Origin of the sequence: Mesorhizobium sp. M0778, from assembly GCF_040320105.1 — a bacterium.
GTDB lineage: Bacteria > Pseudomonadota > Alphaproteobacteria > Rhizobiales > Rhizobiaceae > Mesorhizobium.
Genome location: NZ_JAMYPA010000012.1, coordinates 1 through 177911 on the forward strand (window position 1 = coordinate 1; position 177911 = coordinate 177911).

169 protein-coding genes and 4 pseudogenes are annotated in these 177911 nt (G+C 62.7%); 71 read left to right on the forward strand and 102 right to left on the reverse strand.

The genetic code is table 11. The features are described 5' to 3' along the window. Window positions 1-100 precede the first annotated feature (100 nt). From NKI22_RS17875 to NKI22_RS17900, 6 genes and pseudogenes are all read left to right on the forward strand, one after another. Window positions 101-232 (forward strand): annotated as a pseudogene (locus NKI22_RS17875) (zincin-like metallopeptidase domain-containing protein); the annotation flags it as partial. 237 nt (window positions 233-469) lie between these two features. Then, window positions 470-2590, forward strand: coding sequence for a ParB/RepB/Spo0J family partition protein (locus NKI22_RS17880; RefSeq protein WP_023717058.1), 2121 nt, complete (start codon window positions 470-472; stop codon window positions 2588-2590). A 362-nt stretch (window positions 2591-2952) separates the two neighbouring features. Continuing rightward, window positions 2953-7311, forward strand: coding sequence for a strawberry notch-like NTP hydrolase domain-containing protein (locus NKI22_RS17885; protein ID WP_352483864.1), 4359 nt, complete (start codon window positions 2953-2955; stop codon window positions 7309-7311). After that, window positions 7311-8357, forward strand: a complete 1047-nt coding sequence (locus NKI22_RS17890) for a DUF7146 domain-containing protein (RefSeq protein ID WP_023717056.1) — start codon at window positions 7311-7313, stop codon at window positions 8355-8357. The genes NKI22_RS17885 and NKI22_RS17890 overlap by 1 nt, the downstream gene beginning before the upstream one ends. Window positions 8358-8669: 312 nt before the next feature. Then, window positions 8670-9605, forward strand: coding sequence for a DUF2493 domain-containing protein (locus NKI22_RS17895; RefSeq protein ID WP_023717055.1), 936 nt, complete (start codon window positions 8670-8672; stop codon window positions 9603-9605). Between the two features lie 785 nt (window positions 9606-10390). After that, window positions 10391-10720 carry a DUF736 domain-containing protein gene (locus tag NKI22_RS17900; protein WP_023717052.1) on the forward strand — a complete coding sequence of 110 codons (330 nt, stop codon included), beginning with the start codon at window positions 10391-10393 and terminating at the stop codon, window positions 10718-10720. Window positions 10721-10914: 194 nt separating this feature from the next. Here the strand turns inward: NKI22_RS17900 and NKI22_RS17905 are convergent, their stop codons facing one another. Then, on the reverse strand, window positions 10915-11130 hold the full coding sequence (locus tag NKI22_RS17905; RefSeq protein ID WP_023717051.1) for a helix-turn-helix domain-containing protein: 216 nt from the start codon (window positions 11128-11130) through the stop codon (window positions 10915-10917). Window positions 11131-11256: 126 nt separating this feature from the next. On the opposite strand from NKI22_RS17905, the gene NKI22_RS17910 reads away from it, so the two are divergent. The 9 genes from NKI22_RS17910 to NKI22_RS17950 all read left to right on the forward strand — a co-directional run bounded on the left by NKI22_RS17910 (window position 11257) and on the right by NKI22_RS17950 (window position 17279). After that, on the forward strand, window positions 11257-11535 hold the full coding sequence (locus tag NKI22_RS17910; protein WP_023717050.1) for a DNA -binding domain-containing protein: 279 nt from the start codon (window positions 11257-11259) through the stop codon (window positions 11533-11535). 167 nt (window positions 11536-11702) lie between these two features. Continuing rightward, entirely contained in the window at window positions 11703-11888 is a 186-nt protein-coding gene (locus NKI22_RS17915) for a transcriptional regulator domain-containing protein (protein ID WP_352483886.1), read from the forward strand. A gap of 46 nt (window positions 11889-11934) precedes the next feature. After that, window positions 11935-12459, forward strand: coding sequence for a DUF2285 domain-containing protein (locus NKI22_RS17920; RefSeq protein ID WP_352483885.1), 525 nt, complete (start codon window positions 11935-11937; stop codon window positions 12457-12459). A 114-nt stretch (window positions 12460-12573) separates the two neighbouring features. After that, window positions 12574-12864 carry a helix-turn-helix transcriptional regulator gene (locus NKI22_RS17925; RefSeq protein ID WP_023717048.1) on the forward strand — a complete coding sequence of 97 codons (291 nt, stop codon included), beginning with the start codon at window positions 12574-12576 and terminating at the stop codon, window positions 12862-12864. 16 nt (window positions 12865-12880) lie between these two features. Beyond that, a complete protein-coding gene (locus NKI22_RS17930; RefSeq protein ID WP_023717047.1) occupies window positions 12881-13312 on the forward strand; it encodes a replication initiator protein A in 432 nt (143 codons plus the stop codon). Next, window positions 13309-13869: a S26 family signal peptidase gene (locus NKI22_RS17935; protein WP_023717046.1), complete on the forward strand. Its 561-nt coding sequence runs from the start codon at window positions 13309-13311 to the stop codon at window positions 13867-13869. The genes NKI22_RS17930 and NKI22_RS17935 overlap by 4 nt, the downstream gene beginning before the upstream one ends. Before the next feature lie 45 nt (window positions 13870-13914). Beyond that, on the forward strand, window positions 13915-14241 hold the full coding sequence (locus NKI22_RS17940) for a DUF736 domain-containing protein (protein WP_023717045.1): 327 nt from the start codon (window positions 13915-13917) through the stop codon (window positions 14239-14241). 286 nt (window positions 14242-14527) lie between these two features. Then, on the forward strand, window positions 14528-15292 hold the full coding sequence (locus NKI22_RS17945; RefSeq protein WP_352494350.1) for a lytic transglycosylase domain-containing protein: 765 nt from the start codon (window positions 14528-14530) through the stop codon (window positions 15290-15292). Between the two features lie 244 nt (window positions 15293-15536). Continuing rightward, a complete protein-coding gene (locus NKI22_RS17950; protein WP_352958638.1) occupies window positions 15537-17279 on the forward strand; it encodes a relaxase/mobilization nuclease domain-containing protein in 1743 nt (580 codons plus the stop codon). A gap of 128 nt (window positions 17280-17407) precedes the next feature. Here the strand turns inward: NKI22_RS17950 and NKI22_RS17955 are convergent, their stop codons facing one another. From NKI22_RS17955 to NKI22_RS18000, 10 genes are all read right to left on the reverse strand, one after another. Further along, the gene (locus NKI22_RS17955) at window positions 17408-18457 is read right to left on the reverse strand and encodes an L-idonate 5-dehydrogenase (protein WP_023717042.1); all 1050 of its coding nucleotides are present in this window, start codon (window positions 18455-18457) and stop codon (window positions 17408-17410) included. Further along, on the reverse strand, window positions 18454-19860 hold the full coding sequence (locus NKI22_RS17960) for a TRAP transporter large permease (RefSeq protein WP_352483860.1): 1407 nt from the start codon (window positions 19858-19860) through the stop codon (window positions 18454-18456). The genes NKI22_RS17955 and NKI22_RS17960 overlap by 4 nt, the downstream gene beginning before the upstream one ends. Before the next feature lie 3 nt (window positions 19861-19863). Further along, window positions 19864-20436, reverse strand: a complete 573-nt coding sequence (locus tag NKI22_RS17965; RefSeq protein WP_023717040.1) for a TRAP transporter small permease — start codon at window positions 20434-20436, stop codon at window positions 19864-19866. 143 nt (window positions 20437-20579) lie between these two features. Further along, on the reverse strand, window positions 20580-21554 hold the full coding sequence (locus NKI22_RS17970) for a sialic acid TRAP transporter substrate-binding protein SiaP (protein WP_023717039.1): 975 nt from the start codon (window positions 21552-21554) through the stop codon (window positions 20580-20582). A 51-nt stretch (window positions 21555-21605) separates the two neighbouring features. After that, window positions 21606-22325: a FadR/GntR family transcriptional regulator gene (locus NKI22_RS17975; RefSeq protein ID WP_031193403.1), complete on the reverse strand. Its 720-nt coding sequence runs from the start codon at window positions 22323-22325 to the stop codon at window positions 21606-21608. A gap of 148 nt (window positions 22326-22473) precedes the next feature. Next, window positions 22474-23436: a DMT family transporter gene (locus NKI22_RS17980; protein WP_023717038.1), complete on the reverse strand. Its 963-nt coding sequence runs from the start codon at window positions 23434-23436 to the stop codon at window positions 22474-22476. 31 nt (window positions 23437-23467) lie between these two features. Continuing rightward, window positions 23468-26068 (reverse strand): TRAP transporter permease, encoded by a 2601-nt coding sequence (locus NKI22_RS17985; RefSeq protein WP_023717037.1) that lies wholly within the window; start codon window positions 26066-26068, stop codon window positions 23468-23470. A gap of 56 nt (window positions 26069-26124) precedes the next feature. Then, on the reverse strand, window positions 26125-27078 hold the full coding sequence (locus NKI22_RS17990) for a TAXI family TRAP transporter solute-binding subunit (protein WP_051409598.1): 954 nt from the start codon (window positions 27076-27078) through the stop codon (window positions 26125-26127). Window positions 27079-27172: 94 nt separating this feature from the next. Continuing rightward, complete coding sequence (locus tag NKI22_RS17995) at window positions 27173-28504, reverse strand: aspartate aminotransferase family protein (RefSeq protein WP_023717035.1); 1332 nt, start codon at window positions 28502-28504, stop codon at window positions 27173-27175. Beyond that, complete coding sequence (locus NKI22_RS18000) at window positions 28501-29406, reverse strand: MurR/RpiR family transcriptional regulator (RefSeq protein WP_023717034.1); 906 nt, start codon at window positions 29404-29406, stop codon at window positions 28501-28503. Before NKI22_RS18000 ends, NKI22_RS17995 begins: the two co-directional genes overlap by 4 nt. 96 nt (window positions 29407-29502) lie before the next feature. Between NKI22_RS18000 and NKI22_RS18005 the strand changes: the two genes are divergently transcribed. Together NKI22_RS18005 and NKI22_RS18010 are read left to right on the forward strand one after the other, a co-directional pair. Further along, window positions 29503-30351: a beta-keto acid cleavage family enzyme gene (locus NKI22_RS18005; RefSeq protein WP_023717033.1), complete on the forward strand. Its 849-nt coding sequence runs from the start codon at window positions 29503-29505 to the stop codon at window positions 30349-30351. 167 nt (window positions 30352-30518) lie between these two features. After that, window positions 30519-30911: a GFA family protein gene (locus NKI22_RS18010; protein ID WP_023717032.1), complete on the forward strand. Its 393-nt coding sequence runs from the start codon at window positions 30519-30521 to the stop codon at window positions 30909-30911. Between the two features lie 31 nt (window positions 30912-30942). Here NKI22_RS18010 and NKI22_RS18015 read toward each other — a convergent pair. Next, a pseudogene (locus NKI22_RS18015) lies at window positions 30943-32450 on the reverse strand (winged helix-turn-helix domain-containing tetratricopeptide repeat protein). 148 nt (window positions 32451-32598) lie between these two features. Between NKI22_RS18015 and NKI22_RS18020 the strand changes: the two are divergent. After that, the gene (locus NKI22_RS18020; RefSeq protein ID WP_023717030.1) at window positions 32599-32841 is read left to right on the forward strand and encodes a DUF1127 domain-containing protein; all 243 of its coding nucleotides are present in this window, start codon (window positions 32599-32601) and stop codon (window positions 32839-32841) included. 81 nt (window positions 32842-32922) lie between these two features. Here NKI22_RS18020 and NKI22_RS18025 read toward each other — a convergent pair whose 3' ends face one another. Then, a complete protein-coding gene (locus tag NKI22_RS18025; RefSeq protein ID WP_245278508.1) occupies window positions 32923-33261 on the reverse strand; it encodes a DoxX family protein in 339 nt (112 codons plus the stop codon). Between the two features lie 23 nt (window positions 33262-33284). Next, complete coding sequence (locus tag NKI22_RS18030; protein WP_031193399.1) at window positions 33285-33647, reverse strand: VOC family protein; 363 nt, start codon at window positions 33645-33647, stop codon at window positions 33285-33287. Window positions 33648-33857: 210 nt separating this feature from the next. Here NKI22_RS18030 and NKI22_RS18035 point away from each other — a divergent pair, with 210 nt between their 5' ends. Continuing rightward, entirely contained in the window at window positions 33858-34709 is an 852-nt protein-coding gene (locus NKI22_RS18035; RefSeq protein ID WP_352958680.1) for an AraC family transcriptional regulator, read from the forward strand. A gap of 108 nt (window positions 34710-34817) precedes the next feature. Next, window positions 34818-35249 carry a VOC family protein gene (locus tag NKI22_RS18040; protein WP_023717026.1) on the forward strand — a complete coding sequence of 144 codons (432 nt, stop codon included), beginning with the start codon at window positions 34818-34820 and terminating at the stop codon, window positions 35247-35249. A 127-nt stretch (window positions 35250-35376) separates the two neighbouring features. On the opposite strand, the gene NKI22_RS18045 is transcribed toward NKI22_RS18040, so the two are convergent. From NKI22_RS18045 to ehuB, 5 genes are read right to left on the reverse strand one after another with little or no spacing between them, the layout of a single operon-like run. Next, window positions 35377-36120, reverse strand: coding sequence for a GntR family transcriptional regulator (locus tag NKI22_RS18045; protein ID WP_023717025.1), 744 nt, complete (start codon window positions 36118-36120; stop codon window positions 35377-35379). Beyond that, window positions 36117-36896 (reverse strand): ectoine/hydroxyectoine ABC transporter ATP-binding protein EhuA, encoded by a 780-nt coding sequence (gene ehuA, locus NKI22_RS18050; protein ID WP_352958642.1) that lies wholly within the window; start codon window positions 36894-36896, stop codon window positions 36117-36119. Before ehuA ends, NKI22_RS18045 begins: the two co-directional genes overlap by 4 nt. Then, window positions 36893-37552 (reverse strand): ectoine/hydroxyectoine ABC transporter permease subunit EhuD, encoded by a 660-nt coding sequence (ehuD, locus tag NKI22_RS18055; RefSeq protein WP_352547624.1) that lies wholly within the window; start codon window positions 37550-37552, stop codon window positions 36893-36895. Before ehuD ends, ehuA begins: the two co-directional genes overlap by 4 nt. After that, a complete protein-coding gene (gene ehuC, locus NKI22_RS18060; RefSeq protein ID WP_352483851.1) occupies window positions 37549-38277 on the reverse strand; it encodes an ectoine/hydroxyectoine ABC transporter permease subunit EhuC in 729 nt (242 codons plus the stop codon). The genes ehuD and ehuC overlap by 4 nt, the downstream gene beginning before the upstream one ends. 54 nt (window positions 38278-38331) lie before the next feature. Beyond that, window positions 38332-39201 (reverse strand): ectoine/hydroxyectoine ABC transporter substrate-binding protein EhuB, encoded by an 870-nt coding sequence (ehuB, locus tag NKI22_RS18065; RefSeq protein WP_352958645.1) that lies wholly within the window; start codon window positions 39199-39201, stop codon window positions 38332-38334. Between the two features lie 240 nt (window positions 39202-39441). Between ehuB and NKI22_RS18070 the strand changes: the two genes are divergently transcribed. The 6 genes from NKI22_RS18070 (at window position 39442) to NKI22_RS18095 (ending at window position 46861) form a co-directional block, all read left to right on the forward strand. Further along, window positions 39442-40632 carry a M24 family metallopeptidase gene (locus tag NKI22_RS18070; protein ID WP_352958647.1) on the forward strand — a complete coding sequence of 397 codons (1191 nt, stop codon included), beginning with the start codon at window positions 39442-39444 and terminating at the stop codon, window positions 40630-40632. 74 nt (window positions 40633-40706) lie between these two features. Next, window positions 40707-41855, forward strand: coding sequence for a M24 family metallopeptidase (locus NKI22_RS18075; protein ID WP_352937134.1), 1149 nt, complete (start codon window positions 40707-40709; stop codon window positions 41853-41855). Window positions 41856-41865: 10 nt separating this feature from the next. Next, the gene (locus tag NKI22_RS18080; protein ID WP_023717018.1) at window positions 41866-43122 is read left to right on the forward strand and encodes a sarcosine oxidase subunit beta family protein; all 1257 of its coding nucleotides are present in this window, start codon (window positions 41866-41868) and stop codon (window positions 43120-43122) included. A gap of 13 nt (window positions 43123-43135) precedes the next feature. Continuing rightward, window positions 43136-43417, forward strand: coding sequence for a sarcosine oxidase subunit delta (locus NKI22_RS18085; RefSeq protein WP_023717017.1), 282 nt, complete (start codon window positions 43136-43138; stop codon window positions 43415-43417). Beyond that, window positions 43414-46368, forward strand: coding sequence for a sarcosine oxidase subunit alpha family protein (locus NKI22_RS18090; protein WP_352958649.1), 2955 nt, complete (start codon window positions 43414-43416; stop codon window positions 46366-46368). The genes NKI22_RS18085 and NKI22_RS18090 overlap by 4 nt, the downstream gene beginning before the upstream one ends. After that, a complete protein-coding gene (locus tag NKI22_RS18095; protein WP_352937138.1) occupies window positions 46361-46861 on the forward strand; it encodes a sarcosine oxidase subunit gamma family protein in 501 nt (166 codons plus the stop codon). The genes NKI22_RS18090 and NKI22_RS18095 overlap by 8 nt, the downstream gene beginning before the upstream one ends. 66 nt (window positions 46862-46927) lie before the next feature. Here the strand turns inward: NKI22_RS18095 and NKI22_RS18100 are convergent, their stop codons facing one another. The 9 genes and pseudogenes from NKI22_RS18100 to bglB form a co-directional block, all read right to left on the reverse strand. Beyond that, complete coding sequence (locus NKI22_RS18100; protein WP_352937139.1) at window positions 46928-47392, reverse strand: cupin domain-containing protein; 465 nt, start codon at window positions 47390-47392, stop codon at window positions 46928-46930. A gap of 214 nt (window positions 47393-47606) precedes the next feature. Further along, window positions 47607-48482, reverse strand: a complete 876-nt coding sequence (locus NKI22_RS18105; RefSeq protein ID WP_023717013.1) for an aldose 1-epimerase — start codon at window positions 48480-48482, stop codon at window positions 47607-47609. Between the two features lie 5 nt (window positions 48483-48487). Beyond that, on the reverse strand, window positions 48488-49288 hold the full coding sequence (locus tag NKI22_RS18110) for a FadR/GntR family transcriptional regulator (protein ID WP_245278497.1): 801 nt from the start codon (window positions 49286-49288) through the stop codon (window positions 48488-48490). Window positions 49289-49290: 2 nt separating this feature from the next. Further along, window positions 49291-50229: an ABC transporter permease gene (locus tag NKI22_RS18115; RefSeq protein ID WP_245278496.1), complete on the reverse strand. Its 939-nt coding sequence runs from the start codon at window positions 50227-50229 to the stop codon at window positions 49291-49293. Between the two features lie 59 nt (window positions 50230-50288). Continuing rightward, window positions 50289-51809 carry a sugar ABC transporter ATP-binding protein gene (locus NKI22_RS18120; RefSeq protein ID WP_352958652.1) on the reverse strand — a complete coding sequence of 507 codons (1521 nt, stop codon included), beginning with the start codon at window positions 51807-51809 and terminating at the stop codon, window positions 50289-50291. A 94-nt stretch (window positions 51810-51903) separates the two neighbouring features. Then, window positions 51904-52191, reverse strand: a complete 288-nt coding sequence (locus NKI22_RS18125) for a type 1 periplasmic-binding domain-containing protein (RefSeq protein WP_352958654.1) — start codon at window positions 52189-52191, stop codon at window positions 51904-51906. 10 nt (window positions 52192-52201) lie between these two features. Further along, window positions 52202-54028 (reverse strand): annotated as a pseudogene (locus NKI22_RS18130) (hypothetical protein); the annotation flags it as partial. Further along, the gene (gene kduI / locus NKI22_RS18135) at window positions 54025-54858 is read right to left on the reverse strand and encodes a 5-dehydro-4-deoxy-D-glucuronate isomerase (protein WP_352958656.1); all 834 of its coding nucleotides are present in this window, start codon (window positions 54856-54858) and stop codon (window positions 54025-54027) included. The gene kduI and the pseudogene NKI22_RS18130, both read right to left, overlap by 4 nt. Next, a complete protein-coding gene (gene bglB / locus NKI22_RS18140) occupies window positions 54855-55955 on the reverse strand; it encodes a beta-galactosidase BglB (RefSeq protein ID WP_352494368.1) in 1101 nt (366 codons plus the stop codon). The genes kduI and bglB overlap by 4 nt, the downstream gene beginning before the upstream one ends. 110 nt (window positions 55956-56065) lie before the next feature. Here bglB and NKI22_RS18145 point away from each other — a divergent pair, with 110 nt between their 5' ends. Beyond that, window positions 56066-57133, forward strand: a complete 1068-nt coding sequence (locus NKI22_RS18145; protein ID WP_352494369.1) for a LacI family DNA-binding transcriptional regulator — start codon at window positions 56066-56068, stop codon at window positions 57131-57133. On the opposite strand, the gene NKI22_RS18150 is transcribed toward NKI22_RS18145, so the two are convergent. Further along, window positions 57118-57600 carry a flavin reductase family protein gene (locus NKI22_RS18150; RefSeq protein ID WP_352494370.1) on the reverse strand — a complete coding sequence of 161 codons (483 nt, stop codon included), beginning with the start codon at window positions 57598-57600 and terminating at the stop codon, window positions 57118-57120. The two genes, NKI22_RS18145 and NKI22_RS18150, sit on opposite strands and share 16 nt — an antisense overlap. Beyond that, on the reverse strand, window positions 57600-58757 hold the full coding sequence (locus tag NKI22_RS18155) for an LLM class flavin-dependent oxidoreductase (protein WP_352914241.1): 1158 nt from the start codon (window positions 58755-58757) through the stop codon (window positions 57600-57602). Before NKI22_RS18155 ends, NKI22_RS18150 begins: the two co-directional genes overlap by 1 nt. Before the next feature lie 224 nt (window positions 58758-58981). Here NKI22_RS18155 and NKI22_RS18160 point away from each other — a divergent pair, with 224 nt between their 5' ends. Together NKI22_RS18160 and NKI22_RS18165 are read left to right on the forward strand one after the other, a co-directional pair. Beyond that, entirely contained in the window at window positions 58982-59638 is a 657-nt protein-coding gene (locus NKI22_RS18160) for a GntR family transcriptional regulator (RefSeq protein ID WP_245278494.1), read from the forward strand. A 60-nt stretch (window positions 59639-59698) separates the two neighbouring features. After that, window positions 59699-60772, forward strand: a complete 1074-nt coding sequence (locus tag NKI22_RS18165; RefSeq protein ID WP_502895933.1) for a Gfo/Idh/MocA family protein — start codon at window positions 59699-59701, stop codon at window positions 60770-60772. A 30-nt stretch (window positions 60773-60802) separates the two neighbouring features. Here NKI22_RS18165 and NKI22_RS18170 read toward each other — a convergent pair whose 3' ends face one another. The 13 genes from NKI22_RS18170 to NKI22_RS18230 form a co-directional block, all read right to left on the reverse strand. Next, window positions 60803-61861 carry an ABC transporter ATP-binding protein gene (locus tag NKI22_RS18170; RefSeq protein ID WP_023716965.1) on the reverse strand — a complete coding sequence of 353 codons (1059 nt, stop codon included), beginning with the start codon at window positions 61859-61861 and terminating at the stop codon, window positions 60803-60805. A 39-nt stretch (window positions 61862-61900) separates the two neighbouring features. Further along, window positions 61901-62722, reverse strand: coding sequence for a carbohydrate ABC transporter permease (locus tag NKI22_RS18175; RefSeq protein WP_023674179.1), 822 nt, complete (start codon window positions 62720-62722; stop codon window positions 61901-61903). Then, the gene (locus NKI22_RS18180; RefSeq protein WP_245274609.1) at window positions 62723-63625 is read right to left on the reverse strand and encodes a carbohydrate ABC transporter permease; all 903 of its coding nucleotides are present in this window, start codon (window positions 63623-63625) and stop codon (window positions 62723-62725) included. Window positions 63626-63660: 35 nt separating this feature from the next. Then, window positions 63661-64998 carry an extracellular solute-binding protein gene (locus NKI22_RS18185; protein WP_023716964.1) on the reverse strand — a complete coding sequence of 446 codons (1338 nt, stop codon included), beginning with the start codon at window positions 64996-64998 and terminating at the stop codon, window positions 63661-63663. 61 nt (window positions 64999-65059) lie between these two features. Beyond that, on the reverse strand, window positions 65060-65719 hold the full coding sequence (locus tag NKI22_RS18190; protein WP_023716963.1) for a GntR family transcriptional regulator: 660 nt from the start codon (window positions 65717-65719) through the stop codon (window positions 65060-65062). A 39-nt stretch (window positions 65720-65758) separates the two neighbouring features. Then, complete coding sequence (locus tag NKI22_RS18195; RefSeq protein ID WP_023716962.1) at window positions 65759-66643, reverse strand: dihydrodipicolinate synthase family protein; 885 nt, start codon at window positions 66641-66643, stop codon at window positions 65759-65761. Window positions 66644-66845: 202 nt separating this feature from the next. After that, complete coding sequence (locus NKI22_RS18200) at window positions 66846-68642, reverse strand: ABC transporter ATP-binding protein (RefSeq protein ID WP_352958659.1); 1797 nt, start codon at window positions 68640-68642, stop codon at window positions 66846-66848. Continuing rightward, a complete protein-coding gene (locus tag NKI22_RS18205) occupies window positions 68639-69583 on the reverse strand; it encodes an acetamidase/formamidase family protein (RefSeq protein WP_352914245.1) in 945 nt (314 codons plus the stop codon). The genes NKI22_RS18200 and NKI22_RS18205 overlap by 4 nt, the downstream gene beginning before the upstream one ends. After that, entirely contained in the window at window positions 69573-71216 is a 1644-nt protein-coding gene (locus NKI22_RS18210) for an ABC transporter substrate-binding protein (RefSeq protein ID WP_352589034.1), read from the reverse strand. The genes NKI22_RS18205 and NKI22_RS18210 overlap by 11 nt, the downstream gene beginning before the upstream one ends. Window positions 71217-71248: 32 nt before the next feature. Then, entirely contained in the window at window positions 71249-72169 is a 921-nt protein-coding gene (locus tag NKI22_RS18215) for an ABC transporter permease (protein WP_352483693.1), read from the reverse strand. Next, a complete protein-coding gene (locus tag NKI22_RS18220) occupies window positions 72166-73032 on the reverse strand; it encodes an ABC transporter permease (protein WP_254818659.1) in 867 nt (288 codons plus the stop codon). Before NKI22_RS18220 ends, NKI22_RS18215 begins: the two co-directional genes overlap by 4 nt. Window positions 73033-73051: 19 nt before the next feature. Continuing rightward, the gene (locus NKI22_RS18225; RefSeq protein WP_023716955.1) at window positions 73052-73654 is read right to left on the reverse strand and encodes an ANTAR domain-containing response regulator; all 603 of its coding nucleotides are present in this window, start codon (window positions 73652-73654) and stop codon (window positions 73052-73054) included. Continuing rightward, the gene (locus tag NKI22_RS18230) at window positions 73651-74778 is read right to left on the reverse strand and encodes a transporter substrate-binding protein (protein WP_023716954.1); all 1128 of its coding nucleotides are present in this window, start codon (window positions 74776-74778) and stop codon (window positions 73651-73653) included. Before NKI22_RS18230 ends, NKI22_RS18225 begins: the two co-directional genes overlap by 4 nt. Before the next feature lie 517 nt (window positions 74779-75295). Between NKI22_RS18230 and NKI22_RS18235 the strand changes: the two genes are divergently transcribed. After that, entirely contained in the window at window positions 75296-76411 is a 1116-nt protein-coding gene (locus NKI22_RS18235; RefSeq protein ID WP_352483695.1) for a hypothetical protein, read from the forward strand. 54 nt (window positions 76412-76465) lie between these two features. Here NKI22_RS18235 and nadE read toward each other — a convergent pair whose 3' ends face one another. The 8 genes from nadE to NKI22_RS18275 all read right to left on the reverse strand — a co-directional run bounded on the left by nadE (window position 76466) and on the right by NKI22_RS18275 (window position 87566). After that, the gene (gene nadE, locus NKI22_RS18240) at window positions 76466-77473 is read right to left on the reverse strand and encodes an NAD(+) synthase (RefSeq protein ID WP_352483696.1); all 1008 of its coding nucleotides are present in this window, start codon (window positions 77471-77473) and stop codon (window positions 76466-76468) included. After that, window positions 77470-79017: a class I adenylate-forming enzyme family protein gene (locus NKI22_RS18245; RefSeq protein WP_352958662.1), complete on the reverse strand. Its 1548-nt coding sequence runs from the start codon at window positions 79015-79017 to the stop codon at window positions 77470-77472. The genes nadE and NKI22_RS18245 overlap by 4 nt, the downstream gene beginning before the upstream one ends. 22 nt (window positions 79018-79039) lie before the next feature. Continuing rightward, window positions 79040-79303, reverse strand: coding sequence for an acyl carrier protein (locus NKI22_RS18250; protein WP_156948004.1), 264 nt, complete (start codon window positions 79301-79303; stop codon window positions 79040-79042). A 19-nt stretch (window positions 79304-79322) separates the two neighbouring features. After that, window positions 79323-81260, reverse strand: coding sequence for an asparagine synthase (glutamine-hydrolyzing) (gene asnB / locus NKI22_RS18255; protein ID WP_352846088.1), 1938 nt, complete (start codon window positions 81258-81260; stop codon window positions 79323-79325). A gap of 293 nt (window positions 81261-81553) precedes the next feature. Further along, entirely contained in the window at window positions 81554-82522 is a 969-nt protein-coding gene (locus NKI22_RS18260; RefSeq protein WP_352639134.1) for an NAD-dependent epimerase/dehydratase family protein, read from the reverse strand. A gap of 109 nt (window positions 82523-82631) precedes the next feature. Continuing rightward, window positions 82632-86090, reverse strand: coding sequence for a chromosome segregation protein SMC (gene smc / locus NKI22_RS18265; RefSeq protein ID WP_352914246.1), 3459 nt, complete (start codon window positions 86088-86090; stop codon window positions 82632-82634). Window positions 86091-86207: 117 nt separating this feature from the next. Continuing rightward, window positions 86208-86936 (reverse strand): DsbA family protein, encoded by a 729-nt coding sequence (locus tag NKI22_RS18270; protein ID WP_352483701.1) that lies wholly within the window; start codon window positions 86934-86936, stop codon window positions 86208-86210. 129 nt (window positions 86937-87065) lie between these two features. Beyond that, window positions 87066-87566: a DUF721 domain-containing protein gene (locus tag NKI22_RS18275; RefSeq protein WP_352914250.1), complete on the reverse strand. Its 501-nt coding sequence runs from the start codon at window positions 87564-87566 to the stop codon at window positions 87066-87068. 56 nt (window positions 87567-87622) lie between these two features. Between NKI22_RS18275 and mutY the strand changes: the two genes are divergently transcribed. After that, the gene (gene mutY, locus NKI22_RS18280; protein WP_352914252.1) at window positions 87623-88735 is read left to right on the forward strand and encodes an A/G-specific adenine glycosylase; all 1113 of its coding nucleotides are present in this window, start codon (window positions 87623-87625) and stop codon (window positions 88733-88735) included. A 15-nt stretch (window positions 88736-88750) separates the two neighbouring features. Further along, window positions 88751-89362, forward strand: a complete 612-nt coding sequence (locus NKI22_RS18285; RefSeq protein ID WP_352914253.1) for an HAD family hydrolase — start codon at window positions 88751-88753, stop codon at window positions 89360-89362. A 65-nt stretch (window positions 89363-89427) separates the two neighbouring features. Here the strand turns inward: NKI22_RS18285 and NKI22_RS18290 are convergent, their stop codons facing one another. Then, window positions 89428-90561 carry a site-specific DNA-methyltransferase gene (locus NKI22_RS18290; RefSeq protein WP_023716941.1) on the reverse strand — a complete coding sequence of 378 codons (1134 nt, stop codon included), beginning with the start codon at window positions 90559-90561 and terminating at the stop codon, window positions 89428-89430. Between the two features lie 178 nt (window positions 90562-90739). Here NKI22_RS18290 and NKI22_RS18295 point away from each other — a divergent pair, with 178 nt between their 5' ends. Next, a complete protein-coding gene (locus tag NKI22_RS18295; protein WP_352914256.1) occupies window positions 90740-91429 on the forward strand; it encodes an HAD family hydrolase in 690 nt (229 codons plus the stop codon). 38 nt (window positions 91430-91467) lie between these two features. Here NKI22_RS18295 and NKI22_RS18300 read toward each other — a convergent pair whose 3' ends face one another. Continuing rightward, window positions 91468-92172, reverse strand: a complete 705-nt coding sequence (locus NKI22_RS18300) for a hypothetical protein (RefSeq protein ID WP_352639123.1) — start codon at window positions 92170-92172, stop codon at window positions 91468-91470. Between the two features lie 128 nt (window positions 92173-92300). On the opposite strand from NKI22_RS18300, the gene thrC reads away from it, so the two are divergent. From thrC to NKI22_RS18320, 4 genes are read left to right on the forward strand one after another with little or no spacing between them, the layout of a single operon-like run. After that, a complete protein-coding gene (thrC, locus tag NKI22_RS18305; protein WP_352914257.1) occupies window positions 92301-93698 on the forward strand; it encodes a threonine synthase in 1398 nt (465 codons plus the stop codon). A 14-nt stretch (window positions 93699-93712) separates the two neighbouring features. Further along, window positions 93713-95005, forward strand: a complete 1293-nt coding sequence (locus NKI22_RS18310) for a M16 family metallopeptidase (RefSeq protein ID WP_023716937.1) — start codon at window positions 93713-93715, stop codon at window positions 95003-95005. 15 nt (window positions 95006-95020) lie between these two features. Then, on the forward strand, window positions 95021-95617 hold the full coding sequence (locus NKI22_RS18315) for a GNAT family N-acetyltransferase (RefSeq protein WP_023716936.1): 597 nt from the start codon (window positions 95021-95023) through the stop codon (window positions 95615-95617). Between the two features lie 2 nt (window positions 95618-95619). After that, entirely contained in the window at window positions 95620-98508 is a 2889-nt protein-coding gene (locus NKI22_RS18320) for an EAL domain-containing protein (RefSeq protein ID WP_023716935.1), read from the forward strand. 23 nt (window positions 98509-98531) lie between these two features. Here NKI22_RS18320 and NKI22_RS18325 read toward each other — a convergent pair whose 3' ends face one another. Beyond that, a complete protein-coding gene (locus tag NKI22_RS18325) occupies window positions 98532-99140 on the reverse strand; it encodes a YqgE/AlgH family protein (RefSeq protein WP_023716934.1) in 609 nt (202 codons plus the stop codon). Between the two features lie 147 nt (window positions 99141-99287). Here NKI22_RS18325 and NKI22_RS18330 point away from each other — a divergent pair, with 147 nt between their 5' ends. From NKI22_RS18330 to NKI22_RS18340, 3 genes are all read left to right on the forward strand, one after another. Next, complete coding sequence (locus NKI22_RS18330; protein WP_023716933.1) at window positions 99288-100094, forward strand: protein-disulfide reductase DsbD domain-containing protein; 807 nt, start codon at window positions 99288-99290, stop codon at window positions 100092-100094. Between the two features lie 83 nt (window positions 100095-100177). Then, entirely contained in the window at window positions 100178-100678 is a 501-nt protein-coding gene (locus NKI22_RS18335) for a peroxiredoxin (RefSeq protein ID WP_352589027.1), read from the forward strand. A gap of 146 nt (window positions 100679-100824) precedes the next feature. After that, entirely contained in the window at window positions 100825-101304 is a 480-nt protein-coding gene (locus NKI22_RS18340; RefSeq protein WP_023716931.1) for a DUF2938 domain-containing protein, read from the forward strand. Window positions 101305-101309: 5 nt separating this feature from the next. On the opposite strand, the gene NKI22_RS18345 is transcribed toward NKI22_RS18340, so the two are convergent. The 12 genes from NKI22_RS18345 to coxB form a co-directional block, all read right to left on the reverse strand. After that, window positions 101310-101903 carry a histidine phosphatase family protein gene (locus NKI22_RS18345; RefSeq protein WP_352958664.1) on the reverse strand — a complete coding sequence of 198 codons (594 nt, stop codon included), beginning with the start codon at window positions 101901-101903 and terminating at the stop codon, window positions 101310-101312. Window positions 101904-101945: 42 nt separating this feature from the next. Then, window positions 101946-102473 carry a ribonuclease HI gene (gene rnhA / locus NKI22_RS18350; RefSeq protein WP_023716929.1) on the reverse strand — a complete coding sequence of 176 codons (528 nt, stop codon included), beginning with the start codon at window positions 102471-102473 and terminating at the stop codon, window positions 101946-101948. Beyond that, on the reverse strand, window positions 102470-103432 hold the full coding sequence (locus NKI22_RS18355; protein ID WP_023716928.1) for a homoserine kinase: 963 nt from the start codon (window positions 103430-103432) through the stop codon (window positions 102470-102472). Before NKI22_RS18355 ends, rnhA begins: the two co-directional genes overlap by 4 nt. A gap of 5 nt (window positions 103433-103437) precedes the next feature. Then, window positions 103438-104439 carry a 4-hydroxy-3-methylbut-2-enyl diphosphate reductase gene (gene ispH, locus NKI22_RS18360; protein WP_502897702.1) on the reverse strand — a complete coding sequence of 334 codons (1002 nt, stop codon included), beginning with the start codon at window positions 104437-104439 and terminating at the stop codon, window positions 103438-103440. Between the two features lie 107 nt (window positions 104440-104546). Next, entirely contained in the window at window positions 104547-105302 is a 756-nt protein-coding gene (locus NKI22_RS18365; RefSeq protein ID WP_352547565.1) for an SURF1 family protein, read from the reverse strand. Further along, the gene (locus NKI22_RS18370; RefSeq protein ID WP_023716925.1) at window positions 105299-105685 is read right to left on the reverse strand and encodes a DUF983 domain-containing protein; all 387 of its coding nucleotides are present in this window, start codon (window positions 105683-105685) and stop codon (window positions 105299-105301) included. Before NKI22_RS18370 ends, NKI22_RS18365 begins: the two co-directional genes overlap by 4 nt. Before the next feature lie 111 nt (window positions 105686-105796). Continuing rightward, window positions 105797-106678, reverse strand: coding sequence for a cytochrome c oxidase subunit 3 (locus tag NKI22_RS18375; RefSeq protein ID WP_023716924.1), 882 nt, complete (start codon window positions 106676-106678; stop codon window positions 105797-105799). Window position 106679: 1 nt separating this feature from the next. Next, window positions 106680-107312, reverse strand: a complete 633-nt coding sequence (locus NKI22_RS18380) for a cytochrome c oxidase assembly protein (protein ID WP_352547562.1) — start codon at window positions 107310-107312, stop codon at window positions 106680-106682. Between the two features lie 7 nt (window positions 107313-107319). Continuing rightward, window positions 107320-107487, reverse strand: a complete 168-nt coding sequence (locus NKI22_RS18385; protein ID WP_023716922.1) for a cytochrome c oxidase system small membrane protein — start codon at window positions 107485-107487, stop codon at window positions 107320-107322. Further along, a complete protein-coding gene (locus NKI22_RS18390) occupies window positions 107484-108428 on the reverse strand; it encodes a heme o synthase (protein ID WP_352483710.1) in 945 nt (314 codons plus the stop codon). The genes NKI22_RS18385 and NKI22_RS18390 overlap by 4 nt, the downstream gene beginning before the upstream one ends. A gap of 76 nt (window positions 108429-108504) precedes the next feature. After that, window positions 108505-110157, reverse strand: coding sequence for a cytochrome c oxidase subunit I (gene ctaD / locus NKI22_RS18395; RefSeq protein ID WP_023716920.1), 1653 nt, complete (start codon window positions 110155-110157; stop codon window positions 108505-108507). Window positions 110158-110195: 38 nt separating this feature from the next. Further along, window positions 110196-111074, reverse strand: coding sequence for a cytochrome c oxidase subunit II (gene coxB, locus NKI22_RS18400; protein ID WP_023716919.1), 879 nt, complete (start codon window positions 111072-111074; stop codon window positions 110196-110198). Window positions 111075-111445: 371 nt separating this feature from the next. Here coxB and NKI22_RS18405 point away from each other — a divergent pair, with 371 nt between their 5' ends. The 3 genes from NKI22_RS18405 (at window position 111446) to NKI22_RS18415 (ending at window position 114285) form a co-directional block, all read left to right on the forward strand. After that, window positions 111446-111970, forward strand: coding sequence for an invasion associated locus B family protein (locus tag NKI22_RS18405; protein ID WP_023716918.1), 525 nt, complete (start codon window positions 111446-111448; stop codon window positions 111968-111970). A gap of 128 nt (window positions 111971-112098) precedes the next feature. Further along, window positions 112099-113511, forward strand: coding sequence for a metalloprotease TldD (gene tldD, locus NKI22_RS18410; RefSeq protein WP_023716917.1), 1413 nt, complete (start codon window positions 112099-112101; stop codon window positions 113509-113511). A 66-nt stretch (window positions 113512-113577) separates the two neighbouring features. After that, window positions 113578-114285 (forward strand): NAD-dependent deacylase, encoded by a 708-nt coding sequence (locus NKI22_RS18415; protein ID WP_023716916.1) that lies wholly within the window; start codon window positions 113578-113580, stop codon window positions 114283-114285. 249 nt (window positions 114286-114534) lie between these two features. Here the strand turns inward: NKI22_RS18415 and NKI22_RS18420 are convergent, their stop codons facing one another. The 4 genes from NKI22_RS18420 to NKI22_RS18435 all read right to left on the reverse strand — a co-directional run bounded on the left by NKI22_RS18420 (window position 114535) and on the right by NKI22_RS18435 (window position 117528). Then, entirely contained in the window at window positions 114535-115068 is a 534-nt protein-coding gene (locus tag NKI22_RS18420) for an RES family NAD+ phosphorylase (RefSeq protein ID WP_502895932.1), read from the reverse strand. Further along, the gene (locus tag NKI22_RS18425) at window positions 115034-115405 is read right to left on the reverse strand and encodes an antitoxin Xre/MbcA/ParS toxin-binding domain-containing protein (protein ID WP_023716914.1); all 372 of its coding nucleotides are present in this window, start codon (window positions 115403-115405) and stop codon (window positions 115034-115036) included. Before NKI22_RS18425 ends, NKI22_RS18420 begins: the two co-directional genes overlap by 35 nt. A gap of 75 nt (window positions 115406-115480) precedes the next feature. After that, window positions 115481-116722 (reverse strand): class I SAM-dependent RNA methyltransferase, encoded by a 1242-nt coding sequence (locus NKI22_RS18430; RefSeq protein WP_352547561.1) that lies wholly within the window; start codon window positions 116720-116722, stop codon window positions 115481-115483. Next, entirely contained in the window at window positions 116719-117528 is an 810-nt protein-coding gene (locus tag NKI22_RS18435; RefSeq protein WP_352547559.1) for a TlyA family RNA methyltransferase, read from the reverse strand. Before NKI22_RS18435 ends, NKI22_RS18430 begins: the two co-directional genes overlap by 4 nt. Before the next feature lie 174 nt (window positions 117529-117702). On the opposite strand from NKI22_RS18435, the gene NKI22_RS18440 reads away from it, so the two are divergent. Continuing rightward, entirely contained in the window at window positions 117703-118104 is a 402-nt protein-coding gene (locus NKI22_RS18440) for a GFA family protein (protein WP_352846063.1), read from the forward strand. 3 nt (window positions 118105-118107) lie between these two features. Here the strand turns inward: NKI22_RS18440 and NKI22_RS18445 are convergent, their stop codons facing one another. The 7 genes from NKI22_RS18445 to NKI22_RS18475 form a co-directional block, all read right to left on the reverse strand. Beyond that, a complete protein-coding gene (locus NKI22_RS18445) occupies window positions 118108-118401 on the reverse strand; it encodes a hypothetical protein (RefSeq protein ID WP_352846060.1) in 294 nt (97 codons plus the stop codon). A 206-nt stretch (window positions 118402-118607) separates the two neighbouring features. Beyond that, entirely contained in the window at window positions 118608-120521 is a 1914-nt protein-coding gene (gene dxs, locus NKI22_RS18450; RefSeq protein WP_023716910.1) for a 1-deoxy-D-xylulose-5-phosphate synthase, read from the reverse strand. Window positions 120522-120602: 81 nt separating this feature from the next. Further along, window positions 120603-121523 carry a pirin family protein gene (locus NKI22_RS18455; protein WP_352483716.1) on the reverse strand — a complete coding sequence of 307 codons (921 nt, stop codon included), beginning with the start codon at window positions 121521-121523 and terminating at the stop codon, window positions 120603-120605. Window positions 121524-121532: 9 nt separating this feature from the next. Next, complete coding sequence (locus tag NKI22_RS18460; RefSeq protein WP_023716908.1) at window positions 121533-121799, reverse strand: DUF2277 domain-containing protein; 267 nt, start codon at window positions 121797-121799, stop codon at window positions 121533-121535. A 107-nt stretch (window positions 121800-121906) separates the two neighbouring features. Continuing rightward, window positions 121907-122158, reverse strand: a complete 252-nt coding sequence (locus NKI22_RS18465; protein WP_023716907.1) for an exodeoxyribonuclease VII small subunit — start codon at window positions 122156-122158, stop codon at window positions 121907-121909. A gap of 3 nt (window positions 122159-122161) precedes the next feature. Next, window positions 122162-123088 carry a histone deacetylase family protein gene (locus tag NKI22_RS18470; protein ID WP_352483717.1) on the reverse strand — a complete coding sequence of 309 codons (927 nt, stop codon included), beginning with the start codon at window positions 123086-123088 and terminating at the stop codon, window positions 122162-122164. Between the two features lie 131 nt (window positions 123089-123219). Beyond that, complete coding sequence (locus tag NKI22_RS18475) at window positions 123220-123873, reverse strand: TetR/AcrR family transcriptional regulator (protein WP_352483718.1); 654 nt, start codon at window positions 123871-123873, stop codon at window positions 123220-123222. Window positions 123874-123991: 118 nt separating this feature from the next. Between NKI22_RS18475 and NKI22_RS18480 the strand changes: the two genes are divergently transcribed. Beyond that, window positions 123992-125215, forward strand: coding sequence for an MFS transporter (locus NKI22_RS18480; protein WP_352483719.1), 1224 nt, complete (start codon window positions 123992-123994; stop codon window positions 125213-125215). A 59-nt stretch (window positions 125216-125274) separates the two neighbouring features. Here the strand turns inward: NKI22_RS18480 and ribB are convergent, their stop codons facing one another. Then, window positions 125275-126375 (reverse strand): 3,4-dihydroxy-2-butanone-4-phosphate synthase, encoded by a 1101-nt coding sequence (ribB, locus tag NKI22_RS18485; RefSeq protein WP_352483720.1) that lies wholly within the window; start codon window positions 126373-126375, stop codon window positions 125275-125277. Window positions 126376-126473: 98 nt separating this feature from the next. Further along, the gene (gene aroC, locus NKI22_RS18490) at window positions 126474-127583 is read right to left on the reverse strand and encodes a chorismate synthase (protein WP_352483721.1); all 1110 of its coding nucleotides are present in this window, start codon (window positions 127581-127583) and stop codon (window positions 126474-126476) included. Between the two features lie 276 nt (window positions 127584-127859). Here aroC and NKI22_RS18495 point away from each other — a divergent pair, with 276 nt between their 5' ends. Further along, complete coding sequence (locus NKI22_RS18495; RefSeq protein ID WP_023716902.1) at window positions 127860-128123, forward strand: DUF1344 domain-containing protein; 264 nt, start codon at window positions 127860-127862, stop codon at window positions 128121-128123. Between the two features lie 86 nt (window positions 128124-128209). On the opposite strand, the gene NKI22_RS18500 is transcribed toward NKI22_RS18495, so the two are convergent. Then, entirely contained in the window at window positions 128210-129877 is a 1668-nt protein-coding gene (locus tag NKI22_RS18500; RefSeq protein WP_352589003.1) for a hypothetical protein, read from the reverse strand. A gap of 214 nt (window positions 129878-130091) precedes the next feature. On the opposite strand from NKI22_RS18500, the gene NKI22_RS18505 reads away from it, so the two are divergent. Continuing rightward, entirely contained in the window at window positions 130092-130559 is a 468-nt protein-coding gene (locus NKI22_RS18505) for a hypothetical protein (RefSeq protein ID WP_031193363.1), read from the forward strand. 22 nt (window positions 130560-130581) lie between these two features. On the opposite strand, the gene NKI22_RS18510 is transcribed toward NKI22_RS18505, so the two are convergent. From NKI22_RS18510 to NKI22_RS18520, 3 genes are all read right to left on the reverse strand, one after another. Beyond that, the gene (locus NKI22_RS18510; RefSeq protein ID WP_352914265.1) at window positions 130582-132624 is read right to left on the reverse strand and encodes an AfsR/SARP family transcriptional regulator; all 2043 of its coding nucleotides are present in this window, start codon (window positions 132622-132624) and stop codon (window positions 130582-130584) included. Window positions 132625-132648: 24 nt separating this feature from the next. Beyond that, window positions 132649-133860: a YcaO-like family protein gene (locus tag NKI22_RS18515; RefSeq protein ID WP_198030448.1), complete on the reverse strand. Its 1212-nt coding sequence runs from the start codon at window positions 133858-133860 to the stop codon at window positions 132649-132651. Window positions 133861-134029: 169 nt separating this feature from the next. Next, complete coding sequence (locus NKI22_RS18520) at window positions 134030-134740, reverse strand: N-acetylmuramoyl-L-alanine amidase (RefSeq protein ID WP_023716896.1); 711 nt, start codon at window positions 134738-134740, stop codon at window positions 134030-134032. Window positions 134741-135111: 371 nt separating this feature from the next. Here NKI22_RS18520 and NKI22_RS18525 point away from each other — a divergent pair, with 371 nt between their 5' ends. Then, window positions 135112-136014, forward strand: a complete 903-nt coding sequence (locus tag NKI22_RS18525; protein WP_023716895.1) for an AfsR/SARP family transcriptional regulator — start codon at window positions 135112-135114, stop codon at window positions 136012-136014. A gap of 76 nt (window positions 136015-136090) precedes the next feature. On the opposite strand, the gene NKI22_RS18530 is transcribed toward NKI22_RS18525, so the two are convergent. Next, entirely contained in the window at window positions 136091-136678 is a 588-nt protein-coding gene (locus tag NKI22_RS18530) for a histidine phosphatase family protein (protein WP_023716894.1), read from the reverse strand. A gap of 31 nt (window positions 136679-136709) precedes the next feature. Then, a complete protein-coding gene (gene fabI / locus NKI22_RS18535) occupies window positions 136710-137528 on the reverse strand; it encodes an enoyl-ACP reductase FabI (RefSeq protein ID WP_023716893.1) in 819 nt (272 codons plus the stop codon). Between the two features lie 650 nt (window positions 137529-138178). Here fabI and NKI22_RS18540 point away from each other — a divergent pair. From NKI22_RS18540 to NKI22_RS18560, 5 genes are all read left to right on the forward strand, one after another. Continuing rightward, a complete protein-coding gene (locus NKI22_RS18540; RefSeq protein WP_352958667.1) occupies window positions 138179-141205 on the forward strand; it encodes an ATP-binding protein in 3027 nt (1008 codons plus the stop codon). Then, entirely contained in the window at window positions 141202-142434 is a 1233-nt protein-coding gene (locus tag NKI22_RS18545) for a YcaO-like family protein (protein WP_023716891.1), read from the forward strand. Before NKI22_RS18540 ends, NKI22_RS18545 begins: the two co-directional genes overlap by 4 nt. Window positions 142435-142436: 2 nt before the next feature. Beyond that, the gene (locus NKI22_RS18550; RefSeq protein WP_023716890.1) at window positions 142437-143225 is read left to right on the forward strand and encodes a TfuA-like protein; all 789 of its coding nucleotides are present in this window, start codon (window positions 142437-142439) and stop codon (window positions 143223-143225) included. A 53-nt stretch (window positions 143226-143278) separates the two neighbouring features. Next, window positions 143279-144475 carry a gluzincin family metallopeptidase gene (locus tag NKI22_RS18555; protein WP_023716889.1) on the forward strand — a complete coding sequence of 399 codons (1197 nt, stop codon included), beginning with the start codon at window positions 143279-143281 and terminating at the stop codon, window positions 144473-144475. Between the two features lie 110 nt (window positions 144476-144585). After that, window positions 144586-145101 (forward strand): hypothetical protein, encoded by a 516-nt coding sequence (locus tag NKI22_RS18560; RefSeq protein ID WP_051409559.1) that lies wholly within the window; start codon window positions 144586-144588, stop codon window positions 145099-145101. Here the strand turns inward: NKI22_RS18560 and NKI22_RS18565 are convergent. From NKI22_RS18565 to NKI22_RS18575, 3 genes are all read right to left on the reverse strand, one after another. Next, window positions 145098-145427, reverse strand: a complete 330-nt coding sequence (locus NKI22_RS18565) for a hypothetical protein (RefSeq protein ID WP_023716887.1) — start codon at window positions 145425-145427, stop codon at window positions 145098-145100. The genes NKI22_RS18560 and NKI22_RS18565 overlap by 4 nt on opposite strands. Before the next feature lie 602 nt (window positions 145428-146029). Beyond that, window positions 146030-146956, reverse strand: coding sequence for a DnaJ C-terminal domain-containing protein (locus NKI22_RS18570; RefSeq protein ID WP_352958669.1), 927 nt, complete (start codon window positions 146954-146956; stop codon window positions 146030-146032). Between the two features lie 100 nt (window positions 146957-147056). Further along, window positions 147057-147518: an RT0821/Lpp0805 family surface protein gene (locus NKI22_RS18575; RefSeq protein ID WP_023716885.1), complete on the reverse strand. Its 462-nt coding sequence runs from the start codon at window positions 147516-147518 to the stop codon at window positions 147057-147059. A gap of 39 nt (window positions 147519-147557) precedes the next feature. Here NKI22_RS18575 and pdxH point away from each other — a divergent pair, with 39 nt between their 5' ends. The 4 genes and pseudogenes from pdxH to NKI22_RS18595 all read left to right on the forward strand — a co-directional run bounded on the left by pdxH (window position 147558) and on the right by NKI22_RS18595 (window position 149141). After that, complete coding sequence (gene pdxH, locus NKI22_RS18580; protein ID WP_023716884.1) at window positions 147558-148175, forward strand: pyridoxamine 5'-phosphate oxidase; 618 nt, start codon at window positions 147558-147560, stop codon at window positions 148173-148175. A gap of 27 nt (window positions 148176-148202) precedes the next feature. Further along, window positions 148203-148376 (forward strand): annotated as a pseudogene (locus tag NKI22_RS18585) (CopG family ribbon-helix-helix protein); the annotation flags it as partial. 49 nt (window positions 148377-148425) lie between these two features. Next, entirely contained in the window at window positions 148426-148770 is a 345-nt protein-coding gene (locus tag NKI22_RS18590; protein WP_352958682.1) for a type II toxin-antitoxin system RelE/ParE family toxin, read from the forward strand. A gap of 71 nt (window positions 148771-148841) precedes the next feature. Further along, the gene (locus NKI22_RS18595; protein ID WP_023716881.1) at window positions 148842-149141 is read left to right on the forward strand and encodes a hypothetical protein; all 300 of its coding nucleotides are present in this window, start codon (window positions 148842-148844) and stop codon (window positions 149139-149141) included. Window positions 149142-149213: 72 nt separating this feature from the next. Here NKI22_RS18595 and NKI22_RS18600 read toward each other — a convergent pair whose 3' ends face one another. Together NKI22_RS18600 and NKI22_RS18605 are read right to left on the reverse strand one after the other, a co-directional pair. Next, on the reverse strand, window positions 149214-149966 hold the full coding sequence (locus NKI22_RS18600) for a crotonase/enoyl-CoA hydratase family protein (protein WP_352483724.1): 753 nt from the start codon (window positions 149964-149966) through the stop codon (window positions 149214-149216). Between the two features lie 36 nt (window positions 149967-150002). Then, window positions 150003-151766: an acyl-CoA dehydrogenase family protein gene (locus NKI22_RS18605; protein WP_352958671.1), complete on the reverse strand. Its 1764-nt coding sequence runs from the start codon at window positions 151764-151766 to the stop codon at window positions 150003-150005. A gap of 554 nt (window positions 151767-152320) precedes the next feature. On the opposite strand from NKI22_RS18605, the gene NKI22_RS18615 reads away from it, so the two are divergent. Further along, window positions 152321-153481 carry a glycoside hydrolase family 25 protein gene (locus NKI22_RS18615; RefSeq protein ID WP_502897703.1) on the forward strand — a complete coding sequence of 387 codons (1161 nt, stop codon included), beginning with the start codon at window positions 152321-152323 and terminating at the stop codon, window positions 153479-153481. A 21-nt stretch (window positions 153482-153502) separates the two neighbouring features. Here the strand turns inward: NKI22_RS18615 and purD are convergent, their stop codons facing one another. Next, window positions 153503-154780 (reverse strand): phosphoribosylamine--glycine ligase, encoded by a 1278-nt coding sequence (gene purD, locus NKI22_RS18620; RefSeq protein WP_352483726.1) that lies wholly within the window; start codon window positions 154778-154780, stop codon window positions 153503-153505. Window positions 154781-154936: 156 nt separating this feature from the next. Between purD and ubiA the strand changes: the two genes are divergently transcribed. Then, window positions 154937-155920: a 4-hydroxybenzoate octaprenyltransferase gene (gene ubiA, locus NKI22_RS18625; RefSeq protein ID WP_352814488.1), complete on the forward strand. Its 984-nt coding sequence runs from the start codon at window positions 154937-154939 to the stop codon at window positions 155918-155920. A 172-nt stretch (window positions 155921-156092) separates the two neighbouring features. Here the strand turns inward: ubiA and NKI22_RS18630 are convergent, their stop codons facing one another. The 3 genes from NKI22_RS18630 to NKI22_RS18640 form a co-directional block, all read right to left on the reverse strand. Next, the gene (locus tag NKI22_RS18630) at window positions 156093-156659 is read right to left on the reverse strand and encodes a DUF6101 family protein (protein WP_352483727.1); all 567 of its coding nucleotides are present in this window, start codon (window positions 156657-156659) and stop codon (window positions 156093-156095) included. Window positions 156660-156844: 185 nt separating this feature from the next. Next, window positions 156845-158275 carry an FAD-binding oxidoreductase gene (locus NKI22_RS18635; RefSeq protein ID WP_352483728.1) on the reverse strand — a complete coding sequence of 477 codons (1431 nt, stop codon included), beginning with the start codon at window positions 158273-158275 and terminating at the stop codon, window positions 156845-156847. Window positions 158276-158293: 18 nt separating this feature from the next. Beyond that, complete coding sequence (locus tag NKI22_RS18640) at window positions 158294-159274, reverse strand: L-threonylcarbamoyladenylate synthase (protein WP_352958674.1); 981 nt, start codon at window positions 159272-159274, stop codon at window positions 158294-158296. Between the two features lie 159 nt (window positions 159275-159433). On the opposite strand from NKI22_RS18640, the gene NKI22_RS18645 reads away from it, so the two are divergent. Next, entirely contained in the window at window positions 159434-159865 is a 432-nt protein-coding gene (locus NKI22_RS18645) for a hypothetical protein (RefSeq protein WP_023716873.1), read from the forward strand. An 83-nt stretch (window positions 159866-159948) separates the two neighbouring features. Here the strand turns inward: NKI22_RS18645 and NKI22_RS18650 are convergent, their stop codons facing one another. After that, window positions 159949-160275 (reverse strand): hypothetical protein, encoded by a 327-nt coding sequence (locus tag NKI22_RS18650; RefSeq protein ID WP_352914277.1) that lies wholly within the window; start codon window positions 160273-160275, stop codon window positions 159949-159951. A 108-nt stretch (window positions 160276-160383) separates the two neighbouring features. After that, complete coding sequence (gene glyS, locus NKI22_RS18655; protein WP_352914280.1) at window positions 160384-162972, reverse strand: glycine--tRNA ligase subunit beta; 2589 nt, start codon at window positions 162970-162972, stop codon at window positions 160384-160386. A 276-nt stretch (window positions 162973-163248) separates the two neighbouring features. Here glyS and NKI22_RS18660 point away from each other — a divergent pair, with 276 nt between their 5' ends. Next, the gene (locus NKI22_RS18660) at window positions 163249-163422 is read left to right on the forward strand and encodes a hypothetical protein (protein ID WP_023716871.1); all 174 of its coding nucleotides are present in this window, start codon (window positions 163249-163251) and stop codon (window positions 163420-163422) included. Here NKI22_RS18660 and NKI22_RS18665 read toward each other — a convergent pair. Together NKI22_RS18665 and NKI22_RS18670 are read right to left on the reverse strand one after the other, a co-directional pair. After that, entirely contained in the window at window positions 163419-164363 is a 945-nt protein-coding gene (locus tag NKI22_RS18665; protein WP_023716870.1) for a glycine--tRNA ligase subunit alpha, read from the reverse strand. The genes NKI22_RS18660 and NKI22_RS18665 overlap by 4 nt on opposite strands. 64 nt (window positions 164364-164427) lie before the next feature. Continuing rightward, entirely contained in the window at window positions 164428-166203 is a 1776-nt protein-coding gene (locus tag NKI22_RS18670) for a tetratricopeptide repeat protein (protein ID WP_352914290.1), read from the reverse strand. A 323-nt stretch (window positions 166204-166526) separates the two neighbouring features. On the opposite strand from NKI22_RS18670, the gene NKI22_RS18675 reads away from it, so the two are divergent. Next, window positions 166527-166649, forward strand: coding sequence for a hypothetical protein (locus tag NKI22_RS18675; RefSeq protein WP_352483732.1), 123 nt, complete (start codon window positions 166527-166529; stop codon window positions 166647-166649). 18 nt (window positions 166650-166667) lie between these two features. On the opposite strand, the gene NKI22_RS18680 is transcribed toward NKI22_RS18675, so the two are convergent. Continuing rightward, a complete protein-coding gene (locus tag NKI22_RS18680; protein ID WP_023716867.1) occupies window positions 166668-167273 on the reverse strand; it encodes a TetR/AcrR family transcriptional regulator in 606 nt (201 codons plus the stop codon). A gap of 104 nt (window positions 167274-167377) precedes the next feature. On the opposite strand from NKI22_RS18680, the gene NKI22_RS18685 reads away from it, so the two are divergent. Then, window positions 167378-168814 (forward strand): MFS transporter, encoded by a 1437-nt coding sequence (locus tag NKI22_RS18685; protein WP_198030447.1) that lies wholly within the window; start codon window positions 167378-167380, stop codon window positions 168812-168814. Window positions 168815-168839: 25 nt separating this feature from the next. Here the strand turns inward: NKI22_RS18685 and NKI22_RS18690 are convergent, their stop codons facing one another. After that, complete coding sequence (locus tag NKI22_RS18690; protein WP_023716865.1) at window positions 168840-169856, reverse strand: polyprenyl synthetase family protein; 1017 nt, start codon at window positions 169854-169856, stop codon at window positions 168840-168842. Between the two features lie 160 nt (window positions 169857-170016). Between NKI22_RS18690 and NKI22_RS18695 the strand changes: the two genes are divergently transcribed. The 6 genes from NKI22_RS18695 (at window position 170017) to moaB (ending at window position 173710) form a co-directional block, all read left to right on the forward strand. Beyond that, window positions 170017-170241: a putative signal transducing protein gene (locus NKI22_RS18695; protein WP_023716864.1), complete on the forward strand. Its 225-nt coding sequence runs from the start codon at window positions 170017-170019 to the stop codon at window positions 170239-170241. Continuing rightward, entirely contained in the window at window positions 170241-171041 is an 801-nt protein-coding gene (locus NKI22_RS18700; protein ID WP_352958677.1) for a tRNA1(Val) (adenine(37)-N6)-methyltransferase, read from the forward strand. Before NKI22_RS18695 ends, NKI22_RS18700 begins: the two co-directional genes overlap by 1 nt. 87 nt (window positions 171042-171128) lie before the next feature. Further along, a complete protein-coding gene (locus NKI22_RS18705) occupies window positions 171129-171986 on the forward strand; it encodes a S49 family peptidase (RefSeq protein ID WP_023716862.1) in 858 nt (285 codons plus the stop codon). Between the two features lie 80 nt (window positions 171987-172066). Continuing rightward, a complete protein-coding gene (locus NKI22_RS18710) occupies window positions 172067-172252 on the forward strand; it encodes a membrane protein (RefSeq protein ID WP_023674078.1) in 186 nt (61 codons plus the stop codon). Window positions 172253-172278: 26 nt separating this feature from the next. Then, window positions 172279-173181 (forward strand): 4-(cytidine 5'-diphospho)-2-C-methyl-D-erythritol kinase, encoded by a 903-nt coding sequence (locus NKI22_RS18715; protein WP_352814490.1) that lies wholly within the window; start codon window positions 172279-172281, stop codon window positions 173179-173181. Continuing rightward, window positions 173168-173710 carry a molybdenum cofactor biosynthesis protein B gene (gene moaB, locus NKI22_RS18720; protein ID WP_023716860.1) on the forward strand — a complete coding sequence of 181 codons (543 nt, stop codon included), beginning with the start codon at window positions 173168-173170 and terminating at the stop codon, window positions 173708-173710. Before NKI22_RS18715 ends, moaB begins: the two co-directional genes overlap by 14 nt. Before the next feature lie 33 nt (window positions 173711-173743). Here the strand turns inward: moaB and NKI22_RS18725 are convergent, their stop codons facing one another. Beyond that, window positions 173744-174718, reverse strand: coding sequence for a phytanoyl-CoA dioxygenase family protein (locus NKI22_RS18725; RefSeq protein ID WP_023716859.1), 975 nt, complete (start codon window positions 174716-174718; stop codon window positions 173744-173746). 189 nt (window positions 174719-174907) lie between these two features. Then, the gene (locus tag NKI22_RS18730) at window positions 174908-175411 is read right to left on the reverse strand and encodes a glycosyltransferase (RefSeq protein WP_023716858.1); all 504 of its coding nucleotides are present in this window, start codon (window positions 175409-175411) and stop codon (window positions 174908-174910) included. 151 nt (window positions 175412-175562) lie between these two features. Here NKI22_RS18730 and NKI22_RS18735 point away from each other — a divergent pair, with 151 nt between their 5' ends. Together NKI22_RS18735 and rnhB are read left to right on the forward strand one after the other, a co-directional pair. Beyond that, on the forward strand, window positions 175563-176717 hold the full coding sequence (locus NKI22_RS18735) for a PA0069 family radical SAM protein (protein WP_352483734.1): 1155 nt from the start codon (window positions 175563-175565) through the stop codon (window positions 176715-176717). A gap of 166 nt (window positions 176718-176883) precedes the next feature. Beyond that, window positions 176884-177579 (forward strand): ribonuclease HII, encoded by a 696-nt coding sequence (rnhB, locus tag NKI22_RS18740; RefSeq protein ID WP_352483735.1) that lies wholly within the window; start codon window positions 176884-176886, stop codon window positions 177577-177579. The last annotated feature ends 332 nt before the right edge of the window (window positions 177580-177911 follow it).

Sequence of the window (177911 nt, forward strand, 5' to 3'; positions counted from 1 at the left end):
GCTCGACACGCTCTGAAATAATGCGGAGGAATGTGGCCAGAAACCCCGGGCTTCAGCCAATCTGGTCACGTTCCTTCGCATTATGGGCTGCTGCGGATAACTGGAGGTGCTGCGCGAGGATAACCGTGCGATCGTTCGCGCCGCCTCTCTGGCAAGCAGGGCTGCGGATTATCTCTTGGGTTTTTTGCCGGACAAAGTGGCCGCTGACGACGATCGGCGGGAGGCAGCGTAATGGCCGCCCGCTTCCAGTTCGGCGTCTTCCTGCGGATGCGTTCATGACCGAAGTCTGCCTCGATGCCGGACCCCGCTGCGGCGAAGTCGTTGCAGAGCGCCAGGACCGACCTGCTGCTCCGCGACAAGTGTCGCGTGGCTGCCGAGCACATCAGAGGGCGAGGAGTGACGGAATTCTCATGACGGGTTTGGAGGTCGAGAGAGAGGCTCTCGGCCGCCCGTCGCGGAGTACATCCCGATGGCTACTGCCGTTCAGAAGATCACCCTGTCGTCCTCGCGCGACATTCCGTTCAACAAGCTGGTGCTCTCCCAGTCCAATGTCCGGCGCGTCAAGGTCGGCATCTCGATCGAGGATCTTGCGGCCTCGATCGCCCGCCGCGGCTTGATCCAGAGCCTCAGCGTCTTGCCCGTCGTCGACAGCGACGGTAACGAGACTGGCATGTTTGAGGTGCCTGCCGGAGGCCGGCGCTTCCGCGCGCTTGAGCTGCTGGTGAAGCAAAAGCGCCTCGCCAAGACCGCCCTCGTGCCCTGTGTCGTGCGCGCCCGTCACAGCGCGATCGTTGCCGAGGAGGTGTCGCTCGCCGAGAACATTGAGCGAGCGCCGCTGCACCCGCTCGATCAGTTTCGCGCCTTCCAGGACATGCGCCAAAAAGGCATGAGCGAGGAGGAGATTGCCGCAGCCTTCTTCGTGCCGGTCAACGTTGTTAAGCAACGGCTTAGGCTGGCTTCTGTCTCCCCAGTGCTGCTCGATGTGTATGCCGATGACGGGATGACGCTGGAGCAACTCATGGCTTTCACGGTCTCTGAAGACCGCGCTCGCCAGGAGCAGATCTGGGAGGCAATCAGGGATGCCTGGTCGAAAGAGCCCTATCAAATCCGGCGCATGCTGACCGAAACGACGGTGCGCGCCTCCGACAAGCGCGCCGTCTTCGTGGGGACCGACGCCTATGAGGCCGCGGGTGGTATCGTCATGCACGACCTGTTCCAGTCGGATGACGGCGGCTGGCTGCAGGATGCAGCGCTGCTGGACCGCCTGGTCACAGAGAAGCTCAAGGCGGTTGCCCAGGAAGTTGCAGCCGAGGGTTGGAAGTGGGTCGAGGTCGCCATCAGCTTCCCCTACGACGCAACGCGTGGGCTGTATCATCTGCAGAGTGATCCGCTCGATCTCTCTGCCGAGGAGCAGGCTACCATCGATGCCCTCAACGCCGAGCATGCCAAGCTTGAAACCGAATATGAGGGTGCTGACGAGCTGCCCGAAGACGTCGATCAGCGACTCGGTGAAATCGAGACCGCGCTCGCCAATTTCGACAAGCGCCCAAGGCAATTCGATCCGGCCGACATCGCCGTCGCCGGCGCGTTCGTCAGCATCGACACTGACGGCTCACTCTCGGTCGACCGCGGCTTTCTCCGGCCTGAGGACGTGCCGCTGATGTCATTTGACGGCGCGAATGAATCGAAAAGGGACGGCAGGTCCGGAGCTGCCGACAGCTCGTCGGTGCACCGTGCCGTTGTCACCATTGGCGGCCAGGCTGTCGAGTGCGAGGAAGACGAGGACGATGCGGTCAAGCCCCTGCCGGACCGACTGATGACAGAGTTGACCGCACACCGGACACTGGCGTTGCGCGATGCGGTTGCCGGCAACCCTCACGTCGCCATGACAGCGCTCTTGCACAAGCTGGTCACTGACACGTTCCAGCACCGCACCACGAACGGGTGCCTGGAGGCCTCGATCCGTCACGTCTTCTTCCCTCTGCAGGCAGGTGACCTGAAGGACAGCCCCTCGGCGAAATCGGTGGCCGAACGCCATGAGGGCTGGAAATCGGACCTGCCGACCGAGGACGATGCACTTTGGGACTGGATCGCCTCACTTGATGAGACCAGCCGCGCGGCGTTGCTCGCCCATTGCGTCAGCTACGGCGTGAACGCGCTCCACGAGAAAGGCGACCGCTATGGCGGCGCTGTCTCGGCACACGGCGTTCGGCAGCGGATCGCGCAAGCTGATCGACTGGCACGCGCGGTCGGTCTCGATATGGTTGACGCCGGCTGGACACCGACAGTCGAAAACTATCTCGGCCGCATCACCAAGTCCCGCATTCTCGAGGCGGTGCGAGAGGCGAAGGGCGAACAGGCCGCGCAGCTAATCGAGCATCTGAAAAAGGGAGATATGGCGAAGGAAGCCGAGCGCTTGCTGACCGATAGTGGCTGGCTGCCCGAGCCGCTGCGCCTGGTCGACCTCGACGGCAGCGCTGGCGCTGATAACGGCGCCGGCACCGACGGCTATGGGGAAGAGCTGCCCGAATTCCTCTCAGACGACGATGCGCAGATTGAAGACAGCGAACCGCACATGGCCGCTGAATAGATCGCCTCGCGCGGAGCGGGTTCGGCCCGCTCCGCGCCCTTTCCTACCGCTGCCGGACGCTCACTTTCTCAGACACGGGCAAAGCTAATTGGCCGCTTCAGCCGCGTCCTTCTCGCTCGGCGGCTGCTGCCCCGCCGTCCCCACTGCGTGCCAAGATATCGCCCCGGGCTGCCAACCGCGTTGCCGCTGTCGTCGTTGGGCTGACGGCGGGTAGCGGCGCAGCGCCTGGATCGAAGAAGGATCGTTATCGGCAGGACCGCAGTCCAGAGGGGAGAGGCCGGCCAGGGCGGATTTGAGCCGGATTGGTCGAGAGAGAGGGCCGCCCGGTTCATTCCCGTTCCGCTCTCCTCGAGGTTTTCTCCATGTTTGATGTTTCTTCGAAGACTGCCGCTCCGGCAGTGCCGCTTCCGCTTGTCTCATCCCCGGCTGTCGAACCAGCTGCCGCCATCCACAGCGCGGCGCAGTTTCTTCTGCCCCATCTCGAACGCGGTCAGCGCGTCGACGTCTCGAGCCTTCGCTCGGCCATGGAAGCTGCCTTCGGTGCCTCCGATGCGTCCGGCGCATGGGACTGGAAATCAGCCTATGACGCTTGCGAAGTCGCGACGGTGCTGTTCCTGCGCAAATACGGAAAGTCGCTTTTCCGCAAAGCCGGTTCTGCGGCCGCCGCACTTCCGATGCTGGGCAAGATCGCCGGCCTGTTCCCAACTCACACGCGCCGCTCCGAAGAGACCGAAGCGCTTCAGCAGTTCAGCACCCCCATTCCGCTCGGTCTGGCGGCCGTTACTGCCGCGGCAATCACCCCTGCCGACCGCGTGCTTGAGCCCTCCGCCGGCACCGGGTTACTTGCTATTCTGGCCGAGATCAGCGGCAGCACGTTGCTGCTCAACGAACTGGCCGAGGCCCGCGCCGGGCTTCTCTCATTGCTCTTTCCGGCCATCCCCGTCACTCGCTTCAACGCAGCGCAGATCGATGATTATCTCGATCCCGGCATTGCACCAAGCGTCGTGCTGATGAACCCGCCGTTCTCGGTGCTTGCTAACGTCAGCGGCCGCGTGTCCGACGCTGCCTATCGTCACGTCGCCTCTGCGCTGGCCCGGCTCGCCGAGGGCGGGCGGCTTGTCGCAATCACTGGCGCAAATTTTTCCCCAGAGCTGCCCATCTGGCGCGAGTCCTTCGTCAGGCTCCAGGAGCGCGGTCGCGTCGTGTTCACCGCCGCGATCGACGGCGCCGTCTACGCCAGGCATGGCACCACCGTCGAGACCCGGCTGACCGTCATCGACAAACTGCCGGCCGACAAACGAGGCACCCTTCCAGCATCGGCCGGCATGGCGCCCGATGTCGCCACACTGATCGCCTGGATTGACAAGCATGTTCCCGCGCGACTGCCGGTCAGCGCTTCGGCTTTCGTGCCCGCCGTCAAGGCGACGGGGCCCACCGCGCGCGGCGTGCGCGGCTATCTCGCCAGATCCGCCGGTCCCACTCCGGTGCGCAGCCTTGCCGAGCCGGAAGGCACCGCGCTTGCTTACGAGACATTGGACTGGACGCCTGCCGAAAGTAGGCGCATCACCGATGGCATCTATGAGGAGTACGGGTTGCAGGCGATCCGCATTCCGGGCGCCCATCCGCATCCGACCAAGCTGGTCCAATCGGCGGCAATGGCATCCGTTGCCCCGCCGAAGCCGAGCTACCGGCCGATTCTTCCTGCCAAGGTTGTCAGCGACGGCCTCTTGTCCGACGCGCAGCTAGAAACAGTCATCTATGCCGGCGAGGCCCATTCGGAGTTCCTCACCGGTTCCTGGACGGTGGACGACACCTTCGACCTTGTCTCTGCCGCGCGCGACGATGCCGCGCACGCCGTGCGATTCCGCCGGGGCTTCATGCTCGGCGACGGGACGGGCGCCGGCAAGGGCCGCCAGTCAGCAGGCATCATCCTGGACAGTTGGATGCAGGGCCGCCGCAAGGCGATGTGGATCTCCAAATCCGACAAGCTGATCGAAGACGCCCAGCGCGACTGGTCTGCTCTCGGCATGGAGCGCCTGCTGGTCACGCCGCTGTTGCGGTTCCCGCGGGGCAAGGCCATCCGCCTCGATCAAGGGGTCCTATTCACCACCTACGCCACGCTGCGCTCCGACGAACGCGGTGAGAAGATCTCGCGCGTGCGGCAGATCGTCGAATGGTTGGGCACCGACTTCGACGGAGTGATCATTTTCGACGAGAGCCACGCTATGCAGAACGCGGCAGGCGGGAAGGGAGAACGCGGCGACGTCGCCGCCTCACAGCAGGGACGCGCCGGGCTCCGCCTCCAAAACGCCCTGCCGAACGCCCGCGTCGTCTATGTCTCGGCGACGGGAGCAACCACCGTCCACAACCTCGCCTACGCGCAGCGTTTGGGCCTGTGGGGTGGCGACGATTTGCCCTTTGCGACCAGGGCCGAATTTGTCGAGACGATCGAGGCTGGCGGCGTTGCCGCCATGGAAGTGCTGGCCCGAGACCTCCGCGCAATCGGTCTCTATACGGCCCGATCGCTCTCGTACGATGGTGTCGAATACGAGCTGGTCGAGCACCAGCTTACCTCCGAGCAGACCCGCATCTACGACGCCTATGCCGGAGCGTTTAGCGTCATTCATAACAATCTCGACGCCGCGATGCGGGCCGCCAACGTCACAGGCGAGACCGGGACACTGAACCGTCAGGCAAAGTCGGCTGCACGTTCGGCTTTCGAGAGCACGAAACAGCGCTTTTTCGGCCATTTGCTCACCGGCATGAAGACGCCGACCCTGATACGCTCGATCGAGCGCGATCTCCATCAAGGCCATGCCGCCGTCATCCAGATCGTCTCGACCGGCGAGGCGCTGATGGAACGGCGCCTCGCGGAAATTCCAACCGAGGAATGGAACGACGTTCGCGTCGACATCACGCCGCGCGAATATGTCCTCTCGTATCTGCAGCATTCCTTCCCCGTGCAACTCTACGAGCCGTTCACCGACAGCGAAGGCAATTTGTCGTCACGTCCGGTCTATCGTGACGGCCAGCCCGTCGAGAGCCGCGAAGCGGTCGCCCGCCGCGATCACCTCATCGAGCAACTCGCTTCACTCGCCCCCGTCCCGGGGGCACTCGATCAGATCGTACAGCGCTTCGGCACCGACCTCGTAGCGGAAGTGACAGGCCGGTCGCGCCGCATCGTGCGCAAGACCAGCACTCGAGGCATCGATCGCCTTGTCGTCGAAAACCGCGCCGGATCGGCCAATCTCGCCGAGGCACAGGCATTCATGGATGACTGCAAGCGCATATTGGTGTTTTCCGACGCCGGTGGCACTGGCCGCAGCTATCACGCTGATCTCACTGCGAAGAACCGCCGCCTTCGAGTTCACTATCTGCTCGAGCCGGGCTGGAGGGCCGATGCCGCCATCCAGGGCTTGGGGCGCACCAACCGCACGAACCAGGCGCAGCCGCCGCTGTTCCGGCCGGTTGCGACCGATGTGAAGGCTGAGAAGCGCTTTCTCTCGACGATAGCCCGGCGCCTCGACACATTGGGCGCCATTACGCGCGGCCAGCGCCAGACCGGCGGCCAGGGCCTATTTCGCCCTGAGGACAATCTGGAGTCGCACTATGCCCGGGACGCGCTGCGGCAGCTTTACCTGCTGCTGGTTCGCGGCAAGGTGGACGGCTGCTCACTCCAGATGTTCGAGGAAGCGACCGGCCTAACACTGACGGATTCCACCGGCATCAAGGACGAGCTGCCGCCGATCACGACCTTCCTCAATCGGCTGCTGGCGCTTACCATCCCGCTTCAAACCGCCCTGTTTACGGCCTTCGAGCAATTGCTGAATGCGAAAATCGAGGGCGCCATCGCCTCCGGTGCCTACGACATCGGCTTGGAAACACTGCGTGCGGAGAGCTTCGTCGTCACCGAGCGACGCGTCATCCATGTCCATGCCGCCACCGGTGCGGAAACGCGACTGCTGACCATCGCCCAGCGCAAGCGCAACCGACCCGTTTCACTTGCCGATGCCCTTGCTCAGCTTCACGATCCCCGCGCGAAGCTCCTGGTCAACAACCGATCCGGCCGCGCCGCCGTACAGGTGCCAGCGCCAGCGCTGATGCTCGACAACGGCGAGATCGAATGGCGAGTCCGGCTGATCCGGCCGATGGAGCACCATCAGGCCTCATTGAAGATGATGGCGGAGAGCCACTGGGTTGAGGCTGAGCAGGCTGCATTCGCTGACGCCTGGAGTGCCGAGACGGCTGACGTGCCCGAATTCACGGACAGCACTATCCATGTCGTTGCCGGCATGCTGCTGCCGATCTGGAAGCGTCTGCCCAGGGAATTCTCACGTGTGTACCGGCTCCAGACTGACGATGGCGAGCGCATCATCGGTCGTCAGGTCCCGCCAGCATGGATCGCGGGCGCACTGGCAACAAGCTCGCCTTCGATCACAGCCAGTGATGCTTTCGTTGCGCTTCTGGGCGGTCGAACGATCCTCGACCTCGTCGATGGTCTGCAGCTTCGGCGCAGCCGCCTCATGGGCGTCAGCCGAATCGAGCTGACGGGCTTCAACGACACAATGCGTGACCGTCTTTCGGCTTACGGCCTCTTCCGAGAGATCATCTCCTGGAAGCTGCGCATGTTCGTGCCCGCCGACGCATCTGGACCCGCAATTCTGGGCAAGTTGCTGAAGGGTTATCCAGTCCAGCGCATCGACACGCGGGAGGATGCGTGATGGCCCGCCACGATGCGTCAGAACTGGCGCACCGCCTCGGCCGGCACGCTGAGGCGGTTTGTCGCTACTATCTTTCGAACGGGCATCGCGAGGGCCGCTACTGGCTTGTCGGCGATGTGCAAAACACGCCGGGCCGCTCAATGTTCGTGCGGCTCGTCGGGTCAGCGAACGGAAAAGGAGCCGCCGGCAAGTGGGCCGATGCGGCGACTGGCGAGCATGGCGACCTTCTAGACGTCATTCGCGAAAGCCGCGGCTTCAGCAACTTCAAGGACGTTGCGAATGAAGCAATGACGTTTCTCGGCTTGCCGCATCCCGAACCAGAGCAGATTTCTCCCCGGCCGAAATCGGTAGACACGCCATCCGGATCATCGGAAGCAGCGCGTCGGCTGTTTGCGATGTCGCAGCCGATTGCGGGTACGGTCGTAGAGGCGTATCTGCGCAACCGCAGCATTGCCGCTTTGCACGGGACCGAAAGCCTGCGTTTTCACCCGCGCTGCTACTACCGGCCCCACGAACATGCGCCGACTGAGACCTGGCCGGCGATGATCGCTTCCGTCACCGATCTCGACGGCCATTTGACTGGCGCACATCGCACCTGGCTTGATCCTTCCGGCAGGGGCAAGGCACCGGTCGGTACGCCGAAGCGCGCGATGGGCGATCTTCTCGGTCACGCGGTTCGCTTTGGCCTGCCGGGCGACGTCATGGCGGGCGGCGAAGGCATCGAGACCGTCTTGTCGCTTCGGTGCATCCTGCCCGATATGGCTATGGCAGCGGCACTCTCGGCAGCCCATCTCGCTGCCATGCTGTTCCCCCTCACGCTGAGACGGCTCTACATCGTGCGCGATGCCGATCCAGCCGGCGACAGCGCGCGTGACACCTTGATCAAAAGAGCGAATGCTGCCGGGATTGAGGCGATCGTGCTCTCGCCGGCACTTGGAGACTTCAACGAAGATCTCTGTACGCTTGGCGTGGATGATCTTCGAGCACGCGCGCGTGTCCAGCTCGCCCCGCAGGACATCGCCCGTTTCATGGCAGTGGCGGGATAATTCGAAACGAACAACCTGTCCGCTGTCGCTTGCATCGCTCGAATGCCCCCCGAAGTCGGAGAGAACCGCGCCTGCGGGCCTTCGAGAGGGCGATCGGCCAGCAAACGACCCGGACCCGCAATGTCTTCGGCCGACTATTTTCCGGCGCGCTCCCAAGGGAGCGCTTTCCATCGCGAAGCAAAATAGCCGGCCTTCCCCCTCCTCCGCTGACACTCCGGCCCTTCGCTTCGCTGCGGGTGCAGGTCCGTCCCGTCCGCCGGCTTCCGTCGCCATGAAGGCCGCGAGGTCGCGGTCCAACCGGCGGAGCATCTAATGAGCGAGCATGACGACTACGAACCACAGCACTCGTCTTCACCCATCGACCAAGTCCTCACCGAACTCCAGCTCTATGGCTACCGACCCTTCGCAGATGAGCCTGATCCTCGACCGCTTCCAGAGGGGCACTGCGTCGCCGGCGCGATCGCTGACATCTTCGACGCCCTCATCGTGGCACTGCAAGACAGTCGCCTCGAGCCCGATCTCGACGATCTTCTGTGGTCGACCGTCAACATCTTTCACCGCGCCGCAGATCGAATCGAGCGCGAACTCGACCACAACGAGCAGGCGCAACGCCGCAGCCAGCGTGAGCAAGACGGCAGCGAAGTGAAATCCGTCGAGCTGGAACACCTGACAGCCGAAGGGCAGACGCTGATCGAACGCCAATGCGCCTTCGAACTGATGCGTGATCAGGCCGCGGAGCACTACGAGCGCCACACCGGATCAAGTTGGCGACCGCGCAGCGGATCGATGGTCAACCACCGCAACCTGACCTCTGCGCTGATCGACAGCCGCGACTTTCTCAGCGCCAAGAAACGCGCCTCGCAGGAAGTCCTTCTGCCACCTGGCCCGAAAATCGCCTTCACCGCTGGGCTCGACTTCAATGACCACCAGCTGATCTGGGCCAAGCTCGACCAGGTCCACGCCCGGCATCCAGACATGGTCTTGATGCACGGGAAATCGCCGAAGGGTGGCGAAAAGATCGCCTCCTGTTGGGCAGACCATCGCAAGGTACCCCAAATCGGCTTTGCCCCTGATTGGACAAAGCATGCCAAAGCCGCCCCGTTCAAGCGCAATGACGCAATGCTGGAGTTGCTGCCGATAGGCGTCATCGTCTTTCCCGGGACCGGAATTCAGGACAATCTTGCTGACAAGGCAAAAAAGCTCGGCATCCCAGTCCTCGACTTCCGCCCCAAGGGAGGCGGCGCGTAAGCGCTGCCCGCCCCTACCCTTTTTTCGATTGTACGATACGGCCGCGATGGGGCAGCGCGGCGCCGCCCGTCTTATGCGATACTCAAGTCCGCGCCCTAGCAAAGGCGCGCGACGCCGTCACGCTTGCCGTCAACGTTTCAGCTGCGTCGCAGCTGGCATCACAGCTGCGAATAACGACGCCTGTTCAACCGAACAGGGGCTGGATCTGGGCGAACTCACCGAACAACCGGCGTGGGCAGGATGCTTGTTTCTGACCGGCCGTCGCATTGTTAGCGTTGTCGCTGACACGGCATGGCGCGACGCACAGCTCGAATCCACCACGGCGTGCCGTCTCGTTCCAAAGATGGCGGATATCCGGCGATGCACGTCAGCCGTGACTTGAACCGTGTCTTAAGCGCGGTGCTGACAACAGCTTGCGACTCGCGATGCCTGTACAGAGGAGCATCGACGCCGCTGATCGTCGTAGCCGGGATTTCGCCAGCGACGGTATCGCCAGGTTCTCCGTTGATGTCTCTATCTGGTGGGCCGCTCCAAACGGCCTCTTTAATGGGCTGATCTGGCCGAAGGTCGGCTGCGCCTCGATCGCCTAAGCCGCAATGGCGCCGATCGACTTTCTTCCCCTGCCGGCTACGCCGTCATTCCTCGCCAAACAACAAAGTCGCCTGGCTGCCATCCTCCGCTGGCGCTGCGGTCGCAAGCGATGCGGCGTCGATCGCCCCCGGCCCGCCGATCGCCATCGAGGCCGCAACGGTGCTGGCTCGAAACAGAGTTCAAGGAGAAAACTCATGGCGATAATCGGAACCTTCAAGAGGGCCGGCAACAACGAGTTCACCGGCGAAATCGTGACCCTCTCGCTCCAGACCAAGAACGTCCGGGTCGTGCCCGAGACCAACCGCTCTGGCGACAGCGCCCCCAGCCACCGTGTCTTCGTCGGGCAGGTCGAGATCGGCGCCGCATGGTCCAAGCGCTCCAATGACGGCCGCGACTATCTCGGCATGAAGCTGGACGATCCGAGCTTCACTGCTCCGATCTACGCCAACCTCTTCAACGATGAGGAAGGCGAAGGCTTCAGCCTCATCTGGTCCCGCCCCAACGGGCGCCGCAACGCCGAGTAAGGGCCCGACCAAGGCTCCGCCCGGACGAACAGGGCGGGGCCGATCTCCTTTCATCCGACAAGTTGAGCGCAGTCGCTGCGCAACGAGCTCCGTCGGACTGTGGGGCGACTACCGGTCGTGTTCGCGACTGGAGACTTCATTCTTGCATGTTGCCTCGCCGATCATCGAAAATTCGCGGTGCTTCCCGCGTCAACTCACGGTGCCGATTTTCTGATCAACTCGCAAGGCTCCACATTCAGCGCAGTGGCGATCCTCCCAAGAACACTGATGCTGGCCGAGACCCGAGCGCGCTCGATCGATCCCACGTAACGCATGCTCAGTCCAGAGCGGGCGGCCAGTTCCTCCTGCGTCACGTTCTGGTCATGGCGCAGACGACGCATGTTGGCCGCCATGATCTCCTTGAGATTCATGACGGATTAGGGACCAGAAAGGGAACTATCGTTCTAGGAATGATCGTTCCTATTCGCTATGATTGGTGCTCGATCTAAAGGACGGCTCCTTCGAGATCGCGATCGAAATATGAACGGTCAAATACCATGCTTAAACCGCTGCTCGATCCTGATGTCGCCGACATTGCGCCGGATGCCCCGGTCCTGACCGGCTATGACGAGGAGCGTCTGCTCACCTACATTCGCCTGCTTGATGCGGCAGCGGAAGATGCCGATTGGCAGGAGGTGGCCAGGATCGTCTTGCATATAGACCCGGAGCAGGAGCCGGAACGAGCGTTCCGGTCCTGGGAGACCCATCTTGCTCGCGCGCGATGGATGACGACCAGCGGCTACCGATATCTTCTCGCTGGCGGCGCTCCGCACTGACGCGACCGGCGCTCCACCTTGCTGAATCGGCATAATGGTTTGCCGATTCTCCAACTATCCAACTTCCTTATCCCCCTGAATGTTGACGCCGACGCCTCACATCCGGGTACGCGGAGAGGACAGGAGCAGTGCAAGGCGATTGGACCGATCCGGCGGCGTATGCACATATGTGCAGCTACCAGGCTACGGAGTTCGCTGCCGAGTATCTGATCCGGAATGACGAATTCGTGGCAGAGTGCAGCCAGCTTGCATCGCAATCCGCTGGTTCTGGAGAACCTGCCGGTCAGCCCGATCTCGCCGCCCGTTGGGGCGCGCGATTTCAAAACTGCCGCTGCCGGACTTCCGAAAGCTGACAATATCATCTGGACGGAACAGGCCTCGCCGCGCGTGCTCCGGGTCATGCGGGTACCTGCATCCCACCAGACAGTTCAACCTTCCAGCCTTGGCGGAGCCAGCGTTTGGCCGCAGGACGAAGGCCTTCACATTATTTGGTCTACCTTAATTGGGAAAAGTCATCTCGTCGCTGACGACCGCGCCGGTGAATTCAACGCTATCCTTCTGCCGCTCGACGCTGCATTCGAGACGCGGCTCGATGCAGCGCGCCGGTTCTGGCGCGCACTGAACGGCCGGGCAGCCAGTCCATCTTACGGCGCGCTGCCGCAACAGACCAAGACCAGGCATATCCTCAATTTACGCGCACATGATGGTCAACGCACGGGTGCAACCTATCGTCAGCTCGCGGAGGTGCTGTTTTCGCAAGAGCCGATTGTGCCGCGAGATTGGCGTGATCATCATCTCCGCCACAAGGTCCGAGCTATCTTACGCCGTGCAGCTTTTTTTGTCGCCGGCGGCTATCGCGATCTTCTCTTCTACCCCCACAACCGCAGCGAAAGGTCCGGCCGCCGAAGTCCTTCTTCGGGGTAGCAAAAACGCACCCCCCCATCTTTGCCCTCCCTCGCCTTTCCTCATTTCGATCATGGTCCACTTCGCGCGTCCCGGCAGGCCAGGACGACAGCAGAACCGAATGGAGATCGAGCGATGTCGAAGGGTCCCGCGGACGCGCCCCAAAAGTATTTGCGCACGAAGGAGGCAGCACCCATCGTCGGGCTCTGCGCCCGCACACTCGAAAAGCACCGGACCTACGGCACCGGCCCAAAATACCGAAAGGTCGGCGGGCGCGTTCTCTACGACATCAACGACCTGCACGCCTGGATAGACCTGGGCGCACGCACCTCCACCAGCGATGCCAACGCGACCTATGTTCCGCCGGCAAAACCCCATGCAGCCCGCGCGCCCGCCTATGTCGGCAGGCGCGACCGCAGCTCCTGATCTGTGGCGCACCGAAATGCCGTATCGCGAGACCGTTCAGCAGCAATTTGCGCTGCCTCATGTCCCCTCATCCGGCTTCCCTCCACCCGGCACGCGGGACGTTGTGGCCTGGCAGCTCGTCTTGATGGTGAAATCCGGCCGCCTGACACCGATCCACTCTCATGCGGGCGAAGAATCGACCTGCGTTGAGGCGGCAAGTGTGCACGGCATGGCAACGATTTGGAACGCTGCCATCCTGGTCTGGGCTGCGTCGCAAACCATCCACGCGCAAGCCAGGAGATTGCAACCGCGCCGCCTGGTAGCGGCGAAACAGCAGCAAACCCTGATCTTCATGTCGCTGCGTAAACGGCGGCATGTCCACAGCCGGATAGCCGCACGCGAGCAGCCGAGTCCATACACGGCCAAGCGTCGTAAAACTTGCCTGCTGCGCCCCGGGATCGAGTCATGAGCAAGCGCACAAAGATCATCGCCACGATGGTTGGCGGCGTAGTGCTCGCCGCGGCGCCGGCATGGATTAGCCATCCGCCGCTGTCCATCTGGAACGCATCGGCGAGCATCCCCGTCGGGCTCTACCGCGTCCAGCCGGCCGACAAAATCGGTATTGCCAATATCGCCGTCATCATGCCGCCCGAGCCATTGGCGGCCTTCATGGCAAGACGCGGGTATCTGCCGAAAAATGTGCCGCTCCTGAAGCGTATTTTGGCACTGGGGGGCGCAACCGTCTGTCGCCAAGGCACAACGATCATCGTCAACGGCAAGACGTATGGACATGCGCGCGAGCGTGACAGTCGCGGTCGACCCCTGCCCATCTGGCAGGGCTGCCGCGACATTGCCGAGGCGGACGTCTTCCTTATGAACCCGGGTGCAGCCGACAGTTTTGACAGCCGCTATTTCGGCCCGCTCCCGCTCTCATCAATCGTTGGCCGCGCGCTTCCCGTCTGGACCACGGAGCCCACCACTCCGGTGCTGGAATTCACCAACGATCCCCTTGCTAGCGAGCCGTGACGGCTCGGTTCGACGTGCACTAACACCCATGAAAGGAGCACTGCAATGACTCAGATCGGAACATTCACGCGCAACGATGACGGCTTCTTCGGCAATCTCTCCACGCTAACGATCGAGGCGAAGATTGCCATTCTGCCTGCCGAGAAATCCAAAACCGAAAACGCGCCCGACCATCTGATCTATTGCGAAGGGACGGCGGTCGGTGCGGCTTGGGACCGCGCCGGAGACAAGGCTGGGGATTACCTCTCCGTCTCAATTGACGACCCGTCCTTTACGCAGCCGATCCGCGCCAAGCTGTTCCGGTCCGATGCAGAGAACAGCGTCTGGAGCATGCACTGGAACCGATCATCGAAGCGCGACGGGCGAGGCTGAACAAATGCTTCTGGAGCCCTTCGACGAATCTTTCTCGCCAATCCTTTTGATCCATTGGGCGCCGGTTAAACCCTTCGACCCGACCGCCCGCGAGGCAGCCCACAGAGGGCCGGACACTTGCTTGTGGCTCCGGACGCAGATTTCATCACAGTTTTGGCAAAGCCGGTTCGATCGGCGAGCCCCTGCCCTTAACGGAAGCGAACACCGTCGCAGGCTGGCGGCGCATCGGTTCTGCGGTCTGCGGGATGCAGCCCACAGAGGCATGACGACGTTTGCCGCATGTGTCATGCTCGGCTTCGTGGCGCCCGAAACTGTTGCAGCGGCTTCCTCTGCTGGTGAACGGCCGGCGCACTCCGAGTCGACGATCTTGTCGGCAGGCCCGTGGTCGCGGCATATCCGGGAAGCGTCAAAACGCTTCGCCATTCCAGAGCGGTTGCTGCGCGGCGTCATGCATGTTGAGAGCGTCGGCGATGTTCGTGCGCTTTCAAGCAAGGGCGCAATGGGCTTGATGCAGATCATGCCGGCGACCTGGGAAGAACTGCGCATCAAATACCGTCTCGGTGACGATCCCTATCAACCGCGTGACAACATTCTTGCAGGTGCAGCATATCTTCGCGAAATGCTCGACAGCTTCGGGCGCAGCGGCTTTCTTGCCGCTTACAATGCCGGTCCTGGTCGGTACAGGGAACATCTCTCAACCGGCCGGCCGCTGCCACGCGAGACGGTCGACTACGTCAGGAAACTTGCGCCGCTGCTCGATGGTGCAGTTCTCAGTCCGCGGCGCGCGCGGCAAAGAAGGGGCAGAGCCAGCTCACTCCGTGCAACGATCTTTGCGCATCCCCATGACATTCGGAACGCCGCTGCATCGGATGGCAATGGTTATGCCGAGACGATCTTTGCGGCGATTCATTCGTCCGCGATGCGGTCGCCAATGGGCCATCCTGTTGCGGACCTGACTGCGATCGAGCCACGGCCGGGTGAAACCGATTTCCAATCGAACCACGCTGTTTCCGGCCTATTCGCTCAGCCCTCTTTAGTCATATCGCGATGATCGCCACGTTCCTCCTCAATTCCATTCCGGCCTGTTCCGTCGCGGAAATTGCGGCGGAAGGGTTGTCCGCAGATGAGGACAGAGAGAGTGGCAGGATAAAGGGCCGCGAGGTGCGGCTCGGATCGGCCGATTGTTTTCCTTACAATTTTCGACTCATTTCGCGATGTGCTGCCACAATCAGCGATGTGCGCTATTCCCATTTTTTCAGTCTTTCAATGGAAACCGCACCTCGTGGCCGCCTAGCATGACGCGTGACGATAGCTTTCGCGTCCGCCCGGGTCGTATCCGCTCCCGCGCCGGCCAGCGCGCACGACCCTTCATCTTCCAGGCTCTTGCGGCCACACAGCGCGCCGGCGGTCACCTTACACGCGAGGGTCGGATCACCTCCCCGCGAGCTTCAACGTTTGGCCGCGGCAGATCAGCGAGCATCCGCGCCAGTCGCCTCATCTCTGACCGCTCACGCGGCGCCGTCGTCAAGACCCGTGTGGTGCGGCAGTTCAGAGGGTCTGCGCCACTCGCCACCCATCTCAAATATCTTCGCCGCGAAGGTGTTACACGGGATGGTGAGAAGGCGAGGATGTTCGGCCCTGACACCAAAGAGGCAGATCATGACGCCTTCTGCGATCGCTGCAAGGACGATCGGCATCACTTCCGTTTCATCGTTTCACCGGACGACGCAATGGAGCTCGGCGAGCTCAAGAACTTCACTCGTGACCTGATGGTCGACATCGAGCGCGACCTCGGCACGAGGCTTGACTGGGTAGCCGTCGATCACTGGAACACCAAACATCCGCACGTTCACATCCTCGTTCGCGGCGTTGCCGACGATGGCGAGAGTCTTGTCATCTCGCGCGACTACATCCGCCAGGGCATGCGCGATCGGGCGAGCGACATTCTCACCCAGACGCTTGGGCTCCGCACCGACCTCGACATCCGCCAGGCCATCGAGCACCAAGTCGACACTGAGCGCTGGACGCAGCTCGATCGCCAGCTTGCTCGTGACGCCGACCGTCATGGTATCATTGATCTCGCGCCACACCCTGATCGCCATCCCGACCAGTTCCTGGGGCTCAAAGTCGGCCGGCTGCGGCAACTGGAACGCCTGGGTCTCGCGAACGAGATCCGTCCCGGCCAATGGATGGTGGTCGAAGAGGCCGAGGCCACTTTGCGCGCCCTCGGTGAACAAGGCGACATCATCAAGCGCATGCACCGCAGTCTCACCGTGCATGGGCTAGAAAAGGGGACAGCCGACTACGTGCTGGCCGCCGAAAAAATTGATGCGCCCGTGATCGGCCGACTGCTCGAACGCGGCCTTGATGACGAACGGCGCGGCGCGGCCTATGCCATCGTCGATGGCATCGATGGACGCACGCACCACATTCGCTTCCATGATCCTGATGCGGCGGGAGATTCCGACCCGGGCTCGGTCGTGGAGTTGTGTCGCGATGCGAGTGCAAATGGCGGTGGCCGGGTCACGCTCGCCGTCCGCTCCGACCTCTCAATCGAACAGCAGGTCCATGCTTCCGGCGCGACTTGGCTCGATCGCCAACTCGTTGCACGCGAGCCCGCCGAATTCGGTGACGGCGGCTTTGGCAAGGACGTAGGACAGGCACTGCAAGATCGGGTAGATCACCTTGTCAGCCGCGATCTGGCCAGGCGCGAGGGACAGCGCGTCATTCTTGCCCGCAATCTGATCGATACACTACACGATCATGAGGTGGAATCGCTTGGTGCCCGCATCGCCGCCGAGACGGGCCTGTCATTCACGAAGGCTCCCAACGGCAATCATGTGGCTGGGATTTACCGGCGGCGTTTTTTGCTGGCTTCAGGCCGGCTCGCGATGATCGATAATGGACTCGAATTCAAGCTGGTGCCCTGGTCGCCGTCGCTCGAAAAGCGATTGGGTAATCAAGTTACCGGGGTCGTGTGCTCAGATGCGGGGGGCGTGGATTGGAGCCTGGGAAAGAAGCGCGGCATCGGCTTATGATGGTTACACGCGTATGCTCTATCCTGATGCTGGGAAGCCGGCACGGTCCGTCGCACATCCTCTGTTTGTACCTGCACGGTGAAGCGCCAAATGGGCTCGTAAAAAACAGGGACGTTGCGAATCCTCAATCAGTCCGCGGTCAGCACGACCTTGACACTCTGAGTGCGGTCGGCGGCAAGTCGGAACGCATCGGGGGCGGAGGAAAGCGTGCGCTCCGCCGTCACCAGCTTCAGGACGTCCACCTCCCGCGACACAATGAGGTCGACTGCGCGACCGAACTCGCTGCCGAAGCGGAAGGTGCCTTTGAGGTCGATCTCCTTGGCCATCACCGCATTGGCGGGCAGCGGGATCTGGCCATTGGGAAGATTGCCGACCTGGACCACCGTGCCGCCGCGCCGGACGCTGGCGATTGCCGCGGCAAGGCCTGCGGCAGTGCCTGAAATCTCGAACGCCACGTCAAGCGAACCGCCGGCGGCGAGCGCCTGGAGCTCGCCGTCGCCGCTGGCAATGTCGATCGTCCTGTCGGCACCCAACCTGCCGGCGAAGGCGAGCGGCGCGGCGGCGATGTCGGCGACGGTCAGTTCAGCGCAGCCGGCAAGCCTGGCCGCGAGCATGGTCAAGAGACCGATGGGGCCGGCACCGAACAGGATGACGTTGCGGCCCCTGATGTCGCCCGCCCGCGCGACGGCGTGCAGGCTGACCGCCAACGGCTCGGCAAGCGCCGCCGCCTGGTAGGCCACATCAGATGGAACCTTGAAACATTGCGCGGGCTTGGCGTCGAACAGACTGGCGAAACCGCCCTGCATATGCGGCGTCTTCGATGCCGAGCCCATGAAATAGATGTTCTCGCAGAGATTGGCGCGGCCTTCCAGGCATCGCGCGCAATGCCCGCACCAGCGCGACGGATTGACCGCGACGTGGTCGCCGACGCCCAGGCCGGGTGCCGCGCCATTGATCTCGACGATTTCGCCTGAGATTTCGTGGCCGAGGACAAGCGGCGAGGTCACCACGAAATCGCCGGTACGGGCATGGCGGAAATAATGCAGGTCGGAGCCGCAGATGCCCCCGGCCTCGAAGCGCACCCGCACCATGCCTGGCGCCAGCGGTTCGAGCGGACGCTCCACGACGCGCAGGTCCTGCGGGCCGAACAGCGTCGCGGCAACCACCTGGCCGCTCACCGGATCAAGCCCATCTCGGTCGGCAGCCAGAGCGTGATGGCGGGTATGAAGGTGATCAGAAGCAGCGCCACGATAAGCGGCACCAGCCACGGCAGGATCGCCATGGTGGTGCGCTCGACAGAAAGCTTGGCGACACGTGACAGCACGAACAGCACCATGCCGAGCGGCGGGTGCAAAAGCCCGATCATCAGGTTGAGCGTCATGATCAGCCCGAAATGCACCGGGTTGATGCCGTAGACGGCGGCAACCGGCAGCAGGATCGGCACCAGAATCGTGATCGCGGCGATCGTATCGAGGAAGCAGCCGACCACCAGCATCAGGATGTTGACCAGGATCAGGAACACCCACTTGTTTTCAGTGAGCGCGAAAATGAAGTTCGAAAACAGCTGCGCTGCCTGGCTGACGGTGAGCAGCCAGGCGAAGATCGATGCGGCGGTGACGATGAAGAGCACCGAGGCGGTCGTTTCGATCGTGTCGAAGCTGGCCTTGGCAAGCAAACGCAGCGTCATCGTGCGGTAGCGCACCAGCCCGAGGAAAAGCGACCAGATGACAGCCGCCATCGCGGCTTCGGTTGGCGTGAACCAGCCCATCGTCATGCCGCCGATCAGGATGACCGGCGTCATCAGCGCCATGACCGCGGAGAAGTCGAAATACCAGTCCGCCGCGACCAGCACCAGCAGCGCGATGCCGACCGCGATATTGATCGACAGGCCAAGCTGCACAAGCACGTAACAGCCAATCGGAAAGGCAGCCACCACCAGCACCTCGCCTGCTGCTTCGGCGAGCCGCCGAAGCTCGAAAGGTGTGTCGGAACCCCAGCCGCGACTGTAGGCAAAGATGGCAACCGTAATCATCATCAGCACGGTCATGACCACGCCGGGCAGGATGCCGGCCATGAACAGCGCACCGATCGAGACATTGGCCATCATGCCGTAGATGACGAAGGGCAGCGAGGGCGGAAAGATCGGCCCGAGCGTGGCGGAAGCGGCGGTGACGCCGACCGCGGCGTCGATAGGATAGCCGTGGTCCTTCATCGCCTTGATCTCGATCGTGCCAATGCCGGCGGCGTCGGCGAGCGCGGTGCCCGACATGCCGGAAAAGATCACCGATCCGATGATGTTGACCTGCGCCAGGCCGCCCTTCATCCAGCCGACCAGGGCAAGGGCAAAGGAATAGATGCGCCCGGTGACGCCGGCGATGTTCATGAGGTTGCCGGCCAGGATGAAGAAGGGAACGGCGAGCAGTGGAAAGCTCTCGACCCCGGCGATCATGCGCTGGGCCGCAATGATATCGGGCGCCACGCCGTAGATGACGAGGTAAAGGATCGAGGCGGCCGCCATCGAAACGGCGACCGGCACGCCGATGAGCATCAGGACAAGAAAGCCCCCTACCAGAAGCAGCATCGCTCAGACCCCCGCCGTCTCGAACGCCCCGGGACGCTCGAGCACCGAATAGCCGCGCCTGTAATTGCCGATGAAGACCTGGATCGAGCGCAGAAGCATCAGCACGAAGCCAGCCAAGACGGCGTAGAAGAACCAGCGCCGCGGCAGGTTGACTGTGACCATGCGCTCATGCGCCACGATCGTGACGTAGCGCCACATCAGCCATGTTCCGTAGGCGAAGAATGCAATGCGGATAATATCGACGGCGAGCGCCAGCCAGCGGCCAACGCGCTCCGGCAGATAGTGGTAAAGCACATCGACATGGATATGGCGCGAAAGGCGCACGCACATGGCGGCGCCGAGAAAAACGACGACGACGAGCGCGTTGATGGCGATCTCCTCGGTCCAGGCAAGGCTGTTGTTCAGCGCATAGCGGGTGAAGAACTGCAGGAAGACACAGACGACCATGCCCCAGAACACGGCAAGCGTGATCCAGTCCTCGATACCGTGGTCCGACAGGTCGACGTGTACCGGCACCTCCTCGAAGGCGTGGGCGATCTCTTCGACGGTGATCTCGGTGTGGTGTTCCTCGGCCATTGGCGCGGGCTCCCGAAGCTGGTGGTCGTCAAGGATTGGAAAGGCCGTCCGGCACAATTTCAAGCCGGACGGATGGGCAGGTTAAAGCGGCGAATCCGATTGCCGCCCTATCCTCTTGATTGAGCATCCGATTTCCCGATGCCCTATTTGATGGCGCGGATCGCTTCCCAATCGGCCTTGTTGTAGCCGAATTCCTCGAAGGTGACCTTCTCCAGCACATTCTTCTCGAAGTCGGCACGGTCGACATCGGTTACGCTGATGCCGCGGTCCTTGAATACCTGCACCAGTTCCTTTTCGCGGGCGACGATCTTCGCCGTGGCGCGGGCGGCAGCCTCCTGCATCACCTCGGTGAAGATCTTCTTGTCCTCGTCGGAAAGCGAGGCCCAGCGCGACGCCGATATGATGGTGTTGAGATGATCGACGATATGGCCGGTGAGCACGATGTTCTTCTGCACCTCGTAAAATTTCTTCGCCTCGATGGTGGTCAGCGGGTTCTCCTGGGCCTCGACCGTGCCGTTCTGCAGGGCGAGATAGACCTCGGCGAAGGCAATCGGCGCGGTGTTGGCGCCGCAGGCACGCGGCATGGCTAGATAGGCGGGCACGTCGGGGACGCGCATCTTCAAGCCCTGCATGTCGGAGCACTTGGCGATCGGCCGGTTCGAGGTGGTCTGCCGCGTTCCATAATAGGTGGTGGCGGCGATGTGATTGCCGGTCTTGTCCTCGTAGCCCTTGGTCAGGGCCTTGTAGACGTCGCTCTTGGTGTATTTCAGCAGATGGTCGGCATCGCGGAAAGTGTATGGGAAATAGGTGACGCCGATCGGTGGATATTCGCGCGCTGCGAAGCTCGATCCGGAAATGATGATATCGACGGTGCCGAGCATCAGGCCCTGGTTGATGTCTGCTTCCTTGCCAAGCTGCGAGGCCGGATAGACGTCGATGGCGTAGCGGCCCTGGGTGCGCTTCTTGATCTCGTCGGCCGCCCACACGGATTCGGTGTGGAAGGGCTCCGTCGTCTCGTAGACATGTGCCCATTTCAGGACCGTTTCCGCCGAGGCCGACGCCATGGGTATGGCAATTGCGGCGATCGCACCGAGCAGAACTGCGTATTTTCTCAGCATCTAATTCCTCCCTGGTTGGATTTGACGGCCGGATCTCCCCCCGGCCAACTGCTATTCCGCAACCTCCTTGGCTGCGGCTCTCTCATCGAAATTGCGTGAGAATCTGATTTGCGACTGGCGCAGATGCTGCTGCATGGCGGCCTTGGCCCGCTCGGGGTCGCGCGCGGCAATCGCATCGCGCACGGCACGATGCTCCTTTGCCGCTATCTGCCAGGAATCGTTGGTCTCGAAATAGATCGACAGGCGTTCGAAGTACGGGTTCATGCGCTGGTCGAAGAGCTCGCCGATGAAGCGCACCAGCACCGCGTTCTCGAGAATGCCGGCGACTGCAGTATGGAATTCCCGGTCGAGCGTAATGGTCATCTTGTTGGGGTGACGCATGGCCTCCATCCGGCGCAGCACGTCGTCGAGCCGTTCGATATCTGCAGGCCGGACGTGGAGAGCAGCTTCGGCGGCGATCGCGCCTTCGACGAATTCGCGCGCGCGCAGCAGCTCGAACGGGCCTTCCTCGATTTCGGGTTCGGAGGCGGGGGCGCTCGGCGGATCGGTGACGTAGATGCCCGAGCCGACGCGGATGCGTATGCGGCCTTCGACCTCCAGCGCTATCAGCGCTTCACGGACCGTCGGGCGGGAAATTCCGAGCTGGTCGGCCAGATCCCGCTCGGTCGGCAGACGGTCGCCGACGGAAAACTCGCCGGCATCGATCAGTTGCCTGAGCTGATCGGCGACCTGTCGGTATAGCCGGCGTGGTTCAACGGCCTGGATCGGCATGCGTGTTTAGTTCCCTCCCCGGCTCGCCCCTGGTACATTGGTCTGACCCATTGACCGCAAGCTTAGACAGACCATGCAGAGAGTCAAGCTCGACAGAACCGCGGCCCGCGCACCGGAAGGCGGCGGCATTCGGCAGGCATTCCATGCGTCAGCGCCGTCCTCCGCGAATGACCAGGACGTTCCCGGCGGCGACGAGGACGAGCCCGATGATCGCGTAAGCGGTCCAGGCATAGCCTTCCAGCGCCGTGGAGATCAAAAGCGCAAAGACGGGAAATATGACGGTCGCATAGCCGGCGCGGGCGCCGCCAATGCGTCCGAGCAGCGTCAGGTAGGCGGCGAAAGCCATGACCGTCGATATGACGGCGAGGAAGACCAGCGAGCCGATATAAGAGGCGGTCGTCGCGAACACGAACGGCTCACCGAGCAGGAAGGCCAGGAACGCCGACCACAGAGTGCCGTAGAGCATGCCCCAGGCGCTGGTTGAAACGAGCGGCAGGCCGCGGCGCTGGTTTGCGACGGAGACGAGATTACCGGCGCAGAAGCTCAGCGTGCCACAGAGGCACAGCAGAAGGCCCACCAACGTCCTGCCTGAAAGCCCGTTCGCGGCAATTTCGGGAAAGAACATCAGCGCTATGCCGGCGAAGCCAATAACGCCGCCGGCGAGAATGCGCGGCGCCGGGCGCTCGCCGATGACCAAGGCACCGAGCAGCATGTTGATGACCGAGGCGAGCGAGAAGACGACCGAGAGCAATCCGCTGACGAGATAGCCGGCGCCGTAATAGAAAAACAGGAAGTTCGATGAGAAGATGAGGATGCCGAGCACAGCAAAGCGCAGATGATCGGTGATCGGAAAGCGGAGCCGCCCGCCGGAAAAACCGGCCCAGGCAAACATCAGCAGCGTGGCGATGGCGAAGCGCCAGACCAGATTGACCTCGTTCGATACGCCGCTGCCGACCTGAAGTTCGATCGCGAACCACGATGCGCTCCAGGCGATGACCGTCAGCGCGTAAAGCCCGTAGTCGACGGGTTCGAAGGGGCGGTCGCGCGTCGTCGTGCGCTTTTCCGCGGTAGCCGGCTCCGGGGCGCCGTTTGGTTCTCTTGTTACCGACATGCTGGCCAAGACTCTTCCGCTCATAAGGCGCTTATAGACCAACCGTCCGCCTTCGCCGCTTCTGACCCCAGACGACGAGACCGAGCAACAGCAGTGCCGGGATGGCGAACCAATAGCGCGACGGCCGTTCCGCAGGGACTAGCACCTGATTGATTTCGTCGCCCGGCTGCAGGCCGAATTTGGCCGCCTGGCTGCCCAGTCGCACCACGCCGACCGTCACGTTATCGCCAAGCGCACTGACGTCCAAGCCCGCGGCCTTCAGGCGTTCGGCCGATGAATTTCCAGGCCCGAGTTGTAGTCGCACCAGCTTCGATATCTCATCGCCGTTGAGGTTCAGTGTCGTCAGGCGCAAGCGAACTGCGCCCCCCTCGGCTGTCTCGTCGACGATACGGCCGAGTTCGGAGGCAGGCACTGCCCGATAGGGTTCGCTCACCTGATCGAGCAAGAGTCCCGGCCTGAACAAGATGAAACAGGCCAGCAGCAACGCAATCGTCTCGTACCAGCGGTTGCGCACGAGCATCCAATTCTGCGTCGCTGCTACAAACGAGACCATGGCCAGCGTCGACGTCACCACCATCGCGACGAAGTCGAACGGACCTTCGAGATCGATCATCAGCAGTCCGGTGTTGAAGATGAAGATGAACGGCAGCAGGCCGGTACGGATCTCGTATTTGAAACCCTGAATCCCGGTCTTCACCGGATCGGCGCCGGAAATTGCCGCAGCAGCATAAGCCGCCAGCCCCACTGGCGGCGTCACGTCTGCCATCAGCCCGAAATAGAAAACGAACATATGGACGGCGACCAGCGGCACGGCAAGATCGTTCTGCGCCGCCAAATCGACGATGACCGGCGCCATCAAGGTGGCGACGACGACATAGCTTGCAGTGGTCGGCATGCCCATGCCGAGAATGATGCAGATCACCGCGGTGAACAAGAGCATGACGATGAAGCTGCCGCCCGAGATGAATTCGACCAGCTCGGTCATCACCAGCCCGATGCCCGTGAGCAGAACCGTGCCGACGATGATGCCGGCCGTCGCAGTGGCAATGCCGACCGTCGTCATGTTCCGTGCAGCGGCGGACAGGCCACCGACCAGATCGTCGAAACCGCGAAGCCAATGCCGTGCCAGCGCACGGTCCTTGCGGAAAAAGGCGGTGAGCGGCCGTTGCGTCACGATCAGCGCCATCAGGGCGACAGCGCCCCAGAATGCCGACAGGCCGGGCGACAGCTCCTCCACCATCAGGCACCAGATCAGCAGGATCACCGGCAGCAGAAAATGCAGGCCGGTGCGCGCCGTCTCGCCGAAATGCGGAATCCTTACGATCTCGCCCTCCAGATCCTCCAGCGGCAGGTCGGGATAGCGCGCACGGTAGGCGACAAGGCCGATGTAGACGGCGATCAGCGCGGCAGTGATCATCCAGGTCGCGGCCGCGCCGAAAACGATCTTCGTCCAGCCAATGCCGTAATAGACAAGCCCTGCGAGGACGATGAAGCCGCATATGCCCATCAGCCCACGCAGCGCACCCTGAAATGCGGAGTGCGTGCTGCGTGACGGCAGGCCCTTCATCCCCGTCTTCATCGCCTCGATATCGACGATGTAGAACAACGAGCCGTAGGTCAGCAGCGCTGGATAGAAGGCATGCTTGACCACCTCGGCATAGGAGATGCCGACATATTCCGCGATCAGGAACGCGGCGGCGCCCATCACCGGAGGCATCAGCTGACCATTGACGCCGGCCGCGCATTCGATGGCGCCCGCCTTCACCGCAGAATATCCGACCCGGCGCATCAGCGGGATGGTGAAGGTTCCGGTGGTCACGACATTGGCGATCGACGACCCAGAAATCATGCCGGTCAGGCCGGAAGCCACGACACCGGCCTTGGCCGGACCGCCGCGGTATTTGCCGAGCAGCGAGAAGGCAAGCTGGATGAAAAAGCCGCCGGCGCCGGCGCGCTCCAGCAATGTTCCGAACAGAACGAACATGAAGACGACATTGGTGGACACACCGAGGGCAACACCGAAGACCCCCTCCGACGTCAGCCACATCTGCGAGGCTGCGCGCGATAACGTCGCGCCCTTGTGGCCGAGCAGGCCAGGTAGGTGAGGCCCGGCGAAGATATAGATCAGCATGATCGCCGCGATGACGGTGATAGCAGGCCCGACGGCGCGACGCGCGGCCTCGAGCAGGATGAGGACGCCGGCGATCGAGACGACCAGGTCAGCCGTAGTCGGAAGACCCGGCCGATGGGCGATATCGCTGTAAAAAACCAACAGATAGAGGGCGGACGCCGCCCCGGCGATGCCTAGCACCCAGTCGGGCGGCGGCACCCGGCTGCGCGACGAGGTCTTGAAGGCCGGAAACGTCAGCATCGCCAGAAACAGGGCGAAGGCCAGATGAATGGAGCGGGCGATGCCGTCGCTGACAACTCCAAAATTGAGCATGAACGGAAGGGGCGAGGCATACCAGAGCTGGAACAGCGACCATGCCAGCGATACGCCGAGGATCAGCTTCGCGGTGCGGCCGGTCGGCTTGCGCCCACCGGTGTCGGCCTCGGCGACGATCTCGCTGAGCTTGTCAATGTCGATAACGGGTTGGTCAGGCGCTGCCGCCCGCTGGCTTTGATCTGTCATCGTTCCCCACAATTATTTGCGATGCGAGGTGCCCGTTGCGCCTCGCATCGGAGGCCTCAGAGCCAGCCCTTTTCCTTGTAGTAGCGCTCCGCGCCCGGATGTACCGGCGCCGACAGACCGGTCTTGATCATCTCCTTGGGATCGAGATTGGCGAAGGCCGGATGCAGTTTCTTGAAGTCGTCGAAATTTTCGAAGACCGACTTCACCAGTTCGTAGACCACCTCATCGGGCGTGCTGGCGTTCGCCACGACAGTGGCGCGGACGCCGAATGTCTTCACGTCGTCCGGATTGTTGGCGTACATGCCGCCCTTGATGGTGGCGACTGAAAAGTAGGGATGGGCTGCTAACAGCGCGTCCACTGCCGGACCGGTCAGTGGGATGAGTTTGGCGCCACAGGCCGTGGTCGGATCCTGGATCGCGGCGGAAGGATGACCGACGCCATAGAAGAAACCATCGATCTTGTTGTCGCACAGCGCGCTGCCCTGCTCGTCCGCCTTCAGCTCAGCGGCAAGCGAGAAATCGCCGAGCGTCCAGCCAATCTGCTTGAGCAATTCCTCCATCGACGAGCGGGTGCCTGATCCGGGATTGCCGACGTTGAAGCGTTTGCCTTTGAAGTCCTCGAATTTGGTGACGCGGGCGTCCGGCCGCGCCAGCACGGTAAACGGCTCGGGATGGACGGAGAACACGGCCCGCAGATCCTTGAACGGCTTGCCGTCGAAATTTCCAGTCCCCTCATAGGCCTGGTACTGGACGTCCGATTGGGTCAAGCCGAAATCGAGGTCGCCGGTCTGGATGGAGTTGACGTTGAAGACGGAACCGCCGGTCGACTCGGTCGAGCATCGGATGCCGGTTTTCTGCCGGTCCTTGTTCATCAGTCGGCAAATGGCGCCGCCCACAGCGTAGTAGACGCCGGTGACCCCGCCGGTGCCGACCGTGACGAAGCGCTGCTCGGCTCCGACGGATGGCAGCGCCAGCAGCATGCAGGCCGCCGCGCCGATCAGGGTTTTCATCGAACTATACATGGTTGCTACCTCTCTGGTGGTTGTCCCGGCCCGTCGCCGATGACGCGTTGGAATTGGGTTGAGGCGATCCGCGTCGTGCGGGTCAGGCCGCTGAAGCGATCGCAGCGTCGATCGCCTCACCGAGCCGTTCGACGATCCGATCGATATCCTGTTTGGAGATGATGAAAGGCGGCGCCACAAGCACATGAACGCCGCGCACACCGTCAATCGTCCCGGCCATCGGGTAAATCATCAGGCCGCGGGCCATTGCTTCGCGCTTGATGCGGGCGTTGAGTTCAAGCCTCTGGTCGAACGGCTCCTTGGTGGCGCGATCAACCACCAGCTCGATTCCCCTAAACAGACCCCGCCCGCGAATGTTGCCGACGTGATGGTGGTTATCGAAGCGTTGGTGCAGGCGTTCGTCCAGCTGCGCGCCCATTGCGCTGACGTTGTCGAGCAGACGGTCACGTCGGATGACCTCCTGCACGGCAAGGCCGGCCGCGGCCGCCATTGGATGCCCCATATAGGTATGCCCATGCTGGAAGAAGCCCGAGCCTTGGGCAAAGGCGTCGAAGATATGCCTGCCAAGCAGCACCGCGCCAATCGGCTGGTAGCCGCCGCCGAGCCCCTTGGCGACGGTCAGCAGGTCGGGAGTGATGCCGTCCTGTTCGCATGCATGCAGCGTGCCGGTACGGCCCATGCCGCACATCACTTCGTCGAGGATGAGCAGCACGCCGTAGCGGTCGCAGATCGCGCGAATGTGCTTGAAATAAGCGGCAACCGGCGGCACGGCGCCGAGTGTGGCACCCACCACCGGCTCGGCGACAAAGGCGATGACCTCGTCCGGGCCGAGTTCGAGGATCTTGTCTTCGAGCTGCTGGGCGGCGCGCACCGCATAGGCTTCGTCGCTTTCGCCATGCTTTTGATAGCGATAGGCATAACAGGGGTCGATGTGATGGGTCTCGATCAGCAACGGCCTGAATTGGGCGCGCCGCCATTCATTGCCGCCGGTGGCGAGAGCACCGAGCGTATTGCCGTGATAACTCTGCCGGCGTGCGATGAGATGGCGCCGTTGCGGTTCGCCTTTCTCGACAAAATATTGCCTGGCCATCTTGAGCGCGGCCTCGACCGCCTCCGAGCCGCCGCTGACCAGATAGACATGGTCCAACCCTTCCGGCGCGTCCTCGACCAGCCGATCTGCCAAGCGCTCCGCCACCTCGGTGGTGAAGAAGCTGGTGTGGGCGTAGGCGATGCGGTCAAGCTGGGTGTGCAGTGCAGCGATCACGTCGGGATGACCGTGGCCGAGACAGGACACGGCGGCGCCGCCCGACGCGTCGATATAGGACTTGCCCTCGGCATCGAACAGTTCGATGCCTTGGCCGCGAATGGCGACCGGCAGCGTCGAGTGGATGGTTCGATGAAGAATGTGTGTCATCGACGGTCCCTCATGGGCATTTTCTTCGGCGGACGTTGGTTGAGATGGGTCTTGAGGGCGGCGCCCTGCTCATCGAAACGTCGCAGCGACTCAACGGCGCCCTCGCCTGCCTGCCCTGCGACAAGAGCGCCGAGGACCTCCGCAACGATGAAAGCTGGCGTCATGGTGTGGAAAAAGGACGGGCTGCCCGTCGGCACGATGACCAGGTGATCGGCAAGCAGCGCCAAGGGCGCTACCCCGCTGTCGGTGACCGCAACGATCGGTACGCCGCGGCCGGCAGCATACTCGACAAGCTCGATGGTGAAGCGCGTGTAGGGCAGGACGCTGGCGGCGATCAGCACGTCGTCCTTGGTCGCGTGGGCCAGAGCGTCGCCGTCGGTTCCGCCGATGCCGTGCAACAGCACCGACTTCTCGCCGATCAGCGACAGGATGTAATGCAGATGCCAGGCCACTGCGTGGCTCGAGCGCAGGCCGAGGCAATAGACACGCCTTGCCGCACTCAGCGCCCTGGCCGTGCCGACCAGACGGTCGATCGACCTGCTTTCGGCGAGATGGGCAAGCTGGCTGGAAATTGAATCCAGAATATCGGCCGCCAGCGCGTGGTCGCCCTTGAGCTTTTGGTTGGCCACCTGGAGGCCCGCCTTGCCGGCAAAACCGATTTCGCCGTCCCGGATCGCGGCGGCGTAGATATCGCGTACGGTCTCGTAGCCATCAAGGCCGAGATGCTGGGCCAGCCGCGTCATCGTGGCCGGCTGCACTCCCGCGTGCCGGGCCTGCTCGCGCATGGACAACAACGCGACATCATACGGCTTATCAAGGACATAGCGCGCGGCGGACCGAAGCTGCGCCGACATGCCGTCGAAGGCACTGACGATCTGTCCAGCAAGCTCTCCCTGGTCCATGGATATTGCTAGCTCGCCAGACCAGCGATTGCAACGTCTGTTTCAGTGTGGTCAAAGATTGATTCATATGAATCTTGTAACTCACAGAGCGTCTCCATGAAGCCGGCCCATGGTCTCGATCGCGTCGCCATAGCTGTCGCGCCGAACGGGGGACGTCGCAGCAAGGCCGACCATCCGGCGATTCCGCTGACACCAGCCGAACTTGCGCGGACGGCCGCGGAATGCGCCGATGCCGGTGCGGCTATGATCCACGTCCATGTCCGCGACAGAAGCGGCAATCATCTGCTCGACGCCGACGCCTACCGCCAGGCGATCGCCGCCATCCGCGGTGCCGCCGGCGACCGCTTGGTAGTTCAGATCACTTCCGAAGCACTCGGTATCTATTCGCCGGCCCAGCAGATGGCCGTCGTACAAGATGTGAAGCCGCAAGCTGTCTCCCTGGCGCTTCGCGAAATCGTTCCTGATGCCGGATCGGAGCTCGCATTCGCGCGCTTCATGGCCTGGCTGCGCACCGAGGGAGTAGCGCCGCAGATCATCCTCTATTCGCCCGAGGAGGCCGTCAGGCTTTCGGACATGCAGCAGCGCGGACTGATCCCCTGGGCAAGCATACCGGTTCTCTACGTGCTGGGCCGCTACACGCCGGGACAGACGTCCGTTCCTGCCGATCTCCTGCCATTCCTCGCGGCGAACACGCCGCGCTTCGACCATTGGAGCGTCTGCGCCTTCGGCCGCAACGAAGCGGCGTGCGTGATCGCCGCCGCGTTGCTTGGCGGCCATATCCGGGTCGGCTTCGAAAACAATCTCTTCCTTCCGGACGGCAGAATAGCTTCGTCCAACGCCGAACCGGTAGCGACGGTCGCACGCATACTCGCCGACTGCGGCGTCAAGATCGCCTCGGCCGCCGAGTTGGCGGCTCAATGGAACGCGCCGTTTCGTTCCATATGACAAACCAAAGCCTATTTTCGGCGGCAAGCTCGCGTAAGGCATAGAGAGGCGGCTGCAATGTCATCGCCACGGAAGAACGACGTGTCCCCGCCTACGGCGCGGCGATTGCAACAACAGTGCCGGTCGTTGTAACCATTCCGGCCGCTTGATTTTGGAGGAGACGCAGCATGGACCGATTCACCGGCGGGTGCCTGTGTGGCAACGTCCGAATTGTCGCGTCGGGGCGCCCATACCGGGTCGGCCTTTGCCACTGTCTCGACTGCCGCAAGCATCATGGCGCCCTTTTTCACGCTTCCGCGATATTTCCTGAGGATGCGGTGACGATCGACGGCGAAACACGCGACTATGCCGGGCGGTTTTTCTGTCCGCGCTGCGGCTCGACGATTTTCGGACGCACCGCCGACGAAATCGAAGTGAACCTGGGATCCCTGGATGCGCCTGACCAACTGATGCCGACCTACGAAAGCTGGATCATCCGTCGCGAGTCCTGGTTGCCGCCGTTTCCGCTCACCAGACGATACGAGCGCGATCGTGACGCCACGGGTCGCTTTGAGGAATAGGTCGCACGAACGGTGCGACGGCGCCGGCGCGTCACTCCGGAAGGCCGGCCTTGCGGAAGCCGTCAACGAAATGCTCAAGCGTCCCAGCGTCGCGGAATGGCTCCGTCGTCGCCCAGTGCCGGGTTGTGAAATGCGGGTTGCCGACGAGGAACAGTTCGACCTCTGCACGCGCCTCGTCGAGCCGGCCGAGTTGGGCAAGGCTTGCCGCCAGGAAACGGCGTGAGCTTGTACGATAAGTCTCGTCCCTGCGCAGTGTCTCGACAGCAGCCTCGTATTCGCGGGCCGCGTATTGCGCCTGCCCGAGCGTCAGATAATACCAACTTGCCGGAAACGGGTTCAGCCGGAAGGCCTTGCGGATGTGCTCAAGGCCCTCCTCGACCTGCCCCGCGAAGATCGCGATGTCGGACAGTGCCGCCCAGGCATCGGCCTCGTTCGGGTCGAGCTCGATGGCCTTGGCGAATTCCGCATCCGCCTCGGCGAAGCTGCGCTCGTAGGCAAGCAGGTAAGCCAAGACCCAGCGGCACCCGGCATCGTTGGGGTCGATCGCCACGGCTTTGCGCGCCAGCTCTAAAGCAACGCTACGGGATGTTTCGGTTGGTCCGCCGGAATGCACCAATCCCATCCAGTGGTTCATGGCAAGCCAGCGATAGGCCTCGGCATATTCCGGATCGAGCGAAACCGCGCGGGTGAGCATCAGATGCGCTTCCCGCGCCGTCTGCGGCGAATCATCCATCAGCTTGCGCGCGCGCACACACAGATCGTAGGCCTCGAGATTTTGGGCCGATTGCGCGGCGGTGGTGCGCGTAGCCGGCCGAGCAGCGCCTCGACGATCTTGCCGGTGACCTCGTCCTGAACGGCAAAAATATCTTCCAGGCTGCGATCGAAGCGTTCCGCCCATAGATGATCGCCGCTCGCCGCGTCGACCAGTTGTGCATTGATGCGCACCTGCCCGGCGGCGCGTCTTGCGCTTCCCTCCAGCAGGTAGCGCACGCCAAGCTCCTCAGCGATCCCGCGCACGTCCATCGCCTTTCCTTTGTAGGCAAAGGCCGAGTTGCGTGCGATGACGAACAGGCCGGAGATCCTCGACAGGTCCGTGATCAGGTCTTCGGTCAACCCATCGGCGAAGGATTCCTGCTCGGGATCGTTGCTGACATTAACGAAGGGCAGCACGGCTATCGATGGTTTGCCGGGCAGTGGCAAAGGTTTTCGCTTGGCGCCGCCGAGCTGTTCGACGGCGCCCGTGAAGCGGTAGCCGATGCGCGGAACCGTGACGATCCATTCACCGCCGTCGGCGGCCGGACCAAGCAGCTTCCGCAGCAGCGCTATCTGGACGGTAAGGTTGCCCTCCTCGACGGCGGTGCCCGGCCACGTCGCGTCCATCAACTCAGCCTTGCTCAGGATTTCGCCGGACCGTCCGACGAGCGCCGCAAGCAGCTTTAGCCCGCGGTAGCCAACGGCAACGGGGACACCGTTCCGGAGGAGCGTTCCCGCGCCCGGATCAAGCGCGAACGGTCCAAAGGCAAAGCGCGATCCCTGCATACGGCGCATCTATAGCCCGTTTGGAAGTTTTGAGAACTATTTGGGAGAGCTTAATTACGGCGCTGTTCGTATCCTGCAGAATTCCTCCTCTTTCAGGTCGAGGGTCCTCCCAAATCGTATTGGACCTCAAACCATATGGAGGTTTGCCATGAACGATATTCCTACCTTTGCCTCGGGCCAGCATAAGGCAGCTCGGCTGGCGGAAGTGTCGCGTCGGCACCACAGCCTGGCGACGCTGCGAAACATTATCGCGGCCTGGCGCGAGCCGACACGCTTTCGCTGGGACCTCAAGCGATTGGCGGAGACCAATCCCCATCTGATCGACGATATCGGTCTGACGAGACGACAGGCCGAGGAAGAGATCGCCAAGCTGCCCTTCTGGCAGCGATAGGCGAATGCTGCAAAGACACGGATCGCCAACGACCGGCGGCTGATGGCAGATGAAGACGAAGCCGCCGCCTCGAAACGATGATCACAGGCTAGTGGTCGCGGCGACAATCAACCCGCCCAAGACGGCAACATTGATGGTGAAGCCGGTACGAAGGGCTTCGCGTTCATAGCCGCTGTAGCGCCAGAAATTGAGCGCCATGAAAGACGCCGCGATGGTGAAGACGGCCAAAGCTGCGGCGGGAAAGGGTCCACCAAGGCCCGTTGCGAGGCAAAAGCCGCCGCCGATCTCAAGCACCGATCCGGCCGCGAGAAGAGGCTTGGGAGCAGGAAAGCCCCGTTCAGCCAGGGACGCTGCAATCGCCCGGAATCTGAGGAAATGCTCGGCGCCTGCCCAGATAAAGACGCCGCCGAGCAAAACCACTCCGAGGTGGTGGAGGACCGCGATCATTCCTTGGTGCCGTCTTCGGTGTAAACCGCTAGCTCGTAACCGTCCGGGTCCGCAAAATGAAAGCGCCGGCCGCCGGGGAACCCATAAATCGGCCTGACGATCTTGCCTCCCGCTTGCTCGACACGCTTGACCGTTGCCGGCAAATCATCGGCATAGAGAATGACGAGCGGGCCTCCTCCGGACCTCGCTGGGCCAGCCGCAAAGCCGCCTGACAAGCGCCCGTCGTTGAACTCGCAATATTGCGGGCCGTAGTCAGTGAAGGTCCAGCCGAAGGCCTTTCCGTAGAAGTCGCGTGACCGCTGAATGTCTTTCACGTTGAATTCGACGTAGTCGATCCGTTGGTCGTTGTTGTTGCTCATGACGCATACCTCTCGTGTGATGTACGACACCGAAAGATAAGCACGTATCTCGCTTGCCGGATTGAACAAAACGGCCATCGACGTATGAGCAGCAAACGGCGCTGCCGATGGCGATGCACGTGACATCACCCCTCATCTGCCCTCTTCGTTCCGGCCGGAAGAAAACAACCGATTCTTGCAACCGTTCTCGATTGGCAGACGTTGTCGGTCGTGCAGATTGTTGTCTCGAGCGACGGCCGGGCGCAGCCGCTGCGCCGTAGGTTCACCGCCGCTAATCCGAAGGGGAGCGAGATGAGCGATCCCGTCCCAGCGCAGGCAACGGGCACATTTCAGCAACGTCCAGTGTCGGCGCGGCTTCGCGGGACCTTCGCTTCGGTGTGGGTGCATCGAATGGACCCGGCGGGCTCACCGCCAATCGTCGTCATGCCCGACGCAACGATCGATCTGCAATGGATCGGAGGCAGCTTCCGAATTGCCGGACCTGACAAGGAGCCGCAGACCGAGGTTCTAGCGGCGGACGAGGTCGTGATCGGCTTGCGCTTCCATCCTGCCACGGCGGCGGCATGGCTCGGCGTGCCGCAAATCGAGCTGGTCGGTCAGCGGCTGTCGCTCGACGATTTGTGGGGAGCGCGAGCTCGGCGCCTCGCCAGCCGCGTGCGCGCCAGCGACAATCTCGAAGATCTGGCCTGCTCGCTCCAACAGGTCGTCGCCGAGGAGATGGCCTCCGACGCCCCAGACGTTCCCATGCAGGCGGCATATCGCTTGATCGAGCGCGCTCCGCCACCCGACGCGCCTCTCGTCCCTTGGTTGATGCGCGCCCTCGAGATGAGCGAAAGGACGTTGCGCCGGCGCTTCGACGAGAGCTTCGGCTATGGCCCCAAGACGCTTGAACGTATCCTCCGCTACCAGCGCTTTCTGCGGCTTTCGAACCAATCGAACAGCACTACGGCCATCCTGGCAGCCGAGGCGGGCTATTCCGACCAGGCGCATCTTGTTCGCGAGAGCCGACGCCTGACAGGAAGCACCCCGCGACAGATTCATCACCTGCTGCACGGCGAGTGAAACCTCGGCGCGTTCTTCGACTTGGCGGCACGCTTTTGGCCGTTTTGTTCAAGTCTTCACTGTCGCCCGACTTTATCCTGGTGTCTCCGACAACCAGAGGAGACTGCCATGAAACCGCGCATTTCGGTTTTGACGATCGCTGTCGCCAACCTCGAGAGTTGCCTCGTGTTCTACCGCGACGGCCTCGGCTTGCCGACGGAAGGGATCATCGGCCGCGAATTCGAGCATGGCGCCGTCGCGTTCTTCACGCTGTCCGGCGGGTTGAAGCTCGCGATCTGGGCTCAGGACGACCTCGCCTACGACACCGGCCTGCCCAAAGCGCCGATCAGTTCGACCTCGTTCACAATCGGCCACAACGTTGTGCGCCGCGAGGAAGTCGATCAAGTGATGGATGAGGCCGCCCGTGCCGGAGCCGAGATCATCAGGCCTGCCCGGGACACGTTCTTTGGCGGGTATGCCGGATACTTCCGCGACCCGAACGGACACCTGTGGGAGGTCGTCTGGAACCCCGCCAACATACCGAGTGAGGATCCTCTTTAGGGCGGCGCGGACCTGCAGTATCGAACGGCGTTAGTCATCCCCAGTGCTGGCAAATTCTGTCGGCATCGGGGCGGGCGGCCATGCTTTCCCTGGCAAACGAAGCCAGCTCGACGGCAGTCCACCAGTCTTAAGGGGCTGATTGTGTAGCTTTATCCAGATTCGCCTCGCCTGCATGGCGCATCATGCGGCGGAAGCTCATTGAGATATGCGCCCGCCTTATGTGCCCTATGGACTCCCAGTCGCCGATCTCGGCGGCGGCAAGGACCTCTTCCATTTCGCGGCGGAACGCGGTGAATTCCTCGACAAGGCCCAATTGCGGCATCAGCTTCAGGACGACGCGCGCAACCTGAAAATACAGGCGCTCGCTGATCTCGCGCAGTGGCTGGTTGCCGGTCATCGCCGTGAGCTCGTAAAAGAAGTCCATGTTGAGGCGCAGGAAAGCGCGCTGGTCGGGATTGAGTATATCGGCATCGCAGCGTGCGATGAGCGCCCGTATCCGGTCGAGGTCGTCCGCCGTGCGCGGGATCGGTGAAAGCTTGCCGACGAGGAGCGCCAGCTCCAGGCGCAAATGATAGACCTGCTGCAATTCCTCGATATCGACGTCGGTGACGATCGTGCCGACGCCGTGGACGGATTGAACCAGACCCTCGGATTCAAGGCGCGCCAGGACACGCCGGACCGGCGTGCGGCTGATCTCGAATTCCTGGGCAAGTTCTTCCTCGGACAGACGGCTTCCCGGCGCATAGACGAGCAGACAGATGCGGTCGCGCAATATCCGGTAGATGCGCTCGAACCGCTCTCGCGCGGAGAGCGGGCGCGGCGGCGCGGCGGTCACCGTCGTGGGCGGCTTGGCCTTTGTCTCGATCGTCACCCAGCCTCCAGGACAGCGTGCAGGAATTGCCGTGTCCGCTCGTTCTTGGGAGCACCAAACAGTTCGCTTGGCGGCCCCTGCTCGCAGATCTTGCCTTGATAGAAGAAGCAAACGCGGTCGGAAAACTCCTTGGCGAAGCCCATCTGGTGGGTGACCATCAGCATGGTTAGATCATGCTCGCGGCCGATCTGCCTTATCACCTGCAGCACTTCGCCGACAAGCTCCGGGTCGAGCGCAGACGTCACCTCGTCGAACAGCATGATCTTGGGCCGCATGGCAAGCGCCCTGGCGATGGCGACACGCTGCTGCTGGCCGCCGGAAAGCTGTGACGGATAGTGGTCCTTCTTCTGGGCCAGACCGACCAGCTCCAGCAGCTCCGCCGCTCTTGCCTCGGCGTCCGCCCGCTTCATGCCGAGCACCGTTATCGGCGCCTCGATGCAGTTCTGCATCGCCGTCATATGCGGAAACAGGTTGAACGACTGGAACACCATGCCGATCTTGGCGCGGATTTTACGGATATGGGCGAGATCGGCGGGAACAAGCTTGCCGTTCCTCTCCATATGGGTCAGCGGCTCGCCTTCGGCCCAGATGACACCGTCATTGATCGTTTCCAGCGTCATCAGCATGCGCAACACCGTCGTCTTGCCCGAACCCGACGGACCGATGACGGAGACTTTTTCGCCGCGCGCTATTTCGAGATTGAGCCCGTCGAGAACGGTTAACGTGCCGTAGCGTTTCGATACATTGTCGAAGCGGACCATCGGTTGTTCCGTCATCGCGTGGTCCTCCGGTTGAGCAGCCCTTCGAGGGAGCGGATGAGCGCCGCCGAAACCAGGCTCATGGCAAGGAAAAACAGGCCGACCAGCGTGATCGGCTCGGTGTAGCGGAACGTTTCGGAGCCGATGATCTTGGCAGTCTGCATCAGTTCCATCACGGCGATTGCGGAAAGCAACGGCGTCTCCTTGAACAAGGCCACCAGATAATTGCCGAGCGCCGGAACGATCGGCGGGATCGCCTGCGGGATGATGATGTCGCGAAACGTCGTCCAGGACGAGAGATTGAGCGCGATCGAGGCTTCCCACTGGCCGCGATGGATGTTGTCGAAACCGGCGCGATAAACCTCGGAGCAATAGGCGGCGTAGTGGATACCGATGGCCAGCACCCCGGCGGTGAAGGCGTCGAGCACGACACCGAATTTCGGAAAGACGAAATAGAGAAAGAATATCTGGATGAGCAGCGGGGTCGAGCGGATCAGCTCGACCAGCACCGAAATCGTCCAGCTGGTCCATGGCACGGCGATGCGGACGACCGCCAGCACCAGGCCGAGCGAGGCCGCAAGCGCAAAACCGATCAGCGTCGCCTCGATGGAAATGATGGCGGCGCGGGCGAGCACCGGCAGGATTTCCAGGGCAAATCCCCAATCCCAGATCATGCCGCCTTCCCCCGCGCCAGTCCGAGCGACGCCCGCCTTTCGAGAAGCCGCATGCCGATGGTCACAACCAGCGACATTGCCAGGTACATCAAAAGGACGAGGGTGAAGATCGGAATGGTCTTGAACGTGTTCTGGTTCATTTGCTGCGCCTTGAAGGCGAGGTCCGAAAGCGTGATCAGCGAAACCAGCGCTGTCGATTTCAGAAGCTCGATGAACAGATTGCCCCAGGGCGGGATCATCGCGACAAAGGCCTGCGGCAGGATGATCCGGCGCAACATCTGTGGGCGGCTCATGTTCAATGCCGTACACGCTTCCCACTGCCCGCGGGCGACGGACTGGATCGCGCCGCGCACGCACTCCGATCCGTAGGCGCCGACATTCAGGCCGAGTGCGAGCACTGCCACCACGAACGCGTTGATCGTGACGCCGAATTGCGGGAGGACGAAAAACAGCCAGAACAATTGCACCAGCGCCGACGTTCCGCGAAAGATCTCGACATAAACCGTGGCCAGCCATCTGAGCGGCGTTGGACCGTACATCCTTGCAAGTGCTGCAAGCACGCCCATGATAATTGCGAGCAGGCTGCCGAGGACGGCGATCTCGACCGTCAGGACCGCGCCTTGCAGCAGCCCCGGCATGAACACTCGGTAGCTTTCCTGTGTTGCCAAGGCGCCGATCACGACGAGCGCGATGACCAGCATGGCAACGAGCGTACGGATACCCATGCGATTCCCCCGGGGAAAAAGGGCGGCGCTTTCGCGCCGCCAGCAGTTGGGAACCTATTTGCCAGCACAGAGCTCTGCGGTCGTCTTGTTGGGGAGATAGTCCTTGCCGAAGCCGAGTGGCTCGACCAGCGCGATATGCTCCGGCGAACCGAGGAACTTCTTCAGCTCGGCGTTGAACGCCTCCTGCAGGTCGGTGTCTTCCTTGCGGAAGCCGAAGCCGCCATGACCTTTCACCGACTTGCCGGCGACCTCGCCGAAGGGCTTGGTCGAGTCGACGCCGTCGGCTTTCTTGGCCATGTCCGCGATCGAAAGAGCGGTCAGTGCGGCAGCGTCGGCGCGGCCCGACTGGACGGCGGCGACCAGGCTGGACTGGTCGGGCAAGGAGACGATCTGCCCACCGGCAACGCCCGCTTCCTTGGCGAAGCCGCCTTCGACGGCGCCGGCCATCACGGCAAGCTTGAGATCCGGATTGTCCTTGATGCTGGAAAAATCCTTGATGCCTTTCGGATTGCCTTTTGCCACCAGCATAGCCTCGCCGATGCCGTAGGACGGCTCGGAGTAGTTGATCTCAGCGCAGCGCTTCGGAGTGATGAACATGCCGGCGGCGATGATGTCGAAGCGGCCGGCCTTGAGACCCGGAATGAGCGAGCCGAATTCGGTCAAAACACCGTCGACCTGCGGTATGCCCATCTTGGCGAGCACCGCCTTGGCGACTTCCGGCGCTTCGCCGGTCAGCTTGCCGTCTGGCGTGGCGTAACCGAACGGCGCCTCGTTGGCGAAACCGACGCGGATGTAGCCGTCCTTCTTGGCCCGTTCGAGGGTGGTTTCCGCGTGAGCGGACAGCGACGTCAATGACGTCGCGGCGAGCGCGATGCAGGCAGCCGCTTTCACGACCATGCGGCGCGATATCGATGATTTGAGCATGCTTTTCTCCCATTGAACAACTGTGGATGGTTCCCAGGGCGCGGCCTTCTTCGAGGTCGACGCCTGCTTGATCAGACGTATACAACTGCCCTAGACATTTCGCAAGCAGAGATATAGAAACCATGTAAATTCGGCGCTAATTCGTAGTTATCCAACAAACTTGACGTCGAGTTGTGCACAATTTCGCCTGGTTTGCCCATTTACAAGAGGGCAACAGCGTACCCAGAAGGCAGGACTTCGGTGGCGACCGCGAACGAGTTCGGGACATTCACGCAAGCGGAGTATGGGCAGCGCCTGGCCGGCGTGAAGACACGCATGCAAAAAGCCGGCTTCGATCTCGTCGTCTGTCAGGATCCAGCCAACATGTGCTGGCTGACCGGCTATGACGGATGGTCGTTCTACGTTCCGCAGTGCGTGCTCGTCCATCTGGAGGAGGACCGGCCGATCTGGTTCGGCAGGGCGCAGGATGCCAAGAGCGCACGCCTAACCACCGGCCTGCCCGAGACAAACATCGTGCCGTTCTCGGAACGGCTGGTGCAGCAGCCGGTCGAACACCCTTATGACGAACTCGCGCAACTGATCCGGTCGCGCCGCTGGGGAAAGGCCCGCATCGGCGTCGAGATGGACGCGCATTATTACACTGCGCGCTGCCACGCCCACCTTGTCGAGGGGCTGCCCGACGCGCACTTCGCCAACAACCACGATCTCGTGAATTGGGCGCGGCTGGTGAAATCCGAAGCCGAGCTGGTGCTGATCCGCGAGGCGGGTGCGATCTGCACGCATGCAATGAACCGCGCCATCGAGAAAATGCGACCCGGTGTGCCTCAGAACCATGTCATTGCGGAAATCTATCACGCACAGATCATGGGCGTGCCCGGAGCTGGCGGCGACTATGCCGCGATCTGTCCGCTGATGCCCGTTGGCGAAGGCACCAGCACGCCGCATCTGACGTGGTCCGACGCGCCGCTGCCGGACAGCGGCCTCGCCATTCTGGAGATCGCCGGCGTGCGCCGCCGCTATCATGCAGCCCTGACCCGGACGGTACATTTCGGCAAGCCGCGGCAAGCCATCCTCGACATGGCCAAGGCGATCGTCGAGGGCGTCGACGCTGGCCTCGAGAAGGCGCGCCCCGGCAACACCGCCGAAGAGGTGGAAGCCGTCTGGCAGGCAGTCCTGCGGAGGAACGGACTGAAGAAGGAAAGCCGCGTCGGCTATCCGGTCGGGCTCGCATACCCGCCCGATTGGGGTGAACGCACCGCAAGCCTTCGTCCCGGCGACACCACCGAGATGCAGCCTGGGATGTGCTTCCATTTCATGGCCGGCGTTTGGCTCGACGATTTCGGCATCGCCATCTCGGAATCGTTCGTCGTCACGGAACGCGGCGGCGAACGCCTCTGCGATGTGGCGCGCGAACTCATCGTTATCGATTGACATGGCGGCCGGGAAGCCGGCTGCCGAAAAGACCATGCCTGCCACCAAGCCGGCAACAAGCACGAGGACGCCCGATGGACCGTAATCCCTTTTCCGAAGCCGAAATCGCCGGCCGCCTTGCCAAGGTCCGTACTACACTGGCCGAGCGTGAGCTCGACGCGGCGGTCTTCGCCTCGCCGGAGAACGTCTTCTATCTCACCGGGCTCGATCACTGGGGGTATTTTGCCCCTCACCTGCTGATCGTCCCGCTCCAGGGAAAACCTGTCCTGGTCACCCGCTCGATGGAAAAGGTGACCATCGAGAAGCGGGTGAAGGCAGCGGAATTCCGTGGCCACTCCGACAGCGAAACGGCGGCCGACCTTGCCGCGCGGGTGCTTGCGGAGCTCGGCCTGTCCAGCAAGCGGATCGGCCTCGAATACTGGACGGCCGGCCTTAGCCATGGACTTGCCGTAGCACTCCAGATGCAAGCGGATGCCAAGTGGAGCGACGTCTCCGGTCTGATCGACAAGATGCGGCGGGTGAAGAGCGCCGAGGAACAGGTGCTGATGCGGCGCGCCGCAAAGGTGACGGACGCCGCCGCCGGTGCCGCGATCGCCGCGATCTCGGATGGCGCTTCCGAACAGGAGGTCGCCGCCCAATGTGTTGCGGCAATGATCCGCGCCGGCGGTCATGCGCCGGGCTTCGGACCGTTCATCCGCCCGGCCGCGCGCCTGGGTGAAGAGCACACGACCTGGGGCGACGGGATCTACCGCAAGGGCGAGCCGGTCTTCGTCGAACTGTCCGGCTGCATCTCACGCTACCACGCGCCGCTCGGCCGGCTCGTTCGCATCGGCCACATAAGCGACGAAGACGCCACAATGGCGGCGGTGACCGCCAAGGCGTTCAACGCTGTCGTCGAGGCGCTGCGGCCGGGCGCCAAGGCGCGCGATGTCTACGCCGCCTGGCAGGCCGTCGCCGACGAGGCCGGTCTTTCCCACTATCGCCGCCATCACTGCGGTTACCTGGTTGGCGCTGGCCAGCCGCCATCATGGACCGGCGGCAATTCGGTGACCGGCTTGAGGCACGATTCCGACCTTGAGATCGAGACCGGGATGAGCTTCCACATCCTGTCGTGGCTGATGGGAACCGGTCGCGGCGATGACTTCGTCTCCAACACGGTGCTTTTGACCGACGCGGGTGCTGAAGTGCTCACCCGCACGCCGGCCGGCCCGATCGTTCGATAGGCCCGCACGTATGGCGCGCTACTCGGCACTCTCGATTTTCCGCAACGCGCTGTCTGGCCAGAAGAATTGGCAGCGCGCCTGGCGGGCGGCGGAGCCAAAACCGTCCTATGACGTGATCGTCATCGGCGGCGGTGGACACGGCCTCGCCACCGCCTTCTACCTTGCCGATAACCACGGTATCCGCAACGTCGCGGTGCTCGAAAAGGGCTATGTCGGCGGCGGCAATGTCGGCCGCAACACCACCGTCATCCGCTCCAACTACCTGCTCGACGGCAACACCCAGTTCTACGAATTCTCGATGAAGCTCTGGGAGACCATGTCGCGGGTGCTGAATTTCAACGTCATGTTCTCCCAGCGCGGCCAGCTCGTCACAGCGCATTCGGCCGATCAGCTCGACGGTTTCAGCCACCGCGCCAACGTCATGCGGCTGAACGGCATCGATGCCGATATCCTCGACCGCGAAGAGGTGCGCCGGCTGGTGCCCTATCTCGATTTTTCCGACACTGCCCGCTTCCCGATCCATGGCGCCATCTTCCAGGGCCGGGCGGGCACGGCACGCCACGACGCCGTCGCCTGGGGCTATGCGCGCGCCGCCGATAGCCATGGCGTCGACATCATCCAGAACTGCGAGGTGACAGGCTTCCTCCGCGACGGCGACAGTATCGTCGGCGTCGAAACGACGAAAGGCCGGATCGGCGCCGGCAAGGTCGGCCTCGCTGTTGCCGGGCATACATCCGTGCTCGGTGCCAAGGCCGGCCTTGAACTGCCGATCGAAAGCCACGTCCTGCAAGCCTTTGTCACCGAACCGCTGAAGCCGCTGGTAGATCACGTCGTCGCCTATGGCGCCGACCACTTCTATGTCAGCCAGTCCGACAAGGGCGGGTTGGTCTTCGGCGGCAATCTCGACGGCTACAATTCCTACGCCCAGCGCGGCAATCTCGGCGTCGTGCGCGAGGTGGCGGAGGCGGCGATTGCATTGATGCCGTGTATTTCGCGCGTCCGCCTGCTGCGCCACTGGGGCGGCGTCATGGACATGACCCCCGATGCCAGCCCGATCATCTGCCCGACGCCGATCGACGGCCTCTATCTCAACGGCGGCTGGTGCTATGGCGGCTTCAAGGCAACGCCAGCTTCCGGCTGGTGCTTCGCCCACACGATCGCCACCGGCAAGCCGCATCCCTTGATCGCGGCCTACGGGCTCGATCGTTTCCGCACCGGCCACACGCTCGATGAGGCCGGCGTCGGCCCTTCCGCTTGGCTGCAATAGGAGGCGGAACAAAATGCTGCGCATCGAATGCCCCTGCTGCGGCCCGCGCGACCATGACGAGTTCCGCTACGGCGGCGATGCCTCGGTCACGCGTCCGGCCCATGACGATCCCGATCCGGAGGCCTGGTACCGTTACGTCTATATCAGGACAAACCCGGCCGGCCCGCACCGTGAATACTGGCAGCACGTGACCGGTTGCCGGCAATGGCTGGTGGTCGAACGCGACACCCGCAACCATGCCGTCGCATCAGTCGACTTCGCCAGGAAATCAACTCTCAGGAAATCACCGGCATGAGTTCGAACCGCAAACGCCTGCCGGTGGGTGGCCGTATCAGTCGCGAGGTGCCGCTCGATTTCACCTTCGACGGCCGCAAGCTGATTGGATATCGCGGCGACACCCTTGCCTCCGCGCTGCTCGCCAACGGCGTCACTCTCGTCGGGCGCAGCTTCAAATATCATCGCCCGCGCGGCATCTTTTCCGCCGGGCCGGAGGAACCGAATGCGCTGGTTACGCTCGGGATCGCAGGCAGGCGCGAGCCGAACCTGCCGGCGACGACACTGGAACTCGCCAACAGCATGGACGTGGAAAGCCAGAATCGCTGGCCATCGCTGGCCTTCGACGTACAAAGCGTCAACGGGCTGTTGGCGCCGTTTCTGTCCGCCGGCTTCTACTACAAGACCTTCATGGGCCCGACGCGCCGCGCCTGGATGTTCTACGAGCACTTTATCCGCAAGGCGGCCGGTCTGGGCAGAGCCGGCACCGGCCCGGATCCCGACCGCTACGAGGTTCGTCATGCTTTCGCCGATGTCGCAATTGTCGGCGGCGGCCCGGCGGGATTGTCAGCAGCGCGGGCAGCCGCCGCGGCCGGGGCGCGGGTCGCGCTGATCGAGCAGGATTTCCTGCTTGGCGGCCAGCTTCTGGCGGAACCGTCCGACAGCGCAGCGGCCGCATGGTTGAGGCAGGCCGAGGCCGAGTTGAAGGGCTTCGAAACCGTCGTGCTGATGAAGCGGACAACCGCTTTCGGCAGCTATGACGGCAATGTCATCGGGCTGGTCGAACAGCGCGATCCAACCGGTCCGAAGCCGAACGGCGAGGCGCGGCAAACGGTCACCATGCTGCGCGCCCGCTCGATCGTTTTCGCCACTGGCGCCATCGAGCGACCGATGGTGTTCTCGAACAATGACCGGCCCGGCGTCCTGCTTGCCTCAGCCGCCCGGACCTATCTCAACCGTTTCGCTGTCCTGCCGGGCAAGAAAATCATTGTCGCCACCACCAATGACGGTGCCTGGCGCACCGCCTTCGACTATGCCGCAGCCGGCGCGGAGGTGACGGTTGCGGATCTGCGCGCAGTCCCGCCCGCAGCACTTGCCGCGGAAGCCGCACGGCTCGGCGTCGTGGTGCGGGCCGCAACGCGGATCGTCGACCTGCACGGCGGCCATGCCGTCAGGCACGTAACGCTCAACGGGCCGGAGGGCCAGTCCTCGGCCGCCTGCGACCTGGTCTGCGTGTCCGGCGGCTGGTCGCCAACCGTGCATCTCACCTCGCACCTCGGTGTCAAACCTGTCTATCGCGACGATATCGGCGGCTTCGTGCCGGGCGCGTTTCCGGCCGGCCGGCTAGGTGCCGGCGCGATGATTGGGGCCTATGCAACTGCCGATGCCATCGAGGACGGTCATCGCGCCGGCATCGACGCGGCAGCCTCCGGCGGCAAGTCGGCGCCGGTTCCCGCTCCGGCCAAACTCGATCTCGGCGACACCGCCACGACGCTACTTCGCGAAGCGCCTTCCGTCGGACATGGAAAAGCCTTCGTCGATTTTCAGATGGATGTGACGACGAGGGATATCGAACTCGCCCATCGCGAGGGCTATGAATCGGTCGAGCATCTGAAGCGCTACACCACGCTCGGCATGGGTACCGATCAAGGCAAGACCAGCAATTTTGCCGCACTTGCCGCGATGGCGGCGCTGCGCAACGCAACGATTCCCGAGACCGGCGTCACGACCTTCCGCCCGCCCTATACGCCGGTTGCCATCGGGGCGCTTGCCGGGCGCGCCATCGGCCATCATTTCAAGCCGATCCGCCGCACGCCAATGCACGACTGGCACATGGCCAACGGCGCCGAGATGCTCGAGGTGGGGCTCTGGATGCGGCCCTATTTCTACCGGCAGTCCGGACATGACGTGAATGAAGCCTATGTCGCCGAAATGCGGAATGTACGTCAGGCCGCGGGGCTGATGGACATCTCCACGCTCGGCAAGATCGATGTCCAGGGCCCGGATGCGGCAATCTTCCTCGACCGCGTCTACGCCAACGGCTTTGCCAAGCTGGCGGTCGGCCGCGCCCGCTACGGCGTCATGCTGCGCGACGACGGCATCGTCTTCGACGACGGCACCACGACGCGGCTGGCGGAAAACCGGTTCTTCATGACCACTTCGACCGCCAAGGCCGCCGATGTGCTGTCGCGTCTCGAATTCCTGCTCGACACGGCCTGGCCGGATTTGCGCGTGGCCGTCACTTCGGTCAGCGACGAATGGGCGGCGATGTCGGTTGCCGGGCCTGCCAGCCGCGCGATCCTGAATGCAGCGTTTCCCGCTCTCGACGTTTCCGACGCGGCGCTTTCGCATATGGGACTACTCGAAAGCGGATGGGGGGGCCGTGCGCTCCGCATCCTGCGTCTCAGTTATTCCGGCGAGCGCGCTTACGAAGTCTATACCGGCGCCACTGCCGGTGAACAGCTCTGGAGCCGTCTGCTCGAAGCCGGCAGACCATTCGACCTGAAGCCTTACGGCGTCGAGGCGCTAGGTGCGCTGCGCGTCGAAAAGAGCCATGTCGCCGGACCTGAAATCGATGGACGCACGACGCTCGACGATCTCGGCCTCGGCCGCATGGCCGGCAAGCGCAGCGGCTTCGTCGGCGACGTCCTGCGACGGCGCCCTGCCCTCCACGCGCCCAACCGGCAGCGCCTGGTCGGACTGGAATGCATCGAGGACGGAAAACGCCTGCGCGGCGGCGCCATCCTGTTCCTGCCGGATGAGAAACCCTATGGCCATGGGCGCGGTCGCATCACCTCCGTCACTTTCAGCCCCGAGCGCGGCCATTATGTCGGGCTGGCCCTGCTTGCCGGCGATGTCGCGGCAGAAGGAAGCGAGGTCGTGGCGGTCTATCCGATGAAGGCCGAAACAGTTCGCGCCCGCATTGTCTCGCCAGTATTCCTCGATCTACAGGGAGAACGGCTGCATGGCTAGCTTGACCTCTTCTCGGGATTTCAGCCTGTCCGTGGCCGATTGTCCGCTTATCCAGATCGAGGGCTGGGACGGGACACTGAGACAATTCGAAAAGAGCGTCTCGGCGTCGCTCGGCACGAAACTTCCCGCTTCGGTCGGAGAGACCGTTCGCCACAAGGGGCTAATCATCCGCATTGCACCTCGCCGCCTCTGGCTGGTTCTCGACGAAGGCACGCAAGCGCCCGCGCTTTCCGTCGACCCCGATCTCGGCTGTTCTGTTCCCCTCGGCGAAGGTCGTGTTCGTTTGAAAATGGCCGGCCCTGACATCGCAAGGCTTCTGTCCGGCTGCATTACCGTCGACTGGCACGCGCCGGCCGCCGCTCCGGGCCGCGCCGTGCAGACATCCTTCCATCATGTCTCCGTGCTCTTCCTGCGCACCGGCGAGGCCGCGTGCGAACTCATCGTGCCGCGAAGTTTTGCCCGCAGCCTCTCGGATTGGATTGCGGATGGCTAGCCAATGGTGGTTTCTCGGGCAAGGATCGGCTTTAGCGGCCGATCCAAGCCGCTATCACGAAACCGTTTACTCTCTTGCTGGCCAGTCTTGCAGAAGCGTAATCCCAAATTTCGGCGCGGCTGCTTTGAGCCGCTCGATATCGGCAGGCGTCGGCGGCCCGACCACCTCTCCCTTGCCGAGTTCATGGCCACCTTCGGCGAGGAACTGCTCGAACACACTTGGCGTGTCTATCAGGATGTAGCGAACGGGCTGGTTGCCGGGATTCACGAGCTGGTGCGGGATGCCGCGCTTCAAAAACATGCTCTCACCGGGCGAGAGCGTTCGGACCTCGCCGGCCACAATTGCGGCCAACTGCCCTTCGATGACGTAGACTGTCTCGTCGTCATTCGCGTGAACATGGATTGATGTTTTCGTCTGCCCGTCGCTTCGGTTTTCGAAGAGACTCAACAAGCCTCCCGTCTGTTCGCCGGAGACCAGTCGCTTCATGACGATGCCTGCGAGCACGAATTCCTTTGGGTCAACATCTGTCATTGATCCAATCTGCCAGGTACATTCGGAGTAGGCCCGTACCGTGCCGTCAAGCAGACAAACTGCGCAGCGACATCCGGCAAACGTCGAACGGGCTCACGGGTTCCCGGTTGCCGGAGTTCCCTCTTCCCAAGCTCACTTTGGACGAAAAGCCGGCTAACCGGACATGCTGGCCGACACCGACATACGCCAACTCGAGGGCGCCGCAGAGGTCCGTCTAATTGACGGCGAAGCTGCAACGGGCTGCCAGACTCTCGCCAGGGCCAAGCACCGACAGTCCATTCCATTTGTCGATCGAACCACGATTGTGAGCATCGACCGCATGACTGACCGGTTCAAAACAGAAGAAGTCGCTCTCGTCCGATGGCGAATAGACCAGGTAGAAGTTCAAGGGCGACGAAGCTTCAATCCGCAGGCTGCAACTGTGCTCCGGCCACGATATGGTAGCGACGCCGTCCCAGCCGGCAAACAGATTGTTTATCCATCCGCTCGGCAATACGGCCGGGGCGCCGAAATCCCAATCGGGACGGGTTTTGACATCCACAAACCGTTCGGGGAGATGGCTGGGCAGTTCGAGACAAACCTGCGAGGCCGGCGCATGAAGCGCGGTCCGTGCCGTTCTCGGGAACCATGGATGGATACCAAGCCCGAACGGCAGCCTGACCGAGGCCCGATTGACGATGCGAAGCTTCAGCTCGAGCCCTTGTCTGGCTAGCGCGTAGCTCACATCGGCGCGATATCGGTATGGGCCGGGTCCTTTGCTGATAAGGGACAGCTTTGCGTTATCTTGCGCTACGCTGTCGACGTCCCACTCGCTCGAAAATCCATTGCCGTGAACGGGAAATGGCTCGCCTGCAACATTGGCAGGCAGTTCGTGGAATTTGGAGTCGAATGTGAATCCGCCGCCCGAGATGCGATTCGACCACGGCAAAAGCAGGTTGCAGGCAAGGTCGAATGGGTTGCTGCTCCCGCCGTTTGGCCAAGGCCTGAAGATCGGCACGCGCCCATGGTCCAGTCTCGCAAGACCTGCCCCAAGCGACGGGACGATTTCAGCGGACAGGTCTCCGCTTCCGATTTTGATCGTTCGGACCATCAGTTTCAGACGGTATCGGCCTTGGCAGCGGCGATCGGCTGTGGATGGCGGCCTTTGCGAGCCACTGCAAGGAGGTCGTTCGACGCGATCCCGATGAGCGCCTTCATCTGATCGTGAGCGTCGTCGGCCCTGCGCATCCGGATTGCCTCCAGCACGTCGCCATGCGCGCTCAGCGTCTGCTGGTAGTTAGCGGTGGCCGATGTGGTCAATCGGAAGGAGAAGCTGAGGGCGGCAGCAAGCATATTGCCGAGATTGGCGAACACCGGGTTGCGGCTGGCACGAAGGATGGCGGTATGAAACCTGACGTCGGCATCGAGACACGCAGCAAGGTCGTCCTGCGGAGCAATGCGCATGGCCTCATAGGCGGCTTCGATGACTGCGAGATCGCCTGACGTCGCCATCTTGGCCGCAAGGTGGGCGGCCGCGGGTTCAATGATCAGCCGCGCCTCGATCAATCCGCGGACGAAATCGAGATCGGGCTCGATATCGCGCATCCATTCCAGAACCTGTGCATCCAGCCTGTTCCATTCGCTCGACACGCGCACACGCGTCCCGGCCCGCTTGCGTGCCTCGATCAATCCTTTCGCCGAAAGCGTCAGAAGAGCATCGCGAAGCGCCGTGCGGCTCGCCCCGTAGATAACGCAAAGTTCAGCTTCCGTCGGCAAGACGGAGTGCTGCGCGTAGGAGCCGGCGAGGATTCGCTGTCCGAGATCGCGTGCGATGCGATCCTTGAGCGATGACGTGGCGCCATCTGCGGCAGGAATGTCCTGCTTGCCTTGGCCAGTCGAAGCGATCGCCGTGTCCATCGTCATGTCCTGTTCAAGTGGTACTCGGCAATTACCACAGCAAGTATCAGCAGCGAGCCCTTGGCAAGCAACTGATAGAAGGTTGGCACGGACGTCAGTATCATTCCGTTGTTGAGGACACCAATGATGGCGACGCCCAGTAGTGCGCCGACGATCGTGCCCTTACCGCCCTGCAAGGCGCAGCCACCCAGAACGGCCGCTGTGATGGCCTCGAGTTCCAGGCCTTGGGATCCGGATACGGGCTGCCCCGAGCCGGTACGGGCAGCCAACAGAATCCCGGCCAATCCGGCCGCCACTCCACTCATGATGTAGATGCCGACACGGTAGCGGTTGATGTTGATGCCGGAGAAGCGTGCAACAACGGGATTGCCGCCCAGGGCATAGATGTTGCGGCCAACGATCGAGCGGGCAAGGAAGAGATGGAACACGATCGCGGTCAGCAAAAGAATCCAGATCAGCAGAGGCAGGCCGAGGATTCGTCCGATCCCAATGAAGCGGAAAGTGTCGCTGAAAATCGCGATCGATTGCCCATCGGATATGATGAACGCGATGCCGCGGAAGATCGCCATCGTACCGAGAGTCGCGATGACAGCGTTGACCCGCCCGTAGGTGATGATGATGCCGTTCACGAGGCCGGCAAGACCACCCAGGACCAGGCCGGCAAGAATGCCCGCTGCCGGCGATCCGGTCGCCTGGATGGCCATTGCCGTCGATACTGTGGTCAGACCGACGATTGCGCCGACGGCAATATCAAGCCCGCCGGCGACGATGACCACGGTCTGGCTCATCGCCAGGACGCCCAGGATGGTAATGCCCAGACCGATGTTCAGCAGGTTTCGGCTCGAGAAGAACACGTCGCCTCTCAGAGTGCCGAAAATGAGCACGAGAATGGCGAGAGCAACCAGGAGGCTTATGTTGTGAATGCCGATGCGCTCTGCCATGCGCAAGGAAGGGCGTCTTTTGCCGGTTTGTGTTGTTGCTGTCCTGAGCTCAAGGCTGTTCACTGAATTTGTCCTCCGAGCGATGCTACAGATTGCGGCATGGCGTGCTTCAGGATCGTGGCCTCATCGATGTCTGGGCGGGAAAGTTCGGCCGTGATCCGGCCTCCAGCCATGACAAGCACCCTGTCGGCGAGCCCGATCAGTTCGGGCATTTCCGAGGAAATCAGGATTATGCCGATACCGCTTGCGGCGAGTTCATCGATCAGGCGATAGATTTCCGCCTTGGCGCCGATGTCGATGCCGCGGGTCGGCTCGTCGAGGATGAGAAGCATCGGCTGCCGGGCAAGCCAGCGCGCGAGAACGACCTTCTGTTGATTGCCACCCGACAATTTCGAAACCTGTTCGTCGAGGTTGGGCGCCTTGATCGACATCTTTGCTGCAAGCGGTGAGACGATCTCCAGTGCCTTGCGCCGGTTGAAGAAGCCGAAGGTCGACGTCTTGTCGGGCACGCAAAGCGAGGCGTTGTCAAGAATGCTTCGGAACAGCAGCAGGGCCTCGTGCTTGCGGTCTTCGGGGGCGAAGCCGATGCCTGCCACGATCGCTGCATGCGGACTGTTGGGGCCAACGGGCACGCCACTCATCGCTATGGTTCCGTCGAGGCGCCGATCATAGCCGACAATCGCCTTTGCCAGCTCGGATCGACCCGCACCCATAAGGCCGGCAATGCCGAGCACCTCGCCGCGGCGGACCTTGAGGCTCACATCGGTGACGTGGTCGGTGGTCAAGCCCGCCACCTCCAGCAACGGTAGCCCCGATTGCCACGTCTCGCGCGTAAACAGATCGGCGATGTCACGGCCGACCATGAGTTTGGCTATGGTCTGCTCGCTGGCACCGTCCGCGCGGGAATCGTCGACCAGCCGGCCGTCCCGCAAAACGACAATGCGATCCGCAAGGTCGATGACCTCGTTCAGCCTATGAGAGATGTAGACGATCGAAGTGCCCTCTTCGCGCAGCCGCCGAATTACTGAAAACAGACGGCGCGCTTCGTCGTCGGTCAGCGACGAGGTCGGCTCATCGAATGCGATCAGCTGGCCGCCAGCACGTATGGCGCGCATGATTTCGATCATCTGGCGCTGTGCCGGGCCGAGCGTGCTGCAGAGTTGACGCGCCCGCATATCCTGCTGCATGCCGAAGGTCGCAAGCACCTTGTCGGTCTGCTCCTCGAGCCTATGCCAGTCGAGCAGGACGCCTGCCAGCCGTGGCAGTTCGCCGACGAAAATGTTCTCGGCCACGGTCAGGTTCGGAACGATCTCCGGCTCCTGATGGATGACGCGTATTCCGGCTCTGTGGCTGTCGCGCGGTTCGCTGAAAACGATCGGCGTGGAGCCATGCAGCACGGTGCCGGTGTCCGGTGCGAACACGCCCTCGAGAATTCGCATCATTGTCGATTTGCCGGCGCCATTCTCGCCAACCAGAGCGAGCACCTCTCCTGGCCGAAAGGCAATCGAGACATTGTCGAGCGCCTGCACGACGCCGAAGCGCTTCGATATCCTGTCGAGCGAGAAGAAATCCGATTGCATCAAAGCTCACTCCCGAGGATCGATCCCGTGTGCCTGCCGACGAACTGCCGGCCCAAAGAGCGTCATGCGCCCTGCGGCATGACGCATATCTGGTTCAGTGGCAGAGCTTGGCTTTGTAGTCCGACGCAAAATTTTCGGCGGTGATGTATTCCGGGTCCGTGAAGGACTGAACGGGAAGCTTCGTTCCGTCCTTGATGGAGGCCAAGAGAATCTTCACCGCCAGCGCGCCATGATTTTCCGAATTGAGCCACATCGTACCACGGAACGCCGAGGGCTTTCCGGATCCGAAAGCGTCACAAGCGCGGCTCCCGTCGATGCCGATCCCCATGCCCTGGTCTGCGGTATAGCCGGCGTTTTCCAGGGCTCGCGCACCACCCAGCACGCCATCATCGTTGTCCCTGCGCGAAAGTCCATTCCCACGCCGTATCGTCGGTGAGGGAAGCAATTGCTGCCAACCCGTCCGGAACGCTCAAATCGTGATCCCGCAGGCACAATGCCAGCTGCGGCAGCGCGTGAAAGCGCATGCCGTAATTGCCCTTGCCCCAAAGCATGCGGCAGATGCCGGACAATTCCAGGGAACGCGCGGCGCGCAGCGTGTGCTCGTAGGAGCGGCCCTGCGCCCCGGTGAGGATGCCGCGATGCGCCGAGCGGGCGACGATTTCAAGCAGGCGTATGACTGCGTTGCCGGCACGTTCGGCGATGTCCTTGTCCGGGGCCAGCGCGCAGAGCGCGCACAGGCCCTTGAGGTCGATCGGAAAATAGGGCGCCGAGTTGAACTCGGCCATCTCCCATGCCTCGAAATGATCGAGCCAGGCGCGTACCCGCGCGGCTCCCACCGCGGACTGTTCGCGGCCAAGGCGGCCCGACCGCACGAACCGCACATCAGGCAACAGGCTCCCAGCAATATAGGCGGCGGTGTGGAAGAGCAGCGCGTGGTTCTCGGAGAAGTACCACTGCACATCATTGCCGGGCTCGTCCATCCAGTAGCGATAGCCGAGGATGGCGTTGTCGATGCGCGCGCGCAGGCTCACTTCCAGCCGATCGCCATAGGCCTTGCGGCACCACAGCAGCGGCACCAGGATGAAGTCGGCGCAATCGTGACAATCCTCGATCGCCGGCAGCGTGCCGGAGATCATGGCGTCGGTCTCGGCGCCCTGCTGCCCGATCGCCAGGCGCGCCAGCGCGCGCACCGTATCGGCCTCGGCGTGATCGGCGACCTCGCGCAAAGCCTCATCTATACGCGCGGTAAGCGTTTCCGGCGCATCGCCCTGACGGTGCGCGTGGCATATCTCGACGCCGAAGACACGCGATACGGCATGGTCTGCGACCCTCAGCGACACCTTGAAATGGCGAAAGTCGGCCGGCAGCTGCTCGGTATCGGCGATCGGCAGCCGCGTCTGGCCCGTTGGCAGATCGAAGGCGAAGCGCACCGGCGTCTCGATCGACATGAAATCGCCTTCGATCTCGATCTCGACTTGCGCGTCGCGCGGCAGGGCCACGCCGGTGACGAGCGCCACCTCGCCGCCGTCATAGGCGGGACGGTCGAAATGCATGTCGTCGAGGGCTGCTTCCATCGCATCGGCAACGCCGCTCTCGACTTCGATCGGCAGTGCGACCGAAGCAGCCGGACCGGATAGATAATCGAGCTGGAAATAGTAGCGGGCGTCGCGCTCGGCGAGATCGTCGAACCATATGCGAATGTCGTTGCGGCCGACCCTCAGCACGATCTTGAAGTGCTCGGCACTTTCCAGATTGCGGCCGTAGGGCGCCATCCAGCCGGCTTCCTCGCCATTGGCAAAGAGTATGGCGCCGCCGCATGTACGCAGCCGTACCATCACCTCGCCACTCGAGGCCGCCTCGATGGTGGTCTCGGCCCAGGTCCCAAGCACCGTCGGCCGGAACCAGAAGCCCGACAGGTCGATGCGTGGCGAGGCGAAGGGCAACCAGATGCGCTCAGCGCCGAATTCGGCGCTGACCTGTGGTCGCTTGCCGCGTCGTTCCGCTGCGAACTGCGTGCGGCACGGATATTCATGGGGAATGAAATTCTTGTGCTTGGTAAGGAAGAAGAAGGGATCCATCTCGCCTTGCATGGGCTGGTCGGCCACGTCGTAGCGTTGCTCGGCGATAGACCCGAGCCGCCAATAGACGATTGGCTGCCCCGCCACGAGCGGCCGGCGCAGCGTAAAGTCCGTCCGAACGCTTTGCGCGGCCTCGCTCATCGCAAATCCTTCACGGGTACTGGATCGACATCGGTGTAGGCCTGGTTCTCGCCGGTCATGCCCCAGACGAAAGCATAGGGGCCGGTGCCGGCACCCATATGGATAGACCAGGCGGGCGACAGGACAACGTCACCGTCCGCAACCATCAGGTGGCGCGTCTTGTCAGGCCGGCCCATCAGATGGACCACACGGTCGGCCTCGGCGAGGTCGAAGTAGCAATAAGCTTCCATGCGCCGCTCATGCAGATGCGGCGGCATGGTATTCCACACACTGCCCGGCGCGAGGTCGGTGATCCCCATCAGCAAGAGGCAGGACGGGGCCACTTCGGGATGGATGTACATGCGCAGCGTGCGCCTGTTCGCGCGAGCCTCCTCGCCGAGCACAAGCGGCTTGGCTTCGCTGTTGACGATGAGACGGTGCGCAATAGCGGCGCCGGCCGGCACCGAGTTCATATAGAAGCGTGCCGGCCTCTCCGGATCGTCGCTCTCCAGCGTCACCTCGCGCGCTCCGCGTCCGATATAGACGATGTCGCGGTTAGCCACGGGAAAGGGCCTGCCGTCCACCGCGACGGCGCCATTGCCGCCGAGATTGGCGATGCCCATCTCGCGCGCGTCAAAGAAGAGCGGCGTGCCGACTTCGGCCCCGTTGCCGAATGTCAGCGGGTTGGCCAGCGGCACCGCGCCACCGACGATCATGCGGTCGACATGGGTGTAGACGAATTCGATCGCGCCGGGCCGGAACAAGCCGTCGACCAGGAACTCGGCCCTCAGCCGGTCCGTGTCCATGCCGGCAATATCGCCCGGCGACACGCCATAGAGCGTCCGCATCATGCCGCCTCCACCTTCGACTGCAGATGCCGGGTCCCTTCGGTCAAGCACAGAATGGCCAGCGCCTGTCCGTAGCCCGTCGGATGGATGGGTATATCGCGATAGAACTGCAGGTCGGCGCCCATGCGTGTGCCATAAGACACGTTCGCCACCACACCTTTGTCATCGATGTTGGCCACCACGGCTTCCAAGGCGCGGAGGCCGGCGGCACGGCACTCTGTCGAGCCGATTCCGAGCCGCGCGGCCTTCATCAACCCGTAGCCGAAGCCGGCCGTGGCGGAAATCTCCTCGTAAGACGTCGGGTCGTCGAGCAGAGTGTGCCATGCGCCCGAACCTGCCTGCACCTCGAGCAGGGCGTTGATCTGCGTCTCCAGCACGCCGAGCAGATAGGCCCGGACCGAGGGTGCAATTTCGGCGAACTCCACCAGTTCGAGGATACCGACGGTAATCCAGGCATTGCCTCTCGCCCAACGCGCACGGGCGAAATTGTGCCGTCCCGCGAACGTCCAGCCGTGAAACCACAGCCCTGATGCCGGGTCGGCGAGATAACGGGCGTGGACCAGGAATTGCCTTTCTGCTTCCTCGACGAAGCGACGCTGACCGGCAGCCTGGCCGTAGGATGCGAGGAACAGCGCCACCATGAACAGCGTGTCGTCCCACAATTCGTCGTCGTTGACCCGGTCCGAAACATCATGCTGGAAACCGCCTTCGGGCGTCCGTGGCAAGGCGGTGACTACCTGCTCGGCCCATTCGCGCAGGACCGGCTCGAAGCGCGGCTGGCGCCGGCGCCGCCACAATTCGCTTAGCGCCAGCAGAGGCGCCGTGGTGTTGACGTTCATCGCAGGGAGACCGGCAGCGATGCGTCGGTCGTACCAGGCCTCGATCGTCTGCAGCAGCCGATCGTCGCCGGTCTGCGCCCACAGCCGAACCAGCCCGTAGAGCCCGACGCCCTGCGGCCATTCCCAGCTGTCGAAGCTGACATAGTCGCCCGGCGTGCCGTCGAGATTCGGCTCATGGAACCGCCCGTCATGACGCAAGCCGGTCATGCCGGCCACGAGGCTGGCAAGCACGGAATTCAGGCGTTCGGCCGACAGCGGCATCACTCCTCCCGTTTCTCCCGCTTCATCGGAACTGTTTCACAGCCATTTTTCTTGCGCAATCTGAAAATTTTTTGCATTAATCGGGTGACTTGGCGGAGATGACGGAGCGGATGAATATCCAGGGCAAGCGCGGGCGCCCCAGCCGCCGCATTCGACTTGAGGAGATCGCGGCGCGTTGCGGCGTGTCGGTCAGCACCGCCTCCCGTGCGCTGAGCGGTGTCGGCGGCGTGAGGGACGAGCTTCGCACCAGGATCATCGAAACGGCGAAGTCGATGAACTATGCCATTCCCGCCTCGGTTGCCGGCCGCAAGGTCATCCTGGCCGCAAGCAGCGTGGCAATGGTGGACAGTGCCCGCAATCAGTTCACCTACCATGTCCTTGATGGGCTCAACGAGCGCGCCCGGTTGCTGGGCGTCGAACTGGTGACCCGGCCGGTTTCGGCGCCCGAGGACGAAATCGCGCTGCTGCGTGAATCCGAGCGCGACGACACCGTCGCCGGCTGCCTGTTTCTGACACTGGACGATGACGATGTGCTGACGCTGACAGCCGGATTCGCCAAGCCGATCGTGCTCGTCAACGGCGACGATCCCTCGATGCGCCATTCGAGCGTGACGCCCTGCAATCGCTCTGCCGCCATGCTTGCCGCGCAGCATCTGATCGGCCTCGGCCACCGCCGCATCCTGTTCCTGATGCGGCGTGGGCGGCGCACGATCGAGCGGCGCTACGAAGGTTGGCGCGACGCGCTGATCACGGCCGGCATTGTCGGCTTCGACGACTTCGTGGTCGAGGTGCAGGACTGGCTGCCGGAACTTGCGAGCAGGGCCGTGACCGAGCGCATCGCGGCCCGCGGCCTCGATTTCACCGCCGTGCTGACGGCCGGCGACAGCCTGGCGTTTGGTGCCATCGCCGGCGTCCAGGAGGCCGGATATTCGGTGCCTGGCGATGTGTCCGTGGTCGGTATGGACGACTTGCCGCTCGCTGCCTTCTGCAATCCGCCGCTGACGGCGATGCACATTCCCATGCGCGAGATCGGATCGGCGGCGCTTAGCCTGCTGCTCGACGACATGGCCCATTCGGGGTCGCCGCCGCGTCGCGTCGAACTTGCCTGCAATCTTGTGGTGCGCCAGTCGACGGCACCAGCCCGGAGCGGCGCCGGCGGTCATCAACTGGCCTCTTGAGGGCGCGACTTGCCGCCAGCAAAGAGCAGCGGCAAACCCTCTTGCGTCTCCAGTTCAAGGACACGTCCAAGCAGGATCATATGGTCGCCAGCCGGAAAGCGTTCGGCGACGCTGCATTCGAACCGCGCCAGTGCGCGCGGCAGCAATGGCACGCCGTGCTCGCTCCATGACAGGTCAAGATCGGCAAAGTCCGTCCCCGACTTCGAAAAACGCCAGCACAGATCGATTTGATCTTCCGCCAGCACGTGAATGGCGTAGTGCGCGGAATTAGCGAAGGCTTCGAACCGGCGCGAGTGGCGGCCGATCGACCAGAGCACCAGCGGCGGGTCGAGCGACACGGATGAGAAGCTGTTGGCGGTGATTGCGACCGGGCCGTCGGCCGTGCCGGTGGTGACGACCGTGACGCCGGTGGCGAAACGCCCGAAGGCATTGCGCAAAAGGCCTGGATCGCACACGACATGCTCCATCAGCGGCGCTCCCCCGTTCCCAGTGGTGTCGCCGGGATCCGTTCCGGCACCCGGCCATAGGCGTGCGGGAGCGAGCATGTCTTGAGCTGGGGCAGGACCTTGGTGCCGAAATGACGCGCCTCGTCGAGATGCGGGTAGCCGGAAAAGATGAAGGCGCGGATCCCCATCTTCATATACGCCTCGACTTCCGACAGAACCTGATCGGTCGAGCCCACCAGCGCCGCGCCGCAGCCAGAGCGCGCCCGCCCGACCCCCGTCCACAGATGCGGCTCGACATAGCCTTCGGCATCGGCGATCTGGCGGTTCCTGGCCTGGTGCGATACGCCGAGCGATCGGGCGTCGAGCGCGCGCTCGCGGATCGCCCTGCCCTGCTCGTCGTCCAGCCTCGAAACCAGCTCCCGGGCATATTCCTTTGCCTCTGCCTCGGTATCGCGCACGATCATGTGGACGCGCAGGCCGTAGTCGAGCGTCCGCCCATGACGCTCGGCGCGCTCGTGGACTGCTCTCATGCGGTCGGCAAGCTCCTCCCTGGTTTCCGGCCACATCAGGTAGATGTCGCACTGTTCGGCGCAAAGCTCGAGCGCGTCGGGCGAATAACCGCCGAAATAGAGCAGCGGGCCGCCATTCTGCTGATAGGGCTTCGCCGGCGCCGTCGAGAGCCCTTTATAGCGATAGACCTCGCCCTCGAAATCGATGCTGTCCCTGGTCCAGGCCTGGCGCAGGATCTGCACCACCTCGCGGGAACGCTGATAGCGGTAGGCGCTGTCGGCTGTCTCGCCCGGAAAGTCCGACGAAATGACGTTCACCGTCAGCCGGCCTTCCAGCATGTGGTCCAGCGTCGCAATCGTGCGCGCCAGCATGATCGGCTGCATCTCGCCGCAGCGCACAGCGGCAAGCAGATTGATCTTCGACGTGATCGGCGCGCAGCCGGCAACGAAGCTCAGCGTGTCCTGGCCGACCTGATAGGACGACGGACACAAGATGTTGCGGAAACCGAGTGCCTCGGACGTCTTCACGATCTCGGAGCAATGCGCCCAGCCCGAGCGCAGTGCGCCGTCCGGCACGCCGAGATATCGATAGTCGTCCGAGCAGAGTGCGGCGAACCACGAGACTTCGGCAGCATCGAGATCCGGCGAGGTGATTGGGACGATGCTCATTGCCACTCTTCAGAAAAGACGTCCGGGCCACTCAATGACGTCCGGAGCTGCGAATAGGGCTTGCGTAGCATTCGTTTCTGTGTAGATCAATACTGTATCAATTTTGGAGCCAAACCCGAAACCGAGATGCGATTGGAACACCGATGCATTGGACAAGGGCGGACCCAGGCCACCGATCCAGCCAGATGCGCGGGCCCTTGCCTGTGCACTTGCAGACCAGCGAAATGCTGATCCGCGAAATCGCGGCCGGACGGCTGCCCGACGGGGCGCGGCTGCCGCCCGAGCGCGAGATGGCCGCGAGCCTCGGGATTGCCGTCGGCACGCTCAGGCGCGCGCTGGCAGATTTGACCGAAAAGGGCCTTCTCGATCGCATCCAGGGCTCGGGTAACTATGTGCGAGCGCGCGGCGACTTGCTCGGGATCTATGCCTTCTTTCGCCTGGAGCGCATCGGCGGTGGCGGCCTGCCGAGCGCCGACGTGCTGTCCGTCGAGCGGCTGCCCAAGCCCGCCGACCTGCCGCAATTCGGCAGCGCCGGCGAAGCCCACCGTATACGCCGGCTGCGGCGGCTCGACGGCGAGCCGGCCGCGGTCGAGGAGATCTGGCTCGACGTCAGCCGCGCCGAGCGGCTCAAGCGCGAGGACCTGTCGGAATCCCTCTATCTCCACTACCGGCTCGCGCTCGGCTTTACGATCGTTCGGGCCGAAGACCATGTTGCCGTCGCACCCGCGCCGGACTGGGTCCCGCTCGAGTTCAGGCCACCGCCGGGGACGGTCGTGGGTTTCATTGAACGTATCGCCTGGGCTGGCGACGGCGCCAGCGCGGAATATTCCCGCAGCTGGTTCGATCCGGGCGCGGCGCGCTACGTCACGCGTTTCAGATAGGCCGGAGGAAGTCGCAGCGTGACCAGATCATCGATCGGCTACGGCATCATCGGCTGCGGCATGATGGGCCGCGAGCACATCCGCAACATCGCTCTGTTGCCCGACGCGCATGTGGCCGCGATCTTCGAGCCGGACCCCGGCATGTTGGCGGCGTCGCTGGCGACGGCGTCGGGCGCGCGATCGGCGGCATCGATCGCCGAACTGCTGGCCATGGACGAGGTAGACTGCGTCTTGATTGCCAGCCCCAACCACCAGCACCTCGGTCAGATGGAGCAGATCGCCGCACTTCGACCACTGCCGGTGCTGGTGGAAAAGCCGCTCTTCACCGACGCCGGTGGCGAGGGGCGGATCGCGGCGCTGAAAGCTCGGCTTCCGCTCGTCTGGGTGGCCATGGAATACCGCTATATGCCGCCCGTCGCCGCATTCGTCGAGCAGGCCCGCCACGCCACCGGCGGCATCCGCATGCTGACGGTCCGCGAGCACCGCTTCCCGTTTCTGGCCAAGGTCGGCGACTGGAACCGCTTCAACCGCAACACCGGCGGCACATTCGTCGAGAAGTGCTGCCACTTCTTCGACCTGATGCGGCTGATCCTCGGATCCGACCCCGTCCGCGTGATGGCGAGCGCTGGACAGGCCGTAAACCATCTCGACGAACGCTACGGCGGTGAGAGGCCGGATATCCTTGACCATGGCTATGTGCTGGTTGATTTCGCGAGCGGTGCGCGCGCCATGCTGGAACTCTGCATGTTCGCCGAGGGCAGCCGCTACCAGGAGGAACTCTGCGCTGTCGGCGGCGACGGAAAGATCGAATGTCTGGTGCCGGGTCCCGGTCGCTTCTGGCCGACCCACCTTGGCCCTGCGCCAGTGCCCCAGTTGATCGTCAGCCCGCGCAATCCGCCTGGACCACGCCTGCTGGAGATTCCCGTCGACCCCCGGCTGCTCGAGGCAGGCGACCATAACGGTTCGACCTATTTCGAGCATGTCCGCTTCACCGCTGCGGTGCGCGGACAAGGCAAAGTGGAAGTGACCTTGCAAGACGGCTGGTGGGCCGTCGTCATGGGTCTCGCCGCCCAGAGATCGGCCCGCGAAGGCCGCGCCATCGAACTTGCCGTTGAATTCGCGTTGCCGACCTGAGGCCGACCACGCATTCACCAGACCATAGGGTCAGATGCGCCGACCGGTTGCTGCGTCGAACAGATGCGCACATGCGCGGTCGATCTCGATCCGCACCCCTTCGCCTTGCTTGAGCGCAAGCCGCTCTCGGAAGAGGCAGGAGATTTCTTCACCGGAGCAGTCGACCCTGGCGAAGATTTCGGAGCCAGTCGCCTCGAGAAGAGTGACCGTGCCCGGCATGCCCTGCCCGGTTGCCCGGATATGTTCCGGGCGAATGCCGTAGACGAGTTCACGTCCTGCGGCATCCGCCGGCTGGGTGCCTTCCGGCAACGGCAGGATCAACCCGCCGGCGCTGCGGAACACGCCCTCCTCGATGCGGCCGGCGATGAAGTTCATCGCGGGCGAGCCGATGAAACCGGCAACGAAGAGATTGGCGGGATGGTCGTAGAGGTCAAGCGGCGCGCCGATCTGCTCGACCAGCCCGTCATGCAGCACGACGATCTTGTCGGCCATGGTCATGGCCTCGATCTGGTCGTGCGTGACATAGATCGTCGTGGTACCCAGCCGCTGGTGCAGGGCCTTGATCTCGCCGCGCATCTGGACGCGCAACTTGGCGTCGAGGTTGGAGAGCGGCTCGTCGAACAGAAAAACCTGCGGGTCGCGTACGATCGCGCGGCCCATGGCGACGCGCTGGCGTTGGCCGCCGGAAAGCTGGCGCGGATAGCGGTCAAGCAGCTTTTCCAGGCCAAGAATGCCGGCTGCCTTCCGGACCCGGCCAGCGGTGTCGGCCGGGTCGGCTTTCTTGATCTTCAGGGCAAAGCCCATATTGTCGGCCACAGTCATATGCGGATAGAGCGCATAGTTCTGGAACACCATCGCGATGTTCCGGTCTCGCGCCCGCAGATTGTTGACCATGCGCTCGCCGATTGCGATCCTCCCGCCCGAGATCGTTTCAAGTCCGGCAATCATGCGCAGCAGCGTCGACTTTCCGCATCCCGACGGGCCGACCAGGATGACGAACTCGCCGTCGGCGATATCGACACTGACGTCGTGAATAATCTTGGTGGCCCCGAAGGCCTTCTGCACGTTGTTGATCGTTACCGATGCCATTGGATCTTTCCTGGAAAAAAAGTGATGTCCGGACGCGCCTCAGCCGCCCTTGACGGCGCCGGCGGTCAACCCCGCGACGATCTGCCTTTGCGCGAACATGGTCAGGATCAGCACCGGCAGCGTCACCACCAGCGCCGCCGCGGCGAGCGGCCCCCAGCTGACCTGCTCGTAGGACAGCATGTTGTAGACGGCGACCGGCAATGTGCGCGTCTCCCGGCTGGCGAGCACCACGCCGAAGACGAAATTGTTCCACGAGAAGATCACGGACAGGATGAAGGCGACGACGATGCCCGGCTTGGCGATGGGCAGGGCAACCAGCCGGAAAACCTGCCAGGAGCTGGCGCCGTCGATATTGGCTGCCTCTTCCAGTTCCATCGGCGTGGTCTCGAAATAGCCGATCATCACCCAGACCACGATCGGCACCGTCACCACCAGGTGGATGATGATCTGCGGCCAGAGCGTGCCGAGAATCCCGATCCATTGGAACAGCAGAAACAGCGGGATGAGATAGGATAGCCCAGGCGTCATGCGGGCGATCATGATGACGACGGCGGATCGCTCGGCCTTGAGCCGCGCGATGCCATAGCCGGCCGGTACGCCGATCAGCAGCGCCAGCAAGGTCGCCGTGCCGGTCACCAGAACCGAATTCCAGAGATAGAGCAGGAAATTGTTCTCCTCGAACACCTTTACATAGTTCGACCAGGCGAAACGTTCGGGGATCAGGATCGGCGGATAGGCACCGTTGTCGATTTCGAACTTCAGCGACAGCGAGATCATCCAGAGGAAGAACAGGATCGCCGGCGAGACGAAAACCAGGGCAGCGAAAAACAGACCGATCTGGTTGAGCAGCCGTGAACTCATCTATTTGCCCTCCGTATCGATCCACTGCGAGCGTTGGCGCAGCATCAGCAGGACAAAAGACAGGGCCACGATGACAATGAAGAACACCACGGCCATGGCCGAACCGTAACCGATATCGTAGTAGGAGAAGGCGGTGTTGTAGAGATAGATGTTGATGGTTTCCGAGGCCGTGCCCGGCCCGCCCTGGGTCATCGCGTAGATGATGTCGAAGCTCTTCAGCGCATCGATGGTGCGGATGATGACCGCGATCATCAGGAACGGTGCGATCATCGGCAAAGTGAGATAGCGGAATTGCTGCCAGGCATTGGCGCCGTCGATCTCGGCGCTTTCGAAGGGCTCGCGCGGCACCGAAGCCAGCCCACCCAGCACAATCAGCATGACCAGCGGCGTCCACTGCCAGGTCTCGACCGCAACCAGCGACGGGATGACCGTGTTGGCATTGAATATCCATTCCTGAGCCGGGATGCCGACCAGCGACAGCAAGTAGTTGAGTACGCCGAGCTGAGGATGGAACATCATGGTCCAAACCAGTGCCACAGCAACGGGCGTCGCCATCATCGGCATGACGAAGACGCCGCGCAGCAGACCGCGCAGCGGAAACCTGGCGTCGAAGATCAGGGCGGCCAGGGTGCCCAGGAGCATCGGCGCTGCAACCGAGAGGAAGGTGTAGGTCAACGTATGAACAAGGGATTCCCAGAAACGTGGGTCGCTTGCCAGGCGGAGGTAGTTTTCCATCCCGGCAAAGCTCCGCGACTGGCCGAGCGTCCAGCGGTTGACGCTCATCCACAGCGTGAAAGCCCAAGGAAAAACGATGACGGCGCCAACGACGACGAGTGCGGGGACAACGAAAGGCCAGTAGTTGGGAGCCAGCCGGATCGTCTGGCTCCCGTCGATAACCGGCATCGTCACCCCGGTCTGTTCTGGGGTGGTGGCCGACATCAGCCCTGCTCGCTCCTGTCGAGAACCGGCTGGAACTGCTCGGTGGCCTTCTTCAGCTCGGCGGCGGGATCGGCGCCGGCAATCATGTTGGTCAGCGCCACGCCATAGATGTCGCGGAATTCGGTGACGGGAATGATGACCGGCAGCGCCAGCCGGCTGATATTGCCTGAGCCGATCACGGCATCAAGCCAGCTTGCCGGCATAGTGACGCCTTCGCGCACCTTGGGATCCTCCAGCACGGATTTGCGGAACGGAACGCCGGCGCCGGCCTGCAACAGCCTCGCGCCCATGGCTGGCGATACCGCCCACTGGCAGAACAGATAGGCGGCCTCCTTCTTCTCGCTGGCGGCGGTAACGCCAATCCCGTCGCCAAAGGTGCCCGAGGCATGCGCCTTGGGACCCTTGGGCATGACGCCGTAGCCGACCTTGCCGACCACCCTCGATTTTTCCGGGTTTTCCATCGGCGGGGCAAAACCCACGCCGTCGAGCCACATGCCGATCTTGCCTTGCAGGAAGGCAGACTGTGCTTCGGCCCAATTGAACCCGGTGACGCCCGGAGGGGCGGACTTGGTCATCAATCTTTGATAGAGCGCGGCAGCCTCGATCGCCTCGGGAGCCTCGGTGCGCAGCTTGCCCTTGTCGTCGAGCGGCGTCATGTCGTAGCCGAGCATCAGCGATGTCCACACCGGCGTATTTGCGTTCTTGAGCCCGCGGGCGACGAAGCCGTATGTATTGGTCGACGGGTCGGTCAGCGCTTCGGCGGCGGCCACCAGTTGCTCGAAGGTCTCGGGGTATTTGAGGCCCTTGGCCTCGAACAGCTCCTTGTTCCAATAGAGTATCCAGTAGTCCACCGAGAAGGGTAGCGAGCGCAGCACGCCCTGGCCGTCCTTGGCAAACAGCATGCCGGCCTCGGCGAAGTCGCTTTCGACCAACCCCGGGTCGGTGAGCGACGGGTCGGCGAGGTAGCCGGCGATGTCAGCCAGCCAGCCACCTTTCTCGAACTGGCGCTTTTGCACGTGGTAGCTCAGATGCACGACGTCGAAGCTGGGCTTGCCCGAGCTCAATTCGATCACCGTCTTCTGGCGCTGCTGCTGCTCGGGCGTGGCCTCGGCATTGACCTTGATGCCGGTCAGTTCCTCGAACTCGGCGAGATATTTCAGGATGGTGTCGCTGCGCGGGCTTTTCACCAGATTGACGTCAAGCGTCGTCCCGGCAAAGCGTTTCCAGTCGACGCCTGCGGCAAAGCTAGGGCGGAGCCCCACAAGGCCGGCGGCGGTGAGCGCCGCGGTTCCGGCAAGGAGTTGCCTCCTGGTTGGGTTGAACAGATTGGACGACATTTCTTCCTCCCGGTTGCTGTCGTTGTGGATGCGCCGCGAACCGCGGCGCGGCTATATTTCCTCAGATCTGGAGCGCCAGCCGGCGCGCATTGTCGATATGCAGACTGATCGCTTCAACCGCCTTTTGCGAATTGCGGCTCTCCATGGCTTCGATGACCGCCAAATGTTCGCGCATCACCGGCACCACGCGACCGTCGATGCGGAAACGCTCCTGGTGGATCAGCCGGATTTTCACCGAGTTGACCAGATAGGCCTTGGCGATGATCTCGTTGCCCAGCGCATTGATAAAGGTATCGTGCATGGCCCAGTCGATGGTCTGGGCCTTGGCTTCCATTTCCGGCGTCGGCGCCTGCCCCAGAGCTTGAGCCAGCATCTCCTCGTGTTCGCGCCGCATGCGGGCAAGTTCGGCATCTGAAGCGCTGGCCGTGAATAGCGCCACCGCCTCGCGTTCCATGAATAGCCGAAACTGAAAGGCCTCGCGGATCAGATTGATGTCGATGTGCGCGATTTGCATGCCGCGCTGCGGGATGGTGGTCAGCAATCCCTCGGCCTCGAGACGCGGGACGATCTCGCGAATAGCGCCCAGCGGCAGCCCGGTGAAAGCGACCAGTTCGCGCTGTGACACGAACTGCCCCGGCCGCAGATCACGGGCCAGCAAATGCCGCGTGAAGCTGGCATAGGCTTTCTCCCGGAGAGTGATCGGTTCGCTGCCGTCTTCCACTTCAGCTCGCTTCCTTGTCGGCCAGCCCGGCCTTGTCGGTCAGGCCGCCTCTGTCGCAAACAGCCTGTCGTAGGCCGCGGCAAGCTGCCGCCGTCCTTGTGGGCCGATCGCCTCCAGGGGCGGGCGGACCGCCAGCCAGCGCTCGTCGCCGGTCGTGCGCGCGACCATGACCTTCACCGCCGGTGTGACCGGGTATTTGAGCAATTCGAGCACGAAGTCCTCGACGCGTGGGTCGTCGCGGCCGTCTTCGACCATTGCGAGGATTTCGCCGGTAACAAAATTAGCCATGCCGGAAATCGCACCCTGTCCGCCGCGGCGCACGCTTCTCGCCAGATGCCGTTCGTCGCCGATCAGGATCACCAGATCGCCATGCGCTTCAAGCAGCGCCTCACTGTAGCTCCAGTCCCCGCCGGAATCCTTCACCCCGGCCACCACAGCGGGAAAGGCGGCGCGCAACCGGCCGATCAGCCCAAGCGGGAGCGGCACCATGGTGACAGAGGGGATGTTATAGAGGAGCACATCACGCGCCAGCGGGCCGAGTGCGGCGAAGACGGCGGAAAACCATCCGAACAGCCCGTTCTCGCCGACATTCTTGAAGTAGCTCGGCGGAGCGAGCAGAATGTTGCGAACGCCGCGCTGCAAAGCGTGCCGAGCCTGATCGGCGGCATCTTCGATTGCATCGACCAGCACGCCGGCGACGAGCTGATGTGCCGGTATACCGGCCGCCAACATGGCTTCGGTGACGATCCGCCGCTCGTCGGTGCCCACCGAGGCTCCTTCCCCGGTGGTGCCGAACAGCGTCGCGCTGCTGCAGCCGGCGCCAAGGCAGGCTCGGGCGTGCGCGATCATCGGCGCGAGCGCTATCTGCCCCGACGGGTCGAAGGGTGTGGCTAAGGCAACCGAAAGACCAAAGCGGGAAGCCAATGCGATCTCCGTTGAAATCAATGTGCACGTAGCGTTAGCACGCTAACATGTCAGATGTAAACTGGCGATCTTGCCAACTCGGCATCGCCGATTGGCGCTGCCGCGGCAGCGCCATCACCGATCACATCCTGCCGCCCGAGCATCACATATGCTGCTGTCCCCGAGCGTCTGCGGATTGGCTGGACGAGGCGGCCTAAGCTGATCAAGTGGCGACGAGGTGGCCGTCGCCAACATCTTCAAGCTTGAGTTTCCGGGGCTCGTCACCGATGCGCCGCACAGCGCTTGGAATTTCGCTGTCCAAACGGGCGAACCGGGCGCGGCGCCGGCCTGGATCGGGAACCGGAACGGCTTCGATCAGCCGCTTTGTGTAAGGATGGCGCGGGTTGGAGAAGATCTGGTCGCGGGTGCCCATCTCGACGATCTGCCCCAGATACATTACCGCCACGCGATCGGAGATGTTCTCTACCACCGCCATGTCGTGCGAGATGAAGAGATATGCGACGCCGAATTCGCGCTGCAGTTCCTTCAGCAATCTTAACACGCGCGCCTGCACCGACACATCGAGAGCAGAGACGCTCTCGTCGGCAATGATCAGCTTTGGTCGCAGCGCCAGCGCCCGTGCAACGCAGATTCGCTGGCGCTGCCCGCCGGAGAATTCGTGGGGATAGCGCTCCATCTGGTCAGCGGAGAGGCCGACGCGTTCGAACAGTGCGGCGATCTGGGCGTGCCGTTGCTCTTTGTCGCCGAGGCCGTGGATCAGCAGAGGCTCGGCGACGAGATCGCCTACTCGCATGCGCGGGTCGAGGGACGCGAAGGGATCCTGAAAGATCATCTGCACATTGCGGCGTACAGCCTTGCGCTCCTTGCGGCTGAGCGCCGACAAGTCGTGGCTGCCGATTGAAATGCTGCCGGTGTAGGGCACCAGCCCGGCGATCGCCTTGGCCGTCGTCGACTTGCCGCAGCCCGATTCGCCGACCAGCGACAGCGTTTCGTGCGGCGCGATCGAGAAACTGACGCCCTCGACCGCGTGCACCCTGCGGTCAACGCGACCGAAGAAGCCGCCGCGCAGGTCGAAGCGGACGTGAAGATCGCTGACGGATACAAGCTCGGCCGGCATGTGGGCGGCGTCTTGTCGGTCTTCGGCCGGCCGTCCACCGCCGATGCGTGGCACGGCGGCCAGAAGCTCGCGCGTATAATCTGCCTGCGGGCGGGTGAAGATGTCGGTCGCGCTGCCCTGCTCGACCATCCGGCCATCGCGCATGATGATAACGCGGTCCGCCATCTCGGCGACGACACCCATGTCGTGCGTGATCAGGATAACGCTGGTGCCGTGCTCGCGCTGCAGGTCACGCAGCAACTCCAGCACCTCGCCCTGAACGGTGACGTCGAGGGCGGTCGTCGGTTCATCGGCGATCAGCACATCCGGGTTCAGGGCCAGAGCCATGGCAATCATCACACGCTGGCGCATGCCGCCTGAGAGTTCGTGCGGATAGTGCTCGAGCCGCCGTTCGGCATCCGGAATTCGGACTGCCTTCAGCGCCTCGAGCGCCCTCAGCCGCGAGTTGGAGCGCGACAGCGAGGCGTGTGCCTCGATCGCCTCCGTGAGCTGCCGGCCGATGGAAAGAACCGGATTGAGCGATGTCATCGGTTCCTGAAAGATCATGGCAATGCGGTCGCCGCGGATGCGGCGCATACCACTCTCGCTAAGAGCCGCGAGATCCTGATCGCCGAGCCGGATGGAGCCTGATCTGATGCGTGCCGCCGGCTGCGGCAGCAAGCCCACGATGGCCAGCGCCGTCATCGACTTGCCGGAACCGGACTCGCCGGCGATGCAAAGCGTTTCGCCGCGCATCAGGTCGAATGTCAGGTCGGAAACGACGTCGCGGTCGCCCTCTTCGCCGCGCACGGCGACGCTCAGACCTGAGACGCTGAGTACCGGCCTGACAGAGCCACTCTCCGCGTCGGCCTGCCCGGATCGTTTGATGTCCTCCACCTTCATTCAAAGACGCAGCGCGGGAAGTAGAAAGAAACCACCCAGTTGGGCATGTCGACGATCTCGCTGATGCGCAGGTCGCCGCAAACCGACACGAGCATATAGGCGTCTACCGGATCCATACCGTAGCGGCCGGAGAGCAGGTCGATCATCTGCGAGACGGCGCTCCTGGCGCCGTCCATCAGATCCGGCCCGATACCGGTTGTCACCTCATAGCCCTTGGCGTCGAGATGTCGCGACACCGGACCGGGCGTCGTGAAACGCGGCGTCCGCAGCCGGGCATCCTTGACCAGATCGAGCGTCAGCACGGCGTCCATGGGGCTCTCGATCGCCGTGCCGCAGACCTCGCCGTCGCCTTGCGCGGCGTGCGTGTCACCGACCGAGAACAACGCTCCCGCGACCTCTACGGGCAGGTAGAGCACCGTGCCGGCAGCGAGATCACGGATGTCCAGATTGCCGCCCACGCGCCGCGGCGGGACCACCGAATGCAGACCCGGCTCAGCCGGGGCATTGCCGATGGTGCCGGCGAAGGGCTTGAGCGGCACCCGGCCGCTCTTGCCGAACAGCGCGGGTTCGAGCGAGGCGGCGTCGTACTTCCAGATATTCAGTGCCGGTTGAGTGAAGTCATCCGCCAACAGACCGAATCCCGGGATATTCGCTGTCCAACCGAAGCCGGACGGCTTGAACGCCTCGATGGTGATTTTCAGGGCATCGCCCGGCTCTGCCCCGTCGACATAGATTGGCCCAGTGACCGGGTTCACCTTGGCAAAATCGAGCAAAGCAACGTCGTCAACGGTGCTCTCCATCGTCAGCTGCCCGCCGGACGAGTCCAGGCACTGGAACTCGATCGTCGACCCTGGCGCCACCCGTTCGGCCGGGACAAAGGAATTGTCCCAGCCGAAATGATGGTGGCGCCCGTGGATGGTGTAGTCGCAGTTATTGCACATCGGTCACATACACATTGTCGTAGTTGATCGGGATGTGGACCGGGTCGACATAGAGGTTGTCCGCGCCACCCATGCGGGTTGATTTCATGGTGAAACGCTGCTCGTTGAACACCGGTGCCCAGGGCGCGTCTTCCATGATCTTGCCGTAGATCTCGCTCCACATCTTGGCGCGTTCGCCAGCCTTGGCCGGGTCGACGATGGAGTCGGCTTCGGCCGCCTTGGCGTCGAGCTCCTTGTTGCAATACCACGACCAGTTCCAGCCGCCCGGGACGGCACCAGCGCAGCCGAGGATCGGGCCGTAGAAGTTCGACGGATCGGGGAAGTCGGCGATCCAGGCCATGCCGCCGGACCAGATCATCGGCGCACCGGCCTTGTCGCCGCCGGCGGCGATGACGTTGGCCTGGGCGAGCGACTGGATGCTGGCCTTAATGCCGACCGCCGCCAGATCCTGCTGGATGGCCTGCGCGATACGCGGGTTGGGATCGGTATTCATGGCAAACAGCTGCGTGTCAAAACCACCGGGATGCCCCGCCTCGGCAAGCAAGGCCTTGGCCTTGGCTACGTCATAGGAATAGCCCTTGAATTCTTTGTCGTAGCCAGGCATCGACGGCGGCAATGGCTGATTGGCCGGCACCGCACGGTTGTTGATCAGTTGGACGATGCGGTCCTTGTTGATCGCCATGTTGACCGCCTGCCGCACCTTCACATTGTCGAACGGCGCCATGGTGGTATTCATGGTGATATAGCCGGTGTGCAACTGGCCGCCCTCGACGACACGGGCCTTCTGCTCGGGATCGGCCATCACCTCCTGGAATTTCGCCGGCGGAATGCCGTCGCCGGGAACGTCGATCTCGCCTTTCTGGAGCCGCAGCAGCGCCACGATCGGCTCCTGACCGATCTCAAAGGTGATCTTGTCGAGATGCGGCAGGCCCTTGTGCCAGTAATCCGGGTTGCGCTCGAAGACCACGCGCTGGCCGAGCGTCCATTCCGCGAGCTTGAAGGCGCCGGTGCCGACCGGATGTTTGCCGAAGTCCGCGCCGTATTTTTCGACCTCTTCCTTCGGCACGACATGCGAGAAGTTGATCGCCATGACATGCAGGAAGGTGGCGTCGGGCCGGGTCAGCTCGAACTTGATCGTGTAGGGATCGACGACGGTTATGCCGGCCAGGCTTTCCGCCTTGCCGGCAGCGACATCGTCATAGCCTTTGATCGACCCGAAGAAGCCGGCACCAGGGCTCTGTGTCTTTGGATTGGTGACCCGGTCGAGCGAATATTTCACGTCGTCGGCGGTCATCTCACGGCCATTGTGGAACTTCACTCCTTGGCGCAGCTTGAAGGTGAAGGTCTTGCCGTCGGGCGCAATCTCGTAGCTCTCGGCAAGGTCGGGCCGCAGGTTGGTGGTGCCCGGCTCGTAGTCCATCAGCCCGTCGAACAGGCTCTTGATCATCGACCAGTTCTGCCAGTCATAGCCGATGGCCGGATCGAGCGTAGCGACGTCGTCCTTGTAGGTGATGGTGATCGCGCCGCCCTGCTTGGCATTCGGATCGACGGCGTCTTCGGCGCGTACGCTCGTCATGCCAAGCACCAGCGCAAGCGCCGATGCCGCCACGGTCGATATCAGATATTTTCTCATGTCATGTTCCCTTTCTCTGGTGTTCTTGGTTTTCATCTGAGCTTGATGCGTGGATCGATGAACGGTGCGACAGTGTCGGCCAGGAGATTGCCGAGCACGATGGCAAAGGCCGAAACCAGGGTGACCCCCATGATGATCGGAATGTCGATGCGCTGAATGGCCTGCCAGGCTAGCTGGCCGATGCCTGGCCAGCCGAACACGCTTTCGACAACCACGATGCCGCCCATGAAGATGCCGATGTCGATGCCGATCATGGCAATGACCGGCAGGATGGCGTTGGGCAGCGCGTGCCGGAAGATAATGGCGCTGCGTGCAAGACCCTTGGCACGCGCGGTACGCACGTAATCCTGGCGCAGCACGTCGATCATCGACGAGCGCATCATGCGGGCGTACCAGCCTGCGCCGAGAATTCCCATGGTCAGCGACGGCAGCACCAGATGGCGCCAGGTGCCGTAACCGCCGATCGGGAACCAGCCGAGCCGCACCGCGAACACATAAAGCAGCAGCAGGCCGACAACGAATTGCGGCGCCGAGACGCCGACGAAGGAGGCGACCATCAGCGACTGGTCGGTGGCGGTGCCGCGCTTGACGGCGGCGATGAGGCCCATCGTAAGCCCGATCACGACTTCGCAAGCAATGGCGCCGACCATCAGCAGCAGGCTTGCCGGCAGCCGCGAGACGATCAGCTCCGTGACCTCCGAGCGCTGAATGTAGGAGCGCCCCAGATCGCCGCTGAGCAGGCTGATCAGATAGTGCCAATACTGGACGACAAAGGGCTGGTCGAGGCCGAGCTGCCGGCGGATGTTCTCGACCGTCTCGGGCGTGGCGCTGCGGCCGGCGATCTGGCGGACGGGATCGGCGGGCAGCAGATAGAGCAGCGCAAAGGTGATCAGAGAGACGCCGAGCAAGATGAGCACGGCCTGGACAACGCGGCGGCCGAGATAGGCGATCATGCCCGCCCCCTTTGCGTCGGATCGAGGATGTCGCGCAGCGCATCGCCGACCAGGTTAAAGGCCAACGCCAGCGCCAGGATCGCCGCACCCGGAAAGAAAACCAGCCAGGGCGCTGCCTGGAAATAGGTCTGGTTTTCGAAGATGATGTTGCCCCAGGAAGCAGTCGGCGGTTGCACGCCGATGCCGAGATAGCTGAGCGTCGCTTCCAGAAGCACCGTGGTCGAGATGCCGAGCGTGCCCCAGACGATGATCGTCGGCAAAAGGTGCGGCAGGATATGACGAAACAGGATGCGTGGAGCGCTTGCGCCGATGGTGCGCTCAGCATCGATGAACTCGCGCTCGGAGAGCGAACTTGTCTCGGTGTAGATGACGCGGGCGGTCTGCACCCAGTTCACCAATGCGATCACCATGGCGACGATCCACAGGCTCGGCTGGAGCACCGCCGCCAGGCAGATGGCGAGCAGCAGCGCCGGGAAAGCCATCATCAAATCGGTGAAGCGCATAAGCGCGCTGCCGATCCAGCCGCGGAAATAGCCGGCCGTGATGCCGACCAGCGTGCCGATCAGAAGCGCCACGCCATTGGCGACGATGCCGATGATCAGCGACGTGCGCGCGCCGAAGAGAAGACGGGTCAGCAGGTCGCGGCCAAGCAGGTCGGTGCCTAGCCAGAATTGGGCTCCCGGCGGCAGTGGCGCGCCTTCAAGCGTGAGCCCGTCAAACATCTGCTCGTTCGGATCGTAGCCTGTCAGCCACGGTGCAAGAATGGCGCCGGCCAAGACAAGGGCAATAATCCCGAGGCCGAGCAATGCGAGAGGCCGTTTTAGCAGACGTCGCCAGACGCCGGCGCGAGGCTTGGCTGGCATACGCCCCGCGGCTGAAAGCTCAGGCGCGATCGGATTGGTCATCGTCGCCTTCTTCTTGTGTCATCGCCACGATCCTGCGCGCGGCGTCCTCGACGCTGATTTGCCAGCTCATCGCCAGCGAGCGAAGCTGCGCATAGGCACGGCCGTCCTCGGCGCCCTTCGACAAGACCTCCACCGCGCGTACGATGGTCTGGCGCTCCGCGACCCGCTGACGAAGCGAGGCGATCTCGCTGGCCAGAAGCTTGCGCGCCTCGAAACTCTGCCTTGCGATCAAAAGCGCGCTATAGACGCCGGCGTTGCCGACCGGTTTCAGCAATTGGGCATCGGCCTTGTGCGACAGTGCCCATTCGACACGCCCCGGCGCCTCGGAGCCGATCAGCGCTATCAGCGGCATCGGTGCCTCGCCCGGCTTCCACGGAAATTGCTCGTCAAAGCCGAGGTCTACGTCGAAGAAAACGAAGTCCGCCGCCAAGGCTTCGGCCGGCAGTTCCGGCCAGAAGCCAATCGCCTCAAGGCCGATGGCCGACAATTGCCTTGTGATCGCCTGCACGGTCGGATGTGGACGATGCAGGACAAAAGCCCTGGCGCCTCCAAGGTTCGGGATACGCGCCATCTTGCTCACGACACCACCCGCAGGCGTGGCCGCCCGAACGTCTCCGTCCGGTCATAGCGGGAAAGGTAGGGATCGGGTGCCACGCCCTTCGTCAGCGTGACCGTTTTGAACGATGTCCCATCGATACGTCCGATCTGCACCGGCAAGGTAGCGTGCTGGGTTTGCGGATCGATGGCGATGTCGCCCAGCGGTGTTCGAAATGATGTTCCGGCAAAGACCTTGGGCAGGTCCGTCCATTGTGCACCGGGGTTGCGGGTGAGGATCTCGGCGAGCGTGCGCACCGAGGCATAAGCCGCCGCCTCGAAGGATGAGGCAGGCATGACGGAAGACACTGAAGCCGCTCCGCGATCCGCCCCCGAGGTGTCGTGAAAATAGGGCCCAACGGAAAGATGACCATCCCCTGCCCCGTTGAGCGCCGGCAATTCGCATTCCGTGAGATTGCAGGACAGGATCGGGCAACGCTCCGGCCTGAAATGCGGGTCGCGCCGGCCAAGCTCGGCATAGGCGGCGATAAACGCATAGGAAGAAGGGCCGATGAGATTGTTCAGAATGAAATCAGGTCTCGTCGCCTGTACCTCCGCGATCAGCCTCGCAACATCGACCTCGCCAAGCGGCAGATAGCGTTCGCCCAGCACCTTGCCGCCGGCGTCCGCAATCAGGTCGCGCGCCACACGGTTGGTCTCCCAACCCCAGATGTAGTTGGAACCGAGCAGGAAGCCGTCGGCGCCGAAACGAGGCACGACATAGGCAAGTAGCGGTACCAGATGCTGATTGGGGCAGGCGTGGGTGTAGACGACATGCTCATTGGCTTCGAAGCCCTCGTACGGGCAGGCATACCACAGCGTGCCGCCTGCCCTTTCCAGGATTGGAATGACCTCCTTGCGGCTCCACGAGGTGACGCAGCCAATGATGTGACGCGCGCCGCTGTTGGCGAGAATGTCCGCGCAGCCGCTTGCATACCGATCGATGTTGCCCTGCGGGTCGCGCTCGACCGGGATGAATTCGAAGGGGACAACGGGATCGGCGTTGACGTCGGCGATGGCGTTCATCGCGCCCGCACGGCAGGATTCGGACACCAGCCGGTAGTTGCCGGACCGCGAATAGAGAATGCCGATCTCGATATGCCGTTTCAAGCAAAGCCTCAAAATGACAATGCCCCGCAGCCACCGCCGCAAGGCGAGGCATACGAGGCATTCTTGCCGCCCGGCGGCCAGAGCCGGTATTTGTCTCACCGTATTACGCCCGCGCCCCCAGTCAAGAGCCGCCACACGAAACTTTGGCCAGCCGAAACGGTTCGACGCGGAGCACGCAACTCATGCCGCTGGTCGTGTAGAGTCCGCCGGGAACCAAAATTACTGATGTCCAGGTATGAGGCCGGACAACCTGGTTCGCTACCATTCAGAGCAACGACTTTAATATCGGTTTACCTGAATCTGCTAGCAGCAATGACGCCGGTTTTCGTCGGTCAAGCAAAGGGTCCACCTTGCCGCAGCAATTCAGCACTCCGTTCAGTCACCGGGGCGACCGCAACTGGTCGAGGTTGCACGGCTTCATGGGCGTCGAGTTGGAACTCGCGTCCGATGTTCTCGTGCCTCGTGTCGCCTTGGCCCGGAAGCTCGGCGGACGGGACTTCGGTGCCGGGAGCCGGGCTTGAGCATCATTCGCGCCTTGCAAGGCGCCGACCTCCCGGCAGTCGCGGACATGTTTCAGCGCGTGCTGCTGAAGGAAGGGACGAAAGCGCCGGCCTCTCTCGTCGAATACATGAGACGGTTTTATCTGGATGCGCCCGGTTGCGGCGGCGACCTCCGGTCGCTTGTCCATGTCAACGACGCCGGTCGCGTCTCCGGATTTGTCGGTGTCCACGTGCTGCCGATGACGTTCAACGGCCGACAACTACGCGCCGCCATCTGTAGCTCGCTCATGGTCGAGGACCATGAGCACGATCCGCTGGCCGGCGCCCGCTTGCTGAAAGCATACCTTGATGGTCCGCAGGACATCTCCTTCAGCGAGACGGCCAACGATATCTCCGTGAAATTGTGGACCCGGCTGCGCGGCGCGGTCCTGCCGCAATACAGCCTTGACTGGGTCCGCGTGATGCGCCCCGCGGCCTTCATGCTCAGCCTTTCCGCCAATCGCCTGACGCTTGCCCGAATGCTCAATCCGTTGGCGCGTGCCGTCGACCGATTTTATTGCAGGAGGATGACGCCCAGCGAACGACGCTGGTCAGGTGTGGCGGTGGAAGGGGCAGGCCACGGAGCATTTCGGATATCCGAAATCGACAGCCACACATTTGCCAAGCTCATCGAGCCGTTTACCGCTCAATTCGCCCTGCGCCCGGATTGGACGGAAGGCCAACTCGACCACATCCTGACCGATGCGGCACAGAAGCCGGATTTAGGCGAGCTTGTCTTCGGTTGCGTGACATCGCCAGTCGGCAACAATGTCGGCGCTTTCGCCTATTACGCACGGAAGTATCAAATTGGTCGCGTGCTGCAGATCCTCGCCCTCCCCGGCCAGGCGGGCTCGGTGATAGACTGCCTTATCGATCATGCCGCCGCGCGCGGCGTCAGCGGCCTGCGCGGACGTGTTCAACCTGCACTTCTGGAGGCGATGCTTGGACGACGCATCGCTTTCCTGACCGTTGCCTCAACGGTGGTGCATTCACGTGATCCAGAGCTGTTGGACGCCATGAAGAACTCGCAAGTCTTCCTGAACGGTCTTGCGGGCGAGCAGTGGAGCCGGCTGATCGGGAGCCGTTTCAGCTAGAGTCGGGACACGTTCAAATCGAACCGTCCATCCGTGGCCCGGTTTCGAGGCGGTTCAGGTGCCGATTTCCTCGACTTCATCAACGAGTTGCGGACGCTGGTGCAGATAACGCGTCGCCTTGCGTTTGGCGATGATATCGGCCCAGACGCGTTCCACTTGTGAGGCGGCCAACCCCGCCGCCTGCCCCACCAGCTCAGCCGCCACGCCGTTGTTGAGGCCGTAAAGGCAAATATCCATACGGTCATAAGGAAGCGAGAAGTAGAACTCCTCCTGGGTCTGCGCCAGCGAGTAGGTATCGGTGGTCGGCGGCCGGTTCCGGATTTCCTCCGGAACACCGAGATGGGCCGCCAGCGCATAGACCTGCGTTTTATAGAGGTGCGCGATCGGCTTGACGTCCGCTGCGCCGTCACCGTTCTTCACGAAGAAACCCTGATCGTATTCCAGCCGGTTCGGCGTTCCAAGGACGGCGAAGTTCAAGCGGTCGGCGTGATAGTATTCGATCTGCTTGCGGGTGCGCTGTTTCATGTTGGTGGCGGCGACGATACCAAGATAGACAGGCAACGGCATTCTCAGTTTCGTCTGCTTGCCTTCCGGATCCTGCACCACCAGGGATGAGATATTGTAGCCCTTGCCCTCGAGGGCGTTCGCGATCACGATCTTCGAGGCCCAGCCTTCGGCGTATTCCGGGACCAATTCGCGGATAAAGGCGTCGCGACGCTGGTAGCAGCCCATCGCGCTCAGGGTCGGCCCGATATCCTCTACGATAGCCTCGACGCCAAAAGTTTCGGCGACGAGGCGGCCGAGCCGCAGACTTTCGGGATCGGAATCGCTTTCCGGCATGAACAGGCAAAGCACATTCCGCGGTCCGACGGCTCGCGCGGCCAACGCGACCGACACGCTCGAATCGATCCCGCCCGAAAGACCGAGCACAAGGCCCCGCTTGCGAAACCCGCGCAACTGCTGACGCAAAGCCGTTACGACACGGTCCGTTTCGGCGGCCAGGTCGATCGCCAGAGCCTGCGCCAGAAAGGTCCGCGCGTCCTTGGCGGGGCGAACATTCATTGAGCGGCCTCCATGGTTTCTGCCGCAAGCCGACGACTGACCTTGCCGGTATCGGTCTTCGGCAGTTCCCGGCGGAACTCGATGACCCTGGGGACCATAAAGTCCTCAAGGTGGCGTGCACAATGACGAATGATATCCTTTTCGCTAAGCGCCGGGTCGGACCGTACGATGAGTGCACCGATCGCATGCCCGAGCACGGGATCCGGCACACCGACAACCACTGCTTCCGCGATGCCCAGATGCGCGTGAAGCACGGCTTCCACTTCCTTGGGCGCGACTTTCTCCCCCCGCGACTTTATGATGTCGTCCTTGCGGCCGACGAAATAAAGAAAGCCTTCCTCATCGGCCCGGAACAGATCGCCGGTGTAGAGAACCATCTCCCAAGGATTCGGACCTGGGCGAAGGGCTTGTGCCGTCGCAGCTTCGTTTCGCCAATAACCCTGCATGACGTGCGGCCCGCGAATGACCAACTCACCTGCTACGCCCGGCGGCACTCGTTGCCCGTAGTCGTCGACGACAAAGGCCTCGGTGTTCGGAATGGCTATCCCGACCGACCCCGGCCGGTGGTCGAGTTCCTCGGGTGGCAGATAGGTGCAGCGCTTGCATTCCGTCAGGCCATACATCGAATAGAGCCTGACATCGGGGAAAAGAAACCGCAGGCGTTCTATGTGAGCCGGCGGCAAGGCAGCCGCCGTGTTGGAAATATAGCGAAGGCTGGGCAGGAAGCCCGGCGCCAGGTCACGCATCTGCAGGATCATCGCTGCCATCGTGGGCACGAGCGGAAGACCGGTGACGCCTTCCTGGCGGATACGTTCAAAGACCGCCTGGGGAAAAGCGAAGGACTTCTCGAGCACGAGCGTGGCGCCGAGCCTGACAGCCATCAGCAACTGATAGAGCCCGTAGTCGAAAGCCAGGGGCAGAACATTCAAGATGATGTCGTCCGGCGAATTGCGCAGATAGGTGGTGATTGAGTCGGCCGCCGCGTCGCAATTGCGGTGCGTCATCATCACGCCCTTGGGCCGGCCGGTCGAGCCCGAGGTGTAGATCAACATCGCAAGATCGACGTCAATGCCGCGGTGGTCAATCTCCCTGGCTTGGAACGTCAAGCAATCCGCCAGGGATGTGGCGCCTGCCGGGCATTGGTTATCCGCACCAAGGGTGGAAGCCACGAAGATGCCGGTCTTGCCGGAGGATCCGGACGCCTCGGCGACCAAGGGCATCAGTTTTGCTTGCGTAAGGATCGCAGCTGCGTCGCAATCGGCGATGATGTAGGCAAGCTTTTCGGCCTTGGTAGATGCGTTGATCGGACTGAAAGTCGCGCCTGCCTTAAGAACTGCGAAAATCGAAACCGCAGCCTCCCAGCAATTGTCCATGAAGATCAGGACGCGGTCGTCGCGCCTGACGCCATTCGTGAAAAGGGCGGCGGCCAGGCGGCTTGAGAGATCGTCCAGCTCTTCGTAACACAGCCTTTTGTGCTCGGTGATCAATGCCGTTTTGGCTGGATGGGCAGCGGCCTTGGCAGCCAGAAAATGTTCGATCCGCACGGACGCTCCTCGCCAATTGCGCCTACGCTGCCAGCGCTTCTGCTTTCGCCTTGATGAAGGCGGAGATACGGTCAATCGAATCCAGATTGGCCGGTACGATGTCGGTATCGACCATCGCGATGCCGAAATCATCCTCAATGAAAGCTACGAGTTCCAGCACGGCCGTCGAGTCGATGATGTCGTTCTCGATCAGTGATGCCGTGTCTGCAAGCTCGTAGGACGAGTCGCCGAACAGGAAGTTGTCGACGATAAAGGTTTTGACCTTGTCCTTGATTGTTACCATGATGTTTTCTTCCCTCGATTTCTCAGGCCGCTCGTGCTGTACCGACCTTTTGGCCGGTGAAAATCTTCTGCCACAGTTGGGTCGACAAAATGCCGACGAAGGCAGCATTGTCGCGGAACCCGGACGCTGGCTGCAAGCGGCATTTCTCGTGCAGGTTCGCCACCGCCTTGGCGTTGAATAGTCCTCCGGCGGCGATGCTCGCCTCGCTGAGCGAGTCGCGCACGTAGTCCAGTTCTCCGGCTCCAACGAAGGAGCGGGCTTCCGGCGCCCGGTAAGGCTGTTTGGTGCGCTCCCCGATGGCCGTCGGGAGCAAGTGCTTGGCAACTTTGCGCAGTATGTGTTTTTCCACCAGTCCCTTCAGCTTCATTTCCGGCGGAAGTCTTGCTGCAAACTCCACCAAACGATGATCGAGGAAGGGGAAACGCCCTTCAATACCGTGCGCCATGGCCATCCGGTCGCCCTGGCTCGAGAGGATGTAGCCCGGCAGGAGAAAGCGGGTTTCGAGATATTGCCCCTGATGCAGCGGATGCCACCGGGAAAACGCCTCAGGCAACCGGCTGGCCAGTTCCTCGGCTGCGTCATAGCCCTTCAATGTCGCGCGCAGGTCACCGGAAAAGAACATCTTCGCCGCTGATGTGGTCTTGAAACGCGGCCGATGCGAGAACAGCGGATCGTCCAGGGCAGCGCTGCCGGTGCCGAAGAACGCAGCCAGGTACTCCACGGACTGCTGTTGCAGCCCCGGCAGATAGGGATAAAGCTTGCGGAACAGCTGTGGCCTGCTGCGCGATGCCGGCTGTCGTCCGCAGAAACGGCGAACCCGCGCTTCCTTGAAGACATCATAGCCGGCAAAGACCTCGTCGGCGCCTTCGCCTGTCAGCACCACTTTCAAACCGGCCTGGCGAACGAGGCCGGACAGTTGATAGAGGGGGGCGGGGGCGGTGCGGATGATCGGCCGTTCGGCAAAGCGGATGACTTCGGGAAACACACCGGCGATATCGCCGGCACGGCAGGCGATGGTTCGATGATAGGTGCCAAGCGCCAACGCCATTTCGGTCTGAAAGGCGCTTTCGTCATGCTCGGCGCTGTCGAACGTCACGGAAAATGTCTGCAGCTTAAGAGGAGTCATGCCGGCCGCGATTGCCGAAACGAGGGATGAATCGAGCCCGCCCGAAAGGTAAGAACCGACCGGAACGTCGGCGCGCATGCGAAGCTTCACCGCGTCGGTCAAAAGGGCCTGCAGTTCTTCGGCCGCATCGTCCTCATTGCTAATTTTTGATGGCGCGTCGAGATACGGGTAGTCTAGGTGCCAATATGGTTTGACCGTGACTTGCCCCAGTGTCGCGATCATCACGCTTCCCGGCTCCAGCTCGTGGATGTTGCGGAAAGCCGTGCGTGGAGCGATAGGCGCCCACAGCGTAAAGATCTGGTCGAGTGCGATCTGATCGATTTCGGCCGAGACGCCGGGCACCTTCAGCAGGGCTTTTATCTCCGACGCAAAGTAGAGCACCCCGTCCCTGCTGGTGTAGAACAGCGGCCGAACACCCATGCGGTCTCTTGCAAGCACCATCCGCCGACGCCGATTATCCCATATCGCGAACGCGAAATCACCGTTCAGGAGCGACAGGCAGTCCTCGCCCATCTCGTCATACAGCTGCAGGAGAACTTCTGTGTCGCTCGACGTGCGGAAGCGTCGGCCCTTGGCCAGCAGTCCTTCGCGCAATTCCACGTAATTGAAAATCTCGCCGTTGAACGCAATCGTCAAATTGCCGGTCTCGTCGGACATCGGTTGCTGGCCATCACCAATCCCGATCACCGACAGCCGCGCATGCCCAAGTCCAGCTTCGGGCGCTACGAATTTCCCTTGTTCATCCGGCCCGCGATGGGCGATCGCAGACGTCATGCGCGCAAGCAAAGCTTCCGCATCCCGGACTGAACCGAAATAGCCCCCGAATCCGCACATCTACACAGCTCATACTGAACAGCAAGCCACAGAACATAGCGTTCATAAGCGCCTCAAAGGTTAATCAGATACTTTTCAGCGAGCATGTGGTTAACAGGATGTTAGGACAGTATGATGCTTTTTGCAGTCCGACTTGTACCCACTCCAGGTCACGCTTGATGGTGAGCTACTGTCGCACGAGCCCATGGGCCAGGTTCTTCAAAGCTTCGCGCCGGATCAGTTGCGGATTTGGGCCGAATGCCAGTGATACCGGTTCGCATCGAGATAGGAGATGTCACAGCGAGCGGTGCAAATTACTGCTTCGAGTACGGCCGGTACCAATCGACAAACTTCTTCAGCCCGTCCTCTATCGAAACGCTAGGCCTAAAGCCGAAATCCCGCTCCAGCGCGGTCATGTCAGCATAAGTCTTCTCGACGTCGCTCGCCTGCATCGGCTCGTTGTGGCGGATTGCCTTGACCCCGAGCAGCCTTTCCAGAATGTCGATGAAGTCGCCCAGCCGCACCGGCCGGTTGTTGCCGACATTGTAAAGCCTGTTCGGCGGAACGTCCGTGGGGGGCTTGTCGAGCACAGCGACAACCGCCTTCACAACATCGTCTATGTAGGTGAAATCGCGCCACATTTCGCCATTGTTGAAGACCCGGATCGGATTGCCCTCGAGCATCGCCTTGCTGAACATCCAATAGGCCATGTCGGGGCGGCCCCAGGGACCATAGACCGTGAAAAACCGCAGGCCGGTCTGCGGTATGCCGAACAGATGGGCGTAGGTGTGGCTCATCAGTTCATCGGTTTTCTTGGTGGCGGCGTAAAGCGAGACGGGCTTGTCGACCTGATCGGCCTCGCTGAACGGCACGCTGCGGTTGCCGCCATAGACCGAGCTCGACGAGGCATAGACCAGATGCTCGAATGCCGGTTCGGCGCGACAGAATTCGAGCACTTCGAGGTGGCCCATGACATTGGAACGGATATAGAGCCGTGGATTGTCGAGTGAGTGACGCACGCCGGCCTGCGCGGCGAGATGCACGATTCTGACTATGCCTTTCCCCGCCAAAGCGGCCGCAAGCGCGCCCTGTTCGGCAATATCGATCTGGTGGAACGAAAAATCCTTACGGGGCAAAAGGCGGGCAAGCCGCCCCTTTTTGAGCGCCAGGTCGTAATAGTCGTTCATGTTGTCGACGCCGACGACCGCTTCTCCCCGGTTGAGCAGATGGTGGCAAACATGACTGCCAATGAACCCCGCGGCTCCGGTGATAAGTATAGGCAACAAGCTTCTCCACGCGCACAGCCGGGCGGGTATCTGGAGAGGCAGATCCAGCCCATTTCGTCGTGCTATAGTCGAAAGCCGAGGTGGAGACCACCACTAAGCTGATGCTTCAGCTTGCCTCGCGCATGGCTTCGGCAGCCTGCAGGTCGACCGACACCAGTTGGCTAACGCCTTGCTCGGCCATGGTTACCCCGAACAGCCGGTCCATGCGCGCCATGGTGATCGGGTTGTGTGTGATGATGACGAAGCGCGTTTCGGTGGTTGCGGCCATTTCGTCCATCAGATTGCAGAAGCGTTCGACATTGTGGTCGTCGAGCGGGGCGTCGACTTCGTCGAGCACGCAGATCGGCGCCGGGTTGGTCAGGAACACGGCGAAGATCAGCGACATCGCCGTCAATGCCTGCTCACCGCCGGACAGCAGCGTCATCGTCTGCGGTTTCTTGCCGGGCGGGCGCGCCAGGATCTCGAGCCCGGCTTCGAGCGGATCGTCGGACTCGATCAGTTGCAGCTCGGCGGTGCCGCCGCCGAACAAATGCGAAAACAGCCGCTGAAAATGGCCGTTGACCACCTCGAAGGCGGCGAGCAGCCGCTCGCGGCCTTCGCGGTTCAGGCTGTGGATCGCCTGCCGCAGCTTGCGGATCGCCTCGATGATGTCGTCGCGCTCGGAGACGATGGACTCCAGCCGGTCCGATAGTTCCTTCTGCTCTTCCTCGGCGCGCAAATTGACGGCGCCCAACCGTTCGCGCTCAACCTTCAGCCGGTCGAGCTGACGCTCGATCTCGGCCATTTCGGGCATCGGGCTGTCGGGTTCGAGGCCAGTGTGGCGGATCACCAGATGCGGCGGCGTGTTCAGCGTTTCCTGGATGCGCGCCTCGACTTCCAGCCGACGCTCGTCGGCGGCGGTCAGCCGCTCTTCGGCGCGAACACGCGTTTCGCGCGCTTCGGCGAGCGACTGAATGGCAGCGGTCGCAGCCTTGTCCAGCTCGGACTGCCGGTTCTCCGCTTCCTGCAAGCGGTCACCTGCAGCTTTTCGCAGGCTTTCGGCCTCGGCGAGTTGCGACAGCAGGGCGCGCCGTTTGGCGTCGATCTCGTCGGGTGCGTCGGCCAGTTGCTCGCGCTCGGCCTCAGCCTCTGCCTTGCGTTCGCCGAGTGCCGCGATCTGCGTCGAGGCGTTTTCGGCGCGCTCCACCCAATTGCGCCGTTCCGCGCCGATCGCGTCGAGCCGGCGCGCACGTGCCTCGGCTTCTCGCCTCAGGCCCTCGTGAACGGCACGCGCATCGGCAAGGGCGGCGCGGTCGCGGGCGACGTTGGCCGCCGACTGCTCGAGCTGCAGTTGCAGATCGCCGAGATCGGGAGCGTCTTGCAGCAGCATTTCCGCCTCGACGAATGCCGCCGCCGTCTCCTCATGGCTGTCGACGATACGCGCGCGCGCCTCGTCAAGTGCTGCACGCCGGCTCGACAGTTCGCCGCCGGCTTTTTCGGCCTCAGCCAGCGTATTGCGGGCAGCATCCAGCCCATGCTGGGCGTCGCGCCCGGCCTGTCGGGCATTGCGTTCGGCCTCGCTCGCCTGGGCAAGCGCCTGTTCGGCCTGCGCAAGCGCCTGTTCGGCTTCGCGCAGGATGCGCGTGGCATGAACCGCTTCGGCATCGAGTTCGGCCAGCCGGTTTTTCTGCGCCAGCCGCTGCGCGGCGGCGGTCGGCGCATCGGCGCTGGCGGTGAAGCCATCCCAACGCCAGAGCGCGCCTTCGCGGCTGACCAATCGTTGACCGGGAGCAAGCAGCGTCTGCAACTTTCTTCCGTCGGCGGCATCGACAATGCCGATCTGGGCCAGCCGGCGGGCCAGTTGCGCCGGCGCGCGCACCACGCTAGCGAGGCTCTTTATGCGTTCCGGCAAAGCGACATCGCCGGGCTGGATTTCGCTCTGGCCCCAATGCACAGGCGCGCTACGATCAAGCGGCACGTCAAGATCTTCGCCAAGCGCGGCACCCAGCGCCGTCTCGTAGCCCCGCTCGACGCTGATCTGCTCCAGCACCGAGGGAAACAAATCGCCGCTCGCGGCGTTCAGGATCTTGGCGAGCGTGCGGGCCTCGGTTTCGATCCGCGCCAGTTCGGCCTTTGCGTCCTGAACCGGTGGGCGGGCGGCACTTTCGCTTGCGCGTGCCTCGGCGACCGCCTGTTCCGTGGCAATCGCGGCTCGTTCGGCCCCTTCGAGCAGCGCCTGCGCCTGTTCGACCAGCAGCCGCTTCTCGGCGGGGTCGGGCAGGCCGGCGACCCTGGAGACGATCTCCGACAGTTCGCGGTCGACATCGGCAAGCTGGCGGGCAAAGCGGTCGCGGCGCTCAGCGGTATCGCGCAGCGTCCGTTCAATCTGGTTGCGCGAGGCGGCCGCCTCCGCCCGTTCGGCGGTCAGCGAGGCCAGCTTGGCCTCGCTCGAAGCAAGCGTCGATGCCGCCTGCTCGAAATCCGCGCGGGTGCTGGCCTCGCGCTCGGCGGCGCCGGCGTTTTCGACATTGAGCGCGGCTTCTTCGGCGGCGAGGCGTTCGAGGGTATCCGCATTGTCGCGGACCATGCGCTCCTCGCGGGCAAGGTCGCCATCGAGCTGTTGCAGTCGGCGGTCGAGCTCAGCCTGGCGGGCGCGGATGCGGCCTGCTTCTTCCTCGATCTGTGCCTTAGCGATCGACAGACGCTGGAAGGCGGCGGCGGCGGCGGCTTCCGCATCGCGCAGGTCCGGCAGCCGGTGGGCGTTGATACCTTGTTCCCTAGCGGCAGCCATCTGGGCGGCAGCACGGTCGCCGACCAGCGCGGTGGCAATCGCCAGCGCCGAACGCGCTTCGCCTTCCTGCGTCTTGGCCAGCGTCCAACGCAGATGCAGCAGCGTCGCTTCGGCCTTGCGGATGTCGGCCGACAGGTTCTTGAAGCGCGAGGCCTGGCGGGCCTGGCGTTTCAGGCTTTCGATCTGGCTTTCCAGCTCGCCGACGACGTCGTCCAGCCGTTCGAGGTTCTGTTCGGCCGCCTTCAGCCGCAGCTCGGCTTCGTGGCGCCGTGTGTGCAGGCCGGAAATGCCGGCCGCCTCTTCCAGCAGTGCGCGGCGCGCCTGCGGCTTTGCCTGGATCAGCTCGCCGATGCGGCCCTGGCCAACCATCGAGGGCGAGCGGGCGCCGGTCGACTGGTCGGCGAACAGCAGCTGGACATCCTTGGCACGGGCTTCCTTGCCATTGATGCGGTAGAGCGAGCCGGCCTCGCGCTCGATGCGGCGCGAGACCTGCAACTCATCGGCGTCGTTGAAGGCAGACGGCGCAGTCCGGTCGCTATTGTCGAGGAACAGCGTGACTTCGGCGGTGTTGCGGGCCGGACGCGTTCCCGAGCCGGAAAAGATGACATCGTCCATGCCGGACGCACGCATGTTCTTGTAAGAGCTTTCGCCCATAACCCAGCGTAGCGCCTCGACCAGGTTCGACTTGCCGCAGCCGTTCGGCCCGACGATGCCGGTCAGGCCGCGTTCGATGACGAACTCGCCGGGTTCGACGAAGGATTTGAAGCCGAGGAGGCGAAGGCGCGAGAACTTCATTCGCGCCGACCCATAGCCAAGTTTCGCAAAACTGTTCCGCGGTTTTGCAAGGAGAACCAGCGGCAAGACAAAGAAGTGCGCACGCCGAAGCGCAGCCGCTTCGGCGCTGCCAAAACGTCAGAGCAGAGGGTCGATGATGGCCGACATTTCCGCAATCGACATCGCCCCTTTGTAGGTCTTTCCGTTGATGAAAAAGGTCGGTGTGGAATCGACCTTGAATTCGTCGGCGCCGCGCTTCTGGACGGATCTCACATCGTCCAGAAGCTTCTGGTCCGTCAAGCAGGCCTCGAAGGACTCCTGTGTAAAACCGGCAAGCTTGGCGATTTGCAGCAGTGCGTCCTTGGTATTGTTCACACCAACCCAGTTCGCCTGCTGCCTGAACAGCACGTCGACCATCGGGAAATAGTTGTCCTTGGAGCAGCGCGCCAGCATGAAACCGGCCTCGGCGCTGGGGTCGAACGGAAATTCGCGCAGGATGTAACGGGCCTTGCCGGTGTCGATATATTTCGTCTTCAGCTCCGGAAAAGTGGTCTCGGCGAAATGCGCGCAATGCGGGCAGGTCATCGATGCATATTCAACGATGGTGACCTTTGCGTCGTCCTTGCCGAGCTGCATGTCGGGCAGCGCGCTGGGCTTCAACAAGGCTGCCATATCCACCGTGCCCTGAGCTTCAGGCGCTTTGGCGGCGGCTGGAGCGGCCGGCTTCGCAGGTTCCGCCGGAGCCGCAGGCTTCACATCCTGCGCCTCGGCTTTCTCGCCGGAATCGCTGCAGGCGGCAAGCAGCGCCACCGCTGGTATGGCGGCGAGCGACGACAAGAGATTTCTGCGGGACAAGGAACGGATCATACGAATCACCTGGCAATAGTTGGATTTTGCAATGCAAAGGCTACAAAAAGCGAGAGTTGGCGCGAATTAAGGCATTGCCACCCCTATTCCAATCGGCAAATTCGAGCATGCCATCACGATAGCGCGAGATTACGGCTTCCTTTGGCCTAGAATGGTGGCGCCAAGCCGCTCCAGCGAGGCGCGCAGCCCGTCGTCCTCGATCAAACCGACAGTGCCCGACAGCTTCGCCTTCTCGGCCACGGTCAGCGGCCGCAAAATGGGTTTCGGCTTTTCCTTGCCAGTCATTACCGGTTTCTGCACGATCCTGATCCGGCCGATCGCATTGAAGCCGAGAAACGCATTGACCCGGTTGATGATCTCGCCGGTCTCGTGCTGCAGATGCAGTGCCGCCACACCCTCGCAGGCAATCACCAGCACCGCCGGCTCGAACGGATCGCCCTCGTGCATGCGGCGTGGCCACTGGATCTTTTCCGGGCGCGAGCGGCCGGCAAGCCGCGGCCCGGCAATCTCTTCCCACGACTGAACCAGCCCGATCGACATGCCGGCCCGCTTGCGCAGCACCGGATCGAGGATCTCGGTTGCGAGATCGCTCACCGGAACGGGATTGCCGAAGGGCCTTTTCCCTGCCATGTGCGTTCTCCAGTCACCAGCTTCAGCACTAGTGGATTAGGGCCGACCCTCGATCAATGGCACTGCACGACCAGACCCGCAAGGCCGTATCCGGAGACAATGGCGAGATCGCGTTCCGGCTGCTTGGCTGGTACGACGCGCATCACCGCGACCTGCCCTGGCGCGTTCCGCCGCGCGCGCTGGCAGGCGGCGCGCAGCCCGATCCCTATCTGGTCTGGCTTTCCGAGGTGATGCTGCAGCAAACCACGGTCGAGGCGGTAAAATCCTATTTCCGGGCGTTCGTGCAGAAGTGGCCAACTGTCGAGGCACTGGCGGCGGCACCGATCGAAGACGTCATGAAGGCCTGGGCCGGGCTCGGCTATTATTCTCGCGCCCGCAACCTCAAGGCTTGCGCCGATCTCGTCGCGCGGCTAGGCGGCCGCTTTCCGGACAGTGAGACCGGCTTGAAGGAACTGCCCGGTATCGGCGCCTATACGGCAGCGGCGATCGCGGCGATCGCCTTCGACCGACCAGCCGCCGTCGTCGACGGCAATGTCGAACGGGTCGTCTCACGGCTGTTTTCGATCGCCACGCCGCTGGGCGAAGCCAAGGGCGAGATACGCAGCCATGTCGAGCACCTGGTTCCCGGGACAAGGCCCGGCGACTTCGCGCAGGCGATGATGGACCTGGGCGCGACGATCTGCACGCCGCGCCGGCCCCGCTGCATGCTTTGCCCCGTCAGGCAGGATTGCAGCGCCACAATCTCGGGCGATCCCGAGCGCTTTCCGGTCCGCCTGCCCAAGGCCGAGAAACCCTTGCGCCGCGGCGCCGCCTTCGTCGCCGTCAGGGGCGACGGCGCCATCCTTTTACGCAAGCGCGTGGATAAAGGCCTGCTCGGCGGCATGACTGAGGTGCCAACGACCGGCTGGACGGCGCGCATCGACGGCGCCACAACGGAAGCGGCAGCCCCGTTCCCCGGCGACTGGCGGCAGGCCGGACGCATCGGCCATGTCTTTACCCATTTTGCGCTCGAACTCGACGTGTTCAAGGCGGAGACCGACAGCGTCGCCCCGGCCGGGCATTTCTGGTCGCTGGCCCATGAAATTTCCGGGGAGGCGCTGCCGACCGTCATGAAAAAGGTAATCGAAGCGGCGATACCGGGCGCGACGAAGAAGCAGCGTCCGCATTGAAAGAAAGAGAGAAGAATGTCCGAAATCCGCCACATCGTTTTCGACATTGGCAAAGTGCTGATCCACTATGATCCGAACCTGCCCTTCAGCCGCTTGATCCCCGATCCCGACCAACGGAAATGGTTCTTCGACAATGTCTGCACGCATGACTGGAACATCGAGCAGGATCGCGGCCGGACCTGGGAAGAGGCAGAGACGCTCCTGATCGCCCAGTACCCGGATCACGAACAGAATATCCGCAATTTCCGCCGCCATTGGCACGAAATGGCACCGCATGCCTATGATGACAGCGTAGCCATCATGGAGCGCCTGATCGACACGGGCCATGACGTGACGCTGCTGACCAACTGGGCTGACGATACGTTCCGCGAAGCGCGCGACCGCTTTCCGTTCCTGGAGCGCCCGCGCGGCATCACCGTGTCAGCCGAGATCGGGCTAATCAAGCCGGATCGCGCCATCTATGATCACCACGTCGCCGCGTTCGGCCTCGAACCGTCAGCCACGCTATTCATCGACGACAGCCAGAAGAATGTCGACGGCGCCAAGGCGGCCGGCTGGCAGTCGGTGCTGTTCACCGATGCAAAGACGCTCAGGGCGGACCTTGCGCGTCTTGGGATTAAAGTGTGATTTGAATCGCTTCCAGGGACTGGCTGAGCCTTCGCATTAACTGATCTGTCGCAACTCAGAAACCGTCAGGCCCCTGCCCGTTCCATGCCTAGCCGCGCAATGCGGCGAAGCTCGTCGATCGGGGTCAGTCCTCCGCTGCGCTCATAATGCCAGAAGGTCCATCCGTTGCAGGCGTCCAGCCCCTGTACCTCAGCGCCGATCTTGTGGATCGACCCGGCACTGTCGCCGATCGCCAGCGTGCCGTCGGCACGCACCTTGGCCGCCCAGCGCTTCTTGGCGTCGTAGAGCGTGGCGCCGGGTGCCACTAGGCCATTGTCGAGCAGGGTGACGAAGGCGACGCGCGGCTCGGCGCGCTTGCCGGTCAGCACTGTCAAATTGGCGCCGTCCAGCGGCCGGACCGCATCGATGCGTTCCATGGCGGCATCGATATAGGCTTGCTCACGCTCGATGCCGACGAAGTGGCGGCCAAGCCGTTTGGCCACCGCACCGGTGGTTCCTGAACCGAAGAAGGGATCGAGCACGATGTCGCCGGGCCTGGTCGATGCCGTCATGACGCGGGCAAGCAACGCTTCCGGCTTCTGCGTCGGATGCAATTTGTCGCCATTGTCGTTCTTCAGGCGCTCGCCGCCGGTGCAGATCGGAAACAGCCAGTCGGAGCGCATCTGAATGTCGTCGTTCGATGCCTTCAGCGCCTCGTAGTTGAAGGTGTAACCTTTGCCCTTCTGGTCGCGCGATGCCCAGATCATCGTCTCATGCGCGTTCTGGAAGCGACGGCCACGGAAATTGGGCATTGGATTGGTCTTGCGCCAGACGACGTCATTGAGGATCCAGAAGCCCAGGTCCTGCATCTTGGCGCCGACCCTGAAAATATTGTGGTAGGAGCCGATGACCCAGATCGTGCCGTTGGGCTTCAACACGCGGCGCGCCGCCAGCAGCCAGGCGCGGGTGAAGGCGTCGTAGGCCTCAAAACTGTCGAACTGGTCCCAATGGTCGTCGACGGCATCGACCTTGGATTGGTCGGGCCGGTGCAGATCGCCATCGAGCTGCAGATTGTAAGGCGGATCGGCAAAGATCACGTCGATCGATTTTTCCGGCAGCCGTTCCAGCGCGGCGACGCAGTCGCCCTTCAGGATCGTATCCAGCCACTCGGATTGCTGGGGAGCATCGGAAAGCTCGTCGAGAAGACGCACGGCAGACATTATGACACCCAAGGCACGCGTTACTGTTTACTGTCCGTTATGGTTACCGATCAGCGTAAATATTCAGTGAAGCATACTGCCGAATTTGCGAAGCCCGGCCTGTTGGTGTATGCCGCGCCGCCTGAGCCGTTTGGACCAAAGGGCCCTCGGCATTCCCTTCATCGCTTTCCGGATCACCATGCCCCAGCCAGATCTTGTCATCTTCGATTGCGACGGCGTGCTCGTCGATTCCGAAATCATCGCCGCACGCATCGATGCCGAGCTTTTGACCTCGGCCGGCTATGAGATATCGGCGGAGGAGATTTCCGAGGTCTATGCCGGGCTGACTTTCAAGGACATCATGATGCGGGTCGAGGAAAAGTCCCGGATCCCGTTCCAGGCCTCCCTGATCGACAAGGAGGAACAGCTGGTCGATCGCCGGCTGCGCAGCGACGTGCGTGCCGTCGACGGGGCGCACGAGGCTGTCGCCGCGGTAACGGTGCCGCGCTGCGTCTGTTCGAATTCGCGTTCGGAGCGGATCGAATTCATGCTGGAGAAGGTGCAGCTTTTGCCGTTCTTTGCCGGCCGTATCTTTTCGTCGCTGGAAACGCCGACCGGGAAAACCAAGCCGGCGCCGGACGTGTTCCGGTTCGCCGCGGAAAAGCTCAAGGCCGATCCTGCGAACACCTTCGTCATCGAGGATTCCGTGCATGGCGTCACCGGCGCCAAGACGGCGGGAATGCGCGTCATCGGCTTCACCGGCGCGGCGCACAGCTATCCCGGCCACGCCGATGCGCTGACCGAAGCCGGTGCCGAAACGGTCATCCGCCGCTGGGCGGAACTGAAAAGCGTGATCGCCGCGCTGTCGGAATGGTCGGCGGACGCCTGAGAGGCCGCCTCCAACCGCCGTGGCGCGAATGCACCGGCTCAGTTGGTCGCGGCGGCTTTCTTCTTCTTCGGCTTGTCCGACGCCCCTTTCGGAGCGCCCTCGTCATACCCGGCAAATGCCTGGTAGTCCCGCGCCGTCGGCTCCGGAACGACGACGTTGGAATCGGTGAAGACGAACTGCGTGGCACTCGAGGGATCGGTAACCTGGACCTGATAGGAGTGAAGCTGCGAATAGAGAACTTCGGTGCCGTGCATCACCGCGATACGGATCGGCATAGTGATGGTACCGGGGGCGAACATCGGACCAGGCACGACCTTGCCGGCAACGGCTATCTTCATCGACAAGGAGCCGTTGGCGCGGCTGCAGTCGCGGGTCACATCGGTGATCGAAGCCTGATAGATGATCTTGGCGGAATCGTCCGGCTGATCGACGCCTGCCGCGTCCGCTGCCGGCTGGGCGGCTTGGGCATCCTCGGCGGCAACATCGGTTTTTTTCTTCGGCTTCGGACCGCTCTTGGCGTAGATATTGAAGAAGGCGGTGCCGTCACGCAACGTCACTTTCGGGCAATAGGCCTGCAGCTGGCTGGAAAGCACCTTGGGGTCGGGTGGCGGTGGTGGCGTCGTATCCTTCTTGCCGAAGCCGAGAATGCCATTGTCGCTCGATTGGCAGCCTGCGGCAGCAAGCATAAAGCCGGTGAGCGCCAGACCCGCGACAAAACGACCGTTGAATGAATGAAACGCCATGAACTGCACTTCCCTCTCGCAAAGCCGGTGACGTATATCAACCGCGCGGCAAAAATGCGACTGAGCCAGCGCAGAAATCCACCACCTTACGGCGGGCGAAGATTCCCGGCAGCAATGGAAACGTGACGATGCAATATGTGAGTACCCGCGGGGAAGCGCCCGCGCTTGGATTCTCCGACGCGGTGCTGGCCGGGCTGGCCCGCGACGGCGGGCTCTATCTGCCGAGCGCCTGGCCGCATTTTTCCGCAGCAGAGGTCCGCGCCATGCGCGGCCTTGCCTATCCCGATCTTGCAATCCGCGTGCTGTCGCCGTTCCTCGGTGGCGAGATCGCGGCGCCGGTGTTCGAACGGCTGGTGCGCGAAGCCTACGCGACCTTCCGCCATGGGGCCGTCTGCCCGCTGGTGCAGAGCGGGCCGAACAGCTTCGTGCTCGAGCTGTTCCACGGCCCGACGCTCGCGTTCAAAGACGTGGCGATGCAGCTTCTCGCGCGGCTGATGGACCATGTGCTGGCCGAGCGCGACCAGCGCGCCACCATTGTCGGCGCCACCTCCGGCGACACCGGAGGGGCCGCCATCGATGCCTTTGCCGGGCGCAACCGCACCGACATCTTCGTGCTTTTCCCGCACGGCCGCGTCTCGCCGGTGCAGCAGCGGCAGATGACGACCTCGACCGCCGCAAACGTCCACGCATTGGCGATCGAAGGCAATTTCGACGACTGCCAGGGCCTGGTGAAGGACATGTTCAACGACCACGGTTTTCGCGACCGGGTGTCGCTATCCGGCGTCAATTCGATCAATTGGGCCCGCATCATGGCCCAGATCGTCTATTATTTCTCCTCCGCGCTGTCGCTTGGCGCGCCCGACAGGCCGGTTTCCTTCACGGTGCCGACCGGCAATTTCGGCGACATTTTCGCCGGCTACGCAGCCAAGAAGATGGGATTGCCGATCGAGCGGCTGATCATCGCCACGAACGACAACGATATTCTGGCGCGCACGCTGGCGACCGGCGAATACCGCATGAAAGGGGTCTTTTCGACCACGTCGCCCTCGATGGACATCCAGGTGTCTTCGAACTTCGAACGCTTGCTGTTCGAGGCGTCCGGCCGCGATGCCTCGACCGTGCGGCGCTACATGGACGGGCTCAAGCAGTCCGGCGCCTTCACCATCGAGGCCGGCGAAATCGCCAAGATCCGCTCCGAATTCGACGCCGGCCGCGCCACCATGGGCGAGGTCGCCGCCACAATCCGCACCACACTTGCGGTGAGCGGCTATCTGCTCGACCCGCACACCGCCACAGCCGTGCACGTGGCCGCCGGCAAAGCCGCCGGTGAGGTGCCGATGGTTGTGCTGGGCACTGCGCACCCGGCAAAGTTTCCGGCGGCCGTCGAAGCCGCCAGCGGCGTGTCGCCTGCCCTCCCCGCATGGCTGGGCGGGTTGATGAGCGCCGAGGAAAAATACACGGTACTTCCATCCGACCTGAAAATGGTGGAAGATTATGTCGGCCGCCACACGCGGGCGGCGCGTTAGGGAGTAATTGCCATATGGGTGTTGAGGTAAGCCGTCTGTCGAACGGCCTGACAGTCGCCACCGAAACCCTTCCAAGCCTCGAATCTGTTGCCCTTGGTGCCTGGGTCAAGTCGGGCGCACGCAACGAGCGTGACGAAGAGCACGGAATGGCGCATTTGCTCGAGCACATGGCTTTCAAGGGCACCAGGCGGCGAAGCGCCTTCGAGATCGCCTCGGAGATCGAGGACGTCGGCGGCGAGATCAATGCCGCGACCAGCGTCGAGACGACCTCCTATTATGCAAGGGTTCTGAGCGACGATGTGCCGCTGGCGGTCGATATCCTTTCCGACATCCTGCAGGACTCCGAATTCGATCCGCAGGAGCTGGAGCGCGAACAGCATGTGATTCTGCAGGAGATCGGCGCCGCGCACGATACGCCCGACGATGTCGTTTTCGATCACTTTACCGAGACCGCCTTCCGCCACCAGACCATCGGCCGCTCGATTCTCGGCACGCCGGAAACCGTCAAATCCTTCACTTCGAAGCAACTGCACGACTTCATCGAACGGCAATACGGCGCCGAGAACATGGTGATGGTGGCAGCCGGCGACATCAAGCACGACGATTTCGTGCGCGAGGTCGAAAAGCGTCTCGGCGGCTTCCGCGGCAAGGCCGACGGCACCATCCCGCAATATGCGCAATATGTCGGCGGCGATTTTCGCGAAGACCGCGACCTGATGGACGCCCAGATCGTGCTGGGTTTCGAGGGCCGTGCCTATCACGTCCGCGATTTCTATGCCTCTCAGGTCCTGTCGATGATCCTCGGCGGCGGCATGTCGTCGCGGCTTTTCCAGGAAGTCCGCGAAAAACGCGGCCTGTGCTATTCGGTCTATGCCTTCCATTGGGGTTTTTCCGACACCGGCGTCTTCGGGGTCCATGCGGCAACCGGACAAAGCGATATCGCCGAGCTGGTGCCTGTGATCATCGACGAGCTGCAAAAGGCCGGCGAAAACATCCTGCAGGAGGAGCTCGACCGGGCGCGTGCCCAATACCGCGCCGGGCTGATCATGTCGGCCGAGAGCCCGGCCAGCCGCGCCTCGCAGATCGCCAGGCAGTTGCTTCTGTTCGGCAGGCCGATCGCCAAGGAAGAGCTGATGGAGCGGCTGTCGGCGCTGACGGTCAAGCGGCTGACGGATCTGTCGTCGCGGCTTTTTTCGACGAAGCCGACGCTTACAGCCGTCGGGCCGGTGGGTACGCTCGCGCCCTATGAAGCGATCCTCGATTCGCTTTCGGGCTCGCAGACCACTGCCCGTAAGCTTGCCGTCTAAGCTTATTCGAGCGTCGTGTTCGCGCTCCCTTTCTTTCGCCGCGATCTGCCGGCACTGAAGGGCGACCTTGTCACGCTGCGTGTGCCGCTGACCAACGACTATCGCGAGTGGTCGGTGCTGCGCGGCGAAAGCCGTGCCTTCCTTGAGCCGTGGGAGCCGCGATGGACCCCTGACGAGCTCGACCGCACCGCATGGCGGCATCGTATCGGCCGCTACCGCGAGGACTATGCGCAGGGGACGGCGATCGCCTTCTTCATCTTCGAGAAAAGCAGCGGCAAGCTTGCCGGCGGTATCACCCTCGGCAATATCCGCCACGGGGTCGCCCAAAGCGGCCATATCGGCTACTGGATCGGCGAGCGCTTCAGCGGACGCGGCCTGATGACCGATGCCGTCAAGGTGGTGACGCGTTTCGCCTTCGAAACGCTGCGGTTGCACCGGATCGAAGCTGCCTGTATCCCCGATAACGCCCGGTCGATCCGCGTGCTTGAAAAAGCCGGATTCCGGCGCGAAGGACTGCTACGATCCTATCTCAGGATCAACGGCATCTGGCAGGACCATTACCTATACGCCCGAATCGCGGACGATCCGCCGGGCGTTGGAACAAAGGGCTGATTTTGACGAATTTTCTGCGCAACGGGTCGCTGCTTGCCCTTATGCTGGCGGCAATCGTAACGCTCTGCGCGGCATCCTCGGCGTTTGCGGTCGAACCGATCAAGATTGCCCGCGACGACGTGGCGCTCGACCTTTCGGGTGCCGTTGAAATCTACCGCAACCAGGGCGAGAATTTCCAAGTCTCAACGGCACCCGGCCCGGACGGCATCGTGCGGCGAATCGAGGTCGAGGCCAATGACGCGCGCTCGACCGGCGACTGGGCGGTGTTCGCGCTCGCCAATACCACCGATCAGCAGCTCGACAGGCTGATTGTCGCACCGCATTTCCGGCTGGTGAATTCCGGCCTGTTCTGGCCGGATCTCGGCTCGACCCGTATCGCCGCGATCACGCCCAGCGAAGGCTTTGCGCTCGACCGCCAGACCAGCCCCGACGCCGACGTGTTCCGGGTGACGCTGAACCCCGGAACGGTGATTACCTTCATCGCCGAGCTCGCCTCGCCCAAGCTGCCGCAGGTCTATCTGTGGGACCCCGAATCCTACAAGGACTCGGTCAATTCCTACACGTTGTTTCGTGGCATCGTCATCGGCATCGCCGGCCTGCTGGCGCTGTTCCTGACCATTCTTTTCGTCGTCAAGGGGACCTCGATGTTCCCGGCGACGGCGGCCCTAGCCTGGGCGGTGCTTGCCTATATCTGCGTCGATTTCGGCTTTCTCAACAAGATCATAGAAATATCCCCGGGCAATGAGCAGATGTGGCGCGCCGGAACGGAGGTGGCGCTTGCGGCGACCTTCGTGGTGTTCCTGTTTGCCTATCTCAACCTCAACCGATGGCACGGCCATTTCAGCTACGGCGCACTGGTCTGGATCCTCGGGCTGGTGCTGATCGCCGGCGTTGCCATCGTCGATCCGGCGGTTGCCGCCGGCATTGCCAGGCTGTCCTTCGCAGCCACCGCGCTGACCGGGCTCGGCCTGATCATCTTCCTCGGTATACGCGGTTACGACCGCGCCATCATGCTGGTGCCCAGTTGGGTGATGGTTCTGCTGTGGCTATGCGGATCGTGGATGGCAATCACCGGCATGCTGGACAACGATATCGCCCAGCCGGCGCTGGGCGGTGGGCTGATCCTCATCATCCTGCTGATCGGCTTCACCGTGATGCAGCACGCTTTTGCCGGCGGCGCCCTGCATCAGGGCCTGTTCTCCGACCTCGAGCGGCAGGCGTTGGCGGTTGCCGGATCGGGCGATACCGTGTGGGACTGGGACGTGCTGCGCGACCGTGTCGTCACTCGTCCCGACGTCAGCATTCAGCTCGGCCTTGCGCCCAACAGCCTCGGCGGCCCTGCCCGCAACTGGCTGCCGGTGCTGCATGCCGACGACCGCGACACGTTTCGTACGACACTCGACGTGGTGCTCGAGCACCGGCGCGGCCGGGTGTCGCAAAACTTCCGCCTGCGCGGCGCCGACGGGCACTATCACTGGTTTTCGCTGCGCGCCCGGCCGGTGATCGGCTCGGACGGCGAGGTCATCCGCTGCGTCGGCACCATGGTCGACGTGACGGAGCAGAAGAAGTCCGAGGAACGGCTGCTGCATGACGCCGTACATGACAATCTGACCGGCCTGCCCAACCGCGAGCTGTTCATGAACCGGCTGGAGGCGATCATCTCGATCGCCCGCACCGAAGAGAAGGTGCGCCCGACCGTCTTCGTCATCGACATCGACCGCTTCAAGCAGGTCAATGACGGGCTCGGCATCTCGGCCGGCGACACCATCCTTTTGACCATCGCGCGGCGGCTGCACCGGCTGCTCAAGCCGAAGGATTCGCTGTCGCGATTTGCCGGCGACCAGTTCGCGCTGATGCTTTTGTCGGAGCAGGATCCGGCTCGCATCGCGGCCATTGCCGATGCCATCAAGCACGCCATCAACAACCCGATCACCTTCGCCAAGCGCGAGATCGTGCTGACTGCCTCGATCGGGCTGATCACCTGGACCTCCACGCAGACCTCGGCCGAGGACATGGTCAAGGATGCCGAGCTTGCCATGCATCAGGCCAAGCGCTTCGGCGGCGACAGGATCGAGCCGTTCCGGCCAGCCTTCCGCACCGTCGGCACCGACCGGCTGCAGTTCGAGTCCGATCTGCGCCGCGCTATCGAACGACGCGAATTCACGCTTGCCTACCAGCCAATCGTGCGGCTGGAGGACGGCAGCGTTGCCGGCTTCGAAGCGCTGCTGCGCTGGGACCATCCGCGTCGCGGCATGATCCCGCCGGCGGATTTCATCCCGGTCGCCGAAAACTGCGGCCTGATCGTGCAGCTTGGCCTGTTTGCCATGCAACAGGCTGCCGAAGACCTGGCAGGATGGCAAAAGCAGATCGGCGATGCGCCGCTGTCGGTCTCGGTCAATCTGTCCAGCCGTCAGCTCATCCGCCGCGACCTGGTCAGCGACGTCCGCTCGGTGATCGCGCGGGCCAATCTGAAACCGCGCTGCTTCCGGCTCGAACTCACCGAATCGCTGGTGATGGACAATCCCGAGCAGACCGCCCATGTGCTGACCAAGCTGAAGCAGCTTGGCATCGGCCTGTCGCTGGACGATTTCGGCACCGGCTATTCATCGCTGGCCTATCTGACGCGCTTTCCATTCGACACCATCAAGATCGACAAGAGCTTCGTCGACGACGCGACGCCGAAACGCGCGGTGCTGCTCAAATCCATGGTCAACATGGCGCATGAACTCGGCCTGTCGGTTGTCGCCGAAGGCATTTCGGACGAGAGCGATGCGCTGGAGTTGCGGCAGATGGGCTGCGAATACGTGCAGAGTTTCATGTTCGGAGCGCCGATGCCGGGCGACCAGGTGCTGAAGACGCTGAAGGAACAGTATCCGCTCACTCAGGCGTGACAAATTTCGGGACGTAATGAGGTTCAGGCGTGACCGGCAGCCAGGCTGAGATGCGCGAGATCGATGCCGATCGAGGCAAGGATCCGGTCGTATTTGCGGTCGATGTCGGCGTCGAACAGAAGCTCGGCACTAGCCGGGCAAGTCAGCCAGCCATTCTCGACGATCTCGTTTTCAAGCTGACCCGCACCCCAGCCGGCATAGCCGAGCGCCATCAGAGCCCGCCGGGGTCCGCGGCCGGAGGAGATGGCGCGCAATATGTCGACGGTCGCAGTCAGGCAGACGTCGTCGGACACGGCGAGCGAGGATTCCACCCGGTAGTCGCCCGAATGCAGGACGAAGCCGCGGCTGCGATCCACCGGTCCGCCATTGCGCACGACGAAGTCGCGCGCCGGCGGCGGCAGGCGAATTGCCTCCAGTTCGTTCATGATGCCGAGTTGCACGAGCAGGTCCGGAAACAGCATCTGCTGCGTCTGGTTGATGATCAACCCCATCGCGCCTTCGTCGCTGTGCGCGCAAATGTAGATGACGGAGCGCGTGAAGCGGTCGTCCTTCATGCCGGGCATGGCAATCAGGAACTGGTCGTCGAGAAAGCCGGGTCCTGCGGCCGTCTTTTTATGACGCAACAAATCCATGACCACAGCGTAACGCGTTTCCAGGGCGCCGAAAAGATGGGCGGCGCCCGATTTGATCAGGCTCTTAAGTCAAAGGTCACGCAAATATGATGCCGGCGGCGTCATGAAATCATTGTGCGGCCATCAACAGACGATCAAATCATTGCCATGCAAAGCTTGAAAATCCTGCTGCTTGGCGTGGCCATTGGGTCGGCGACCTGCCTCCCCGCCTCAGCCTCCTCGTCGGCCTGGTACAATAGCGAAGGCGGCCGGGTGCGGCTGGTGACGAGCGGCAAAGCCGACGAGGCCGGGCGTCTCCAAGGTGTCCTCGACATTGCGCTGAAGCCAGGCTGGAAGACCTATTGGCGCGATCCGGGCGATGCGGGCGTGCCGCCACAGATCGACATCTCGGCCAGCACCAACATTGCCGACGCGACGCTTTCGTTTCCGCCACCGCAGCGCCACGATGACGGCTATGGCAAATGGGCCGGCTACGACCACCCGGTTTCATTGCCGGTGACGTTCACGCTTGCTGCACCCGGCCAGCCGGCCGTCATCGATGCGGACATCTTCCTCGGCATTTGCGAAACCATCTGCATCCCGGTGCAGACAAGGCTGACCATCGATCCCGGCGCCGATCCCGACAACGCCGAGGATGCGGCACTGGTCAAGGCAGGCCTTGCAACTCTGCCCGCCACGGCAACGCCCGATTTCGGAATAAACGTACTGCCGGGCGATCACGAAACCCTGATTGTCGAAGCGAGCTTTCCGGGCACTCCCGAGGCCGCCGACTTCTTCGTTGCCGGCGAACGCGACTACATGTTCGGTGCCCCGACCCGCAGCGAAAAGGATGGCAAGCTGATCTTTACGGTGCCGATCCTCGACAGGCCGTCGACAACGCCAACCGATGGCGGCCTTCACTACACACTGACAAGTGCCGCTGGCGCGGTCGAAGGCCTGCTGCCTTTTCCGTGATGCCAACGTCTGGACGGTTGCCGGGCGCGCCTTAGTTCGCTATCGCAAGGACACTCCCTTTCCATTCTCAAGCGAGGACCATCATGACGATCTCCGTTGGCGACAAACTGCCGGATGCGACCTTCAAAACAATGACCGCCGACGGTGCAAAGCCGATCACGACGGGCGAGATATTCTCAGGAAAGACGGTCGTGCTGTTTGGCGTTCCAGGCGCTTTCACGCCGACCTGCAGCAATAATCACCTGCCGGGCTACCTGGATAATTACGACGCCATCCTGGCGCGCGGCGTCGACACTATCGCCGTCGTCTCGGTCAACGATGTTCACGTCATGGGAGCCTGGGCTCGCTTCAGCGGCGGTGAAGGCAAAATACTTTATCTTGCCGATGGCAATGGCGATTTCGCCAAATCGGTCGGCCTCGACGCCGACCTCTCCAGCGGCGGCATGGGGCTGCGCTCGAGGCGTTTTTCGATGATCGTCGATGACGGCAAGGTCACCGCACTGAATGTCGAGACAAAGCCCGGCGTCGACGAGTCCGGTGCGGCTCACATTCTCGGACAGCTTTCCGTCTTGGCGACAGCCTAGGCCAGGGATGACAAAGGGCGCCTTCGAGCGCTACGCGTTCAAAGGATGCCGCCTTTTCATCGGCGCATGATCCTTCCGAAAGCCGACCCGGTTTTCAGGGCCATGCGTCGGCGCTTCGGGACTGCTTGCTTTTTGGGACCTCGGTTATGTCTGACATCTTTTGGCGCGCTGTCGCGATCGGTATCGGCGCAACCGCGCTTATGGATATCTGGGCGATTTTCCTGAACAAGGCGTTTGCTCAGCCGCGGCCGAACTGGGGGCTGGTCGGCCGCTGGGTCTGGCATCTCAGGGAAGGCAAGGTCTTCCATGACGACATTGGCGAGGCCTCGCCCTATGCGCATGAATCTGCACTTGGCTGGGCCTTTCATTATGCTGTCGGCATCGTCTACGGCATCATACTGGTCGTGCTGGCCGGAACGGGCTGGCTCACCGCGCCGACCTTCCTGCCGGCCTTTATCCTCGGCATCGTCACCGTCGGCGCCGGTTGGTTTCTGCTGGCGCCCGGCATGGGTGCCGGCTGGGCCGCTTCGAAGCGCCCCAATCCAATGCAGGTCCGCGCCCTCAATCTGGTGTCGCACACGGTGTTCGCGCTCGGACTGTTCGGCACCGCCCTGCTCATCCGATAGCCAAGTCAGCCGTCGCGGCGCTGCGCCGGCCTGTCGATCGGCTGCCATCCATGGATAACGCGACGCGCACCGGTATCGTATGCGAAGTAGTTCCCGCCGCCCGCTGGCTGATCCGCCTCGCGGTTGATTTCCCGACCGCTCAAAGAGAGCAGCAGGAGCGTTCCGACACCTCCGTGACCTATGAATGCGACGTCGACAGCGGCGTCGGTGCCTAGCACAGTGTCTACCTCGCTTAGAATACGACGCTGGGCATCGATAGCTCGCTCCCATCCACGAATGCTGCTGTTTGGATTGGCGAAGAATTGGTCGGCGACCGCTTCGAACTCGGAAGGCGGCAGGAAACCGGTTGCCGATCGGTCATTCTCATGCATCCCTTCCCTCACCTCGATCGCAAGGCGGAGATGCCTTCCGAGTATCTCGGCGGTTTCTATCGCCTTGCGTTCACCCAATGACACGATCCGCCGAATCGACCCAACCCACGGCTGATCGAGCATTGCCGATGTTCTCGCTCGCCCGAGGTCGGATAGTCCCCATTCCGCCACTGGAACGTTGGCATCGACCTGAACCTGGGGATGCGTGATGTAGTATGCGATCGGCATGATAGAGCTCTTCCTGCCAGAGAGCGGACCCGCAGCCGGAATTCAATAGCTTTGGGTCGAGCGCCGCGCCTTTGTGGTCGTCGGCTGCTTTGACTGCGAACCTGGTACTGGTGCCACAGTCTTGACGAGCCCTTTCTTGAATGGCGCCATGCCGAGCCGCGCCAATTCGTCGGCGCGCTCGTTCTCGGGATGGCCGGCATGGCCCTTGACCCAATGCCAGGTGACCTGATGGCGGTTACGCGCTGCATCGAGCTGCTGCCACAGCTCGGCATTCTTCACCGGCTGCCTGGCGGCCGTCTTCCAGCCGTTGCGCTTCCATCCGTCGATCCAGCTGAAAATACCGTCCTTGACATAGTTGCTGTCGGTATAAAGATCGACGGCGCAGGGCTCCTTGAGCGCATTAAGCGCCGAGATGGCCGCCAACAGTTCCATACGGTTGTTGGTGGTGGCAGCCTCGCCGCCCGACAGTTCTTTCGTCACACCGTTGAAGCGCAAGATCGCGCCCCAGCCGCCAGGCCCGGGATTGCCCGAACAGGCACCATCGGTGAAGATTTCAACGCGCTTGGTCATGTTAGTCCATATTCGGAAGGAGAGTTGATCGCCCGATGGAAGCGCATCCGGCGGATATATTCGGTCGGGTCGCGTTTCATCACAAGCCCGCCGTCCGGGACCGTCAGCCAGTCGTAGAGCCGGGTCAGCATGAAGCGCAGCGCCGAACCGCGCGCCAGCATCGGCAGCGCCGCTTTCTCGTCGCTGCTCAGCGGCCGCACGCTTTGGTAGCCGGCAAGCAACGCCGTGCCCTTGGTCAGATTGAAGGAAAAATCCTTCTCGAAGCACCAGGCGTTGAGGCACGTGGCAACATCATAAGCGTAGAGGTCGTTGCAGGCGAAATAGAAGTCGATCAGCCCGGACAGTTTCTCGCCGAGGAAGAATACATTGTCCGGGAAAAGATCGGCATGGATGATGCCCTGCGGCAGACCGTTCGGCCAGTTCCGCTCGAAATCGGCGAAATCGGCATCGACCTCGGCCGCCAATCCCGGCTCGACCTCATCGGCGCGGGCGTGGGCGGCGTTCCACAGCTTGCGCCAGCCATCGATGGCAAGGGCGTTGGGGCGGGTCATCGGGAAATCCGCGCCGGCGAGATGCAGTGCCGCCAGAGCCTTGCCGACCTCGCCGCAATGCCCAGCTGTCGGCCGCCGCAGCGATAGACCCTCAAGGAAGGTGATGATGACCGCCGGCCGGCCGGCAAGCGTTCCGATCACACCGCCATCCTGCGCGGTGACCGGGAGCGGGCACGAAATGCCCTTTCTGGCGAGGTGGGCCATGAGGCCCAGAAAGAACGGCAGGTCAGCCTTGTCGACGCGCTTCTCGTAAAGCGTCAGTATGTAGGAGCCGCTGCTGGTGTGCAGCAGAAAATTCGAATTTTCGGTGCCTTCGGCGATGCCCTTGTAGGACAAGAGATCGCCGACCGGATAGTTCCTGAGGAACGCGCCGAGCTCGCCCTCATTGACGTCGGTGTAGACCGCCATCGTTGCTACGCAGCCCCGTTGACGAAGGCCATGTCGGCTGCCGTCAGTTCGACATCGCGCAACACCCGCATCACCGGAAAATCCTCCGTCTCCGTCGCCGTCACGGCCAACTCGATGGTTACGTCGAAGCGCTGCCGGAAGGCATCGACAATCTCGTCGACGATGATCTCCGGCGCCGAGGCGCCCGCCGACAGGCCGAGTGTCGAGATGCCGGCAATGTCATTCCACGGAATTTCGGAGGCGCGCTGCACGAGAAGCGACATCGAGGCGCCGGCGCGTTCGGCCACTTCGACAAGCCGCCGTGAGTTGGAGGAGTTAGGCGCACCGACGACCAGGAAGAGATCGGCGCCGGCCGCTGTTTCCTTGACCGCCTCCTGGCGATTGGTGGTGGCATAGCAGATCGATTCCGCCGCCGGCGCGTGCAACTCGGGAAAACGTTGCTGCAGGGCGCGGATGATGCCGGCGGTGTCCTCGACCGACAGCGTCGTCTGGGTGACGAAACCGAGCGCTCGCGGGTCTGCGGGCACGAAGCTTGCGGCGTCGGCTTCGGTCTCGATCAGAGTGACCGCGCCATCCGGCAACTGGCCCATTGTGCCGATCACCTCAGGATGCCCGGCATGGCCGATCAAAAGCACGTGGCGGCCAAGCCGCTGATGGCGCATTGCCTGCTTGTGGACTTTCGAGACCAGCGGGCACGTCGCGTCGAGATAGAACAGGTTGCGGGACCGGGCGTCGCCCGGCACCGATTTCGGCACGCCATGCGCCGAAAAGACGACCGGGCTCTGGCGATGCTCGGGCGGGATCTCGGAGAGCTCCTCGATGAACACCGCGCCGAGGCTTTGCAGCCCTTCGACGACGTAGCGGTTGTGCACGATCTCGTGGCGGACATAAACCGGCGCGCCATATTTCTTGAGCGCCAGCACGACGATCTGGATGGCACGGTCAACGCCCGCACAGAAACCGCGCGGCTGGCAGAGCCGGATGGTCAGCGGTGGCTTTGTCTGCATGATTGCATCTTACGCTGATTGTAGGCCGGTTGATCGGACTATGACTTCTGAGCTCAAGGCGCGAAATGAGGTGTGCGGCCCTGCCCTGTCAAGGGTAGTGGCGGCGATCATTGGTCTTTCGCCGGGCGGCGGAGCCAGGAGATCAGGACACCGGCAAGGGCGACGGCAAGGCCGTACCAGGTTATCGCATATTGCAGATGGCTGTTCGGCAGGTCGATGACGGTGACGCCGCCGACGGGCAGCCCGCCGGGGTTGGCGGCGGCGTTCGCATCGATGAAGATCGGCACCAGCGCCGCACCTGCCGTCAGGCCGGCGCTCGAGGCCATCGCGTCACGATCTTTCCAGTAGAAGATGTTCTTCTGCGGATCATTGTCGGGAAGCATCATCGAGGGCTTGGCCGGCAGCGGGTTGCGGGCGAGCCCCGTCACCGTCACTTTGCCCGTCACCTGCCCCTGCGGCCGCTTGGCGGGGTCCTTGAAATCGTAGGGCACGAAGCCGCGGTTGATCAGCACGAAACGGCCATCCTCGAGTTGCAGCGGCGTGAAGACATCGAAGCCGGACTGGCCTTCCCAGGTGGCGAGGAAATGCCGTTCGCCTTGATGCAGGAAAGTGCCGGTCACTATCACCGGCGTGTAGTCCACGTCGCCGGTGGCAGCAAACCGCTTTTCGACCTCGGCCAATGGCACAGGCGCCGAATGCGTGCGCTGGTCGATCGTCTGGAGAAGGCCCTCTTTCCAGTGCAGGCGCTGAACCTGCCAGGTGCCGAGCGCCAGCAGGATCAAAGACACGACGATACCCAGGCCGAGCGCCAATGCGCGTTTCGGCCGCGACCGGCCGGCCACCAAACCTGATGCCTCGCTCATTCGCCGCGGTCCAGCCGGCCCTCGGCCGCCTTGTTGCGGTATTGCAGCGTCAGCAGCACGCCCTTGATCAGCCTGAGCGCCGCCAGGCACAGCACCAGCGTCAGCGGAATCCACAGCAACAGATGCAGCCAGAGCGGCGGATTGAGCGTCACCTCCATCCACAGCGCCAGGCCGACGACGATGAAGCCGATGATCAGAATAACGAACACCGCCGGCCCGTCGCCGGCATCGGCGAAGGAATAATCGAGGCCGCAATTGGTACAGCGATCGCCGACTGTGAGGAACCCGGAGAACAGCTTGCCCTCGCCACAGCGGGGGCAGCGGCCATGCAGGCCGGCCGAGATCGGATCGATTGGTGGCCAGATCGCCTTGTCGTCGCTCATGGGGTCATCCTAGGAGCATTTGCCGCAAAAGATAAGGCGGCCACGTCGCCGCAGCCGCCTTGTCTATTTCCTCGGCCCCATTTTCCTCGGGCCCATTTCCTCGGGCCAATGTCAGTGCGGTTCGATCATTGCGCCGTTCGATGCCCAGACATAGATCGAGGCAAACAGGAATAGCCACACCACGTCGACGAAATGCCAGTACCAGGCGGCGGCCTCGAAGCCGAAATGCTGCTTGGGCGTGAAGTCGCCCTTCATGGCGCGGATCAGGCAGACCAGCAGGAAGATAGTGCCGATGATGACGTGGAAACCATGGAAGCCGGTCGCCATGAAGAAGGTGGCGCCGTAGATTGAATCCCGGAAGCCGAATGGCGCGTGCATGTACTCGTAGGCCTGCACCATCGTGAACAGCATACCGAGGCCGACGGTCAGCACCAAGCCATTGATCAGCCCCTTGCGGTCGCCATGGATGAGCGAGTGGTGCGCCCAGGTCACCGTGGTACCCGACAAAAGCAGGATGACGGTGTTGTAAAGCGGCAGATGGAAAGGGTCGAGAACTTCGAGGCCCTTGGGCGGCCAGACGCCACCGGTGAAGGCGGTACGGGCGTATTGATGGACCTCGCCGGGGAACAGGCTGGCGTCGAAGAACGCCCAGAACCAGGCGACGAAGAACATCACCTCGGAGGCGATGAACATGATCATGCCGTAGCGCAGATGCAGCGACACGACACGGGTGTGGTGCCCCTCATGCGCTTCCTTGATCGTATCCGACCACCAGGCGAACATCGTGTAGATGACGATCAGCAGGCCGATGAAGAACAACCATGGATTGGCGATGTTGAAACCGAAGATGGGGAAATCGCCGCCCTTGAGATATTGCATGTAACAGACGCCGCCGATCGCGGTCACCAGCGCCCCGACGGAGCCCAGGAAAGGCCATGGGCTCGGGTCGACGAGGTGGTAGTCATGTTGCGGTTTTGCGTGTGCGTCTGCCATATCAACCCCCGAGGCTTGCTTCGGTATCTGAACTCTTGTTGCGGCGGCCGTCGGCCGGCACCGATGATGCGACCGGCTTGGTCTTGTCGACCGGGAACATCGTGTAGGACAGGGTAATCGTCTTCAAATCCTTCAATTCCGGCGCGTTGACGATGTCGGGATCGACATAGAACACGACCGGCATGTCCAACGTCTCGCCCGGCTTCAGCGTCGTGTCGGTGAAGCAGAAACACTCGACCTTGTTGAAGTAAGGTCCGGCCAGTTCAGGCTGTACATTGAAGGTGGCGCGTCCGGTGATGGGCCGGCTGAATTTGTTGGTCGCGCTGAAATGCGCCTCGGCTGTTTCGCCGATCTTGATGGTGATCGAGCGGGCGACCGGCTGGAATTGCCAGGGAATGCCGACAGTGTTGGCATCGAAGCGGATGGTGATGTCACGGTCGAGCACCCGATCGGCATATTGCTGGGTCGCCCGTTTAACGGTGCCGCCGTAGCCTGTCGCCTGGCAGAACATCGCGTAGAGCGGCACTGCGGCATAGGCCATGCCGATCATGCCGCCGAAGAACGCGATGCAGACGCCGGCGACGACGCGGTTCGTATTCTTCTTCGTAGGATCGGTGACTGTTTGCCTGGTCATGTTCAGCTCACATCGAACCGGTGACGCTGTGACCAAATTTCACGATGGTCGCGACGTAGAATATGACGACCAGCGCCGCCAGCGCGAAGCCGATTGCGGCCGAGCGATTGCGGCGGGCCTTCTGCTGACGGTCGGTCAGCGTGACCAGTTCAAGCTTCTTTTCGGCCATGCTCATGCTCCACCGATGGTCAGCGCGCGCGCGACGACGCAATCGCCAAGGTAGGCGGCGAAGATGGCGAAGAGATAGAGCAGCGAATAGCCGAACAGGGCCTTGGCCGGCTTCATCGCCCGGTCGTCATCGGCCATTTGCAGCACCTTCCACGCATACCAGACGAAGCCGGCGCCGAGCAGCAATGCAACGACGCCATAGGCTGGCGTGGTGAAGCCGAGAACCCATGGCAGCACGCCAACCGGTGCGAGGACCAGCGCATAGGCAAAGATCTGGCGTCTGGTCGAAGCCTGGCCGGCGACATTCGGCATCATCGGAATGCCTGCCTTGGCATAGTCCTCCGACTTGAAGAGCGCGAGTGCCCAGAAATGCGGCGGCGTCCACAGGAAGATGATCAGGAACAGCACCAAGCTTTCGAGGCTGACCGATCCGGTTACCGCCGCCCAGCCGATGACCGGCGGAATGGCACCGGCAGCACCGCCGATGACAATGTTCTGTGGCGTCCAGCGCTTCAGCCACATCGTGTAGATGACGGCATAGAAAAAGATGGTGAAGGCCAGAAGCGATGCGGCCAACCAGTTGACCAGCACGCCGAGCGTCATCACCGACAGAACCGACAGCACCAGCCCGAAGCTCAATGCCTCGCCAGGCCGTATGCGGCCGGCCGGCACGGGACGGCCGGCGGTGCGCGTCATCACCGCATCGATGTCTGCGTCATACCACATGTTGAGCGCACCGGACGCGCCGGCACCAATGGCAATAGCCAGGATCGCGATCACCGCCAGCAGCGGATTGATGGTCACCGGGGCGGCGACCATGCCGACAAACGCTGTGAACACCACCAGCGACATGACGCGCGGCTTCAGCAGGGCGAAGAAATCGCCCGCCGTCGCTTCCGACATGCGGAAGCCCGGCTCGTCAATCAGTCTGTCTTCGGCAAGGGCCATGCGTACTTAGAGTCCATCATTCCGTTGGCCAAAACCGCCGGACGGCCGGCGGTTCCGTATTAAAGGAGGCAACCGCCTACTTGATCTTCGGCAGCTGTTCCCATTGGTGGAACGGCGGCGGCGAAGGCAGCTGCCATTCCAGCGTGGTCGCACCCTCACCCCAAGGATTGGCGCCGGCGACCCGCTTCTTCTGGAACGCCTCGAAGACGCCGAACAGGAAGATGACGACGCCGACAGCCGAGATGTACGAGCCGTAGGACGACACCATATTCCAGCCGGCGAAGGCATCGGGATAGTCGATATAGCGACGCGGCATTCCGGAGAGACCGAGGAAATGCTGCGGGAAAAAGACCAGGTTGACGCCGACGAAAGTGACCCAGAAGTGGGTGTTGGCGATCACCGGCGAATACATGTAGCCGGTCATCTTCGGGAACCAGTAGTACCAGCCGGCGAAGATGGCGAAGACCGCGCCCAGTGACAGCACGTAGTGGAAGTGCGCAACCACGAAATAGGTGTCGTGCAGCGGGCGGTCGAGGCCGGCATTGGCCAATTGCACGCCGGTGACGCCACCAACTGTGAACAGGAAGATGAAGCCGATCGCCCACAGCATCGGGGTCTTAAGCGAAATCGACCCGCCCCACATAGTGGCGATCCACGAGAAGATCTTCACGCCCGTCGGCACCGCGATGACCATGGTGGCGAAGACGAAATAGCGCTGGGTGTCGAGCGACAGGCCCGTCGTGTACATGTGGTGGGCCCAGACGATGAAGCCCACCGCGCCGATGGCAACCATCGCATAGGCCATGCCGAGATAGCCGAACACCGGCTTCCTCGAAAAGGTCGAGATGATATGGCTGATGATGCCGAAGCCCGGCAGGATCAGGATATAGACTTCTGGATGGCCGAAGAACCAGAACAGGTGCTGGAACAGGATCGGGTCGCCGCCGCCGTCCGGGGCGAAGAAGGTGGTGCCGAAATTGCGGTCGGTCAAAAGCATGGTGATGCCGCCGGCCAGCACCGGCAACGACAGCAGCAGCAGGAAGGCGGTGATCAACACCGACCACGCGAACAGCGGCATCTTGTGCATGGTCATGCCGGGCGCGCGCATGTTGAAGATGGTGGTGATGAAGTTGATGGCGCCAAGAATCGAGGAGGCGCCGGCGATGTGGATTGAAAGGATCGCCAGGTCCATGGCCGGTCCAGGCTGGCCCGATGTCGAGAGCGGCGGATAAAGCGTCCAGCCGCCACCGACGCCATAGGCGCCCGGCGCACTCGGGACGAAGGCCGAGATAATCAGCAGGATGAAAGCCGGCGGCAGCAGCCAGAACGAGACGTTGTTCATGCGCGGGAACGCCATGTCCGGCGCGCCGATCATGATCGGCACCATCCAGTTGGCAAAGCCGCCGATCAGCGCCGGCATCACCATGAAGAAGATCATGATCAGCGCATGCGCGGTGGTGAAGGCATTGTACATGCTCTTGCCGCCGTCGATGGCGGCGTCACCGTTCATGCCGTAGACCATCTGTGCCAGGCCAGTGAATATCTGGATGCCCGGCTCCTGCAATTCCATGCGCATGACGACCGATAAGGCGCCACCGATGCAGCCCGCCATGATCGCGAAGATCAGATAAAGCGTACCGATGTCCTTGTGGTTGGTCGAATACACCCACCGGACCCAGCCATGATACGGCTTGTGGTCGTGGTCGTCGTGAGCTGCAGCGTCTGCCATGGTCGGCTCCGTTCCCTGAATCTTTTCTGGTCGCGGCATCAGTTGCCGGCGGCCGCTACCTTGTTCGTGCCATCGACCTCGGCCATCAGCGCCTTGTTGGCGCCGGGAAGATCGGTCTTGGCTGCCGCCAGCCAGGTCTTGTATTGCGCATCGGAGACGACGCGAATGGCGATCGGCATGAAGGCGTGGTCCTTGCCGCAGAGTTCCGAGCACTGGCCGTAATAGAGGCCTTCCTTGTCGGCCTTGAACCACACCTCGTTGATGCGGCCCGGCACCGCGTCGGTCTTGATGCCGAAGGACGGCATGGCAAAGGCGTGAATGACGTCGGTCGCCGTCACCAGCACGCGGGTCATGGTGTTGACAGGCACCACCATCTCATTGTCGACGGCGAGCAGGCGCGGATAGGCGGCGCGATCTTCCTTGCCGGCAGCAGCCCTGTCGGCATCCTGAAGGATCGCGGAATTGAAGGAAAGCGTGTTGTCGACCTGGTATTCGTAATCCCAGTTCCACTGATTGCCCGTCGCCTTGACGGTCAGCTTGGCTTCTTCCGGCGGCGTGTATTGCGCGGTCAGCAGCTGGAACGAAGGAATGGCGAGACAGAGCAGGATGACGACGGGACCGACAGTCCAGATGACCTCGATCAGCGTGTTGTGGCTGGTGCGCGACGGGGTCGGGTTGACGCTCGCCCGGAATTTCAAAATGCAGTAGGCGATCAGAAAAAGCACCAAGGCGGTGATCACAATGATGAACGCGAACGAATAGTTTCCGAACCACTCGATCTGCCTCATAATATCGGTCGCCGGAGGCTGAAAACTGGTTTCCCAGGGTTGAGGCTGGGCTGCATGAGCGGATGCAGCGGCAAACAACGTGGCGGCGGCACTAGCTACGATTTTGGCGGTTGCCAGGAATTTTCTCATCGCCCTCGTCATCTCCCAGTTCCTCGCGATCGGACCGCAAGAATGCCGAATAATGCCGGGACGGGAATCCCGGACAATTCAAGGCTGGTTCAAACCATACTCTATTTGCCTCCGCAAGAAAGGAGCGGCGGAACCCGTGCGGCATTTTTGCGCGCAAGCGCGGCTGTAGCTTCGTGCGGTGACCGCTCGTCGCGAATCACCGGAGCGGCATCCCGGCAGAATGAGCCGCGCGGCGCGCGAAACCGTCGCAATTAGGGCGAAATTGGCACGGAAAAGCGCATTGTCGCCTATGTCGGGGCAGACCGCGGGGGTCTCGTCCTTTACTTGGGTTTAGTGCGGCTTAAAGTGCCGTGATTCGCAATGGAGCCGTCATGAACGCGTGGCTTTCGAGAACCTTGGCGGAGGTCATCCTTGTTGCCGCCGCAATAGCCTTGTCAGGCGGCGGCCTGGCCAATGCCGCGCAGCCAAGCGGCACGGTGAAGTCGACGCATGGGGCGTGGTCGATCATCTGCGATACGCCGGCCGGTGCTACGTCCGAACAATGCGTGATGATGCAGAACGTCGTCGCCGAGGACCGCCCGGAAATGGGTCTTTCCGTTGTCGTGCTGCGTACAGCCGACAACAAGGCCGAAATCCTTCGTGTGCTGGCGCCGCTCGGCGTGCTGTTGCCCAACGGCCTCGGCCTCAATGTCGACGGCAAGGATATCGGCCGCGCCTATTTCGTGCGCTGTTTCCAGGACGGCTGCTATGCCGAGGTCATCCTGGAAAAGCCGCTGCTCGACACGCTGAAGACCGGTACGTCGGCGACCTTTATCGTCTTCCAGACGCCCGAAGAAGGCATCGGCATTCCCGTCGACCTCAAGGGTTTTGCCGACGGCTTCGCCGCCCTGCCTTGAACGCGGTCTTGTAGCACGATCCAGTGATTGTTGACCGGCCGCGGTCACGGCAAATCTCATTTCAGATTGTCTGTGCAGGCCTTCGCGCCTACATCGTGGAAAACAATCCTCCTGCGAATGGACCTGCCATGAACAGCCTGATCGGCCAATTCGACATTTCCGACGATCGCATCAAGCAGATCGTCGCCGAGACCATCAACGGCGCCGACGACGGCGAACTGTTTCTCGAATACAGCGAAAGCGAAGCGCTGATGTTCGACAATGGCAAGCTGAAGACCGCGAATTTCAACACCGACCAGGGTTTCGGCCTGCGCGCCGTCGCTGGCGAGGCCAGCGGCTACGCCCATTCCAGTGATCTCTCCGAAGCCTCGCTGCGGCGCGCCGCCGATGCCGTTTCGACGGTGAAGAGCGGCTATTCCGGCACGCTTGCCGCAGCGCCCGTCCGCACCAACCGCCATCTCTACGGCGACGGAAACCCGATCCCCTCGCCTTCCTTCGAGACCAAGGCCAAGTTGCTTCAGGAAATCGATGCATGGCTGCGGGCCGAAGATCCGCGCGTCAGGCAGGTGACGGCGTCGCTCGCCGCCTCCTGGCAGCATGTCGAGATCGTGCGCGCCGATGGCCAGATGGTCCGCGACATCCGCCCGCTGGTCAGGATCAACGTATCGGTGGTGGTCGGCGACGGCGACCGCCAGGAGAGCGGCTCCTACGGCATGGGAGGCCGCAAGGATTTTGGCGAATTCCTGGTCGAGGACAGCTGGCGGCACGCGGCCAAGGAGGCACTGCGGCAGGCGCTCGTCAATCTCGAAGCGGTTCCAGCACCTGCCGGCACTTTCGACATCGTGCTGTCGAGCGGCTGGCCGGGCGTCATGTTGCACGAGGCCGTCGGCCACGGGCTGGAAGGCGATTTCAACCGCAAAAAGACGTCGGCCTTTGCCGGCCTGCTTGGCCAGCAGGTGGCGGCGAAAGGCGTCACCGTCGTTGACGACGGCACCATGCCCGAGCGGCGAGGTTCGCTGACCGTCGACGACGAAGGCACGCCTTCGGCCCATAACGTGCTGATCGATGATGGCAAGCTGGTCGGCTACATGCAGGACCGCCAGAATGCACGGCTGATGGGCATGAAGGCCACCGGCAACGGGCGGCGCCAAGGTTACGCGCATGAGCCGATGCCGCGCATGACCAACACCTACATGACGGCAGGCGACATGGAGCCGGAGGAAATCATAGCCTCGGTCAAGAACGGCATCTATGCCGTGTCGTTCGGTGGCGGCCAGGTCGACATCACTTCGGGCAAGTTCGTGTTCGGCTGCACCGAGGCCTACATGATCGAGAACGGCAAGGTGACGCAACCGATCAAGGGCGCCATGCTGATCGGCAATGGGCCGGATGCCATGCATCGGGTTTCGATGGTCGGCAACGACATGAAGCTCGACACCGGCATCGGCATGTGCGGCAAGGCCGGACAGGGCGTGCCGGTCGGCGTCGGCCAGCCGCATCTCAGGATGAACCAGATGACGGTCGGCGGCACCAGGGTTTGATGCGGCTGCCGCCTTCCGGTAACATCGCCTTCCAAATGATGTTTCCGGATGCCGGTGTCTTCGACCATGTCCAAAGCCAAAATCGTCATCCTGACAGGCGCCGGCATTTCGGCGGAATCGGGCGTCGCCACGTTCCGGGATCCCGACGGGGTCTGGGCGAAATACGACCTGCAGGACGTGGCCACGCCGCAAGGTTTTGCGCGCGACCCCGTAAAGGTGCAGGATTTCTACAATATGCGCCGGCGGCAGATGGGCAGCGTCGAGCCGAATGCGGCGCACGCCGCGCTGGCCAAGCTCGAGCAGAAATTCCCAGGCGACGTCCTCGTCGTCACGCAGAATATCGACGACCTGCATGAGCGCGCCGGTTCGCGCAAACTGATCCATATGCATGGAGAACTGGGCCATGCCCTTTGCCTGAGCTGCGGGCAAAGCAGCACCTGGGCCGACGACATCGCTGCCCATTCGGCCTGTCCAGCGTGTGGCGCAAAAGGTCAATTGAGGCCTGACGTGGTCTGGTTCGGCGAAATGCCTTACCGCATGGAGGAGGTCGGCGAGGCGCTGACGCGCTGCGACCTATTCGTGGCCATCGGCACCAGCGGGAGTGTCTACCCGGCAGCAGGTTTCGTGGAGGAGGCACGCGCGGCCGGAGCCGTAACAGCCGAACTCAATCTGAAATGCGCCGGCTGGGCCTCCCGTTTCGACGAGCAGATGGAAGGGCCGGCGACACAAGTGGTGCCCGCCTTCGTCGAGCGCGTCCTTTCAGGCGCAGGCTAGCACCGTCTGGCTATGCAGCCTTGAATTCAGCGCGCGATCAGCATCTTTGTTATGTCGGGAGAGGAAACTGTGATCGCTGCCGGAGAAAAGCTAGAAGTCACCAGTTCGACCGACGATCAAGTCGCACTGCCTGTTCCAGTCTTGCCTCTAACACGGCCAGAGGACGTATTTGGATCCCTGCCCCACATAGGCAGGCCGAAGACGTTGGAAGAGATGGAGGCGGGTGTGCCCGCCGCAGCTCGAACTGCCCTAAAGCCATGATGCCGCTGTTTTCGGCAGGCGATGGTCGGGATCGATGATTTCAAGATCCGGAGCATCGTTTTCGTTCCAGCGCCACAGCGCGACGCATGTGCCGCCAGGCGACATGAAGGACGGGTAGATCACGCCGTGCAGCCCGTCGCCAAGCAAGCGGTCTCTCAGTTGGTGCGTCTCGGGCACAAAGCCTCCATCCACGATGTCACGCCATTCGCACCGGTGAATGTCGGCCGTTACACCGAGCTTCGACAGCGTATCAGCCTCTGTCAGGTCGGCCAGCCGGGCGCCTGACAGTTTCAATTGTGCAATCAGCGCCGGGTGCTGGACAAAACCCTGATTGTACTCGGCCCAAGCCGTGGACAGTTCCCGGGCGGCGTAGATCGCCGGCGTGCCAATCGGATTCCAGCGGCCGCCGAAGCGGGCCGCGCCCTCACCGGAAAGCGGCAGATGGGCCCAGCGCGGCACAAAAGCGCGCCATAGAGTCAGCCTGGGTTCAGGCATAGATGCCGGAGCGGACTGCCTCCAGATAGGCAAGCACCTTGTCAGTCTTGCCTTCGCGAACGAGATCGTAGGCGGTCTTTCCCGCCCAGCCGGGGATCGGCTGATGTTTGAACCAGATCGCGGCACGCTGTTCATCACCGGCCATCTCGCCGGCCATCGCCAGGATGCGGACGATGGGACTCAATGCGGCGTCGACCTTGCGCGCACCGGACTTGGCGGCAAGCGTGTTGCGCGCGAGACCGGTCAGGCCGGCCAGTTCAGTCATATTGACCCCTAGCAGTGCGGCTACCCGCCTCGGCGAGAGAAACGGCGCCCGCTCCTCGCCGAAGCGCGATGCCGAATTTTCAAAGGCTGCGGTGCTCATGGCAATTTCCTAGCCCAGTTTGAACGACGTACACTCAAAGTGTGCTTTTTTGGTGCGCATTTCAAGCCCTAGCTGCTAGCGCCTTCGTCTCGGCTTCTCCAACAGCGCGACGGCCTCGACATGCGGCGACCACAGGAACTGGTCGATCGGGATTACGCTCTTCAAGGCGTAACCGCCATCGAGGAGGATGCGAAGATCCCGCGCCAGCGTCACCGGATTGCAGGACACCGCGGCGACGAGCGGCACGTCGGAGCGCGCGATCTGCTTCGACTGGTCCTCGGCGCCGGCGCGGGGCGGGTCGAAGACTACGCCGTCAAAGGCATTCAACTCCTTGAATGTGAGCGGCCGCCGGAACAGGTCGCGACGTTCGCCGGTCACCCGCTTCAGGCCGCTGGCGAAACGGAAGGCCCGGTCAAGCGCCGAGAGTGCTGCCGCATCGCCTTCCACCGCATGAACCTCCGATCTTGAGGCCAGACGCAGTGCGAAGCTTCCGCAGCCGGCGAAGAGATCGGCGACCTTTTTGGCGCGCGCGAGATGCTGGCCGACAATGTCGGCCATCGCTTCTTCGGCGGCCTCGGTCGCCTGCAGGAAAGCGCCCGGCGGCACTGCGACAGCGACGCCACCAAACAGGACGACCGGTTTCTTTGGTTCGATAATGATCTCGCCGTCGACCGACAGCCTGGCTAGCCTCTCGGCAATGACAAAGTTCGAGGCGACGCGGCGCTGGTTCTCGCCGAGCTTACCGGAATCGTGAACCGCGACATCGAGGCCGGAACCGGTCACCGTCACCGCCATGTGGAACGATTTGGTCGTGGTGCAGATCAGTCCGGCAAGCATCCTCAAACGGTCGAGCGCAGCGACGATCTGCGGCAGCGAGATCGGGCATTCCTCGATGGAGATGATTTCGGACGACAGCGCGCGAACGAAGCCGAACTGCATCCCCGCCTCGCTCCGCCGGGCAGTGAAGACGACGCGGCGGCGCGTGTGCGGCGCGCACGGCACCAGCGGGCCGACATCGCAGGCGATGCCCTTGCTCTTCAGCGCATGCACGACCCTTTCGCGCTTCCATTGGTGATAGGCTTCAGTCTCGAGATGCTGGACGGCGCAGCCGCCGCATTCGCCGAAATGGCGGCACGGCGGATCGACTCGCAGCGGCGAGGCCTCAAGCACCGACATCAAGGTAGCGCGATCTTTCTCCCGCCCGGCGGTGACGACCTCTCCCGGCAGCGTAAACGGAATGAAAACCTCGCCGGTCTCGGTCTCGGCGATGCCGTCGCCCTGCGAGCCCAATTTTGCGATCGTGAAACGCGTGCTCATCGCTTCTCAATCCCGGCCCGCCCGATCTTGGCAGGCTTGGTCGCGACGGCCTTGATGCCGCCGAGCAGGAACTCGCGGTTGCCGTCGCCGCCCTCTATCGGCGACAGATGAAGTCCCAACGAGCGCCAGCCGGGAATGGCATCGAGCCAGTCCTGCATCAGGCCGGCAATGCGCGCCGCATCATAGGGGTCCTTCAGCAGGCCGCCCTTGCCGATCGCCTCGCGGCCGGCCTCGAATTGCGGCTTGACCAGAAACACGGCTTTTGCGCCGTTCCTGGCCAAGGCAAGCGCCGGCGGCAGCGCCAGTTTCAGCGATATGAAGCTGACATCCGAGACGATGAAATCCGGCACACGGCCGCCGAGATCGGCGGCCGACAGTTCGCGCGCATTCAGGCCTTCAATCACCGTCACGCGCGGATCGCCGGCAATGTCGGAGTGGATCTGGCCGTGCCCGACATCGATCGCCGTGACATGCGCCGCGCCGCGTTCGAGAAGTACCTGCGTGAAGCCGCCGGTCGAGGCGCCGACATCGAGCGCTTCGCTACCGGTGGGGTCGAGGCCGAAATGGTCGAGACCAGCCTTCAGCTTCAGTGCGGCGCGCGAGACGTAACCTTGCGCCGGATCGTCAACGACGATGTTGCACTCAGGCAGAACGGCCTGGCCCGGCTTGTGGGCGACGATGCCGTCGACCGTCACGGTGCCGCGCGCCACCGCATCGCGAGCACGCGAGCGGCTGGCAAACAGGCCGCGCTGGACGAGTAATTCGTCGAGCCGCTGGCGAATGCTGGCTGGCGGAAGGGAAGTCATCGGCCTTCATGGCGAATGCCAACGATGATGGCAAGGATATTGGCGATGAGACAAGGCATAGTTGGAAAAGCGGGTGAACTCATCAGCCGCTCCGCTGTTTGTCGAACCTCGCACGACACCCGACGCAATGCTAAGAAGAGATGCCGTTTAGCCGTCGAAACGTGGAGGAGGAACATGCTGACGGGAACCTGCCACTGCGGCGCAGCCCACTGGACCCTGGAGGGCGATCCCGGTTCGATCACTGCCTGCAACTGTACGCTTTGCCGTCGCTACGGCACGCTCTGGGCGTATGACTATGTCGACGAACGCATCCGCCTTGCGGGGCCCGTGAGTGCCTATACGCGCGTTGGAAGGGCTCACCCTTCGCTTGAGATTCTCTTCTGTCCAACGTGCGCTTGCGTCCTGGCCTGGCGCGGATTGCGTGCCGATACCGCCGGTCGCCACCGCATCGCCGTCAATATGAGGCTTGCGCCGCCGGAGGCTGTCGCCGACCTCCCGATCGATCATTTCGACGGTCTCGACACATTCGAGGATTTGCCGACGGATGGTCGCTGTGTGCGGGATATGTGGTTCTAGTTTCTAGAATATGGTCCGCGAAACCCGCCGTTCAACGGCCGGCGTCAGACCGTCGCTGCTGTCGCCGGACACCTGCGGGCGCGGCTGGTCAACGGAAATGGACGCCTTCGGCAAGGTATCTGGCACGACGACGAATTGCGGCGCCTCCTTGTAGGAGAAGCCGCCACGGATTTGGCCGATCTTGCCGGCGACGATGCCCATCACCGCCTCTTCGAGTTTGCGGTCGTAGCGCGTTTCGGCCACGGCCGACGCGGCGAAGATGGCCGTTAGCGCGATGCCGCCCAAAAGCGATCTCATTGGTCTTCTTTCCCCTGCCGGTCACTTTCTAGCAGGGCGGCGTTGAAAAACGGCCAAAGGACACGGTAAGCAAATCGCCAAATGGCAGCGTAAACAGTATCTTACGACTGTTCGCCGGTAATTTGATTCAAGCAGTTGAGATTTTGATTCAGACTGGCATTTGCAGCCAAGCAGAATCTTTTGGCGTTGCAGAAACGCGGAAACAACTAGGCGCGCTGGGCCTGCGCGGTATGCCCCAACGCCACGAACACTGTGCGCACGATGCCGGCGCTGTCCAGCCCGGCATCGGCATACATCTTTTCCGGCTTGGCATGGTCGACGAAAGTGTCGGGCAGCACCAGCGGGCGCACCTTCAGGCCGCTCTCCAGCAGCCCTTCGTGGGCCAGGAACTGCAGCACATGGCTGGCGAAGCCGCCGACCGCGCCCTCTTCCACCGTCACCAGTATCTCGTGCGAACGGGCCAGCCGCCGGATCAGATCCTCGTCGAGCGGCTTGGCAAAACGGGCATCGGCGACCGTGGTCGAAAGCCCCGCCGCGCCAAGCTCCTCGGCCGCGGCCAGGCAATCCTGCAGCCTGGTGCCGAAGGAAAGCAGCGCAACCTTCGTGCCTTCCCTGACGATCCGGCCCTTGCCGATCTCCAATACCGAGCCGCGCTGCGGCATCTCGACGCCAACACCGTTGCCGCGCGGATAGCGGAAGGCGATCGGGCCGTCATCGTAGCTTGCAGCGGTGCGTACCATGTGGCGCAGCTCGGCCTCATCGGCCGCCGCCATGACGACGAAACCGGGCAGCGTCGCCAGGAAGGTGGTGTCGAAAGCGCCGCAATGGGTGGCACCATCGGCGCCGACGAAGCCGGCGCGGTCGATCGGAAAGCGCACCGGCAATTTCTGGATCGCCACGTCGTGGACGACCTGGTCGTAGGCGCGCTGCAGGAAGGTCGAGTAGATCGCCGCGAAAGGCTTGAAGCCTTCCGTGGCAAGGCCGGCGGCGAAGGTCACCGCATGCTGCTCGGCAATGCCGACATCGAAGGTCCTCGCCGGAAACGCTTCGCCGAAGAGGTCAAGCCCGGTGCCGTTCGGCATGGCGGCGGTGATGGCGACGATGCGGTCGTCCTCTCGGGCCTCCTGGATCAGACTGTCGGCAAACACCTTGGTGTAGCTCGGCGCGTTGGCGGGCGCCTTGGCCTGGGCGCCGGTAATGACGTCGAATTTGTTGACGCCGTGATATTTGTCGGCGGCCGCCTCGGCCGGGGCGTAGCCCTTGCCCTTCTGGGTCACGACGTGGATCAGCACCGGGCCGTCGGCATTGTCGCGGACGTTCTTCAGCACCGGGATCAGGTGCTCGAGGTTGTGGCCGTCGATTGGGCCGATGTGGTAGAAACCCATTTCCTCGAACAGCGTGCCGCCGGTGACGTAGCCGCGCGCGTGCTCGACCGCCCGCTTGATGGCGCGATCGGCGCGCTCGCCGAGATAGGACGTCAGCTTCTTGCCGAAATCGCGCAACCCCAGATAGGTCTTGCCAGACGCCAGACGGGCCAGATAGGCGCTCATTGCGCCGGTCGGTGGAGCGATCGACATATCGTTGTCGTTCAAGATGACGATTAGCCGGGCATCGAGTGCGCCGGCATTGTTCATCGCCTCATAAGCCATGCCGGCCGACATGGCGCCGTCGCCGATGACGGCAATGACATTGTTGCGGCCATCGGACAGATCGCGCGCCATCGCCATGCCGAGGCCGGCTGAAATCGAGGTCGAGGAGTGGGCTGCGCCGAACGGATCGTATTCGCTCTCGACGCGACGGGTGAAACCGGACAGCCCCCCCTCCTGCCGCAGCGTGCGGATGCGGTCGCGGCGGCCGGTCAGGATCTTGTGCGGATAGGCCTGGTGGCCGACGTCCCAGATCAGCCGATCGTCCGGCGTGTTGAAGACGTAGTGCAGCGCGACGGTCAACTCGACCACGCCAAGGCCGGCGCCGAGATGCCCGCCGGTGTGGGAGACGACGTCGATCAGTTCGGCGCGAAGCTCGGAAGCCAGCTGCGGCAGGTCGCCTTCGGCAAGCGTGCGCAAATCGGCCGGGACGCGGACCTTGTCGAGAAGCGGCGTATCGGGCTTTGCGTTCACTGTTTGCGAGCCTGGTCAGATTTTCTGTTCATCGTGAAATATGCCGCTGGCCGGCGAATGTAAATGTGGCGGTAACGCGCATCAGCTTTCGGGCAGCGGGATGAACTCTTGCTCGTCTCCGGGAACGATATCGAAGCGGCCCGTCTTCCATTCTTCTTTCGCCTGTTCGATGCGTTCCTTTGAGGACGATACGAAATTCCACCAGATATAACGTTTCGAACCGAGCGAAGCGCCGCCAAACAGCATGAAATGGGCGCCGCTCTCCGATAAAACAACGATCTCATCGCCGGGCCGGAAAACCAGCAGCCGCTCGGCCGGGAAGCGGTCACCGGATATCGAAACCTCGCCTTCCAGCGTATAGATGGCGCGCTCCTCGGCATCGGCCGGGATCTTCACGCTGGCACCCGGCGCCAGCCTGAGATCGGCGTACAGTGTGTCCGAAGCGGTCGCAACCGGGGAGCGCATTCCGGAAAACGCACCGATGACGATATGGCCGCTGACCCCCTCGGCATCGATTTCGGGCAGGCGCAGCGCCGCGGTGTTTTCGAAGATCGGCGCGACCTCCTCCTTGCCGTCCGGCAGCGCCAACCATGTCTGCAGGCCGGAAACCGACATCGGCGCGCCGCGCAGTTCTTCTGGCGTGCGCTCCGAATGGACGATGCCGCGGCCGGCGGTCATCAGATTCACGTCGCCGGGCTGGATCACCATCTCGGTGCCGAGCGAATCACGGTGCCTGATCTTGCCGTCGAACAGGTAAGTCACCGTCGACAGTCCGATATGCGGATGTGGACGGACGTCGAGCGCCTGGCCGGCCCGAAGAACTGCCGGACCCATACGATCGAAGAAGATGAAAGGTCCGACCAGCCGGCGCCTGGCCGTCGGCAAGGCGCGGCGAACCTGAAATCCGCCAATATCCTTGGCGTTCGGAATGACCATCAGCTCGATCTGATCGCTGGCGAAGGCATCGCCCATCTGCGGATCGTTTCCGGGAAAGAAGCTCACGCGGTCCCCTCAGGCGAAGCGAAGTGCAGATTTGGCCTTCGCCTTGGCCGCCACCTCTTCGCGATTGCGCGGATGCTGCGTCGTCTCGAGGCTGTCGAGCAATTCGCGCGCCGAGGCGGCAATGGCCTCGACGGCATGGTCGAACGCATGCTGGTTCTGTTTTGACGGTCGCGTCGTTCCGCTCAGCTTGCGGACAAACTGAAGTGCGGCATCGCGGACCTCGTCATTGGTTGCCGGCGGATCGAAATTGAACAGGGTTTTGATGTTTCTGCACATCGTTCGCAATCTCCTCTCGTCCTGGAGCCGTTTCAAACGGGATGAGTTTTATCCTCAATCATGGTGATGTCCAAAGCCGGCAAGCACAATCGTCGTTCGAGGCCGCCTCAATCCGCGTCCAACGGCTCTGTCCCCACCGGCTTGCCGTCACGCGACAGCCTGATTTTCTCGACCTTGTCCTCGGCCGCCTTCAACAGCCGGTCGCAATGGGCCTTCAGCGCCTCGCCGCGCTCGTAGATGCGGATCGACTGGTCGAGCGGCACGTCGCCGCGCTCCAGATCGTCGACGATCCTCTCTAGCGCGTCGAGCGCCTGCTCGAAGCTCATCGCCTTGACGTCCTCGTTGATCTCACCAGCCATCGTCTATCCCTTCATCAGCCGCCCGACATGGGCGGCGACTGAAAATGCCAATCCCTGCAGATCGTAGCCGCCCTCGAGCAGGCTGACGACCCGATTGCCGCTAAGGCGCCCGGCGCGTTCGAGCAACTGACCGGTCGCCCAGTCGAAATCATCCTCGGTCAGGTTGATCTCGGCCAGCGGATCGCGGTGGTGGGCGTCGAAACCGGCGGAGATGATGATAAGATCGGGCACAAAATTGTCGAGCGCCGGCAGGATGCGCGACAGAAAGGCGTCGCGGAAAACATCGCTGCCGCTCTGCGGCGCCAGCGGCGCGTTGACGATGTTGCCGGCGCCGGTTTCGCTCACGGCCCCGGTGCCGGGGTAAAGCGGCATCTGGTGCGTCGAGCAATAGAGCACGGACGGATCGTCCCAGAAGATGTCCTGCGTGCCGTTGCCATGATGCACATCCCAGTCGACGACGGCAACGCGGTCGGCGCCATGGTTCTTCTGCGCGTAGCGTGCCGCGATCGCCGCGGTGTTGAACAGGCAAAAACCCATGGAGGTGGTCTTTTCGGCATGATGGCCAGGCGGCCGTGCGGCGACGAAGACATTGTCGGCACGGCCGGTGAAGACGTCGTCAACAGCAGCGTTGGCAGCCCCGATCGCAGTCACGGCCGCCTGCCAGCTCTTTGGGCTGGCGGTGGTATCGGCGTCGATACGGGCGATGCCGGTGTCCGGTATCGCTGTGCGGACACGTTCGACGAATTCGGGCGGATGCGCGTAAAGGATGGTTGCCTCGTCGCCTTCCGGCGCCTGGACGCGATCGAGCGCCGCGAAGGCCTCGTCGTCAAGCACACGCTCTATGGCGCGCAAACGGTCCGGCCGCTCCGGGTGACCGGGCGGGGTTATGTGCTCGAGGAAAATCGGATGGGTGTAAAGTCTCGTGACCATGCCCCGATATAGGCGCGCCTCGACGCTTTGGCCATGTTTTAGCGTCTCGCTGGTGTGATGTTCAACAGGGTTTAAGCGGGCGGGGCCGGCTGGTTCCAGCGCGAGCCGCCAGATTGCTGGAAAGAACAACCTCAGGCCGGTGACTGGTCAATCTCGGGGTGCATCGACGATAGTCGATCAGGCTGGTGCAGCCTGCCGGTGAGATTGAGCAGCCCTTCCAGAAGAACCTTGAACGCCTTCACTGCCTTCTTCGACGTCGCTTCGGGATCGTTCGAATTTGCGATCCACTGCGCCGCATGCAACGAGGCGCCGCTGACCAGCCTTGCCGCGGCTTCGGGATCGATGGCAAGAATGGTCCCCTCGTCGCTCAGTCTTTGCAGGCTCTCCGTCATCGAGCGGATGCATGTGCTCTGGCTTGGCCATTGCGATGGATCGCCGAGCACCGCCGGGCCGTCGCGAAGCACAATACGCTGGATCTCCGGCTCCAGCGCCATCTCAATATAGGCGGTGCATTCGTCGACGAAGCCCTGCCAGAGATTGTCCGGCTTGGCCGAAACGACCTTCAGCCGGGCCGACATTTCGGCGTCGATCTCGGCGATGACCGCCTGGAGAAGGCCCTTCTTGTCGCCGAAGTGATGATAGAGCGCACCGCGCGTCAGCCCGGCCGATGCCGTGAAATCATCCATCGAGGCTTCGGCATAGCCGAGCGTCCCGAAGGCCTGGCGTGCCGCGGCAATCAGCTTGGCGCGGGTCTCGGCAATCATCTCCTTGCGTGGTCTGTGCATGCTCTGGCCCTATTAACATACGCTTCGTATGCCAATTGACATACGCGGCGTATGATCTATTTAAACTCATACGTTACGTATGTAATCGTCGAACCGTCCGTTGTCGAGGAGCCAGACCATGCAAAATCCCTATACCCAGATCTTTCGCGCGCCTGGCGCCATAGGCTTCGCCGCAGCCGGGTTCGTTGCCCGGCTGCCGATGGCCATGGCTCCGATCGGGATCGTTGCGATGCTGTCACAGACTGATGGCGAATACTGGCTGGCCGGCGCTGTCTCCGCGACATATGCGCTTGCCAACGCTTTCGTCGCGCCACAGGTATCGCGACTGGTGGATCGCCTCGGCCAGACGCGGATTGTGGTGCCGACCACCGTGATTTCCACGCTCGCTTTCGCGATCCTGATTGCGGCGGCCAATCAGCATTGGCCGATATGGACGCTGTTCGTGTCATCGCTGCTGGCTGCTGTCATGCCCAGCATCCCGGCAATGGTGCGCGCGCGCTGGACTGAGATCTTCCGCAACCGTCCCGAGCTGAACACCGCGTTCGCCTTTGAATCGGCGGCGGACGAACTGGTCTACATCGCCGGGGCATCGCTGTCGGTGGGGCTGAGCGTCGCGCTTTTCCCGGAAGCGGGAGTGCTCGCGAGCACATTGTTCCTCGCCCTCGGTTCGACGGCTTTCATCCTGCAGCGTTCGACCGAACCGCGAGCCAGACCGGTGGAACATGGTTCGGGCGGTTCGGCAATCCGCCTGCGGCCTGTCCAGATCCTCACCTTGGCGCTGATCTTCATTGGCGCGACCTTTGCAACCACGGAGGTGAGCACAGTGGCGATCACCAAGGAGCTTGGCCAGCCGGGCGCCGCCAGCTTCGTTATCGGCGTCTACGCGCTCGGATCGTTCGTCGTCGGCATCATTATCGGCGCCCTGAACCTGAAAGTGCCGCTGCAAATTCAACTTGCCATCGCAATCGCCATCATTGCGCTTACCACGCTGCCGCTGCTCGTCGCCGACACCGTGCCGCTGCTGGCACTGGCCGTCTTCGTCAGCGGCGTGGCGATCTCGCCGACCTTCATCACGGCATTCGGTCTGATCGAGCGGCGCGTGCCCGAGGCGGTGCTGACCGAAGGCGTGACCTGGGTGATGACCGGCATTGGCATCGGCATGGCGCTCGGCTCATTCGCCGCCGGCTGGGTGGTGGACGCTTTCGGCGCGCAGAACGGGTTCTGGGTATCGGTGGCGTCGGGCACAATCGCATTGGTCATCGTGCTTGCCGGCCAGCGCAGCCTTGCCGCGCCGGATTGCGACATTGCAGCCTGCGACGCTGCTGCGGTCGCTGCGGAATAGCTTCCGGTGCGTCCGGCCCGAGGCGGGGGCCGGACGCATACCAGCATCGTGAGAACGGTCTAAAGAATCTCGGTCTTGGCGATGTGGATGCCAAAACCTTCGAGGCCGACATAATGGCGCTCGCGCGAGGCGATCAGATTGATCGAGGAAATGCCGAGATCCTTGAGGATTTGCGCGCCGAGGCCGATCTCGCGCCATTCGTTCTCGCGCCGGCGCGCCTCTTCATGGTCCTCGCGGTCGCCGGCAGCCGGCCGCTTGCGCTCCTGATGGGCGACGCCGACCGAGCCTTCGCGCAGATAGACGATGACGCCGCGCTTGCGCTCACCCATCGCCTTCATGATGGCGTCCAGCCTGTGGCTGGTGCCGAAGACGTCACTCACCACGTCCTCGGAATGAAGGCGCACCGGCACCTCGACGCCGTCGCGGATATCGCCGAAGACGACCGCCACGTGATGCATGGAATCCCAGGGCAGCGTATAGGTAAAGACCTGCGCCTTGCCGCCGGGCGTCTCGATGTCGGAACAGGCGACGCGTTCGACCAGCGTTTCCTTGCGTTGCCGGTAGGCGATGAGGTCGGCAACCGAGATCTGCTTCAACCCGTGCTTTTCGGCGAAGGCCTGCACCTGCGGGCCGCGCATCACGGTGCCGTCATCGTTGACCAGCTCGGAAATGACGCCGACCGGCGGCAGGCCGGCGAGCTTGCAAAGGTCGACAGCGGCTTCGGTATGGCCCGAACGCATCAGTACGCCGCCCTCGCGCGCGATCAGCGGAAAGATGTGGCCGGGGCGCACGAAATCGGACGCGCCGACATTGTCATTGGCGAGATTGCGCACCGTCAGCGTGCGGTCGTCCGCCGAAATGCCAGTCGTGGTGCCGTGCTTGAAGTCGACGCTGACGGTAAAGGCAGTGGTGTGGGCAGAATCATTGTCGGCCACCATCGGCGACAGGTTGAGCCGCTTGGCTTCCTCGCGCGGCATCGGCGTGCAGACGATGCCTGACGTGTTGCGGACGATGAACGCCATCTTTTCCGGCGTGCAATGGACGGCGGCGACGATCAGGTCGCCCTCGTTCTCGCGCCCGTCATCGTCCATGACGACGACGATCTCGCCGCGCTCGAAGGCGCGCAGGGCTTCAACGATCTTCTTCTGGTCGTAAGGCATAAGCGCTCGTTTCACTCGCAGGGGAGTAGGGGAATAGGGCAGTACGGCAGTAGGGAAAAGGAAAAAATTGGCCGCTTGGCGTGCACCAACATACTCCCCTACTCCCCTACTCCCCTCCCTGTCTGTCCCCGATGCCGCAGATAATGATCGGCAATGGCGCAGGCAACCATCGCCTCGCCGATCGGCACGGCGCGGATGCCGACGCATGGATCGTGCCGGCCCTTGGTCATGATCTCGACGTCGTTGCCGTCCTTGTCGATCGACTTTCGCGGCGTCAGGATCGACGAGGTCGGCTTGACGGCGAAACGCGCGACGATCGCCTGGCCGGTCGAGATGCCACCGAGGATGCCACCGGCATTGTTGGACAGGAAGACCGGTTTGCCGTCATTGCCCATGCGCATCTCGTCGGCATTCTCCTCGCCGGTGATGCGGGCGGCCTCGAAACCGTTGCCGATCTCGACGCCCTTGACGGCGTTGATAGACATCAGGCCGGAGGCGATGTCCTGGTCGAGCTTGGCATAGATCGGCGCGCCAAGCCCCGCCGGCACGCCGTCGGCGACGATCTCGATGACCGCACCGACCGAGGAGCCCGCCTTGCGGATACCGTCCAGATATTTGGTGAAGACGGCGACCGACGCCGGATCGGGAGTGAAGAACGGGTTTTCGGCGTCACCGACGAAATTCCAGTTCCAGTTGGCGCGATCGATCGATCTTTCGCCCATCGACACTAGCGCGCCGCGCACCACCATGCCTGGCACGATTTTGCGGGCAAGCGCCCCGGCCGCCACTCGCGCCGCAGTCTCACGCGCCGAGGAGCGACCGCCGCCGCGGTAATCGCGCAGGCCGTATTTGACCTCGTAAGTGTAGTCGGCATGGCCCGGCCGGAACTGGCGGGCGATGTCGCCATAGTCCTTGGAGCGCTGGTCGACATTCTCGATCAGCATCGACACCGGCGTGCCGGTGGTGATCATCGTCTCCCCGTCCTCATCGACAATAAAGCCGGACAGGACCTTGACCTCGTCAGGTTCGCGACGCTGGGTCACAAAACGTGACTGGCCGGGGCGACGCTTGTCAAGTTCGGCCTGGATCTCGTCGCGAGTGAAGCGGATGCCGGGCGGACAGCCATCGACGACGCAGCCCAGCGCCGGCCCGTGGCTTTCGCCCCAGGTGGTGACGCGGAAGAGATGGCCGAACGTGTTGTGCGACATGGAACCAGCCCTGCCGGCGTCGGAGCCGGCCTAGCGCATGACCTCGAAAATCGGCGCGATTTTCGGAAAGGATCATGCGCAAAAAAATCAAAAGTGCTACAGCGTTCGTTGCGCGCCCAGGAGGACGCGGCGCTGCAGCTTGCCTTTTATTGGCGTTTTCCACAGTGGTCAAACTGTGATCCGGCGGATTTAGTTTTGACACATTCGATTGGTTTCTGCTCAGTTCCGTTCCGTTGGACCGAGCCGCTGTACCGGCAATGATTAAAGAGGACGATGATGCGTATCCTGATTGGCGCTGTTGCCGCCACGCTGTTGATTTCCACCGCCGCCTTCGCCGGCCAGACCGAAGGCCTGATCAAGAAGGTCGACAAGGACGCGCTGACGCTGACGCTGGACGACGGCAAGTCCTACAAGCTGAACGCCGAAACCGATCTCGATGCGCTGAAACCGGGCATGGACATCGTCCTCGCGTATGACGTGACGAATGGCGAGAACGTCGTCACCGACATGGAACTGCCGGACACCGGATCGACCGAGTAGAGTCTTTTGCGAAGCTTCTTACGCGATGCGTGGGGAGCCGCACAGATATCCAACGGGATTCATTCCGCGTGATAGCAGATGGTTTTCTAGCAGTGGGGCAGACCAATCGAGGCTGCTTGCGCATCGTTGCTCATGTCTTCCTTCTTCGGATCGTTTCCCGGCCAGTACACTCCTTTTATATATTTTCCCGCCAGGTACTTCCGCATTACAAATTCCCGATGCGGTAGAAAGACGAACTTCAAAGCATCCGATATTTCGTACTCACCATCCGTTGATTCGGTGGTGACGTGTTTGTTCTCGAAGGAAATTTGCCAACAGACCTCGCGTTTGAAGTCGTCGGTGAAGCCGCCGTTGCCCGTTCTGGAAAACTGATGGCAACCCGCGCAGGAGAGGGACTGAATCCGCTTTCGGATTTGTTCCGCTGTCAGAGTTCTCGTAGCACCACCTTCGATCTCACCAATGAGGTCGGGATGTCCTTCAGCGTCGAGTATTTTCGCGTAGTCGCCGAGTGAACGATCTTCAGCGTTCATTTCCGCCGCGAGCAGGTGCTCGGGCAGGCTTGGCAACAAATGGAAGCTGTTAATGTTGGGATCAAGCAGAGGACCAGGCGCAGAACCATCGGTGCGAATAGACTTTGCCACTAGCTCAACGAGCTTGTTCGTTGCTTCGGGGTCCGGGGAATTTTTGGAAAAAAGAGTGGGCTCAGGGGAACCTGTTGTACGCGTGGGAAGCAGGCGCATCGAAGGCTTGTCGAAACGGTACTCACGGAGCCCCCATTGTCCCCCATGTAGCTTCGAGTTCGTCCGGATCTGACCGGTGCTTGATTCCGACGCGCCGAGATGGTCGACATGCATGGCCGGAGGCAGCTGAAACGTCGTCGGACCGACCGCATCGCCGTCAACAACGCTGCCGTCCTCCGCGAGCGTTATTCCCTCCAGGAAAAACCTGCGCAGCCAAATCGCGACTTCCTCGTCCGAGAACCGCTTTTCCGAAAGGGATAGCCAGAACTTCTGGATTGCCATGCAGCGCTCCGGCTTCCCCCCATTGGGCATGACTGCCTCGAAGGCGATCAGCATCTCGCCGTGGATTCGATCGGGAGCAGCCGGATTTTCCCAATCCGGATGCTTTCCCGCTATGATGCGAAACTCGCCGCAATCGCCGCCAAGCGAATCACGCAGCAGATCGACCCGATTCACGGCGGCAATGATGATGAATGGAGTTTTGCCAACGCCGAACTCCTTGTAGGGATCCTTGTCCTTGAGCATCCCTTCGGCTCGCGAACAGTCGTAGGAAAACGGCGGGCCACCATTCGGCTGCTTCGGCCGCAGTTCTTCGCATTCGTCGCCAGCAGCCGTTTTCCACCAGTTCCGGAACAGCTCGTTTCGGTCGGCGATCTTGCCCCCGCTCGACGCCACGAGTTGGTCCATCACGGCGGTGAAGGAAATTTTGTTCAGAAGGGCCGCCTTTCGCACGAAAAGCGACCGTCCCCACTCGATGGTGGGAGCGGCGCCAGCGTCGCGCCCAGGTGTCGCTTCAGTATTCGTCGAGCTTTTTCCCGCCAACTTGACACCCAAGCCACGCCGCTCCGGATGGTCTTGAAGCGGCGCCTTACCTTCGCCGGCATCGGGCGCACCTGCGGAAGACAACAACACCGCAAGCCCGACCAGCACTCCACGAACCGGCGCGAGCCGGACTGACCACAGTTGGCGAGAAAGTCGTCTCCAAGCAAAACCCAGACGACCAATATCGTTCATGCCGACCATCCCCTCAAAAAGCTTAATACCGTCTTGAGCCCCGATTAGCGGAAAGGAGATATGTTAAAACGTGAAGCCGATTTTGTCTTCTGGCGGTGTCACGTGAAATTTTCACGAAGCTTTCACGCTGACGATGTGAGTTAATCGCCCTTGCGGGTATTTGACGTTAGCGGTCTACTGCCCGTGCGTGAAGACGCTACCAAAGGAGGGAAGCATGCCGGGACCAGATATCGGTTCACCAGATCGAAAATACCCGCCGATTCAGTTCGGTAGACATGGCGACGAGACAGGTGCCATCTTCAAGGATTACGAGGCTGTCGGGAAGAAGTTGGTCGAATGGGCGCAGCAAGACAGAGACTCTTGGCCCACAACCATCGATGAGTTGCGGGAGGCGTTTAAGGACCTCCTGACGATACCGGACGTCTTCAAGACGCTCACGGTGGTACGGGGCGACGACCATATCGAAGGTAACTACGAGTTTCTCCTGCGGTTGCCACCGAAGGGCCAGGTAACGGAGTCGGAGCAGATCGTCAAAGCTAATGTTGAAGACGACGTCTATCCGCTTCCGGCGCTTTACAAGGATTTCGAGCCGGGCGGACGCGACGAGGACAAGCGCGTGATCACTCAGTTGCGCTTTTTCTATGCGCGGGTTGCCGACTATACGATGCGTGGCTGCCGGTGAGCGAAAAACGGTGGGTGGAACGCTAACCAGCCAGGTCGAGCAACCCGGTCGCCAGAATTCCTGAATGTAGCCTCTCCCGGTCCGCCATCAGGCGGATCGGGAGGCATTGCCAGAACCATTCGAGCGTGGCTTTCGGCGAAGCAGGACCGTCGCCATGCCAGTTGTCCGCGGTACGGCGGAAGAACGCTGCCGCCTCTTCAAGAGCCGCCTCTTTCAAGCCAAGCTCGGCCAGCGCCGCCGCTTTCAAGCCGCCGACAAAGAAGGTCGCATCCTCGGCAAGATCGGCTGCTTCCACCGCGCCCTCGCTGTTGCCGAAGAGAAAGCGAATACAGGCGTGGTAGGCCCAATGAACGGGTTCGGCGCCATATCCTACCCGCAGCGCCCTTTGTGCGATCTGGTCTGCGAGCGCCTTCTCGCCGCAATAGGCAAGGCCCTGCGCACATGAGATCAGCGTCCAAGGATCGTTGTCGTTCATTTTGAGCGTCAGCCCATAGCAATAGATCGCTTGCTCGTACTTTTCGTTCATAAGATAGGACCAGGCCAGAGTGAGCTTGGTCCGGCTATCCATCGGCGCGAGCTTGGAAGCCATGTTTGCAAGTTTGAGGGCCTCCTGTTCCCGCTTTCTATCCCGCATGAGGCCGGGGAAGATGAGATGTCTGCTGTTGAGGATCTGCGCCAGACTGGCATGAGCGGGCGCGAAATCGGGAGCATTCCGTATGATCGACCGGAATATCCCCTCGGACCGGCTCTCGTCGGCCGGACGCCACCGCGAAAGAAGCTCATTACCACGTAGCCAGCGGTCGTAGATGTCGAGATCCATATCGGCGAGGCCCGCCGTCGTGCTCAAACGCTCTGCCGAGATCTGAACATCGAGCGCTGCGGCCAGGTGCCGGACGATCTGCAGTCTGGCGCGATGCCAGTTGCCGATCTCGATCTCCGAGTTCTCGCTCCACATGTAGTGGCCGTCAGACCTGCGACGCAGCAGCACGGCGATGTGCAATTCACCGTCCTCGCCGGTTGCAGTGGCAAGCAAGTCATAGACCTTGCGGCCGCTTGGCGGGAGAGCATCGTCGGAGGCCGAATGCTCCCTCACCGACCAGTCCCGGAACCGTGTCATGGCTGCGATCAATTCGTGGCGGAAGCCATTGATACGGATGGCATGAACCGCCTCGTGCAAGAATGGATGAACCAGGATCAGTGGGGGTTCAGCGCGCGCCTGAGCGGCGATTCCTACACCGTCGAACAGCTGCGCTGCTGCCGGAACAGCGGGGGCGAGTTGCGGGACGTGGCTGGGAGGCGCGGGAAGAGGTTCCGCCGTCTTTATCTCCGCAACCAGCGCCTGGGTTTGCGGTGACGGCTCCATGTCATAGTCGGTGCCGAGCAATTCCCACAGGTCGTTGTAGATGCGAAGCGCTCCCGCCGTGTCGCCACGTGAGGCACGGCACTGCATGAGGATACGGCAGGCTTCCTCATGCGTCGGGTCCAGATTGTGGATGGCGGTGGCGAACCTCTCCCGCTTGGCATCGTTCTGCTCGCGCCGGGCCTGGTCCTGGAGGAGCTTAACGGCCCTGTCGTGGAGATATTCGCGCTGGACCGAGAGCCACATATCGAAGCTGGGATCAATGTCCCTCAAATTGACGAGAAAGCCCCCGAACAGCCGCTTCTGCGTGATCATCACTTCGGGCACGATATTCTGTTCGAGATCGGCGATGTGGGTCGCCGCGTCGCTTGATACATGGATCGGCTGCAACCAAACATTGTTCCGATCGCAGTCGAATATCTGTATTGGAAACTGCTTCGTGTCCTTCTTTATCCCACTGATTAGCTGACGCAGGGAGGTGCGCGCGGCTTCCTCACTGTTTTCGCCCCACAAAAGGCCGGCGAGGCGCTCCCGGCTTTCAATCATGTTCTTGCAAAATGCGAGGTAGGCAAAGAGCGCCTGTGCCTTACGGCTCTTGAAGGTGCAATTCACGGCGCCATGAGACATACGGAAGATGCCAAGCGTCTCAATACGGAAGCTTGGCGTTTCACTGCTCCGCGATGCTGCCCGGCTATATTGGTCCATGGGACTCTGATTACAGCAAACGCCTTACAGTACCGGAATGTTGAAGTTGATGCACCTACCCACGGAGTCGAATTGCAACACGTCGCCTGGGGGAATCTGCTGCAGGCCTGTGGCAAGAGCGCGGGCGACCGGAATGCCAATGCGATCGCGCGTCAGGTCCACGATAAAGGCCGTACAGTCAGCACGGAGGAGTGCCTGGCGCGTATAGTCGAGGAGGAGTAATTCGTCGCTGCCTTCTAAGGACGAACTCTTCGAGCCGACGGGAGCAGCTTTAAGCTTTGGATGATCGGGGGTGACCCGCTGGCTTCGCGCAATATAGGCGAGGTCATCCTGATTGAGCTTCTCGAAACCGTGCACCTGTTGCTTGGCTCGTACCAGATGATGTCCGATTTCCATCTGCACCATCTCTTTCGTTGCGGCGTGGACAGCATCGGCCATGTTTGGCCGTGCTGCGAAACCGCAAGCGAAATCGCTCCCGTCACGAGAAAACGAAAAGGCAGCGATGACCGGAATGTCAACAGCTGCGCGGATATCGACCCAGCCACACGTCCGGGTCGTCTTTCCCGACCGGTATCGGGAGAGCAGGTCCGGGAGTCCGCTATCCCGCAATACATCTTCGCCAATCGCATGCGCCACCTGGTCGCCGTGCCACCATCTCGCGACGGCATCGCGCTCGACTAGTTCCCATATTGCACGGTTTGCCGCCTCTATAAGGGTTCTTCCCGCCGCGACGCCGTTACCGAGCCTGTACGGCAAAACACCATTGCCGCTTGCGCGGCGGACGCAAAGTTCGCCCGGCAAAGCCACCGGTTCCGATGAGCCGACCTGATGCCCGGCTAGCCACAGGCGCTCGCCTCCGGTTTCGGTGACGCCGGCAAGATAGTGATCGAAGGCATCAATGCGCCGACCGGCCGTTTCGGCCCCAGGATTTCGGTCCTCCGGGTACTCGAGCTGGGAAAGATATTCGGCTGCTTCGCCGATGCAGGCTTCGAATGCCCGCTCGGAACGCCAATCGCAGCCCGCGACTCCGACAGGCTGAAAGTCGCGGAACTCCTCGCCGTGTTCATGGGGATGCGCTTGCGCCACATATATCGCGGCACCAGGTGCGTCCGGATGAGGCAGTCGAGTAATAAGACGAAGCTTCGTCGCCAACCGCGCGATCGCTATCCGATTTTCTCGTGATATCGGATCGAGCTCGTGTGGAGTTTCAAGCGAACCCGAAGCAACCGTGGCCACGTGCCCTCCATCGCTGAGCGCCCCAGCAGAATGCCCGTTGCAGGCTTGCCAACCATATCGGCCAACCGGGCGCCGGATAACCGGCTGCTTGCCTCGACAGACGATGTGGCATCTTCGCGCGTGCAGGTCTAATGCGCAACACGGGCGATCGGTGGGCGGTGCGGCCCGATTAGTCGTCCACAGGCAGCAAATCCCAGCCCGCGCAGCAGGTGGCGACATCGTGCAGGGCGGGCAGCAATTCCATCGGCACCCCAGCGGGGGTACGCAGAGCTGGGTAGGTGTCGCCGGCACCGTCGAGCACGAGATCGCGGAACCGTTTCCACGGAAAGTGGGCACCTGGATCGCTGCATCGATCAGGGTCCAGCAAGGCATGCGATGCGATGTGTTTCAAATTTGGGTACTTCGCCCAACAGTAGCGCACGATTTCAGCGGCAATCTCCACCTGCCAGTCCGAGAATGGCTCCACGACATCGCGGCTCCGCGAATTGACTATCTGGATTGCGAGGCTCCAGTCATCGACTTTGGCCTGGCCAGCGTTCACCGCAGGATACGACCGATGGTCTCGCACGTGGAGGGCGGCGCTTGCCTCCGGCACACAGGCCCATGCGAACTTGCCATGCGGCTCTTCGTCCGTGCCAGGAATCAGCCAATGCCAACTGGCCCTGTGCGCTTTCATGACGGACATGGCGCCCGCCGAACTTAGCCCTGCCGCCGCGTGGATGACCAGCGCCCTGATTCCTTCGATCGGATCGACCGCTCGACGGGACGTCGCATTATACCAGTGATCCCGTACGCCGGGATAATATTCCTCCGGAATTCTGAATGGTGCAGGTCGTCCCGACCTTGGCAAATCAAAGAGAAAAAATCTCGGATCGTTCATCGTCCGTTATCCCAGGGTCGAGACCACCTTTGTCTGCGCCACGCGTGAAGGCAGCGTGATTCCCCCGCTCGCAGCCGTCTGCCGCGCGTCGACTGCCAATCACGTGCTGCTCACGAGCAACTTACGACGACCCGGTTCAAATCGGTGCATATCCCGATCTGGAGGCGAACCCGATGTTCTCCCGATCCCTTGGTGAGGAGCGATGCCGTGGATGAACTCGTAAACATCATCGTGTTGTGGCCAACCGTCACTTTTGGCTACCGGAACCGCCGCAACACCCGAGGATCCGGCATGTCTCGCCGACCCAGACGATCGTGCAGCGTCCGGATTGGAACGCTCGCGAATCCGGCACGCCAGTGGGGAGATAGCAGATGAATGCTCAGTTCGAGTTTTGCCGGTCCATGACCCGCAACCACCAGCTGGCTGCGTCCCTGCGGCGTCCGGCAAGCTTGTCTTGGCCGATCAAGGTGTATGTTCTCGGCGGGTTCCGGCTTGAACGTGACGGTTCGGCACTGGACCTTGGCGCCAAGCCACCGACGCGGGCCCTCGACATTCTTCGTGCCTTGGCCATCTCCCAGGGCCAAGTCTGCCCGCTCGAAGGCCTGCAGGACTGGCTCTGGCCCGACCTTGACGGCGACCAGGCGAAGGCTGCCTGCGATCAGGCGCTCCACCGTCTGCGCAAATTGCTCGGCCAGACGGACCTGGTGATTCAGAGGGAGGGCAAGCTGCGCCTCGCCGCAGACAGGGTTTGGGTGGATTTGGCCGATTGGGAGGCGCGCCTCAAACGGGCTCTGGCCTCGAATGCCGTGACTGAACCGGAGCTGGAGCGGCTCTTCCTCCTGTTCCCGGGGCCTCTCTTTCTGCACGAGCGTATTGCCGCCTGGTGCTTGCCGGCCGCTGAACGCGTGCGCCGCGACGTGATCGAACTCGCGATCCGCATCGGCAAGCACTGCGAGGCTCGCAACGATCCTGGGAAAGCCCGGACTATCTATTTGCGGGCGCTCGATTTTTACCCCGACTCTGTGAGAATCTACAAGGCGCTCATTCAGGGCGACATCGCCCAAGACGATGTTGCTGGCGCGATCGAGGATTACTCCTGCTACGAGCGGACACTTCGCGCATCATGCGGTAGCACACCTTCGCCTGAGCTGCGTGCCCTCATCCAGTTGCTCTTCGCGCGCCTTGCGCGTGAGACCGGACCTGTTGGGCAATATGTCAGGGCCGGTCGAGAACGGTTTGTCCCGGTTCTCAGGCCAGCGACGATCCCGGCGTGATCAACTTCGCCTACGCGCCTCTGTCGCCGATTCAGCGCGAGATCGCATTCTGCTTCAATCTCTCGAAAGCTCACGACTAAAGCCACTCCAGGCGCCAGCCGTCCAGCCTGAGCAGGCGGTCCTGCGGCACTTCCATGCTGACCGCATCTTGTTCGGACATCCCCAGCACGAAGCGGAACAGCGCGCGCATGACGCCACCATGGGTCACGCAGACCGTCTGGCGATCGAGCGCGTCGAACCACGGCTTCACCCGTTCGAGCAGCATCTGATAGCTTTCGGCGCCCTCGCCGGGCGGCTGGAAATTCCATTTATCGAGGCGGCGGTGCCTGGTCGAACCGGGATCGTTCGCCTCGAGTTCGGCAAAGGTGAAACCCTGCCAGTCGCCAAAGCTCAATTCTACGAGTAGCGGCTCGGTACGATAGGCGTGCGGATCGAGCTTCATCGCCGCGCGCAGGCGCTCCATCGTCTCGCGCGTGCGCCGCATCGGGCTGGCGACAAAGTCGAAATCTTCGGGCTTGTCGATGAGTTCGGCCAGCCTACGCCCGTTGCGGCTAGCCTGCTCGCGGCCAAGCTCGTTGAGGTCGGTATCGGCCTGCCCCTGCAGCCGGGCCTCGGCGTTCCACGCCGTCTGGCCGTGGCGCACGATATAGACGAGCGGGTACATCAGGTCTTCCGGAAGAGGTCAGGCGGCGGCGTCAGTCCTTGACGGTAGAAATATCCGGCGCGTCGACCGCCTTCATGCCGACGACATGATAGCCGGAATCGACATGATGGATCTCGCCGGTGACACCGCGCGAAAGGTCGGACAGGAAATAGACGCCGGAATCGCCAACCTCCTCCTGCGTCACCGTCTGCTTCAACGGGGAATTGTATTCGTTCCACTTCAGGATGTAGCGGAAATCGCCGATGCCGGATGCGGCAAGCGTCTTGATCGGGCCGGCGGAGATCGCGTTGACACGGATCTTCTTGGCGCCGAGATCGACGGCCAGATAGCGCACGCTGGCTTCGAGTGCCGCCTTGGCGACACCCATGACGTTGTAGTGCGGCATCACCTTTTCCGCGCCGTAATAGGTCAGCGTCAGCAGCGAGCCGCCGTCGGTCATCAGCGCCTCGGCACGTTTGGCGATGGTGGTGAAGGAATAGACCGAAATATCCATGGTGCGCAGGAAATTGTCGCGCGTCGTCTCGACATAGCGGCCGGTCAGCTCGTCCTTGTCGGAAAAGGCGATGGCGTGGACGAGGAAATCGAGCTTGCCCCAATGGCTGTCGATATCGGCGAACACCGCATCAAGGCTGGCCGGGTCGGTCACGTCGCAATGGCCGGCGACATGCGCGCCCAGTTCCGCGGCAAGCGGCTCGACGCGTTTCTTGAACGCCTCGCCCTGATAGGTCAGCGCGATCTCGGCGCCATGGTCGACACAGGCCTTGGCGATGCCGTAAGCGATCGAGCGATTGTTGGCGATGCCAAGGATAAGGCCGCGCTTGCCGGCCATAAGGCCCCGTCCACCCGCCATGTCAGCGCTCTCCGCAAGGTTCTCTACTTTGTGGAGTGCCTATCGCACAGCCACAGTGCCCCTTCAAGCGTTCAAAGCGGACAGTTCGGGGGACAAAGCGGTTGCTCAGCAGTGCCGCGCGTCCTTTGGACGTGCAAAGGACGCTGTAGCGCTTTGACCTTGCGGTCGTGGGCCAGTGAAAAAATACGACACTTGGTGTCCGTGTGGCACGGCGGAAGATGACCCTTTGGCGGAAGTTTCGTTGGCCAGCGGCCGAAGTCACGCTCATGACCCCAAGCCGACTTCATGATTTGAGCTGTGGACGACCGGTTTGCGCCTAATCTAAGACATTCCGGAGACGCGGCCCTATCCCGGAAGCGGACGTTGCCAGTGAGCGCGCTGGAGACGTGATTGCGCCAAACGTGGACCGCACGCGCGCTCCTCCAGCCGACACTCCTGTTAGGCTAGAGGCACCCCATTCCTGTCGTTGCAGCGAACTGAAAGCCCGCGTTGATGATCACGACTGGATTGCGAACGGATAGCAGACGGGTGGGCTAGGAACCCATTATGCCGTTGCCAATGGGACTATTCTAAGCCTTAGTGCTCACGATGGAGCTTCGATAACATCCGAGAAAGCCGCGTGGCTCTCTCAGCGTGTTGCAGGACGTCCGATGACCACCAGGGAACGAGTTCAGACCGGGTCGCTTGCAGGGGAGCGCAGGCATGTGACCGCGCTGTACTATGACATTGTTGGTTCGACCACTCTGCTAAATCAGCTGGACCCCGAAGAATTCGGCGCTATGCAACGTTCGCTCCACAATGGAGCGGCTGCATTGATCAGCGACTACAATGGCTACCTCGAGCGGGTTCATGGCGACGGCGGCTGCGCCTATTTCGGCTTTCCCGAGTCCAGGGAAGATGCCGCCGAATGTGCGGTCGCGTCGGCAATCGAAATTGTCGAGTGGTGCGAGAAACTGGCGAGACAGTCCGAATCCAGCCTCAAGGTAAGGGTCGGCATCACCACAGGTGTGGTCGTCATCGCTGACGCTTCGAAAACGAACCTTCCGGGCGCCACCGAGATTATTGGCGTCGCGCCGGCACTGGCTGCGCGCATCCAGTCCGAAGCAGCGCCGAACAGTGTTGCTGTCGCAGAAGCCACCTATCGGCTTACCATGGGCGCGTTCGAATTCGAGGAGATCGGTCCAAGGCACCTGAAAGGATTTGGCGAACCGGTACTTTTGTGGCGGCCATTAACTCGCCGGCAGCAGTTCGACCGCTTCACAGCGTATCGGCGCGTTTCCGCGCCGCTAATCGGTCGCGAAGACGAGCTTGAATTGTGTGGCCGGCGTTGGGTTAGAGCCGCAAACGGCAATGGCCAGTTCATTCTTCTCCATGGCGACCCCGGGATCGGAAAATCCCGGCTGATCGCCGAGTTCCGCCGTGATCTTGCCGCTAAGGGTGTGCGGACCCTGGTGTTTCAATGTCAGCCGCGCGGCAATTCGGAACCGCTGCACCCGTTTCTAGAACCTCTCAGAAAGGCAATCGCAGACGCGACCGGCAACGCCGACCCGGATCGGGATGCGGTCACGCGCTACCTGCGGTCACATGGCTCGGAACTTGGCGCGTTGAACGCCGAGATCATCACATTCCTTGTCGCGGGCGAGACGGAGGGGGGCGCTGGCCAAGCCTGGCAGGTCGATCTCTCGAACGAGGAGATCAGGGTGCGTGTTGTCGAGGCCATGCTGTCACTTCTGACGTCGCCGTCCGTTCTTGGACCGCTCCTCCTGATAATCGAGGACGTTCACTGGGCAGACACGCTCACCAAAGCACTTGTCGCCAAGCTGAGCCGGTGGATCGAAACACGGCCGATTCTTGCCGCAGTAACGTCGCGCGAGGCTATCGCGCCGGACGGTTTCGGCGATCCAAACGTGCTTGCCGTCGCCTTGTCTGGCCTGACTGCTCAAGCTACCGCGGAGCTGCTCAGCACGATCTGGGAGGATTATTCGCCACCAGATGAACTGGTCGCCTTTATCTACGAGAAGAGCGATGGCGTGCCCCTGTTTGCCGAACAGCTGGCGCTTTGGATCCGTGAACGAGCGAAGGCTGGCTTGCCAGATCGGGCCGGATTGGAGGCGTTGCTTCGTGCGGATAGCATTCTGGATCTCCGGGATCTTCTCGCAGCCCGCCTCGCCAGCTTGGGGCCATTGAGACGTGTCGCCCAAATCGCAAGCGTCCTAGGGCGACAGTTCCGACGGAAACTGCTGGCTTGTGTGCTTGAACTTGGGCCTCTTGCCATACCTCTGGACGAAGCAATCGAAGGTCTTGTCCAAGCCGGGATTGTCCGTCGGAAGTCTGGCGGTATGGAAATTCGCTTCCGCCACGTGCTGATCCAGGAAGCGGCCTACGAAAGCCTCCTGAAATCCGAGCGGCAGGAAATCCACACAAGCGTTGTAAATCTCATTCAATCAGGTGTTGTTCCGCCGCTCTCCGACGAGACGATGGCATGGCATTTCGGGCAGGCCGGACAGCCTGTGCAGGCGGCGCGCCACGCTATTCAGGCGGCAGAGGCTTGCGATGTTCGGTCAGCAATGCAGGAGGCAGAAAACCTGCTGGATTTCGCTGAGAAACAACTCGCTCAGGCCGGCAGGAATGCCGAGTCGAATGAGCAGCTGCTTCGCCTCCTCACAGTTCGCGGGCCGGTCGTTGCAGCGCTTTTCGGTAGAGGCAGCAAGCAAGCGCGTGCGATCTATGAGCGCGGCGTATCGCTGTGCGCCACGGTTAAGGATCGGGATCGTGCAGAATGGTTCCCGCTTTACTGGGGTTGGTGGTTCACTGCGCCCGACTACCAGACACAGCGCGCAAGATCCGACATCCTCGTGCAGGACCTTGAAGGCTCTGCAGATCCTGAGGTCCGGCTTCAGTCGCTGCATTGCGCATGGGCGACCAACATTGATGCCGGGCTGCATTCGCACTGCCTAAAATGCGTCGAGCAGGGTCTCGTTCTTTACGACGAGGATCGCGCATGTTTCAACCGCGGCCGTTACGGAGGTCATGACGCCAAGGTCTGCGGCCTGGGCGAACGTGCGTTCTCCCTGTGGTTCGTAGGCGACGACAATGGGGCTTCCGAAAGTATAATCGCTGCCAAACGATGGGCCGAGCACATCAATCATCCGAACAGCATGTTGCATGCACTGGAGTTCGAGATCGAGCTGAAACGATATCGAAACGACCATCCCGGTGTGATTGCGGTCTCCGAAAGGATCGGAGAACTCGGGCGGGCAACGCCGGGTGTACTCGCCAAGGCGGCGCTGTTCCGTGCCTGGGCGCAGGGTATGAGCGGGGACGCGGCAGCTGGCGTAGTGGCATTCGAAACCGAGCTGACACGCTGGCGCGAGATCGCGACCTACGAGGGTGCCCCCGTTTTTGAGGGCATGCGTTCGGAGTTGTTAGAACGCGCTGGACGCAACGACGAGGCCTTGTCGATACTGGATAGCATCATCGCGGCTTCGACCAGCAGTGGGCAAGTGTTCTGGCTTGCTGAGTTGCTACGGCAGCGCGGTGTGCTCCGTCATACCCTTGGCGAATCGCAGGAGGCGGTGATGGCCGACCTTCGTCGAGCGCTCGAAGTCAGCACCGAACAGCGGGCCGCACCCCTGGCGTCACGCGTGCGGCTGGACCTCGATCGGCTCCGGCTGTGAAGTCCGACACCGGCTTTGCGCAGGCGCTTGCCATTCCTGCGAATGAGATCGGTCTTAGGCTCGACCGCGAACTCTCCGCCCTTGGCGATGCCCAGTGCACAGACTCCGCAGCCACCGAGAAGCTCGCCCGCGGGCTTTTCTCCGTCCGGAGACGTTTTGGCATAACGCGGATCGGATCGTTGACCCGCCTTGATCGCGCCGGCGTGGCGGTTGCTCAAGCCGTGCGGCCATTGTCGCTCTCCAACGCTGTCTCCCAGGGCAAGGGTGAAACCCTCATAGAGGCAGCGGCCGGGGCACTGATGGAAGCGCTCGAAGGATGGGCAGCGGAGCAGGTCTCGCATGAGCGCATCAGGATCGCAAGCGCGCGCGTTCTGGGAGAAGAGATTCGGGCCCTCTATGCCGGCTGCCGAGTCCATGACTTCGACGCCGGCTGGGATCAACTGCAACTCCAGTGGACCGACGGTTATGATATTTTCACCGGCCGGGTGCTGCCAGTTCCTCTCCCCCTGGTCGATACCATCTACACGCTTCCGTCCCCGCATCCCGTGGCGTTTCCCCGATCCACGCGCGGACTCGCCGCCGGGCAAACGCTAGTTTCCGCGATCACCCATGCAGCGCTAGAAATCATCGAGCGCGCGAGCATCGCAGGAGCCAAGCGGTATCCACGTTCCTTTCCGGAAATTCGTATCGACCCCGCCCGTATTGGCGGTCCGCGTTCGTCGCGAATTCTGGCAAGCCTCGCAGCCGCGGATCTCGTTGCCGGAATATGGCTCGTCCCAGGCGATCATGATTTGCCGGTCTTTCGCTGCGCCGTAATGGAATCGGAAGCGCATCAGGAGATTGCGCCGCTGCCGGGCGAGGGGTTTGCGTGCGACTTTACCCATGATGGCGCCTTGGCCAAGGCACTGATGGAGGCGGCACAGGCCCGGGTAACCGCGCTCGCCGGTGCCCGTGAAGATATTACACGTGCCGCTTATCCCGAGTGGTACGACCGAGTGGACCTGGACACGCGTCGACGCTCGTTCCGGGTGCCAGGGAACGCCACCACGCTTCCCGCCGATAGCGTCGGACCGACCTCAGGCGCCAGCAAGCTCGACGCCGTTCTCAAATCGCTAAGGCGCGCCGGAGCGCAGGCGGCCCTTGTCGTGCCGCTCCATAGCAGCACGGATCCCGATATCGAGATTGTCCGTCTCGTCGCCCCTCCGCTCAAAGACCTCATCAGAGGATAGGGATGGCGGACAAGCCGGTCATTTTCCTCGGACCGACACTGCCGCGTGCCCAAGCGGCAGCCATCCTCGACGCCGTTTATCTACCGCCCGCCGAACAGGGTTCGATCGTCCGCGCAATGAGAGCCTATCAACCGAAAGCGATAATCCTCATCGACGGTTCGTTCGGGAAGGTACCGGCAGTTCGTCACAAGGAAATCCTGTGGGCGTTGGGAAACGGAATTCCGGTGTTCGGGGCGGCAAGCATGGGCGCGCTCCGCGCCGCTGAACTGGCGGCGTTCGGCATGCAGGGCCATGGCTTCATCTACCGATGGTACGCGTTGACGCCGCTCGCCGACGACGATGAAGTCGCGGTAGCGATGTGTCCTACTGAACTCGGCGCGGCGGCCCTGAGCGAAGCGCTTATCAACATACGCCTTACGCTAAAGCGGGCATTGCGAGCAGGCATCATCAACGCCGTGGAAAGGCGATCTCTGGAAGTGCTGGCGCGGGACACGCACTTCGTCGATCGCAGCTATCCGAGGCTGCTCGCGGAGGCGCGATCTTCTCTGCCCAGCAAATCCGCAACGGCCCTGGATCGGCTTGCTGACTGGCTCCCCCGATCGGCGATCGACCGCAAACGCGAAGACGCAACCGGCTTGCTGGCGAAACTTGCATGCTGCCCTGAACTTCTGGCGCATGCGCCGATGACCCCGCCTTTCACCCTGACCGAAGCTTGGGCCTATGACCTCGGCGCGGCCGGGCTGTGGGACGACGACATTGGGTCTGTTCTTGCGGAACGGGATGGATTTTGATCTAACAGGAATACTTCAGACTGTCCTTTCAGGAGAGGGGTGGGACTGCCTGCATGGGCGCCAGTGCAAGATGGCAGTCGGGTATTGGATCCGCGGCTTCGCGCCTTGGAACACGCTTTCTTGTTTTTCCCCAACCTCCTTTCATTCAGGGTTACGAACGGCCCGAGATGATTTGGGTCTCCACGCCGCCTGACGCGATCGGCCCCGGGCCAGCCGACCGACGGATGTATGTGATCGACCCGTTGCTTGAAAAGCAGCCATACCAGTTTCCTTACCTGCCTCCTTACGCCGGTGCCCTCAGGCCGCCTGCGGTAGCCGGCCCAGACGGGCACTTCGACAACATTCCGCTGGGCACACCGGAGTTCGAGGCGGCGCATGCCTACGCTTGCGTGCGGCGGGTGCTCGACATCTGCGAGAGCTATGTGGGGCGCGAGATTCCCTGGTTCTTCGAACCGACCTATCCGCGTCTCGAGATTGTGCCGCGGCTGAACTGGGACAACGCCCAGTCGGGTTACGGCTTTCTGGAGATGGGGATCGATGAGGCCCGCGGAACCACGCAGCCCTTCGCGCTCAACTTCGATGCTGTTGCACACGAGATCGGGCATCTGGTGATTTTCGGCGTCATGGGAGTTCCCCGTTTCGATCCGCCGCATGAATACTTCGCCTACCACGAGGCAGTGGCCGATTTCATCGCGCTGATCTCGCTCCTGCACTTCGATACTGCGCTGGATTTGCTTTTGCGGCGCACGCGCGGCAACCTCCTGATCAACAACGAACTGGACCGCTTCGGCGAGCTCTCCGACGAAAAGCAGGTCCGACGGTTCAGCCACTCGCTGCGGATGAGCGACGTCAGCACGGAAGTGCATGACCTTTCCAAGCCCTTCGCGGGCGCACTCTTCGACATCCTTATCGAGATCTACCAGGTGCTGCTGTTCGAACGCGGGCTGTCCGATCTGGATCCGCGTGACTTTCGTGATCTCAGGAGTGAGCTTTCCGAAGAAGAGGTCGAAGACCTGCTTTCGGTTTCACTCGCCGCCAATGACGGCCGCCTCTTCGCATTGAAATCGGCATTGGAAGAAGCCCGCGACCTAGTGGGCGAGATCCTGGTGCGGTCGTGGGAAGAGCTTGATCCGCATGCACTGGACTATCGCGAAGCAGCCGAGGCGATGGTTGTTGCCTGCGAAAGCGGGCGTGCGCGCCGCTTCGCTGACAGCCTTGTCGACAACTTCGCCTGGCGCGAGATTTTTTGAAGGAGAAAGGGATGCCAAAGTCACCAACGCCGACAGGCAACCCACTTAAACCGTCTGGCCCGGGCGGTGGGCCAGGTCGATCGCCAAACAATACTGGAGGGAGAAGCATTATGTCGTCCGATATTCCTGCGCCACCCAGCGCGCAAAACTATTCGCCGGATCAGATTACGCTCTATGGCGTCAGGTTGAATTTCGATAATGTGGGCAAAGTTAGTCACAGAACAGCGACTTTGCCGTTGAATGAAAACTTACTTCGCATGTCCATTGTCAAGAAACGCGATGACCTCGAGCCTATAATTCCAACCAAGGAGGTGATTGCTGTCGTCTATGGATATGCCTTTGAAGGTCAATGCTACCGCAATGACAAACCAAAACTACTCATTTTTCATCCAACGTCACGAGAAACCGCCGCGACAGGATGCGGATTTGATGACCTGGGATACGTCATGTGGGGAGTTACAAAGAAAACCCCGATCATGGAACTTGCCACAAGTACTGACTTCGCCGAAGAAATCATCTTGAATGCAAACCTTCCCGGCAACCGCAGCCCAAACACTTACGGGAACAGCTTCATGCTGGCACATCGCGGCGGCCGGCTAAGCCGCGGAGGGGGGAGCCAAAGTTAGTTCTTGGTATCTTCCTTGGCGGCTTCTTGCTTCGACTTCGAGGGTGGCGGTGGCGGGAAAGCTTTGTCATCAATATTGTATGTGCTGTCAGCCTCGACCTCCATATTCTCTTCGTGTACAAGCCAATCTTTCTCGTTCTTGCTCACATAGACATCGACACTGCCGACGTTATTGCCTTGGGTCGTAACGGCCACCTCACGTTTGGCATCACGGACTTTCAGGAAAAACTCCGTCGGCGGCGGCTCGGGAAATGGTAGTTTGTCTGTTATTCTCAAAAATTTATCACTAACCGTCACGGTGAAATATATCGATTCCACGCCTGCCATTGATCCCTCCTGCAGAAGGCCGTGCTCAAATTCGGTGCGAAGCAGTACAGTGCAACCAGTTCGGCTCGTTGTAAAGGCAGTGACTACGGCCTTACCTTTCGGGCACAGAACCCACACGGACAAACTCGACCCCGGTGATCGCCATCGCAGGTCGCCTCTCCACGATTGCCAGGATGGAGCGGATAGTTGTGCTCGATCAGGGACGCATCGTGGAAGAAGGCGGGCCGGACGAACTGGTGGGACAGGATGGCCCTGTTTGCCCGTCTGTGGAAACACCAAACCGGTGGCTTTATTCCTTACGAGATAAGCTAACCTACCCCTGTTGCAGGAGCCGACAAAGCTCCAGAGATTTGCGACGGAAATTGGGATTCCCGTTCTGCAGTCGCGAGCGCTCCGATCTACGCTCACGGCGCTTCGTGGCTTGAACGTCGCTCTCATCTATGAAGCTCCATAAGCTGCCCTTCCGCTCGCGGCTCCAAACGCGACGTCTGAGCAGTAGTTCGGCGACAACGCTCCTGGCCCAATCAAGACGTTCGGTGTATAGCAGAAGCGTCCGCAAGTCCGCTTTTCCACACGGCATCAAGCGCCGGCCTTTTCGATCGTCAGCCCTTTCGCCGGCGCATCAGCGCCTCGAGCTCGGCGTCGCCGCCTTCCGGCAGCATCAGCCGCACGTGCGCGTAGAGGTCGCCGTGACCGCCGGCCTTTTCCGGCAGGCCCCTGCCCTTCAGCCGCAGAACCTTGTCCGAGCTCGACCAAGGGGGGACGTTGACCGCAATCCTGCTGGTCGGGGTTTCGACCGCCACCTTGGCGCCGTGCACCGCATCGGCCAGTTCCACCGGCAGGTCGACATGCAGGTCGCGCCCCTCGACGCGGTAGCGCGGGTGCCGGCGGAAACGGATTTTAACCAGCGCATCGCCCGGCTGGCCCGGTCCTTGCTCACCCTGGCCTTTCAGGCGGATGGTCTGGCCGTCCTCGACATAGGCCGGCAACTTGACCGCCATCTTGCGGCCGTCGGGGAACATCGCCGTCACTTTCTCGGCGGTTGCGGCCTCCTCGATGGTGACGTCCAGCGTCACGTTGAGGTCGGCTGCGGTCGGCATCCGGCGGCCGGCGCCCATGCCGGCACCGCGCTGCTGGCTGAAAGCATCGCCGAAGATCTGGCTGAAGATGTCGCTGTTGCCGTCGAACGGGTCACCGCCGGGACGGCCCGTGCGGAATTCGAAATGCGCGCCGCCCGGCCCTTGCTGCCGGCGGAAACCGGCGAAAGGATCGGCGCCGCCGGCCGCACTCTCGAAACCCTGGAACCGCGGTTTGCCTTCGGCGTCGATCTCACCGCGATCGAAAGCCGCGCGGTTCTTCTCGTCGCCGACGATCTCGTAAGCCTGGTTGGCGGCGGCAAAACGCTCCTTTGCCTTGGGATCCGGATTCTGGTCCGGATGATACTTCTTGGCGAGCTTCCGGTACGCCGATTTTATGTCCTTGGCCGATGCGTTCTTGGCAACGCCCAGCACCTCATAGGGGTCGCGCATGCTTACTGCCCTGGAGAAGGAGTGGTTCCATGATCGCCTCCTATATGCGCTTGCATAGGAAGAAATTCCAGTGGCTTACCACTATATCGCCGGCGGAAAATCAGAGCGCCTTGAAGTCCTGCATTCGCCAGGCGCTGCCGCCGGCCAGGCATACTTCGCCTTTGAACAGCGCGACGCCGTCGAAGCTCTCGCGCGACGCGGTGAAGCGACGGCATGTCTCACCGTTAGCCCTGAATTCCGCGAGCTCGGTGATGGAGCCGCGCGAGCCGGTGTCGGCATTCGCCCAGGGAACGGCCTGCCCAGCCAGTTGCTCGACGTCGGCGGAGGACACGGCGTTGCGGATCGTGGCCTGATCGGAGGCGCGGTCCTGATCGAGCGGCGTGACTGAGGCCGGCGTGCTCGAGGTCAGCACCGAGCGGTCGACCTCCGCCTGCTCCAGGCTGAAGCCGCCGCCGCCACAGGCGGTAAGCGGCAGGACGATTATCACGATCATGGCTTTGGCGCTGGCCGAAGCGATAACGCTCCATTGCCCACTGTCAAAAGCTTGCGCGATACGCGACAATCGGCAATCTCCCCAGCCGGCGACAAATTTGGGAAAACTATGAGCGAAACCGGGTTAACAAGCGGTGACTTTACCGAGGCGGCGGAGCCGTTCCGGCTCTTTGCGGCGTGGCTCGACGACGCGACGAAGAGCGAGATCAACGACCCCAACAGCGTGGCGCTGGCGACCGTTGATGCCGAAGGCATGCCGAATGTGCGTATGGTGCTGCTCAAGGGGTTCGATGAGGGCGGATTTGTCTTCTACACGAATTTCGAGAGCGCCAAGGGCCGTGAGATCCTTGGCAGCATGAAAGCGGCGATGTGCTTCCACTGGAAATCGCTGCGCCGGCAGGTGCGAGCGCGCGGCCCGGTGGAGATCGTCACCGACGCCGAAGCCGACGCCTATTACGCGACGCGTCCGCGCGGCAGCCGCATCGGCGCCTGGGCCTCCAAACAGTCGCGGCCGCTGGAGAGCCGCTTCGCGCTGGAAAAGGCGGTCGCCGAATACACGGCGCGCCATGCGATCGGCGAGATCCCGCGGCCAAAACACTGGTCAGGCTTTCGCATCGTGCCGCAGAGCATCGAGTTCTGGCACGACCGTCCGTTCCGGCTGCACGACCGTGTCGTCTTTTCGCGCAACGCCGAGGGCGGCTGGGACAAGGTGAGGCTTTATCCGTAGGGGACGATGCCGCGCTGTTTCAATCGCAGGAGTGACTCCTATGTGGCTGCGCAGGCCATCGAGGATTTTGTAGCCCGTGAGGAATGGCAACTCGCCGAAATAGAGGCAGGATTGGCTGAAGCCTCGCGCGGCGATTTTGCCAGTGCCGGCGAGGTAGAGGCTGTTGTCGGGAAATACGTCAAGTCGACCCGCCAGGCATAAGCCACAGTCAATCCGCTAAACCGAGCGGGCGCTGCGGCGGCTTGATGAAATCGGCGCGCATGGCGAGAAAGACAATCCCGAGGCCGCCGCGAGAGTCATTGCGCGCATCGTAACGGCGGCGGGACATCTCGCCGAACAACCGCGATGGGGCGTGTCGGGCGCATCAAGGGGACACGGGAACTCGTCTTGGTCGAAGCCGTATATCATCCCTCATCGCGTCGACGGCGAGACTGTCGAAATCCTCACCGTCATGCACGCCGCCCAGCGGTGGCTTAGGCCTTGTAAGTCGCTCGGCACCCAGGTCAGGCCATACCGCCTGCGCCGAACCACCCGGAACTCCCGGGCTCCAGAGACCTGGCGCTTCCGATCTCACTTCACGATCTCGGGTGCGTGAAACGTTCCAGCTTGCGGGGACGAACCAGGGAAGGGCTCAACGCGCCGCTGGCGCAAATTCAGGAGGACGCAATGCATTCACTCAGGTTGGTCACGATAGCCGGTCTTGCCGGCCTTTTCGCTTCGCAAGCCTTTGCGGAGGACGCGATGGGGACAATGACGGTGATGAAGGGTGGCGAGGTCATGGCGATCATGCCCGATGGGCATATGGGCACCATGATGCCCGACGCGAAGATGAGCGCCGAAATGATGAAAATGGCGAAACCGATCAAGCATTGCATGATGTTGATGACCGACGCCAAAGGCAAGACATTCATGATCGACACGTCTTCGGCAAAGGCCCAGGCCGAATGTAAAAAAATGGCGATGTGACAAAGAGAGCATGGCGAGAAAACCCGCCGGTTGCTGCCGGCGGGTCCACGATGCGAGACAAGGCCAGAAGGTCTAGGCCTTTTTCCTGGTCAAGAAGGCGGTCAAGGCGGCGCGGGCTTCATCGGATTTGAGCCGCTCGCGGAAATGCTGGCTTTCCTGGCCGATGCGCTCGACAAGGTCTTCGCGCGAGCCGCGCATCAGGTCTCGCGCGATCCTCAGCGCTTGCGGCGGCTTGGCCGCGATCTGGCCCGCCGCCGCCAATACCGATGCTTCGAGTGCGTCTTCCTCGACCACCTCGTAGATCAGCCCGGCGGCCTTCGCCCGCTCGGCCGAAAAGCCCTCGCCAAGGCCAAGCAGCGCGAAAGCGCCCTGCCGGCCGAGGATCTGCGGTGCGAGCAGGCTCGAACCGGCCTCCGGCACAAGGCCGAGATCGACGAAGGGCGTCCGGAATATTGTGCGCGGCGTGGCGAACGTCAGGTCGCAATGCAGGTTGAGCGTGGTGCCGATGCCGACCGCAATCCCGTCGACGCCGGAAACCATGGGCTTTTCCACTTTGGCCAACGCCATCAGGAAATCCCAGACTTCGGTACCGCCTTCGCCGCCCGAGGCGATGACCATGAAATCGGCAAGGTCGTTGCCGGACGAGAAGGCACCGGGCACGCCGAGAAAGACATGGACGCGGATCGCCGGATCGGCGTCGCCGCCGGTAAGAGCCGCCGACATTGTCGCATACATGGCGCGGGTCAGGGCGTTCTTCTTGTCCGGACGGTTGATGCGGATGATCTGGATGGCGCCCTGGCGTTCGACGAGGATGTGGTCTGTCACGGATTGTCCTTTGTGAATTTCGGGCGTTTGCGAACGTCAGGCTGAAATCAGCGACTTGCCGGCAACGCCAAGGCTGTCGGCGCCGCCGATGACGCGCTCCTTCAGCGCGCCCACCTCGCCCAGCAGGTTCTCGGCGAAGAACCGGCAAAGCGCGATGCGGTTTTGGTCGGCAAGCGCACCGCGCGCCAGATAGGCGCTGCCAGCGGCAAGCGAGATCAGCCTGAGATAAGGTGTGGCGCCGGCCAGCGCCTCGTCCGAACGGCCTTCGGCCTGCAGGTCTTGCAGGAAACGGGTTGCCTGGGAGAGGTCGTCGAGCGCCTGGTCGAGCCGATCGGCGGCGCGGCCGAAGCCTTCAAGGTTCGACGCTCGCACCGCATCGGCGACGGCCTTGAGCTCGGCGATGTAGCCATGCACATGCTGGCCGCCGCCGAGCGGCAGTTTGCGCGTCACCAGATCGATTGCCTGGATGCCATTGGTGCCTTCGTAAATGGGCGCAATGCGTGCGTCGCGATAAAGCGCTGCAGCCCCCGTCTCCTCGATGAACCCCATGCCGCCATGCACCTGAAGCCCAAGCGAGGCGACCTCGACGCCGACATCGGTGGAAAACGCCTTAGCCAGCGGCGTCAAAAGATTGGCGCGTTCCTGCCAGTGCTTTGCATCCTCGCTCGCGGACGCGAGATCGATGGCGTGGGCGCAGGAATAGCAGATGGCGCGGGCAATCTGGGTCAGCGCCTTCATAGTCAGAAGACTGCGCTGGATGTCGGGGTGATGCACGATCGGCGCCATGCCGGCACCGCGATAGCTTGCCGCCTTGCCTTGCCGGCGATCATTGGCGTAGGCCAGCGCCTTCTGCGTCGCCGCCTCGGAGACCGCGACGCCCTGGATGCCGACGGCAAGACGCGCATTGTTCATCATGGTGAACATGCAGGCGAGGCCTTTGTTCTCCTCGCCGACCAGCCAGCCAATCGCGCCGGGCGTGCTGCCTTCGAAGCCATCGCCATAGATCATGGTGCAGGTCGGCGAAGCGTGGATGCCCAATTTGTGCTCCAGCGCGGAGCAGAAGACGTCATTGCGCCCGCCCAGCGCGCCATCGTCGCCAACCAGGAATTTCGGCACCAGGAACAGCGAAAGGCCACGCGTGCCGGCCGGCACGTCCGGCAGCCGCGCCAGCACCAGATGGATGATGTTGTCGGTGAAATCGTGCTCGCCATAGGTAATGAAGATCTTTTGCCCGAAGATGCGGTAGGTGCCGTCGCCGGCCGGCTCGGCACGGGTTCGCAAGGCATTCAGGTCCGAGCCGGCCTGCGGCTCGGTCAGGTTCATAGTGCCCATCCATTCGCCAGAGACCAGCTTTTCCAGATATTTGGCCTTGAGCGCTTGCGAGCCGTGCTTGTCGAGTGCTTCGACCGCACCCATGGTCAGCGTCGGAGCGATGCCGAACGCCATTGAGGCGGAGTTCCACATTTCGAGCGCGGCGGCGCCGAGCATGGCCGGCAGCGCCTGGCCGCCATACGCTTCCGGCGCGGACAGCGCGTTCCAGCCGCCATCTATCCAGCGGCGATAAAGTTCCTTCCAGCCGGTTGGCGTGGTGACGGCAGCGCCGTTGAGCACCGCACCTTGCCGGTCGCCGATCTCATAGAGCGGCGCCACCTCCTCACTGGCGAAACGGCCGGCCTCGGCCAGAATGGCGTCGACGAGGTCTTCGCCGAGTTCGCCAAAGGTGCCGGCATCGAGCGCCGCCTTCAAGCCGGCGACATGCTTCAGGGTGAAGGCGATTTCCTCGACCGGTGCCCGATACATGGCGCTCGCTTCTCCTCAGCCTGGCTCTCCTCAGTCCGGCAGGCCAAGTTAAGACCCGTGCCGGCGCAAAATCATCTGCTTTCGGAGTTCCCTGTCCATCTTCTTTTTACGTAAACGTCAAACTTTGTCACGTGGATTTTGCAATTGTCACGACGCAGGCTAAATTCGCCAAGATAGAGCAGAATACCGAAATAGGATTGCCTCGTGCTCGCAGACTTGACGCCCATCGCTGCATCGAATGCGCCTGCTTTGGCGGGCGGCCGGTTTTTGCTATCATGAAGGTAAGGTCGAGAACGGCGCAGCCTATTGGTCGGATCGCGGCACATTGTGCTCACCACCATGCTCGCTGACCCCTCATCGCAAACGCGAGGCCGAGGGAACGCTGTCGCAAGTGCCGGCGCTCAATCCGTTTCATATCCCCTCTCGCCAGTGACAACCATCAAGACCATCGACGGAGAAGCTGTCCGAGCCGTGGCATCCGCGGGCCGCGATCGAAAGCATTTCCTTAACCATGGCGGTTCAGGATTTGGCTTTGGCCAGCAAGGACCTGCTGTTTGAAAACGCCGGCGCACCCCCTTGTCCGCTCAGCGCTTCTCCTTGTCGCGGCCGCGATGACCCTGGCGCTGACGCCGGCAAGGGCCTCGGATTTCTCCGAACCGTGGAAGGATGCGGACCGGGCGCTGGTCGTCGACGCCTACGAATACAATTCCATTGACTGGACCCGGCTAGCTGCCGACAAGCGTCTTGTCGGCTTCATCAACAAGGCATCCGACGGAATGCCGCCACCCTATTTCTGTTTCGGCGACGAGACCGAGATGCGTCTGTGCAAGACGCTTTGGAAGCGCCATGCGATGGCACAGGAACTGTTCCAGACGCGCAAGGTGGTGGCCAAGGCGCTGGGCCTGAAATGGGGTGCCTATCATCTCGCCCGCCCCGGCAACCCCGTGGGACAGGCCAATAATTTCATCAATTTCGTGAAACCCGGGCCGGATGACCTGCTTGCCCTCGACATCGAGGACGATGATCCCACCCAATGGATGTCGCTCGAGGATGCCGAGGAATTCGTGCGCCATGTGCATCGTCGGGTTGGCCGCTTTCCGGTGCTCTACACCAACGGCACGACCGCCAGGCATATCGCCGACAATAAGTATAAATACCCGCTCCTGTCCCGGTTGCCGCTGTGGTATGCGCGTTATAAGCCAGACATCGATGTGCATTTTCCGATGGGCAACTGGCAGGGCTATGCGCTCTGGCAGTTTTCGGCGCGAGCAAATTGCGGCCGGTTCCGCTGTCCCTACAGGGTTGCGGGCACGCCCAACGATATCGATGTCAGCGTCGCGCCGATGAACGCGACGGAATTGCGCGCACAGTGGCCGTTCGGCGGCCTGATCGACGTGCAGCCGGATTATCTCGCCTCGATACCGGTGCCGCTCTCACGCGAGGCGGGGCTCGCCGGCACTGCCATGACCTATGCCACAGTGGCAGCACCCGCGAGCCTCGAGCAACTGGTCGCGGTATTTAGGACGCGCTTGGCCAGGTTCAGCAGCGGCTTTCAAATGCCTGCGGCGAAGGCGGCGCCGAGCCTTCCGCGCGGGATTGCCGAATATGTTGCCTGGACGCGAAACGAAGAGCGCCTGGCATCGGTGTCTGGAATTGCCCCCACCGCCGATGCGGTCAGCAGCGTCTCGTCCGTATTCGGCCGCGGCCTGCGCTGAGGCTGAGGGCCGCCTGAAGCGTCAGTTCGCCTGCTCGCGCGCCACCGCCAGCCAGCCAATGTCGCGGCGGCAAAAGCCTTGCGGCCAGTCGATCCGGTCGAGCGCGGCGTAAGCCTTCTTCTGCGCCTCGCCGACGGTGCGGCCGGTCGCCGTGACGTTGAGCACGCGACCGCCATTGGCGACGAGTGCGCCGCCGTTGATTGCGGTGCCGGCGTGAAAAATCTCGACGCCCTCACCTGCCGCCGCCTCGACGCCGCGAATGACCGAGCCCTTTTCCGGCGTGCCGGGATAACCCCTGGCTGCCATCACCACGGTGAGCGCCGCCTCGTCGCGCCAGCGCACCGAGGTGTGCGCCAGCTGGCCGTCGGCGGCGGCGTTGAGCAGGACCAGGAGATCGTCCTTCAGCCGCATCATCAGCACCTGGCATTCCGGGTCGCCGAAACGGTTGTTGTATTCGATCAGCTTCGGCCCGCTGTCTGATATCATCAGCCCGGCGAACAGCACGCCGGAAAACGGCGCGCCTGTTTCAGCCATGCCGCGCATGGTCGGCTCGACGATCTCGCGCATGGTTCGGTCGATCATCTCCGGCGTCATCACCGGCGCCGGCGAATAGGCGCCCATGCCGCCGGTGTTGGGGCCGGTGTCGCCGTCACTGAGGCGCTTATGATCCTGCGCGGTGCCGAAGGGCAGCGCGGTGATGCCGTCGCAAAGGCAGAAGAAGCTTGCCTCTTCGCCGCTGAGAAACTCCTCGACCACCACTTCGGCGCCGGCCTGGCCGAAGGAGCCGTCGAAACAGGCGTCGAGCGCGGCCAGCGCCTCGTCAAGCGTCATGGCGACGGTGACGCCCTTGCCGGCAGCGAGGCCGTCGGCCTTGATGACGATCGGCGCACCCATTCTCTCGACATAGGCCTTGGCCGAAGCCAGATCGCCGAAGCGGCCATAGGCGGCGGTCGGGATGCCGTATTTGGCGCAGAGGTCCTTGGTGAACCCCTTCGAGCCTTCCAGCCGGGCCGCTGCCTTTGACGGGCCGAAGACGCGGATGCCCTCGGCGCGAAGGTCGTCGGCAATGCCGGCGACCAGCGGCCCTTCCGGGCCGACCACGACGAGGTCTATTTCTTTCTCGCGGCAAAACCGGACCACCGCTGCATGATCCGAAACATCGAGCCTCACCAGTTCGGCTTCGCCGCCGATGCCCGGATTGCCGGGCGCCGCGTAGAGTTTGGTCAGCAGCGGCGACGCCGCCATCTTCCAGGCCAACGCATGTTCTCGTCCGCCGGAGCCGATCAGCAAAACACGCATGCCTGGATTCCTTGCCCGTTCCGATCAGGACTGCGCTATTGCGCCCCGGGCGGCGGGTCAAGACATTTGGCTGTCCGCGGCGGCGATTCCGCGCCGCGAGCGGATCCGGCCTGCTTGACGCTTGACGGCATTCGCCTCTGCTGCCACTCCAGCAAAATGGAAACCGTCCAGTCGAAAGCGGCCCAGGGCCGCGTCGCCGATGCGCCGAGCGGCCACTGGGTCTATCGCGCGCTGCCGCGGGGGTTGTGGCCCTATGCGCAGCTTGCCCGATGGGACCGGCCGATCGGCTGGCAATTGCTGCTGTGGCCATGCTGGTGGTCGGCTGCACTTGCCGCGAGCGCCTATCCGCGTCCGACGGACCCGCTGCTCTCGCTGCTGCCGTCGCCGTGGTATCTGCTGCTGTTTTTTCTTGGCGCGTTCGCCATGCGTGGCGCCGGCTGCACCTACAACGACCTGGTCGACGAGGACATCGACAACCAGGTGGAACGCACACGCTCGCGGCCGCTGCCGGCCGGCAAGGTTACGCGCCGGCAGGCCTGGATGTTTGTTGTCTTGCAGGCACTGGTCGGCCTCGCCGTGCTTTTGCAGTTCAACAGCTTTGCCATCTTGCTCGGCATCGGCTCGCTGGTCATCGTCGCCATCTACCCGTTCATGAAGCGGTACACCAATTGGCCGCAACTGGTTCTCGGTCTTGCCTTTTCCTGGGGGGCGCTGATGGGATGGGCGGTCGAGTTCGGCGATCTCGATGGGCCGGCAATCATGCTCTATATCGGCTCGATCCTGTGGGTGATCGGCTATGACACGATCTATGCGCATCAGGACAAGGAGGACGACGCCATCGTCGGCGTGCGCTCGACGGCGCGCCTGTTCGGCGACAACACCAAGGCCTGGCTTGCCGGACTTTATGGCGGAGCGCTGGTCTGCTTCGCCATTGCTTTCGCCTCGGCGCAGGCACCGGTGCCGGCGCTCGCCGGGCTGATTGCCGCCGGCGCCCATCTGGCGCGGCAGATCGGCGTGCTCGACATCGACGATCCGGACCAGTGCCTGAGGCTGTTCAGATCGAACAACCAGGTCGGCTGGCTGATCTTCCTCGGCCTGATCGGCGGCGCGGTTTGGGTGGCGCTGAAGCCGCTGGTTTAGGAGCCTTTTCCCTTCTCCCCCTGTGGGAGAAGGTGGATTGGCGCGTAGCGCCAAGACGGTTGAGGGGTGTTGGAAGAAATGAGGCGTTGGCGGTCCCTGGAACACCCCTCATCCGACCGAGCTCCGCTCGGCCACCTTCTCCCACAGGGGGAGAAGGAAGAGGCGCTCAGGCCTATTCCCGCGAAATAAGCTCCTCGCCGCCGATGACCAGCCTGAGGCCGAGGTCGCCGGCGCGGCGGCGGGCGAGGAAGCGCGGGCGGCGCATGGTCGAGACGCGACCCTTGCGGCGGTCCTGCGCCGGCAGCGCCTTGATGGCGGCGCCGAGCGATTCTTCCAGCGTGCGGGCAATGCCGTCGGCCTCGATCAGCAGCATCGGCAGACGGTAGGCGTCGGCCCAGGCGCGCCAGTCGGCGGCGACGTCGTCTAGATCGTCGGCGACCAGCAGCGGCACCGACAGCATCGGGTCGTTGTGCAGAAGCTCAAGCGTCACTGTGACATTGCCATCCGGATCCTCCATCGCGCGCGCGGCGACGCCGCGAAACGCGTTGGCGGGCAGAGCGATGATCGCCGGCACGCCGCTGATCTCCAGCGTGCGGCGGATAACCGCGCCGCGCTGATCGATGGTGAAGGTAACGTCGCCATAGTCGTCGCGCGTGGCGTAGCTCACCACCTGCGGCAGGCGGAATGGGTCGAGGCGCATATTGCGCCCGGCCCAGACTGGCTTCAGTCCAGTGTTCATATCGTGCCTTTCCTGTTTCTCCTGAGAGCCGGTGTTTCCGGATCTCCGGGCCGGTTTTCCCAGCCTCGTTGTGGAGAAACATTAGCGCGAGCTTCTTATCCTCGCGCTTAAGAAAGTCGGTTAAATTTTGCTGATCCGAGGCGGATGGTTATCGGAGTACGAACCGGCGCGGGCCGGCGAAAGGATCAGATAACCTTACCGGGATTCATGATGCCGGCGGGATCGAAAGCGGCCTTCACCCTGCGCATCAGCTCGATCGCCATCGGCGGCGCCGTCGCGATCAATTCGTCCCGCTTCAACTGGCCGATGCCGTGCTCGGCCGAGATCGAGCCATGAAACGAGCGCACGACGTCGTGCACGGCCTTGTTCATGACGTGGTAAAGGCCGAGAAACGCCTCGTCGTCACCGTCGACCGGCCGGGAAATGTTGTAGTGCAGATTGCCGTCGCCCATGTGGCCGAAGCAGACGACGCGTGCGCCGGGACTGACCGATTGCACGGCGCCGGCGGCCTTTTCGATGAAGGGCGGGATCGACGCCACCGGCACCGAGATGTCGTGCTTGATCGAGGCACCTTCGGGTCTCTGCGCCTCGGGCAGCACTTCGCGGAAATTCCAGAACGCATCGCCCTGGGTGATGCTTGACGCGATCACCGCATCGCCAACGATCCCTTGCTCGAGGCCTGCCTCCAGCACCTCTTCGATCAGCGCCCGTGCATCCTCGGCCGAGCGGCCCGACGAGATCTGCATCAGCACATACCACGGCCAATCGCCGGCCAGCGGCCGCACTACGCCTTGTGCGTGGGCAAGCGTGAAGTCGTAAGGCCTCTGGCCGATCAGCTCGAAGGCGGTGAGCGCTGCCCCTGCACGGTCCATCGCGAGGCTGAACAGCGACAGTGCCGCCTCCGGCGATGACAGGCCGGCAAACGCCACCTCGCGCCCCTTGGGCTTGGGGAAAAGCTTGAGCACGGCGGCGGTGATGATGCCGAGCGTACCCTCGGCGCCGACGAACAGGTCCTTCAGATCATAACCGGTATTGTCCTTCTTCAGCTTGCGCAGATCGTCGAACACTTCGCCGGTCGGCAGCACCACTTCGACGCCGAGGCAGAGTTCGCGCGCATTGCCGTAGGCAAGCACGCCGGTGCCACCGGCGTTGGAAGAGAGATTGCCGCCGATCTGGCAGGAGCCTTGCGCGGCAAGCGACAGCGGAAACAGCCGGTCGGCGGCATCGGCCGCTTCCTGCAGCGTCTGCAGGATGACGCCGGTTTCGACCGTCACCGTGTTGGACAGGGTATCGATCTCACGGATGCGGTTTAGCCGCGACAGCGACAGCACGATCTCGCGGCCGGACGCGTCCGGCACCTGGGCGCCGACCAGCCCGGTGTTGCCGCTTTGCGGTACAATCGGCGTGCCCGTTTCGCTCGCCAGCCGCATGATGCGGCTGACCTCCTCGACGGTCCCCGGCCTCAGCACCAGCGCCGTCCTGCCGTGCCAAAGTCCGCGCCGCTCGGCGAGGTAAGGCGTGATGTCCTGCTGGTCGCGCAGCGCATATTTGTCGCCGACGATTGTCACAAAGCGCGCGATGACGGCAGGATCGAGGTCGGGGGAAATGTCGTTCATGGGTGGAAACTATGGTGCTCAATCCATCTTGTCACGAGGGGCGATCTTGTCACGCGGGGCGGCGGCGCGCGAAAGCCTGTCGTTGATCGCCTCGCCCAGCCCTTCGAACGGGATCGGCTCGACGGCGATGGTTTTGGCGCCGCTGCCATCGAGATCCTGCAGATGAGCGAAGAGATTGCTTGCTGCCTCGCGCAGGTCGCCGGTCTCCGACAAATTGCGCAGTGCGGCTGCATCGCGCCAGCCCTCGGCACGGCGGCGGCCGAAGGCCAGCAAGGCTTCGCCTGTGGCGACCTTGCCGGCATTGAGCCGCACCGCCGCACCCGGAGCGTAATGCGAGGCGAGCATGCCGGGCGCCTCGATGCCCGAAGCGCCGCGCAGCAACTTTGTCCCGGCCACTGCTTCGATCTCTTCGGCGGCAATGCCGCCCGGTCGCAGCAGCCGCAGCTTTCCGGCTTCGACCTTGAGGATCGTCGATTCCAGCCCGACCCGCGTCGCGCCGCCATCGACGATGAGCTTGATCCGGGGACCGAGGTCGGCGGCCACGGCCTCGGCCGTGGTGGCGCTGATCCTGCCCGAGGAATTGGCGCTGGGCGCCGCAAGCGCGCGGCCGAACCTGGCGATCAGCTCGCCGCCAAAGCCTTTCGGCATGCGCAGCGCGATGGTGTCCAGACCGGCGGTGACCAGCGGATGAATGCCGTTGCCGGGCCGCTGCGGGAGAACCAGCGTCAGCGGTCCCGGCCAGAATGCCTGCGCCAATCTTTCCGACAGCGGATCGAACAGCGCGATGCGCTCGGCCATCGTCGGATCGGCTATATGGGCGATCAGCGGGTTGAAGCGCGGGCGACCCTTGGCTTCGAAGATACGAGCCACGGCAACGCCGTTGGTCGCGTCGCCGGCCAGGCCATAGACGGTCTCGGTCGGTATGGCGACGACGTCGCCGCTTTCGAGCAGCGCCAACGCCCTTTCCATCGCCTCGCCGACGGCACGAATTTCAGCCACTGTCGTCACCTCACGGATGCGGGTGCCTAATACGGCGACGCCGGGCGAGCAAGCCCAGGCATTGGCGAATCGCAAATCGCTAAAATGCTATGTTTCCCCGCAAGCCGGCATCAACTGCCCTCGGCTACGGTGCCGTCTTGTTGGGCAAGGGGAATTATCATGCTTTCGATGCGTATCCTTGGAGCGCTTGGTCTGGCGGTTATGGCCAGCACGGCACAGGCCTCATCGCTGGTTTTTCTCGGGCAAACGACGGCGACGCCTTCGGTTGTAAGTGCCAGCGCGCTCGAACGGGCGAAAACACGGTCGATCGTCGCGCTCGGCGAGAAGTTGCCTGACGTCAATGAAAACGTCACCGATGAAAAGGTCGCGGCAATCCCGAGCCAGCCGAGTCGTGGCTTCGACGGAAGTCCGATGATCATTCGCGGCGGTATCGTCGGCGATGCCTTTGCAACGCCTGCGCCCAAAGCCGCGCCGGCCACCGCTGCCGCGCCCGCCGCGAACAGCAAGGCCGATCCAAAGGTCGCCAGCAAAACCCCTGAGCCGGCAGCGCCGCAGCCTGCGCCGCTAGCCGCTCCCGACCAGCCTAAATAGTGCCTGAAGTAGCGCCGGAATCCAGGCGGCGCGAGAGCGCCGCCTTGGTTCATGGACTGAAGCGGCGTAAAGCGCCTGAAATCTCAGGCTGCTTCTTCTTCGTCCGTATCGTCGGCGTCGTCTGATTCTTCTTCGTCGTCAGCGTCTTTTTCGCCGGCGGCGCTTTCGGCCTTCACGCTGTCGTCGTCTTCCTCGTCATCTTCGTCGTCGTCGCCATCGTCGTCGGAGAGGGTAGCTGACTTATCGTCTTCAGCAGCTTCCTCGTCGGTGTCTTCATCGTCGCCGTCCTCATCGTCCGACAGATCGGCAGCCTCGACCACAACGGCAGCGGCCTCGTCGAGCGTCGTTTCGGAGGTGGGTTCAAGCGTCTCGGTCTCTTCTGTCACTTCGATGTCGTGAGCGGAATTCATGGAAGCCTCCGTGGGTTGGGAACATGTCCCTTTTGCCACGCGGAGATCATCGGCATATGACTGTAAGCCGGCTCGAATGGCCGGTAAGCGATGATTTTTTCGCGGATGTCAGCCGGCTATCTTGGAGAAATCCGCGACCCGGTCGGTCGCCGCGCGGATGCGGGCGAGCAATGCCAGGCGATTGGCGCGCACCGCCTGGTCCTCGTCGTTTACGAGGACTTTCTCAAAGAATGAATCAACCGGCTCGCGCAACACGCTAAGCGCCAGCATGGCGGCGGAAAAGTCTTCGTTTTGAATTGCTTCGCCGGCTTGCCTCTCGGCCTGATTCACCGCCGCAAACAAGGCTTTCTCCGCGTCCTCCCGGAACAGAGCCGGCTCAACGCTGCTTGCGATCGCCGTCGCCTTCTTCTCTTCAGCAGCGACGATGTTGGCCGCACGCTTGGTGCCGGCAAGCAGGTTCTTGCCGTCCTCACTGTCGAGGAAGGAACCAAGCGCTTCGACGCGGCGGACGATTTGCAGCAGGTCGTCGTTTTGGCCAATCTCCCCCCTTGTGGGTGAGATGCCCGGCAGGGCAGAGGGGGGCGCCTCGCGCCGAGAGGCCGGCGGGACAGCGCCCCCCTCTGTCGGCTGCGCCGACATCTCCCCCACGAGGGGGGAGATCGGGCGCGAACCCGTCGCCAGCACCGCGTCGATTAGATCGTGCCGCGCACCCTGGTCGCGGAGATAGACTTTGAGGCGATCGTGGAAGAAGGAGAGGAGGTTGTTGATCTCTCGCTGCTGCCTTTCTCCGGAACGTTCAAAGGTGTTGTTTGAGATTGCGGAATCGCGTTCGATGACGAGATCGGTAAGCGAATCTCCTCCGAGTTGCTGCTCTAGCTCCGCAGCAATTTCGAACTGTCGGTCGAGTTTGGGATCGCGTATGTGACCTGCAATATCTTCGGACGCGATATTGGCCACAGATTTCAGGGACAACCTAATCCCGTTCTCAATCAGTATCCTCGTTACCCCCAGCGCCGCTCTCCGCAGCGCATAGGGGTCCTTTGATCCGGTCGGTTTTTCGTCGATCGCCCAGAACCCGACCAGCGTATCGAGCTTGTCGGCGAGCGCCACGGCGATCGATACCGGATCAGTCGGCACGCGATCTGACGGCCCCTGCGGCTTGTAGTGCTCCTCGATCGCAGCGGCGACCGACGGATGCTCGCGTTGCAGCAGGGCGTATTTGCGACCCATGGCGCCCTGCAGTTCCGGGAATTCGCCAACCACCTCGGTGGTGAGATCGGCCTTGGCGAGGACGGCAGCGCGACGCGCCAGCGCGGTAATCTCCCCCCTTGAGGGGGAGATGTCGCCGAAGGCGACAGAGGGGATCGGTGCGTCCTGACGCGACTCTCTCTTGTGGACCGAGGATGCCGGCGCTTCACGCGAAGCGACCCCCTCTGGCCTGCCGGCCATCTCCCCCTCAAGGGGGGAGATTGCGCGCACCACGATTGGTGCCAGTTCTTCGGCCAAGCGCGCAATCCGCTCCACCCGCTCGCCCTGCGTGCCGAGCTTGGCATGAAACGTCACATTGAGATGGTCGAGGCGGGCCATGCGCTGGTCGAGCGGCTTGTTGAGGTCAAGCCCGAACTTTTCCGCCGATGCCTGCAACTGGTCGAGATCCGGCAGGTCGCCCTGGTCGGTCTTCCAGAAATAGAGCGCGTCGGACAGGCGGGCGCGCACGACCTTGCCGTTGCCATGGGCGATCTCCTTGCCGCCATCCTTGGCCTCGACATTGGCGGTCAGGATGAAGCGGTTGGAGAGCTCTTCGCCCGCGCCATGCGGCCGCGTCACAAAACACTTCTGGTTGGCGCGGATGGTGAGCCGGATCACCTCGGCCGGAATGGCCAGGAAATCCTGCTCGAATTCGCCCATCAGCACGACGGGCCATTCGACCAGGCCCGACACTTCCTCCAGCAGCCCCTCGTCCTCGACGAGGTCGAGCCCGCTGGCGAAGGCGAGGTTCCTGGCATCGGCAAGAATGATCTCCTTGCGTCGGTCGGCATCGAGCACGACCTTGGCCGCTTCAAGCTTGGCGACGTAATCGTCAAAGCGGCGCACCGTGATGGCGCCCGGCGCATGAAAACGGTGGCCGTAGGTGACGTTGCCTGAGCGGATACCGTCGATCTCGAAATCGACCACCACCGGCTCCTCGGTTTCCGGGCCGAAGGTGCACAGGATCGATTGCAGCGGCCGCACCCAGCGCAGCGACCCGGGCTTGGCCGACGCCGGCCCCCAGCGCATCGATTTCGGCCAGGGGAAGTTGCGGATGATGCCCGGCACCAGCTCGGCGATGATCTGCTCCGCCGACCTGCCCGGCCTGGAAATATGGGCGACATAGAAGTCGCCCTTCTTCGGATCGGAATGGACATGCGCCTCGGCAATCGAGGCAAGGCCGGCCTTGCGCAGAAAACCTTGCACCGCCTGCTCGGGCGCCTTGGTCGAGGGGCCCTTGATCTCCTCGCTGATGTCCTTCGAGCGGGCGGTCAGGCCGCGGATGTCGAGCGCCAACCGACGCGGCGTCCAATATTCGCGCGCCGCCTCATAGGTCAGCCCGGCTTCGACCAGACCGTCGGTCAAAAGCTTCCTGAGATCGCCGGCCGCCTTGCGCTGCATGCGAGCGGGGATTTCTTCGGAACGAAGTTCTAGAAGCAGGTCAGGCATTGAAAGAGCTCACGCGACAAAAAACAGCCGCCGCTTCGCGGCGTCCTCCCCCATCGAGGCGGAGGTAAGCGGGGCATAGCAACTCGGTCGGCTGCTGTCACCCTTCCCAGCAAGATCGGGCCAGCACGATCAAGGCGTCCAGCGGCGATTTCCGAAAAAATTCAGCCTCCTGTCGGACACGCGCCGGTCCGCCCGTCCTTGGATCAAAGATTTCCATGAACCGAACGCAGCGCTGAAGCGACCAACGCTCAGGCAGAGAGCTATTGCTGAACGACCATGAAAACGGCATCGACATTCCTGCAGATCCTCGCGCTCAGCGCCTGTTTTACAGCGCAGGTGCACGGTGCCTTCTCGATGCCCGGCGTCCGGCAGGCGCTGCGGACAATAGCCGGAGCAAGCGGCCAAGGCACGTTGCCAATCAGCGCCCCTGTCGAAATCGCCTGGAGCTAAGCCGCCATTCCACCCGCCTGCGTCAGCAGAAACGCCTCGCCGCAGGCTTTGGCCAGATTGCGCACCCGCAAGATGTAGCTCTGGCGCTCGGTGACGGAAATGACGCCGCGTGCGTCGAGCAGGTTGAAGACATGGCTGGCCTTGATGCACTGGTCGTAGGCGGGGAATACCATCCTGTGCATCGCCAGATTGTCGTTCGACGCCGGCGCGCCGGCTTGTAGCAGCGCCTTGCACTCGGCCTCGGCGTCTTCGAAATGCCTGAGCAGCATCACCGTGTTGGCGAATTCGAAATTGTGGCGCGAATATTCCTGCTCGGCCTGCAGGAAGACGTCGCCATAGGTCACCTTGTCGGCGCCTTCGCGGCCGTTGAAGTTGAGGTCGTAGACATTGTCGACGCCCTGCACATACATGGCCAGCCGTTCCAGCCCGTAAGTGAGCTCACCCGCCACCGGCGCGCATTCGATGCCGCAGACCTGCTGGAAATAGGTGAACTGCGACACCTCCATGCCGTCGCACCAGCACTCCCAGCCCAGTCCCCAGGCGCCCAGTGTCGGGCTTTCCCAGTCGTCCTCGACGAAGCGGATGTCGTGCAGCAGCGGATCGATGCCGATCGCGGCCAGCGAGCCGAGGTAAAGCTCCTGCAAATTGGGCGGATTGGGCTTCAGGATCACCTGGTATTGGTAATAATGCTGCAGCCGGTTCGGATTTTCGCCATAGCGGCCGTCCTTGGGGCGGCGCGAGGGCTGGACATAGGCCGCGTTCCAGCGTTTTGGGCCGAGCGCGCGCAATGTCGTTGCCGGATGAAAGGTACCGGCGCCGACTTCCATGTCGTAAGGCTGGAGGACGACGCAGCCATAGTCCGCCCAATAATTATGCAAGGTCAGGATCAGCCCCTGGAACGAGCGGCTGGGATGCGTGTGGGCAGGGATGTCAACGGTCACGGCGGCCTCCGGCGGGATGCGGCACCTCGTAGAGTGCCGCTCCGCGACCGTCAAGGCGATGGGGTCACCCCTTCGGGGCGGGCGCCGGCTCGGGCTTTACGTTCGGGGTTTCCTGCGCCGTGTTGGATTCGATCGGCGGCAGGCCCTTCATCAGCTTTTGCTGCAAGGCGGCAAGCACGTCCGGGTCCGGCTTCAGGTCGCGGGCCTGGTTCCACTGGAAGGTGGCTTCCAGCTTGCGGCCAACGCGCCAGTAGGCGTCGCCGAGGTGATCGTTGAGCACCGGATCCTCCGGCTTCAACGAAACGGCGCGTTCCATTTCGCGCACAGCGTCGTCGAACAGGCCAAGGCGATAATAGGCCCAGCCCAGCGAATCGACGATGTAGCCGTCGCTCGGCCTCAGGTCGACGGCCTTCTGGATCATCGCGAGGCCTTCCTTGAGGTTCATGTCCTTGTCGACCCAGGAATAGCCGAGATAGTTCAAAACCTGCGGCTGGTCGGGGTAGAGCTCCAGCGCCTTGCGGAAATTCGGCTCGGCCTTCGGCCATTCCTTCAGCCGCTCATAGGCGATGCCGCGCTGGTAGAAGATGTTCCAGTTGACGGCGGTCGGCGTCTTCAGCACCTCGACCGCCTTGTCATAAAGATTGGCGGCGGAGCGGAAATCCTCCTTCGAGGAATAGACCCCGCCGAGCGCCAGATAGGCGCGCATGTCGTCGGGATGCGCATCGACGATGGCCTTGAGGTGGGTGATCGCCTCGTCGTTGCGGTCGAGATCGGCAAGGTTGAGGCCGAGCTGCAGGTCCGAAAGCTCCTTCAGCGGCGAACCGGCGGGAATGCGGCGATAGAGCGCGATGGCGCCCTCGCCGTCCTTCAACTGCTCGGCAACGGCGGCAAGCTGAACGAGCGCCGCGTCATTGTCGGGCCGCAGCGCCAGCGCATATTGCAGATAAAGCCGCACGAACGGCTCGCCGCCGCCGCGGTTGAGCGCGGTGGCGAGATCGAGCAGGATTTCCGAGGCGCCGTCCGACGGGCCGGCAGCGAAGGGTTGGATCCTTTCGCCCTTGTTGATCTTGTCGCGAAGGGCTGCAATCTCGACCTTGCCGGGCGCAAATGTCTCGGCCTGGTCGAGCACCGACAGCGCCTTGGCCTTGTCGCCCTTACGGGCGAGGAAAGAGGCGTAGGCCTGCGCGTTGCGCATCCATGTTTCGGGGGCGGCACCGCCGGCGGCCGTGTCCTGCAGGGTGGCGGTGTAGAGCGCATCCGCCCTGTCGGGCAGGCCGGAGGCGTCGGCAATCAAGGCACGGTGGAAGGACTTGAACAGGCCGAACCAGTCGGGGCCCTGCAGCTTGTCGATGGAAGCCATGGCCTCGCCGGCGTCACCCGCACCCTGCTTGGCCCAGCCGGTCATGACGCCGGAAATCAGCCGGTCGAGATCGGATTCGAGCGACAGCTTGAGCCAGTATTCGGCCTTGGAGAAATCCTTCTTGTGGAAGGAATCGATGGCCAGCGCCAGGCGCGAGAAGCGCTCGACATCGGGAACCGCCTTGAGCTTGTCGGCGTAGACCAGGGACTCATCGAAGCGCCCCTGTGCGATCAGCGACAGCATCAGGCTCTGCTGCAGTCCCGTATCGTTCGGATCGAAGGCAAGCGCCTGCTTGTAGTAGGAGACGGCGCTGTCGAGGTCGTTGTCGCCTTCGGCAATCCGGGCGGCGAGATAGGCCCCCGAGAAGGATGTGATCCTGACCGGCTCTGCGGTCTGTTTGGCATGGACCGGCAGAGCCGAGATCGCCATGCCCGTCGCGATTGCCAGCCCCGTCAGCCAGCGCGCATATCCTTGCCGCATCATATCCCTTTCAGCCAAACGCCATCTCCGCGTCAGCGGGATCGCCGTAGACTCTATCTTTACAGGTAAAGCATGGCCTTTTTGGGGTCGTGCTTCAACCCGGCCCGAATTCACAATCGGGTCAAGCAATTAATAAACCATGCCGAAAGGGCCTGAACTGCGACCCTTGACCGCGTGGCGTCCGCTTTGGCGCTGCCTGCGCGTCGCTATTTGCCCGATGCCGTAAGCGATCCATAAGCGCCATCGGTTGAAAGCTTCCGCCATGCAACTTTGCGTGGCAGGATGAGATTTCAATTCTTGCTTCGCCAGCCATGGGGGCGCCGATGCTGGAAGTGCCGCGCGACGAAGAAGCCTTCGCCATCTCGATCGTATCTACGAAGCAGCGTTCGCCGCCGCCGACGCCGGAGGTCAATCCCAGAAGGGCCGCCGAACAAGCCGGTAAGTGAGGCGTCACGGCCCGGAACTCAGGACGTTTGCGAAAGCCTTGCGTCGAGCGCCTGCATGGCGACGGTGACAAGATCGTGCAGCCGTTTTTTCGGAATGCCGTCGCGTGCCTGCACCGAAAGGCCGTGCATCAGCGTGGCATAATAATCGCCCAACGCCGCGGCGTCGGTGGCCGGCTTCAATTCGCCATCGCGCACGGCCTTTTTCAATCGCTCGACGATCGATGCGGTACGTGCCAGCCGGTGCTCCGCCAGCCATTGCAGCACGGCGTCATTTTCGACGGCGCAATTGGTCGCGGCCGTCACCACCATGCAGCCCTGCGGCCGCCCCGGCCGCGTATAGATTTCGACGGCGTCGCGAAGCATGCGCTCGATGACGCGCCGGACGTTTGGTTCTTCCTGCAGCGCGCGCGTGGCGAAGCCGCCCTCATTGGCTTCGTAAAGCGCCACCGCTTCGCGAAACAGGTCCTCCTTCGAGCCGAAGGCGGCATAGATGCGCGCCGATGCGAGGCCAAGCGCCGATACGAGATCGGCCATCGAGGTGCCCTCGTAGCCGCGTCTCCAAAAGGCGTCGCGGGCTTTCTCAAGCGCCTGGTCGCGGTCGAATTCCCTTGGCCTGCCTGCCATGGCGGTCTCCAATTTTTGTCGATCAACAAATAATCCGCTTGACTTCGGATTGCAAATCTCAATTCTTTGTCGATCATTAAATAATTGTCGACAAGGAGACCGGCATGAGTTCACTCGATCAAGGCGCGCCGCTCGGGGCGATGGCAGCGCAAGGAACAACCAGCGCGAAGCGCGGCGCAACGCTGGCGCTGCTCGCCTTCGCGCAGCTCATCATCGCGCTCGACCTCAACATCGTCTTCGTGGCGTTGCCGGAGATCGGCGCCGGCCTCGGATTTTCAGGCCAGACCCTGCAATGGGTGGTCAGCGCCTATACCGTGTTCACCGGCGGCTTCCTACTGTTCGGCGGCCGGGCCGCCGACCTGATCGGCCAGCGCCGCGTCTTCATCTTCGCGCTCTGGCTCTACGCGCTCTCGTCCCTGGTCGGCGGCCTCGCATGGTCGCCGCAAATCATCATTGCGGCCCGCGCCGTGCAAGGCATCGGCGGCGCCTTCCTGTTTCCGGCGACGCTGTCGCTGATCAACCGTCTGTTCGCCGAAGGACCGGAACGCAACCGGGCGCTCGCCGTCTGGGGTGGCGCAGGCGCCAGCGGCCTGACGCTCGGTTCGCTTGCCGGCGGGTTTCTGACCAGCGCCTTCGGCTGGCCGTCGGTCTTCTACGTCAACGTGCTTTTGGCCGGGATCGCCATCATCGCGGCTTTCGCCATCATTCCGCGCGATCCGAAGCCGCACGAGCACCGCAGCTTCGATCTGCCGGGCGCGCTGACCGTCACCGCCGGCGCGACCTTGCTTGTCTTCACACTGGTTCAGGGGCCCGAATATGGCTGGGGATCGACCGCAATCATCGTCAGTGCAGCACTGGCGGCATTCTTCCTGATCGCTTTCACGATGATCGAGGCGAAGAGCGCCGATCCGCTGATGCCGCTGCGCCTGTTCCACAACCGCAGCCTCGTCGCCGGCATGACGATCACCTTCCTCTACATGGCCACTTTCGGAGCGCTGCCCTACTTCCTCACCGTGCTGTTGCAGAACGTGCACGGCTTCACCGCCTTGCAGACGGGCCTCGCCTTTCTCGTGCCGTCGGTCGCCATCGCCACCGGCACGCAAGCCGGCGAGCGTCTGGCGACGCGCTTTTCGACGCGCAGCACGCTGGTCGGCGGCATGATCGTCGGCGCGGTAGGCACAGCATTGATGGTATCAGGCGCGACCGCGGAGAGCAGCTATCTGTCCCTCGTACCCGGCCTGATCGTCTCCGGCGTCGGACAAGGCATCGTCTGGACAGCAATGTGGATTGCCGCCGCTTCCGGCGTTGCGCATGATCAGCAAGGCGTCGCCTCGGGGATGGCTTCGACGACACTCAATGTCGGCAATGCCGTCGGCATGGCCGTGCTGATTGCGATTGCGAACAGCCAAATCGGCGAATTGTCCGGCAATGCCTTGAAAATTGCCGTCGCCGACGGCATCCAGGTCGCCTTCTGGCTCGCGGCGGCGGGCATCGTCGTCAGCCTGCTCGCAGCAATGGTTCTTCCGGCAAAGGCGCGATGAGAACAGGCGCGGGCGCCGACGCCTCTCAGTTCACCCGGCTGATGCAGAAATCGATGACGTCGATCAGCGCCGATTTCTGCGGCGTCGCCTCGAGCGGCGCCAGTGCGTCGCGGGCGATCTCGCCGAAGTGGCGGGCGCGTCCGATGGTGTCGGCAATTGCGCCGTGGCGGAGCATCAGGCCGACGGCCTTCTCCAGTCCGGCATCGTCGGCGGCATTGTCCTCGATGGCGCGTTTCCAGAAGCTGCGCTCGGCCTTTGTGCCGCGCCGATAGGCGAGGATCACCGGCAGCGTCACCTTGCCCTCGCGGAAATCGTCGCCGACATTCTTGCCGAGGTCCTTGCTGGTGCCGCCGTAATCCAGCGCATCATCGATCAGTTGGAAGGCAAGGCCGAGATTCATGCCGTAGGAGCGGAGTGCTGCGCGATCATTGCGCGTCGCCTGGGCGATGACCGGGCCGACCTCGGCGGCGGCCGAAAACAGCGCCGCGGTCTTGGCCTTGATCACGGCGAAATGCTCATCCTCGGTGGTCTCGAGGTTTTTGGCGGCGGCGAGCTGCATCACCTCGCCTTCGGCGATGACCGAAGCCGCACTCGACAGGATGTCGAGCGCTTCCAGCGAGCCGACATCGACCATCATGCGAAAGGCCTGGCCGAGCAGGAAATCGCCGACCAAAACACTGGCCTGGTTACCCCAGATCATGCGCGCCGTCTTCTTGCCGCGCCGCATGCCGCTTTCGTCGACAACGTCGTCGTGGAGAAGTGTCGCGGTGTGCATGAATTCGACCGAGGTGGCGAGCTTGACGTGGCCGTCACCGGAATAGCCGAACATCTGGGCGGCGGCGAGCGTCAGCATCGGCCGCAGCCGTTTGCCGCCGGACGAGATCAAGTGGTTGGCAATCTCCGGGATCATCTCGACGTCGGAGCCGGCCTTCGACAGGATCAGTTCATTGACGCGCCCCATGTCGGCGGCGGTCAGGTCGATAAGGTCCTTGATCGAGGCGGCTTCCCGCTTCCCGTTTTCAATGTTGAGAACGACACCCACGGCAAAACTCCCAACCTCGATATGCACGACGGCAACATGGTCCCTGGACAGACTCTAGGGCGGCAGCCACCGGTGCGGCAAGAGGCGAATTGGCGCGGCGGCTCTGGTACATAATCACGTCCACGTTTACATCAACGCCGCAAACTGCGAGTTTCATTCGATGATAGAGCTCATCCGCACCAACGACGCCGTCATCATTTCCTTTGTCGAATCGCTGATGCGCGATGCCGGCATCGGCTTTTTCGTCGCCGACCAGAACATGAGCGTGCTCGACGGCTCGATCGGCATTCTGCCCCGCCGTGTCATGGTGGACGCCGACAAGGCCGATGCGGCGCGGCGCATCCTGACGGATGCCGGCATCGCCAACGAGATCCGCCAAAAATAATGTCCGCGTCGCCCGCTGCCCTTGTCCCGGACATGCCGGCTCATACGGTCGATGCCTTCCATCGCGGTCGCTTCTGGCTGGTGCAGCCGAGAAAGGCAGGCCACCGCGCCGGCATGGATGCGATGATGCTGGCGGCTGCCGTGCCGTCCTCGTTCGCCGGGCGGCTTGCAGACTTTGGCGCGGGTGCCGGTGCCGCCGGCCTGGCGGTACTGTCGCGCTGCCCCGGTGCCGAGGCAGTGCTCGTCGAGCGTTCTCCGGAAATGGCGGCCTTCGCCACAACCACGCTTGCCCATCCCGGCAACGCGCATCTCAGCGACCGCGCCTCGGTGCTCGTCGCCGATGTCGCGCTGTCGGGCCGGGCGCGAATGGCCGCCGGCCTCGAGGATAACAGCTTCGATTTCGTCATCATGAACCCGCCGTTCAATGCCGCCGAGGATCGCGCGACGCCCGATCCGCTGAGAAAGGCCGCGCATGTCGCGGAGGACGGGCTGTTCGACAGCTGGATCCGCAGCGCGGCGGCGGTGGTCAGGCCGGGCGGCGGGCTGGCCGTCATTGCCCGGCCGGAACAGCTCGGCGCCATCCTCGATGCCATTGCCGGCCGCTTCGGCGATGCCGAGATGCTGGCCGTCCATCCTCGCCCCGAAGCGGCAGCGATCCGCATCGTCGTCCGGGCAGCACTCGGCGCACGCGGCAAGCTGTCGATCCGGCCGCCGCTGATGCTGCATGCCTATTCAGGCAATGGCCCCTCGGAACGGGCAGAGCTGATCAATAACGGGTTGGCGTCGCTGTTCGGATACTGATCCATTTTGATTGCCGGGGTGACGGCATTGCCGTTGGCCGGCGAATTCCTACATGCCTCAAGCAAATCGACCGGAGACAGCCCCCTCGTGAAACGTCTTTTCAATCGCCTGCTGCCGAAATCCTGGCGCTCGAACGTCGTCACCATTCCGGTCATCCGGCTGCACGGCACCATCATGCCCGGCGGCGGCCAGTTCCGGCCGAGCCTGTCGCTGGCGTCGACTGCCGGCCTTCTCGAAAAGCTGTTTTCCTTCGACGCGCCGGCGGTCGCCATCTCGATCAATTCGCCAGGCGGCTCGCCGGTGCAGTCGCGGCTGATTTTCAGGCGCATCCGCGACCTGGCAACGGAGAAAAACAAGAAGGTCCTGGTCTTCGTCGAGGACGTGGCGGCATCGGGCGGCTACATGATCGCGGTCGCCGGCGACGAGATCTTTGCCGACCCGTCCTCCATCGTCGGCTCGATCGGCGTGGTGTCGGCCTCGTTCGGCTTTCCGGAGCTGTTGAAGAAGATCGGCGTCGAGCGCCGCGTCCACACCGCCGGCCAGAACAAGGCGGTGCTCGACCCGTTCAAACCGGAAAAGAAGGAAGACGTCGAGCGCCTGAAGGCGCTGCAGCTCGAGGTCCACGAGACCTTCATCGATCTCGTCAAGGATAGGCGCGGCAGCAAGCTCAAGGACGATCCCGACCTGTTCACCGGCCTGTTCTGGACGGCCAAGAAGGGGCTCGAGCTCGGGCTGGTCGATGCCCTCGGCGACATGCGCAGCGTGCTGAAAAGCCGTTTCGGGCCGAAGACCCAGCTCAAGCTGATCACCGCGCCGCGCGGCCTGTTCGGCCGCTTCGGCCTGTTCGGCTCGAGTTTTTCGGCGCCCGATATTGCCGCCGCCGCGGCAAGCGGCGTCATCGATGCGGCGGAAGAGCGCGCGCTGTGGGCGCGCTTCGGGCTTTGAAAAGCCGGTGAAAGCGTCTAGCATAAATCATCAACCGACCCGACCGGCCGTCTTGCCGGCCTTGCGAGGGAGAGTTTGACATGCCGCAGATCATCTTCTTCGCCGTCGTCGGCATTGCCGCCTATTTCGGCTACCGCTCCTTCGTCAGGGAAGCCGAGCGGGTGACCGCCAAGGTGCGGCGTACCGAAAAGCAAGCCGCCAACGGTACGATGGGAACGCTGGTCAAGGATCCGAAGACCGGCGAATACCGTCTGGCCAAGGATTGACCGTCGTCTCCCTCGCGGCCGAGCCAGTGGATTCCGAGACCAGCATCCGGGCATCGCATGCGCACGCCAAGATAAATCTCGCGCTGCACGTCACCGGCCGGCGCGCCGACGGTTATCACACGATCGAAAGCCTGGCTGTGTTCACGCGCTTCGGCGACCGCATCGAGACGGAACTTGCCGACAGCGACGGGTTTTCCGTGTCCGGCAAATACGCCTCCGCGGTACCGGCCGACGACAATAATCTGGTGGCGAAAGCGCGCGACGCGCTGCGTCGCGAGGCCGGTCCCCAGCATGCGCCGGCTGTCGCCATCAGGCTCGAAAAGAACCTGCCGGTCGCGTCCGGCGTCGGCGGCGGGTCAAGCGACGCGGCGGCTGTGCTGCGTGCTCTGGTCCAGGCCTGGAGGCTCGACATCGGCGATGCCGAACTGGCGCGGATCGGCCTGTCGCTTGGCGCCGACGTGCCGATGTGCCTCGCAGCCAAGCCGCTGATAGCCCGCGGCATCGGCGACGAGCTGACGCTCGTGCCGGGTTTCCCGGCGCTGGGTCTGGTGCTCGTCAATCCAGGAACTGCCGTCTCGACGGCCGACGTGTTCGAGGCGCTTGGCCGCCGCGACAATGCGGGACTGCCGCCGCTGCCGCGCAGCCTCGACTTCCACAGTATCCGCAACTGGCTGGAGATCACCCGCAACGATCTCGAGCCTGCGGCGCGTGCAATCCAGCCCGCCATCGGCAAGGCGCTTTCTGTGCTGAACAAGGCTGGAGCCGGTTTTGCCAGAATGTCTGGTTCCGGCGCCACCTGTTTCGGGCTGTTCGAGACCGGCAATGTGGCCAAGCGCGCGGCCGTCGATATCCGCAGCCGCCATCCCGACTGGTTTGTCGCCGCGACGCGAAGCATGACATCGGAGGCTGAGGCGCATGGCCAGGATTGACGAGAGCCGCCCCTTCGTTCCCGTACGCATCGCGGTACTGACCGTTTCAGATACGCGCAGCCTCGCCGACGACAAATCCGGGCAGACCCTGGCCGACCGCATCACCGAGGCCGGCCACATCCTCGCCGCTCGTGACATCGTCACCGACGACCGCGACAAGATCCGCGACAAGGTTTTGGGCTGGTCGAAGGACGATGCGATCGATGTCGTCATCACCACCGGCGGCACCGGCTTCACCGGCCGCGACGTGACGCCGGAGGCGCTGGAGCCGATCTTCGAAAAGCGCATGGACGGCTTTTCCGAAGTGTTCCACCGCATCTCCTACGACAAGATCGGCACTTCGACGATCCAGAGCCGGGCAACCGGCGGCGTCGTCAACGCCACCTTCGTCTTCGTGTTGCCGGGTTCGCCCGGCGCCTGCAAGGACGCCTGGGACGGCATTTTGAAGCCGCAGCTCGACTATCGGCACATGCCCTGCAACTTCGTCGAGATCATGCCGCGCCTGGACGAGCATTTGCGGCGCGGCTGAGACGGAGCGAGGTATCAGCCGGGCGATCCCGCCTCAGCGAATGACCGGCTCGCCGTGAAACCGCCGGCGCGACGGCGGCGAGACGCCGAAGCCGACTTCCATCATCAGTCGTGGCGTGCGCGTCGGCACGGTACCCATATGGAAGCCGAACGGATCCTCGACAAAGCCGAGACCGGCCTGCCCCGTCAGCGTGACCGGGCTCTGCTCGCCATAGACGCCCAGCACCTCTTCCGCCGAATGGCCGACCAGAAGCGTCAGCTGATGCTTCAGGATGCGGCGGTTGTGGGAGCCGCGGACATAGACATGCGGCCCGGTGTCGTTGTCGACCGGCACCAGGTAGAAAAAGAACTTCAGCATGCGCCAGTCGTCGAGGTCGAAATGGTATTTGCCGAGCGAAGCCATGTTCTTGTCGGCGTCCGAGACGCCACCGGTCGGAAAGCTCCACCAGACGCGGGTGGTGATCAGCTTGGCCTGGCTGCCGAGATAGTGCGCTGCGATGTCGAGGAGTAGCGGATCGCGCTGCACGGCGACCGCAGCGTTGCAGTCGAGGACCCGCTCGAAATAGTGGCCGCTGAGCAGCGGGCGGCCGAAATGCTTTTCTGCATCGGCGTGTTTTTCGGGCAGGAATTCCAGCCGGCGGTCGAAATTGCCGAAGCATGGCGTGTGCTCGGCGAAGCGGGCGATCTCCTCATGGATGGCGGCTGGCAGCGTCAGGCCCGAATAGAGCCCCTCCGTCCGCAGCGCGCCGACGACGGCATCGCGATCGACGCCGGCGAACATCGTTTCACTGACATTGCGCGCCGGCCGAACCGGCTTCGCACCGCGCCAGTGCAGCCGCCGCGCCGGCATGGTGCGCGCCAGCATGAACATCGGCAGCCATGCCGGATTCTCGCGAAGGTCGGAAAGATAGGTCGGAATGCGGGCGGCGATGCGGCGCAGCGTACCGCCGTTGCGTGCGATCGCCTCGAGGCTTGCAGCGCCGGACTTGTCAGGGCTTGAAAGGGTCATCGGGGTCCTCAAATGTCGAGGGAACAGCATCGACGATAGTCGTCGTCGCCGCTCCGGCACACCCCAAACCCATTCGCCCGTATCGCTGGGAATGGTAACCCCCGGCCAGATTTTGTGCAATGCACAATAAACGACAACCCGCCAGAAAATTTGCTTGGGCGGCGTTTCCTAGGCCGGGATGGTAAGCCGTCACTTCCGCGGCGCCACCCAGATCTCGGCGTGGAGCCTTCTTGTCGCCAGGCCGCGGGCGATCGCTTCGGCGCTGCGGGCGCTCTTAGACAGCGCGGCGGCCTGACGCTTGCTGATCACCAAGCCTTCGGCGAGAGCGCGATTTCCGGCAAAGACCCGCGACAGGAACGGCGCGCGGCTGCCGCGTGCCCGTGAAAATCGCGCCGCCATGGTTTGCCTGGCCGTATGGGCGACGACCTCGTCGATCCAGCCCTCCCCCAGCCGCGCTCCCGGTTCCAGCAAAAGCAGCCAGTCGCCCTTGGCCTGCCTGATGCCGGCGGCGATGCCGCCGCTGACATAGTGGCAGCCGGCATGTTCGGCGACGCGGTGCGTCTGATCGGTCGAGCCGGTGTCGCAGACGAGAACGTCGCGCACCACGCCTTCGACCGCGCCGCCGATCAGCGAGGCGAGCGTGCGGGCGAGGCCCTCCTCGTCATTCAGGGTTTCGATCAGGACGCTGAGCATGTTTAGCCGAATAGCGGAAAGCGGTGGGCAGCGCCAGTTTTTGCGGCACGCCGCGAGAAAGTTCTTGCTTTGTTCCACTCGGTGCGATAGGAATACATTCATGAGCAGAGCGATTCGACAGCGGGCGGACAGTCCCTGGGAAAGGGCCAAAATGGAACAGATCGTGCGTGCCGACATTGCCGCCTTCGGCGCTGGCAGGGCCGAGATGGCGAATGCGATGATCGAGCAGAGCGGCATGCGCGTCCGCCCAGACCGCAATCGCGGCAGGTCGGCGGGCATCAATCCGTCCGGCCGTTTCGAGCCGGTCAGCCGGCATGTGTTCGACGACGGCTGGAATTCGCTGGAGGAGCTGCCGCCCTTCAAGACCGAGGTACAGGTCGAGAAGCCGCGCACCATCATCACCCGCAACGAATCGCCCGACATCTCCTTCGACCGCTCGATCAATCCCTATCGCGGCTGCGAACATGGCTGCGTCTATTGCTTCGCGCGGCCGACGCACAGCTTCATGGGCCTGTCGCCGGGGCTGGATTTCGAATCGAAGCTGTTTGCCAAGCCGGATGCGGCGCGGCTGCTCGACAAGGAATTGTCCAGGGATAATTACCAGCCGCGCACCATCGCCATCGGCACCAACACCGATCCCTACCAGCCGATCGAGAAGCAATACCGGATCATGCGCGAGATCCTCGAAGTGCTGGAGGCGCGCGGGCATCCGGTCGGCATCGTCACCAAGTCAGCGCTGGTGACACGCGACATCGACATTCTGTCACGCATGGCCGAACGCGGGCTGGCCAAGGTGGCACTGTCGGTGACGACATTGGACAGGATGCTGGCCAGAACGATGGAGCCGCGCGCGTCGACGCCGACCAAGCGGCTGGAGGCGATCAGGCAGCTTTCGGACGCCGGCATTCCGGCCTCGGTGATGGTCGCGCCGATCATCCCCGGACTGACCGACTCGGAAATGGAGCGCATCCTCGATTCGGCGCAGGCAGCGGGCGCGCGTGAAGCGGGCTATGTGCTGCTGCGCCTGCCGCTGGAGGTCGCGCCGATCTTCAAGGACTGGCTGCTGCGCCACTATCCCGACCGCTATCGCCACGTCATGTCGCTGATCCGTTCGATGCGCGACGGCAAGGACTACGATTCGGAATGGGGCAAGCGCATGAAAGGCTCCGGCCCTTATGCCTGGCAGATCGGCCGCCGTTTCGAGATCGCCGCCAAACGGCTCGGCCTCAATGCCGAGCGGCGCTCGCTGAGGACCGACCGGTTCGTCCCCGCCGCCAAGGCAACCGAGCAGCTGATGCTGCTGTGACAAAGCGTCTCGCGCCAGCCGCTTGAAGCGGCCGCAGCAGGCGAAAAATCCCGTCCGGCCTGTCCTGTCCCCGGGCTTGCAGACGGTAGCCCCTCCTGGTCCGGTGCCCCGCCCGACCCGGAGGGGACTTGCGGAGAATCGGAGCCGATGCGAACCTCGCCGCACCATGGCTCGCCCGCGTTCCGATTCTCCGCTTCTCTTCGAAATCGTCGAGAAACCCGACTTCTCGTTCGAGACGAAGGCGATGGCCGAAGGCCTGTGGCCGGTGGCGGGGATGGACGAGGCCGGCCGCGGCCCGCTCGCCGGGCCGGTGGTGGCTGCAGCGGTGGTGCTCGATCCCGCCAACATCCCCGACGGCCTCGATGATTCCAAGCGGCTGACGCATTTGCAGCGCGAGGCGCTGTTCCTGAAAATCCTCGGCTCCGCACTCGCCGTATCGATGGCCTCGGTCAGCGCCGAAGGCATCGATGCCTCCAACATCCTCAAGGCCAGCCTGGAGGCGATGCGCCGTGCAGTGGCCGGCCTGTCAATCCGGCCGAAGCTGGCGCTGGCCGACGGCCGCGACGTGCCGCCCGGCCTGCCCTGCGAGGGCAAAGCGCTGATCAAGGGCGACCAGCGCTCGCAGTCGATCGCTGCAGCCTCGATCGTCGCCAAGGTGTTGCGCGACCGCATGATGTGCGGCTGCGGCAGCCATCATGCGCGTTACGGCTTCGAGCTGCATATGGGCTACGCCACTGTGCGCCATCGCACGGCGATCGATCTGCACGGGCCAGTGGCACGGCTGCACCGCGCCTCCTTCGCGCCGTTCCGGTTCGGCGGCACCGAGGTGCTGGAGGAAGAGGGCCTTTCGGGCCTGGATTGAGCGAAAGCGGCTAGGCGTAATCTCCCCCTCGAGGGGGAGATGGCCAGGCCAGAGGGGGTCGCCTCGCGTGAAGCGCCAACCTTCTCTTTCGTCCCACATGGCGTCGCGCCAGGACGTACTGACCCCCTCTGTCGCCTTCGGCGACATCTCCCCCTCGAGGGCAGGGGAATCGCATATGGCGATTTTGGGGTTGAGTTTAGGCTGAGAAAGGATTCTTTGGAGAGGCAGGTGAGCGAAGGAGCGACTGCCATTTCCTGCCTTGAGAGCTACTTTGGCGCGGTGCCTGATCCACGCGCGCCCAACGCCACGCACCGGCTTGGCGACCTGATCGT

What these genes read in the sequence shown, in the direction of transcription:
- NKI22_RS17880 (WP_023717058.1), top strand. Translation starts at nt 470, where the DNA reads ATGGCTACTGCCGTTCAGAAGATCACCCTGTCGTCCTCGCGCGACATT.
- NKI22_RS17885 (WP_352483864.1), top strand. Translation starts at nt 2,953, where the DNA reads ATGTTTGATGTTTCTTCGAAGACTGCCGCTCCGGCAGTGCCGCTTCCG.
- NKI22_RS17890 (WP_023717056.1), top strand. Translation starts at nt 7,311, where the DNA reads ATGGCCCGCCACGATGCGTCAGAACTGGCGCACCGCCTCGGCCGGCAC.
- NKI22_RS17895 (WP_023717055.1), top strand. Translation starts at nt 8,670, where the DNA reads ATGAGCGAGCATGACGACTACGAACCACAGCACTCGTCTTCACCCATC.
- NKI22_RS17900 (WP_023717052.1), top strand. Translation starts at nt 10,391, where the DNA reads ATGGCGATAATCGGAACCTTCAAGAGGGCCGGCAACAACGAGTTCACC.
- NKI22_RS17905 (WP_023717051.1), bottom strand. Translation starts at nt 11,130, where the DNA reads ATGAATCTCAAGGAGATCATGGCGGCCAACATGCGTCGTCTGCGCCAT.
- NKI22_RS17910 (WP_023717050.1), top strand. Translation starts at nt 11,257, where the DNA reads ATGCTTAAACCGCTGCTCGATCCTGATGTCGCCGACATTGCGCCGGAT.
- NKI22_RS17915 (WP_352483886.1), top strand. Translation starts at nt 11,703, where the DNA reads ATGTGCAGCTACCAGGCTACGGAGTTCGCTGCCGAGTATCTGATCCGG.
- NKI22_RS17920 (WP_352483885.1), top strand. Translation starts at nt 11,935, where the DNA reads ATGCGGGTACCTGCATCCCACCAGACAGTTCAACCTTCCAGCCTTGGC.
- NKI22_RS17925 (WP_023717048.1), top strand. Translation starts at nt 12,574, where the DNA reads ATGTCGAAGGGTCCCGCGGACGCGCCCCAAAAGTATTTGCGCACGAAG.
- NKI22_RS17930 (WP_023717047.1), top strand. Translation starts at nt 12,881, where the DNA reads ATGCCGTATCGCGAGACCGTTCAGCAGCAATTTGCGCTGCCTCATGTC.
- NKI22_RS17935 (WP_023717046.1), top strand. Translation starts at nt 13,309, where the DNA reads ATGAGCAAGCGCACAAAGATCATCGCCACGATGGTTGGCGGCGTAGTG.
- NKI22_RS17940 (WP_023717045.1), top strand. Translation starts at nt 13,915, where the DNA reads ATGACTCAGATCGGAACATTCACGCGCAACGATGACGGCTTCTTCGGC.
- NKI22_RS17945 (WP_352494350.1), top strand. Translation starts at nt 14,528, where the DNA reads ATGCTCGGCTTCGTGGCGCCCGAAACTGTTGCAGCGGCTTCCTCTGCT.
- NKI22_RS17950 (WP_352958638.1), top strand. Translation starts at nt 15,537, where the DNA reads ATGACGCGTGACGATAGCTTTCGCGTCCGCCCGGGTCGTATCCGCTCC.
- NKI22_RS17960 (WP_352483860.1), bottom strand. Translation starts at nt 19,860, where the DNA reads ATGCTGCTTCTGGTAGGGGGCTTTCTTGTCCTGATGCTCATCGGCGTG.
- NKI22_RS17965 (WP_023717040.1), bottom strand. Translation starts at nt 20,436, where the DNA reads ATGGCCGAGGAACACCACACCGAGATCACCGTCGAAGAGATCGCCCAC.
- NKI22_RS17970 (WP_023717039.1), bottom strand. Translation starts at nt 21,554, where the DNA reads ATGCTGAGAAAATACGCAGTTCTGCTCGGTGCGATCGCCGCAATTGCC.
- NKI22_RS17975 (WP_031193403.1), bottom strand. Translation starts at nt 22,325, where the DNA reads ATGCCGATCCAGGCCGTTGAACCACGCCGGCTATACCGACAGGTCGCC.
- NKI22_RS17980 (WP_023717038.1), bottom strand. Translation starts at nt 23,436, where the DNA reads ATGTCGGTAACAAGAGAACCAAACGGCGCCCCGGAGCCGGCTACCGCG.
- NKI22_RS17985 (WP_023717037.1), bottom strand. Translation starts at nt 26,068, where the DNA reads ATGACAGATCAAAGCCAGCGGGCGGCAGCGCCTGACCAACCCGTTATC.
- NKI22_RS17990 (WP_051409598.1), bottom strand. Translation starts at nt 27,078, where the DNA reads ATGAAAACCCTGATCGGCGCGGCGGCCTGCATGCTGCTGGCGCTGCCA.
- NKI22_RS17995 (WP_023717035.1), bottom strand. Translation starts at nt 28,504, where the DNA reads ATGACACACATTCTTCATCGAACCATCCACTCGACGCTGCCGGTCGCC.
- NKI22_RS18000 (WP_023717034.1), bottom strand. Translation starts at nt 29,406, where the DNA reads ATGGACCAGGGAGAGCTTGCTGGACAGATCGTCAGTGCCTTCGACGGC.
- NKI22_RS18005 (WP_023717033.1), top strand. Translation starts at nt 29,503, where the DNA reads ATGAAGCCGGCCCATGGTCTCGATCGCGTCGCCATAGCTGTCGCGCCG.
- NKI22_RS18010 (WP_023717032.1), top strand. Translation starts at nt 30,519, where the DNA reads ATGGACCGATTCACCGGCGGGTGCCTGTGTGGCAACGTCCGAATTGTC.
- NKI22_RS18020 (WP_023717030.1), top strand. Translation starts at nt 32,599, where the DNA reads ATGAACGATATTCCTACCTTTGCCTCGGGCCAGCATAAGGCAGCTCGG.
- NKI22_RS18030 (WP_031193399.1), bottom strand. Translation starts at nt 33,647, where the DNA reads ATGAGCAACAACAACGACCAACGGATCGACTACGTCGAATTCAACGTG.
- NKI22_RS18040 (WP_023717026.1), top strand. Translation starts at nt 34,818, where the DNA reads ATGAAACCGCGCATTTCGGTTTTGACGATCGCTGTCGCCAACCTCGAG.
- ehuA (WP_352958642.1), bottom strand. Translation starts at nt 36,896, where the DNA reads ATGACGGAACAACCGATGGTCCGCTTCGACAATGTATCGAAACGCTAC.
- ehuD (WP_352547624.1), bottom strand. Translation starts at nt 37,552, where the DNA reads ATGATCTGGGATTGGGGATTTGCCCTGGAAATCCTGCCGGTGCTCGCC.
- ehuC (WP_352483851.1), bottom strand. Translation starts at nt 38,277, where the DNA reads ATGGGTATCCGTACGCTCGTTGCCATGCTGGTCATCGCGCTCGTCGTG.
- ehuB (WP_352958645.1), bottom strand. Translation starts at nt 39,201, where the DNA reads ATGCTCAAATCATCGATATCGCGCCGCATGGTCGTGAAAGCGGCTGCC.
- NKI22_RS18075 (WP_352937134.1), top strand. Translation starts at nt 40,707, where the DNA reads ATGGACCGTAATCCCTTTTCCGAAGCCGAAATCGCCGGCCGCCTTGCC.
- NKI22_RS18080 (WP_023717018.1), top strand. Translation starts at nt 41,866, where the DNA reads ATGGCGCGCTACTCGGCACTCTCGATTTTCCGCAACGCGCTGTCTGGC.
- NKI22_RS18085 (WP_023717017.1), top strand. Translation starts at nt 43,136, where the DNA reads ATGCTGCGCATCGAATGCCCCTGCTGCGGCCCGCGCGACCATGACGAG.
- NKI22_RS18090 (WP_352958649.1), top strand. Translation starts at nt 43,414, where the DNA reads ATGAGTTCGAACCGCAAACGCCTGCCGGTGGGTGGCCGTATCAGTCGC.
- NKI22_RS18095 (WP_352937138.1), top strand. Translation starts at nt 46,361, where the DNA reads ATGGCTAGCTTGACCTCTTCTCGGGATTTCAGCCTGTCCGTGGCCGAT.
- NKI22_RS18100 (WP_352937139.1), bottom strand. Translation starts at nt 47,392, where the DNA reads ATGACAGATGTTGACCCAAAGGAATTCGTGCTCGCAGGCATCGTCATG.
- NKI22_RS18105 (WP_023717013.1), bottom strand. Translation starts at nt 48,482, where the DNA reads ATGGTCCGAACGATCAAAATCGGAAGCGGAGACCTGTCCGCTGAAATC.
- NKI22_RS18110 (WP_245278497.1), bottom strand. Translation starts at nt 49,288, where the DNA reads ATGGACACGGCGATCGCTTCGACTGGCCAAGGCAAGCAGGACATTCCT.
- NKI22_RS18115 (WP_245278496.1), bottom strand. Translation starts at nt 50,229, where the DNA reads ATGGCAGAGCGCATCGGCATTCACAACATAAGCCTCCTGGTTGCTCTC.
- NKI22_RS18120 (WP_352958652.1), bottom strand. Translation starts at nt 51,809, where the DNA reads ATGCAATCGGATTTCTTCTCGCTCGACAGGATATCGAAGCGCTTCGGC.
- kduI (WP_352958656.1), bottom strand. Translation starts at nt 54,858, where the DNA reads ATGATGCGGACGCTCTATGGCGTGTCGCCGGGCGATATTGCCGGCATG.
- bglB (WP_352494368.1), bottom strand. Translation starts at nt 55,955, where the DNA reads ATGCCGCTGTCGGCCGAACGCCTGAATTCCGTGCTTGCCAGCCTCGTG.
- NKI22_RS18145 (WP_352494369.1), top strand. Translation starts at nt 56,066, where the DNA reads ATGAATATCCAGGGCAAGCGCGGGCGCCCCAGCCGCCGCATTCGACTT.
- NKI22_RS18150 (WP_352494370.1), bottom strand. Translation starts at nt 57,600, where the DNA reads ATGGAGCATGTCGTGTGCGATCCAGGCCTTTTGCGCAATGCCTTCGGG.
- NKI22_RS18155 (WP_352914241.1), bottom strand. Translation starts at nt 58,757, where the DNA reads ATGAGCATCGTCCCAATCACCTCGCCGGATCTCGATGCTGCCGAAGTC.
- NKI22_RS18160 (WP_245278494.1), top strand. Translation starts at nt 58,982, where the DNA reads ATGCTGATCCGCGAAATCGCGGCCGGACGGCTGCCCGACGGGGCGCGG.
- NKI22_RS18165 (WP_502895933.1), top strand. Translation starts at nt 59,699, where the DNA reads ATGATGGGCCGCGAGCACATCCGCAACATCGCTCTGTTGCCCGACGCG.
- NKI22_RS18170 (WP_023716965.1), bottom strand. Translation starts at nt 61,861, where the DNA reads ATGGCATCGGTAACGATCAACAACGTGCAGAAGGCCTTCGGGGCCACC.
- NKI22_RS18175 (WP_023674179.1), bottom strand. Translation starts at nt 62,722, where the DNA reads ATGAGTTCACGGCTGCTCAACCAGATCGGTCTGTTTTTCGCTGCCCTG.
- NKI22_RS18180 (WP_245274609.1), bottom strand. Translation starts at nt 63,625, where the DNA reads ATGCCGGTTATCGACGGGAGCCAGACGATCCGGCTGGCTCCCAACTAC.
- NKI22_RS18185 (WP_023716964.1), bottom strand. Translation starts at nt 64,998, where the DNA reads ATGTCGTCCAATCTGTTCAACCCAACCAGGAGGCAACTCCTTGCCGGA.
- NKI22_RS18200 (WP_352958659.1), bottom strand. Translation starts at nt 68,642, where the DNA reads ATGAAGGTGGAGGACATCAAACGATCCGGGCAGGCCGACGCGGAGAGT.
- NKI22_RS18205 (WP_352914245.1), bottom strand. Translation starts at nt 69,583, where the DNA reads ATGTGCAATAACTGCGACTACACCATCCACGGGCGCCACCATCATTTC.
- NKI22_RS18210 (WP_352589034.1), bottom strand. Translation starts at nt 71,216, where the DNA reads ATGAGAAAATATCTGATATCGACCGTGGCGGCATCGGCGCTTGCGCTG.
- NKI22_RS18215 (WP_352483693.1), bottom strand. Translation starts at nt 72,169, where the DNA reads ATGATCGCCTATCTCGGCCGCCGCGTTGTCCAGGCCGTGCTCATCTTG.
- NKI22_RS18220 (WP_254818659.1), bottom strand. Translation starts at nt 73,032, where the DNA reads ATGCCAGCCAAGCCTCGCGCCGGCGTCTGGCGACGTCTGCTAAAACGG.
- nadE (WP_352483696.1), bottom strand. Translation starts at nt 77,473, where the DNA reads ATGAATGTTCGCCCCGCCAAGGACGCGCGGACCTTTCTGGCGCAGGCT.
- asnB (WP_352846088.1), bottom strand. Translation starts at nt 81,260, where the DNA reads ATGTGCGGATTCGGGGGCTATTTCGGTTCAGTCCGGGATGCGGAAGCT.
- smc (WP_352914246.1), bottom strand. Translation starts at nt 86,090, where the DNA reads ATGAAGTTCTCGCGCCTTCGCCTCCTCGGCTTCAAATCCTTCGTCGAA.
- NKI22_RS18270 (WP_352483701.1), bottom strand. Translation starts at nt 86,936, where the DNA reads ATGATCCGTTCCTTGTCCCGCAGAAATCTCTTGTCGTCGCTCGCCGCC.
- NKI22_RS18275 (WP_352914250.1), bottom strand. Translation starts at nt 87,566, where the DNA reads ATGGCAGGGAAAAGGCCCTTCGGCAATCCCGTTCCGGTGAGCGATCTC.
- mutY (WP_352914252.1), top strand. Translation starts at nt 87,623, where the DNA reads ATGGCACTGCACGACCAGACCCGCAAGGCCGTATCCGGAGACAATGGC.
- NKI22_RS18285 (WP_352914253.1), top strand. Translation starts at nt 88,751, where the DNA reads ATGTCCGAAATCCGCCACATCGTTTTCGACATTGGCAAAGTGCTGATC.
- NKI22_RS18290 (WP_023716941.1), bottom strand. Translation starts at nt 90,561, where the DNA reads ATGTCTGCCGTGCGTCTTCTCGACGAGCTTTCCGATGCTCCCCAGCAA.
- NKI22_RS18295 (WP_352914256.1), top strand. Translation starts at nt 90,740, where the DNA reads ATGCCCCAGCCAGATCTTGTCATCTTCGATTGCGACGGCGTGCTCGTC.
- NKI22_RS18300 (WP_352639123.1), bottom strand. Translation starts at nt 92,172, where the DNA reads ATGGCGTTTCATTCATTCAACGGTCGTTTTGTCGCGGGTCTGGCGCTC.
- thrC (WP_352914257.1), top strand. Translation starts at nt 92,301, where the DNA reads ATGCAATATGTGAGTACCCGCGGGGAAGCGCCCGCGCTTGGATTCTCC.
- NKI22_RS18310 (WP_023716937.1), top strand. Translation starts at nt 93,713, where the DNA reads ATGGGTGTTGAGGTAAGCCGTCTGTCGAACGGCCTGACAGTCGCCACC.
- NKI22_RS18325 (WP_023716934.1), bottom strand. Translation starts at nt 99,140, where the DNA reads ATGGATTTGTTGCGTCATAAAAAGACGGCCGCAGGACCCGGCTTTCTC.
- NKI22_RS18330 (WP_023716933.1), top strand. Translation starts at nt 99,288, where the DNA reads ATGCAAAGCTTGAAAATCCTGCTGCTTGGCGTGGCCATTGGGTCGGCG.
- NKI22_RS18335 (WP_352589027.1), top strand. Translation starts at nt 100,178, where the DNA reads ATGACGATCTCCGTTGGCGACAAACTGCCGGATGCGACCTTCAAAACA.
- NKI22_RS18340 (WP_023716931.1), top strand. Translation starts at nt 100,825, where the DNA reads ATGTCTGACATCTTTTGGCGCGCTGTCGCGATCGGTATCGGCGCAACC.
- NKI22_RS18345 (WP_352958664.1), bottom strand. Translation starts at nt 101,903, where the DNA reads ATGCCGATCGCATACTACATCACGCATCCCCAGGTTCAGGTCGATGCC.
- rnhA (WP_023716929.1), bottom strand. Translation starts at nt 102,473, where the DNA reads ATGACCAAGCGCGTTGAAATCTTCACCGATGGTGCCTGTTCGGGCAAT.
- NKI22_RS18355 (WP_023716928.1), bottom strand. Translation starts at nt 103,432, where the DNA reads ATGGCGGTCTACACCGACGTCAATGAGGGCGAGCTCGGCGCGTTCCTC.
- ispH (WP_502897702.1), bottom strand. Translation starts at nt 104,439, where the DNA reads ATGCAGACAAAGCCACCGCTGACCATCCGGCTCTGCCAGCCGCGCGGT.
- NKI22_RS18365 (WP_352547565.1), bottom strand. Translation starts at nt 105,302, where the DNA reads ATGAGCGAGGCATCAGGTTTGGTGGCCGGCCGGTCGCGGCCGAAACGC.
- NKI22_RS18370 (WP_023716925.1), bottom strand. Translation starts at nt 105,685, where the DNA reads ATGAGCGACGACAAGGCGATCTGGCCACCAATCGATCCGATCTCGGCC.
- NKI22_RS18375 (WP_023716924.1), bottom strand. Translation starts at nt 106,678, where the DNA reads ATGGCAGACGCACACGCAAAACCGCAACATGACTACCACCTCGTCGAC.
- NKI22_RS18380 (WP_352547562.1), bottom strand. Translation starts at nt 107,312, where the DNA reads ATGACCAGGCAAACAGTCACCGATCCTACGAAGAAGAATACGAACCGC.
- NKI22_RS18385 (WP_023716922.1), bottom strand. Translation starts at nt 107,487, where the DNA reads ATGAGCATGGCCGAAAAGAAGCTTGAACTGGTCACGCTGACCGACCGT.
- NKI22_RS18390 (WP_352483710.1), bottom strand. Translation starts at nt 108,428, where the DNA reads ATGGCCCTTGCCGAAGACAGACTGATTGACGAGCCGGGCTTCCGCATG.
- ctaD (WP_023716920.1), bottom strand. Translation starts at nt 110,157, where the DNA reads ATGGCAGACGCTGCAGCTCACGACGACCACGACCACAAGCCGTATCAT.
- coxB (WP_023716919.1), bottom strand. Translation starts at nt 111,074, where the DNA reads ATGAGAAAATTCCTGGCAACCGCCAAAATCGTAGCTAGTGCCGCCGCC.
- NKI22_RS18405 (WP_023716918.1), top strand. Translation starts at nt 111,446, where the DNA reads ATGAACGCGTGGCTTTCGAGAACCTTGGCGGAGGTCATCCTTGTTGCC.
- tldD (WP_023716917.1), top strand. Translation starts at nt 112,099, where the DNA reads ATGAACAGCCTGATCGGCCAATTCGACATTTCCGACGATCGCATCAAG.
- NKI22_RS18415 (WP_023716916.1), top strand. Translation starts at nt 113,578, where the DNA reads ATGTCCAAAGCCAAAATCGTCATCCTGACAGGCGCCGGCATTTCGGCG.
- NKI22_RS18425 (WP_023716914.1), bottom strand. Translation starts at nt 115,405, where the DNA reads ATGAGCACCGCAGCCTTTGAAAATTCGGCATCGCGCTTCGGCGAGGAG.
- NKI22_RS18430 (WP_352547561.1), bottom strand. Translation starts at nt 116,722, where the DNA reads ATGAGCACGCGTTTCACGATCGCAAAATTGGGCTCGCAGGGCGACGGC.
- NKI22_RS18435 (WP_352547559.1), bottom strand. Translation starts at nt 117,528, where the DNA reads ATGACTTCCCTTCCGCCAGCCAGCATTCGCCAGCGGCTCGACGAATTA.
- NKI22_RS18440 (WP_352846063.1), top strand. Translation starts at nt 117,703, where the DNA reads ATGCTGACGGGAACCTGCCACTGCGGCGCAGCCCACTGGACCCTGGAG.
- NKI22_RS18445 (WP_352846060.1), bottom strand. Translation starts at nt 118,401, where the DNA reads ATGAGATCGCTTTTGGGCGGCATCGCGCTAACGGCCATCTTCGCCGCG.
- NKI22_RS18460 (WP_023716908.1), bottom strand. Translation starts at nt 121,799, where the DNA reads ATGTGCAGAAACATCAAAACCCTGTTCAATTTCGATCCGCCGGCAACC.
- NKI22_RS18465 (WP_023716907.1), bottom strand. Translation starts at nt 122,158, where the DNA reads ATGGCTGGTGAGATCAACGAGGACGTCAAGGCGATGAGCTTCGAGCAG.
- NKI22_RS18470 (WP_352483717.1), bottom strand. Translation starts at nt 123,088, where the DNA reads ATGGTCACGAGACTTTACACCCATCCGATTTTCCTCGAGCACATAACC.
- NKI22_RS18475 (WP_352483718.1), bottom strand. Translation starts at nt 123,873, where the DNA reads ATGCACAGACCACGCAAGGAGATGATTGCCGAGACCCGCGCCAAGCTG.
- NKI22_RS18480 (WP_352483719.1), top strand. Translation starts at nt 123,992, where the DNA reads ATGCAAAATCCCTATACCCAGATCTTTCGCGCGCCTGGCGCCATAGGC.
- ribB (WP_352483720.1), bottom strand. Translation starts at nt 126,375, where the DNA reads ATGCCTTACGACCAGAAGAAGATCGTTGAAGCCCTGCGCGCCTTCGAG.
- aroC (WP_352483721.1), bottom strand. Translation starts at nt 127,583, where the DNA reads ATGTCGCACAACACGTTCGGCCATCTCTTCCGCGTCACCACCTGGGGC.
- NKI22_RS18495 (WP_023716902.1), top strand. Translation starts at nt 127,860, where the DNA reads ATGCGTATCCTGATTGGCGCTGTTGCCGCCACGCTGTTGATTTCCACC.
- NKI22_RS18500 (WP_352589003.1), bottom strand. Translation starts at nt 129,877, where the DNA reads ATGAACGATATTGGTCGTCTGGGTTTTGCTTGGAGACGACTTTCTCGC.
- NKI22_RS18505 (WP_031193363.1), top strand. Translation starts at nt 130,092, where the DNA reads ATGCCGGGACCAGATATCGGTTCACCAGATCGAAAATACCCGCCGATT.
- NKI22_RS18510 (WP_352914265.1), bottom strand. Translation starts at nt 132,624, where the DNA reads ATGGACCAATATAGCCGGGCAGCATCGCGGAGCAGTGAAACGCCAAGC.
- NKI22_RS18520 (WP_023716896.1), bottom strand. Translation starts at nt 134,740, where the DNA reads ATGAACGATCCGAGATTTTTTCTCTTTGATTTGCCAAGGTCGGGACGA.
- NKI22_RS18525 (WP_023716895.1), top strand. Translation starts at nt 135,112, where the DNA reads ATGAATGCTCAGTTCGAGTTTTGCCGGTCCATGACCCGCAACCACCAG.
- NKI22_RS18530 (WP_023716894.1), bottom strand. Translation starts at nt 136,678, where the DNA reads ATGTACCCGCTCGTCTATATCGTGCGCCACGGCCAGACGGCGTGGAAC.
- fabI (WP_023716893.1), bottom strand. Translation starts at nt 137,528, where the DNA reads ATGGCGGGTGGACGGGGCCTTATGGCCGGCAAGCGCGGCCTTATCCTT.
- NKI22_RS18540 (WP_352958667.1), top strand. Translation starts at nt 138,179, where the DNA reads ATGACCACCAGGGAACGAGTTCAGACCGGGTCGCTTGCAGGGGAGCGC.
- NKI22_RS18550 (WP_023716890.1), top strand. Translation starts at nt 142,437, where the DNA reads ATGGCGGACAAGCCGGTCATTTTCCTCGGACCGACACTGCCGCGTGCC.
- NKI22_RS18555 (WP_023716889.1), top strand. Translation starts at nt 143,279, where the DNA reads ATGGGCGCCAGTGCAAGATGGCAGTCGGGTATTGGATCCGCGGCTTCG.
- NKI22_RS18560 (WP_051409559.1), top strand. Translation starts at nt 144,586, where the DNA reads ATGTCGTCCGATATTCCTGCGCCACCCAGCGCGCAAAACTATTCGCCG.
- NKI22_RS18565 (WP_023716887.1), bottom strand. Translation starts at nt 145,427, where the DNA reads ATGGCAGGCGTGGAATCGATATATTTCACCGTGACGGTTAGTGATAAA.
- NKI22_RS18570 (WP_352958669.1), bottom strand. Translation starts at nt 146,956, where the DNA reads ATGCGCGACCCCTATGAGGTGCTGGGCGTTGCCAAGAACGCATCGGCC.
- pdxH (WP_023716884.1), top strand. Translation starts at nt 147,558, where the DNA reads ATGAGCGAAACCGGGTTAACAAGCGGTGACTTTACCGAGGCGGCGGAG.
- NKI22_RS18595 (WP_023716881.1), top strand. Translation starts at nt 148,842, where the DNA reads ATGCATTCACTCAGGTTGGTCACGATAGCCGGTCTTGCCGGCCTTTTC.
- NKI22_RS18605 (WP_352958671.1), bottom strand. Translation starts at nt 151,766, where the DNA reads ATGTATCGGGCACCGGTCGAGGAAATCGCCTTCACCCTGAAGCATGTC.
- purD (WP_352483726.1), bottom strand. Translation starts at nt 154,780, where the DNA reads ATGCGTGTTTTGCTGATCGGCTCCGGCGGACGAGAACATGCGTTGGCC.
- ubiA (WP_352814488.1), top strand. Translation starts at nt 154,937, where the DNA reads ATGGAAACCGTCCAGTCGAAAGCGGCCCAGGGCCGCGTCGCCGATGCG.
- NKI22_RS18630 (WP_352483727.1), bottom strand. Translation starts at nt 156,659, where the DNA reads ATGAACACTGGACTGAAGCCAGTCTGGGCCGGGCGCAATATGCGCCTC.
- NKI22_RS18635 (WP_352483728.1), bottom strand. Translation starts at nt 158,275, where the DNA reads ATGAACGACATTTCCCCCGACCTCGATCCTGCCGTCATCGCGCGCTTT.
- NKI22_RS18645 (WP_023716873.1), top strand. Translation starts at nt 159,434, where the DNA reads ATGCTTTCGATGCGTATCCTTGGAGCGCTTGGTCTGGCGGTTATGGCC.
- NKI22_RS18650 (WP_352914277.1), bottom strand. Translation starts at nt 160,275, where the DNA reads ATGAATTCCGCTCACGACATCGAAGTGACAGAAGAGACCGAGACGCTT.
- glyS (WP_352914280.1), bottom strand. Translation starts at nt 162,972, where the DNA reads ATGCCTGACCTGCTTCTAGAACTTCGTTCCGAAGAAATCCCCGCTCGC.
- NKI22_RS18660 (WP_023716871.1), top strand. Translation starts at nt 163,249, where the DNA reads ATGAAAACGGCATCGACATTCCTGCAGATCCTCGCGCTCAGCGCCTGT.
- NKI22_RS18670 (WP_352914290.1), bottom strand. Translation starts at nt 166,203, where the DNA reads ATGCGGCAAGGATATGCGCGCTGGCTGACGGGGCTGGCAATCGCGACG.
- NKI22_RS18675 (WP_352483732.1), top strand. Translation starts at nt 166,527, where the DNA reads ATGCTGGAAGTGCCGCGCGACGAAGAAGCCTTCGCCATCTCGATCGTA.
- NKI22_RS18680 (WP_023716867.1), bottom strand. Translation starts at nt 167,273, where the DNA reads ATGGCAGGCAGGCCAAGGGAATTCGACCGCGACCAGGCGCTTGAGAAA.
- NKI22_RS18685 (WP_198030447.1), top strand. Translation starts at nt 167,378, where the DNA reads ATGAGTTCACTCGATCAAGGCGCGCCGCTCGGGGCGATGGCAGCGCAA.
- NKI22_RS18695 (WP_023716864.1), top strand. Translation starts at nt 170,017, where the DNA reads ATGATAGAGCTCATCCGCACCAACGACGCCGTCATCATTTCCTTTGTC.
- NKI22_RS18700 (WP_352958677.1), top strand. Translation starts at nt 170,241, where the DNA reads ATGTCCGCGTCGCCCGCTGCCCTTGTCCCGGACATGCCGGCTCATACG.
- NKI22_RS18710 (WP_023674078.1), top strand. Translation starts at nt 172,067, where the DNA reads ATGCCGCAGATCATCTTCTTCGCCGTCGTCGGCATTGCCGCCTATTTC.
- moaB (WP_023716860.1), top strand. Translation starts at nt 173,168, where the DNA reads ATGGCCAGGATTGACGAGAGCCGCCCCTTCGTTCCCGTACGCATCGCG.
- NKI22_RS18725 (WP_023716859.1), bottom strand. Translation starts at nt 174,718, where the DNA reads ATGACCCTTTCAAGCCCTGACAAGTCCGGCGCTGCAAGCCTCGAGGCG.
- NKI22_RS18730 (WP_023716858.1), bottom strand. Translation starts at nt 175,411, where the DNA reads ATGCTCAGCGTCCTGATCGAAACCCTGAATGACGAGGAGGGCCTCGCC.
- NKI22_RS18735 (WP_352483734.1), top strand. Translation starts at nt 175,563, where the DNA reads ATGGAACAGATCGTGCGTGCCGACATTGCCGCCTTCGGCGCTGGCAGG.
- rnhB (WP_352483735.1), top strand. Translation starts at nt 176,884, where the DNA reads ATGGCTCGCCCGCGTTCCGATTCTCCGCTTCTCTTCGAAATCGTCGAG.